At 68.9% G+C, this 223449-nt stretch carries 234 protein-coding genes, 1 tRNA gene, 1 pseudogene and 2 riboswitches (2 of these 238 cut by a window edge); of the genes and pseudogenes, 146 read left to right on the top strand and 90 right to left on the bottom strand.

Annotated features, from left to right (window positions below):
- Positions 1-502, bottom strand: partial view of a sulfurtransferase gene (locus tag VC184_RS12475; RefSeq protein ID WP_274178931.1) — the 5' portion only. 350 nt of this gene lie to the left of the window's left edge; 502 of the gene's 852 nt are visible here — the first part of the coding sequence; it begins with the start codon at positions 500-502; the stop codon falls past the left edge of the window.
- A 62-nt stretch (positions 503-564) separates the two neighbouring features.
- Between VC184_RS12475 and VC184_RS12470 the strand changes: the two genes are divergently transcribed.
- From VC184_RS12470 to VC184_RS12460, 3 genes are read left to right on the top strand one after another with little or no spacing between them, the layout of a single operon-like run.
- Positions 565-1506, top strand: coding sequence for an ABC transporter ATP-binding protein (locus tag VC184_RS12470; protein ID WP_274178930.1), 942 nt, complete (start codon positions 565-567; stop codon positions 1504-1506).
- Positions 1503-2363, top strand: coding sequence for an ABC transporter permease (locus VC184_RS12465; protein ID WP_274178929.1), 861 nt, complete (start codon positions 1503-1505; stop codon positions 2361-2363). The genes VC184_RS12470 and VC184_RS12465 overlap by 4 nt, the downstream gene beginning before the upstream one ends.
- Entirely contained in the window at positions 2360-3187 is an 828-nt protein-coding gene (locus VC184_RS12460) for an ABC transporter permease (protein WP_114588579.1), read from the top strand. The genes VC184_RS12465 and VC184_RS12460 overlap by 4 nt, the downstream gene beginning before the upstream one ends.
- A 74-nt stretch (positions 3188-3261) precedes the next feature.
- Here the strand turns inward: VC184_RS12460 and VC184_RS12455 are convergent, their stop codons facing one another.
- The 8 genes from VC184_RS12455 to VC184_RS12420 all read right to left on the bottom strand — a co-directional run bounded on the left by VC184_RS12455 (position 3262) and on the right by VC184_RS12420 (position 10579).
- Complete coding sequence (locus tag VC184_RS12455) at positions 3262-4704, bottom strand: MFS transporter (RefSeq protein ID WP_269267903.1); 1443 nt, start codon at positions 4702-4704, stop codon at positions 3262-3264.
- Positions 4705-4925: 221 nt separating this feature from the next.
- Positions 4926-5276, bottom strand: a complete 351-nt coding sequence (locus VC184_RS12450) for a Fe-S protein (protein ID WP_274178928.1) — start codon at positions 5274-5276, stop codon at positions 4926-4928.
- Between the two features lie 40 nt (positions 5277-5316).
- Positions 5317-5790, bottom strand: coding sequence for a 6,7-dimethyl-8-ribityllumazine synthase (gene ribH / locus VC184_RS12445; RefSeq protein WP_274178927.1), 474 nt, complete (start codon positions 5788-5790; stop codon positions 5317-5319).
- Complete coding sequence (gene ribA / locus VC184_RS12440; protein ID WP_114588578.1) at positions 5787-7106, bottom strand: GTP cyclohydrolase II; 1320 nt, start codon at positions 7104-7106, stop codon at positions 5787-5789. Before ribA ends, ribH begins: the two co-directional genes overlap by 4 nt.
- The gene (locus tag VC184_RS12435; RefSeq protein ID WP_112617423.1) at positions 7103-7735 is read right to left on the bottom strand and encodes a riboflavin synthase; all 633 of its coding nucleotides are present in this window, start codon (positions 7733-7735) and stop codon (positions 7103-7105) included. The genes ribA and VC184_RS12435 overlap by 4 nt, the downstream gene beginning before the upstream one ends.
- Positions 7735-8817, bottom strand: coding sequence for a bifunctional diaminohydroxyphosphoribosylaminopyrimidine deaminase/5-amino-6-(5-phosphoribosylamino)uracil reductase RibD (gene ribD, locus VC184_RS12430; protein ID WP_323986422.1), 1083 nt, complete (start codon positions 8815-8817; stop codon positions 7735-7737). Before ribD ends, VC184_RS12435 begins: the two co-directional genes overlap by 1 nt.
- Positions 8818-8874: 57 nt before the next feature.
- Positions 8875-9021, bottom strand: a riboswitch (FMN riboswitch).
- A gap of 56 nt (positions 9022-9077) precedes the next feature.
- Positions 9078-9941 carry an Fpg/Nei family DNA glycosylase gene (locus VC184_RS12425; RefSeq protein WP_269267896.1) on the bottom strand — a complete coding sequence of 288 codons (864 nt, stop codon included), beginning with the start codon at positions 9939-9941 and terminating at the stop codon, positions 9078-9080.
- 74 nt (positions 9942-10015) lie between these two features.
- The gene (locus VC184_RS12420) at positions 10016-10579 is read right to left on the bottom strand and encodes a GNAT family N-acetyltransferase (RefSeq protein ID WP_112617420.1); all 564 of its coding nucleotides are present in this window, start codon (positions 10577-10579) and stop codon (positions 10016-10018) included.
- Between the two features lie 402 nt (positions 10580-10981).
- Between VC184_RS12420 and VC184_RS12415 the strand changes: the two genes are divergently transcribed.
- Positions 10982-11863 (top strand): endonuclease domain-containing protein, encoded by an 882-nt coding sequence (locus tag VC184_RS12415; protein ID WP_274178924.1) that lies wholly within the window; start codon positions 10982-10984, stop codon positions 11861-11863.
- A gap of 491 nt (positions 11864-12354) precedes the next feature.
- Here VC184_RS12415 and VC184_RS12410 read toward each other — a convergent pair whose 3' ends face one another.
- The 8 genes from VC184_RS12410 to sdhC form a co-directional block, all read right to left on the bottom strand.
- Positions 12355-12885, bottom strand: coding sequence for a hypothetical protein (locus tag VC184_RS12410; protein WP_274178923.1), 531 nt, complete (start codon positions 12883-12885; stop codon positions 12355-12357).
- A complete protein-coding gene (trpS, locus tag VC184_RS12405) occupies positions 12878-13855 on the bottom strand; it encodes a tryptophan--tRNA ligase (protein WP_240309748.1) in 978 nt (325 codons plus the stop codon). The genes VC184_RS12410 and trpS overlap by 8 nt, the downstream gene beginning before the upstream one ends.
- A gap of 77 nt (positions 13856-13932) precedes the next feature.
- Positions 13933-14772 carry an exodeoxyribonuclease III gene (locus VC184_RS12400; RefSeq protein WP_112617418.1) on the bottom strand — a complete coding sequence of 280 codons (840 nt, stop codon included), beginning with the start codon at positions 14770-14772 and terminating at the stop codon, positions 13933-13935.
- 33 nt (positions 14773-14805) lie between these two features.
- The gene (locus VC184_RS12395) at positions 14806-15966 is read right to left on the bottom strand and encodes a YihY/virulence factor BrkB family protein (protein ID WP_323986419.1); all 1161 of its coding nucleotides are present in this window, start codon (positions 15964-15966) and stop codon (positions 14806-14808) included.
- Between the two features lie 57 nt (positions 15967-16023).
- A complete protein-coding gene (locus VC184_RS12390; RefSeq protein ID WP_094260201.1) occupies positions 16024-16794 on the bottom strand; it encodes a succinate dehydrogenase iron-sulfur subunit in 771 nt (256 codons plus the stop codon).
- A complete protein-coding gene (gene sdhA / locus VC184_RS12385; RefSeq protein ID WP_112617416.1) occupies positions 16794-18620 on the bottom strand; it encodes a succinate dehydrogenase flavoprotein subunit in 1827 nt (608 codons plus the stop codon). The genes VC184_RS12390 and sdhA overlap by 1 nt, the downstream gene beginning before the upstream one ends.
- 46 nt (positions 18621-18666) lie before the next feature.
- Positions 18667-19110, bottom strand: a complete 444-nt coding sequence (locus VC184_RS12380) for a succinate dehydrogenase hydrophobic membrane anchor subunit (RefSeq protein WP_023955540.1) — start codon at positions 19108-19110, stop codon at positions 18667-18669.
- Positions 19110-19544, bottom strand: coding sequence for a succinate dehydrogenase, cytochrome b556 subunit (sdhC, locus tag VC184_RS12375; RefSeq protein WP_023955538.1), 435 nt, complete (start codon positions 19542-19544; stop codon positions 19110-19112). Before sdhC ends, VC184_RS12380 begins: the two co-directional genes overlap by 1 nt.
- A 189-nt stretch (positions 19545-19733) precedes the next feature.
- Between sdhC and VC184_RS12370 the strand changes: the two genes are divergently transcribed.
- From VC184_RS12370 to VC184_RS12335, 8 genes are all read left to right on the top strand, one after another.
- Positions 19734-20849, top strand: a complete 1116-nt coding sequence (locus VC184_RS12370) for a mannose-1-phosphate guanylyltransferase (RefSeq protein WP_323986416.1) — start codon at positions 19734-19736, stop codon at positions 20847-20849.
- A gap of 127 nt (positions 20850-20976) precedes the next feature.
- Positions 20977-22089 carry a BMP family lipoprotein gene (locus VC184_RS12365; protein ID WP_114588573.1) on the top strand — a complete coding sequence of 371 codons (1113 nt, stop codon included), beginning with the start codon at positions 20977-20979 and terminating at the stop codon, positions 22087-22089.
- An 85-nt stretch (positions 22090-22174) separates the two neighbouring features.
- The gene (locus VC184_RS12360; RefSeq protein WP_112617412.1) at positions 22175-23689 is read left to right on the top strand and encodes an ABC transporter ATP-binding protein; all 1515 of its coding nucleotides are present in this window, start codon (positions 22175-22177) and stop codon (positions 23687-23689) included.
- Positions 23686-25020: an ABC transporter permease gene (locus VC184_RS12355; protein ID WP_323986414.1), complete on the top strand. Its 1335-nt coding sequence runs from the start codon at positions 23686-23688 to the stop codon at positions 25018-25020. The genes VC184_RS12360 and VC184_RS12355 overlap by 4 nt, the downstream gene beginning before the upstream one ends.
- Positions 25020-26297 carry an ABC transporter permease gene (locus tag VC184_RS12350; RefSeq protein ID WP_323986412.1) on the top strand — a complete coding sequence of 426 codons (1278 nt, stop codon included), beginning with the start codon at positions 25020-25022 and terminating at the stop codon, positions 26295-26297. The genes VC184_RS12355 and VC184_RS12350 overlap by 1 nt, the downstream gene beginning before the upstream one ends.
- Before the next feature lie 7 nt (positions 26298-26304).
- The gene (locus tag VC184_RS12345; protein ID WP_023955526.1) at positions 26305-26706 is read left to right on the top strand and encodes a cytidine deaminase; all 402 of its coding nucleotides are present in this window, start codon (positions 26305-26307) and stop codon (positions 26704-26706) included.
- Complete coding sequence (locus tag VC184_RS12340) at positions 26703-28013, top strand: thymidine phosphorylase (RefSeq protein WP_323986410.1); 1311 nt, start codon at positions 26703-26705, stop codon at positions 28011-28013. Before VC184_RS12345 ends, VC184_RS12340 begins: the two co-directional genes overlap by 4 nt.
- Before the next feature lie 55 nt (positions 28014-28068).
- Positions 28069-29184, top strand: a complete 1116-nt coding sequence (locus tag VC184_RS12335; RefSeq protein ID WP_323986408.1) for an adenosine deaminase — start codon at positions 28069-28071, stop codon at positions 29182-29184.
- An 88-nt stretch (positions 29185-29272) separates the two neighbouring features.
- Here the strand turns inward: VC184_RS12335 and VC184_RS12330 are convergent, their stop codons facing one another.
- From VC184_RS12330 to VC184_RS12295, 8 genes are all read right to left on the bottom strand, one after another.
- Positions 29273-30076, bottom strand: a complete 804-nt coding sequence (locus VC184_RS12330) for an endonuclease domain-containing protein (protein WP_274178916.1) — start codon at positions 30074-30076, stop codon at positions 29273-29275.
- Between the two features lie 198 nt (positions 30077-30274).
- Complete coding sequence (locus tag VC184_RS12325; protein WP_323986407.1) at positions 30275-31075, bottom strand: alpha/beta hydrolase; 801 nt, start codon at positions 31073-31075, stop codon at positions 30275-30277.
- Positions 31072-32238: a mannitol-1-phosphate 5-dehydrogenase gene (locus VC184_RS12320; RefSeq protein WP_274178914.1), complete on the bottom strand. Its 1167-nt coding sequence runs from the start codon at positions 32236-32238 to the stop codon at positions 31072-31074. The genes VC184_RS12325 and VC184_RS12320 overlap by 4 nt, the downstream gene beginning before the upstream one ends.
- Positions 32235-32672: a PTS sugar transporter subunit IIA gene (locus VC184_RS12315; RefSeq protein WP_023955519.1), complete on the bottom strand. Its 438-nt coding sequence runs from the start codon at positions 32670-32672 to the stop codon at positions 32235-32237. Before VC184_RS12315 ends, VC184_RS12320 begins: the two co-directional genes overlap by 4 nt.
- Before the next feature lie 86 nt (positions 32673-32758).
- Positions 32759-34342, bottom strand: coding sequence for a PTS mannitol transporter subunit IICB (locus VC184_RS12310; RefSeq protein ID WP_323986405.1), 1584 nt, complete (start codon positions 34340-34342; stop codon positions 32759-32761).
- Positions 34343-34390: 48 nt separating this feature from the next.
- Positions 34391-36046, bottom strand: a complete 1656-nt coding sequence (gene ptsP / locus VC184_RS12305) for a phosphoenolpyruvate--protein phosphotransferase (protein ID WP_112617402.1) — start codon at positions 36044-36046, stop codon at positions 34391-34393.
- A gap of 50 nt (positions 36047-36096) precedes the next feature.
- Positions 36097-36369 carry an HPr family phosphocarrier protein gene (locus tag VC184_RS12300; RefSeq protein ID WP_023955516.1) on the bottom strand — a complete coding sequence of 91 codons (273 nt, stop codon included), beginning with the start codon at positions 36367-36369 and terminating at the stop codon, positions 36097-36099.
- Positions 36366-36719 carry a PTS sugar transporter subunit IIB gene (locus VC184_RS12295; RefSeq protein WP_112617401.1) on the bottom strand — a complete coding sequence of 118 codons (354 nt, stop codon included), beginning with the start codon at positions 36717-36719 and terminating at the stop codon, positions 36366-36368. The genes VC184_RS12300 and VC184_RS12295 overlap by 4 nt, the downstream gene beginning before the upstream one ends.
- A 107-nt stretch (positions 36720-36826) precedes the next feature.
- Between VC184_RS12295 and VC184_RS12290 the strand changes: the two genes are divergently transcribed.
- Positions 36827-38746: a BglG family transcription antiterminator gene (locus VC184_RS12290; protein WP_323986403.1), complete on the top strand. Its 1920-nt coding sequence runs from the start codon at positions 36827-36829 to the stop codon at positions 38744-38746.
- 10 nt (positions 38747-38756) lie between these two features.
- Here VC184_RS12290 and VC184_RS12285 read toward each other — a convergent pair whose 3' ends face one another.
- From VC184_RS12285 to VC184_RS12275, 3 genes are all read right to left on the bottom strand, one after another.
- Positions 38757-39326: a GNAT family N-acetyltransferase gene (locus VC184_RS12285; protein ID WP_307221366.1), complete on the bottom strand. Its 570-nt coding sequence runs from the start codon at positions 39324-39326 to the stop codon at positions 38757-38759.
- 148 nt (positions 39327-39474) lie between these two features.
- A complete protein-coding gene (locus VC184_RS12280; RefSeq protein WP_323987767.1) occupies positions 39475-41121 on the bottom strand; it encodes a phospho-sugar mutase in 1647 nt (548 codons plus the stop codon).
- A gap of 80 nt (positions 41122-41201) precedes the next feature.
- Positions 41202-42035, bottom strand: a complete 834-nt coding sequence (locus VC184_RS12275; RefSeq protein WP_274178910.1) for a purine-nucleoside phosphorylase — start codon at positions 42033-42035, stop codon at positions 41202-41204.
- A gap of 68 nt (positions 42036-42103) precedes the next feature.
- Here VC184_RS12275 and VC184_RS12270 point away from each other — a divergent pair, with 68 nt between their 5' ends.
- On the top strand, positions 42104-43567 hold the full coding sequence (locus VC184_RS12270) for an NAD(P)H-quinone dehydrogenase (protein WP_114588564.1): 1464 nt from the start codon (positions 42104-42106) through the stop codon (positions 43565-43567).
- A 114-nt stretch (positions 43568-43681) separates the two neighbouring features.
- On the opposite strand, the gene VC184_RS12265 is transcribed toward VC184_RS12270, so the two are convergent.
- From VC184_RS12265 to VC184_RS12255, 3 genes are all read right to left on the bottom strand, one after another.
- Positions 43682-44134, bottom strand: a complete 453-nt coding sequence (locus tag VC184_RS12265; RefSeq protein ID WP_274178909.1) for a hypothetical protein — start codon at positions 44132-44134, stop codon at positions 43682-43684.
- Positions 44135-44150: 16 nt separating this feature from the next.
- Positions 44151-45917 carry an acetyl/propionyl/methylcrotonyl-CoA carboxylase subunit alpha gene (locus tag VC184_RS12260; RefSeq protein ID WP_112617395.1) on the bottom strand — a complete coding sequence of 589 codons (1767 nt, stop codon included), beginning with the start codon at positions 45915-45917 and terminating at the stop codon, positions 44151-44153.
- 98 nt (positions 45918-46015) lie between these two features.
- Complete coding sequence (locus VC184_RS12255) at positions 46016-46672, bottom strand: Maf family protein (RefSeq protein ID WP_323986401.1); 657 nt, start codon at positions 46670-46672, stop codon at positions 46016-46018.
- Positions 46673-46716: 44 nt separating this feature from the next.
- Between VC184_RS12255 and VC184_RS12250 the strand changes: the two genes are divergently transcribed.
- From VC184_RS12250 to VC184_RS12235, 4 genes are read left to right on the top strand one after another with little or no spacing between them, the layout of a single operon-like run.
- Positions 46717-48009 (top strand): class I SAM-dependent RNA methyltransferase, encoded by a 1293-nt coding sequence (locus VC184_RS12250; protein ID WP_323986399.1) that lies wholly within the window; start codon positions 46717-46719, stop codon positions 48007-48009.
- A 9-nt stretch (positions 48010-48018) separates the two neighbouring features.
- Entirely contained in the window at positions 48019-48675 is a 657-nt protein-coding gene (locus VC184_RS12245) for a response regulator transcription factor (protein ID WP_114588562.1), read from the top strand.
- Complete coding sequence (locus VC184_RS12240) at positions 48665-49903, top strand: sensor histidine kinase (protein WP_274178905.1); 1239 nt, start codon at positions 48665-48667, stop codon at positions 49901-49903. Before VC184_RS12245 ends, VC184_RS12240 begins: the two co-directional genes overlap by 11 nt.
- On the top strand, positions 49900-50976 hold the full coding sequence (locus VC184_RS12235; protein ID WP_112617392.1) for a hypothetical protein: 1077 nt from the start codon (positions 49900-49902) through the stop codon (positions 50974-50976). The genes VC184_RS12240 and VC184_RS12235 overlap by 4 nt, the downstream gene beginning before the upstream one ends.
- A gap of 201 nt (positions 50977-51177) precedes the next feature.
- On the opposite strand, the gene VC184_RS12230 is transcribed toward VC184_RS12235, so the two are convergent.
- Complete coding sequence (locus VC184_RS12230; RefSeq protein ID WP_181574234.1) at positions 51178-51429, bottom strand: acyl-CoA carboxylase subunit epsilon; 252 nt, start codon at positions 51427-51429, stop codon at positions 51178-51180.
- A complete protein-coding gene (locus VC184_RS12225; protein WP_181574233.1) occupies positions 51426-53015 on the bottom strand; it encodes an acyl-CoA carboxylase subunit beta in 1590 nt (529 codons plus the stop codon). Before VC184_RS12225 ends, VC184_RS12230 begins: the two co-directional genes overlap by 4 nt.
- A 129-nt stretch (positions 53016-53144) precedes the next feature.
- On the opposite strand from VC184_RS12225, the gene VC184_RS12220 reads away from it, so the two are divergent.
- From VC184_RS12220 to VC184_RS12180, 9 genes are all read left to right on the top strand, one after another.
- Positions 53145-53933 (top strand): biotin--[acetyl-CoA-carboxylase] ligase, encoded by a 789-nt coding sequence (locus VC184_RS12220; protein WP_323986397.1) that lies wholly within the window; start codon positions 53145-53147, stop codon positions 53931-53933.
- A gap of 62 nt (positions 53934-53995) precedes the next feature.
- Entirely contained in the window at positions 53996-54550 is a 555-nt protein-coding gene (locus VC184_RS12215; RefSeq protein ID WP_112617389.1) for a PH domain-containing protein, read from the top strand.
- 76 nt (positions 54551-54626) lie between these two features.
- A complete protein-coding gene (locus tag VC184_RS12210) occupies positions 54627-55754 on the top strand; it encodes a 5-(carboxyamino)imidazole ribonucleotide synthase (protein ID WP_323986395.1) in 1128 nt (375 codons plus the stop codon).
- A gap of 111 nt (positions 55755-55865) precedes the next feature.
- Positions 55866-56333 (top strand): 5-(carboxyamino)imidazole ribonucleotide mutase, encoded by a 468-nt coding sequence (gene purE, locus VC184_RS12205; RefSeq protein WP_323987766.1) that lies wholly within the window; start codon positions 55866-55868, stop codon positions 56331-56333.
- Entirely contained in the window at positions 56330-57772 is a 1443-nt protein-coding gene (locus VC184_RS12200) for an LCP family protein (RefSeq protein ID WP_323986393.1), read from the top strand. Before purE ends, VC184_RS12200 begins: the two co-directional genes overlap by 4 nt.
- Positions 57773-57775: 3 nt before the next feature.
- Positions 57776-58861 carry a glycosyltransferase gene (locus VC184_RS12195; protein WP_323986391.1) on the top strand — a complete coding sequence of 362 codons (1086 nt, stop codon included), beginning with the start codon at positions 57776-57778 and terminating at the stop codon, positions 58859-58861.
- A gap of 35 nt (positions 58862-58896) precedes the next feature.
- A complete protein-coding gene (locus VC184_RS12190) occupies positions 58897-59829 on the top strand; it encodes a glycosyltransferase family 2 protein (RefSeq protein ID WP_323986390.1) in 933 nt (310 codons plus the stop codon).
- A 197-nt stretch (positions 59830-60026) separates the two neighbouring features.
- Positions 60027-60431 carry a hypothetical protein gene (locus VC184_RS12185; protein ID WP_323986388.1) on the top strand — a complete coding sequence of 135 codons (405 nt, stop codon included), beginning with the start codon at positions 60027-60029 and terminating at the stop codon, positions 60429-60431.
- Positions 60428-62860, top strand: a complete 2433-nt coding sequence (locus VC184_RS12180; protein ID WP_323986386.1) for a hypothetical protein — start codon at positions 60428-60430, stop codon at positions 62858-62860. The genes VC184_RS12185 and VC184_RS12180 overlap by 4 nt, the downstream gene beginning before the upstream one ends.
- Positions 62861-62906: 46 nt before the next feature.
- Here VC184_RS12180 and VC184_RS12175 read toward each other — a convergent pair whose 3' ends face one another.
- Both VC184_RS12175 and rfbB read right to left on the bottom strand, forming a co-directional pair.
- Positions 62907-64313, bottom strand: coding sequence for a bifunctional dTDP-4-dehydrorhamnose 3,5-epimerase family protein/NAD(P)-dependent oxidoreductase (locus VC184_RS12175; protein ID WP_323986385.1), 1407 nt, complete (start codon positions 64311-64313; stop codon positions 62907-62909).
- Positions 64314-64316: 3 nt separating this feature from the next.
- Positions 64317-65315, bottom strand: coding sequence for a dTDP-glucose 4,6-dehydratase (gene rfbB / locus VC184_RS12170; protein WP_323986383.1), 999 nt, complete (start codon positions 65313-65315; stop codon positions 64317-64319).
- A gap of 65 nt (positions 65316-65380) precedes the next feature.
- On the opposite strand from rfbB, the gene rfbA reads away from it, so the two are divergent.
- The 5 genes from rfbA to VC184_RS12145 are packed head-to-tail and all read left to right on the top strand — an operon-like array spanning position 65381 to position 72196.
- Positions 65381-66262, top strand: coding sequence for a glucose-1-phosphate thymidylyltransferase RfbA (gene rfbA, locus VC184_RS12165; RefSeq protein ID WP_323986381.1), 882 nt, complete (start codon positions 65381-65383; stop codon positions 66260-66262).
- Positions 66259-68136 (top strand): rhamnan synthesis F family protein, encoded by a 1878-nt coding sequence (locus VC184_RS12160; RefSeq protein ID WP_323986379.1) that lies wholly within the window; start codon positions 66259-66261, stop codon positions 68134-68136. Before rfbA ends, VC184_RS12160 begins: the two co-directional genes overlap by 4 nt.
- Positions 68133-70055 carry a rhamnan synthesis F family protein gene (locus VC184_RS12155; protein ID WP_323986377.1) on the top strand — a complete coding sequence of 641 codons (1923 nt, stop codon included), beginning with the start codon at positions 68133-68135 and terminating at the stop codon, positions 70053-70055. Before VC184_RS12160 ends, VC184_RS12155 begins: the two co-directional genes overlap by 4 nt.
- Before the next feature lie 57 nt (positions 70056-70112).
- On the top strand, positions 70113-70997 hold the full coding sequence (locus tag VC184_RS12150; RefSeq protein ID WP_323986375.1) for an ABC transporter permease: 885 nt from the start codon (positions 70113-70115) through the stop codon (positions 70995-70997).
- A 44-nt stretch (positions 70998-71041) separates the two neighbouring features.
- Entirely contained in the window at positions 71042-72196 is a 1155-nt protein-coding gene (locus VC184_RS12145; RefSeq protein ID WP_323986374.1) for an ABC transporter ATP-binding protein, read from the top strand.
- On the opposite strand, the gene VC184_RS12140 is transcribed toward VC184_RS12145, so the two are convergent.
- On the bottom strand, positions 72190-73845 hold the full coding sequence (locus VC184_RS12140; RefSeq protein ID WP_323986372.1) for a glycosyltransferase: 1656 nt from the start codon (positions 73843-73845) through the stop codon (positions 72190-72192). The two genes, VC184_RS12145 and VC184_RS12140, sit on opposite strands and share 7 nt — an antisense overlap.
- Before the next feature lie 551 nt (positions 73846-74396).
- Between VC184_RS12140 and VC184_RS12135 the strand changes: the two genes are divergently transcribed.
- On the top strand, positions 74397-75125 hold the full coding sequence (locus VC184_RS12135) for a glycosyltransferase family 2 protein (protein WP_323986370.1): 729 nt from the start codon (positions 74397-74399) through the stop codon (positions 75123-75125).
- Positions 75122-75541: a DUF2304 domain-containing protein gene (locus VC184_RS12130; RefSeq protein ID WP_323986368.1), complete on the top strand. Its 420-nt coding sequence runs from the start codon at positions 75122-75124 to the stop codon at positions 75539-75541. The genes VC184_RS12135 and VC184_RS12130 overlap by 4 nt, the downstream gene beginning before the upstream one ends.
- On the opposite strand, the gene VC184_RS12125 is transcribed toward VC184_RS12130, so the two are convergent.
- Together VC184_RS12125 and VC184_RS12120 are read right to left on the bottom strand one after the other, a co-directional pair.
- Positions 75542-76624 (bottom strand): UDP-N-acetylglucosamine 2-epimerase, encoded by a 1083-nt coding sequence (locus tag VC184_RS12125; protein WP_323986366.1) that lies wholly within the window; start codon positions 76622-76624, stop codon positions 75542-75544.
- Between the two features lie 4 nt (positions 76625-76628).
- Entirely contained in the window at positions 76629-77642 is a 1014-nt protein-coding gene (locus VC184_RS12120) for a glycosyltransferase (RefSeq protein WP_323986364.1), read from the bottom strand.
- Positions 77643-77661: 19 nt separating this feature from the next.
- Here VC184_RS12120 and VC184_RS12115 point away from each other — a divergent pair, with 19 nt between their 5' ends.
- The 3 genes from VC184_RS12115 to VC184_RS12105 are packed head-to-tail and all read left to right on the top strand — an operon-like array spanning position 77662 to position 81465.
- Positions 77662-79356, top strand: coding sequence for a DUF2142 domain-containing protein (locus VC184_RS12115; RefSeq protein ID WP_323986362.1), 1695 nt, complete (start codon positions 77662-77664; stop codon positions 79354-79356).
- Positions 79357-79412: 56 nt separating this feature from the next.
- The gene (locus tag VC184_RS12110; RefSeq protein ID WP_323986360.1) at positions 79413-80600 is read left to right on the top strand and encodes an MATE family efflux transporter; all 1188 of its coding nucleotides are present in this window, start codon (positions 79413-79415) and stop codon (positions 80598-80600) included.
- Positions 80584-81465, top strand: a complete 882-nt coding sequence (locus tag VC184_RS12105; protein ID WP_323986357.1) for an alpha-1,2-fucosyltransferase — start codon at positions 80584-80586, stop codon at positions 81463-81465. The genes VC184_RS12110 and VC184_RS12105 overlap by 17 nt, the downstream gene beginning before the upstream one ends.
- Positions 81466-81496: 31 nt before the next feature.
- Here VC184_RS12105 and VC184_RS12100 read toward each other — a convergent pair whose 3' ends face one another.
- The 5 genes from VC184_RS12100 to VC184_RS12080 form a co-directional block, all read right to left on the bottom strand.
- Complete coding sequence (locus tag VC184_RS12100; RefSeq protein ID WP_323987764.1) at positions 81497-82513, bottom strand: glycosyltransferase family 4 protein; 1017 nt, start codon at positions 82511-82513, stop codon at positions 81497-81499.
- Positions 82514-82581: 68 nt separating this feature from the next.
- Positions 82582-83859 (bottom strand): polysaccharide biosynthesis protein, encoded by a 1278-nt coding sequence (locus VC184_RS12095; RefSeq protein ID WP_323986355.1) that lies wholly within the window; start codon positions 83857-83859, stop codon positions 82582-82584.
- A gap of 18 nt (positions 83860-83877) precedes the next feature.
- Positions 83878-85077 carry a glycosyltransferase family 2 protein gene (locus tag VC184_RS12090; protein WP_323986354.1) on the bottom strand — a complete coding sequence of 400 codons (1200 nt, stop codon included), beginning with the start codon at positions 85075-85077 and terminating at the stop codon, positions 83878-83880.
- On the bottom strand, positions 85074-86270 hold the full coding sequence (locus VC184_RS12085) for a glycosyltransferase family 4 protein (protein ID WP_323986352.1): 1197 nt from the start codon (positions 86268-86270) through the stop codon (positions 85074-85076). Before VC184_RS12085 ends, VC184_RS12090 begins: the two co-directional genes overlap by 4 nt.
- A gap of 2 nt (positions 86271-86272) precedes the next feature.
- Positions 86273-88189 carry a DUF6541 family protein gene (locus tag VC184_RS12080; protein WP_323986350.1) on the bottom strand — a complete coding sequence of 639 codons (1917 nt, stop codon included), beginning with the start codon at positions 88187-88189 and terminating at the stop codon, positions 86273-86275.
- Positions 88190-88356: 167 nt separating this feature from the next.
- On the opposite strand from VC184_RS12080, the gene glf reads away from it, so the two are divergent.
- From glf to VC184_RS12060, 4 genes are read left to right on the top strand one after another with little or no spacing between them, the layout of a single operon-like run.
- Positions 88357-89493, top strand: a complete 1137-nt coding sequence (gene glf / locus VC184_RS12075; RefSeq protein ID WP_323986348.1) for a UDP-galactopyranose mutase — start codon at positions 88357-88359, stop codon at positions 89491-89493.
- 7 nt (positions 89494-89500) lie between these two features.
- Positions 89501-91537 (top strand): acyltransferase family protein, encoded by a 2037-nt coding sequence (locus VC184_RS12070; protein ID WP_323986346.1) that lies wholly within the window; start codon positions 89501-89503, stop codon positions 91535-91537.
- A 46-nt stretch (positions 91538-91583) separates the two neighbouring features.
- On the top strand, positions 91584-92375 hold the full coding sequence (locus VC184_RS12065) for an ABC transporter permease (RefSeq protein ID WP_323986345.1): 792 nt from the start codon (positions 91584-91586) through the stop codon (positions 92373-92375).
- The gene (locus VC184_RS12060) at positions 92375-93118 is read left to right on the top strand and encodes an ABC transporter ATP-binding protein (protein WP_323986343.1); all 744 of its coding nucleotides are present in this window, start codon (positions 92375-92377) and stop codon (positions 93116-93118) included. The genes VC184_RS12065 and VC184_RS12060 overlap by 1 nt, the downstream gene beginning before the upstream one ends.
- 3 nt (positions 93119-93121) lie before the next feature.
- Here VC184_RS12060 and VC184_RS12055 read toward each other — a convergent pair whose 3' ends face one another.
- Genes VC184_RS12055 through VC184_RS12035 form a run of 5 tightly spaced genes read right to left on the bottom strand, consistent with a single transcriptional unit; the run spans position 93122 to position 100282 of the window.
- Entirely contained in the window at positions 93122-95035 is a 1914-nt protein-coding gene (locus VC184_RS12055; RefSeq protein WP_323986341.1) for a glycosyltransferase, read from the bottom strand.
- 13 nt (positions 95036-95048) lie between these two features.
- Positions 95049-96020 carry a glycosyltransferase gene (locus VC184_RS12050; protein WP_274178874.1) on the bottom strand — a complete coding sequence of 324 codons (972 nt, stop codon included), beginning with the start codon at positions 96018-96020 and terminating at the stop codon, positions 95049-95051.
- Between the two features lie 10 nt (positions 96021-96030).
- Positions 96031-97377, bottom strand: a complete 1347-nt coding sequence (locus VC184_RS12045) for an O-antigen ligase family protein (RefSeq protein WP_323986339.1) — start codon at positions 97375-97377, stop codon at positions 96031-96033.
- Positions 97374-98822: an O-antigen ligase family protein gene (locus VC184_RS12040; protein WP_323986337.1), complete on the bottom strand. Its 1449-nt coding sequence runs from the start codon at positions 98820-98822 to the stop codon at positions 97374-97376. The genes VC184_RS12045 and VC184_RS12040 overlap by 4 nt, the downstream gene beginning before the upstream one ends.
- A 35-nt stretch (positions 98823-98857) precedes the next feature.
- Entirely contained in the window at positions 98858-100282 is a 1425-nt protein-coding gene (locus VC184_RS12035; protein WP_323986335.1) for an O-antigen ligase family protein, read from the bottom strand.
- A 71-nt stretch (positions 100283-100353) separates the two neighbouring features.
- Between VC184_RS12035 and manA the strand changes: the two genes are divergently transcribed.
- The 4 genes from manA (at position 100354) to VC184_RS12015 (ending at position 106309) form a co-directional block, all read left to right on the top strand.
- Positions 100354-101523: a mannose-6-phosphate isomerase, class I gene (gene manA / locus VC184_RS12030; RefSeq protein WP_274178870.1), complete on the top strand. Its 1170-nt coding sequence runs from the start codon at positions 100354-100356 to the stop codon at positions 101521-101523.
- Positions 101524-101670: 147 nt separating this feature from the next.
- The gene (locus VC184_RS12025) at positions 101671-101991 is read left to right on the top strand and encodes a WhiB family transcriptional regulator (RefSeq protein ID WP_023955405.1); all 321 of its coding nucleotides are present in this window, start codon (positions 101671-101673) and stop codon (positions 101989-101991) included.
- An 89-nt stretch (positions 101992-102080) separates the two neighbouring features.
- Positions 102081-104921 (top strand): glycosyltransferase family 2 protein, encoded by a 2841-nt coding sequence (locus VC184_RS12020; RefSeq protein WP_323986332.1) that lies wholly within the window; start codon positions 102081-102083, stop codon positions 104919-104921.
- Positions 104918-106309, top strand: a complete 1392-nt coding sequence (locus VC184_RS12015; protein ID WP_323986330.1) for a DUF5719 family protein — start codon at positions 104918-104920, stop codon at positions 106307-106309. Before VC184_RS12020 ends, VC184_RS12015 begins: the two co-directional genes overlap by 4 nt.
- A gap of 7 nt (positions 106310-106316) precedes the next feature.
- On the opposite strand, the gene VC184_RS12010 is transcribed toward VC184_RS12015, so the two are convergent.
- Complete coding sequence (locus VC184_RS12010) at positions 106317-106757, bottom strand: metallopeptidase family protein (protein WP_023955399.1); 441 nt, start codon at positions 106755-106757, stop codon at positions 106317-106319.
- A gap of 80 nt (positions 106758-106837) precedes the next feature.
- Here VC184_RS12010 and VC184_RS12005 point away from each other — a divergent pair, with 80 nt between their 5' ends.
- Positions 106838-107044 (top strand): DUF3499 family protein, encoded by a 207-nt coding sequence (locus tag VC184_RS12005; RefSeq protein ID WP_036305938.1) that lies wholly within the window; start codon positions 106838-106840, stop codon positions 107042-107044.
- Here the strand turns inward: VC184_RS12005 and VC184_RS12000 are convergent.
- On the bottom strand, positions 107016-107876 hold the full coding sequence (locus VC184_RS12000) for an RDD family protein (protein WP_274178867.1): 861 nt from the start codon (positions 107874-107876) through the stop codon (positions 107016-107018). The genes VC184_RS12005 and VC184_RS12000 overlap by 29 nt on opposite strands.
- Before the next feature lie 16 nt (positions 107877-107892).
- On the opposite strand from VC184_RS12000, the gene VC184_RS11995 reads away from it, so the two are divergent.
- Genes VC184_RS11995 through katG form a run of 3 tightly spaced genes read left to right on the top strand, consistent with a single transcriptional unit; the run spans position 107893 to position 111771 of the window.
- Complete coding sequence (locus VC184_RS11995; RefSeq protein ID WP_274178866.1) at positions 107893-108888, top strand: stage II sporulation protein M; 996 nt, start codon at positions 107893-107895, stop codon at positions 108886-108888.
- Between the two features lie 59 nt (positions 108889-108947).
- On the top strand, positions 108948-109385 hold the full coding sequence (locus tag VC184_RS11990; RefSeq protein WP_274178865.1) for a Fur family transcriptional regulator: 438 nt from the start codon (positions 108948-108950) through the stop codon (positions 109383-109385).
- 40 nt (positions 109386-109425) lie between these two features.
- Positions 109426-111771 carry a catalase/peroxidase HPI gene (gene katG, locus VC184_RS11985; protein ID WP_274178864.1) on the top strand — a complete coding sequence of 782 codons (2346 nt, stop codon included), beginning with the start codon at positions 109426-109428 and terminating at the stop codon, positions 111769-111771.
- Between the two features lie 262 nt (positions 111772-112033).
- On the opposite strand, the gene VC184_RS11980 is transcribed toward katG, so the two are convergent.
- From VC184_RS11980 to VC184_RS11960, 5 genes are read right to left on the bottom strand one after another with little or no spacing between them, the layout of a single operon-like run.
- Complete coding sequence (locus VC184_RS11980; protein WP_274178863.1) at positions 112034-113335, bottom strand: DUF58 domain-containing protein; 1302 nt, start codon at positions 113333-113335, stop codon at positions 112034-112036.
- A 6-nt stretch (positions 113336-113341) separates the two neighbouring features.
- Positions 113342-114307: an AAA family ATPase gene (locus VC184_RS11975; protein WP_269267817.1), complete on the bottom strand. Its 966-nt coding sequence runs from the start codon at positions 114305-114307 to the stop codon at positions 113342-113344.
- The gene (locus VC184_RS11970) at positions 114304-115473 is read right to left on the bottom strand and encodes a DUF4350 domain-containing protein (RefSeq protein ID WP_323986325.1); all 1170 of its coding nucleotides are present in this window, start codon (positions 115471-115473) and stop codon (positions 114304-114306) included. Before VC184_RS11970 ends, VC184_RS11975 begins: the two co-directional genes overlap by 4 nt.
- Entirely contained in the window at positions 115470-116102 is a 633-nt protein-coding gene (locus VC184_RS11965; protein WP_323986323.1) for a DUF4129 domain-containing protein, read from the bottom strand. Before VC184_RS11965 ends, VC184_RS11970 begins: the two co-directional genes overlap by 4 nt.
- A complete protein-coding gene (locus tag VC184_RS11960; protein WP_323986321.1) occupies positions 116099-117349 on the bottom strand; it encodes a hypothetical protein in 1251 nt (416 codons plus the stop codon). Before VC184_RS11960 ends, VC184_RS11965 begins: the two co-directional genes overlap by 4 nt.
- Positions 117350-117491: 142 nt before the next feature.
- On the opposite strand from VC184_RS11960, the gene mtrA reads away from it, so the two are divergent.
- The 5 genes from mtrA to hpf all read left to right on the top strand — a co-directional run bounded on the left by mtrA (position 117492) and on the right by hpf (position 123034).
- Entirely contained in the window at positions 117492-118172 is a 681-nt protein-coding gene (mtrA, locus tag VC184_RS11955; protein ID WP_112617343.1) for an MtrAB system response regulator MtrA, read from the top strand.
- Positions 118173-118179: 7 nt separating this feature from the next.
- Positions 118180-119850: an MtrAB system histidine kinase MtrB gene (gene mtrB / locus VC184_RS11950; RefSeq protein WP_274178859.1), complete on the top strand. Its 1671-nt coding sequence runs from the start codon at positions 118180-118182 to the stop codon at positions 119848-119850.
- Positions 119850-121523, top strand: a complete 1674-nt coding sequence (locus VC184_RS11945) for an LpqB family beta-propeller domain-containing protein (RefSeq protein ID WP_323986319.1) — start codon at positions 119850-119852, stop codon at positions 121521-121523. The genes mtrB and VC184_RS11945 overlap by 1 nt, the downstream gene beginning before the upstream one ends.
- A gap of 89 nt (positions 121524-121612) precedes the next feature.
- Positions 121613-122278: a ComF family protein gene (locus VC184_RS11940; protein WP_323986317.1), complete on the top strand. Its 666-nt coding sequence runs from the start codon at positions 121613-121615 to the stop codon at positions 122276-122278.
- Positions 122279-122371: 93 nt separating this feature from the next.
- Complete coding sequence (gene hpf, locus VC184_RS11935) at positions 122372-123034, top strand: ribosome hibernation-promoting factor, HPF/YfiA family (protein WP_112617340.1); 663 nt, start codon at positions 122372-122374, stop codon at positions 123032-123034.
- A gap of 72 nt (positions 123035-123106) precedes the next feature.
- Here hpf and VC184_RS11930 read toward each other — a convergent pair whose 3' ends face one another.
- On the bottom strand, positions 123107-124432 hold the full coding sequence (locus tag VC184_RS11930; protein WP_274178857.1) for a hypothetical protein: 1326 nt from the start codon (positions 124430-124432) through the stop codon (positions 123107-123109).
- 160 nt (positions 124433-124592) lie between these two features.
- Between VC184_RS11930 and secA the strand changes: the two genes are divergently transcribed.
- Together secA and VC184_RS11920 are read left to right on the top strand one after the other, a co-directional pair.
- Positions 124593-127382, top strand: coding sequence for a preprotein translocase subunit SecA (secA, locus tag VC184_RS11925; RefSeq protein WP_112617338.1), 2790 nt, complete (start codon positions 124593-124595; stop codon positions 127380-127382).
- 60 nt (positions 127383-127442) lie between these two features.
- Positions 127443-128666 (top strand): pyridoxal phosphate-dependent aminotransferase, encoded by a 1224-nt coding sequence (locus VC184_RS11920; RefSeq protein WP_274178855.1) that lies wholly within the window; start codon positions 127443-127445, stop codon positions 128664-128666.
- A 4-nt stretch (positions 128667-128670) separates the two neighbouring features.
- Here the strand turns inward: VC184_RS11920 and VC184_RS11915 are convergent, their stop codons facing one another.
- Positions 128671-129102: an Rv3235 family protein gene (locus VC184_RS11915; RefSeq protein WP_274179036.1), complete on the bottom strand. Its 432-nt coding sequence runs from the start codon at positions 129100-129102 to the stop codon at positions 128671-128673.
- A gap of 141 nt (positions 129103-129243) precedes the next feature.
- On the opposite strand from VC184_RS11915, the gene VC184_RS11910 reads away from it, so the two are divergent.
- The gene (locus VC184_RS11910) at positions 129244-129825 is read left to right on the top strand and encodes a hypothetical protein (RefSeq protein WP_274178854.1); all 582 of its coding nucleotides are present in this window, start codon (positions 129244-129246) and stop codon (positions 129823-129825) included.
- 4 nt (positions 129826-129829) lie between these two features.
- On the opposite strand, the gene VC184_RS11905 is transcribed toward VC184_RS11910, so the two are convergent.
- Positions 129830-130102 (bottom strand): helix-turn-helix domain-containing protein, encoded by a 273-nt coding sequence (locus VC184_RS11905; RefSeq protein WP_112617334.1) that lies wholly within the window; start codon positions 130100-130102, stop codon positions 129830-129832.
- 98 nt (positions 130103-130200) lie between these two features.
- On the opposite strand from VC184_RS11905, the gene VC184_RS11900 reads away from it, so the two are divergent.
- From VC184_RS11900 to VC184_RS11890, 3 genes are read left to right on the top strand one after another with little or no spacing between them, the layout of a single operon-like run.
- Complete coding sequence (locus VC184_RS11900) at positions 130201-130827, top strand: SAF domain-containing protein (RefSeq protein WP_112617333.1); 627 nt, start codon at positions 130201-130203, stop codon at positions 130825-130827.
- A complete protein-coding gene (locus VC184_RS11895) occupies positions 130827-132086 on the top strand; it encodes an AAA family ATPase (RefSeq protein WP_323986314.1) in 1260 nt (419 codons plus the stop codon). The genes VC184_RS11900 and VC184_RS11895 overlap by 1 nt, the downstream gene beginning before the upstream one ends.
- Positions 132087-132095: 9 nt before the next feature.
- Positions 132096-133589 (top strand): sensor histidine kinase, encoded by a 1494-nt coding sequence (locus VC184_RS11890; protein WP_112617585.1) that lies wholly within the window; start codon positions 132096-132098, stop codon positions 133587-133589.
- 70 nt (positions 133590-133659) lie between these two features.
- Here the strand turns inward: VC184_RS11890 and VC184_RS11885 are convergent, their stop codons facing one another.
- Entirely contained in the window at positions 133660-133908 is a 249-nt protein-coding gene (locus tag VC184_RS11885) for a WhiB family transcriptional regulator (RefSeq protein WP_023955350.1), read from the bottom strand.
- A 221-nt stretch (positions 133909-134129) separates the two neighbouring features.
- Here VC184_RS11885 and VC184_RS11880 point away from each other — a divergent pair, with 221 nt between their 5' ends.
- Positions 134130-134516 carry a histidine kinase gene (locus tag VC184_RS11880; RefSeq protein WP_274178852.1) on the top strand — a complete coding sequence of 129 codons (387 nt, stop codon included), beginning with the start codon at positions 134130-134132 and terminating at the stop codon, positions 134514-134516.
- A gap of 13 nt (positions 134517-134529) precedes the next feature.
- Here VC184_RS11880 and bcp read toward each other — a convergent pair whose 3' ends face one another.
- From bcp to aroA, 3 genes are read right to left on the bottom strand one after another with little or no spacing between them, the layout of a single operon-like run.
- Positions 134530-134997, bottom strand: coding sequence for a thioredoxin-dependent thiol peroxidase (bcp, locus tag VC184_RS11875; RefSeq protein ID WP_274178851.1), 468 nt, complete (start codon positions 134995-134997; stop codon positions 134530-134532).
- Complete coding sequence (gene rsgA, locus VC184_RS11870; protein ID WP_274178850.1) at positions 134994-136073, bottom strand: ribosome small subunit-dependent GTPase A; 1080 nt, start codon at positions 136071-136073, stop codon at positions 134994-134996. Before rsgA ends, bcp begins: the two co-directional genes overlap by 4 nt.
- Positions 136070-137413 carry a 3-phosphoshikimate 1-carboxyvinyltransferase gene (gene aroA, locus VC184_RS11865; RefSeq protein ID WP_274178849.1) on the bottom strand — a complete coding sequence of 448 codons (1344 nt, stop codon included), beginning with the start codon at positions 137411-137413 and terminating at the stop codon, positions 136070-136072. Before aroA ends, rsgA begins: the two co-directional genes overlap by 4 nt.
- Positions 137414-137479: 66 nt before the next feature.
- On the opposite strand from aroA, the gene VC184_RS11860 reads away from it, so the two are divergent.
- A complete protein-coding gene (locus tag VC184_RS11860; protein ID WP_378719613.1) occupies positions 137480-138133 on the top strand; it encodes a sigma-70 family RNA polymerase sigma factor in 654 nt (217 codons plus the stop codon).
- A complete protein-coding gene (locus VC184_RS11855; protein WP_112617327.1) occupies positions 138130-138378 on the top strand; it encodes a zf-HC2 domain-containing protein in 249 nt (82 codons plus the stop codon). Before VC184_RS11860 ends, VC184_RS11855 begins: the two co-directional genes overlap by 4 nt.
- A gap of 97 nt (positions 138379-138475) precedes the next feature.
- Here VC184_RS11855 and VC184_RS11850 read toward each other — a convergent pair whose 3' ends face one another.
- The gene (locus VC184_RS11850; RefSeq protein WP_323986308.1) at positions 138476-142195 is read right to left on the bottom strand and encodes a multifunctional oxoglutarate decarboxylase/oxoglutarate dehydrogenase thiamine pyrophosphate-binding subunit/dihydrolipoyllysine-residue succinyltransferase subunit; all 3720 of its coding nucleotides are present in this window, start codon (positions 142193-142195) and stop codon (positions 138476-138478) included.
- A 198-nt stretch (positions 142196-142393) separates the two neighbouring features.
- Here VC184_RS11850 and guaB1 point away from each other — a divergent pair, with 198 nt between their 5' ends.
- Positions 142394-143851 (top strand): GMP reductase, encoded by a 1458-nt coding sequence (gene guaB1 / locus VC184_RS11845; RefSeq protein ID WP_269267798.1) that lies wholly within the window; start codon positions 142394-142396, stop codon positions 143849-143851.
- Here guaB1 and VC184_RS11840 read toward each other — a convergent pair.
- On the bottom strand, positions 143841-144491 hold the full coding sequence (locus tag VC184_RS11840; RefSeq protein ID WP_282501336.1) for a GNAT family N-acetyltransferase: 651 nt from the start codon (positions 144489-144491) through the stop codon (positions 143841-143843). The two genes, guaB1 and VC184_RS11840, sit on opposite strands and share 11 nt — an antisense overlap.
- Positions 144492-144617: 126 nt before the next feature.
- On the opposite strand from VC184_RS11840, the gene VC184_RS11835 reads away from it, so the two are divergent.
- A complete protein-coding gene (locus VC184_RS11835) occupies positions 144618-145985 on the top strand; it encodes a hemolysin family protein (protein WP_274178846.1) in 1368 nt (455 codons plus the stop codon).
- Positions 145982-147040 carry a hemolysin family protein gene (locus VC184_RS11830; RefSeq protein WP_112617324.1) on the top strand — a complete coding sequence of 353 codons (1059 nt, stop codon included), beginning with the start codon at positions 145982-145984 and terminating at the stop codon, positions 147038-147040. Before VC184_RS11835 ends, VC184_RS11830 begins: the two co-directional genes overlap by 4 nt.
- Before the next feature lie 24 nt (positions 147041-147064).
- Here the strand turns inward: VC184_RS11830 and VC184_RS11825 are convergent, their stop codons facing one another.
- Entirely contained in the window at positions 147065-148132 is a 1068-nt protein-coding gene (locus VC184_RS11825; protein ID WP_274178845.1) for an NADH:flavin oxidoreductase/NADH oxidase, read from the bottom strand.
- A gap of 35 nt (positions 148133-148167) precedes the next feature.
- Between VC184_RS11825 and VC184_RS11820 the strand changes: the two genes are divergently transcribed.
- The 4 genes from VC184_RS11820 to VC184_RS11805 all read left to right on the top strand — a co-directional run bounded on the left by VC184_RS11820 (position 148168) and on the right by VC184_RS11805 (position 151879).
- Positions 148168-149019: an ADP-dependent NAD(P)H-hydrate dehydratase gene (locus VC184_RS11820; protein ID WP_274178844.1), complete on the top strand. Its 852-nt coding sequence runs from the start codon at positions 148168-148170 to the stop codon at positions 149017-149019.
- 42 nt (positions 149020-149061) lie between these two features.
- On the top strand, positions 149062-150267 hold the full coding sequence (locus VC184_RS11815) for a glycosyltransferase family 87 protein (RefSeq protein ID WP_274178843.1): 1206 nt from the start codon (positions 149062-149064) through the stop codon (positions 150265-150267).
- A 14-nt stretch (positions 150268-150281) separates the two neighbouring features.
- Complete coding sequence (locus tag VC184_RS11810; protein ID WP_112617321.1) at positions 150282-150626, top strand: thiamine-binding protein; 345 nt, start codon at positions 150282-150284, stop codon at positions 150624-150626.
- Positions 150627-150700: 74 nt separating this feature from the next.
- Positions 150701-151879 (top strand): MFS transporter, encoded by a 1179-nt coding sequence (locus tag VC184_RS11805; RefSeq protein WP_282502593.1) that lies wholly within the window; start codon positions 150701-150703, stop codon positions 151877-151879.
- Positions 151880-151883: 4 nt separating this feature from the next.
- Here VC184_RS11805 and metX read toward each other — a convergent pair whose 3' ends face one another.
- Both metX and VC184_RS11795 read right to left on the bottom strand, forming a co-directional pair.
- Positions 151884-153086: a homoserine O-acetyltransferase MetX gene (gene metX, locus VC184_RS11800; protein WP_269267789.1), complete on the bottom strand. Its 1203-nt coding sequence runs from the start codon at positions 153084-153086 to the stop codon at positions 151884-151886.
- 45 nt (positions 153087-153131) lie between these two features.
- A pseudogene (locus VC184_RS11795) lies at positions 153132-154148 on the bottom strand (DUF2332 domain-containing protein).
- 180 nt (positions 154149-154328) lie between these two features.
- Between VC184_RS11795 and VC184_RS11790 the strand changes: the two are divergent.
- Positions 154329-155360 carry a TerC family protein gene (locus VC184_RS11790; protein ID WP_112617318.1) on the top strand — a complete coding sequence of 344 codons (1032 nt, stop codon included), beginning with the start codon at positions 154329-154331 and terminating at the stop codon, positions 155358-155360.
- Positions 155361-155438: 78 nt separating this feature from the next.
- Here the strand turns inward: VC184_RS11790 and VC184_RS11785 are convergent, their stop codons facing one another.
- Complete coding sequence (locus VC184_RS11785) at positions 155439-156761, bottom strand: bifunctional o-acetylhomoserine/o-acetylserine sulfhydrylase (RefSeq protein WP_323986304.1); 1323 nt, start codon at positions 156759-156761, stop codon at positions 155439-155441.
- Positions 156762-156881: 120 nt separating this feature from the next.
- On the opposite strand from VC184_RS11785, the gene VC184_RS11780 reads away from it, so the two are divergent.
- Positions 156882-157667 carry an SDR family oxidoreductase gene (locus VC184_RS11780; protein ID WP_323986303.1) on the top strand — a complete coding sequence of 262 codons (786 nt, stop codon included), beginning with the start codon at positions 156882-156884 and terminating at the stop codon, positions 157665-157667.
- An 18-nt stretch (positions 157668-157685) separates the two neighbouring features.
- Here VC184_RS11780 and VC184_RS11775 read toward each other — a convergent pair whose 3' ends face one another.
- On the bottom strand, positions 157686-159167 hold the full coding sequence (locus VC184_RS11775) for an MFS transporter (RefSeq protein WP_407667141.1): 1482 nt from the start codon (positions 159165-159167) through the stop codon (positions 157686-157688).
- A 93-nt stretch (positions 159168-159260) separates the two neighbouring features.
- Between VC184_RS11775 and VC184_RS11770 the strand changes: the two genes are divergently transcribed.
- Positions 159261-159917, top strand: a complete 657-nt coding sequence (locus VC184_RS11770; RefSeq protein WP_274179035.1) for a uracil-DNA glycosylase — start codon at positions 159261-159263, stop codon at positions 159915-159917.
- 47 nt (positions 159918-159964) lie between these two features.
- Complete coding sequence (locus VC184_RS11765; protein WP_274178837.1) at positions 159965-160591, top strand: GNAT family N-acetyltransferase; 627 nt, start codon at positions 159965-159967, stop codon at positions 160589-160591.
- 4 nt (positions 160592-160595) lie between these two features.
- On the opposite strand, the gene VC184_RS11760 is transcribed toward VC184_RS11765, so the two are convergent.
- The 8 genes from VC184_RS11760 to VC184_RS11725 all read right to left on the bottom strand — a co-directional run bounded on the left by VC184_RS11760 (position 160596) and on the right by VC184_RS11725 (position 168445).
- On the bottom strand, positions 160596-160955 hold the full coding sequence (locus VC184_RS11760) for a protealysin inhibitor emfourin (protein WP_274178836.1): 360 nt from the start codon (positions 160953-160955) through the stop codon (positions 160596-160598).
- A complete protein-coding gene (locus tag VC184_RS11755) occupies positions 160948-162000 on the bottom strand; it encodes a M4 family metallopeptidase (protein WP_114588492.1) in 1053 nt (350 codons plus the stop codon). The genes VC184_RS11760 and VC184_RS11755 overlap by 8 nt, the downstream gene beginning before the upstream one ends.
- A gap of 48 nt (positions 162001-162048) precedes the next feature.
- The gene (locus VC184_RS11750) at positions 162049-162858 is read right to left on the bottom strand and encodes an ABC transporter ATP-binding protein (RefSeq protein WP_269267780.1); all 810 of its coding nucleotides are present in this window, start codon (positions 162856-162858) and stop codon (positions 162049-162051) included.
- Positions 162855-163637: an ATP-binding cassette domain-containing protein gene (locus tag VC184_RS11745; RefSeq protein ID WP_274178835.1), complete on the bottom strand. Its 783-nt coding sequence runs from the start codon at positions 163635-163637 to the stop codon at positions 162855-162857. Before VC184_RS11745 ends, VC184_RS11750 begins: the two co-directional genes overlap by 4 nt.
- A complete protein-coding gene (locus tag VC184_RS11740) occupies positions 163634-164515 on the bottom strand; it encodes an ABC transporter permease (protein WP_323986298.1) in 882 nt (293 codons plus the stop codon). Before VC184_RS11740 ends, VC184_RS11745 begins: the two co-directional genes overlap by 4 nt.
- Entirely contained in the window at positions 164512-165462 is a 951-nt protein-coding gene (locus VC184_RS11735; RefSeq protein WP_114588488.1) for an ABC transporter permease, read from the bottom strand. Before VC184_RS11735 ends, VC184_RS11740 begins: the two co-directional genes overlap by 4 nt.
- Positions 165459-166970, bottom strand: a complete 1512-nt coding sequence (locus VC184_RS11730; RefSeq protein WP_323986296.1) for an ABC transporter substrate-binding protein — start codon at positions 166968-166970, stop codon at positions 165459-165461. Before VC184_RS11730 ends, VC184_RS11735 begins: the two co-directional genes overlap by 4 nt.
- Positions 166971-167497: 527 nt before the next feature.
- Positions 167498-168445, bottom strand: a complete 948-nt coding sequence (locus tag VC184_RS11725; protein ID WP_407667107.1) for an alpha/beta fold hydrolase — start codon at positions 168443-168445, stop codon at positions 167498-167500.
- A 53-nt stretch (positions 168446-168498) separates the two neighbouring features.
- Here VC184_RS11725 and VC184_RS11720 point away from each other — a divergent pair, with 53 nt between their 5' ends.
- The 3 genes from VC184_RS11720 (at position 168499) to VC184_RS11710 (ending at position 170228) form a co-directional block, all read left to right on the top strand.
- Entirely contained in the window at positions 168499-168975 is a 477-nt protein-coding gene (locus VC184_RS11720) for a carboxymuconolactone decarboxylase family protein (RefSeq protein WP_274178830.1), read from the top strand.
- Positions 168972-169694 carry a tyrosine-protein phosphatase gene (locus VC184_RS11715; RefSeq protein ID WP_282501330.1) on the top strand — a complete coding sequence of 241 codons (723 nt, stop codon included), beginning with the start codon at positions 168972-168974 and terminating at the stop codon, positions 169692-169694. The genes VC184_RS11720 and VC184_RS11715 overlap by 4 nt, the downstream gene beginning before the upstream one ends.
- A 72-nt stretch (positions 169695-169766) precedes the next feature.
- Positions 169767-170228 carry an SIP domain-containing protein gene (locus VC184_RS11710; RefSeq protein ID WP_274178828.1) on the top strand — a complete coding sequence of 154 codons (462 nt, stop codon included), beginning with the start codon at positions 169767-169769 and terminating at the stop codon, positions 170226-170228.
- Positions 170229-170234: 6 nt separating this feature from the next.
- On the opposite strand, the gene VC184_RS11705 is transcribed toward VC184_RS11710, so the two are convergent.
- The 4 genes from VC184_RS11705 to VC184_RS11690 form a co-directional block, all read right to left on the bottom strand.
- Complete coding sequence (locus VC184_RS11705; protein ID WP_323987763.1) at positions 170235-170684, bottom strand: Fe-S oxidoreductase; 450 nt, start codon at positions 170682-170684, stop codon at positions 170235-170237.
- An 11-nt stretch (positions 170685-170695) separates the two neighbouring features.
- The gene (locus tag VC184_RS11700; RefSeq protein ID WP_323986292.1) at positions 170696-171535 is read right to left on the bottom strand and encodes an arginase family protein; all 840 of its coding nucleotides are present in this window, start codon (positions 171533-171535) and stop codon (positions 170696-170698) included.
- A gap of 84 nt (positions 171536-171619) precedes the next feature.
- Positions 171620-172354 carry a PspA/IM30 family protein gene (locus VC184_RS11695; RefSeq protein ID WP_112617301.1) on the bottom strand — a complete coding sequence of 245 codons (735 nt, stop codon included), beginning with the start codon at positions 172352-172354 and terminating at the stop codon, positions 171620-171622.
- 41 nt (positions 172355-172395) lie between these two features.
- The gene (locus VC184_RS11690) at positions 172396-174420 is read right to left on the bottom strand and encodes a TPM domain-containing protein (RefSeq protein ID WP_323986290.1); all 2025 of its coding nucleotides are present in this window, start codon (positions 174418-174420) and stop codon (positions 172396-172398) included.
- A 181-nt stretch (positions 174421-174601) separates the two neighbouring features.
- Here VC184_RS11690 and VC184_RS11685 point away from each other — a divergent pair, with 181 nt between their 5' ends.
- The 5 genes from VC184_RS11685 (at position 174602) to VC184_RS11665 (ending at position 177932) form a co-directional block, all read left to right on the top strand.
- Positions 174602-175435: a DUF3097 domain-containing protein gene (locus tag VC184_RS11685; protein WP_269267769.1), complete on the top strand. Its 834-nt coding sequence runs from the start codon at positions 174602-174604 to the stop codon at positions 175433-175435.
- A 49-nt stretch (positions 175436-175484) separates the two neighbouring features.
- Positions 175485-176234, top strand: a complete 750-nt coding sequence (gene trmB / locus VC184_RS11680; RefSeq protein ID WP_274178824.1) for a tRNA (guanosine(46)-N7)-methyltransferase TrmB — start codon at positions 175485-175487, stop codon at positions 176232-176234.
- Between the two features lie 15 nt (positions 176235-176249).
- A complete protein-coding gene (locus VC184_RS11675; RefSeq protein WP_323986288.1) occupies positions 176250-177107 on the top strand; it encodes a CPBP family intramembrane glutamic endopeptidase in 858 nt (285 codons plus the stop codon).
- A 19-nt stretch (positions 177108-177126) separates the two neighbouring features.
- A riboswitch (guanidine-III (ykkC-III) riboswitch) is annotated at positions 177127-177192 on the top strand.
- Positions 177193-177202: 10 nt separating this feature from the next.
- Positions 177203-177517 carry a DMT family transporter gene (locus VC184_RS11670; RefSeq protein ID WP_114588482.1) on the top strand — a complete coding sequence of 105 codons (315 nt, stop codon included), beginning with the start codon at positions 177203-177205 and terminating at the stop codon, positions 177515-177517.
- Between the two features lies 1 nt (position 177518).
- A complete protein-coding gene (locus tag VC184_RS11665) occupies positions 177519-177932 on the top strand; it encodes a DMT family transporter (RefSeq protein WP_282501328.1) in 414 nt (137 codons plus the stop codon).
- Here VC184_RS11665 and VC184_RS11660 read toward each other — a convergent pair.
- A complete protein-coding gene (locus VC184_RS11660; RefSeq protein WP_112617295.1) occupies positions 177864-178043 on the bottom strand; it encodes a hypothetical protein in 180 nt (59 codons plus the stop codon). The two genes, VC184_RS11665 and VC184_RS11660, sit on opposite strands and share 69 nt — an antisense overlap.
- 159 nt (positions 178044-178202) lie before the next feature.
- Between VC184_RS11660 and VC184_RS11655 the strand changes: the two genes are divergently transcribed.
- Complete coding sequence (locus tag VC184_RS11655; protein WP_274178821.1) at positions 178203-178394, top strand: hypothetical protein; 192 nt, start codon at positions 178203-178205, stop codon at positions 178392-178394.
- A 113-nt stretch (positions 178395-178507) separates the two neighbouring features.
- Entirely contained in the window at positions 178508-178990 is a 483-nt protein-coding gene (locus VC184_RS11650) for a pyridoxamine 5'-phosphate oxidase family protein (protein ID WP_274178820.1), read from the top strand.
- A gap of 75 nt (positions 178991-179065) precedes the next feature.
- On the opposite strand, the gene VC184_RS11645 is transcribed toward VC184_RS11650, so the two are convergent.
- Complete coding sequence (locus VC184_RS11645; protein ID WP_323986285.1) at positions 179066-179902, bottom strand: alpha/beta fold hydrolase; 837 nt, start codon at positions 179900-179902, stop codon at positions 179066-179068.
- A 144-nt stretch (positions 179903-180046) separates the two neighbouring features.
- On the opposite strand from VC184_RS11645, the gene VC184_RS11640 reads away from it, so the two are divergent.
- Positions 180047-180820 (top strand): DNA-formamidopyrimidine glycosylase family protein, encoded by a 774-nt coding sequence (locus VC184_RS11640; RefSeq protein WP_282501326.1) that lies wholly within the window; start codon positions 180047-180049, stop codon positions 180818-180820.
- Positions 180821-180824: 4 nt separating this feature from the next.
- On the opposite strand, the gene VC184_RS11635 is transcribed toward VC184_RS11640, so the two are convergent.
- On the bottom strand, positions 180825-181337 hold the full coding sequence (locus VC184_RS11635) for a MarR family winged helix-turn-helix transcriptional regulator (protein ID WP_323986283.1): 513 nt from the start codon (positions 181335-181337) through the stop codon (positions 180825-180827).
- 119 nt (positions 181338-181456) lie between these two features.
- Between VC184_RS11635 and VC184_RS11630 the strand changes: the two genes are divergently transcribed.
- From VC184_RS11630 to VC184_RS11620, 3 genes are read left to right on the top strand one after another with little or no spacing between them, the layout of a single operon-like run.
- Positions 181457-181831, top strand: a complete 375-nt coding sequence (locus VC184_RS11630; protein ID WP_323986281.1) for a DUF7882 family protein — start codon at positions 181457-181459, stop codon at positions 181829-181831.
- On the top strand, positions 181828-182178 hold the full coding sequence (locus tag VC184_RS11625) for a peptide ABC transporter permease (protein WP_274178815.1): 351 nt from the start codon (positions 181828-181830) through the stop codon (positions 182176-182178). Before VC184_RS11630 ends, VC184_RS11625 begins: the two co-directional genes overlap by 4 nt.
- 42 nt (positions 182179-182220) lie before the next feature.
- Positions 182221-182433, top strand: coding sequence for a hypothetical protein (locus VC184_RS11620; protein ID WP_114588477.1), 213 nt, complete (start codon positions 182221-182223; stop codon positions 182431-182433).
- Positions 182434-182520: 87 nt separating this feature from the next.
- On the opposite strand, the gene VC184_RS11615 is transcribed toward VC184_RS11620, so the two are convergent.
- Positions 182521-183033, bottom strand: coding sequence for a hypothetical protein (locus tag VC184_RS11615; RefSeq protein WP_323986279.1), 513 nt, complete (start codon positions 183031-183033; stop codon positions 182521-182523).
- Between the two features lie 15 nt (positions 183034-183048).
- Positions 183049-184125: a peptidoglycan DD-metalloendopeptidase family protein gene (locus VC184_RS11610; protein ID WP_323986277.1), complete on the bottom strand. Its 1077-nt coding sequence runs from the start codon at positions 184123-184125 to the stop codon at positions 183049-183051.
- Between the two features lie 106 nt (positions 184126-184231).
- Here VC184_RS11610 and VC184_RS11605 point away from each other — a divergent pair, with 106 nt between their 5' ends.
- Positions 184232-185386, top strand: a complete 1155-nt coding sequence (locus VC184_RS11605; RefSeq protein WP_323986275.1) for a hypothetical protein — start codon at positions 184232-184234, stop codon at positions 185384-185386.
- 18 nt (positions 185387-185404) lie between these two features.
- Here the strand turns inward: VC184_RS11605 and VC184_RS11600 are convergent, their stop codons facing one another.
- Entirely contained in the window at positions 185405-186040 is a 636-nt protein-coding gene (locus VC184_RS11600; RefSeq protein WP_323986272.1) for a TetR/AcrR family transcriptional regulator, read from the bottom strand.
- Positions 186041-186251: 211 nt separating this feature from the next.
- Between VC184_RS11600 and VC184_RS11595 the strand changes: the two genes are divergently transcribed.
- The 7 genes from VC184_RS11595 (at position 186252) to VC184_RS11565 (ending at position 192608) form a co-directional block, all read left to right on the top strand.
- Complete coding sequence (locus VC184_RS11595; RefSeq protein ID WP_274178812.1) at positions 186252-187679, top strand: hemolysin family protein; 1428 nt, start codon at positions 186252-186254, stop codon at positions 187677-187679.
- Positions 187676-188704 carry a CNNM domain-containing protein gene (locus tag VC184_RS11590; RefSeq protein ID WP_112617286.1) on the top strand — a complete coding sequence of 343 codons (1029 nt, stop codon included), beginning with the start codon at positions 187676-187678 and terminating at the stop codon, positions 188702-188704. Before VC184_RS11595 ends, VC184_RS11590 begins: the two co-directional genes overlap by 4 nt.
- Before the next feature lie 134 nt (positions 188705-188838).
- Entirely contained in the window at positions 188839-189438 is a 600-nt protein-coding gene (locus VC184_RS11585) for a TetR/AcrR family transcriptional regulator (RefSeq protein WP_323986269.1), read from the top strand.
- On the top strand, positions 189435-190220 hold the full coding sequence (locus tag VC184_RS11580) for an NAD(P)H-dependent oxidoreductase (RefSeq protein WP_323986267.1): 786 nt from the start codon (positions 189435-189437) through the stop codon (positions 190218-190220). The genes VC184_RS11585 and VC184_RS11580 overlap by 4 nt, the downstream gene beginning before the upstream one ends.
- A 351-nt stretch (positions 190221-190571) precedes the next feature.
- Complete coding sequence (locus tag VC184_RS11575; protein ID WP_323986266.1) at positions 190572-191039, top strand: hypothetical protein; 468 nt, start codon at positions 190572-190574, stop codon at positions 191037-191039.
- On the top strand, positions 191036-191209 hold the full coding sequence (locus VC184_RS11570) for a hypothetical protein (RefSeq protein WP_323986265.1): 174 nt from the start codon (positions 191036-191038) through the stop codon (positions 191207-191209). Before VC184_RS11575 ends, VC184_RS11570 begins: the two co-directional genes overlap by 4 nt.
- 109 nt (positions 191210-191318) lie before the next feature.
- Positions 191319-192608 (top strand): tyrosine-type recombinase/integrase, encoded by a 1290-nt coding sequence (locus VC184_RS11565; protein ID WP_323986263.1) that lies wholly within the window; start codon positions 191319-191321, stop codon positions 192606-192608.
- Here VC184_RS11565 and VC184_RS16365 read toward each other — a convergent pair.
- Both VC184_RS16365 and VC184_RS11560 read right to left on the bottom strand, forming a co-directional pair.
- Positions 192568-192951, bottom strand: coding sequence for an ImmA/IrrE family metallo-endopeptidase (locus tag VC184_RS16365; protein ID WP_407667106.1), 384 nt, complete (start codon positions 192949-192951; stop codon positions 192568-192570). The genes VC184_RS11565 and VC184_RS16365 overlap by 41 nt on opposite strands.
- A complete protein-coding gene (locus VC184_RS11560; protein WP_323986261.1) occupies positions 192929-193309 on the bottom strand; it encodes a helix-turn-helix domain-containing protein in 381 nt (126 codons plus the stop codon). The genes VC184_RS16365 and VC184_RS11560 overlap by 23 nt, the downstream gene beginning before the upstream one ends.
- A gap of 92 nt (positions 193310-193401) precedes the next feature.
- Between VC184_RS11560 and VC184_RS11555 the strand changes: the two genes are divergently transcribed.
- The 48 genes from VC184_RS11555 to VC184_RS11325 all read left to right on the top strand — a co-directional run bounded on the left by VC184_RS11555 (position 193402) and on the right by VC184_RS11325 (position 219884).
- Positions 193402-193626, top strand: coding sequence for a hypothetical protein (locus VC184_RS11555; RefSeq protein ID WP_323986260.1), 225 nt, complete (start codon positions 193402-193404; stop codon positions 193624-193626).
- Positions 193623-193817, top strand: coding sequence for a MerR family transcriptional regulator (locus VC184_RS11550; RefSeq protein ID WP_323986258.1), 195 nt, complete (start codon positions 193623-193625; stop codon positions 193815-193817). Before VC184_RS11555 ends, VC184_RS11550 begins: the two co-directional genes overlap by 4 nt.
- Positions 193814-194653, top strand: a complete 840-nt coding sequence (locus tag VC184_RS11545; RefSeq protein WP_323986256.1) for a hypothetical protein — start codon at positions 193814-193816, stop codon at positions 194651-194653. The genes VC184_RS11550 and VC184_RS11545 overlap by 4 nt, the downstream gene beginning before the upstream one ends.
- 112 nt (positions 194654-194765) lie before the next feature.
- Positions 194766-194996 (top strand): hypothetical protein, encoded by a 231-nt coding sequence (locus tag VC184_RS11540; RefSeq protein ID WP_323986255.1) that lies wholly within the window; start codon positions 194766-194768, stop codon positions 194994-194996.
- Positions 194993-195133, top strand: a complete 141-nt coding sequence (locus VC184_RS11535; RefSeq protein ID WP_323986254.1) for a hypothetical protein — start codon at positions 194993-194995, stop codon at positions 195131-195133. Before VC184_RS11540 ends, VC184_RS11535 begins: the two co-directional genes overlap by 4 nt.
- A complete protein-coding gene (locus VC184_RS11530) occupies positions 195126-195368 on the top strand; it encodes a hypothetical protein (RefSeq protein WP_323986253.1) in 243 nt (80 codons plus the stop codon). Before VC184_RS11535 ends, VC184_RS11530 begins: the two co-directional genes overlap by 8 nt.
- Positions 195369-195459: 91 nt before the next feature.
- Positions 195460-195648 (top strand): hypothetical protein, encoded by a 189-nt coding sequence (locus VC184_RS11525; RefSeq protein ID WP_323986252.1) that lies wholly within the window; start codon positions 195460-195462, stop codon positions 195646-195648.
- Positions 195649-196266: 618 nt separating this feature from the next.
- Positions 196267-196419: a hypothetical protein gene (locus VC184_RS11520; RefSeq protein WP_323986251.1), complete on the top strand. Its 153-nt coding sequence runs from the start codon at positions 196267-196269 to the stop codon at positions 196417-196419.
- Between the two features lie 258 nt (positions 196420-196677).
- Positions 196678-197130, top strand: a complete 453-nt coding sequence (locus VC184_RS11515; RefSeq protein ID WP_323986250.1) for a DNA N-6-adenine-methyltransferase — start codon at positions 196678-196680, stop codon at positions 197128-197130.
- A gap of 306 nt (positions 197131-197436) precedes the next feature.
- Positions 197437-197673 (top strand): hypothetical protein, encoded by a 237-nt coding sequence (locus VC184_RS11510; RefSeq protein WP_323986248.1) that lies wholly within the window; start codon positions 197437-197439, stop codon positions 197671-197673.
- Positions 197670-198560, top strand: a complete 891-nt coding sequence (locus tag VC184_RS11505) for a PD-(D/E)XK nuclease-like domain-containing protein (RefSeq protein WP_323986247.1) — start codon at positions 197670-197672, stop codon at positions 198558-198560. Before VC184_RS11510 ends, VC184_RS11505 begins: the two co-directional genes overlap by 4 nt.
- Positions 198557-199216, top strand: a complete 660-nt coding sequence (locus VC184_RS11500; protein WP_323986246.1) for a DNA-methyltransferase — start codon at positions 198557-198559, stop codon at positions 199214-199216. The genes VC184_RS11505 and VC184_RS11500 overlap by 4 nt, the downstream gene beginning before the upstream one ends.
- Positions 199213-199566 (top strand): hypothetical protein, encoded by a 354-nt coding sequence (locus VC184_RS11495; RefSeq protein ID WP_323986245.1) that lies wholly within the window; start codon positions 199213-199215, stop codon positions 199564-199566. Before VC184_RS11500 ends, VC184_RS11495 begins: the two co-directional genes overlap by 4 nt.
- Positions 199567-199666: 100 nt before the next feature.
- Entirely contained in the window at positions 199667-200269 is a 603-nt protein-coding gene (locus VC184_RS11490) for an NUMOD4 motif-containing HNH endonuclease (RefSeq protein ID WP_323986243.1), read from the top strand.
- A gap of 11 nt (positions 200270-200280) precedes the next feature.
- Complete coding sequence (locus VC184_RS11485) at positions 200281-200679, top strand: HNH endonuclease (RefSeq protein WP_323986242.1); 399 nt, start codon at positions 200281-200283, stop codon at positions 200677-200679.
- The gene (locus tag VC184_RS11480) at positions 200648-201418 is read left to right on the top strand and encodes a hypothetical protein (RefSeq protein WP_323986241.1); all 771 of its coding nucleotides are present in this window, start codon (positions 200648-200650) and stop codon (positions 201416-201418) included. The genes VC184_RS11485 and VC184_RS11480 overlap by 32 nt, the downstream gene beginning before the upstream one ends.
- Positions 201415-201801, top strand: coding sequence for a hypothetical protein (locus VC184_RS11475; protein WP_323986239.1), 387 nt, complete (start codon positions 201415-201417; stop codon positions 201799-201801). The genes VC184_RS11480 and VC184_RS11475 overlap by 4 nt, the downstream gene beginning before the upstream one ends.
- A gap of 77 nt (positions 201802-201878) precedes the next feature.
- The gene (locus tag VC184_RS11470) at positions 201879-202466 is read left to right on the top strand and encodes a hypothetical protein (RefSeq protein ID WP_323986238.1); all 588 of its coding nucleotides are present in this window, start codon (positions 201879-201881) and stop codon (positions 202464-202466) included.
- Positions 202463-202648, top strand: a complete 186-nt coding sequence (locus tag VC184_RS11465; protein WP_323986237.1) for a hypothetical protein — start codon at positions 202463-202465, stop codon at positions 202646-202648. Before VC184_RS11470 ends, VC184_RS11465 begins: the two co-directional genes overlap by 4 nt.
- Positions 202649-202736: 88 nt before the next feature.
- Positions 202737-203318 carry a hypothetical protein gene (locus VC184_RS11460; protein ID WP_323986235.1) on the top strand — a complete coding sequence of 194 codons (582 nt, stop codon included), beginning with the start codon at positions 202737-202739 and terminating at the stop codon, positions 203316-203318.
- On the top strand, positions 203315-203956 hold the full coding sequence (locus VC184_RS11455; RefSeq protein ID WP_323986234.1) for a DNA-methyltransferase: 642 nt from the start codon (positions 203315-203317) through the stop codon (positions 203954-203956). Before VC184_RS11460 ends, VC184_RS11455 begins: the two co-directional genes overlap by 4 nt.
- On the top strand, positions 203953-204228 hold the full coding sequence (locus tag VC184_RS11450) for a WhiB family transcriptional regulator (protein ID WP_323986232.1): 276 nt from the start codon (positions 203953-203955) through the stop codon (positions 204226-204228). Before VC184_RS11455 ends, VC184_RS11450 begins: the two co-directional genes overlap by 4 nt.
- Positions 204225-204530 (top strand): hypothetical protein, encoded by a 306-nt coding sequence (locus VC184_RS11445; RefSeq protein WP_323986230.1) that lies wholly within the window; start codon positions 204225-204227, stop codon positions 204528-204530. The genes VC184_RS11450 and VC184_RS11445 overlap by 4 nt, the downstream gene beginning before the upstream one ends.
- Positions 204531-204622: 92 nt before the next feature.
- On the top strand, positions 204623-204922 hold the full coding sequence (locus VC184_RS11440; RefSeq protein ID WP_323986228.1) for a RusA family crossover junction endodeoxyribonuclease: 300 nt from the start codon (positions 204623-204625) through the stop codon (positions 204920-204922).
- Between the two features lie 703 nt (positions 204923-205625).
- Positions 205626-206078 (top strand): single-stranded DNA-binding protein, encoded by a 453-nt coding sequence (ssb, locus tag VC184_RS11435; RefSeq protein WP_323986226.1) that lies wholly within the window; start codon positions 205626-205628, stop codon positions 206076-206078.
- Positions 206079-206092: 14 nt separating this feature from the next.
- Positions 206093-206485 (top strand): DUF7736 domain-containing protein, encoded by a 393-nt coding sequence (locus VC184_RS11430; protein WP_323986224.1) that lies wholly within the window; start codon positions 206093-206095, stop codon positions 206483-206485.
- Between the two features lie 162 nt (positions 206486-206647).
- Positions 206648-207091 carry a hypothetical protein gene (locus VC184_RS11425; RefSeq protein WP_323986222.1) on the top strand — a complete coding sequence of 148 codons (444 nt, stop codon included), beginning with the start codon at positions 206648-206650 and terminating at the stop codon, positions 207089-207091.
- Positions 207088-207516: a hypothetical protein gene (locus VC184_RS11420; RefSeq protein ID WP_323986221.1), complete on the top strand. Its 429-nt coding sequence runs from the start codon at positions 207088-207090 to the stop codon at positions 207514-207516. The genes VC184_RS11425 and VC184_RS11420 overlap by 4 nt, the downstream gene beginning before the upstream one ends.
- Complete coding sequence (locus VC184_RS11415; RefSeq protein WP_323986220.1) at positions 207509-207883, top strand: hypothetical protein; 375 nt, start codon at positions 207509-207511, stop codon at positions 207881-207883. Before VC184_RS11420 ends, VC184_RS11415 begins: the two co-directional genes overlap by 8 nt.
- On the top strand, positions 207880-208434 hold the full coding sequence (locus VC184_RS11410) for a hypothetical protein (RefSeq protein ID WP_323986219.1): 555 nt from the start codon (positions 207880-207882) through the stop codon (positions 208432-208434). The genes VC184_RS11415 and VC184_RS11410 overlap by 4 nt, the downstream gene beginning before the upstream one ends.
- Positions 208435-208441: 7 nt before the next feature.
- Positions 208442-208609: a hypothetical protein gene (locus VC184_RS16360; RefSeq protein WP_407667140.1), complete on the top strand. Its 168-nt coding sequence runs from the start codon at positions 208442-208444 to the stop codon at positions 208607-208609.
- Between the two features lie 278 nt (positions 208610-208887).
- A tRNA-Trp gene (locus VC184_RS11405) sits at positions 208888-208961 on the top strand.
- Positions 208962-209466: 505 nt separating this feature from the next.
- Entirely contained in the window at positions 209467-209709 is a 243-nt protein-coding gene (locus tag VC184_RS11400) for a hypothetical protein (RefSeq protein ID WP_323986218.1), read from the top strand.
- 112 nt (positions 209710-209821) lie between these two features.
- The gene (locus VC184_RS11395) at positions 209822-210079 is read left to right on the top strand and encodes a ParB N-terminal domain-containing protein (protein ID WP_323986217.1); all 258 of its coding nucleotides are present in this window, start codon (positions 209822-209824) and stop codon (positions 210077-210079) included.
- 445 nt (positions 210080-210524) lie between these two features.
- Complete coding sequence (locus VC184_RS11390; protein WP_323986216.1) at positions 210525-210680, top strand: hypothetical protein; 156 nt, start codon at positions 210525-210527, stop codon at positions 210678-210680.
- Between the two features lie 125 nt (positions 210681-210805).
- Positions 210806-211162 (top strand): hypothetical protein, encoded by a 357-nt coding sequence (locus VC184_RS11385; RefSeq protein WP_323986215.1) that lies wholly within the window; start codon positions 210806-210808, stop codon positions 211160-211162.
- Positions 211163-211367: 205 nt separating this feature from the next.
- Positions 211368-212915, top strand: coding sequence for a terminase (locus tag VC184_RS11380; protein ID WP_323986214.1), 1548 nt, complete (start codon positions 211368-211370; stop codon positions 212913-212915).
- Positions 212915-214240 carry a phage portal protein gene (locus VC184_RS11375; protein ID WP_323986213.1) on the top strand — a complete coding sequence of 442 codons (1326 nt, stop codon included), beginning with the start codon at positions 212915-212917 and terminating at the stop codon, positions 214238-214240. Before VC184_RS11380 ends, VC184_RS11375 begins: the two co-directional genes overlap by 1 nt.
- Positions 214224-214973, top strand: a complete 750-nt coding sequence (locus tag VC184_RS11370; RefSeq protein ID WP_323986211.1) for a VG15 protein — start codon at positions 214224-214226, stop codon at positions 214971-214973. The genes VC184_RS11375 and VC184_RS11370 overlap by 17 nt, the downstream gene beginning before the upstream one ends.
- Before the next feature lie 59 nt (positions 214974-215032).
- A complete protein-coding gene (locus VC184_RS11365) occupies positions 215033-215518 on the top strand; it encodes a hypothetical protein (protein WP_323986210.1) in 486 nt (161 codons plus the stop codon).
- Between the two features lie 46 nt (positions 215519-215564).
- A complete protein-coding gene (locus VC184_RS11360) occupies positions 215565-216458 on the top strand; it encodes a P22 phage major capsid protein family protein (RefSeq protein WP_323986208.1) in 894 nt (297 codons plus the stop codon).
- A 197-nt stretch (positions 216459-216655) separates the two neighbouring features.
- The gene (locus VC184_RS11355) at positions 216656-216919 is read left to right on the top strand and encodes a hypothetical protein (RefSeq protein WP_323986206.1); all 264 of its coding nucleotides are present in this window, start codon (positions 216656-216658) and stop codon (positions 216917-216919) included.
- Positions 216920-216928: 9 nt separating this feature from the next.
- Positions 216929-217330, top strand: a complete 402-nt coding sequence (locus VC184_RS11350) for a DUF6093 family protein (protein ID WP_323986204.1) — start codon at positions 216929-216931, stop codon at positions 217328-217330.
- Positions 217331-217338: 8 nt separating this feature from the next.
- Positions 217339-217788: a hypothetical protein gene (locus VC184_RS11345; RefSeq protein ID WP_323986202.1), complete on the top strand. Its 450-nt coding sequence runs from the start codon at positions 217339-217341 to the stop codon at positions 217786-217788.
- Positions 217788-218207, top strand: a complete 420-nt coding sequence (locus VC184_RS11340) for a hypothetical protein (protein ID WP_323986201.1) — start codon at positions 217788-217790, stop codon at positions 218205-218207. The genes VC184_RS11345 and VC184_RS11340 overlap by 1 nt, the downstream gene beginning before the upstream one ends.
- Positions 218208-218395: 188 nt before the next feature.
- Positions 218396-218899, top strand: a complete 504-nt coding sequence (locus tag VC184_RS11335; protein ID WP_323986200.1) for a phage tail tube protein — start codon at positions 218396-218398, stop codon at positions 218897-218899.
- A gap of 77 nt (positions 218900-218976) precedes the next feature.
- Positions 218977-219507, top strand: a complete 531-nt coding sequence (locus VC184_RS11330; protein ID WP_323986199.1) for a hypothetical protein — start codon at positions 218977-218979, stop codon at positions 219505-219507.
- A gap of 113 nt (positions 219508-219620) precedes the next feature.
- Positions 219621-219884, top strand: coding sequence for a hypothetical protein (locus VC184_RS11325; RefSeq protein ID WP_323986198.1), 264 nt, complete (start codon positions 219621-219623; stop codon positions 219882-219884).
- Here the strand turns inward: VC184_RS11325 and VC184_RS11320 are convergent.
- Complete coding sequence (locus VC184_RS11320; protein WP_323986197.1) at positions 219881-220318, bottom strand: hypothetical protein; 438 nt, start codon at positions 220316-220318, stop codon at positions 219881-219883. The two genes, VC184_RS11325 and VC184_RS11320, sit on opposite strands and share 4 nt — an antisense overlap.
- 37 nt (positions 220319-220355) lie before the next feature.
- On the opposite strand from VC184_RS11320, the gene VC184_RS11315 reads away from it, so the two are divergent.
- Both VC184_RS11315 and VC184_RS11310 read left to right on the top strand, forming a co-directional pair.
- The gene (locus VC184_RS11315; RefSeq protein WP_323986196.1) at positions 220356-223115 is read left to right on the top strand and encodes a phage tail tape measure protein; all 2760 of its coding nucleotides are present in this window, start codon (positions 220356-220358) and stop codon (positions 223113-223115) included.
- On the top strand, positions 223112-223449 hold the beginning of the coding sequence (locus VC184_RS11310) for a hypothetical protein (RefSeq protein ID WP_323986195.1). The gene runs 616 nt beyond the window's last position; only the first 338 of its 954 coding nucleotides appear in the window; it begins with the start codon at positions 223112-223114; its stop codon lies off the right edge, out of view. Before VC184_RS11315 ends, VC184_RS11310 begins: the two co-directional genes overlap by 4 nt.

Here is a 223449-nt window from a genome sequence, read left to right as displayed (position 1 = left end):
CGAGGACGTCGTCGATCCCGAGCACCGGTAACTCGCCGGGCGAGACGACCGCGGTACCCGGACGCACGTCTGCCGCGTCGCCCTCCTCGAGGTCGAACCCCGCGTCGATCCAGGCGGCGAGGGCGCCGTCGAGCACCCGGACGTCGGCGATACCGGCATCCCGCAGCACCCACCAGGCGCGGCCGCTCGCCAGGTTGGCGACATCGTCGTAGACCACGACGGTGTCGCCCTCGTCGATGCCCCAGTCGCGCACGGCGGCCTGCAGCGTCTCGGGGGAGGGCAGCGGATGCCGGCCCTCCGTCGGCTCGCCGTGCTCGGCGAGCTGGGTGTCGAGGTCGGCGTAGCGCGCGCCGGGGATGTGGCCCGCGCGGAACGCCGGGCGTCCGTCGGGGCGGTCGAGCCACCACCTTACGTCGAGCACCCGCACGGGGCCGCCGTCGGGGTAGCGGCCCGCCCCGATGGCGGTCCGGAGTTCAGCGGCAGTGGTGAGGATGCGGTCCATGCGTGCGATTCTCGCGCACCGCGGCCCCGGTCGTCGTCGGACGTCGTCGCTAGTGTTGTCGCGTGCCAGAATCCGTCATCTCCGCCCGTGGGCTGCGCAAGACCTATGCCGTGAAGAGCAAGCCCGACTTCGTCGCCGTCGACGACCTGTCGTTCGAGGTGGCGCCCGGAGAGTCCTTCGGGCTGCTCGGCCCGAACGGCGCGGGAAAGTCGACCACGATGAAGATGATCGGCGCGGTGTCCACCCGCAGCGGCGGCGACCTGCAGATCCTCGGGCTCGATCCCGATCGCTACGGCCCCGAGATCCGATCCCGGCTCGGGGTGGTGCCCCAGCAGGACAACCTCGACGGCGAGCTGAACGCCCGCGAGAACCTCTACATCTACGGGCGGTACTTCGGTCTTCCGGGCAAGGTCTGCCACGAGAAGGCCGACGAGCTGCTCGCGTTCGCGCAGCTCGAAGACAAGGCGAAGAACAAGGTCGATCAGCTGTCGGGCGGCATGAAGCGGCGCCTCACGATCGCGCGCGGCCTCATCAACGACCCGCGCATCCTGCTGCTCGACGAACCGACGACGGGCCTCGACCCCCAGGCCCGCCACGTGCTGTGGGACCGGCTGTTCCGTCTGAAGGAGCGCGGCACGACGCTCGTGCTCACGACGCATTACATGGACGAGGCCGAGCAGCTGTGCGACCGGCTCATCGTGGTCGACAAGGGCCGGATCATGGCCGAGGGCACGCCGGCCTCGCTCATCCGCGAGCACTCGAGCCGTGAAGTCCTCGAGGTGCGCTTCGGGTCCGACCGCAACGAGTCCGCGGCCGCTCAGCTGCGGGGCATCGGCGACCGCGTCGAGGTGCTGCCCGACCGCATCCTCGTCTACGCCCACGACGGTGAGGCGGCTCTCGAGCGTGTCTCGGCGGTGGGGCTCACGCCGTTGACGAGCCTTGTGCGCCGATCGAGCCTCGAAGACGTCTTCCTGCGCCTGACCGGACGGTCGCTGATCGAATGAGCACCCAGACCGCGCACCCCACGCTCGACGATCTCCGGGCCGAGGCGATGGCCGGTGGGCGCAAGCCCCGGCGCTACGGCACCTGGTACGTCGCCGAGCACATGGTCCGTGCGATGCGCGCCTACGGCTGGACGATCGTCGTCGGCGCGGTCGGGCAGCCGATCATGTATCTGCTCGGGCTGGCCGTCGGGCTCGCGGCGCTCATCACCGCGCCGATCTCCTCCCACGGCCAGGAGGTCGGCTATCTCCCGTTCGTCGCGCCGGCGCTGCTCGTCACCGCCGCGATCGCCGTGGCCTCCGAGGAGATGACCTATCCGGTGATGGCGGGCTTCAAGTGGCGCCGCTACTTCTACGGATTCAACGCGTCGGCGCTGTCGAGCCCGCAGATCGCGAACGGTGTCATCATCGGTGCGACGGCGCGGATGATCGTCGCCGTCGGTGCTTACTACCTCTTCATCTGGCTGCTGCCGTTCGGCGCTGTCCCGAACCCCGCGACGGGCTGGCTGTCGATCCTCGCCGGTGTCGCGGCCGGTATCGCCTTCGGCATCCCGCTCATGGCGTATGCGGGCTCCATCCAAGACGACAAGGGGCAGTTCGCCCTCGTGCAGCGCTTCATCTTCATGCCGATGTTCCTCTTCTCGGGCACCTTCTACCCCGTGGAGACACTTCCGGTCGGCCTGCAGTGGATCGCGTGGATCTCGCCCCTGTGGCACGGCGCTGAGCTGGGGCGCGCGGCGACCTACGGGGCCGACATCGGCGTCGGGATGATCGCCGTGCACGTGCTCTACCTGCTCGCACTCGCCGCCGTCGGCTACCTCTGGGGCCGCCGTGTCTTCATCGAGAGGCTCGCGAAATGAGCGCCGTGATCGCGCCGGAGACGCCGACGGGCCGCCGCGGGGGCGTACGCGCACTGTGGGCCGGCAACCCGGGCGCGGTCGTGCAGCGCGGTCTCATCGCGGCTCGTTCGTCGAGCTGGATCGTCGTGCTCTCGGGCTTCTTCGAGCCCGTGTTCTATCTCGCGTCTCTCGGCATCGGGCTCGGCGCCCTCATCGGCGAGGTCGAGACCTCGTCGGGAGCCGAGGTCCCGTACGCGGCGTACATCGCTCCCGCGCTGCTCGCGGTCTCGGCGATGAACGGTGCCGTGTACGACTCGACGTGGAACGTCTTCTTCAAGCTCAACTACGGCAAGCTCTACGAGGGGATGCTGTCGACCTCGCTCGGGCCGCTCGACGTCGCCCTCGGTGAGATCCTGTACGCGCTGCTTCGCGGTCTCGTCTACGCCACCGGCTTCATGATCATCATGCAGGTGCTGGGGCTGAACCTCGCATGGACCGCCGTGCTCGCCCTCCCGGCGGTGCTGCTCATCGCCTTCGGGTTCGCGAGCATCGGCATGGCCGTCACGAGCTACATGAAGACCTTCCAGCACATGGACTGGATCAACTTCGTGCTGCTGCCGATGTTCCTGTTCTCGGCGACCTTCTACCCGATCACGGTCTATCCCGAGTGGGTGCAGGTGATCGTGCAGGCGCTGCCGCTGTGGCACGGCGTCGAGCTGATCCGCGGGCTGACAACCGGCATCCTCTCCGCCGGAATGCTGTGGCACGTGCTCTACTTCGTCGTGATGATCGCGCTCGGTCTCGTATTCACGACCAAGCGGCTGCGCGCCCTGTTCCTCGACTGACGCGCCGCGACCGCGCAGAGACGACGGATGCCGCGAGCCCGAGGGCCCGCGGCATCCGTCGTCCGAGGCGGGGATCAGCGTGTGGCTGCCGCCTCGCCGATGTTCGCGTCGTACTCGGAGTCCTTGGTCTCCTTCGACAGCCACAGGGCGATGAAGGTGAGCACGGCGGAGGCCGTGAGGTACACGCCGACGAGCCAGGTCGAGCCGCCAGCGAGCGCCCACAGGGTCGTCGCGATGCTGGGCGCGACGGCGGCACCGAGGATCGACGCCACGTTGTACGAGATGGCCGAGCCGGTGTAGCGAACGTTGGTCGGGAACAGCTCGGGGAGCAGCGCGCCCATCGGGCCGAACGTCGCGCCCATGAGCATGAAGCCGAGCACGAGGAACGCCTGGACGAGCGCCCCGGTGAACTTCGGGTCGAGCTGCGGTGCGAGGAAGACCGCGAACAGCAGGCCGAACACCGCGATGACGCCGGTGACCCACAGCAGCAGCTTGCGGCGGCCGATCGAGTCGGCGACGGGGCCCGACAGCAGCGTGAAGATGCCGAAGAAGATCACGCCGACGATCTGCATGATGACGAAGTCGGTGAACCCGAACCCGAGGCCCGGAACGTAGGCCGCCGCGTCGAAGGCCGCGCCCGATGCCTCGGCGGTCGCCTGCGCGGTCTCGAGGGTCGGCTTGGTGCCGTACGCGAGGGTGAAGCTCGTCATCAGGTAGAAGAGCACGTAGGTCGCGAGCATGATGAAGGTGCCGAGGATCAGCGCGCGCCAGTGTCCGCGGATGACGGATCCGAGCGGGAACTTGCGGATGGCGCCGGTCTTCTCCGCCTTCGAGAACGTCTCGCTCTCGACGAGCTTGAGGCGCACCCACAGGCCGACGATGACCATGACGGCGGAGAACAGGAACGGCACGCGCCAGCCCCAGGCGAGGAACTCCTCGGAACGCTGGGCCGGGCCGTCGGGGTGCGGCAGCGCGAAGTAGATCACGAGGAAGACCGAGTTCGCGATGATGAAACCGATCGGCGCGCCCAGTTGGGGGAAGGTGCCGTACCAGGCGCGCTTGCCCTTCGGGGCGTTCTCGGTGGCGACGAGCGCCGCTCCCGACCATTCGCCGCCGAGGGCGAAGCCCTGCGCGAGACGCAGCACGAGGAGCAGCAGCGCCGCCCACCAGCCGATGTCGTTGAAGGTGGGGAGGCATCCGATGAGGATCGTCGCGATGCCCATCGTGAGGAGCGAGGCGACGAGGGTCGCCTTGCGGCCGAACTTGTCGCCGAAGTGGCCGAAGACGACGGCGCCGATGGGACGCGCGATCATCGCGGCGCCGAAGACCGCGAACGAGGCGAGGAGCGACGCGGTGTCGTCGTCGCTCGGGAAGAAGAGGATCGGGAAGACCAGGACCGCCGCGGTCGCGTAGACGTAGAAGTCGTAGAACTCGATCGTGGTGCCGACGAGGCTGGCGGTGATGACGCGGGAACGGGGGTTCGCGGGCGCGGTGGGAGCCGCGGTGGCGGATGACATGTGCGGTGTGATGCCTGTCTGGGAGAACGGGTGAGCGCCCTCGTGGGAGCGTGCCGGTGGGCGGACGTCCGAGGCGGGGTGGTGCGGCGGACGTTCGACGCGGGGATCACCGGCGGCGTCGACGGTGTCGGCGACGCACGATCGTCCATTCTACGGCGGATGCCGCGACCCGGTGTTCCGAGACGCGGCATCCGCGCGTGGTGGACCGCAGTCCGGGGGTGTCAGCGCCAGAGCACCGCGATCGCGACGTTGGCCACCGTGCCGATTCCGATCAGCCAGAAGATGGCGGCGGGAACCGCCTGGGTGCGCTTCTGGCGGGCCGAGCCGATGCCCAGCAGCGCACCGATCACGAGCAGGATGACGAGCTTGACGGTGATCTTGACGTAATTGAACTCGTGGTCGGTTCCCCACGGTGCTGCCAGGGCGAGCCCGGCGACACCGGCGACGAGGAGGCCGTAGCTCATGACCCGCGTGATGCGGCGGGCGCCGAGGGCTTCGACGAGCCAGGCGCCGAAGAGCGTGGCGAAACCGATGAGGTGGACGACGAGGACGATTCCGCGGAGGGTTTCCATACCCTCAGCCTAGCTGAAGGTATGGGGTGCCGACACAGTGTCAGCCGCGAAGCGAGCGCAGCGTCAGCGCCGTGCGCAGTGCAGCATCCGCCGCCTCCGCGCCCTTGTCCTCCTTCGAGCCGGGCAGACCCGCCCGGTCGATGCCCTGCTGCTCGTCGTCGAGGGTGAGCACGCCGAAACCGACCGGCTTGCCCGTGTCGATCGCGACGCGCGTCAGCCCGTCGGTGGCCGCCGACGACACGAAGTCGAAGTGGGGCGTTCCGCCGCGGATGATGACGCCGAGGGCGACGACGGCATCCGCTCCGGAATCGAGCGCGGCCTTCGCCACGACCGGGAGCTCGAACGATCCCGGCACGCGCACGAGCCGCCAGGCCGCACCCGACTCCTCGAGCACGCGCTCGGCGCCGGCGATGAGTCCGTCGGTGATGACGTCGTGCCACTGGCCGGCGACGACGACGACCTTCAGGTCGCCCGCGTCGATGTTCTGGCGTTCGGGAGCGCCGTGTCCGCTCATGCGATGTTCTCCGAGTTCTGTCGAGGGTCGGTGGTCTCGTCCGCGGGGGCCGCCACGGTGCCGCGGGCGAGCGCCGCGCTCAGCTCGGCGTCGTCGATGATGTGGCCCATGCGGTCGCGCTTCGTGGCGAGGTACTGGTGGTTGTTGGCGCCCACGCCGACGAGCAGCGGAACCTGCTCGGCGATGTCGAGGCCGAGCGCGCGCAGCTGCGACACCTTGTCGGAGTTGTTCGTCAGCAGGCGGATGCTGCCCACGCCGAGATCGGCGAGGATGCCGGCCGCCGCGGCGTAGTCGCGGGCGTCGGCGGGAAGCCCGAGCGCGAGATTCGCGTCGAGGGTGTCGAGCCCGCGCTCCTGCAGCTGGTAGGCGCGGAGCTTGTTGATCAGCCCGATGCCGCGACCCTCATGACCGCGCATGTAGATGACGATCCCGCCGTCGCGGTCGATCGCGTCGAGGGCGGCATCGAGTTGCGGGCCGCACTCGCACTTGAGCGAGCCGAACGCCTCGCCCGTGAGGCACTCCGAGTGCACACGCACGAGTGGGGCGGCATCTGCGAGGTCGCCCGAGACGACGGCGATGTGGTCGGTGCCGGTGACGCGGTCCTTGTACGCGAGGAAGCGGAACGTGCCGTGCGACGTCGGCACCTGCGCCTCGGCACGCAGGCTCACGCGGCGCCGGTTCGAAGCGGCGCCGCCGGCGGGACGCGGGTCGGTCTCGTCGAGGTGCGCGATGAGCTGCTCGATCGTGATGACCGGGATGCCGTCGCGCTCGCCGAGCTCGAGCAGGCCCGGCATCCGCATCATCGAGCCGTCGTCCGCGACGATCTCGGCGATCGCGCCGACCGGCTCGAGACCGGCGAGCTGCATCAGCTCGACCGCCGCTTCGGTGTGACCGCTGCGCTCGCGCACACCGCCCTCGACGGCGCGCAAAGGCAGGATGTGGCCCGGACGGATGACGCTGCCCGGGGTCGACGCGGGATCGGCGAGCACCGTGAGGGTGCGGGCGCGATCGGCCGCGCTGATGCCGGTGGTCACGCCGTCGGCGGCGTCGACCGAGACGGTGTAGGCGGTGCCGCGGGCATCCTCGTTCGTCTCGACCATCGGCGGGAGATCCAGCCGGTCGGCCCACTCGGCGGGCATCGGCGCGCAGATGAAACCGCTCGAGTGACGGACCGTCCACGCGATCCACTCGGGTGTGGCGAGCGCGGCGGACAGGATGACGTCGCCTTCGTTCTCGCGGTTCTCATCGTCGGCGACGATGATCGGCTTTCCGGCCCGCAGCGCGTCGAGCGCCTCGGAGAGGGGAGAAAGGCTCATCGGGAGCCTCCTTCGTTCGAGAGGGTGGTGAATGCCAGCAGCCGCTGGACGTGTCGGGCGAGGATGTCGGTCTCGAGGTTGACCGCGTCGCCGGCGATCCGGTCGCCGAGGGTCGTCGCGGCGAGCGTCTCGGGGATGAGGGAGACCTCGAGCCAGGCCTCCGCGACGTGGGCGGCGCTCACGGCGCTGACGGTCAGGGAGACGCCGTCGACCGTGATCGACCCCTTGTCCACGACGAGCGGGGCGAGGTCGGCGGGCACGGAGATGCGCAGGACGCGCCACTGCTCGCCGGGGCGCACCTCCAGGACGTGGCCGAGTCCATCGACGTGTCCCTGCACGATGTGCCCGCCCAGCCGGGTGTGCGCCGCGAGCGCGCGTTCGAGGTTGACGGCCCGGCCCGGCTCGATCCCGGTGAGGCTCGACACGTCGAGGGTCTGGCGCATGACGTCTGCCGTGAACCAGTCGTCGCCCTGGTCGACCACCGTGAGGCAGACACCGCTGACGGCGATCGAGTCGCCGTGGCCGGCATCCGACACCGCCTTCGGCGCGCGCACGGTGATCCGCACGCCGTCGCCCGACGGCTCGACGGCGACGACCTCGCCGATCTCTTCGATGATTCCGGTGAACATCAGGCGTCTCCTTCGGACGGGGATGTCGGGGGCGCGGGGGAGGCGACGATCAGCAGGTCGTCGCCCAGGGTCTCGACCGAGCGCACGCGCAGACGTCGCTGGTCGGTGATCGTCTCGACGCCGAGCGAACGCAGCGCCGGGCGGTCGTCGCCGGCCGTGCCGGAGCCGATGAGGGTCGGGGCGATGTAGGCGAGGATCTCGTCGGCGAGCCCTGCCCGGATGAAGGCGCTGGCAATGGTCGGGCCGCCCTCGACGAAGACGCGCTGCACCCCGAGCTCACGCAACTGCGTCATCAGCGAGGGCTCGTTCGCGCTCTCGCCGCCGAGGTTCTCGCCGTCGCGGTGCAGGAGGGGCAGCGGGTGTCGACGCACGAGCGCGTCGTCGGGCACGGCACGCTGACCGAGGACGACGGGCATCGGCTGCCGCTCGTAGAGAGTGCCGTCGGGACGCCGCGCCGTCAGGGCGGGATCGTCGGAGAGCAGGGTGCCCGTGCCCACGACGATGGCGTCGGCCTCGCTGCGCCGGCGGTGGACGTCTGCTCGTGCGGCGGGGCCGGTGATCCACTGGCTCGTGCCGTCGGGTGCCGCGGCGCGACCGTCGAGCGACTGCGCCCACTTCACGGTGACGTGCGGCCGGCCGAGGCGCTGCACGGTGAGCCAGTCGTGGATGAGCGCGTGACCCTCGTCGGCGAGCACCCCGCCGACGACGTCGACCCCGGCATCACGCAGGCGCTGCGCGCCGCCGGCCGATGCGTCGCCCGGGTCGGACGCGGAGTAGACCACCCGCGCCACGCCGGCCGCGATGAGCGCGAGCGCGCACGGGCCGGTGCGGCCGGTGTGGTTGCAGGGCTCGAGGCTCACCACGGCGGTGGCGCCGCGGGCCGCGCCGGCGGAGAGCTGAGTGAGTGCGTCGACCTCGGCGTGGGGAGTGCCCGCGCCACGGTGCCACCCCTCGGCGAGCACGGACCCGTCGGGTGCCAGGAGCACGGCGCCGACTTGCGGGTTCAGCCCGCGCGGACCGTTGCCGGCGAGCTCGAAAGCGCGACGCATCGCGGCGATCTCGCGGTCGGTGGTGCCCGGCATCGTTCGTCCTTCGGTCAGTCTCCGGGGACGCGGGCGGGCGCGCGCAGCGCGAACGCTGCCGTGCTTCCTCTCATCCGGACTAGCGACTCGCGTCGCATCACCGTCGGTCCCGGAATTCCACCGGATCAACCTCTCGGCCCGAGGGCCTCGAGGGTCGCGGACTCTCACCGCCGGTTCGGATTCTCACCGACCCCGGAGCACGTTCAATACTCCGATCGTACTCAACGCGGCGCTGCCTGCGGCATTCCCGACTTCCGCCGTCACTTGAGCAGGCGGGAGAGTCGGCGATCCGCGAGCAGCTTGCCGCCGGTCTGGCACGTCGGGCAGTACTCCAGGCTGTTGTCGGCGAAGAAGACGCTGCGCACCTCATCGCCGCAGACCGGGCACGCCTCGCCGCGGCGCCCATGCACCCGCATCCCGCGGCGTTTGGCGTCCTTCAGGTCGGCAGGAGGCTTGCCCGATGCCGCGGCGACGGCCTCGGCCAGCGTCGCGCTGAGTGCGGTGTAGAGCCGGTCGACCTCCGCGTCGTCCAGATTCGCGGCCAGCGCGTAGGGCGACATCTTCGCCGCGTGGAGGATCTCGTCGGAGTACGCGTTGCCGATCCCCGCGACGATGGACTGATCGCGCAGCACACCCTTGATCTGGGTGCGGCGGCCCGCCAGCAGGCCCGCCAGGGTGTCGCGGTCGAACGAGGGATCCAGCGGGTCGGGACCGAGCCGGGCGATGCCCGGCACCTCGGCCGGATCACGGACGACGTAGACCGCGAGCGACTTCTTCGTGCCGGCCTCGGTCAGATCGAACCCCGAGTCGTCGTCGAAGCCGACGCGGAGCGCGATCGGGGTCTTGCCGGGGCGGATGACGGTCGACGGCAGCGCGTCGTACCAGCGCAGCCACCCCGCCTTGGCGAGGTGGAAGACCAGGTGCGTGCCGCCGTCGGTGGCCAGGTCGACGAACTTGCCGTGACGGGATGCAGCGGTCACCGTCGCGCCCTCGAGCGTCTCGATCGGCGGGTCGTACGTCTTCAGCGCGGAGATCGCGCTGACCCGGGCTTTCGTGATGCGGCGTCCGGCGAGGCGACCGCCGAGGTAGTCGACGAGTCCCTGCACTTCCGGCATCTCGGGCATGGCGTCATCCTGGCACGCACCACCCCCACGCGGCACGGGCTTGCGCCCGGACCGCGGCCTGGTTCAGGCGTGGTTCAGTCGGCGAGGATCGGCCAGGGCTGCGGCGCGCGGTCGTCGTCGGGCAGGATGCCGGCGATCCAGCCGTCGTGGCGGGCGTCGCGGTGCGGGAGCCCGCGCCGCAGCATCCCTTCGTACCGGAAGCCGAGGCTGCGCGCGGTGCGCGCCGATGCGACGTTGCCGACGATCGCCCGCCATTCGATGCGCGCGAGCGACAGCGGCTCGGCGAAGCCGAAGTCGATGACCGCGCGGGCTGCCTCGCTCAGGTAGCCGTGCCCGCGCGCCGATACGCTCATCCAGAACCCGATCTCCGCGGCACCTTCCGGGCTCACGCGGTGCAGGCCGATCATGCCGATCCACTGGCCGTCCCGGCGGATGCCCCACGTCAGCTCGGACTGCTCGTCCCACCAGGCCGCAGCCTTCGCGATGAACTCCTCGGCGTGCTCGCGCGTGTAGGGAGAGGGCACGGTGGTCCAGCGCGGGACCTCGGGATCCTGCGCCGCCGCGGTGATCGCGTCGACGTCGTCGAGAGTGGGCATCGACAGCTCGAGCCGCGCGGTTCGGAGGGTCACCGGTTCCATCCTCCGACCCTACCGAGGCGGGCCGGCCGGTTCGGGTCGTGCCCAGCCTTCGTCGCGGTGCCGCGAACAGGCTCAGCCCGGTGTCGCCGTGCCTCGCGCCCCCGGGGCCCGCTCTCAGCCTGTTGACGGCACGCGTTTCAGCTGTTCCGGGGATCGAGCTCCGGTCAGCCGACATTCCGCGCCGGGACGGAGGACTCCTCGTCGTGTGCGTGCCAGGCGGCGTCCAGCCGTGCCGTCGACAGGCTGGCGGCGCCATGGCGCCTCTCATCGCGCGGAACGCGGCGCCTGAGCCTGTCGGTGGCACGGATCAGCGACTTCCGCACAGGCAGCGGGCGAGTCTGGCTGTTCACAGTTTCCTCCTGCGCAGGCCATGCACGGGACCACGGACGACACCGTGTCGGCATGGACCCTCACGCCTCGTCAGCCTGGCTTCCCGCAGAGATCATGGAGTTGCGTCGTTGGTCGACATCCGATCTGCGCGCGGGTGGTCTCCGCAAGCGCGACATCGCGGATGCCGTCTCCGCCGGGCGACTTGTGAGGCCCCTGCGGGGCTCGTACCTCGTCGCGGATGCGCCACCAACCGTCGTCGTCGCGGTCTCGCTCGGCGGTCGTCTCACCTGTGTGAGCCTGTTGCGCCTTCTCGGGGTGTTCGTCCTCGAGCCGGCCGGGCCGCATGTGCAGCTACCGCGGACGGCCTCGCGCGTGCCGACGCGCGAGACCCTCGCGGGGTCGAAGTCGGTGCTGCATTGGACACCTCCCATCGCTCCGCGCCCCAGATGGTTCGCGTGCTCGAGCATCATCGACGCGCTGGTCCGCGCGGTGCAGTGCCAGTCACCCCGAGCTGCCGTCGCGACGCTCGACAGCGCGCTTCATCTCGGGCTTCTCCAGGCCGCGGATCTCGACAGCGTCTTTGCGGCCCTGCCTCTCCGATACCGCCCGATCCGGCGTCTGATTGACGGGCGGGCCGAATCCGGACCAGAGACGCTCATGCGGCTCCTCCTGCGCGGAATCGCCAAGACGGTCGAGGTGCAGGTGCGCATACCTGGAGTCGGACGAGTCGATCTGCTCGTCGATGGTTGGTTGATCGTGGAGTGCGACAGCGATGCTCATCATTCCGGGCTCGACGCGCGCCGACGAGACAGCGCGCGCGACCTCGCGGCCGCAGCCCTCGGCTACCTGACGCTACGACCGATGGCGGCGGACATCATGTGGCGACCCGATCGGGTCCTCGAAGCCGTGCGCGGCGTTCTCGCATCCGGTGTGCGGCCGGCTCGCGTGCGCTGACGCTTCTACCAGCGGATGCCTGCTGCTCTGCGTGCCGTGCGCAGGCTGAAACGGCTCGCGGTGGGGCGTAGGGGCTTGGGTGGGGCGCTGAGCCTGTTGACGGGGAGATGACGCGAAGACAGGGCTGTTCTCCGGCCCGCCCGGCCCGTGGGGCGGTTCTCGCTCGGTGGGTCGACAGGTCTCGCTCGACGCGCCGACCGGGCGACCGGAGTGCGGATGCCTGCTGTTCCGCGTGCCGTGCGCAGGCTGAAACGGCTCGCGGTCGGGCGTAGGGGCTCGGGTGGGGCGCTGAGCCTGTTGACGGGACGGGGACGGCTCGAAGATGGGGCGCCGACGCGACGGCTACCCCGCAGGACGGGGACGGCTGCCCCGCAGGACGGTGCCGGTAGGCCCGTCGGTGGCGACGGGGGTTCCGGCAGCCCCGCCGGTCGGGACGGGGCCGCCCGCAGCGGACGGGCCCCCGCAGCGGCGAGGACGGGGCCGTCCCGGGATCAGGCAGAGGGGTTCTGCGAGATGTAGACCGCCATCGCGGCGAGGTTCGTCAGGGGAGCCATCGCACCGTTGCCGGGTGCGTCGAAGACCATCGCTTCGACGCCGGCCTCGGCGTAGGACGCGACCCACGCCGCGGCCGACGGGAGCGGCACGGCGAGGAGGCGCGATGCCTCCTCTTCGGGCAGGCCGAAACCGAGGGCGGCTTCATGGGCGCGGTCGGCGGTGGAGAACGCGAAGATCACGGCGCCCTCGTCCGAGCGCAGCGCGAACGGGGTGGGCTCGTCGTCGGAGCCGCGGGCGATGAAGAGCCAGCGGTCGAGCGCGAAGGCGGCGCGCCAGAGTCGCTCCTGCACGGCGGCGTCGGCGGGGGAGGCCTTCGATGCGGCCGCCGCCTCGTCGAGCGCCTCGATCAGCTCGGGCGCGGGCTCGACCGGCATCTCCGGTGCGGTGGTCGCCGGCGCCGCGTTCTGGTTGCCGTCGGTCGCAGCGGACAGTCCGGCGTCGGGCGCGGTCGATTCGTTGTCAGACACGACGCAGCAGTCCCAACTTGTCGTAGACGTCAGCGAGCGTGCGGTCGGCGACCTCGTCGGCGCGCGCGGCGTTCGACGCGAGCACCCGGTCGAGCTCGGCCGGGTCGTCGAGCAGCTCGAGGGCACGCTCGCGGACCGGTCCGAACTCGGAGACGACGACCTCGGCCAGTCCCTTCTTGAAGTCGCCGTAGCCGCGACCGGCGTACTCGTCCTCGATCGAGGGGATCTGGCGGCCCGTCAGCGCGGCGTAGATGACGAGCAGGTTCGAGACGCCGGGCTTGTTCTCGCGGTCGTAGCGAACCGAGCCCTCGGAGTCGGTGACGGCCCGCATGACCTTCTTCGCCGACACCTTCGGGTCGTCGAGCAGCCACAGCACGCCGGCATCCGACTCGGCGGACTTCGACATCTTCGAGGTCGGGTTCTGCAGGTCGTAGATGCGCGCGGTGTCCTGCTGGATGACCGGCATCGGCACGCGGAACGTCTCGCCGTAGCGCGAGTTGAACCGCTCGGCCAGGGTGCGCGTCAGCTCGACGTGCTGCTTCTGGTCGTCGCCGACGGGCACGATGTCGGTCTGGTATAGCAGGATGTCGGCGGCCATGAGCACCGGGTAGGTGAAGAGCCCCACGTTGGTGGCGTCGGCGCCGTAGCGCTGCGACTTGTCTTTGAACTGCGTCATCCGGCCGGCTTCGCCGAACCCGGTGATGGTCGAGAGCACCCAGGCGAGCTCGGCGTGCGCGCGGACGTGCGACTGCACGTACAGCGTCGAGCGCGAGGGTTCGATGCCCGCCGCGATGTACTGCGCCGCGGTGCGCCGGGTCTTCGCCCGCAGCTCGGCGGGGTCATTCGGCTGAGTGAGGGCGTGCAGGTCGACGACGGAGAAGAACGCGTCGTAGGTCTCCTGCAGGTCGCGCCACTGCATGAGAGCCCCGATGTAGTTGCCGATCTGGAGCGAATCGGCGGACGGCTGCATTCCGGAGTACAGGCGGGGCTTGGTCACCAGAAGAGTCTACGGGCGTCGCCCCGCGGGCCGTCGCCCCGTCGCCTCGATCAGCCCGGGAAGACGTAGTCGGCGACGACGGGGGCGTGGTCGCTCCACCGGGTGTCCCACGACGGCGCGCGCACGACACGGTAGTCGGTGACGCGCTCCGCGAGCTGCGGCGTGGCGAGGTGGTAGTCGATTCGCCACCCGGTGTCGGTGTCGAACGCCTTTCCGCGGTTGGACCACCACGTGTACGGACCGTCGACCTCGCCGGCGAACCGACGTCCCACGTCGACCCACCCGAGGCCGGTGCCCCGCTCGCCGTCGACGGTGTCGATCTCGACGCCGGCGGGCGCGGTGAACCGGTCGAAATAGGCCCGCTCGCGCGGGAGGAAGCCGGCCTTCTTGCGATTGCCGCGCCAGTTGCGGATGTCGAACTCACGGTGGCCGACGTTCAGGTCGCCGGTGATGACAGCGAGTTCGCCGAGCTGCGGCATCCGCTTCTCCATCGCATCGAGGAAGGCGTACTTCGCGACCTGCTTCTCGGTGTCGGCCTCGCCGGTGAAGACGTACGCGCTGACGACCGTGAGGTGCTCGCCCGCGACCTCGATGTCGGCCTCGACCCAGCGTCCCTTCGAGTCGAGATCGTCGTCGCCGAGCTCGATGCGCCAGACGTCGAGGGGCTCACGGGCGGCGATAGCGACACCTGCGCGCCCCTTCGCGAGCGCCTCGTCGGAGACGAAGTGCCAGTTCGGCAGGGCAGCGGCGAGGTCGGAGGCCTGGGCGCGGACCTCTTGGAGGGTCAGGATGTCGACGTCGGCGGTCTCGAGCCACTCGTGCATTCCCTTGCGGGCGGCGGCGCGGATGCCGTTGACGTTGACGGAGGCGATGCGAAGACGACGTGACACGTCTGCCAGCGTAACCGCGGCCTCCGACAGGGCTCACCGCGCGGCGCGCTGCTCCGCGTCGAGACGTCGCAGCAGCTCGCGCGCCCGCTTCACATCCCGGCGGGCGGGAACTCGCCGCCACCACCCGGCTTCGGCGAGGGCGTGCTCGGCGTCGCGCAGCTGTGCCTCGGCGACCACACGCAGGGCGCGCCGCTCGTCCTCGCGCCTCTCTTCCTCGGTCCTCACCTCGAGCGGGATGCCGTCATCCGCCGCCGACACGGCCACCCACGACGCCGCGACGAGGATGACGATGCCCGCGAGGCGCAGCCAGAGGAGGAATCCGATGAGCACCGAGAACGTCGCGAGGAGCGGGTTGGTGGGGGAGTAGACGGCGAGGAAGCCGGCGCCGAGCTGCAGCACGCTCAGCGCGACGCCGCCGAAGATCGATCCGGGGATGATCTTGCGCCAGGGCAGCGCGGTCCCGGTCAGAAACCGGATGAGCGCGGTGAGGGCGGCCGCGTTGATCACGATCGCGACCAGCACAGACGCGAGTCGGCTGAGCACGTCGATCGTGGTCGACTCGTACGGGATCTCGAAGAGGTCGAACACCTGCCGAACGATGCCGCCCGCCACCAGACCCAGTGCGGCGCCGAGCACGAGCGCGAGGCCGAACAGCAGGGCTGCGCCGAAGTCGCGCAGCTTCAGGAGCAGGTAGTTGCGCGTGTCGAAGGGCAGGCCGAAGATATCGCGCACCGCGCGGCGCGTGAACGTCACGAACCCGATGGCCGTCCAGATCGCGACCGCGAGGGCGACGGCACCCGTCACCGCCAGGACGCTGCCGCTGTTGCGGGCGATGTCGGCGACGTCGGTGGGGGAGACCGGACCGCTGCCGGAGATCAGCCCCGGGATGTAGCTGTTGACGACGTCGATGAGGGCGTCGATCGCCATGCGCGATCCCCCGAGCCACAGCCCGACGACGGCGAACGCCGTGTAGATGGTGGCGAAGAGGGCGAAGAGCGACTGGTAACTGATGCTCGCGGCGAGGAGGAAGCCGTTGTGCCGCAGGAAGTGGCGCCATACCCGGATCGGGAACCAGCCGAGCGTGCGACGCGTGATCGTCGTCGCACGCTCGATGGGCTGGTCGAGCCGCTCGCGCAGCCGAGACGCATCCCACCGTTCGCGCAGCGCATCTGTCGCGGAAGGGTCGGGATCCACGTCGTCGAATCTATCGGCAGCGGTGGCGCGAGCTGATCGGGCGCGAGCCCGGCCGGCTCAACGCCCGCGGAGAACCGCCTGCTTGACCTCGGCGATCGCCTTGGTGACCTCGATGCCGCGCGGGCAGGCCTCGGTGCAGTTGAAGGTCGTGCGGCAGCGCCACACGCCTTCCTTGTCGTTGAGGATGTCGAGGCGCACGTCGCCCGCGTCGTCGCGCGAGTCGAAGATGAAGCGGTGCGCGTTGACGATCGCGGCGGGGCCGAAGTACTGGCCGTCGGTCCAGAACACGGGGCACGACGAGGTGCACGCGGCGCAGAGGATGCACTTGGTGGTGTCGTCGAAGATCTCGCGGTCGGCGATCGACTGGATGCGCTCCTTGCCGGCCTCGGGCTTCGAGTTGGCGATGAGGAAGGGCTGCACGTCGCGGTAGGAGGCGAAGAACGGCTCCATGTCGACGACGAGGTCCTTCTCCAGCGGCAGGCCCTTGATCGCCTCGACGTAGATCGGCTGCGAGATGTCGAGGTCCTTGATCAGCGTCTTGCAGGCCAGGCGGTTGCGCCCGTTGATGCGCATCGCGTCGGACCCGCAGATGCCGTGCGCGCACGAGCGGCGGAAGGTCAGCGACCCGTCGACATCCCACTTGATCTTGTGGAGGGCGTCGAGGACGCGGTCGGTCGAGTAGAGCTCGACGTCGTAGTCGACCCACCTCGGCTCGCTGTCGACCTCGGGGTCGAAGCGCCGGATGATGAAGGTGACCAGGAACGACTGGATGCCGGTGTCGTTCGCCGCCTCGGCAGGGGCCGCGGCATCGGTTTCGACGATCGTCATCAGTACTTCCTCTCCAGCGGCGGGTACCGCAGTTCGCCGTTCTCGTTCTTGGTGAACACGACGGGCTTCCAGTCGAGCCGGATGTGGTCCTCGGCGTGCGACGAGTGGGGGTCGCCCGACAGATAGGCCATCGTGTGCTTCATGTAGTTCTCGTCGTCACGCGTCGGGAAGTCATCGCGCATGTGGCCGCCGCGACTCTCCTTGCGGTTGCGAGCGGCGACCACGACGACCTCGGCGATGTCGAGCAGGAAGCCCAGCTCGACCGCCTCGAGCAGATCGGTGTTGAACCGCTTGCCCTTGTCGTCGACGTGGATGTTCTTGAACCGCTCGCGCAGGTCGGCGATGACGTCCATGACGTGCAGGAGCGACTCCTCGGTGCGGAACACCTGGGCGCCCTTGTCCATCTCGTCCTGGAGCGTCTTGCGCAGGACCGCGATGCGCTCGGTGCCGGGGTTGTTGCGCACGCCTTCGATGAGTTCGCGCACGTCCTTGGCGGGGTCCGCGGGCAGCGGCACGAAGTCGGCGGTCTTGACGTACTCGACGGCGTTGCGGCCGGCGCGCTTGCCGAAGACGTTGATGTCGAGCAACGAGTTGGTGCCGAGGCGGTTCGAGCCGTGCACCGAGACGCACGCGCACTCGCCGGCGGCGTAGAGGCCCGGCACGACGGTGGTGTTGTCGGCGAGCACCTCAGCCTCGACGTTCGTGGGGATGCCGCCCATCGCGTAGTGCGCCGTGGGCATGACGGGCACCGGCTCGACGACGGGGTCGACGCCGAGGTAGGTGCGGGCGAACTCCGTGATGTCGGGGAGCTTGGTCTCGAGGACTTCGGCGCCCAGGTGCGTGCAGTCGAGCAGCACGTAGTCGCGGTGGGGACCGGCGCCGCGGCCTTCGGCGACCTCCTGCTGCATGCATCGCGAGACGATGTCGCGGGGAGCGAGGTCCTTGATGGTGGGCGCGTAGCGCTCCATGAACCGCTCGCCCGACGCGTTGCGGAGGATCGCGCCCTCGCCGCGTGCGCCTTCCGTGAGCAGGATGCCGAGACCGGCGAGGCCGGTCGGGTGGAACTGGAAGAACTCCATGTCCTCGAGCGGCAGGCCCTTGCGCCAGACGATGCCGACGCCGTCGCCCGTGAGGGTGTGGGCGTTCGAGGTCGTCTTGTAGATCTTGCCGAAGCCGCCGGTGGCGAAGATGACGGCCTTCGAGTGGAAGACGTGCAGGTCACCGGTCGCCAGGTCGTAGGCGACGACGCCCGCCGTCTGGGTCGAGCCGTCGGGCGCGGTCACCGTGATGAGGTCGAGCACGTAGTACTCGTTGAAGAAGTTGATGCCGAGCTTGACGCAGTTCTGGAACAGCGTCTGCAGGATCATGTGGCCCGTGCGGTCGGCGGCGTAGCAGGCGCGGCGCACCGGCGACTTGCCGTGGTCGGCGGTGTGGCCGCCGAAGCGGCGCTGGTCGATCTTGCCCTCGGGGGTGCGGTTGAAGGGCAGGCCCATGTTCTCGAGGTCGATGACCGCGTCGATGGCCTCCTTGGCGAGGATCTCCGCCGCGTCCTGGTCGACGAGGTAGTCGCCGCCCTTGACGGTGTCGAAGGTGTGCCACTCCCACGAGTCCTCTTCGACGTTGGCGAGCGCCGCCGCCATGCCGCCCTGCGCCGCACCGGTGTGCGAGCGGGTCGGGTACAGCTTCGAGATCACCGCGGTGCGGGCACCCGGACCGGCTTCGATCGCCGCCCGCATGCCGGCGCCGCCGGCGCCGACGATGACGATGTCGAACTGGTGGTAGTGGATGCCGTCCTTGACGACGACCTCTTCGGTCTGGGTGCTCACGGGGCGAGCCTTTCGTTGCTGTGATTCACGTCGTCGGAGCGCAGGGTCAGCCCTGGCAGGTCTCCCAGAGCATGCTGTCCGCGGTCACTCCGAGGCAGGGGTCGAAGGTGAACACGACCAGGGTGCCGAGCAGGATCAGCAGACCTGCCGAGAGCCAGATGGCCCACACGAGGACCTTCCGCGCCGTCGCACCCGTGACGTAGTCGTTCACGATCGTGCGCATGCCGTTCGCGCCGTGGATCAGGGCGAGCCAGAGCATCAGCACGTCCCACCACTGCCAGAACGGGCTGGCGAACTTTCCGGCCACGAAAGCGAAGTCGATGCCCTTGATGCCCTCGCCGAGCATGAGGTTGACGAAGAGGTGGCCGAAGATCAGGACGACCAGCAGCACGCCGGAGGCGCGCATGTAGACCCAACCCCACTTCTCGAGGTTGGCGCCCTTCTTGCGGACCTGCGGGCTGCGGGGAGCGGCAAGGGTGTCGGCGGTCATCAGTGACCCCCTCCAATCTCGGAGAGAACGATGGGCACGTGACGCGCCGCGAAACCGATGATGGTGACGGCCCAGACCGCGAGGACACCCCACCACAGCTGACGCTGGTGGCGCGTCGCCCACGGCCACAGGTCGACGGCGATGATGCGCAGACCGTTGAAGGCGTGGTAGACGATCGCGGCGACGAGGGCGACCTCGCCGAGACCCATGATCGGGTTCTTGTAGGTGCCGATGACGGCGTCGTAGGCCTCGGGCGACACGCGGATCAGCGCGGTGTCGAGCACGTGGACCAAGAGGAAGAAGAAGATGGCCACGCCGGTGATGCGGTGAAGCACCCACGACCACATGCCCTCGTTGCCGCGGTACAGCGTGCCGCGCGGGGTCTTGGATGTGGTCTGGGCTACCGACGGTGTGACGCGTGCTGGTGCAGACACGGTCGTCCTCCCTGGATCGAACACGGTTCGTGGGGGCGATCGATGCCCCGGTGGGGCGATTGACCCCCGGCGTCACATGGGCGCACATCGATTCTAGGCCGGGAAAATGACGCGGGGCGACGAAGGGCACCCTAAAGAAAGCGGGTTCTTGCGCCGGGGGCTGCGGCCGCGTCCCGGTACGCTCGGAGCATGATCGACGAGATCCCGGACTTCTACGCCGTCATCCCTGCAGGAGGCGTGGGCAGCAGGCTGTGGCCGCTGTCGCGTGCCGACGCGCCGAAGTTCCTGCACGACCTCACCGGATCGGGCCACTCGCTGCTGCGCGACACCTGGGACCGGCTTGCGCCGCTCGCAGGGCCCGACCGCATCGCGGTGGTCACGGGACGCGCTCACCGCGCGGCGGTCGAGGCCCAGCTGCCCGGCATCCCCGACAAGAACGTGTTCCTCGAATCGGAGCCCCGCGACTCGGCGGCGGCGATCGGTCTGGCCGCCGCGATCCTCCACCGACGGCATCCCGACGTCATCATCGGGTCGTTCGCGGCCGATCACGTGATCCGCGGCAGCCGGGTCTTCGAGTTCGCCGTGCGCGACGCGGTCGAGGTCGCGCGCGAGGGCTACATCTGCACGATCGGCATCACCCCCTCCGAGCCCGCTGTCGGCTTCGGCTACATCAAGCGCGGCGGCGAACTGATCGTCGAGGGCGCTCGCGACGCCTCTCTCGTCGAGCGTTTCGTCGAGAAGCCCGACCTCGAGACGGCGCGAGCCTATGTCTCCGACCGGTCGTACCTCTGGAACGCGGGCATGTTCATCTCGCGGGCCGATGTCCTCCTGGCCGAGATCGAGGCGAACAGCCCCGAACTGCACGCGGGCCTGCTCGAGCTCGCCGAGGCCTGGGACGATCGCGACCGGCGCGGTCCCGCCGTCGACCGCATCTGGCCGCAGCTGAAGAAGATCGCGATCGACTACGTCGTCGCCGAGCCCGCCGCCGAGAAGGGCAAGCTCGCCGTCGTGCCGGGGCACTTCGACTGGGACGACGTCGGCGACTTCGCGAGCCTCGCGAAGCTCAACTCCAACGGACGCAAGAACGACCTGGCCATCCTCGGCGAGAACGCCCGCATCCTCTCGGACGCGGCCAGCGGCATCGTGGTCAGCCACACCTCGCGGGTCATCAGCCTGATCGGAGTGAAGGACATCGTCGTCGTCGACACTCCCGACGCGCTTCTGGTTACCACGAGCGAGAACGCGCAGCGCGTCAAGCACGTGGTCGACGCCCTCAAGCTGACGGGACGCGGCGACGTTCTGTGACGCGCACATTGCGTCTTTGTAACCATTCGCGGGGCGGGGTGCGTCCGGGGTGCAACCCGGACGAAACAGTAGGTAACTTCTTTCCAGCCGCCGCGAAGTCCGCGGCGCCTTCAATGTGGAGGCTGCATTGACACTCTCGACCCCCCAGAAGCTCGTCGGCATCACAGCTGCCGCGGGCCTTCTCGTCGCCCTCGCCGGTTGCGGAGCCGCACCCGATGAGGCTGGCGGATCCGCCGCACCCGAGGCGGGCTCGGACTTCACCCCCTGCCTGGTCTCCGACGAGGGCGGCTGGAACGACCGTTCGTTCAACCAGTCGGCGAAGGAGGGCATGGACCGCGCGGCGAAGGAGCTCGGCGTCGAATCGATCGAGGTCGAGTCCACCACCGAGAACGACTACGCGCCGAACCTCGAGACGCTCGTCTCGGAGGGCTGCGACCTGATCGTCGCCGTCGGCTACAAGCTCGCCCCGGCCACCGTCGCGTCGGCCACCGCGAACCCCGACATCGACTACGCCATCATCGACGACTACGCCGACACCGATTTCGACGGCAAGACCGACGCCCCCAACATCAAGCCGCTGGTGTTCAACACCGCGGAGGCCGCCTACCTCGGTGGCTACGCGGCGGCCTCGTGGTCGGCTGAGGCCGGCGTGAACAAGGTCGGCACCTTCGGTGGCGACAAGTTCAACTCGGTCACCGTCTTCATGGACGGCTTCCAGCTCGGTGTCGAGAAGTACAACGAGGACAAGGGCGCGAACGTCGGCGTCGTCGGCTGGGACATCACCGCTCAGGACGGCAACTTCACCGGTGGCTTCACCGCCAACGACACCGCGAAGCAGGTCGCTCAGGGCATCCTCGACCAGGGTGTCGACGTGATCCTGCCCGTCGGCGGCCCGATCTACCAGAGCGCCGCGCAGGCCATCCGCGAGGGCAACCGCGACGTCGTCATGCTCGGCGTCGACAGCGACCTCGCCGTCTCGGACGACACGGTCGCCGACCTGACGCTCGTGTCGATCCAGAAGGCGATCGACGTCTCCGTCTACGACGCCACCGTCGCGGCGCAGGGCGGCGACTTCACGACCGACCCGTACGTCGGCACGCTGAAGAACGAGGGTGTCAAGCTGTCGAGCTTCCACGACTTCGAGTCGCGTCTGCCGGCCGGTCTCGCCGACGAGCTGACCGCCCTGCAGGAGGCGATCGTCGCCGGTGACATCACCGTGGACTCGCCGAACTCTCCGTGAGCTCATGAGTCGTCGGGGCCGGGGGACGGAAGTTCCCCGGCCCCGACCGCTGTCCACCCACCATCCGTCGCATAGATTGGCCGACATGAAGCTCGAACTCCGGGGCATCACCAAGCGCTTCGGCACCCTGGTCGCCAACGACCACATCGACCTCGTCGTCAGGCCGGGCGAGATCCACGCTCTCCTCGGGGAGAACGGCGCCGGCAAGTCGACGCTCATGAACGTCCTCTACGGCCTCTATCAGGCCGATGAGGGCCACATCCTCCTCGACGACGTCGTCCAGGACTTCCGCGGACCCGGCGACGCCATGAGCGCGGGCATCGGCATGGTGCACCAGCACTTCATGCTCGTCCCGGTCTTCACCGTCGCCGAGAACGTCATGCTCGGTCACGAGAACACCAAGGGCCTCGGCGTCCTCGACCTCGCCGCGGCCCGCGCACACGTGCGTGCCGTGGCCGACCGCTTCGGCTTTCAGATCGACCCCGACGCCGTCGTCGGAGATCTGCCCGTCGGCGTGCAGCAGCGCGTCGAGATCATCAAGGCGCTCTCGCGCGAGGCCAAGGTGCTCGTCTTCGACGAGCCCACCGCCGTGCTCACGCCGCAGGAGACCGACGAGCTCATGGCGATCATGCGCCAGCTGCGCGACGAGGGCACCTCGATCGTCTTCATCACCCACAAGCTGCGCGAGGTCCGCGAGGTCGCGGACCGCATCACCGTCATCCGGCTGGGCAAGGTCGTCGGCGAGGCATCGCCGACGGCGAGCAACGCCGAGCTGGCGGCGCTCATGGTCGGCCGGCCCGTCGAGATGGTCGTGGCCAAGGGCGCTCCGAACGTGGGGGAGGGCGGCCTCGTGCTCGACGGCATCCGCGTCGTCACGCCCTCGGGGATCGTCGTCGTCGACGACGTCGACCTGCAGGTGCAGTCGGGCGAGGTCGTCGCGATCGCGGGCGTCCAGGGCAACGGCCAGACCGAGATCGTCGAAGCGATCCTCGGGCTGCTGCCGATCGACCACGGCTCGATCCGCCTCGACGGCGACGAGCTGGGCGGGCGCAGCGTGCGCGCGATCCTCGACCGCGGTGTCGGCTTCGTGCCCGAGGATCGCAAGGAGGACGGTCTCGTCGGGGCGTTCTCCGTGCAGGAGAACCTCATCCTCGACCGCTCCGACGACCGCGCCTTCACTCGTGCGGGCACGATCGACCGCCGCGCCCTCGAGGCGTTCGCGCGTGAGCGCATCGCCGAGTACGACATCCGCACGCAGGGCCCCGACACGGCGGTCGGCACCCTGTCGGGCGGCAACCAGCAGAAGGTCGTCATCGCACGCGAGATGGCCCGCCCGCTGCGTCTGCTCGTCGCGGCGCAGCCCACGCGCGGCGTCGACGTGGGCAGCATCGAATTCATCCACAAGCGCATCATCGAGGCCCGTGACTCCGGCGTCGCCGTCCTCGTCGTCTCGACCGAGCTCGACGAGGTGGTCGCCCTGGCCGACCGCATCGCGGTGATGTACCGCGGTCGCATCGTCGGCGTCGTCCCGGCGACGACGCCGCGCGACGTGCTCGGCCTGATGATGGCCGGCGAGGTCCCCGAGGAGTCAGCAGCATGACCACCCCCACCCCCGGTCCCGGCCCCGACCTCCCCGTCGAGCCCGCGGACTCGCAACTGCCCCCCGTCGGCGGACCCCTGACCGGCAAGCCCGAGGTGGCCCCGCCGCCGACGACGAACCGCATCATCAGCGAGGTGATGCGCAGCAGCGGCGTCATCACCGTGCTCGCCATCGTGCTCGCGCTCATCGTCGGCGGCATCATGATGGCCGTCACGGACGAGCGCGTGGCCGCGGCATCCGGCTACTTCTTCGCCCGCCCGGGCGACACGCTGGTCGCTATCTGGCAGTCGGTGTCGGGCGGATACGACGCCCTGTTCCGCGGCGCCGTGTTCAACACGCGCGTCGACGGCTTCGCGACGCAGATCCGTCCGCTCACGAACACCCTCGGCTTCGCAGCGCCGCTGATCGCGGCGGGTCTCGGTGTCGCGCTGGCCTTCCGAGCCGGTCTGTTCAACATCGGCGGCCGCGGCCAGATCCTCATCGGCGCTGCGTTCGCGGCCCTCGTGACGTTCAACCTCGACCTGCCGATGTTCATCCACCTGCCGCTGACCCTGATCGCGGGCATCGTGGGTGGGGCCCTGTGGGGCGGGCTCGTGGGACTGCTGAAGGCGCGCACCGGCGCGCACGAGGTGATCCTCACGATCATGCTCAACTACATCGCCTACTACCTGGTCAGCTGGATGGTGCGCACCCCCTCGCTGCTGCAGCAGACCGGCACGACGCAGTCGATCTCGCTGCGTACCCCGGACTCCGCGCAGTTCCCCGAGCTGCTCGGCCCGCAGTATCCGCTGCTGGACTGGGGCTTCATCGTCGTCATCATCGCGACGATCGTCGTGTGGTGGGTCATCGAGCGCTCCAGCCTCGGGCTGCGCCTGCGCGCCGTGGGCGAGAACCCGCACGCGGCACGCGCCGCGGGCATCTCGGTCGAGCGCATGTACATCTACGCGATGCTCTTCGCCGGCGGGCTGGCGGGCCTCGCGGCCATGAACCAGGTGCAGGGCCAGGTCACCACCGGTTTCACCGGGTCGATCGACGCGGGCATCGGCTTCGACGCGATCACGGTCGCCCTGCTCGGGCGGTCGCGTCCGTGGGGCGTCTTCGCCGCCGGCATCCTGCTCGGCGCGCTCAAGGCGGGCAGCTTCACGATGCAGGGCTCCGAGGGCATCCCCGTCGAGATCGTGCTCGTGGTGCAGGCGCTCATCGTCCTGTTCATCGCGGCCCCGCCGCTCGTGCGGACGATCTTCTTCCTTCCCAAGACCGAAGCTGAGAGGCGCGCGTCGGGCCGCACGAAGAACTCGTCGCGCCGCGCCGCTGTGAAGGCGGGTGCCTGATGGCAACGACCGATCTGACCTCCGCCGCCGCGGCCCCCGCCGCGGTGAAGGTCCGCCACCTCAAGCCGGCCATCGCGCTCGGCGTCGCCACCGTGCTGCTGGCACTGCTGTTCGCCCTGGTCCCGCGCGGCGGCACGAGCACGTTCCGCCTCGCCGACGGCGGGTCGACGATCCCGATCCCGGACGTCGCCCTCCCGACCGGGCCGACCAGCTGGACGCTGCTCGTCCTGATGGCCGTCATCACGGCCGTCGCGGCGTGGGACGCCCTCGCCTATCGCCGCCCTCGCACCTGGCTGATCGCGGTGGCCGGTTTCGTGGGGGTGTTCGCCTTCCTCGTCTGGGCCGCGGCCGAGGGGCTCGTGCCCGTCATCGGTCTGATGTTCGGTGCGGTGTCGTTGTCGGTCCCGCTCATCTTCGGCGCCCTCGGCGGCGTCATCGGTGAGCGGGTCGGCGTCGTGAACGTCGCCATCGAGGGCCAGTTCCTGCTCGGCGCCTTCGGCGCGGTGCTCGTCGGCAGCATCACCGGCAACCCGTTCATCGGACTGATCGCCGCCATGGTCGGCGGCGTCCTGGTGAGCCTCGTCCTCGCGGTCTTCTCGATCCGTTACCTCGTCGATCAGGTCATCGTCGGCGTCGTGCTGAACGTGCTGGTGACCGGCCTCACCGGCTTCCTCTTCGGAGCGCTCCTCGCGCCGAACGAGGCGACGCTCAACCGCGCGACGACCTTCCAGCGCCTGCCGATCCCGCTGCTCAGCGACATCCCCGTCATCGGACCCGTGCTGTTCAACCAGACGTTCATCGTCTACCTGATGTACGTCACGGTCGGTCTCGTCGCGTGGGGTCTGTACCGCACCCGCTGGGGTCTGCGTCTGCGCGCCGTCGGCGAGCACCCGCAGGCGGCGGACACCGTCGGCATCAAGGTGAACCCGACCCGGTTCTGGAACGTCAGCCTCGCCGGTGCGATCGCCGGCGCCGGTGGTGCGTACTTCACGCTGGTGTCGGTGCCGACCTTCACCAAGGAGATGACCGCGGGCCTGGGCTTCATCGCCCTCGCCGCCGTGATCTTCGGACGCTGGGACCCGATCCGCGCCACCCTCGCGGCGCTGCTGTTCGGGTTCGCGACGAACCTGCAGAACCTTCTGACGGTGCTGCGGACGCCGATCCCCAGCGAGTTCATGCTCATGCTGCCCTACCTCGTGACGATCCTCGCGGTCGCCGGGTTCGCGGGGCACATCCGTGGGCCGGCCGCCGCCGGCAAGCCGTACATCAAGGGGTGACACCGCTGTGACAGACATCGATTGGGACGAGCTGCGCGCCGTCGCGACGGAAGCCATGACGCGCGCCTACGCGCCGTACTCGCGCTACCGGGTGGGCGCGGCAGCGCTCGTCAGCGACGGACGCATCGTCTCGGGATGCAACGTCGAGAACGCGTCGTACGGCGTCGGGCTGTGCGCCGAGTGCGCCCTCGTCGGCGACCTGCACATGTCGGGCGGCGGACAGCTCGTCGCCTTCGTGTGCGTCAACAACGACGGGCAGACGATCATGCCGTGCGGTCGGTGCCGCCAGCTGCTGAACGAGTTCGCCCTGCCCGGAATGCTGCTCGAGACCGTCTCGGGCATCCGCACGATCGACGAGGTGCTGCCCGATGCGTTCGGGCCCCGCGACCTCGAGGAGGCCGCCCGATGAGCGCCGAGTCCACCGCATCCGCTGTCGAGGCGTTCGACGCCGTCGACGTCATCCGCACCAAGCGTGACGGGGGTGCTGTCCCTGAGGACGCGCTCCGCTGGATGATCGACGCGTACACGCGCGAGTACGTCGCCGACTCGCAGATGGCGGCTTTCGCGATGGCGGTGCTGCTCAATGGGATGCAGCGCGACGAGATCCGCGTCATGACCGACGCGATGATCGCTTCGGGCGAGCGCATGAGCTTCGCCGGTCTCGGCAAGCGCACGGTCGACAAGCACTCCACCGGCGGTGTCGGCGACAAGATCACTCTGCCGCTCGCGCCGCTCGTCGCCGCGTTCGGCGTCGCCGTGCCGCAGCTGTCGGGCCGCGGCCTCGGCCACACCGGCGGCACGCTCGACAAGCTCGAGTCCATCCCCGGCTGGCGTGCCGCGCTGTCGAACGACGAGATGTTCGCGCAGCTTCGCGACGTCGGCGCCGTGATCTGCGCTGCGGGATCGGGCCTCGCGCCCGCCGACAAGCGGCTGTACGCGCTCCGCGACGTCACCGGCACGGTCGAGGCGATTCCGCTCATCGCCTCGAGCATCATGTCGAAGAAGATCGCCGAGGGCACCGAGTCGCTCGTGCTCGATGTGAAGTTCGGCTCCGGCGCCTTCATGAAGGACGTCGACAAGGCTCGCGAGCTCGCCCGCACGATGGTCGCGCTCGGCGCAGACTCGGGGGTCGCGACGACCGCGCTGCTCACCGACATGAACGCCCCGCTCGGTCTCGCGATCGGAAACGCGAACGAGGTCCGCGAATCGGTCGAGGTGCTCGCCGGCGGCGGCCCCGCCGACATCGTCGAACTGACCGTCGCGCTCGCGCGCGAGATGCTCGCGCTCGCGGGCCAGCCCGACGCCGACGTGGAGGCCGCCCTCGCCGACGGCCGGGCCATGGACGTCTGGCGCCGCATGATCCAGGCACAGGGCGGCGACCCGGATGCCGCACTCCCGACGCCCCGCGAGACGCACACGATCACCGCGCCGACGGCCGGCGTCGTCTCTCGCCTCGAGGCGCTGCCCTTCGGCATCGCCGCCTGGCGTCTCGGTGCCGGCCGTGCGCGTGCCCAGGACCCCGTCATCCACGCCGCGGGCATCGACTTGCACGTCAAGCCGGGCGACGAGGTGGCAGCCGGTCAGCCGCTGTTCACCCTGCTGGCCGATGATGGTGCGCGGTTCGACCGCGCTCTCGACGCGCTGCACGGCGCGTGGGAGATCGACGACGACGCCCCGCCCGCGGGGCCGCTCGTCCTCGAGCGCATCACAGCCTGAGCCCGCCGGCACACCCCGTCCGTCCACCCGCCCGTTTCTTCCGGAGGAGCCCGTCATGCCGATCGAACAGCACGCCGACGTCAAACTGCAGGGCGTTTCCGTCCGGTCGCTGCCGAAGGTGTCGCTGCACGACCACCTCGACGGCGGTGTCCGCCCCGCGACCATCGTCGAACTGGCGGACGAACTCGGGCTCGACGTGCCCGAGACCGACCCCGACGACCTCGCCGACTGGTTCGAGGAGCAGAGCGACTCGGGTTCGCTCGTCGACTACATCAAGACCTTCGAGGTCACGCTCGGGGTCATGCAGACCGGCGAGGGACTGCGCCGCATCGCGCGCGAGTTCGTCACCGACCTCGCCGCCGACGGCGTGGTCTACGGCGAGGTGCGGTGGGCGCCCGAACAGCACCTGCGCGGCGGACTGTCGCTCCAGGAGACCGTCGACGCCGTGCAGGAGGGCATCGAGGAGGGCGAGGATGCCGCCGAGGCGAAGGGTCACGACATCCGCGTCGGTCAGATCCTCTCGGCGATGCGTCAGGCCGACCGCTCGCTCGAGATCGCGCGTCTGGCGGTCGACAACCGCGGTCGCGGAGTCTTCGGCTTCGACATCGCGGGACCCGAGGACGGCTTCCTCCCCGCACAGCACCGCGAGGCGTTCGACTACCTCGCCTCGGAGTTCTTCCCGGTGACGGTGCACGCGGGCGAGGCTGCGGGACTCGACTCGATCCGATCGGCGCTCATCGACGGCCGGGCGCTGCGCCTCGGTCACGGCGTGCGCATCGCGTCGGACCTCAACGTCGTCTCGCGTGAGGGCGAAGAGGTGCTCGTCCAGTTCGGCGACCTCGCCCGGTGGGTGCGCGACCGCGAGATCCCGCTCGAGCTGTCGCCCTCGTCCAACCTGCAGACCGGAGCCATCGCCGGATGGGGCACGCAGTGGGAGGACCACCCCTTCGACCTGCTGTACCAGCTGGGCTTCTCGGTCACCGTGAACGTCGACAACCGCACGCAGAGCCGCACCTCGCTCACGCGAGAACTCGCGACTCTGGCGCAGACCTTCGACTACGACCTCGACGACCTCCAGGCCTTCCAGCTGAACGCCGCCGCCGGTGCTTTCCTCTCGGTCGAGGAGCGCGAGGAGCTGATCGAGGTCATCGCCGAGGGCTTCGGAGCCTGACCCCGAACTGGGACCCAACTCCTCAGATCTGTGCCGATTGCGCGGAGTTTGCGCGTTCCACCGAGGCCCTGAAGCTGGATCTGAGGAGTTAGCGCGCCGGACGGTTCGACACCACAGCTCGGAGCTGGTGCGCCAGCCGGTCGCGGTGGTGGAAGATGTCCTCGGCGAGCGGACGAATGGTCATGTACCCCTGGGTCGCGGCTGCGAGATCTCGTCGCTTGTCGCGCTTCTGGGCATCCCAGCCCGAGTGGTGGGCCTCGCTGTCGCATTCGATGATCAGCCACCCCTCGACGAGGAAGTCGACGCGGCCTACCCCGGGGATGACGACCTGGCTCTCGAAGCGGCACCCGATCGACCGGAGAATGAGGCGGAGGAGCGACTCGGAACCAGATTCTGCTGAGGGGTCGAGCAGTGGACGGAGGCGTCGGTAGCGGCGCGGCAATCTCTGAAAGACATCCTCGATGTCCTCCGCGTCGATCATGCGCTGGTGCCAGGCGTTGTCGAGAGTGGCGACCGCTGCGCGCGGATCTTGGCAGCGGCAGGCCTGCGCAAGGGCCGACACGAGATCGGCGGCAACCGAAGTCGGCGGGTCGTCATCGATTCGCCAGTGCCGGATGACGCCGTCGGGCGCCGCCGGAAGCCTGCTGGACCCGACGCGGGCGTTCACATGCAAAGAGTGTCGATCCAGGACGAACACGCCGACAGCTTTCAGCAGCGACACGCAGTCGAGACGGCAGCCCAGACGCGCCGCCGCCAGGAGATCGTGATGAGTCGAGGCGGGAAGGTAACGGCCGCGGCGGACACGGACCAGCGTTCCCTCCGCGAGCGCGCGGTCGATCTCTGAACGGCGGAGACCGAGGTCTGTCGCGCTCTTCCAATCCGTCGGCAGCACTCCGGCAGTATGCGAACTCCGTGCCTCCTGCGGGGGGCGTAGTGCGCTGCTGTGGACAGCAGGCCCCGGAATCAGCTCGGGGGAGGATCCGCTGCCCCGGCATCAACTCCTCAGTTTTTCAACCTCCGCAGGACCCGCTGCAGTCTCGGGCGTCTTCGGCGCCCACATCTGAGGAGTTATGCCGCCCGGGCCACCGGGTCAGCGGGGGAGAGAGGCCACGAGGTCCGACAGAGCCGCAGTAACCTCGGCGCGCATGTCGGGATCGGAGATGGTGGGGGTGCCGTCGCCGGCCTGCGGGCCGTAATCGCCGAAGGATGCGTGGCTGGCGCCGTCGATCTCGACGAAGGTCGTATCCGGGGGGAGGAGGTGGCGGTTGTCGTCGACCTTCTGAGGGGTCGTCAGGCCGTCCTCCGAGCCGGACAGGCTGAGCACCGGCAGCCCCGACGCCGACAGATCGGTCGCGCAGTACGACGCGAACAGGACGAGCCCGTCGGCATCCGCGGCCAGCTGACAGGCCCGTACGCCACCGAGCGAATGCCCACCGACCAGCCAGGCGTCCACACCGGGGACGAGGTCGGTGAACGACGAGAGCGGGCGAGGGTCGAAGAAGGCGAGGTTCAGCCACGGCCGGGTGATCACCACGCTGACGTCCTCGTCGGCGACGACATCGGCCAGGATCGCGGCGTATGCCTCGGCCTGCACCTTCGCACCCGGCACGAAGACGAGTCCGACCTCTGCCGGTCCCGCAGCCGGTTCGAGCACGAGACTGCCGCCTGCCTCCGACATGACGATGCGCTCGTCGGCGCGGACGGCGTCGAGCGGCCCGGCCTCGGCGTCCATGACTCCGACCTGGCTCCAGACCAGCATGCCGATCACCGCGGCCACGACGATCCCGACGACCGACAGAACGACGACGAGGACGATCCGACGCCGTCGCGAGCGACGATGCGGGCGAGCGGGCTCGTCACCCGTCGCCCGCACCGCTGCCGCGTCGCTCATCGAGCGTCGGAGCCGATCGCCGCCTGACGTTCGGAGACGGCGCGCTCGACCCGCGGGTACAGCGGGTGCGAGGGCTCGAGTCCGGTAACGGATGCCGTGAAGGATGCCGCGTCCTCGGCACGCAGGCGCTGCTGCAGCTCGACGGACTGCGGGTCCTCCGGGTCGTCGAACGCGAGGGCGGCACCGATCGCCGCGACCAGCGCATCGACCGACAGGCCGGCCTCGGCTGCTTCCGCGGCCGGGCCGACGAAGCGCTCGTGCCGGGAGAGCTTGCGCAGTGGCTGACGCCCCACACGTCCGACGGTGTCGGGCAGCTCGGGGTTGGCGAAGCGCCGCAGGATCGTGGCGCGGTAGTCCGCGAGCTCGCCGGCGTCGAGACCGTGCTTGTGGACGAGGAGCGCCGAGGTCTCTTCGAGCGCGGCCGAGACGCTCGCGGCGATCTCCGGCACGGCGAGGGCTTCGGCCACGGTCGGGGTGCCGGCCTGCGCGCCGAAGTAGGCGGTCGTGGCGTGTCCGGTGTTGACCGTGAAGAGCTTGCGCTCGATGTACGGCTCGAGGTCCTCGACGAAGTGCGCGCCGGGGATGTTCGGCAGTTCGCCGCCGAACGGGCCGGACTCGATCGCCCACTCGTAGAACGGCTCGACCGTGACGTCGACTCCGGCGCCGGCGGGCTGCGCGGGCACGATGCGGTCGACGGCGGTGTTGGCGAAGATCGCTCGGCCCGAGACGGTCTCCCACGCGTCACCGGCCTGGGCGCGGATCTCGTCGCGCAGCAGGTCGGTGGCGCCGATCGCGTTCTCGCAGGCCATCACGGCCAGCGGTGCCGCGGCCGGGTCGCGCAGAGCGAGGCCGGCGAGGATGTGGGGCGCGATGAACTTCAGAACGGTGGGACCCACCGCGGTCGTGACGACGTCCGCGTTCGCGACGGCATCCGCGACGGCCTGCGGGTCCTCCGCGCTGTTGAGTGCGCGGAAACCGGTGACGGTGCGGTCGACACCGCCCTCGCCGACCTCGTGGACGGTGTACTCGGAGGCAGCGTTGATGGCGTCGACAAGGGGAGCGGCGACGTCGGAGAAGACGAGCTCGTAGCCGCCTTCGTTCAGGAGGAGGCCGACGAAGCCGCGGCCGATGTTGCCGGCTCCGAAGTGGACCGCGGTGCTCACTGGTTCACCGAAGCGAGCAGGGCGTAGAGCTCGTCGGGGGTCTGCGCGGCCTTCAGGCGAGCGACGTCGTCCTCCTCGGAGAAGAGGAGGGCGATCTGAGACAGGATGTCGAGGTGCTCGTCGCCCTTGCCGGCGATGCCGACGACGAACGACACCGGCTCCCCGCCCCAGTCGACACCGCCGTCGTAGCGGACGAACGACAGCGCCGAGTCGAGGATCGCGTCCTTGGTCTCGTTGGTGCCGTGGGGGATGGCGAGCTCGTTGCCCATGTACGTCGACACGGTCTGCTCGCGCTGCTGCATGGCGTCGAAGTACGCGGAGGTCACGGCACCTGCGGACTCGAGCAGGTCAGCGGCCTCCTTCATCGCCTCTTCGCGGGTGGCGCTTCCGGAGTGGATGCGGATCTGACCGATGTTCAGGACCTCACGTGCCATGTCTGTCTCCTTCGAATGATGTTGCTGGGGGATGACGCGGGGCCGGGGCGGATGGACCGCCCCGGCCCCGGGTCTGGGTTTCGAGCCTACGCGTCGGCGTCGTGCTGCTTGCGGACCATCTCCACGACCTCGTCGTACTTCGGCGAGTTCATGAAGTTGTCCACCGACACGTGAACCGCGTCGGGGTTCTGCGCCTTGGCGCGGTCGGTCAGCTGCTGCTGCGTGATGACCAGGTCGGCGGTGCCGTCGAGGTTCGCGATCGCCTTGTTGACGACCGTGACGTCCTCGATGCCGGCCTTCTTGAACTTGTTGCGCAGGACGCTCGCGCCCATCGCGGACGAGCCCATGCCGGCGTCGCAGGCGAACACGACCGACTGGATCGGCTTCGTCGCCGTCGCGGTGGCGGCGCCGGTCTCGGCTGCTGCACCGGTGGCGGCGGCAGCACCCGATGCGCGCAGACCCGACAGGGCCTCCGAGCTCTTGCCCTTGTTGGCCTCGGTGCGTGCGATCGCGTCCTCGAAGGTGCCCTCACCAGCCTGCTCGCGAGCGAGGTCGCGCTTGCGGCTCGCCAGCAGGATCGTCGCCGAGACCGCGAACGTCACACCGGCCGAGATGATCACCGAGAGGATGACGCCGAGGTGGCTGCCCGGGGCGGTCTGGATGAGCACCGCGAAGATGGATCCCGGCGAGGCCGCGGCGACCAGGCCGGAGTTGAAGATGGCGTTCGTGGCAACACCACTGGCGCCGCCGGCGATGAGCGCGACGATCAGGAGGGGCTTCGCCAGCACGTACGGGAAGTACACCTCGTGGATGCCGCCGAAGAACTGGATGATGAACGCACCCGGTGCGGTACCGCGCGCGATGCCGACCCCGAAGACGGAGATCGCGAGCAGGAGGCCGGCACCCGGGCCGGGGTTCGCCTCGACGAGGAAGAGCAGGCTCTTCCCGGTCTCGAGCGACTCCTGGGTTCCGAGCGGGGTGAACACGCCGTGGTTGATGGCGTTGTTGAGGAACAGAACCTTCGCGGGCTCGACGATGATGCTCGCCAGCGGGATCAGGCCGCGGTCGACGAGGAAGCCGACGGCGCCACCGAGCACGTCGGTGACGAACTTCATCACCGGGGCGAGCCAGAAGAAGGCTGCGAGCGCGGCGAAGAATGCGACGAAGCCGGCGCTGAAGTTGTCGACGAGCATCTCGAATCCGGCGCGGACCTTGCCCGCCCACAGCTTCTCGATCCACTTGAGTGCCAGGGCGGTCAGGGGACCGGCGACCATTGCGCCGAGGAACATGATGGTCCCCGAGGCGCCCACGATGACGCCCATCGCAGCGACGGCGCCGACGACACCGCCGCGGACACCGAAGACCATGCGGCCACCGGTGTAGGCGATCAGGGTGGGCAGCAGGTAGGTGATGATGGGACCGACCAGGCCGGTCCACTCGGTGCCGTCAGGGGTGACCCCGCCGCCGAGCATGCGGGAGTCGGCCCACTGCCAGGCCTCGATCGGCCCGTCCTGTCCGACCCATCCCGTGTCGATGAACAGAGCGGTGATCAGACCCCACGCGATGAAGGCCGCGATGTTGGGCATGACCATTCCCGAGAGGAAGGTTCCGAAGCGCTGGACGCGGACCCGGACCCCACCTCCCGCGGGTGGTGTTGACGTCGTTGTCATTTCTGGTTCTCCTTCTGGTGCAGTGTGTGGTGCGGGTGCTGGTGCTGATCAGATGCCGGCGGCGGTCTGGGCGGCGGCACGTGCCGAGGCCGCGTCGGTCGCGGTCAGGGCGGCCTCGGCGATGCGGCGGGCGTCGTCGAGGGTGTGGTTGAGCAGGGTGGCGCGAACGTCGGCGAGCGCGGTGGGCGCCATCGACAGGCTCGTGGCGCCGAGGCCCACGAGCACGACGGCCAGCAGCGGGTCAGCTGCGGCCTCGCCGCAGATGCCCACGGGCTTGCCGTTGGCCTGGCCCGCCTTGCCGGTCTCATGGATGAGACGCAGCACAGCCGGGTGCCAGGGGTCCTGGAACGACGACACCGAACCGAGCAGGCGGTCGGCGGCGAGCGTGTACTGGGTGAGGTCGTTGGTGCCGATCGAGGCGAAGTCGGCGACCTTGAGGACGTGGTCAGCGAGCAGCGCCGACGACGGCACCTCGACCATGACACCCGCGGTCTTGATGCCGTACTCGCGGGCGATGCCGACGAAGTACTCGGTCTCCTCGACGGTCGAGACCATCGGCGCCATGACCCACAGGTCGGCCTCGGTCGCGGCATCCGCCTCGGCGAGCGCGGTGAGCTGTTCGCGCAGGATGTCCTCGCTGGCGCGCAGGGCGCGGAGACCGCGGAGGCCGAGCGCCGGGTTCTCCTCGTGCGCGTCGTTGAGGAACGCGAGCGGCTTGTCGGCGCCGGCATCCAGCGCGCGGACGACGACCTTCTGGCCCGGGAACGCCTGCAGCAGCTTCGTGTAGGCCTCGCGCTGCTGGGCGACGGTGGGCGCCTGCGACGAGCTGAGGAAGAGGAACTCGGTGCGGAAGAGGCCGACGCCCTCGGCGCCCAGCTCGACGGCCTGTGCCGCGCCCTCGGGCTTGCCGAGGTTCGCCAGCAGCGGGATGGCGGTGCCGTCGGCGAGCGCGCCGGGGGTGATCGGGGCGGATGCCGCCGACTTGCGCTCGTCGGCACGGTTCTGCGCCTGTGCGAGCTCGTCCTCGCTCGGGTCGGTCGTGACGACGCCCTTCGCGGCGTCGACGATGACCGTCTCGCCCTCGGAGAGGCTGGCGGCGTCCGTGACGCCGACGACGGCGACGATCGACTTCTCGCGGGCGAGGATCGCGGTGTGCGAGGTGGGCCCGCCCTCGGAGGTCACCAGCGCCAGGACCATGTCGAGGTCGAGCAGCGCGGTGTCGGCGGGGGCGAGGTCCTTGGCGACCAGCACGAAGGGGTGGCCCGGCTCGGGGACACCCGGTGCGGGGACGCCGCGGAGGTGAGCGATGACGCGCTGCGCGACGTCGTCGAGGTCGGCGGCGCGCTCGCCGAGATAGCCGCCCATCGCGGACAGCTGGTCGCGGAACGAGGCGAAGGCGTCGTACACGGCGAACTCGCCGGTCTTGCCGGCCTGCAGGCGGGTCGAGACCTCGGCCTCGAGGCTCGGGTCCTCGGCCATCATGGCCTGCGCTTCGAGCACGTCGCGGGCGGCGCCGCCCGCCTGTGCGCCACGCTGTTCGAGCTCGCGCGCGACAGCGGCGACGGCATCCTTCACGCGCGCCGTCTCCTCGTCGAGCGACAGCTCCGACTTCTCGTCCTTCGGCGCGGGAAGCGGCTCCGCCATCCGTGCGATCGGTCCCTGCGCGACTCCCAGGCCGATGCCCACTCCGCGAAGCTCACTCATTGCTCGATCTCCTTCGTATCGTCCGTGTTCGTATCGATGGTCGTTCGTGGTCACTCGTCGTGATCGGTGGCGAGCAGGTCGGCGAGTTCGTCCAGGACGCTCTCGGCGCTGTCGCCGTCGGCCGTGAGGGTGACGTAATCGCCGTACTCGACGCCGAGCGCGATGACTCCGAGGATGCTCGCGGCGTTCACGGGGGAGCCCGAGCCCTTCGCGATCGTGACGTTGGCACCCGACTGCTTGACCGCCTGGGCGAACAGCTTCGCGGGACGGGCGTGGAGCCCGTTGGACGATCCGATGCGGACGGTACGCGATGCCTCGCTCATGAGGGGGTCCTCTCCGTTGAAGGGATGTCGGTGCTGGAACGTGTCGTGGTGGTGGCCGGAGCGGTGATCAGCGCGAGCGTCCGGCTCCCGTCGAGATCTCGGAAGATGTCGGCGGGCATCAGGATGACGCGCGTTCCGCGGGCAGCCGCGGCCTCGGTGATCCGGTCCAGCTTCGGGATGAGCTGGGGGCCGACGAGGACGATGTCCGCCGCGTCGAGATCGATCGGCAGTGACTGCTCGGTTCCGGCGGTGGCGGTGATGTCCAGGCCACGCGTCTGCGCCGCATGGCGCACCCGCTGTGCGACGAAAGTACTCGACGCGCCCGCGCCGCATACGACCAGGATCCTCATCGACCCGCCTCCTCCTCTCCCCATTGTTGTGAGACCCCTGAGAGGCGACAAGGTCTTCCTGCTTCCGCAGGGGCGGAAGGTCGGCCGGGCCATGATGGAATGGGAGCGTGACCAGGAGCCGGCAGGACCGCGTCCTCGCGATTCTCGCGCGCGACGGCGACTGGGTGACCGCAGCCGCGCTCGCGGATGCGATCGGGGTCACGCCGCGCTCGATCCGCAGCTACGTCACGGCCCTGAACGCCCGGGTGCCGGATGGCGTCGTGGTCGAGTCCGGACCGCAGGGCTACCGCGCGGGGCCGGAGAGCGCCGCGGCGGTGCATGTGGGCGACGCCGGCACTCCGCGCGACCGGCTGCACCGTCTGGTGCGCGCGCTGCTCGATTCCCCGGACGGAATCGACGTCTTCGAGACGGCCGAGGCCTTCTTCGTCAGCCCCGCCACGATCGATGCCGATCTCAGCCGGGTGCGCGGGCTGCTCGGCGGCACCGAGCTCAGCCTGGAACGCACGTCGTCGCGGGCACGGCTGCGCGGCACCGAGATGGCCCAGCGACGGCTGCTCAGCAGGCTCGCCCACGAGGAGACCGATGACGGCTCCTTCGACCTCGACAGCCTCCGTCGCACTCTCGGCGAACGGTCCGTCGGGGCGGTCGCCTTCGGCCCCTTCAAGGACGACCTGGTCACCGAGCTGACCGAGCTCGGCTACTTCGTCAACGAGTTCGGCATCGGGGATGTCGTCATGCACATCGCCATCGCCGCCGACCGGATCACGCGGGGTCGGGCTCTCGAAGTGGCGGAGGCCGACGACGCCGCGTTCCGCGCGGAGGTCGGCGACATCCTCGACCGCCTCACGCGCCGGCACCTCGGCGTCGTGCTCGGGTCGGGCGACCGTCAGCATCTCGCCGCCCTCGTGCTCACGCGCGTCGTGGCGCCCGGTGCGACCGAGCCGGCGGCGCTCATCCGCGAGCGCATCGACCCGGACGTCGCGACCGCCGTCCGGGACGTCGTGCGGCGGGCGGCCGCGGAGTTCCTCGTCGACATCGACCAGGAGGACTTCGTGCTGCGCCTGTCGCTGCACGTGCAGAACCTCAAGCACCGGGCACGCGAGCAGGCGTGGTCGCGCAACCCGCTCACACGATCGCTGAAGACGACGTATCCGATGATCTTCGAGGTCGCCGTGTACATCGCCGACGCGCTGCGGGGTCTGCTCGGCATCCCGCTCCTCGACGACGAGATCGCCTACATCGCGATGCACGTCGGCGGGCGCCTCGAACGCAGCCGGCTCTCGGCGCAGGCGCTGACGGCGACGATCGTGTGCCCCGGGTACTACGAGCTGCACGAGCTGTTGCGCTCGAGCGTCGACCGTTCGCTGGGACAGGCACTCGACGTGGTGGGCGTCGAGACGCGCGTCGACCCGGACTGGGCCTCCATCGACACCGACCTCATCCTGTCGACCATCGCGCCTCCGGTCATGAGCGACCGGATCGTCCACATCCAGCCCTTCCTCACCGACGCCGACATCGATCGGGTGCAGACCGCCGCCGCGCGGCTCCGCCGGGCCCGGCGCCTGACGCGCTTGCGCGCCGAGCTGGAGCGCTACTTCGACCCGTCCGCGTTCATCCGCGGGCTCGACGGCGACGGGGGAGAAGAGGCCGCGATCCGCCGGCTGGGCTCACTGCTGGTCGATCAAGGCGTCATCGACGACGACTACATCGAGCGCACGATCGAGCGCGAGCGGCTCTCGTCCACAGCCTTCACCGACGCGCTCGCCGTCCCGCACGCCATCGGGATGACCGCGACGCGTACGGCGATCTCGCTCGGGATCGCCGACCCGTCTATCGCGTGGGGCGACGGCCGCGTGCAGGTCGTGGCGATGGTCGCCTTCTCGGAGTCCGATCGGGCCGCGTTCCAGACGGTGTTCGAGCAGCTGGTCGAGGTGTTCAGCGAGCGCGAGAGCGTGCAGCGGATCGTACGGCGCGGCATCACGTTCAGCGCCTTCCTCGACGAGCTCGTCGCGGTCGTCGACGGCTGATCGCCTGCGCTCAGCGCGCGAGTCGCGCTTCGAGCCCGAGCTTCACCGCGGGCCACTCGTGCGGGAGCACCGAGTACACGACCGTGTCGCGGAGCGTCCCGTGCGGCCCCAGACGGTGGTTGCGCAGCACCCCGTCCTGCTTGGCGCCGAGGCGTTCGATCGCCGCGCGTGACTGGCGGTTGTGCCACGACGTGCGGAACTCGACCGCGATCGCGTCGCAGCTCTCGAACGCGTGGCCGAGCAGCAGGCGCTTCGCGGCGGTGTTGACCGCGGTCCGCTGCACCGCAGGGGAGAGCCAGGTGTGTCCGATCTCGACCCGGCGGTTGGGCTGATCGATGTTGCAGAACGTCGTCATCCCGACCGCGGTGTCGCCCCGCAGCACGGCGAACGGGTTCATGTGGCCCTCGTCGCGCCAGGCGAGGCGCTGCGCGATGTCAGCGGGAACGGACGCGGGAACCGAGGTGTACCAGGCGTACTCGAGGCCGGCCGTGGCTCGCGCGAGGTCGTCGGCGTGGTCGAGGTCGAGCGGGACGAGCCGCACGTGTTCGTCGGTGAGCTCCACAGGTTCCGTCAGCAGCACTCCCGAAGCCTAGCGGCGCGGGGCGCGATACAGACGTCGGACCGGCGGTGCTGGTGTCATGCCGGGCGCCGCCTGAGGCGACACCAGCACCACGCGTCCGACGAATGTATCGGGGTGTGGTGTGGCGGGGTGGGGTGGGGCGGTGGGCTCAGCCGATGGTCGCGAGCAGGCCGCGCACGCCGGCCTCGAGCGCGGCGAGCCGGGATGCCGCATCGGCGGCCGAGTCTCCGCGGACGTCGAGGTACAGCTTGAGCTTCGGCTCGGTGCCGCTCGGGCGGACGAGGATGCGGGCGTCGCCCTCGAGCCACAGGCGCAGGATGTCGCCGAGCGGCGGGCCCGACACCGGAGCGGCGAGATCCTCGAACGACACCACCGCGGCGTCGCCGATCCGGGTGGGCGGTGCCGAGCGCAGCGCGGCGGTGATGCGTCCGATGACCGCGAGGTCGTCGACCCGGACCGACACCTGTCCGCTCGCGAAGCTGCCGAACTCGGCGTCGAACTCGGCGAGCAGATCGCCCAGCGTCCGGCCCTGTTCCCGCGCCTCGGCGGCGAGCCCGAGGATCGCGACGGCGGCGGAGATGCCGTCCTTGTCCTTCACCGTCTCGGGGTTCACCAGGTAGCCGAGCGCCTCTTCGAACCCGAAGACGAGGCCGGGGGCGCGCGAGATCCACTTGAAACCGGTGAGGGTGGCGTGGAAGTCGAGGCCGTAGCGCTCCGCGACGACCTCGAGCGCGGGCGAGGACACGAGCGAGCACGCGAGCGACGCGCCGCCGGCGACACCGCCCTCCGCGGCTCGACGGGCGGCGCGCCAGCCGAGCAGCAGACCGATCTGGTTGCCGGTCAGCCGCCGCCAGCCGCCCTCGGCGGCGGCATCCGGGATCGCGACCGCGAGGCGATCGGCGTCCGGGTCGTTCGCGAGGATGAACTCCGCGTCGTTCGCGCGGGCGGTCTCGAGCGCGAGGTCCATCGCACCCGGTTCCTCGGGGTTGGGGAAGGCGACCGTGGGGAACCGGCCGTCGGGCTCGGCCTGCTCGGCGACCGGGACGGGGTGCGGGTAGCCCGCAGCGTCGAGGATGCGCAGCATCGTCTCGGTTCCGACACCGTGCATGGCGGTGTAGACCCAGCGCATCCCGTTCGCGCCCGCGGGCGCCGGGGCGACGGTCGCCGTCGCGGCGACGTACGCCTCGACGACCGCATCGTCGGCGGTCTCGTACTGCTCGGAGCGGGGGAGTGCCGAGATGTCGCCGGCATCCGCCACTCGCTGAATGTGCGCAGCGATCTCGCCGTCGGCCGGCGGGACGATCTGCGAGCCGTCGTCGGCGCCGCCGAGATACACCTTGTATCCGTTGTCGTCGGGCGGGTTGTGGCTCGCGGTGACCATGACACCGGCGTCGGCACCGAGGTGGCGCACGGCGAACGCCAGGACCGGTGTCGGAAGGAGGCGTGGCAGCAGGATCGCCCGCAGCCCGGCCCCCGCGAAGACCTCGGCCGAGTCTTGCGCGAACCGCGCCGACCCCCGTCGCCCGTCGTAGCCGATGACGACGACGGGCGGAGCATCGGGCCCCGCCTTCTCGAGCAGGTACGCCGCGAGCCCCGCCGCTGCCTGCGTGACGAGCACGCGGTTCATGCGGTTGCTGCCGGCGCCGAGCCGGCCGCGGAGTCCCGCGGTGCCGAAGGCCAGGCGCGTGCCGAAACGGTCGACGAGATCGGCCGCGGCCGCTTCGTCGCCTGACTCGGCTGCGGCGATGACGGCCGCCAGCTCATCGCGGGTCTCGGAGTCGGGGTCCTGGGCCATCCAGGCGCGCGCAGCGTCCCAGGGAACCGCCGGCGTCGTCGCGTCGACATTCACGCCCGTGACGGGCTCGTCCGCGCCGGTCACAGCGCCTCGATCACGCGGGCGAGGAGCGCCGAGATCACCGGCTCGGCCTCGCGCCCGGCCTCGATCACCTCGGCGTGGCTGAGCGGGGTCTCCTGGATGCCGGCGGCGAGGTTCGTGATGAGCGAGAACCCGAGGATCTCCATGCCGGCCTCGCGGGCGGCGATGGCCTCGAGCGCCGTCGACATGCCCACGATGTCGCCGCCGAGCGTGCGAGCCATGCGCACCTCGGCCGGCGTCTCGTAGTGCGGGCCGCGGAACTGCGTGTACACGCCCTCGTCCAGCGTGGGATCGATCGAGCGCGCGATGTCGCGCAGTCGCGAGGAGTACAGGTCGGTCAGGTCGACGAACGTCGCGCCCTCGAGGGGCGAGTCGGCGGTGAGGTTCAGGTGGTCGCTGATGAGCACCGGCTGGCCGGGCCGCCACGTCGGCTTGATGCCGCCCGCGCCGTTGGTCAGCACCATGATCTTCGCGCCGGTGGCGGCGGCGGTGCGCACGCTGTGCACGACCCGGCGAACGCCGTGCCCCTCGTAGTAGTGGGTGCGGGCGCCGATGACGAGGATGCGCTTGCCCTCGGGGGTCAGGATGCTGCGCAGCGTCCCGACGTGCCCCTCGAGTGCGGGTTTGCTGAAGCCGGTGACGTCGGTGGCGGGGATGGTCGCCGTGGTCTCGCCGATGAGCTCGGCTGCCCGACCCCAGCCGCTGCCGAGGGTGAGCGCGATGTCGTGGCGCTCGACGCCGCTGATACGGGCGATGTCGGCCGCAGCCTCGCGGGCCACATCGAGCGGGTCGACAGCGGGATCGTCGAGCGGGTGCGCGGAGGAGTCAGGCATCCCCCCACTCTAAGACTCGCGACCCTCCAGACGCAGGCGTGCGCGACCGACTCCGCGGCTGAGGAAGAATGGAGACCATGTCGCCTCTCAGCTTCGAGCGCACCCAAAGCGTCGCCGTCCTCGGCGGCGGCCCCGGCGGATACGAGGCGGCCCTGGCCGCCGCCCAGCAGGGTGCGGAGGTGACGCTGGTCGAACGCGCCGGCGTGGGCGGCTCGGCCGTCATCACCGACGTCGTCCCCTCGAAGTCGCTGATCGCCACGGCTGATGCGGCCGTCGCCATCAGCGAGGCATCCGATTTGGGCGTGCAGCTGTTCGCGCGGTCCGACTCCGGCACTCCGCTCAAGCCGGAGGTCGCCATCAATCTCGCGGCCGTCAACCGCCGGCTGCTCTCTCTCGCTCGCCAGCAGTCCGACGACATGCGCGCGCAGCTCGTCGAAGCGGGCGTGCGCATCATCTCCGGCCACGGGCGCCTCGACGGCACGCACGCCCTGATCGCGGCGACAGGCCCCGGTGGCACCGACTTCGACCGCGTGGAAGCCGACACCCTCGTCGTCTCCGTGGGGGCGTCGCCGCGCGAACTGCCCAGTGCGAAGCCCGACGGGGAGCGCATCCTCACCTGGACGCAGCTCTACGACATGAAGTCGCTGCCCGAGCACCTCATCGTCGTGGGATCCGGTGTGACGGGAGCGGAGTTCGCCTCGGCCTACATGAACCTCGGGGCGAAGGTGACGCTGATCTCCAGCCGCGACCAGGTGCTCCCGGGCGAGGACGTCGACGCGGCCGCCGTCATCGAGAAGGTGTTCAAGCGCGGCGGGATGACGGTGCTGTCGAAGTCTCGCGCCGAGAAGGTCGAGCGCACCGAGAACGGCGTCGTGGCGACCCTCTCGGACGGGCGCACGGTCGAGGGGAGCCACTGCCTCATGGCGGTCGGCTCGATCCCCAACACCGCCGGCATCGGTCTCGAAGAGGCGGGCGTCCAGCTGACGGATTCGGGCCACATCCAGGTCAACCGCGTCGCGCGCACATCCGTGCCGAACATCTACGCCGCGGGTGACTGCACCACGTTCGTGCCGCTCGCCTCGGTCGCCGCCATGCAGGGGCGCCAGGCCGTGTTCCACGCGCTCGGCGACACCGTCATCCCGCTCGAGCGTCGCCGCATCACCGCGAACATCTTCACCGCGCCCGAGATCGCGACGGTGGGCCAGCAGCAGAAGGACATCGAGTCGGGCCTGGTCAACGGGTACGTGCACAAGCTCCCGCTCGCCGCGAACCCGCGCGCCAAGATGATGGGCGTCAAGGACGGCTTCGTGAAGATCATCGCGCGCGAGGGCTCGGGAACCGTCATCGGCGGTGTCATCGTGGCGCCCCGCGCCTCGGAGCTCATCTACCCGATCGCGATCGCCGTCGAGCGCCGTCTCACGGTCGACCAGGTCTCGCGGGTCTTCGCGGTGTACCCCTCGCTCACGGGCAGCATCACGGACGCCGCTCGCGCGATGCACCTCGTCCAGCGCGACGAGGACCCGCTCTCCTGAGCCGAGCCGAGCCCACGAGCGTCGGAGAATCGCGCGAAAGTCGGAGTGATCCTGGCGATCGCTCCGATGTACGCGCCTCTCTCCGACGCTCACGCGCGGTCATGCGGCGCCGTGTCACCTCACATCGGCGTAGTAGCGCGTCTCCGGCTCGGCGCGGACGGCAATCCTGACGGCTGTGGTGCGGGTGGCATCAACGAGCTCGAGAGCGTGCGGCTTCTCGTCGCAGTCGATGCTCGTCTCCACGCCGCGCGAGCCGGACGTCGTCGAAGCCTCGACGAACACCGTCGCGGTGTGACCGCCGAAGCACCGCACCTCGACCACACTCGCCGGCGCCGGCTCGGCGAGCGTCAGGATGACCCCTGCGCTCCGGTCGCCGGAGTTCTCCAACGGCATCGTATGGCCGCTCGTCGTGCCGATGCCGACATCCGCGCCGGCTTGTTCGGCCGCGACCGCGGCGAGCCACCCGTCGGCCGCCGCGAGGTCGACCGTGTCGGAAGCGCAGGCGCTCAGCCCGAGAGCGAGCCCCAGCAGGCAGACGATGGGAAGAACACGTGCAGGGCGGCGCATGCCCCCACCCTAGGGGTCAGGAGATGGTGAGCAGGGGGTGACCTGCGCCCACGGTGGTGCCCGGCGTCGCGTCGATGGAGCCGACGACGCCGTCCTTGTGGGCCTGGATGGGCTGCTCCATCTTCATCGCCTCGAGCACCACGACGAGGTCGCCCTTGACGACCTGCTGGCCGGCTTCGACCGCGACCTTGACGATCGTCGCCTGCATCGGTGACTTCACGGCGTCGCCGGATGCCGCGGCGCTGGCGTTGGCCGCGTGCGAGCGCCGCGAGGGCGGCACCTGGGCGGGGCGGCCCACCGCGACCGGCGGGGAGGCGACACGGTCGGGCAGGCTCACTTCGAGGCGCTTGCCGGCGACCTCCACGACGACCGTGTGGCGGCCGCTGGGCTCGGCGGGAGCCTCGAGCTCGCCGTCCCACGCCGGGATGTCGTTGACGAACTCGGTCTCGATCCACCGCGTGAACACGCCGAATGTGCCGTTCTCCGCCGTGAAGGCGGGCTCGCGCACCACGCGGCGGTGGAACGGCAGGACGGTGGGCATACCGGCGACCTCGAACTCGTCGAGCGCGCGGCGAGAGCGCTCGAGTGCCTCCTCACGGGTGCGACCCGTGACGATGATCTTTCCGAGCATCGAGTCGAACGCGCCGGAGACCGAGTCGCCGGCCGTGACACCGGAATCGAGACGGATGCCGGGACCGCCGAACGTCTTGAAGACGTGGATGCGGCCGGGCTGCGGGAGGAAGTTGCGTCCCGGGTCTTCGCCGTTGATGCGGAACTCGATCGAGTGTCCGACCGGCGCAGGATCGTCGTAGTCCAGCGTGCCGCCCTCGGCGATGCGGAACTGCTCGCGGACGAGGTCGATCCCGGTCACCTCTTCGGACACGGGGTGCTCGACCTGGAGGCGCGTGTTGACCTCGAGGAACGAGATCGTGCCGTCGGCGCCGATGAGGAACTCGCAGGTTCCCGCCCCGACATAGCCGACCTCGCGCAGGATGGCCTTCGAGGCGGAGTAGAGGATGTCGTTCTGCTCGTCCGTGAGGAAGGGCGCGGGCGCTTCTTCGACGAGCTTCTGGTGGCGTCGTTGCAGCGAGCAGTCGCGCGTGGAGACGACGACCACGTTGCCGGCTGCGTCGGCGAGGCACTGCGTCTCGACATGGCGCGGCTTGTCGAGGTACTTCTCGACGAAGCACTCGCCTCGGCCGAACGCGGCGATCGCCTCACGAGTGGCCGACTCAAACAGCTCGGCCACCTCGTCGAGCTCGCGCGCGACCTTCAGACCACGCCCGCCGCCGCCGTAGGCGGCTTTGATGGCGATCGGCAGGCCGTACTCGTTCGCGAAGGCGATGACCTCGTCGGCACCGTCGACGGGCCCGGGGGTGCCGGGCGCGAGCGGAGCGCCGACCTTCTCGGCGACGTGCCGCGCGGTGACCTTGTCGCCGAGAGCCTCGATGGCCTCGGGGGAGGGGCCGATCCAGGTGAGTCCCGCGCCGATGACGGCGCGGGCGAACTCGGCGTTCTCCGCGAGGAAGCCGTAGCCGGGGTGCACGGCGTCGGCGCCGGAACGTCGCGCGACGGAGAGGATCTTCTCGATGGAGAGGTAGGTCTCGGCGCTCGTGGACCCCTCGAGGGCGTACGCCTCGTCGGCGAGGCGGGCGTGGAGCGCGTCGCGGTCCTGGTCGGCGTAGACGGCGACCGACGCCTTCCCGCTGTCACGGGCGGCGCGCACGATACGGACGGCGATCTCGCCGCGGTTCGCGATCAGGACCTTGGCGATCTCAGGCATGAATGCCAGCCTAGCGAGCACGCGGCCCCGACTTTTGGATCACTCGCACAAAGTGACCGGGCGAACGTGAGTGGATGCCTACGAAGCGGGCCCGCCGTTCATGATGTCAGCCGCGTGGTCCAGAGGTCGGGCCAGGCCACGCCGAGCTCACGGACGAGGCGGCGCAACGTCGATAAGGACATCCCGACGACCGTGGAGGGATCGCCGTCGACCCGCGTGATGAAGGGGCCGCCGAGGCTGTCGACAGTGAAGGCTCCCGCCACCTGCAGAGGTTCGCCGGTGCCGACGTACGCCGCGATCTCGTCGGCGGTGATGTCGTCGGCGAAGGTCACCGCGGCGTCCGCGACGGCGTACGCCTCCTGCGCAACGGTCCCCGGGCGCACGCGGATCACCGAGTGCCCCGAGTGGAGGCTGCCTGTGCCCCCGCGCATCCTCTCCCACCTCGCGGTCGCCACGTCGGGCCGGAGCGGCTTGCCGAGGACCTCGCCGTCGAAGGCGAACATCGAGTCGCCCCCGATGACGATGCCGTCGAAGTCGGGTTCGAGTCGCGCGAGCGTCGCGACCACGTCGGCCGCCTTGCGTCGCGCCAGCAGCAGGACGTGCTCGTCCGGCGGCAGCACGCGACCCTCCTCGGCCTCGAGGGCGGCGATGACGGCCTCCTCGTCGACCTCGGGGGCACGGGTCGCGGGTTCGATGCCCGCCTGACGCAGCAGCATGAGGCGGGCGGGGGAGGTCGAGGCGAGGCACACGCGCATGCCGTTCACGCTACCTGCGGGCGCGCGTGTGCGAGCATCGAGGGATGCAGTCCGGCGACCTCCTCGATCTCGACGTCACCGACGTCGCCCACGGCGGCGTCTTCGTCGCACGACACGAAGGCCGCGTCGTCTTCGTCCCCGACGCGATCCCCGGTGAGAGGGTGCGCGCGCGGCTGACCGACACCGCGAAGTCGTCGTTCTGGCGTGCCGAGGCGCTCGAAGTGCTCGAGGCTTCGCGGCATCGGCGACCGCACGTCTGGTCGCCCGCCGACATCGGCACCGCGCCGGAGAACCGCCCGGGCGGGGCCGACTTCGGGCACATCGACCTCGAACACCAGCGCGAGCTCAAGCAGCGCGTCCTCCGTGACGCTCTGAAGCGCTTCGGCGGTGTCGACAGCGACGTCGTCGTCGCGGCAGCCGGCGCCGACGAGACGCCGGACGGCACGGGATGGCGCACGCGCGTGAGCCTCCACGTCGACGGGGATGGACGCATCGGGCCCTTCGCCGCGCGCTCGCACCGCGTCGTCGAGGTCGACGACCTGCCGCTCGCCACCCCGGCGATCGCCGAATCGGTAGCCCGCGGACGGTCGGCCGCTCCCGGGCGCCTCGACCTCGTGCAGCCCTCCGACGGGCGCGTGCGAGCCCTGGCCCGCCCGGAGACGCCCCGCGGTCGAGGTCGGGGCGGTCCGCGCCCGGTGGCCGACCCGGCGCTGCGCGAAACCGTGATCGAGAGGGTCGGCGACCGGGAGTTCCGCGTCGACGCCGGAGGGTTCTGGCAGGTCCACCGGCTCGCGCCGGTCGCGCTGCGCGACGCGGTCCACAGCGGTCTGCGATCCGCCGGCCGAACCGTCGATCCCGACGCATGGCACCTCGACCTGTACGGCGGGGTCGGTCTCCTCGCGGCCGCCGTCGCCGAACTGGGAGGCACGGCCACCCGCATCACGAGCGTCGAGTCCGACACCCGCGCCACCGACCACGCCGGGGAGAACCTGGCCGAGTGGGTGGGTGCCCGCGCCGAGACCGGCCGGGTCGACCGCTGGCTGGCGCAGGTCGAGGAGACCGCATCGGCTGCCGAACGCGCCCGGCTGCGCGCCGGGGTGACGGTTCTCGACCCGCCGCGGTCGGGAGCGGGACGAGACGTCGTCGATTCGCTGCTGCGGCTTCGGCCTGCGACCCTCGTCTACGTCGCGTGCGATCCGGTCGCCCTCGCGCGCGATCTCGGCATGCTGCGCGCGGGCGGCTACGCGCCGGTGTCGTTGCAGGGCCTGGACCTGTTCCCCCATTCGCACCACATGGAGGCGGTTGCGGTACTCACCGACGAGGGCCCCCTGTCCTAGGCTGAGCCCATGACACGGGTGGCACTCATCGACGATCACGAGTCGGTCCGGCTCGGGCTCGCCGCCGCCTGCTCCCGAGCGGGAGTCGGGGAGGTCGTCTTCACCGGCAGCACCGTCGCCGAGTATCTGCGATGGCGGAAGGACACGGGGGAGTCACCGGCGGATGTCGTTGTGCTCGACCTCATGCTCGGCGACGGCGCCACCGTGGCGGAGAACGTCGCTCAGCTCGTCTGGGACGGATCGCAGGTCATCATCCACAGCGTCGCCGACCGGCCGGCGGCGGTGCGTGAAGCCCTCTCTGCGGGCGCGTTGGGCGTCATCAGCAAGTCGGCGCGCACCGACGACGTCGTCGCGGCGGTTCGGACGGTGGCGCGGGGCGAACACCTGGACAACGTCGAGTGGGCCAGCGCGGTCGACGGCGACCGGGCGTTCGCCGATGCCCAGCTCTCCGCACGCGAGCGCGACGTGCTCCGCCTGTACGCCGCCGGACTGCCCCTGAAAGCGGTGGCCGAGCGGCTCGGGATCGCCTACTCCACCGCGAAAGAGAACATCACCCGGGTGCGCGTGAAGTACGTCGAGGTCGGCCGTCCCGCACCCACCAAGGTCGACCTCCTCCGCCGTGCGATGGAAGACGGTCTCGTCGGCGAAGCCTCCGATGCCCGCTGAGACCCCGGGCACCGGCACTACCCGCCCGCGTCGTCCCGCGGAGTTCCGCGAGGCCCTGGCCCAGACTCAGCGCTTCACCCAGTCGCGCATCGACCGCATCCTGGGCATCGTCGTCGGCACCGGAAGCGCCGTCATCGGAATCCAGGCGCTCGTGGGAGCGCTCAGCACCCCCGCCGGACATTCCGCCTGGCACACGATCCTGCTGATCGTGGTCCTGGGCACGCTGCTGATGATGTGCGTCGCGTTGATCACCTCGCGGGCCGTCCGCGTGTTCGCCGCGATCTTCGCCGGCGTCTTCCCGATCGCGACCGTCCTCTGGCCGCTGGCGGCCGACCGGTCGACCACCGTCGACGAGCAGCCCTGGTTGTGGTTCCTCATCAACGTGGGGACCGTCGCGGCCGTCTTCTGCATGCCGCTCGCCGGACAGATCGTCTGGGCGTTCCTTCTGCCGTTGCTGTACGGCGCGATGCGGCTCACACTTCTGCCTCTCACGCCCGCCACCGTGCTCGACGTCGCGCTCGACTCGGCGTTCGCGATCATCCTCGCGAGCGTCCTGATCGTCGTCGGCTGGATCCTCCGGTCCCTCGCGGCGAGCATCGACAGCGGACGGGAGGGCGCGGTCCGCTCCTTCGCGCAGGCGGCCGCAGCAGACGCGGTCGAGAAGGAGCGGGTCGCCGTCGCGGCACTCATGCACGACAGCGTGCTGGCAGCACTGATCGCGGCCGAACGCGCCGAGACCGACCGGGAGCGGACTCTCGCGGTCGCCATGGCCCGCGAAGCGCTCACGCGACTGGCGAACGTCGACCAGGAGGTGGGCGAGGGCCCCGACGCCCCCATCCCGGCAGGCGTCGTCGGTGCCGAGCTCGAAGCGACGGTCCACCGACTGTCTCCGGACGCCGGGGTCTCTCAGCGGATCGAACCCGATGCCCGGTCTGTGCCGGGCCGTGTCGCCCGAGCGCTGCACCTCGCGGCGGCGCAGGCGGTGACGAACTCGGTCGAGCATGCCGGCGCTGCGAATCTGCGCGTGTCGTTCCACGCCGACAGGGCTGGGCTTGCGATCACCGTCGCCGACGACGGACCCGGTTTCGAGGCGACGCGCGTCGCCGAGGATCGCCTCGGGATCCGTGCCTCGATCATCGCGCGGGTGGCCGCTGTGGCCGGGGCCGCCACGGTCGACTCCGATGCATCAGGGACGACCGTGTCCATCAGCTGGCAGGAGAGCTCATGAACCGCTCGGTCCGCTGGGTGCTGTCGGCACTCGGGGTCGCCTTCACGGCGTACTTGGCGGTCGGCGGCATGTTCTGGACGCGCCCCGTCGATGTCCCCGTCGTGCTGATCCTGAATCTCGTCGTCTACCTCGCCGTCACGGGCCTGTGCATCTTCTGGCCCACGCGGCCGATGGATGCGGCGGCGAAGCCGGCCGCGGAGGTTCCGGCGATGAGCGCCGTGACGGCGGGCATGAGCCGTCCGGCGCCGCTGCCCCTGTGGATCGCGCTCCTCGCCCTCGCGGTCACCGTCGTGATCCCGTCAGCCACCTGGTGGGCCGCGGGCGAAGAGGGGCGGCTGCAGCCGTTCGCGACCTGGAGCCTCGGCGGGCTCGGTGCCTTGATGGCTGTCCTCGTCGTTCGCCGGCGCTCGATCGTGGCCTGGTCGGGCATCGTCGTCCTGTTCCTGCAGTCGGTCGTGTGGATCGGCCCGGAGCCGACGCTCTCGCTGGGAGCCGTCGGTTCGGCGATCTGGGTGGGCGGAGCGCAGATCATCGTCCTGCTGATCGACCGCGCGGCCGTCGAGACCGCGCAGCTCACGGCGCTTCAACGCGAGGCGTCCGAATGGCTCGCCACACAGGAGGGCCGCCGTCGCGAGCGCCGGGTCCGCGTGCAGCGCGCGCTCGCCGTTGCGGGGCCGGTGCTCTCGCGCACCATCAACGCGGGCGGCGACCTCGACGACGACGAGCGTCTGCAGGCGCGGCTCGCGGAAGGGCGTCTGCGCGATGAGCTGCGCGGTCCGCGGCTGCTCGACGACGCGGTGCGCCGCGTGCTCGAAGACGTCCGGCGAGCCGGATCCCACGTCACTTTCCTCGACGAGGGCGGCCTCGACGGCCTCGATGAGCGCGAACTCGCCGCCATCCGCGCCGAGCTCGCCGACGTGCTCGATGGGGCACGGTCGGAGCGGCTCTACATCCGCACCTCGACGCATCCCGACACGGCGGTCACGGTCGTCGGTCGCTCGCGTCATGACGACGACGCCGATGAGACGGTCGATCTCTGGCGCGAGATCGCGCGGCCCCGCCCGCGTCTCTGACCGGACGGAAGGTGCTGGGGGCGAGGGGCGGCGAAGCCGCCCGCCCCTCGCCATGCGAGTGGTTACCCGAAAACCGACTCGCAGCAGTCACCGGCTAGAAGCTCGGGTGACCGAACGCAGTAGCGTTCCAGCACATTCAGTCTGCGGCAGCGTGCCAGATCCGTCTGTAGGTATTTCGGGGGACAAAATCAGTTTCGCCCGTCAACCGGTGAAACGCCCCCAGCCGAAGCCGCGCCGCAGCGGCGTCCGCAGCGCGCGTGCCGAGCGCCGCCAGGCGGACTCGGGGGCCGGCTCGGGGGCGATCGCCTCCGCGGCTTCCTGGGCGTACGACTCGCTCACGACGGCGATGACGGCGGCCAGCTCCTCCGGGGTCGGATCGCCGCGCCGCACCTCGATGCGCAGGGGTCGCTCGTCGTGGCCCGCCTCGTCCCGGGAATCCTCTCGACCGCTCACAGCGGGATGTTCCCGTGCTTCTTCGCGGGCAGCTCGGCCCGCTTCCCCCGGAGCGCGCGCAGCGACTTCGCGATGTAGACGCGTGTCTGCGCCGGCTCGATGATGCCATCGAGCTCGCCCCGCTCGGCGGCCAGGAAGGGGGAGGCCACGTTGTAGGTGTACTCGGAGGCCAGGCGCGACCGCACCGCGGCGACATCCTCGCCTGCCTCTTCGGCGCGCTTGATCTCACCGCGGTAGAGGATGTTGACCGCGCCCTGGCCGCCCATCACAGCGATCTCCGCCGTCGGCCAGGCGACGTTCACGTCGGCGCCCAGCTGCTTGGAGCCCATCACGATGTAGGCGCCGCCGTAGGCCTTCCGGAGGATGACCGTCACGAGCGGAACCGTCGCCTCGGCGTAGGCATAGAGCAGCTTGGCCCCGCGGCGGATGACGCCGGTCCATTCCTGATCCGTGCCGGGAAGATAGCCCGGAACGTCGACGAGGGTGACGATCGGCACCGAGAAGGCGTCGCAGAACCGAACGAACCGGCTCGCCTTCTCGCCGGCATCGATGTTCAGAGTGCCCGCCATCTGCGAGGGCTGGTTGGCGATGATGCCGACCGTCCGTCCCTCGACCCGGCCGAAGCCGACGACGATGTTCGGTGCGAACAGCGGCTGCACCTCGAGGAAGTCGCCCTCGTCGACGATCCCCGAGATGACCTGGTGGATGTCGTAGGGCTGGTTGGGTGAATCGGGGATGACGACGTTCAGGGCACGGTCGTCGTCAGTGGTCTCCCACTCGAAGCCGGTCTCGTACACCGGGGCGTCCGACATGTTGTTGTCGGGCAGGAAGCTCAGGAGCGACCGGGCGTAGTCGATCGCGTCGTCCTCGTCCTGGGCCAGGTAGTGCGCGACACCCGAACGCGTGTTGTGGGTGTGAGCGCCGCCGAGCTCCTCCATGCCGACGTCCTCGCCGGTGACGGTCTTGATGACATCGGGGCCGGTGACGAACATCTGGCTCGTCTTGTCGACCATGATGACGAAGTCCGTGAGGGCGGGGGAGTAGACCGCGCCGCCCGCGGCGGGCCCCATGATCAGCGAGATCTGGGGGATCACTCCCGACGCCGCGGTGTTCAGGCGGAAGATCTCGCCGTACTTGCCGAGCGCCACGACGCCCTCCTGGATTCGGGCGCCACCCGAGTCGAGGATGCCGATGATCGGCATCCCGCCGCGCAGCGCGAGCTCCATGACCTTGATGATCTTCTCGCCAGCGGACTCGCCGAGCGAGCCGCCGAACGTCGTGAAGTCCTGCGAGTAGACCGCGACGGTGCGGCCGTGGATCGTGCCGACGCCCGAGACGACGGAGTCGCCGTAGGGGCGGGACCGGTCCATGCCGAACGCGGTGGTGCGATGGCGCACGTACTCGTCGAGCTCCACGAACGACCCCGGGTCCACGAGCATCTCGATGCGCTCGCGGGCGGTGAGCTTGCCCTTCTTGTGCTGCTTCTCGCGTGCCGCGGTCTCGGCGTCGACGACGGCCGTCTGGTAGCGGGCGCGGAGGTCGGCGATCTTGCCGGCGGTCGTGGACAGGTCGGGCTGGTCGGTCACGCGTTCCACCCTATCCAGCGCGGCCCCGCAGCCGTTGGAGCACACCCACAACGACGACGGCGATCGCCTGTGGAAACCCTCGGGCGCAACCCCTCGCCGAGCCGCGATCCGGCATCGTAGGGTGACGCCATGACGATCCCCGAGAACGGCTATCCCCGCGCGGCCGCGGTCTCGCCCCGCGTGCACGTCGTCGAGCACACCGATTCGACCAACGCCCACCTGCGCCGCGACGTCGAGGCCGACCCCGATGCCCACCCGCACCTCTCGGTGCTCCTGACGACCGACCAGCGCGCCGGTCGCGGCCGGCTCGATCGCAGCTGGACGGCTCCCGCGGGCACCGCGCTCGCGATCTCGGTGCTCCTGCGCGTGGGCGCTGTGCCGGTGCACTCGCGCGGCTGGATCCCCCTGGTCGCCGGTCTCGCGATGAGCGACGCCGTCTCCGCGCAGCTGGACGGACGGCAGGTCGGTGTGAAATGGCCCAACGACGTCCTCGTCGACGGGCGGAAGATCAGCGGCATCCTCGCCGAGGTCCTGCCGGGCGAGGCCGGCGACGTGATCCTGGGTGCCGGGGTCAACACCACGATGGCCGAGGTCGACCTGCCGGTCGCCACGGCGACCTCGTTCGCCGTGCTGGGGGTGGAGGTCGACGAGGACCGACTGCTCGCGGACTACCTCAGGGGCCTGCGTGACCACATCGCCCACCTCGCGGTGAGCGGCGCCGACGACGCCCTCCGGGAGCGGGTCGCCGCGGCGTGCGTCACGATCGGCGAGGACATCGTCGTCTCGCTGCCCGGCGGCGAGACGCTGACGGGGACGGCGGAGCGCCTCGATGAGGACGGGCGCCTGGTCGTGCGGACGGGGGCTGTCGAGAGCGTCGTCGGAGCCGGCGACGTCGTGCATGTCCGCGGAGTCGGCTGAGGCCTCGCGGCATCCGGGCGTGCCGCCGAGGCGTTGTCGCACCCGCGGGCCATGATGGTGCTGTGACACAGCCAGCAGCCTCGTTCGGTCGCCCCGTCGCGCCAGCGCTGGGTGCCGCGGCCCCCGAGCTTCGTGTCGCGCGCTTGCGCCCGCACGCCGGGCCGCTCCTCTGGCCGGCGCTGCTGCTCATCGTCATCGCGGGTGTCACGGGATACTTCACCGGGAACGTGCCCGATCCCTTCACCGACGTGATGCTCTGGTCGGCCGCGGGGCTGGTGGTCGTGCTCCTCGTCGTGCTGCCCTACCTGCGCTGGCTCGCGCATTCGTACACGATCACGACCCGTCGGGTCATCGAGACCTCGGGACTCATCGTCCGTCGCCGGTCGGAGCTCAGCCATATCCGTGGTTACGGCATCGACGAGTCGCGCGGCCCGATCCAGCGCTTGAACGGGACGGGAACGCTGACGCTCTCGAACGGCGTCGACCCCGCCATGCGGCTGCGGAGCATCCCGGCCGTCGCCCTCGTCCACGAGGTGCTGGCAGACCAGGTCGAGGTGAGCCAGATTCTGGCGCATCGCGACTCGCACAGCATGCCGATCATCGGCTCCGACGCCTGAGCATGATCGCGCCCGCTCGCGCGTGCGACCCCGTCTCCGTGTGCGGGATGATGGATGCGAACCCGGAGGAGGCGCCATGTCGTTGCGAGTAGGAATCGTCGGCGGAGGGCAGCTGGCCCGCATGATGATCGCGCCGGCCCTCGAGCTGGGACTCGATGTGCGCGTCCTGGCCGAGGAGCCGGGCATGTCTGCAGCCATCGCGGCGACCGCGACGGGCGACTACCGCGACCGCGAAACGGTTCGGGCCTTCGCTCGCGATGTCGATGTCATCACCTTCGATCACGAGCACGTTCCGCAGGAGGTGCTCCGGGCGCTCGTCGATGACGGCGTCGCCGTGCACCCCGGTCCCGACGCTCTCTTCTATGCACAGGACAAGCTGCGCATGCGCGCGAGACTCGCCGAGCTCGGGATGCCGCAGCCCGAGTGGGCCGCGATCTCCGATGCCGCCGGCCTGCAAGCCTTCCTCGACGACAACGGCGGGCGCGCGGTCGTGAAGACGCCGCGCGGTGGATACGACGGCAAAGGCGTTCGTGTCGTCCGTTCCGCAGACGACGCCGCTGACTGGCTTGACGCCCTCCAGCCGGGGGGACAGCTGCTCGTCGAGGAGCTCGTCGAGTTCACGCGCGAACTCGCGCAGCAGGTGGCGCGGCGGCCCTCCGGGGCGTGGCGTTCGTACCCCGTGGTCGAGACCGTGCAGCGCGACGGGGTGTGCGCGGAGGTCATCGCCCCGGCTCCGCGGGCGGGTCAGCGCCTGATCGAGGTCGCCGAGAACATCGGGGTCGCGATCGCGGAAGGGCTGGGTGTCACCGGCATGCTCGCGGTGGAACTCTTCGAGACGGCCGATGACCGCCTCCTCGTGAACGAGCTCGCGATGCGCCCGCACAACAGCGGCCACTGGAGTCAGGACGGCGCCGTGACCGGACAGTTCGAGCAGCATCTCCGCGCAGTGCTCGATCTGCCCCTCGGCGACACGGCTCCGCGAGCGCCGTGGTCGGTCATGATCAACATCCTGGGCGGTCCCGTCTCCGACTCGCTCGCCGCGCGCATCCCCGCCGCTCTCGAAGCCCACCCGGGTGCGAAGGTCCACACCTACGGCAAGGCCCCGCGGCCCGGGCGCAAGGTCGGACACGTCAACCTGTCGGGCGACGACCTCGACGCCGTCGTCGGCGACGCCCGCGTGGTGGCGGCGAACTTCGACGACTGAGCCCTCGGGGGTACCGCGCCGCTCCGGGGATTCCACAGGTGGCCCGCCTAACCTGGGTCGGTGACATCCTCGCCGCTGCATTCGTCGGACGCTCCGCTCGTCGGAGTCGTCATGGGTTCGGACTCCGATTGGCGCGTCATGAGCGACGCATCGCAGGCGCTCACCGACCTCGGTGTCGCGCACGAGGTCGAAGTCGTCTCGGCCCACCGCACCCCCGACAAGCTGCTCCGCTACGGTCGTGAGGCACGCGGGCGAGGGCTGCGCGTCATCGTCGCCGGCGCGGGGGGAGCGGCGCACCTCCCGGGCATGCTCGCGTCGCTGACGCCGCTGCCGGTCGTCGGCGTGCCGGTGCAGCTCGCGACCCTCGACGGACTCGACTCGCTGCTGAGCATCGTCCAGATGCCCGGCGGCATCCCCGTGGCCACCGTGTCGATCAACGGCGCGAAGAACGCCGGCCTCCTCGCTGCGCGCATCATCGGCGCGGGCAACGCCGAGCTCGCCGATCGGCTGGAGGAGTACGCCCGCAGCCTCGAGCAGCAGGTCGAGGAGAAGAACCTCCGACTCAAGGAATCCCTGTGACCGTCACCGCTCCGCCGCGCAACCCTGCACGGCCGCGACGCGGAAGCCTTATCGAGGAGCGGCCGCTGCGGCATCCCGACACTACCTCGCCCGAGGTCATGGGTCGTCGCGGGTGGTGGCTCGTCGTGCTCAACTTCCTCCTGCCCGGCTCTGCCCAGGTGCTCGCCGGGAATCGCCGACTGGGGCGTTTCGGTCTCGCCGCAACGATCACGATGTGGGTCATCGCACTCCTGACCGTGCTGACCGGTCTGCTGTGGCGCCCGCTGCTGCTCTCGCTCGCCACCAACTGGTTCGTCCTGCTGATCGTCCAGGTGGTGATCGCGTTCTACGCGGTGCTGTGGATCGTGCTGACGGTCGACACGTTGCGTTTGGTCAAGCTCGTGCGCGCGGGCACGGTGGCCCGCATCGGCGTCCCGCTCCTGGCCATTCTGCTCGCCGTCGCGTCGACGTCGGCCGCCGCGTGGACGTTCGACCGCGTGAACTCCGTTCGCGAGACGCTCAGCACCGTGTTCGGTGCGAGTGGGCCGAGCGTTCCGCCGTCGGACGGCTACTACAACGTCCTCCTGCTCGGTGCCGACAGCGGTGAAGGCCGCGACTCCATGCGCTTCGACTCGATCTCCGTCGTGTCCGTGAACGCGGAGACCGGGGCGACCACGATCACCGGTGTCCCGCGCGACATGGGGCACTTCCCGTTCGCGCCGGGGCCGATGAAGGATCTGTATCCCGACGTCCACGAGGGACGCGTCGACCCGAACTGCGGGTGGAGCAGCGGCATCAACCAGCTGCAGACCGAGGTGGAGATCTGCCGCGACGGCAACGCCCTCTATCCGGACGCACATGACGACGGATCGTCGCCGGGGGTGGAGGCGACGAAGGACGCCGTCGAAGGCATCCTCGGAATCACGATTCCCTACTACGTCTTCATCGACATGAAGGGCTTCGCCGACCTCGTCGACGCGCTCGGCGGTGTCGACATCAACGTCGTCGAGCGCCTGCCCAAGGGCGGCGGGCCCCAGTACGAGGGACAGCCGGCCGACGACTGGGCCGAGGGATGGATCGAGGCGGGCCAGCAGCACATGGACGGTGACACCGCCCAGTGGTATGCCCGGTCGCGCTACACGACGAGCGACTTCGACCGGATGCGTCGCCAGCGCGAGCTGCAGCAGGCGATCCTCGCGCAGATGACACCGCAGAACGTGCTCGACCGGTTCACCGAGATCGCGGATGCCGGGCAGGTGCTCGTCCAGACCGACATCCCCGCCGATCTGCTGCCGTTCCTCGCCGATATCGCGATGAAGGCCAAGGAACAGCCGGTCACCACGATCGAGCTCACGCCCCAGAATGGCATCGAGGAAGCGGATCCCGATTGGGCCCTCGTCCGGCAGATGGTGCAGGACGCGCTTCACCCGCAGACCCCGACCCCCGCGCCGGAGGGCTGAGCGATGACCACGGTTCTGCGGGTCGTGCTCGACCAGCTGGTCGATGTCGTCGACGCCGATTCCTCCGAGGCGTCCCTCGAAGTGGCGCGCGCGCTGATCGCGACGGCGCCGGCGCGATGCGAGGTCGCTGCGGTCGTCCCCTCGGACGCCGCGGAGGCGGCTGCTGGGGTCGGCGGCCTGGCCCAGACCGTCCGAGCCCCGTTCCCGCGGACCGGTCTGCTGGCCTCCTGGCCGATGGGAATCCCGGGAGGCGTCGCGGGAGGGCTGCTGCATGCGCCGACCCTGCTCGCGCCGCTCGTCAAGCATGATCGGGCTCATGACAACGAGCAGACCGTCGTCACGCTGTGGGACCTCGCGGTCTGGGACACGCCCGCACTGTTCCCCCGCGCGACGGTGCTCGCGCACCGCGCGCTGCTCAAGCGCGCCGAGAAGCACGCGGACGCCGTCATCGTCCCGGCGCATGCCACCGCGCATCGCCTCGCGGAGATCGCCCCCAAGCTCAGCGGCCGGATCCGCGTCATCCCCGGGGCCGCGCCCGCCGACTTCCGCGTTCCCACCGACGCCATCGGGCGGCGGCGCGAGCTCGGCGTGCCCGACCGGGCGGCGGTCGTCGCGGGCGGCACGGAAGAACAGCTCCGGGCCGTGCTGGCCTCCATCGCCGGGGAGCAGACCTCCAGCATCGTCGTGTTCGACGAGCCGGCCGACGTCGCGAGCGCCATCGCCGAGTCTGGGATCGACCGCGGCCGGGTCATCGTGCCCGGCCGGCTGGATGCTGCCGACCGCGCTGCCGTGCTCGACGCGGCCGTCCTGCTGATCGCGCTCTCGGACGGATCGGGGTTCCCCTGGCGGGCCGTGGAGGCGATGGTGCTCGGGGTGCCCGTCGTGGCCTGCGACTCGCCCGTGCATCGCGAGGTGCTGCTCGACGGGGCACGGATCGCGCCGTTCGACGAACTGCGGGACGCGGCGGGGGAGGTGCTCTCGTCGCCCGACGAACTGCACCGGTGGGCCGTGCGCGCCGGCGACCGCGGCCGCGCGTTCTCGTGGCGCGATCACGCCGAGCGGGTGTGGGCCCTCCACGCCGAGCTGTGACGCAGGCCTCGGGTTTCTCCTCCTAGGGTGGACGTATGCCCGCACGCGTAGGAGTCGTCATCCGCACGGCCGATCGACCCGAGTTCCTCGCCCGGGCCCTCGCCGATGTCGCCGCTCAGACCTTCGGCGACCGACGGATCGTCGTGGTCAACGATGGCAGCGATCGGGCCGCTGTCGAGGCCGTGGTCTCGGCCTCTGCCGTCGCCGACACCGTGACGGTGCTCGACTCGCGGGCCCCGGGCGGCCGATGCGCCGCGGCGAACACGGGCGTCGACGCTCTCGACACCGAGTTCGTCGTCATCCACGACGATGACGACTTCTGGGCGCCGGAGTTCCTCGAGCGCACAGTCGCCTTCCTCGACGACCATCCGGACGACTCGGGGGTCGGGGTCGCGACGGCCATCGTGTACGAGGAGAAGCGCGCCGGACGCTGGGTCGAGACGGGGCGCGTTCCGTTCTGGGCGGACCTGACGGCGTTGCGATTCATCGACCTGCTCGAGGTCAACCGGGCGGTTCCGATCTCGCTGCTCTACCGTCGCGCGTTGCACGAGCAGGTTGGTCTCTACGACGAGTCGCTCGAAGCCGTCGAGGACTGGGAGTTCTATCTCCGCGTCCTCGCCGTCGGGACGCTCGGCTTCATCGGGGGAGCGCCGCTAGCCTTCTGGACGCAACGTCCGAGCGCGTCGGGTGCCGAGGGAAACAGCATGTTCGCGCTGGAACATCTGCACGACCGCGACGACATGGTCGTTCGCGATCGCGAGCTCCGCGCGTGGGTGGCCGACAACGGCGCGGGGCTGCCGCTCTACTTGGGCGCCATGGAGCGGCGCATCGTCGCTGAGGTGCGGAGCGAGGTCGAGTCGCTGCGGCGCGAACTGCGGGATCAGCGGGCTGTCATCCGCACCGAGATCGATGCGCACCAGCCGATCTGGTCGCGGCTACGTCGCCTGCGCCGCCGGATGTCGCGCTGAGTGCCGCCGTAACGGACGGATGACGAAACGGCGTGGATGCCGTCTGAATCAGGCGATGGCCGCAGAATGAATGCGTGACTTCTCCCCGCGCGCGCAGAACAACGTCATTGGCGACCGCCACGAGCGTCCGCCTCTTCGGAGGCCTCGTGGTCGGGATGCTGGCTTTGAGTGCCTGCGCCACGCCCGTCGGTGGCGCAATGACACCGACGCCGACTGCAACGCTCGAGAGCCCGACGCCCGAGCCGACCCCGACTCCGGATGACGCCGCGACCCCCGACGTGCCCATGCCGACCGAAACGGTCGAGGTGGACACCCCCTACAACGGTGAGGTCCTCATCATCACCGCCGAGCAGCGGGGCGCGGCCCTCGAGGTGACGGCGATGGTCCCAGGCGTCAGCGAGGATGACGGAACCTGCACGCTCCGCGTCGACGGCGTCGATGTGGCTTCGATCACCAGCACAGCCGGTAACGGCGTCACGTACTGCGGCCTCATGTCTGCCGACGTCGCGTCCGACTCCGCGGCGACGCGGTTCGATGTTCAGTACGAGTCCTCGTCGACGCGGGCGCGTTCCGCCGACTCGAGCGTCGAGTCGAGCCAGTGAGCGCGCGCCGCAGCATCCGCTCGTCCGTCGCGGTTCTCGCGGCATGGGTGTGCGCCGTCGCCCTGCTCGTCGCAGCACCGGTGGCACTGTCGTCGTCGATCGCTCCGGCACCGGCAGCCGCGGCCGCATCCGGCGCGGACTTCAACCCGGGCAACATCATCAGCGACGCCGCGTTCTACGACTCGAACGCGATGGGTTCGCCTGAGATCCAGGCGTTCATGGAGCGCCAGGTGCGGTCCTGTTCGTCGGGTTACACGTGTCTCAAGGACTACCGCCAGAACACCGACACCCGTCCGGCCGATCGCTACTGCAACGGGTACGAGGGGCGTGGTAACGAGAGCGCATCGACGATCATCGATCGCGTCGCCCGCTCGTGCGGCATCAGCCAGAAGGTCATCCTGGTGCTCCTGCAGAAGGAGCAGTCGCTTGTGACGTCGACCGCGCCCTCCGCCAGAGATTACGCGGCGGCTACCGGGCAGGGCTGCCCCGACACGGCTCCGTGCGATTCCGCGACGCTGGGCTTCTTCTACCAGGTGTACTACGCGGCCCGGCAGTACAAGATCTACAAGGCTTTCCCGCGGGACTTCGGCTACCAGGCCGGCCGCTGGAACAACATCCTGTACCACCCGTACAACAACTGCGGTACCCAGCGCGTCTACATCGAGAACCAGGCGACGGCCGGTCTCTACATCTACACGCCCTACGTGCCCAATCAGGCCGCGCTCAACAACATGTACGGCGAGGGCGACACCTGCTCCTCGTACGGAAACCGCAACTTCTGGCGGCTCTACACCGACTGGTTCGGGTCGACGCAGCCGCCCGCAAACCCATCCGGACCGTTTGGCAGCGTCGACGCGGTTCAAGCGAGGCCGGGGTCGTTCGAGGTCTCGGGTTGGGCTGCCGACCCCGATACCAGCAACCCCATCGCTGTCCACGTATATGTGAACGGCGTCGGCTACGCCTTCACGGCAGACGGCGACCGTGCCGATGTCGGCGCTGCGCTTCCGCACCTGGGGTCTCGTCATGGCTTCTCGGTGACGGTCCCTGCCGCGGCAGCGGGAATGAACGACGTGTGCGTCTACGGCATCAACGTGGGACCAGGGGGGAACTCCCAGATCGGGTGCGCGAAGGTGGCCGCTCTCACGGGGTCGCCAGTCGGGAATCTTGAGGCGGTCTCCGCGACCGCGGGAGGAGTCACCGTCGGAGGCTGGGCGCTGGATCCCGACACCCGTGAAGCCATTGATGTCCATGTCTACGTAGGGTCGACGGGAACGGCTCTACGCGCCGACGCCAACCGTCCTGACATTGCTTCCGCCTATCCGCTCTACGGTGCGGCCCATGGGTTCGGCGCGACTCTGTCAGCTGCTCCCGGCACCTATGACGTTTGCGCATACGCGATCAATACCGGTTTCGGCGGCAATGTATCCCTCGGATGTCGCAACGTCACGGTCACGGCGCCCAGCGATCAAGGTCGGGCACCGTTCGGCGTCTACGAAGAGCTGTCGGCCGACGGTCAGACGCTCACGGTGAGCGGCTGGGCGATCGACCCGGACACCATCGCCCCGATTCGCGTCCGCGTCGACGCGGGAGGGAAGGTCTCTACGGTCACCGCCGACAACGCGCGAGCGGACGTGGGGGCGGCATACCCCTCGTTCGGATCTCAGCACGGGTTCGTCTCGAAAGTCCAGGTTCCCGTCGGAGAAACGCGCGTCTGCGTCACAGCACTGAACAACGGACGCGGTGGTGATACTTCTCTCGGCTGCAAAACCATTACGGCACGGCTCCCCGATCTCGGGCGTGCGCCGGTCGGGGTGCTCGAGGGCGTCACCGTCCGCGGCACCACGGTTGCAGTGAGCGGCTGGGCATTGGATGAGGACACTTCGGATCCGATCTCGGTGCACCTGTACGTGGGATCTCGGGGCGTGGCGTACAACGCTGATCTGCCCCGCGCTGACGTCGGTGCTGTTTACCCTGCCCAGGGGGCGAATCATGGCTTCTCCCAGGTCATGAACGCTCCGCCCGGACGTTCGGACGTGTGCGCCTACGCGATCAACAACGGAGCCGGCGGCAACACCCTGCTGGGCTGCAGGACCATCGTTGTAGGGACGAACGAGAAGCCGCCCTTCGGAAATCTCGAGGCAGTGTCCGTGACGGGAAGGAACATCGTCGTCGACGGTTGGGCCATCGACCCGGACACTCCCGACCCGATCGCGGTGCACGTCTACATCAGCGGAGCCGGAACGGCGCACACCGCAGACCGGACCCGAGCCGATGTGGCTGGCGCCTACCCGTCTGCGGGGGCGCAGCACGGATTCTCGATCAGCCGCCCGGTCTCACCCGGGACATACGACGCCTGCGTCTACGCGATCAACAACAACGGGAGCGGACCCCACACGCTGTTGGGTTGCCGTCAGGTCCGGGTGCCGTGACGGGAGGCGCTGTTCGCCGATCAGCGGCGAACAGCGCCTCGACGGTTCAACCGCGGATGTATCGTGCGAGAGCTTCTCGCCAGTTGTCGCCCGCGAGCGCCGCATTCTCCCGCAAAGTCCCGTTCGCGGGGCGAGGCGAGACGGCCCGGCCGGCATCGGCGAAGAACGAGGCCGTAGTCACAGCGGACACGCGGTCGGCGTCGTGGCCCGTCAGCTCGAACACCGCCGCCGCGACCTCCCGCCAGCTGACCGGTGCGCCGGTCGAGGTGACGTGGTGGACGCCGTACGGCACGTCGCCTGCGAGGAGGCGCCGGATGGCGCGGGCGATGTCGTCGGTGAAGGTCAGACGCCCGATCTGGTCGTCGACGACTTTTGGATCGATGCCTCGCTCGGCGAGCGACGCCATCGTCCGTACGAAGTTGTTGCCGTCGCCGATCACCCAGCTCGTACGAACGATGTAGTGGCGCGGAACGACGGATACGACGGCGTCCCCGGCGGCTTTCGTCTGCCCGTACACACCGAGCGGTGACACGGGGTCGTCCTCGATGTAGGCGCCGTCTTTCGTTCCGTCGAACACATAGTCGCTCGAGACATGGACGAGCGTGATGCCGTTCGCGGTCGCGACACGTGCCAGCGCGGCGACCGCGGTGACGTTGGCCGCCCAGGCGTCGACGCGCCCCTCGGGAGTCTCGGCGAGGTCGACCTTCGTGTACGCGGCCGCGTTGATGATCGTGCTGTAGTCGCGCCACCGGCGCGCGGAGGCCAGATCGGGCGAGGTCAGGTCGAGCTCGTCCCGCCCCGCGTACTCCATCCACGGACGATCGCCGAACTCGGCGCGCAGTGCCCGGCCGAGCTGGCCGTTCGCGCCGGTCACCAGGATGCGCTTCGGCGGCATCGGAACCACCTCGGGAAGACGCGGGTGGTTCTTGTCCTTCTCGCTGATCTCGACCTGATCGAGGGGGATCGGCCACTCGATCGCGGCGGTCTCGTCGGCGAGGTTCAGGAACGTGTAGGTCGCGTCGGCCGACCAGTGGTCGTTTACCAGGTATGTGTACGCGGTGTCGGGCTCGAGGGTCTGATACGAGTTGCCGACGCCGCGCGGGACGAAGATCGCGCGCGAGGGATCGAGTTCGGTCGTGTAGACGGCGCCGAAGGTCGGCCCCTCGCGAAGGTCGACCCAGGCGCCGAAGATGCGGCCCGTGGCGACGGAGACGTACTTGTCCCAGGGTTCGGCGTGGATGCCGCGGGTCGTGCCGACCGCGTCGTTGAACGAGATGTTGTTCTGCACCGGACCGAAATCGGGCAGGTCGATGCCCGACGCGGTCATCTTCTCCCGCTGCCAGTTCTCCTTGAACCAGCCGCGTGAGTCGCCGTGCACCGGGAGGTCGAGGACGACGAGCCCCGGGATGGGGGTCTCGGTGACCGTGAGCGCCTTACCGAACTCGATGGCCACGGGTCACTGACCCTTCGAGGCGTAGAAGGCTTCGACGCCGTCCTTCGCGGGCGCCCACCAGTCCTCATTCTCGCGGTACCAGTCGATGGTCGCCTTCAGGCCGGCCTCGAAATCGTCGTAGCGAGGTGTCCACCCGAGCTCGGTGCGGAGCTTGGTGGAGTCGATCGCGTAGCGCAGGTCGTGGCCGGGGCGGTCGGTGACGTGGTCGTACGCGTCCGTGGGATTACCGGTGAGCGCGAGGATCAGCTCGACGACGGTCTTGTTGTCCTTCTCCCCGTCGGCACCGATGAGGTAGGTCTCGCCGATGACGCCCTTGTCAAGGATCGTCAGAACCGCGGACGAGTGGTCGTCGGCGTGGATCCAGTCGCGCACGTTCTCACCCTTGCCGTAGAGCTTGGGTCGGATGCCACGCAGGACGTTGGTGATCTGGCGAGGAATGAACTTCTCGACGTGCTGGTACGGCCCGTAGTTGTTCGAGCAGTTGCTGATCGTCGCCTTCACCCCGAACGAGCGCACCCAGGCGCGCACGAGCAGGTCGGAGCCGGCCTTCGTGCTGCTGTAAGGAGACGAGGGGTTGTACGGGGTGTTCTCGGTGAACCGTGCCGGGTCGTCGAGCTCGAGGTCGCCGTACACCTCATCCGTGGAGATGTGGTGGAACCGCTTGTCGTGCTTACGGGCTGCTTCGAGCAGCGTGTAGGTGCCGACGATGTTCGTGTCGAGGAAGGGACGCGGGTCGTGGAGGGAGTTGTCGTTGTGCGACTCCGCGGCGTAGTGCACGACGGCGTCGACCTGACCGAACAGCTCGTCCACGAGCGCGGCGTCGGCGATGTCGCCCTCGACGAGGCGCACCCGATCGTCGGGCAGGCCCGCAAGGGATGCGGCGTTGCCCGCGTAGGTGAGCTTGTCGAGCACGATCACCGTGTGATCGGTGTGGTCGATGACGTGGTGAACGAAGTTCGAACCGATGAACCCGGCGCCGCCGGTCACAAGAAGCCTGGACACGCCTTCAAGGCTAATAGGCGGGTGCGCGGTTTGGTGCGCCGGACGGCGTGGGGGAAACTTGTCCCATGCGCGGCATCATTCTGGCAGGCGGTACGGGATCACGTCTGCATCCGATCACTCAGGGGGTCTCGAAGCAGCTCGTGCCCGTGTACGACAAGCCGATGATCTACTACCCCCTGTCGACGCTCATCCTCGCGGGCATCCGGGACATCCTCATCATCACCACACCGGACGATGCTCCGCAGTTCGCCCGTCTTTTGGGCGACGGCTCAGCGTTCGGCGTTTCCATCACGTACGCGCAGCAACCCCAGCCCGACGGGCTCGCGCAGGCCTTCGTTCTCGGAGCGGACCACATCGGCGGCGACTCCGTCGCGCTCGTTTTGGGAGACAACATCTTCTACGGTCAGGGGATGGGCACACGCCTCCGTCAGTACAACGACGTCGACGGAGGCGTAGTCTTCGGCTACTGGGTCGACGACCCCTCCGCGTACGGTGTCGTCGAGTTCGACGACACGGGTCGGGCGATCTCGTTGGAGGAGAAGCCGGAGTCGCCGCGGAGCAATTACGCCGTTCCTGGTCTCTACTTCTATGACAACGATGTGGTGGGCATCGCCCGCGACCTCCGCCCATCCCCGCGGGGGGAGTTGGAGATCACGGACGTCAACAGGACGTACCTGGACGCCGGGCGGCTCACGGTCGAGATCCTCCCGCGAGGCACAGCTTGGCTGGATACGGGGACGTTCGATTCCCTCAGCGAAGCGACGGAATTCATCCGGACCGTGGAGAAACGACAAGGACTCTCTATCGGTTGCCCCGAAGAGGTCGCGTGGCGGATGGGCTTCCTGTCAGACGATGAATTGCGCGACCGGGCCTCGAAGCTCGCGAAGAGCGGCTACGGGGCGTACCTGCTCAAGGCGCTCGCACAGGGGACAGGTGCGCCGCATTGAGCCGCGCAAGTGTTCCGGCCGCGTTCCCGGTCGGTGGGCGGCGCGGCGTTGTCTACAGCGTTCCGGCTCGACGAGGGCGCATCGCTGAGGCAGCGGTCTACGCCATAGAACGGCTGCGCCAAGAGTCCGATGAGATCATCCTGGTCACGGGACCGCTCGACGATGCCACGCGAAAGCGGATGGAGACACTCGTCGACGACGTGGTGGAGGACACGGGCGCTGTCTCGGGTCTCTGGGGTGCGCGACGCGGCCTGGCTTGCTGGGGTCGCCGCGTCGAGGATTTCGATGAGATCGTCGTGACGGGCGACCGTTGGTTCGGTCCCGTGGGCGAACTAGGCCCGACTTTCGAGCGCATGGATCGGCGAGCGCTCGATGTCTGGTCGATCACCGACCGTCGGCATCCCCGGCGATTCGACCGTTCGGAGGGGCGTGACGGCGCGGTCGAACTGAGCTCGTACTGGCTCGCCGTTCGCCGGCGTGCGCTGCAATCCTCCGTGTGGCGCACATTCTGGGACACGTTGCCCGCGATGCCTGACGCCCCTCATGATGCTCGTCGCGTCGAATCGGAACTGTCTCACCGTCTCATGAGGTCAGGATTCCGGGGTGGCGCTGCGTTCCCGAGCGATGACTATCCTGCCGAACACCCCGAGATGTTCAACGCCGAGCTGTTGATCGCTGACGGTTGCCCGGCCGTGGTCCGAGAGGTCTTCGACGGCTACCCGTTGTTCTTCGATCAGCACGCGATCGTCGGAAGGCGGATCGCGGCAGCGATGGGAGACCATGGCTATCCACTCGACCTGCTGTGGCAAGACCTGGTGCGCACCATGCCGCCGAAGTCACTGCACACCCAGGCGGCGATGATGGAGGTCCTGCCCGAATCCGGTTCGGACGCCGGGCCCCCCGAGCTCGCCGTCGTCGGTGTCGTGCAGGTCGTCGAGACCGACGACCTGCACGAGGTATTCAGCCGTCTCGCGTCCGTTCCGGGCCTTCGGCGGGTCGTGTGCAGCTCTCCGGACGAAACGCTCGCGCCGGCGATCGACGAGGCGTGGCGAACGCATGGAGCAGATGGGGTGGTGCTGACAGTCGTATCAGCGCCGGGTCGCCTGTTCGATGACGTGTCGATCGTCTTCGACCTCTGTCACGATGACGTGTTCGGCGGTGGGGCGGACGTCGTCATCGCGCTGCACACCGGTAGCCGCGCGGAGCACACGATGAACGCACGGCGCTATCTCCGCAAGCAGCAGCTCGACTGCCTTCTAGCAGGACCCGACTACGTACGGAACCTGCTCGATCTCTTCCGCCGGGAGCCGGGTCTGGGTATGGTCTTCCCGCCGACTCCGCACATCGGGGTCTCGAACCTCGGCTCAGGGTGGCTCGGCCTCCGCGATCGTGCGCGGGATCAGCTTCGCGAGATGGGTGTCGACGTGCCGCTCGACTGGGCGTCGCCCCACGCGCCGCTGGGTGGCATGTGGATCGGGCGTCCGGAGGCGCTCAGTGGCTTGGCCGGTCGTGCATGGGCGGCGGGGCGAGAGGGCAGCGATCTCCACCGGAGGCTTCTGACCTACGTCGCTGCCGAGGCGGGTTATCACACGCGGACCGTCGCAACCGCCGAGCATGCGGGACTCAGCCATGGGTCGTTGGAGTACGTCGCGGATCACATGGCGATGACCTCGTACGGGTATCCGGCGGGCTACACCTCGATGCTCCACCGTGCCGGTGACGTCGGTTCCGGCCAGGGTCGGGACTTCGCGCGGATGTACCTTCGTTATCGAGCACCGCGGGCGCTGGCGCTGACTCGTCTCGCGGCATGGGTCCTGCGTCCCGCCCGGCCGATCGTGCGCGTGATCCGGCAGAGAATGAGGAGAAACCCGTGACGGATGCGGCCAATTCGCCGGGCGAGCCGAAGAGGTTCCTCGAGGGGGATCGACGCGCGGTCGTGTACGTGATCTACGACAAGCGCGGTCGCGTCGATGACTTCGTCCTCCATGCGCTGCGGGCACTGCGGGAGCATGCCCAGCACATCGTCGCCGTCGTTAACGGCGAACTGCTCCCCGAGGCTCGTGAGGCCCTTCGGGATGTCGCGGACGACGTGCTGCAGCGGGAGAACACCGGGCTCGACATCTGGGGGCAGAAGGCCGGGCTCGATCTGCTGGAGAATCGGCTGGCCGAGTTCGGGGAGGTCGTCCTGACCAACGACACCTGGTTCGGCCCGGTTCGTCCGTTCGCCCCGATCTTCGAGCGTATGGATGCCACCGCCGTCGACTTCTGGGGTCTCACTGATCATCCTCGCGTCGAGGTCGATGAGTCGTGGACGGGCGAGGTGATTCCTTACCACCTTCAGTCCTTCTGGATCGCTGTCAGGAAACGCATGTTCTCGTCCGAAGTGTGGCGGGAATACTGGCGAGACCTCCCCGTCCTCGACGATTGGCGGGAGGCCGTCACTCGCCACGAAGTGACCTTTACCGAGCACTTCGCCTCGCGTGGGTTCACCCATGAGGTTGGGTTCCCCTACGCCGACTACGACACCGAGAATCCGTCGATATTCAACGCTGACGCGATGCTGGATGCAGGATGCCCGGTGGTGAAGCGCAAGCCGTTCTTCTTCTGGCCGATCACCATGGACCACAACGCTTCCATCGGGCGGTGGACCCTGGAGAAGGTGGAGCAGTACGGATACCCGCGCGAACTGATCCTGCCCAATCTCGCCCGGAACTCGCCGCCTCGGGACCTGGCAACCGACATCGGGGCATTGGAGATCCTGCCGGATCGGGCGTTGCTGTACGACGAGTCGTCGTCGCTGCGGCTGGCCGTCGTCGCGCACATCTACTACGTGGACATGACGGAGGACATGTTGCGACGTGCGGACATGATGCCGGGGCCGTACGACCTCATCATCACCACTCCGGATGCCGGACGCGCCGAAGCGATCGCCGACGTGGTCGCGAGGTTCCCGCGTGAGGGGCGTCGCGTTGACATCCGTGTCCTTCCTTCGAACAACGGTCGTGACCAAAGCGCGTTTCTCATCGGGTGCCGCGACGTCATCATGGATGACCGGTATGACGTCCTGGTGAAGATCCACACCAAGCGGACGCCGCAACAGGGTTACGCCGTCGGACAGCATTTCGCATCTCAGCAGCTCGACAACCTGCTCCCGAACGCTGGCTACGTGGCGAACCTCATCGGCCTGTTCCAGCGCGAACCGACGCTGGGCCTCGTCTACCCGCCGATGATCCACATCGGTCATGGCACCCTTGGTCATGCCTGGTGGGGAAACCGTGAAAGGTTCATCGAGGTCGCCGAACAGCTGGGGATGCGCGTTCCGCTCGACAACGGGTCGCCGCTCGCCCCGTTCGGATCCATGTACGCTGCTCGTCCCCGCGCCCTCAGAAGTTTGGCGGAGCGCCCGTGGCGCTACGAAGACTTCGGAGGAAAGAACGCGTACCGGGATGGCGGCCTGGCGCACGTGCTGGAGCGCATGCCGTCTTACGTCGCCGCCGAAGACGGCTACCACACACGCCACGCCCTGACGGCCGAGTACGCCGCGCTGAGCCACACCTCGCTGGAGTTCAAAGTGGACGAGATGGCTGCGACGATTCCGGGATCGCTGCGAGACAAAGTGATCTTCATCCACCGTGCAGGATGGATGGGAACCGGCCGGCTCAGCGACTTCATTGCGATGTACCGGCGATACCACGGTCGTGACCGCGATCCCGAAACGGGTCGACTCCGCCGGCTGGACCGCATCCTGCGTTGGCTGAGCGACCGCGCCATCCGCTCAGCCGAGGCCGCGTAGAATCTTAAGCTCCCGAAGGGCGAAGGCAGTTTGGATACATCGGCTAGATTCGCGCGCTTGAGCGCGCTTCCGTTCGCCACCGTCACAGCGAGCGGTATGACCGTCCCAGGGCGCGGCGGGAAGATCCGCGAGGTACTCGCGCGGAGGGACCTGCTGTTCCTTCTCGTGCGCCGTGACCTTCAGGTTCGTTACCGCGACAGCTTCCTCGGCTTCCTGTGGACCGTCATCCGGCCCCTCATCCAGTTCCTGATGTACTTCATCGTTCTGGGGCAGTTCCTGCGCGCGGCCGAGGGGATCCAGAACTTCGCGATCTATCTGTTCGCCGGCCTTACGCTTTATATGTTCTTCAACGACACCGTGTCCGGTGCCACGGGCTCCATCCTGGCGAACGGCGGCCTCGTCAAGAAGATCTACCTTCCGCGTGAGATCTTCCCGCTGGCCAGCGTCGGGGGCGCCGGGTTCATGTTCTTCGTGCAGCTCGCTGTACTCCTCACCGCCGCAGTCTTGTTTCGCGCTCTGCCCGCGCCGCTCGAGATGCTCTGGTTCTTCCCCTCGTTCGCTCTGGTGCTCCTCTATGCCACGGCGGTGGGGTTGCTTCTATCGGCGATCAATGTCTACCTGCGTGACATTCAATACCTCACAGAGGTCGTTCTGATGCTTGCCATGTGGGCGTCACCCATCGTCTACTCGTGGCGAATGGTAAGTGACGTCATCGATCGCTTCTCGCTCCCGGCCTGGGGGATCGAGTTGTACCTCGCGAACCCGCTGACGATCGCGATTCTCGGGTTTCACAAGGCGTTCTGGGGTGCGGGGGCGCCGACCGACTACCCTGCGAATCTCGAGCTCAGGATGCTGATCGCAGGCGCCGTCGGAGCGGTGCTGCTTCTCATCGCTCACCGGGTCTTCACCCGCCTGCAGGGCAATTTCGCCCAGGAGATCTGATGCAAGGCACCTACACACCACCCGCTGTCGTCCGCGTTAACAGCGTGCGTAAGCGTTTCCGAGTCCGACGCGACAACAACCTCAAGGACCGCATCGTCCATCTCGGGCGGCAGGGTAAACAGCACCGAGAAGACTTCGTCGCCGTCAAGGACGTGACATTCGAGATCGAAGCCGGGACCACCGTGGCGCTCATGGGCGCCAACGGGTCGGGTAAGAGCACCCTGCTCAAGCTCATCGGGGGCATCGTGTCGCCGTCGAGCGGTTCCGTGGAGACACGCGGCCGTATGGCGGCGCTTTTGGAACTCGGCGCGGGTTTCCACCCGGACCTGAGCGGGCGGGAGAACATCTACCTCAACGCTTCCATCCTGGGTCTCACCCGCGCGGAGATCGACGATCGATTCGACGACATCGTCGAGTTCAGCGGTATCGGTGACTTCATCGAGACGGCCGTGAAGTTCTACTCCTCCGGGATGTACGTCCGTCTCGCCTTCTCGGTCGCCATCCACACGGATCCGGACATCCTCCTCGTAGATGAGGTGCTCGCTGTGGGGGATGAGGCGTTCCAGCGCAAGTGCATGGACCGCATCGCGCGGTTCCGTGCTGAGGGCTGCACCATCATCCTGGTGAGTCATTCCGCACAGCAGGTGGCGGAGCTCTGTGACCGTGGCATCGTCCTGCGCAATGGTGCCGTGGTGCACGATGGCGATGTGGACGAAGCGATCGGCGTTCTGCGTGACGTCCTGGACGGACGTGACGATGCAACGGCTGCGGAGTCTGCGGAGTCGGCGCCGATTACGGTGTCGAGCGTCGAGGTCCTCGACGCTCAAGGCGCCCGCCGTCGCGCGTTCACCTCGGCCGAGACGCTCACCGTGAGGCTCGAGCTCCAGGCCCGGCATGAAATCGACCGATGGGCGGCGGGCTTCAGCGTCAACACGCCCTTGGGGCACATGGTGTTCGCATCGAACACCGACCTCCTTCGCTCCGAGCTTCCCACCCTGTCGGGACCGGCGACCGTGGACTTCTGTGTCGAGGCTTTGCACCTTGGAGCGGGCACGTACCACGTGCACGGAAACGCTGTGGCTCCCGATGAGGGCGGTATCCATGGGATCGCACATGGGGCGACATTCACCGTTCAGACAGAGCTGCAGACGCTCGGCACGACGACGGCCGACGTAGCGGTCGTCGTGCGGACTCACTGACGCATTTCGAGCGCTGTTCGCAGCAAGGTGCGGGCGCGAGCGTCGAACGAATGGTGCGCGCGAACGTGCGATGAGATCTCCCGAAGCCTTTCTGGTGACGGGAAGATGGCATCGAGGTCGGTCCGCAGGAACGAGATCAGTTCGCGAACGGACTCGTATGTCACGACTGCGCCGCCGAACAACTCATCGATGCCTGCGACAGCGTCGCTGACCGCACGTCCCCCAGCGGCGACCACGTCGAAGAGGCGATTGGAAACGAAGCCGTGACGCTGCATCGCGGGCCAGTGATCGTTCATGACCGCGCGCGCGCTCTCGTAAAGCGGGGGTAGCGCCGCGTTCGGCACGCCGGTCGCGACGATCGAGGCGGCAGGGATGTAGCCCCGCCAGTCGGGACCGTAGACATCAATGGGGATGCCGGCGCGGATCGGTTCGACCACGGACGGCCGGGCGATCCCGCGAGCGGTCCCGATGAAAACAAGGCGGTCGGTTCGGGGGAGCCCCGCGGGACGGAAGCGGCGGGCGTCTGTGCACTGAAGCAGCGGAGTCACAGTCATCCCGAAGCGTTCCTCGGTGCTCCGCGCCCAGGCGTCCGACGCCGCGAACACCTTGTCGAAGCTCGACAGTTCGTCGTGCGCGATCTCATCGGGATGACTGATGACCCAGAGGAGTGAAAGAGCGCCCCGTTGCCCGCGGAAGGGCTCAGGGCCACGGAGCGCGAGCACCACGTCGTCGAGGTGCCCCGTTGAGCGCGTCCGTGCGTCGTACGCGTCGATGACCACTTCCTGACCGAGCCTACGGAGAGCCTCCGCCAGGCCCCGAGCGAAGTGCGTGTCACCCCATGACTCGCCGGGCTTGCCGGGGGGAGCAGCTATCTTGATCGCCCAGCGAAGGCATGGGACGACCTCCCCGTCCACCGTCGTCGCGGTTCGCGGCTGGCGCAACAGCTTGGGAGATCCAGCGGTGCCGGGTTGGACGCTGAGTCCGGCTCGCGCAACGAGGGTTGCCAGATCTGCGCCTCCGATCACGCCGCTGTCAGTGACGACGCCGGTGTCGATGACCGGTGCCCGAACCACGACGCGGGTCAGCGTCCGGGCACCGGACGCGGATGATGTCGCCGGCGCGGCGTAGGTCTCGCCCGCGACGTCCGCGACATCCAACACAGCCCCCAGGGCAAGCGCGTCTTCGGGCGGATGGCCCCGGAGCAGGTGTTGTGGGCGGTCTTCGTGCACCACGACACCTGCTGATGCGACCGTTCCATCCCACCCGAGCCACAGCGGCGCAACGGGCCCTCGACTGCCTGCGTCGGCCAGAGTGGACAGAGCCTCCGCATCTATCTCGGCATGTGGTCCGCGCACGACTACCGTAGAGGCAGGGGACTGGGCGATGCGCTCAGGAAGATCGGGTTGGTCTCGCACGATCTGGGTCCGTGGCAGCCATAGCGCGAGGATGCACGATGCGATCCGCGCTTCGCTGCTCGCCGGGTTCAGCGCGATGACGGTAGCGACATCTGAGTCCTGCGCGAGCTTCGCGGCCTCCATGAGGGGGCGTGCAGGGATGCCTTCGTCGTCGGCCAGTCGGCAGACGTGCACGATATGCGCGTCGCTCACTGCTGGCTCGGACGCCGGTGCGGAGCGCGCCGCGGCGAGCACGTCGCTCCAGGCTACGCGTTGCTGCAGGCTCGGGGACGACCCGAGGACGACGGAGCCTTCCGCGCGGGCCGCACGCCATGCGTGCCCGAGGGGGCCGCCAGGCGCAGCGACTGATTCGGGGTGCCGCTCGACATACCCCGGCGCGTCCCAGTTGACGCTCACTTCGACCGAGCGAGGGTCGTTGATGAGGTAGGCGTAGAGGGCGGGTACTCGTCCTGCGTCCGGAAGTTGCGAGGCGACGAGGCGTTCCATGAAGAGCGGGTTCAGCGACATGCCATCGCGGAAGCCGCCGCGCACGTACCGGCGGACGGCTCGCCGTGTCGAGGCGGGACCCCCCTGGCCCACCACGAAATCCATGTCCACGACGCCGGCGCGCCGGATGGTGCGAGCCCACCACATGCGGTCTGCGGATTCCATGATCGGCCGTATCGCGGGGGTGTGGCGCATGCTCCGCCAGACGGCTCGAGCGTGTCTCAGCATCGTTCGATTATATGAAGTCGCTTCCGGCCTCGTCGGAGGCTGATACCTCGGCGCGGTACACTTGACGCGCCATGTCGGACCTGAGTGAACGCGTTCTCGTCATCGTTCCCGCGTGGAACGAGGAACGAAACGTCGGCCACACGGTGCGTGAGATCCTCGCGGCCGACGATCGCTACGACGTTGTGGTAGTGGATGACGGATCGACCGACTCGACCGCAGCCGAAGCGCGCGCGGCGGGAGCAGAAGTGCTCGAGCTTCCCTTCAATCTCGGCGTGGGCGGCGCCATGCGCACCGGATTCACCTTTGCTCAGCGCCGCGGTTACGCGCGCGCCATCCAAGTAGACGCGGACGGGCAGCACAACCCCGATAACATCGCCACGGTCCTGCGCGGACTCGACAACGCCGACATCTCGATCGGGGCGCGTTTCGCGGACGTGGGCAACTACGTCGTGCGCGGCCCTCGACGGTGGGCGATGGTCTTTCTCGCCGCTGTCGTCTCGCGAGTGGCACGCGTGAAACTCACCGATGTGACAAGCGGATTCCGCGCTGCGAATCAGCGCGCCATTGCGCAGTACGTGCGCTACTACCCTGCGGAGTACCTGGGGGATACGCTCGACTCTCTCGTCGAAGCGCTTCACGCTGGTCTGCGGGTGGTCCAGGTCCCCGTCGCTATGCGGCCCCGCATGCACGGAAAGCCCAGTCAGGGTGTCATCGGATCCACCGTGTATCTCGTCAGGTCCGTATTCGCGATCTCGCTCGCGCTCATGCGCGGCGCGCTCCGAAGGAGGCCCCGCGCATGATCGTTCCGATCGGCATCGCTTTCGCCGTTGTGATCCTCGCCATCATCGTGACGATGCTCTTGCGGCGTCACCTGCGCGAGAAGTACGCCGTGATGTGGCTCGTCATCGGAGTGGCGATGCTCGCTCTCGCCCTGTTCCCTGACCTCCTCGGTGCTCTTGCCGGAGTCCTGGGCGTGATCGTTCCGTCGAATCTGCTGTTCGCGCTCGCTGTTGCGCTTCTCATCGGCGTGGCTCTGCACCTCTCGTGGGAGCTGTCGCGAGCCGAGGAGGAGATTCGCCGCATCGCCGAGGAGGTCGCGATTCTCCGCGTGGAACTCGACGAGCTACGGGGTGAACGGTCCTCGGATCACCCGCTGGGCGCGGTGCGGGACGACGCTGCTCTCCCGCCGGACCGGCCCGACGGCGCAGCCGACTGATTACGACGAGCCGTAGCCGCGGCGGATGAGGTCTTCGACGATGATCTCCGAAGGGGAAGCCGACTGGTCGTCCGCTGCCGCACGAAGCGAATCGGCATTCACGAGGAAGCCCCGGAGGACCTCCGGGTCCCATTGCGACAGGACGGCGCTGGTCCCGAGGCCCTCGGTGCGCTCCGTGGCCATGCGATGGATCAAGGTCGGGATGCCGAAGACCGCGGACTCCTCCTGAACGCCCCCGGAATCGGTCACGACGAGCTGCGCGCGTCGTAAGGTCTCGACGAAGACCGAGTGTTCCTGTTTCGGCATCACCGTCAGACGATCTAGGTGCAGCGAGCGGATGACGCTCTCGATGGCGTCTCGGGAGTAGGTGTCGACCATCACCCGGAGGTCGACGGGGCTGGACTCGTGGAGCGTGGTCAGCGTACTACGCACGAGTGACGGGTTCGAGATGAACTCGAAGCGGTGCAGGAGGACGAGGCCGTAAGGCTCAACGGACAGGCTCGTAGCGTCCTCGGTGACGGGGGCTCCATCGCGCACGGCGTCCTTCACCGTGTTGCCCTGGGTCACCACCACGTTGCGCCGGCCGGTGAGATTGGCTGCGGTTTCCGCAGTCGGGGCGTAATGCACTTCCGCCAGGCGTCCGACGATCCTGCGGTCGAGTTCCTCGGGGAAAGGGTGACGCCAGTCCCCTGAGCGCAGGCCCGCTTCAACGTGTGCCACGGGCACTCCGGCGAGACGGCCGATGATGGTGCCGAGCACGGTCGTCATCGTGTCTCCGTGGACGATGACCACGCTCGATTGCGGCGCCCGGCGCAGTGAGCGCAGATTCTTCAGCGTCCAGCACCCAACCGACGCCATCCACCCGAGCATGTGGACGGGTTTCTTGAGCGGTTTGCCCCGCCAGCCGTTTGCAATGACTCGGTCTGGTTCGCGCAGTCCTAGCTGGGGCATTGCCTTGCGCAGTGCGTCCGTGTGCTGGAAGGTCACCCATTGCTGGAACGGCACGCTCCGCGCATCGAGCCGCCGCATGATCGGTGCCAGCTTGATGGCTTCAGCCGTCGTTCCGTAGATGAACACGATCATGAGCTCACTCCTTGCGAGACGACGTCGAGAACGACCTGCGGTGCACGACGACACCGCGGACGAGCCCGGCCCAGAACGGACCGACGAACGGGAAGAGGTAGAGAAGGTAGGCGACAACGGACCTGCGCGACGCTCCTCGCGCGAGGGCGGCCGGAGCGGAGGCAGCCGACAGGACGGCTCCCATGAGCGCAAGCGCCTGTGACCTGCGGCCGCGTTTGACGAGCACGCTGAGAATCACGATCGCGACGAAGGGAGCAGCAGCGAGCGTCAGAAGCACGACGGATCGGCTGAGTGAAGTTCCCGCGTACGAATCCACGAAAAGCGTCCCGCGGTCGAAGGCGTGCCGGAGGAATCCGCTCACGGTTGTACGCGGGCGGTAGACGGCCCGGAAGCCAGGATCCAGCTGTATCCCATGGTGCTCTGCGACCCATCGGAGAATCTTCGTGTCGTCCGACACGAGTGGAGAAGCTACCGTCGGCCCGGCGTGCGAAAACGCTGCCATCAGAACGGACCGCGGAGCCAGTAGCATCGTCGTTCCCTTCGGTCCGGAGTCGAAGTTGTGCGACGTGAGAACGAGCCGGCGAGGACGACGAAGATAGTCGCCCCAGAACAGTCGCGTGGGAACTTCCCAGAACTGCCCGACCAGTGGTGCGGCGGGGTCGGTGACGATGTGTCCGTTCCATACCAATGTGGACGACGCGTTTCGCGTCCGCCACGCATGCTTCAGGCTGCCGGGGTCGATCAGAACCCGGGAATCCAGCAGCAGCACCATCTCGCAGGAAGCGGCCTCAAGACCGCGGAGCCGTGCGCCGAAACGGCCGGCATTGGCCTGCCGAACCAGGACAACGGTGCCCGGGAATCCCTGCGATGCCGCATCCACCGCCGCCGCTGTGTCGTCCGTCGAGCCGTCGTCGACCACAATGAGCTCGGCCCGGAGCCCTCCCTTATCGAGCGCGATACTGAGGGCCGCGATGGTCGACGGGAGCCACCGGGCGGAGTTATAGGAAGGGATCACCACCGTGAGGTCCGAACTGGGCGTGAGCGACGACGACGTCATGGCAGAGCTGGACCTCCGTCGGGGTGGATGGTGCTCCCAGGATCGCGACCCGGTGCCGGATAGCATGATCGGGTGGGGCGGGACACTCGTCCAGAATAGTCCGTGCCGCGCTGGCCCCCTTCCGGTGGAGCCGCCGAGTGTCTCGACCGAGGAGCCTGGTTTGAAGAGCATGCGTCACGCCGCGCGGTTTGCGCGCCCGATTGCGATCCTTGCGGCGGTGGTGATGGCCCTTTTCTGCTGGGCGGTCTCCTCGCCCCCCGGTTCGAGTCCGGATGACGACTATCACATGGCGAGTATCTGGTGCGGCTCGGCCGCCGCGATGGAGCTCTGCGCCGAGACGGGGGCTCCCGAGGAACGCGTGCTACCGGCAGATGTCCTGGACGCAGCCAGTTGCTTCGCATTCGACCCGAATGCCGCGGCGTCATGCGCTCTCGACGACGAAGGGACCCGCGTAAGCACGCGCGGCAACTGGAACGGTGAGGCATACCCGCCGGTCTACTACGCCGTAACCCATCTCCTCGCGAGCGACGATCTTTCGGTGTCCGTCGTCGTCATCCGCGCGGTCAACGTCCTCATCTACGTAGGCTCTCTCGCGGCCGTGTTCTTCCTCATCCCGCGCGGCGCCCGGAGCGCGTTGATCTGGGGTGCTCTGATCACGTCGGTCCCGCTGGGCACGTTCATCATCGCGAGCCTCAATCCGAGCTCGTGGGCTGTGACATCCGCCTCAACTCTCTGGGTCGCGGTCTGGGGATTCCATTCTCAACGGGGGGTGCGGAAGATCCTCCTCGCGGTTCTGACAGTCGTGCTCGTGATCCTCGGCGCGGGTGCGCGAGGCGATTCCGCCGCTTATGCAGTTCTCGCCCTCATCGCAGGCAGCGTGCTTGCGTTCCGTCGCGACAGGAGGTACCTGCTCGAACTGTTGCTGCCCGTCGGTCTCATTGCAGCGTCCGCGGCGCTATTCCTCAGCGCGGGGCAGTCAGCTGTCGTCGGAGGCGCAACCGTCGTCGAGAACGAGACCTACACGTTCACAGAGCTCCTCTTCATCAACGTCAAGCAACTACCTCAGCTCCTCGTCGGGTTCCTGGGGACCTGGGGACTGGGTTGGCTCGATACCTACATGCCCGGGATCGTATGGGTAGTCACGATGACCGTGTTCAGCGGTGTCGTTTTCTGGGGACTCGGACGGGGGGACTGGAGAAAGTGGCTCGCTCTCGCCGGAGTCGGCGCGGGGGTCATCGCTGTGCCGCTCTACATACTGATGCACGACGGAGTCGTGGTCGGTAACGGGGTCCAGCCCCGATATGTCTTCCCGCTCATCATCATGTTCGCCGGGATCGCGGTCTTCGCCCGTGGCCGCGCGTCGCTCGGACTCAACCGCCTCCAGCTGACGGTCGTCGCGATCTCGCTCGCCGTCGCGAACAGTGTCGCGCTGCACGTCAACCTGCGGCGCTACGTCACCGGGCTGGACGCTGTTGGGATCAATCTCGACCGCGACGTGGAGTGGTGGTGGAACGCGCCCATCTCGCCGATGGGCCTCTGGGTGCTCGGAAGCACGGCCTTCGCCATGGTGATCGGGTTGCTGATGACCCTCGCGTGGCCGCGCCATGCGCGAATCGCTGCGGTGGCGTCGGACCGTGAGTCCTCACTGGCGAGAGAAGTGGAGGCCGAGGCATGAGGGGCGCGGCAGGCGGGCACGTTAGAACCCACGCGGCGGCGTTGACCGCCGTAGGCGTGGCCAGCGCTCTCGGTGCGGTCGCCGCATTCGTCTTCCAGATCGTCACCGCCCGTTCTCTCGGAACCGCGGATTTTGGCCTGCTCGCAGCCTTCTTCTCGATCGTGAACGTGGCGGCCATCGGCAGCTCGGCAGTGCAGAATTCGGTTGCGGTCGAGACCGCCGCGGCACCCCGGTCCGGGGGGACCGGCCTTCGACGACAGATCCCAACCGATGCTCTCGTCATCGGTGTTGGCGGTGGGCTCCTCGTCGCAGCCCTCGCGCCGTGGATCGCGGATGCCCTCGGCGCAAACCTGAGCGTCGTGTTCGCAGCAGCCGCGACGATTCCGTTGAGCTTTTTGTTCGCGTCCTTCGTGGGCCGCGTGCAGGGGTCAGGTCGTGCCGCCGCGGCCGTGGGATGGTCGACGGCGTCGCTTGTCCTGCGGGTACTCTTCGTCGCGCCGCTGATGTTGCTGGGTCTAGGCGTAGGTGGTGCCGCGGGTGCCGTGCTCGCAGCTACAGGAATTGCGACGATCGGGGCGGCTCTGGCGGCGCGGAGCGTGCCCGGACCTACCCGGACGATCTTCACCGGCGACGGGGCGACGATCGTCACGATCACCGTGGCCCTCGCCTGGCTCACGAGCGCAGACGTCTTCTTCTTGAGGATGTTGGCGCCTGCGGACGTCGCCGGGTCGTACGCCTCCGTGGCTGTGCTCGTTAAGGCCGCGTTCATCCTTCCCTCGACCCTGTCGCTCTACCTGCTTCCGAGGTTCGCACGCAACCGCGGGCACTCGCGGTTGACCTGGCTGGGAGTGGGCGTGTCGGTACTGGCCTCCGCCGGGGTCTCGCTGCTGCTGCTCGTCATCTTCGCTGTCGCCGGTGGCCCGATCATCGATCTCCTCTACGGCCCCGCGTACGCGAGCGCAGTGTCTCTCCTCGTCCCTGTCGTCGCTGCTTACATCCCTTGGATCATCCTGCAGGGTTTGCTCATCCAGCTCATCGCTGACGCGTCTCGTCTCGCGGCGGTCAGCCTGTGCGCGGCGGTTGTCGTGCAGGCACTGGCTTTCGTCCGATTCCTGCCGGACGTCGCGTTCGCGCTTACCGCCTTCGGTGTTCTGGGAGCGATCCTCTGCGCCGTCCTTATCGTGGTGGTCGTCGCCAAAGTCAATCGGAGTGGAAGGAGCCTGACCCATGAACAGTCGTCGTGACGGCATCACCGGGTACATCGCCGGCGGGCTCGGCAACCAGCTGTTCATCCTCGGTGCGGCCTGGGAGCAGGCTGAACGGCTCGGGTGTCCGTTGTATCTGGACGCGTCGCACTTCCGAGTGGAGGGAACGCGCGGCTTCGAGGTCGACGCTCTCGCGACACCGGCACGCACACTCGATCCCTCAGAGAGCTGGCGTTCGCTGCGGCTCAACAGTGAACGAGTTCTGCCGTTCCCCAACCGTCTCGGACGCATCTATCTCGAGCGCGACGCAGACCGTTATGCGGACACGATCGATCAGGTCCGGCCCGGCACCACTCTGGTGGGCTATTTCCAGTCGCGCAGATACTTCCCGACCGTTGCGCCACGACTCATCGACGCGATGCTCGCGATGCCGGAGACGGAAGCGGAGTCGAGCATACTCGCCCGCATGCGCGCAGAACCGGCGATCACACTCCACCTGCGGCGTGGTGACTATCTCGCTGTGCCCACGGCGCGCCAGTTCATCGCATCTGTCGACTATGCGAAACGCGCGCTGGCGTTGACGCGCGATCTCGGCCTGGATCTTCCGGTTCGAGTGTTCTCCGACTCGGTTGACCTTGTTCGAGATGAGCTCGCAGGGGTCGACGCGCAGTTCGATTTCGTCGCCGACGACGGCTCGCTCAGCATCTGGAGCACCCTCAAGGCGATGTCTGAGGGAACAGCGATGATCATGAGCAATTCAAGCTTCAGCTGGTGGGCGGCGACCCTCATGGCCCGGCGCCCAGAGAAGCCGCCGGTGATCATCGGTCCGCGACCCTGGACCTCGAGCGGAACGGCGAAAGCAGATCTGCTGGAGGCCGGATGGATCACCCTGGACGCGAGGTGAGCGCGCGGCTGCTGCTCCCGGCAGCCCGCCCTCAGGCTCGTTCGACTGTGCGTTCGAAGGCGGCAAGCGTCCCTTCAGCCGTCGCATCCCAGGTGAACGTCGACGCCCGCGCGAGCCCCGCTGCGGACATCCGGGTGCGCCGTGCGCTGTCGGTGAGGCACGATTGGATGACCGAGGCGATACTCCGGGGGTCGAGGGGGTCGAAGTACGCCGCCGCGGGCCCGCCCACCTCGCGTAGCACCGGGATGTCGGAGCAGACGACCGGACAGCCGCGTTCCATGCCTTCGAGCACCGGGAGCCCGAAGCCCTCGAAGAGCGTGGGAAAGACGACGGCTGCGGACGTCGCGTAAAGTTCATCCACCTCCGCTCGGGTGAGCCAACCACGCAGGTCGACCCAACGTTGCAGGCCCCTCCGTTCGACCTCCGCGAGGAGCGGATCATCGGCATGGCTCCCGGAGATCACCAGGCGCGGCCTCTCAGACTCCGGTATCAGGGACATCGCTTCGATGAGGCGCGGGAAGTTCTTATGCGGCATGCGATTTCCGAGACTGAACAACCCCGATCGAGGAGCATCGCCCGTGCCCGCGGGCGTGGCGCCCGAACTTCCGGGGTGGACGACCGAGACGTCCGAAGCCTGACGCCCCGTCACCTCAAGGATGTCGCTCTTAGCGGTGTCCGACACCGTGATGATGTGCGATGCGGCACGCGCCGCGCGCGAGATGAGGAATCGGGTGGGAATGACCCCGACTCGGCTCGGAAGGAACTCCGGCCGCTTGAAGGCGAGCACATCGTGAAGCGTCAGCACCATCGGAACAGGTGGCCGGGGAGGCCCGAAGTTTGCCGGCGCGTGGATCAAATGGGCGCCGGCGTCACGCGCGGCGCGTGCGACACCGGTGAGCTCGCCCCAGGCCCACTGTGCGCGGTTGTCACAGCTGAGCCCGGAGTCGACGATACGGCCAGGAAACCAGTCGGCTCCGGCTGCGACGAGCTCACGGCTTGCGAACCCTACGAATTCCCAGCCTGGCCTTCCGGACAGGCGCGAGTACACCTCGCGCGCAACGGTTTCGGTACCCCCCTGCTTGCCCGTGAAGAACAGGAGATCCACCAGTACACGGGTCACTCGTCCATCCTATCTCCGGTGGATTCGCTCGCGCCGGGCGGCGACTCAGCGACGAGTGTGCGGTACGACGTCCGGGTGCTTTTGAACAGCCACGCCATGGCGATCGCCTCGGTCAGGGCGTAGCCGACAGCAGTCCCGATCGGTCCGATGGTCAGAGTCAGAGCGATCATCGTCGGGAGACCGATGGCGCTCCCCAACAGCGTGCCGCTCATCACGGTCCGTGTCGCACCGACCGGAAACAGAAAATGGCGCATGAGCGAGGTTCGTGTGGAGTAGCAGGCGAACGCGAAGCCCAGGACTATCACGATCGCGGTCGGAGCCGCCGCGTCCTCGCCGAAGAGCAACGCGCTCACAGCGTGGCCCGCAACCGCCAGAACTACCCATCCGAGAAGTCCCATCAAGACATGAGCGGTGAGAGCGATCCGCAGGCGCCGCGCACGTGCAGCGCCGCGGACCTCCGTCGTCCAGAACTGCAGCGCGTTCGCAAGCGTCACCGGGAGGAACTGCCCGAGCTTGACCATCTTGTCGGCTGTCGCGAACCCCGCTGCCGCCGTGCTGGCGGTGGCGACGTTCACCAGGGGCACGGGCGTCGACGAGTACAGACCCAGAGCGGCCTCGTTGATCGCCACGGGAGCGCTGCGGCGGAACAGGTTCGGAAGGTCTCCGGAGACGGGCCATCGTGCGGGAAAACGACGGAGCACACCAACCGTGTACCAGGTCGTGCCGATGACGGTGACGGCGATACCCGCTAGGGGATAGATCTCGATCGGGGCCGCCCATACGCCGATGGCTACAGCAGACATGATGGCCGCGAGCAGCCGAGGCACGGCGTCATAGATCGCGATTGCGAGCGGATCGCCCAGGCCAACGGCGAACCAGGTGTAAGACATTGCGATGAGCGCCCCCTGCAGCCCCATCAGCACCGTGAGCAGCTGGAATCCGTCCGTGGCGATGCCCACGCAGATCACCACCGCCGCGGGCAACGCCACGGCTGCTGTCATGGCGCGCACCACCAGCGCCTCCCGGAAGAGCCGGCCGCGGTGGGCGTCGTCCGCCGTCGCGACAAGCGCCGGGCCGATCGTCGTCCATCCGAACGCCAAGGCGATCGCGGCGAAGGTGCCCACTGCTTCGCCGGCGAGCGCGCTGGCCCAGCCCGCCGGGCCTGCGGCGCGCGAGACGACAGAGAGAACAACGAGCGGCGACACCGCGGCGAGCGCGGGCAGGACGGTGAAGCCGAGAAGTCGTCTCCTGCTCGATCCGGGTCCGGAGGTCACGTGCGGCCGAACTCGGGTTCAGCTCTCGATGACGGCGTCGGGGCGCTGCTCGCGCCTCGGCGTCGTCAGGACGCCCGAGAAGAAGCTCATCATGATGGTCTGGAACCCGAGGATGATAGTGAGCGCGCTGGGCACGGCGATCCGGACCGCCTGCGCAGCATCCTGCTGCCCGAAGTCCGCGCTTCCCCAGACGCTGACCTGCACGACCCCGATGACGATGCCCAGGAGGAACAGTGCGACGCCCGTGAGCAGGCCGCGTTCGGCGGACCATTTCGCGACGATGCGCCGGTACCGTTCGCTGGTCGGCAGGAAGCCCTCCTGCGTCGCGTACAGCTTCGTCAACCAGAAGAACAGAAGGGCTTGGAAGCCCGTGACGCACAGCGCGCTCGCGTACACCATCGTCGTGACGTCGAAGCCGATCCCGCCGATCTCCACGCCGCCGAAGGCGAGCACCGCGACCGCGACGGCGCCGAGGAAGAAGGCCACGAGGCCGGGGTAGACGAAGAGCCACCGCGGTGCGAACAGGAGAAGGAAACGCAGGTGGCGCCAGCCGTCGTGCCAGCTGCGCAGGTGCGGCGGGCGCGACCGGCCGTCCTTCTTCAGCGTGGTGGGGACCTCCTCGATCCGGTACTTCGCGAGGGAGGACTTCACCACCATCTCGGAGGCGAACTCCATACCGGTGGTCTGCAGGTCGAGCGCGCGCATCCGATCGCGGTTGAATCCGCGAAGACCGCAGTGGAAGTCGCGGACATTGGGGCGGAAGAAGAGCTGACCGATGGTCGACAGCACCGGGTTGCCCAGGTACTTGTGCAGCGGCGGCATGGCACCGGGCGCGATGCCGCCGGCGAAGCGATTGCCCATCACGAGGTCGGCGCCCGCTCGCAGGCGCTCGACGAACGGCTCGAGGTTCTCGAAGTCGTAGCTGTCGTCGGCGTCGCCCATGATGATGTAGCGTCCGCGGGCGTTGTCGATGCCGTTGATCAGTGCGGCGCCGTACCCACGGCGGCTGGCCGCGGCTACGCGCGCGCCCAGGCGGAGCGCGATCGCCTGTGAGCCGTCGGTGCTGCCGTTGTCGGAGATGAGGACTTCACCTGAGATTCCGGTACGGGCGAGGAAGCCCTGCGCCTTGCGGATGCAGACTTCGAGTGTCTCGGCCTCATTGAGGCACGGCATGAGAATCGTCAGCTCGACCTCGGTGGACGGGGATGCAGCAGTCACAGAGTGTCTTCTTTCCTGTTCCGGGCGATGCGCCGCGGTGTTTCGAGGGCTTCGAGGATTCCCTCGACGGTACGGCGGATTGTGCGGGTCTCGATGGCGGAGTCGTACCAGGCGCGCGCGGTGCGACGAAGCGCGTCGCCGCCGTCGGCGACGGCGCTGATCGCGGCCGCCAGGTCGTCAGCCGACGCGGAATCGGCGACGACGCCGTTGATTCCCGTCTCGACCAACTCGGTGGCGGCATTGCCGGGGTCGGCGACGAGGACGACGGGCGTGCCGTGCGCGTTCGCCTCGACCACCACGAGGCCGTAGCCCTCGCGGCGAGACGGATTGATGACGCAGACGGCCCCGTGCATCAGCTGGGCCAGTCGCTCCTCGTCGACGAATCCGGGGAACTCGGTCCACTCCTCGCCGCCGGACTCCGCGACGGCGGCGCGTACGGCGTCGCCGCTCGGTCCGCGCCCGAGCACGACGAGGCGCAGGCCGGGGATCTGCTGGCGTGCCGCGGCGACGGCGGCCGGGAGCGTTTCGACCCGCTTGTCGGGGATGTGGCGTCCCACGTAGAGGACGTACGGCGGCTCGGATGCCGGGGTGACCGGGCCCGCTTCCACCGTGGCGTCGATGAGGCCCGGGCTGATGATCGGAGCCGATCGCAATCCTTCGTTTCGTAGCCGTGTTGCGCTGAGTCGCGAGTGGCAGGTCGCGAGCGGGGTGATCGCAATGGCGGCACGCTGCAGCACCCAGGCGATGGTGCCGGTGACCGTGCCGGAGTATTCGAGCCATTGGTGCCGCGGCCAGACCTCGAGGTAGTCGACGACCAGGCGGGTGCGCGATCCGAGCAGAGCGAGGCGGGCGGCGAACACGTTGAAGATCGGCAGTCCGCTCACGATGACCGCGCTGTATCGACGACGCCGACGCACGAGGGCCCCGAACAGGCCTGCCGCGTACCGGAGCGCCGCGGGGATGCGCCGCACGCCATCGGCGGAATAGAGCGAGAGCCGTCCGGTCACGGGGACCACGGTGAAAGCCTCCGGCACTGCGACGTCATCGTCCCATTGCCGCGACGTGAGGTAGTCGACTTCGTACCCGAGCGTGACCAGCTCGTCCGCGAAGGCACGGTATTGCCGCTCTCCACCGCCGGTGGTGAAGGGGAAGAGGCAGTCGTAGGCGACCGCGAGATGACGACGCGCCGCCACGATCAGCAGCCTTCGATGCGGAACAGGCGTGCTTCGGGACCTTCCGAATCCACGAGCACGAGGTGACGACCCGGCGTGAGGTCCTGGATGCCGTCGTAGATCACGGCCTGCGACTGGTCCATGACGTCCTGACGTCCGAAGTCCAGGACGTAGTCGATCCCGAGGTCGTCCACCGTTGAGCAGACAGTCGGGTCGGTGTCGATGTTCCGCAGGTGGGAGTTGAGGTAGACGAGTTCGGGGGAGGGGGATCCGAAGATGTGCCGCTGGGTCACTTCGCGATCGGACAGTGCGAGCGCGAGTGACGCGCCGGTCCGCGGGCTTCCGATGATGAGCGCGTCCTCGCTGGTCTCCTCCGGGACCCGATCGAGCAGAGCTCGTTCGTCCGAGGTGAGAAGCACGGAGTCGTCTGTGTAGGCGTAGGCCTCACGAACCTGTGAAAGCGCGATGCGGACGTTCGGACCGACGGCCACGGAGAAAACCGCGATCACCGCGACGACGAGGCCGACGACGCGGGCCCAGCTCGGCGCGGAGAGCCGCGCGAGGGCTCGGCGCCCCGCGTCGTAGATCCCGAGTGCGCCGAGGACGGCGACCGGGCTGGCGGCCATCGGCAGCAGAGCCGCGAGACGGTTCGAGTCGTTGTACCAGGGGTTGGTGAGGAACTCGCGGAGCGGGTGGTCGATGCGCAGACCCGAGGCGACGACGAACAACAGCACGGACACCGCGAAGGGCGCGAGCAGAGGGAGCGACGTCGGCCGTCGCACCGCCACGACCGCTCCGGCCACGAGGAGAACGGCGATCACGATGGTCGGCGTGTATCCCCGAGGCGAGGCCAGCGCTGCCTCACCGAACGCCTGCGCGAGGTTCTGCCAGGGCTTCCATCCCGAGTGCTCAGCAGAGGTGCGGAAGACCGACCACGTCGCGACGCAGACCAGCGCGAAGCCGGCCGCGCTCGCCGCGAGCGTCCGCCACCCGCGCCGTGAGTGTGCCGTGATCGCGCGTGCCAGGAGGGTGCTCAGGACCGTCGCGGCGGAGAAAGCGAGGAGGGCCAGGAAGGCGTTCGGGTGTCCGAGGAAGACGCCGCCGGCGAGGAGAGCCACGAGGAGCACCGCTCGAACGACCCCAGCGGGCTTGCGCTCGCCGAGCGCGAGGACCACGGCGGCGAGCCCGGCGGGAGCCATGGCGTAACCGACGAGGTTGGGGTAGAGCACTCCCCAGTTGAGGAAGAGCGCGGGGAACGCGCCGAACCCCGCTGACAGGGCCGCAGCAGCGACGTACGCGGCTCTGCGACGGTGAAACATCGCCCCGACGAGCGCCATGATCGAGGCGGGCCACAGGATAGCGACGAAGCCGAGGTTCGCGGCGTTGATCCCCGCCGGAACCGAAACGCCCGTCAGCTCGACGACGAGCGTCGTGATGGCGTGCCATGCGTTGGGGTAGCCGCCGATGTCCGAGGTTGCGCCGATCTGGAACGGCGAGGCACTGCCGTTCTTCACCGCGAGGGCGATCGCGTTGAGATGGACGATGTTGTCGAACCGCTGCGCGATGTTCTCCGGGCCGCCGAAGGCGCGTGCGAACAGGATGCCCAGTCCGCCGGCCGATGCCGCCAGCGAGCCGGCCGCGGCAAACAGTGTGCCGCGGGACGAGGCCGCGTCGTCACTACCCGCGAAACGGCGCAGCACGAGACCGATACCCGCGACGACCGCCGTGATGATCGCGAGCGGGATCAGACCCCAACGCAGACCGACGAGCGGGGCGACGGTCGCGGCGACGGCGGCGATCGTGACCGAGACAGCCGGGGCGAGGAGCCAGCGTGAGGGGTTGCGCACGCCCCAGCCGGCGGCCATGACGATGCCGCCCGGGATGATCAGGAGGAGCGCAGCGACGAGGATCGACGGAAATGTGCTGATCCAGCTATCCATTCGATCCCGACTCCGTCACTGCGACAATTCGACATGCCATCGTAGCCGACGTCTTCAACGGGCTTTCCCACGCTTTCCTCAGGCCCGCGGAATGCGTCGCGTAGGATCGATGACGCCCCGCTCCGGGGGCGCCCATTCGCTTGCCCCGAAACGAAAGCGTTCGCCCCATGGACCTCCTCATCGTCGGCTCCGGCTTCTTCGGCCTCACGATCGCCGAGCGTGCCGCGGCATCCGGTCGCAAGGTGACTGTCATCGACCGCCGTCACCACATCGGCGGCAACGCCTACACCGAGAACGAGCCGACGACCGGCATCGAGGTCCACAAGTACGGGGCTCACCTGTTCCACACCTCGAATGCGACGGTGTGGGACTACGTCAACCGCTTCACGCAGTTCACGAACTACGTCCACCGCGTCTACACGACCCACAAGGGTGTCGTGTACCCCCTGCCGATCAACCTCGGCACGATCAACCAGTTCTTCCAGGCCGCTTACACACCCGGTGAAGCACGCGACCTCATCCAGGAGCTCGCGGGCGAGTTCGACCCGAAGCAGGCGAACAACCTCGAGGAGCGTGCCATCGGGCTGATCGGGCGTCCGCTGTACGAGGCGTTCATCCGGGACTACACCGCGAAGCAGTGGCAGACCGATCCGAAGGAGCTTCCGGCCGAGATCATTTCGCGTTTGCCGGTCCGCTACACCTACGACAACCGCTACTTCAACGACACGTGGGAGGGCCTCCCGGTCGACGGCTACACCGCGTGGCTCGAGCGCATGGCGGATCACCCCAACATCGAGGTGAAGCTGAGCACCGACTTCTTCGACGAGTCGCAGCCGCTCAACAAGAAGGCCACCGTCGGTCAGCTGCCGATCGTCTACACCGGTCCCGTCGACCGGTACTTCGACTACACGGAAGGCGAGTTGTCGTGGCGCACGCTCGATTTCGAGCAGGACGTCCTCGACATCCCCGACTTCCAGGGCACGAGCGTCATGAACTACGCCGACGCTGACGCGCCTTACACGCGGATCCACGAGTTCAAGCACTTCCACCCCGAGCGCGCCGATCGGTACCCGACGGACAAGACGGTGATCGTGCGGGAGTACTCCCGGTTCGCGACTCGCGCGGACGAGCCCTACTACCCGGTCAACACAGCCGACGACCGTGCGGGTCTCCTCGCCTACCGCGATCTCGCCAAGGGCGAGCAGGACGTCCACTTCGGTGGACGTCTGGGCACCTACCAGTACCTCGACATGCACATGGCCATCGGCTCGGCGCTGTCGATGTGGAACAACCAGCTAGCGTGAGGATGTCGTGGGTTCACTGACGGACCGGGTGAGCGGTAGCGCCGGACCGAGGGTGGATGCGGGCCGCTGGGGATACCGCGCCGACATCGACGGTCTCCGCGCCGTCGCCATCCTGCTGGTCGTGACGTACCACGTCTGGCTTGGACGCGTGTCGGGCGGGGTTGACGTCTTTCTGATGCTGTCCGCGTTCTTCCTGACGCGCACGTTCCTGCACCGCATCCACACCGGAGCGCCGCCGGACATCGCGCGCCGGCTGATCGGGACGTTCCGGCGTCTCCTGCCCGCCGCCGCTGTCACGCTCCTGCTCGTCCTGCTGCTGGCGCGCCTGTTCTATCCGGCGACAACGTGGCGGTCGCTCTGGGAACAGACGTGGGCGTCGTTGCTCTACGTTCAGAACTGGATCCTCGCGGCCGACGCGGTGGACTACTACAACCGCGGGGAGGCGCCTAGCCCGCTCCAGCATTTCTGGTCTCTCTCCGTGCAGGGTCAGGCGTTCGTGCTGTGGGCTGTGCTGTTCGCGCTCTGCCTGCTGATCATCCGGCGATTCCGGCGGTCTCCGGATGCGGTCGTCGCAGTGGTCTTCGGCGCGGTCTTCGTGGTCTCGCTGGGATATTCCGTCGTGCGCACGGATGCCGCCCAGCAGCTGGCGTACTTCGACACGGGAGCTCGCCTGTGGGAGTTCGCTGCGGGATCGTTGCTGGTCGTCGCGCTCCCGTACCTGCGGCCCGGGCCTACGGTGAGCGCCGTGCTCGGGTGGGTCGGTATCGGCGGACTCCTCGCCTGCGGCGTGCTGCTCGACGTCGAGGGTGGCTTCCCCGGGTACCTCGCCCTCTGGCCCGTCGTCTGCGCCGCGATGATCGTGATCTCGGGAACCGGTGACGCGGGGCGCGGCCCCGCCCGATTCCTCGCGTCGCGACCGCTTCGACTCGCCGGTCGCGACGCTTACGGCCTCTACCTCGTGCACTGGCCGATCCTCGTCACGTGGCTCGTCGTGCGCGAGCGCACGGAGGTCGGAGCGTTGGGCGGCGTGGCGATCGTCTTGGCTTCCCTGGTAGGCGCGCGATTGCTGACGTTCGCGGTAGATCACCCCGTACGACAGTGGCGACGCTCGGAACGCGGCGTCATGCCCTCCGTCGCTGTCGTCGCGGTCGCCGTTTTGGTCGTCGTGGTCCCCGTCGGCACATGGCAGGGTGTGACCGCGTACCGAGAGCAGCGGATCGCGGAGCAGCAGCTGAGCGCGAACCCCGGGGCGCACGTGCTCTTCGACGATGAGGTCTCCGAACCTGACCCGGAGCTGCCGATGATCCCGCTCGCGACGGCGATCGAGGACGAATGGGTGCAGCTCGAACTGGAGTGCAGCGGGGTGCGCGCAATCACCGACGACATCCTGCACGGCTCCTGCTTCGAGACGCCGGGCACTCAGCGAGCGAGCGAGCTGATCGCGGTGATCGGCGACTCGCACGCGCAGCAGATGACCGCGGCGCTCGTGCCGATCGCGGAGCAGCGCGGCTGGGGCGTCATCACGCTCGTGCGTGGTGGCTGCGCCATGGGCCTCGATGACCCCGGCTTCGATCCCGAGTTCTGCCCGCAGTGGCGCGAAGCGGCGATCCGCCACGTGGAGGCGATCAAACCGTCGGCGGTCATGACCATCGTCACCGCCGCTGATGCGAGCGACGAGGACGAGCGCCTCCGGCCGGGAATCGAGCGGTTCCTCGACCGCATGGACGCAGCCGACATCCCGATCATCGCCGTGCGCGACAACCCCAGGTTCGGATACGACATGTTCGGCTGCGTCATCGAATCCGACGACCCGGAAGGCTGCTCCGTCCCCCGTAGCAGCTCGCTGGCGGCCGCCAACCCGGCGCGCATCCTGCAGCGCGAGAGCATCACGCACGTCGACCTGACCGAGTGGATCTGTCCGGATGACGTCTGCCCGGCCGTCGTCGGCAACGTCGCCGTGTATCGGGATGACAATCACCTCTCCAGCTCCTACGCGCGGACCCTCGCGCCGATGCTGGAACGGCAGCTCGCGCCGCTGCGGTGAGGTGTGTCACCGAGCCGCGCGCTCGTGGGACCGTAGGATCGAACGCGTGAGTCCCGCCGTCGTCGGCGCCCCCGGATCGCCGCGGCGCTACCTCCACTCTCTGTGGCTGCTGTCGGCGCGCGATCTGCGGGTTCGGTACTCGACGAGCGCGCTCGGTTACCTCTGGTCGGTCCTCGACCCGCTCGTCATGAGCGGCATCTACTGGTTCGTCTTCACGCAGGTCTTCCATCGAGATGTCGGGGAGAACCCGTACATCGTCTTCCTCATCACCGCGCTGCTGCCGTGGGTGTGGTTCAACTCTGCGGTCACCGACTTCACGCGTGCCTTCAACAAGGACGCGCGGCTGGTACGCTCGACCTCCATCCCACGCTCGATCTGGGTGGGGCGGATCGTTCTGAGCAAGGGCATCGAGTTCCTCTTCTCACTCCCGGTCCTCGCCATGTTCGCGATCTTCGGGGGTGCCACTGTCAACGCGGCGCTCCTGTTCTTCCCGGTGGCCGTCCTGCTGCAGGTGATCCTGCTGCTCGGGCTGGGGCTCATCGTCGCCCCGCTCTGTGTCCTCTGGGGCGACCTGGAGCGCACAACCCGACTCGTCCTCCGGGCACTCTTCTACGCTTCGCCCATCATCTACGGCGTCGCCGACCTCCCGGGCGTCTTCAAAGAGATCGGCGCATTCAACCCCCTGGCCGGCATCTTCACGCTCTACCGCGTCGGGTTCTTCCCCGACCAGTGGGACACACTGTCGGTGGTCGTCGGGGCCGTCACCAGCATCGTGATCTTCGGGCTCGGCCTCCTCGTCTTCTCGCGCCTCGAGCGTCCGGTGCTGAAGGAGCTGTGATGACGGAACTCGCGATCGAGGTGCACGACCTCGGCGTGCGCTTTCGCCGCAACCGGCGCGGGAGACGCAACCTGAAGGACCTCTTCGGCGGAGCGTCGCGCCGCAGCCGCCCCGGCGAATTCTGGGCGCTCCGCAGCGTGTCGTTCTCGGTGGAGCCGGGCGAGTCGATCGGCGTGGTCGGGCGGAATGGGCAGGGCAAGTCGACCCTCCTCAAGCTCGTCGCGGGGGTTCTGCTGCCCGATGAGGGCCGCGTCGACGTGAACGGTGGGGTGGCGCCGCTCATCGAGATCACCGGCGGCTTCGTGGGAGACCTCACCGTGCGCGAGAACGTGCGCCTCACGGCAGGTCTGCACGGGATGGCGAACGCTGAGGTCAGCCGCCGCTTCGACGACATCATCGAGTTCGCGGAGATCTCCGACTTCGTCGACACCCCGTACAAGCACCTCTCGAACGGCATGAAGGTGCGCCTGGCGTTCTCGGTGGTGTCGCAGCTGGACGAGCCGATCCTCCTCGTCGACGAAGTGCTCGCCGTCGGCGACCGCGCCTTCCGCGCGAAGTGCTACAAGCGCATCGACGAACTCCTCGCCGAGGGGCGGACGCTCTTCTTCGTCAGCCACAACGAGAAGGACCTGCGACGTTTCTGCACGCGCGGCCTCTACCTCGACAAGGGCGCCCTGGTCCTCGACGGACCGATCGGCGACGTGCTCGACCGGTACAACGAGGACCACAACGACGGAGCCTGAGGCTCAGCCCTCCGCCGGGTCGAAGATGCGCTCCCACGACTCGGGGGACGTCAGCTGCCCCATCGCGCGACGGTAGCGCCGTGACAGCTTCGGCCAGTCGCGCTTGAGCTGCGCGTGCAGTCGCAGGCTCTCACGCAGCATCCGTCGGAAGGCCGCCCGATCGCGCGTGTAGATGTTCTTGCCGGACCCGTCGGCTGCGCTAACGAGGGCGCTGTCGTAGCGCGGCACCCGCCACCAGTTCGCGTCGCCCTTGCCGAACTCGACCTCGGGCTGCGCGACGTTCTCGGGTCGGGGCGCGTGGAGCCAGTGCGAGGCGAGCGTCGACACGGTGAACCACCGGAGCTTGAGGCCCGTCGGGCTGTCGAAGGTGTGACGGGGCAGACGCTTGAACACCTGACGTCCCTTTCGCGAACGGAGCGGTACGCCGGTGTCCCGATGGATGACCGTCTCGGGGAACTCTTTCTGGAGAGCCCGCGCGGCGGGCATGGCCGTCGCGATCCCCGCCGCCATGTGCTCGGGCCCCAAAAGGATGTCGCGCAGTGCGCGATGACGCAGCTCGACGGGGTAGTACTGCATCATCATGAGGTGCTTGAGGTCGAGCCGGCGGCTGTGTCGCAGGAGCGTCCCGCCCCGCGGGCTGTTCGAGTGCAGCAGCGCCGCGACGATCCGGTTGCGCGCATGGAAGTAGGCCTGCCAGTCGATCGAGTCGTCCTTGCCGACCCACGACACGTGCCAGAGCGCGACCCCGGGCATCGACACGGTCGGGAACCCGGCGTCGCGGGCTCGCAGGCAGTACTCGGCATCGTCCCACTTGATGAAGGCGGGCAGAGACAGTCCGACCTGGCGGATGATCTCGACCGGGATGAGGCACATCCACCAGCCGTTGTAGTCGGCGTCGAGCCGCATGTGCAGCTCGGGTGACTGGCGCAGGTTCGCCACGGAGAAGTCGTGCGGCATCTTCTCCTGCTGCAGCGTGCGCCACATGAACGGCTCGTCGTCGACGACCTCTGCCCAGGCGTGGAGCTTCGGGCGATCGAGCAGGTCGAACATGTGGGCCCCGACGATCGTCGGCGTCGTCGCGTACCGGCCGAAAACGATCGACCGGCGGAGCGACTCGGGCTCGATGCGGACGTCGTCGTCGAGCAGCTGGACGAAGTCGCTATCCGGCCGCTGCAGGGTCTCGTGCATTGCGCGAGCAAAGCCGCCCGAGCCGCCGAGGTTTGGCTGCGTGATGATCTGAAGCGTCTCGCCGAGACTGTCGGCGACGTCGGAGAAGTCGTGCTGAGCGTCGACGCGGTCCGTTCCCTGGTCGATGAGGAAGATGCGATCGACCAGTTCGAGCACGTCGGGCGCCGCATCGAGGGCGCGGAGGGTCGCGACGCAGTAGTCGGGCTTGTTGTAGGTCGTGATGCCGAGCGAGGCCTTGCCCGAGCGGGCCGGCTCCTGCTCGGTCGTCCATTCTGCGCCCAGGAACCGGGCGTCCTCGCGGTCGGCTGCGATGTCGAACCAGATCCATCCGCCGTCGCTGTACTGATTGAGGCTGAGGTCGAACGTGCTGGTCGCCTGGCCGTTGACCTCGCGAGTCTCCAGTCGCTGGCGGGTGCCGCCGCCGTTGGAGCGGTAGACGAGGACGGTGGCCGGGCCCTCGGTTCGCACCGTGAGGGTCACGTCGCGGACCGGGGTCCAGTGCTGCCAGTACGAGGCCGGGAAGGCGTTGAAGTAGGTGCCGAACGACACCCGCCGCCCGCCCACGATGCGCGCCTCCGAGCGGCCGAGGATGTTCGACAGCTGAGCCCGCGACGACACGCGCACGGGCTCCTCGTCGATCTCGGTCCACGTCTCGGGATCGACGTAGAGCGGGAGGAGGTCGGGGTCGTGCTCGAGCGGGAGGACGGCGCGCTGCAGCAGGTGAGGCATGGTCTGTCTTTCGTCAGGGACGGGCCGGCTGATCAACCAGCGGCTGCATCGGCTGCCACGTGCGGTCACGGGCGATGCGCCGGCCGTCGCGGAGGCCGCGGAAGAGATTCGAGGTGCCTCGCACGGTGCGCTCGACGAGGAAGAGCCGGATGAGCTCCTTGCCGAAGGTCAGCGTCGTCCCGAGGCCGAACAGCACCGGGTTGTAGACGCCCTTCGTCCGGTAGTACTGCTTGATGTGCGCCCGGTTGCGCATGATGTAGTACCGGTAGGCGTCGCTCGAGGCGTTCATGTGGCGGATGCCCATGTCCCACTGGCGGATCTCGCGCGTGCGGCGCAGGACGAATTCGTCGACGATGACCGACGTCGTGATGCGCGAGGCGAGCCAGCCGTAGAGCTGGTCGTCCCAGTAGATGAAGAAGCGCGGGTCGGGCAGTCCGATGCGGGCGACGATGTCGCGGTGGATGAACATGCCCTCGAAGCAGCCGGAGTTCATCTCCTTGTACCCGGACTCGCCGAAACCGGCGGGCGCGAAGGGGATGGGGATGCCCATGCGTTCGGCGATGCGGTACTGCCAGTAGAACTCGCTGCCGTCGTAGTCGTACCGGCGACCCTGGATGCTGCGGAACCGCGGCGCCCAGCGTCCCATCTTGGCGAGCCCGTCGGGCAGCACCTCGACGTCGTCGTCCATGAGCCAGATCCACTCGGACCCCAACTCATAGGCCACGCGCACGCCTTCGCTGAATCCGCCGGATCCGCCGGTGTTCGTCTCGAGGCGCCGGTACACGAGCTCGGTGCCCAGTCGATCGCGGAACGACTCGACGACCGCGGTCGTGTCGTCGGTCGAGGCGTTGTCGATGATCACCACGCGACCGGGCTTCGGGTCCATCCGGACGACGCTCTCGAGCAGCCGCGACAGAAGCGCGGAGCGGTTGAAAGTGACGACGGCGATGGTCGCCGATGTCGGGTCGAAAACCTGCGCGCTCACCGGCCCGATCCTACCGTGCGATGCCGTGCGTTCCCGTCGAGGTGTCGTCGGGCAGCCCGGGGGCGGGCGATCCCGGCCGCGCGGCGTCCCGGATGTTCTCGCGCCACGACTTCGACTGCCCGGCTCGCAGCGCGCAGAGGACGAGCATCAGCCAGCCGTACCCGTGGAGGGGGAAGCTCTCGAAGAGGGCGTCGACGAGGACCGTCACGAGGATGAGGGGAGTCCAGGCGTAGAGGATCGACCGGCGTTCACTCGCGACGAGCCACGCGCGTCCCAGGGCCAGTCCGGCGAAGGCGATGAAGATGAGGAGACCGACCCACCCGAGCTGGAGCACGACGTCGACGTACGCGTTCAGCGCCGAGTTGTGGCGGTCCCCGAGCGCGAAGTTGATCGCGTTGAAAGGGAAGTCGGTGCGCGACCACGGCCCGAACCAGCCCCATCCGCGCACCGGCTCGACGCGAACGAACGAGGCGACCTGGTCCCACAGCTCGGCCCGGATCGAGAAGTCCGTCCCGGCTCCGATCCACGCGATGATGCGCTCGCGCAGCAGATAGCCGACCATCGCGCTGACGATCACGGTGGCACCGAGCACGGACTGTACGGTGCGTCGGAGTGCGTGTCGGGTGCGTCGCACGAGGCCGAGGGCCGCCGTCGCGACGGCCGTGGCGACGGCGAGGACGAGGACGGTGGGGGAGTCGGAGAGGGCGGCGAGGAGCGCGGCCAGCACGGCCGAGAACAGCGAGACACCGGTTCGCACCGACACCGTGCGCCACTCGATGTAGAACGTGATCAGTGCCAGGACCGCGATGAAGCCGAGGGAGTTGCGGGTGCCGAAGATGCCCTGAACCGGGCCGAGAGCGGCGATGTCCCCTTCGATGCCGAGGAAGGTGAACGGCATGTCGAAGAACACACCCGAGAGCAGCTCGAGCAGGAGCGACAGCACCAGCAGCACCCGGAAGACGTCGGCCAGCGCGCGGACCGTCTGCAGGGTGTCGCGCGTGTTCGCGATGACGACGGCGAGGAACGCGATCGCCGCGAGCGCGAGCCAGCCGCTGACGGTCCCGGAGGTGTCTGTCGTCCACGTGATGCTCGCGAGGGCCCAGCCGAGGAACAGCACGAGGGTCGATGGGATGAGGCGCACGAGGGTGAACTCGCGACGGCGGACCAGCAGCACGGCCGCGCCGACCGCGCACAACCCCGCGATCACGGTGAACCAGGTGACCCGGCCCGCGGTGCGGTCGACGAGGTGCTGAGCGAACACCGCGGCGATCGCCGTGTGTGCGAATGCCTGCGCGAACGCCGCGGAGTCGAGGGTGCGGACGACCCAGGAGGCGGACAGCCCGGGCGGGGTCGTCACGCCACGCCTTCGACGGGCGCGCCGCGCTCGATCGGGGCACCGCCCTCGAGGGGCCACGCGGCAGCGAGTGTCGAGCGACGCCGGACGGGTGTGCCGCGAACGGAGGCGGGGGCCTGCTTGATGGCGAAGGCGAGCATCACGAGCAGGAACCATCCCCAGTTCAGCAGCGGCGACGACTCGGTGATGCTCTGGACGAGAAGGATCGTCGCCACGAGCGCGGGGATCAGCAGGAGGCGCGACCGCGGTTCCCGCTGGGCGCCGGGGCGGGGGATGCGGCCGAGCGCCAGGAACCATGCGCGCCAGGTGAAGGCGCCGAGGGCGACGGCGAACAGCACCACGCCCACCACCCCGAGCTGCATGGCGACGTCGAACCAGGTGCTGTGCGCTTGCATCACCGTGACGCCGCGGTCGACGATCCAGCCGTCGAAGAAGGGATCCGTGGGCACCCACGGCACCGAGTAGCCCCAGCCGATGATCGGGCTCTCGGCGAATCGCTCGCCCACCGTCGCCCAGATCTCCTTCCGACCGCTGAGGTCGGAGGAGCGTCCGAGCATCTCGAACAGAGCTTCGCGGACGAGCCACAGGGTCGTGATGAGGGCGACGCCCGTGACGGTGAAGACGATGTAGAGGATGCGGCGGGTGCGCGCTGTGCGCGCGCGTCGCATGAGCAGGACGACCACGATGACGATCGCGATGGCGATCGCGCACATCGCGGCAGTGGCCGACGAGCCGCGCCAGAAGCAGAAGGCCGCCAGCAGCGTCCACGCCACCAGCGGGCCCCGGCGGCCGGCGCGGGTGTTGATCTGCAACCCGAAGACGACGAGTCCGAGCAGCGCGATGTAGGCGAGCGAGTTCGCGTTGCCGAAGATCCCCTGGATGCGGTCATCCGTGAAGAGCTTGTCGCGAGACCAGAACATGATCGGGTCGCCCGTGAAATCGGGCCCCGGGCGGACGAAGCCCGGGAGGATCGGCCCGCGCCAGATGAGCGAGACCCACAGCTCGAAGGCCAGGGAGAGCGCCAGCATCCACTTCACCGCCGCGGCGATCGCCTCGATGATCTGACGTCCCGTGAGGACGGACGCGACGAAAATGGCCTGCGCGGTGGTCGCGAGCAGCAGCGCCAGCGTCATGGCGGTCGCGCGCGGCCATTCCGTCCACAGCAGCGAGAGCACCGCCCACCCGACGTAGGCCAGGGCGAACCACGGCAGGCGGCGCCAGCGGCGGCGGGGTCGCTGAATCAGCCAGATCGCCGCTGACACGGTGGTCGTGACGGCGACCACGACGGCCGAGCCGCCTACCCCGATCGCCATGAGCCAGGCCGTGCCCGCCATCGAGGAGGCGATGATCAGGGTGCACCAGGCTCGCACGAGCCGGAGCGGGAGGCGCCGCGGCGATGAGGTCGTCGCCGCATCCGTTCCGGATTCCCCGCGCGTATGACTGGCCATGATGCTCTCAGATTAGCCGCAGGGGCTGAGAGCCATCACGTACCCCGGAGCGCCTCCGGCTGCTCGGGAAGGCGGTCGCCCTGCTCCGCGTCGAGACGTTGCTCGGCGGGACCGCGCCCGACGAGCGGGGCCTGCTTGATCTTGAACGCGAACAGGATGATGAGGAACCATCCCCAGTTCAGCAGCGGTGCCGACTCGGCGATCCCCTGGACGAGCAGGATGGTCGCGACGAGGGAGGGAACGAGCGTCAGAGCCGTATACGGGCGATCGGCCACGAGGTCCCACCGGGGCCGATCGACCGCGAAGAACCAGGACCGCCAGACGAACGCCAGCAGTGCGAGCGCGATGAGAGCGACGCCGATGAAGCCGAGCTGGAGCGCGACGTCGAGCCACATGTTGTGCGCCTGCATGACGCTGACGCCGTGGTCGACGATCCAGCCGTCGAACGCCGGGTCCGACGGAACCCAGGGGGTCGAGTAGCCCCACCCGATCAGCGGCCGCTCGGCGATGCGCTCGCCGACGGCGTCCCAGATCCGCTGACGTCCCGTCAGATCGGACGAGCGGCCGAGCAGATCGAACACCGTGTCGCGCGCGAGCCACACGACGGCGCCGCCGAGGCCGGCGACGACGAGGTACATGACATAGAAACGCGTGCGCTCGCCGGGGCGGCGCGCGGTGCGCATCAGCAGGATCGTCACGAGCACGACCGCCACAGCGACGGCGCACAGGAGCGCGGTGGCCGAGGCCGCCCGCCAGAAGAGCAAGACAGCGAGCGCCGTCCAGAGCCCGAGCAGGAACCTGCGCGGCGCGCCCGATGCGATCCGCACTATGAAGACGATGATCGCCAGGAGGGCGATGTAGGCGAGGGGGTTGGCGTTGCCGAAGATCCCCTGCAGGCGGCCGCCGTTGAAGAGGTTGTCGCGTGACCAGAGGGTGATGGGGTGGCCGGCGTAGTCGGCATCCGGTCGGACGAAGCCCGGGAGGATGTCACCCTGCCAGATGAGGGCGACCCACAGTTCGAATAGGATCGACAGGGCCAGCATCCACTTCAGCGCCGCCTCGACCGCGCGCAGGATCTCGCGCCAGGTCAGCACCGCGCCGACGAACATCGCCTGCACGGTCGTCGATACGAGCAGCAGCAGCGTGAGCTCGGTGGCACCCAGCCACGCGGACCACAGCATCGACATCACGGCCCACGCGACGTAGGCCAGCGCGAACCACGGCAGGCGGCGCCACTGCACCCGCGGCCGCAGAGAGACCCAGAGGACCGACGACACGAGTCCGGTCGCGACGACGACGACGCCTGCGACCGCCGGGCCGAACGCCATCAGCCAGCTCGTGCCGGCCATCGACGCGGCGATGACGAAGACGCACCACGCCCGCAGGAGGAGATGCCCGGTGGTCTCTCGCGCGGGCGCCGCGGGAGGCGCCGAGACGGGGTGGCGTGAGTAGACGGCCATGGTGCAGACAGGCTATCGCGGCGGCGGGTCCGGCACCCTATCCGACGGTGCCCGCGCTCTAGGCTGGGCTCGTGCTGATTCCGATCTCGAACATCGCCAGAGACTACGCATGGGGCTCCCAGACGCTCATCGCCGAGCTGCAGGGTCGCGAGCCGTCGGGGGAGCCCGAAGCGGAGATCTGGTTCGGTGATCATCCGGGCAGCCCGTCGCGCGTCGACGACGGCACGGGACGCCCGCTCGACCTCGCCCTGTCCGAGGCCGGGGTCGAGCCGCTGCCCTACCTGATGAAGATCCTCGCGGCGGCGACATCCCTGTCGATCCAAGCGCACCCTTCCCGGGACCAGGCGGCGGCAGGATTCGCGCGTGAAGAGGCGGCGGGCGTCCCGCGGGATGCCGGGGACCGCCTGTACCGCGACGAGAATCACAAGCCCGAGATCATCGTCGCCCTCTCGGATTCATTCCGCGCGCTGGTCGGATTGCGGCCGATCGCCGACACCCAGCGTCTGCTCGCCGCTCTGGGCGAACGTGCGGGCGTCGTCGCGTTGGCCGCTGCGCTCACGCCGACCGACGCCGAGGACGAGTCTGCGGCGCTCCGCCGCGTCATCGGATGGGCGCTCTCGGGCGAGGCATCGGATGTCGTGACCGACCTCGCCGCTGCGCTCGATCGATCCGTGGGGGCGGGCCGCTCGGACTCGGACTTCGCCGCCGAGACGGCCGTGCTCAGCGAGATCGCGGGTGCATTCCCCGGCGACCCGGGGCTCATCGTGGCGACCCTCATGAATCTCGTCGAGCTGCGACGAGGCGAGGCGCTCTTCGCGCCGGCGGGTGTGCTCCACGCTTATCAGGAGGGCCTCGGAGTCGAACTGATGGCCGCCAGCGACAACGTGCTCCGCGGTGGCCTCACGCCCAAGCACGTCGACGTGACGGAGCTGCTGCAGATCGTCAGCACCGACAGCGGTCCCGCGCCGATCGTCGAGCCCATCGAGGTCGCTCCCGGGGTGTTCGGCTATGACGTCGGCGTGCCGGACTTCCGTCTCGCGCGCGTCGAGACGACCTTCGAGGCGGTCACCGAGATCGCGCTCGCCGGCACGGCGATCGTCCTCGCGACCCGCGGCGACGTCGTCGTCGAAGCGGACGGTAAGCGCGTGGAGCTCGTGCCCGGCACGGCGGCCGTCGTCGCGGCGGCGTCCGTCGCGATCGGCGGCGCGGGGGAGGCGTTCGTCGCGCAGCCCGGCGCCTAGCGAGTCGCGACACGCCGATGGAGCGTCGCGAAGCTTAAACATGGGCTTGAGGGTTTACGATCCGCGACTTGACCCAGAGGAATCACACGGGTGTAATTAATGCGAGACACGCGGCTCGCGTGCCGGCCGGCGAGGAGGGGACACGATATGACGGCATACCGTTCGGGCGTTCCCGACAACTGGTTCGTCGATCCGGTCAACCTGGGCGTGCCCGGTGTTCGCCGCGTCGACACCGACGGTGACGACAATGCGCTCGCCTGGCAGACCGACGCGCTCTGCGCGCAGACCGACCCCGAGGCGTTCTTCCCCGAGAAGGGCGGCTCGACCCGCGACGCCAAGCGCATCTGCACGTCATGCGACGTCCGCGGGGAATGCCTCGAGTACGCCCTGCAGAACGACGAGCGCTTCGGCATCTGGGGCGGCCTCAGCGAGCGCGAGCGCCGCAAGCTGAAGCGTCGCGCAGTCTGACGAGCTCCGGCGGCCGGGGTCGCTGATATCGGCGAACCGCCTCGCCGCTGTCGAGCTCGCTCAGAATCGCCACCTAGGCTTGCTCCGTCATGCCCGCCCGTGTTCATGCGCTCCTGGTCGTGCGTCCCGATGGACGCGCACCGGCGGCCTTCCATCTCACGCGCACGCTCGCCGCGCTGCGCGATCAGACGCGCGCCGTCGACGCATTGACGATCGTGCTGTGCGGCGGCGACGACCGTCTGCGCGCTCTCGCGGAGGAGTCGGGTGCCGAGGTGGTGATCGCCGCGCCGTCCCGAACGGGCTTCGCTGCCGCGCTCCGGCTGGCGTCACGGCGTCTCGACGGTGACGCGGTGTGGCTGCTGGCGCAGGACGTCGCGCCCGAGCCGCAGGCGCTGCAGCGGCTGGCCGCCGCCCTCGAGACGGCGCCGTCCGTCGCGATCGCCGTTCCGAAGCTCGTCGAGTGGGATGACAACACGCGCATCGTCTCGCTGGGACGCTCGATGACGAGGTTCGGCGCTGCGGTCGGTCTCGCTGACGGTGAGCACGACCAGGGCCAGCACGACGGTACGGACGACGTCCTCGGCGGTGATGTGCGCGGCATCCTCGTCCACACCGCGGCGTGGCGGGAGCTCGACGGGCTCGACGATGCCCTCGCCGGTGCCGACGAGGGGCTCGATCTCGGCGTGCGTGTGCGTCTGGCCGGCGGCCGCGTGGTCCTCGCGCCCGGGGCGCGCATCGCCGTCGCGCACGACGGCGTGGCCGGCCCCCCAGCACCGCGGACCACGGGCGCCCGCGCCCGCGTCACGCATGCCGCCCGCGTCGCGCAGCTGCATCGGCGATTGGTTTACGCCCCGCCGCCCGTCGTCGTACTGCACTGGCTCACGCTCCTGCCACTGGCGCTCTGGCGCAGCGTCGTCGACCTCGTCGGCAAACGTCCCGCGCGGATCGGCCCGGAATGGTCGGCCGCCGTGACCGTGCTGGTCCGGTTGCGTGCCGTCGCCCGCGCCCGACGTCGGATCGCTCGTCACCGGCGCGCATCCTGGTCGCAACTGGCGTCGCTGCGAGTCAGCTCGCGGGTCATGCGGCAGCGTCTCATCGAGGATCAGCCCGCCGGCGACGGTCCGCGTCGGACCGAGCTCGGCTTCTTCTCCGGCGGTGGTGCGTGGGCAGTCCTCGCAGCCCTCGTCGTCTCGATCGCGGCGATGCCCGCGGCATTGAGCTGGCCCTCCATCGGCGGCGGAGCCCTCGCTCCGCTCGCCGCCAACGCGGCCCGCGCCTGGTCCGAGGCGACGGGTGCGCAACGACCGCTCGGGTGGGAAGCGGTCGGCCCCGCTGACCCGTTCAGCGCCGTTCTCGCTGTGCTCGCATCGTTCTCGCCGACGGACCCGTCGCGCGCGCTCGTGGTGCTGTGGCTCCTCGCCCTCCCGCTCGCGGTGCTCAGCGGATGGTTCGCTGCCACGCGCGTCACCGAGCGTGCGGCGCTGCGCATCGTCGGTGCCGCGATCTGGGCACTGGCGCCGATGTTCCTCGTGGCACTGGGCGACGGGCGCCCGGCATCCGTCATCGTCCACCTCGTGCTGCCGTGGCTGGCGTTCACCGCTGCCGGCGCTCACCGTTCGTGGGGCAATGCCGGTACGGCTTCGATCCTCCTCGCCGTCGTCTTGGCCTGCTCCCCGGTTCTGTCCGCTCCCGTCGTGATCATCTGGGTCTTCGCCGTCGTGCTGTCGATGGTGCTCCGGGGCCGGCGCGCGGCGTTCCGGTGGCTGTGGATCATCGTCCCGTCGCTCGCGCTGTCGGCACCGCTCGTTCTCGCCCGGCTCCGCGCCGGAGACCCGTGGTCGCTGCTGGCCGACCCGGGGGTGCCGTGGAGCGGCCCGCGATTCGCCGATGATGTCGTCGGGAGATTCCTGTTCGCCGCCGGGTTCCCTGCGGATGCGGGGTGGGCGGCCTTCACGGGAGCCTCCGGCCCGGTGTGGTGGTTGCTGCTGTTCACCGCGCCGCTGCTCGCGCTCGCGCTCGCCGCTGCCGCGTCGACGCGTCGCTTCGTCGGAATCGTGCTCCTGGCCGTCGCGGGTCTCGGAGTCGCGACCGCCTTCGCCGCGGCAGGCCTGGCCGTCGCCATCGACGGGACGACCGCGATCCCGCTCTGGCCGGGCGCCGCCCTCAGCCTCGCGTGGATCGGAGTCGTCGGCGCGGCGCTGTTGACGCTCGACAGCGTGGTGCCGGTTCGAGCGGTCCGGACGGTCGCCGCCGCGATCGCCGTCGCCGGTCTGGTCGTCGCAGCCGTCCCGACGCTGACCGCTCACGCGCGGGATGCCGCGGCCGTCGGTCGCGGCGAGACGAGCACCCTTCCCGCGTTCGTGGCGGCAGAGGGGGCGAACACGCCGGGACTCGGAACCATCGTGCTGACTCCCACCGACGACGGTGTCGCGGTCGATGTCGTCTGGGGCGGCAGCGCGACCCTCGGCGGCCAGTCCTCACTCGTCACCGCGCGCACGGAGCTGACCGATGCCGATCGGGAAGCGGCGCAGGTCGCCGCCGACCTCGTCGCCGATACCGCGAACGACGTCGTAGGCGAGCTGCGCGACCACGGTGTCGCGTTCATCCTGCTCGCGTCGAACGGCGACGACGAATCCGCGGCGGCCCGCAGCACACGCCTCGCGGCGGCGACGGCGCTGGGCAGCCGCGACGGCTTGGACGCCGTCGGCTCGACGGACAAGGGCGAGCTGTGGCGCCTGTCCGGTGAGGTGGCTCCCCGAGCGGACGCGCCGGCATCCGCGCGCGCATTCGCCGCCGCAGCGTGGAGCGGCATCGCCGCGGTATTCGCCATCGCCCTGCTGCTGGCCCTGCCCACGCGGGGCAGCCGATCGGCATCTCGGGCCGCTCCGCGTCTCGTGGGGATACGCGCGCTCCGCAGGAGGGACCGATGACCACGCGAACTGCACTCGTGACCCGTCTCGCGGCGGGAGCCGTGACCGCTGTCGTCATCGGCGGCGGCGTGATCGCTGCCGCTGCCGCGCCGTGGCCGACCCTCACGCGCGAGCCGATGTCGCTCGACGTTGTGCCCGAGGCGGCGCGCTCGGTCGCGGCGTGCGACGGGCCCCTGCTCGCGCTCGGCCGTGACGCGACGGCCGCGAGCGCGATCACCAGCGCCGCGTCGTCGACCGTCGTCGCGGCTGCCGACGGGGCCGAACCCACCGAGTACACCCTCGCTGCTCCCGACCGCGCCGACGACGGCGCGCCGCCGGCGGCCTTCTCGGCAGAGCCGACGGGAGGTCGTCCGACGGATCTCGGCGCGGCATCGGCCGCATCGCTCGACGAAGCCGACCTGCGCGGACTCGCCGTCTCGGCCTGCACGCGTCCCGCGATGGAGTCGTGGCTGATCGGCGGATCGGCGGCGACGGGAGCCAGCGACCTGGTCCTCCTGACGAACCCGGGCGATGTCGCCGCGACCGTCGACCTCCGCGTGTTCGGCGCCGACGGTATGCAGGAACCCGTCGCGGGACAGGGCATCGTCGTCGGGGCTCGCTCGCAGCGCGCCGTCCCCCTCGCGGCTCTCCGTCGCGGCGAGCAGAGCCCGGTCGTGCAGGTCACGGCCCAAGGCGCCCCCGTCCGGGCCTCGCTGCAGTCGACACTGACCCGCACGCTCATCGCGGGCGGAGTGGACCAGATCGGCGCGAGCGCGCTCCCCGCTCCCCAGCAGGTGATCCCGGCCGTGAACGTGACGGTCGCACCCGACTCCGGCGCTTCGGCCGGAGGGCTCTCGGTGCGCCTGATGGCCACAGCGGCCGACGCAGGCGCGAGCGTCACGGTGCGTTCCGTCGCGGACGGCGGCGTGGTGTCCCAGCAGGATGACATCGCCCTCACCGCCGGCCGGCCGGTCGAGCTCGAGGTGACGGGGATGCCCGTCGGCGACTACACGGTGACCGCGACCGCGGATGCGCCTCTCGTGGCGGCGGCCTGGACATCGACCGACCTGGCGGCCCCTGCCGACTTCGCCTGGGCGGTGGCAGCGCCGCTCGTCGAGGCCCCCACTCTCGTCGCCGTCGCGCCGGCCCCCGCGCCGACGCTCACGCTGACGGCCGAGCGCGAGACCGTCGCCACGGTGACGCCGGTGAGCGGCGGAACGCCCCGGACGGTCGAACTCGCCGCCGGGCAGTCGCGGACGATCGATGTCGAAGCCGGGACGATCTACCGGGTCGACCCCGGGGCCGGCGGCATCCGCGGTTCCATCGGCTTCTCGGGCGACGGACAGCTCGGAACCTACCCGGTGGCCGGTTCCGCCGCAGCAGCGGCCGAACTCACCGTCTATCCCTAGGCGTCGGTCAGAGGAAGCGGAAGCGATCGGGCCCGAGATCCCACGGGTCGCGATCGAGGTACTCGGCCGCAGCGCGGAAGACGCAGCTCTCGACCATCATCCGGCGGTGCAGGTCGTCGTTCCGGTGCAGTCGGTTCAAGCGCTCTATCGGCAGGCGGTACAGCACGATCCGTTTCTCGGCGGCGAAGACCTGCCAGCGAGGGATGCCGTCTTCGTCGCTCGCCGCGGGCATCCCGGCGACCTCGAAGCGGACCTCCCGCAGCTCGGGCCAGGCGCTGCGCAGGAACTCAGCAGCGGTGCCCACCGACAGATCGAATCGCTCGGAGCGCGTCTCGAGGGGAGGGAGTGGCGGCCGCACGACGGGGCTCCGGTCATCGCGGCCATGACGGCCGTGCCGCGACGGCCGGTTCCGCCGCGGCGGGACGGGTCGGGAACGACGCCGGATCATGAGGCCATCCTATGCCGCGAGGGGCGGAGGCTCGGCGCGGCATCCGGACGTACGGGGTACACGGCGTTACCGTGGATGCGATGCGCGAGAGACTGTGTTCGAAGGTGGGCTGCGCCCGCGAGGCCGTGACGACCCTCACCTTCGACTACGGCGACCAGATGGCCGCCCTGGGTCCGCTCGGCGGCGGAACGGACCCGCACGCGCACGACCTCTGCGCCATCCACACCGAGCGCCTGTCGGTGCCGAAGGGCTGGGTCGTCATCCGGCACGAGACCCTGCGGGTCTGACCGGGAATCCGCGCGGCGTCCCCTGGGCCGCGCCGACGAGCGCCGCTGCGCGCTCGTCGGTTCGCATGATCGCGGCGTACTCGCGGTCGCGTCGCACCGCCACGACCGCTCGCACGAGCGTCTCCGGGTCCGAGTGCGGCAGGGGTGAGACGAAAGGTGCGATCTCGGCGGCGATCATCGCCGCCGAGCGCGAGCGCGCCCCCGGTTCCATGCCCTCGGCCGAGCGTGCGAACTGAGTCGCCCGTCGGGCGATGCGGTCGGGCAGTCTTCCCACATCGGCCACCTCCGCCCATTCCTGCAGCTGACCGGGGACGGGCCCGGCGGGGGTCGGGAGGCGGGGCGCGCGCGTGCGTTCGCAGTACGTTCCCGCGACCATGTCGCCGAGGCGGGTCGATCGCGGGGTGAACGTCGCGACGATCCCCGCGAGTGCGCCGAAGGTGAACCAGATCTCCAGCACACCGACGAGGGCGCGGATGAAGGCCTGTCGGAATCCGGTGGCGCCACCGTCGGTGCGGACGATGCGACCGCCGACCGCCAGCTTCCCGAGGCTGCGGCCGCGCGTGAGCGTCTCGATCGCCGTCGGGATGACGACGAGCACGAGGACGAGCGCCGAGACGACGAGGATTCCGGACAGGTTCTCGAGGCCGAGGCCCCCGACAACGAAGCCTCCGACGAAGTAGGACAGCAGCAGCAGCGCGACGCCGCAGAGGACGTCGATGAGAGCTCCGAGCGCGCGGAGGAAGAAGCCGAGGGGCTGAACGTCGAGTGCGACCGCCTCGCCGGTGAGGATCTCGTCCTGGGCGATCTGCACCGGGGGAGCGGGCGTGGTCATGGGTACAGTTAAGCAAATGGACCTCGACGCCCTCGTCGCCGCGCGTCGCGCCGAATGGGATCGGCTCGACGCGCTCGGCCGCGCCCGCCGCTTGTCGAGCGACGAGGTCGACGAACTGGTCACCCGCTATCGCGCGGCGTCGGCCGATCTCGCCGACATCAAGACCTCGGCGGGTCGCAGCGTCGAGGGCGATCGGCTCTCGATGATCCTGTCGCGCGCACGTCTGCGGCTGACCGGAGCCCCCGAGAACGTGCTCCGGCAGCTGCCCCGCTTCTTCCTGCAGCAGCTGCCGGCCGCGCTGTACCGCGTGCGCTGGACCACGCTGGCGGTCGCCGTCGGCTTCGTCGTGATCAGTGCCCTCGTCGCCTTCTGGGTCTCGGGCGATCCGGCCGCGGTCGCCGCCCTCGGCTCGCAGGCGCAGCTCGAGCAGTATGCCGAGAACGACTTCACCGCCTATTACAGCGAGAACCCCGCCGCGGTGTTCGCGGGAACCGTGTGGACGAACAATGCGTGGATCGCCGCCCAATGCGTGCTGTTCGGGATCACCGGCCTGTGGCCGGTCATGGTGCTCATGCAGAACGCCGTCAGCATCGGTCAGGCAGCGGCGATCCTCATCTCGTTCGACCGCGGCGACGTCTTCCTGCTGCACATCGCACCGCACGGCCTGCTCGAGCTCACCTGCATCTTCGTGGCCGGGGCGACGGGTCTGCACATCTTCTGGGCGTGGGTCGCGCCCGGGCGGCGCAGCCGCGGCGAGGCGCTCGCAGCCGCCGGCAGATCCCTCGCGACGGTGGCGATCGGACTGATCCTCGCCCTCGCGCTCTCCGGGCTCGTCGAGGGCTTCGTGACGCGTCAGCCCTGGCCGTGGCCGATCAAGATCGGCATCGGTGCACTGGCCCTCGCCGTGTTCCTCGCATACATGCTGGGCCTGGGCCGCATCGCGGCGCGGCGGGGCGAGACCGGTGACCTCACCGAATACGAGGCCGGCACCCCGCGTCTCGTCGCGGGCTGACGAGCGCGTTCACCGCGGCTTAATTTGATCTGATCAAAAATGCCGGATACGATCGGGGCATGACGATCGCGACCGCTCCCGAGGCCATCCGCGCCTTCGGTCTGCGTGTGACCGAGTCCCGCTCCGCCGTCTACGACGCTCTGCATGCGAGCCCCCACGCCAGTGCCGACGAGGTCTATGCGGCCGTCGTCCAGCGGATGCCGCAGACCAGTCGGCAGTCGGTGTACAACGCCCTCAACGACTTCGCCGACGCCGGTCTCGCTCGGCGCATCGAGCCCGCCGGCCGCTCCATGCTGTTCGAGCTGCGCGTCGGCGACAACCACCACCACCTCGTGTGCACCGAGTGCGGCCGGGTCGAAGACGTCGACTGCGCCGTCGGGCACACGCCGTGCCTGCACCCGTCCGACGACCACGGGTTCGAGGTCGCCTCGGCCGAGGTGACCTACTGGGGTCGGTGTGCGGCGTGCGCCGCATCCGCGCCCCCGGCAGCATCCTGATCTTCTCTCTCTCCCGAAAACCCCCAACGGAAGGATCCCCATGAGCGATCGCGACCAGCAGTCCGCGCCCATCGGCGAGGACGTGACCGACACCGACCAGGCGGTCACCCCCATCGACACACCCGAAGACGAGCGCGCCGACGGCGAGACCCGGCCGCGTTCCAACGACGCCGGCGGCTGCCCCGTCATCCACGGCGGCGAGCAGGGACAGGGGCACGGCCACGGATCGCACGGCGGACAGCCTCACCCGACGGTCGGCAACGCCAACCACGTCTGGTGGCCGAACCAGCTCAACCTGCGCATCCTGAAGAAGAACCCCGCCGTGGCCAACCCCGTCGGTGAGGACTTCGACTACAAGGCCGCGTTCGAGTCGCTCGACCTCGCCGCCGTGAAGAAGGACATCGAAGAGGTCCTGACCACGTCGCAGGACTGGTGGCCGGCCGACTTCGGTCACTACGGCCCGCTCATGATCCGTATGGCCTGGCACTCGGCCGGCACGTACCGCGTCACCGACGGCCGCGGCGGCGGTGGGGCCGGCCAGCAGCGCTTCGCCCCCCTGAACAGCTGGCCCGACAACGTCAACCTCGACAAGGCTCGGCGCCTGCTGTGGCCCGTCAAGAAGAAGTACGGCCAGTCGATCTCGTGGGCTGACCTCATGATCCTCGCCGGCAACGTCGCGCTGGAGTCCATGGGCTTCTCGACCTTCGGCTACGCCGGCGGCCGTCCCGACGTCTGGGAGCCGGACGACGACGTGTACTGGGGCCCCGAGACGACGTGGCTCGCCGACGAGCGCTACTCCGGCGACCGTGACCTCGAGAAGCCCCTCGCCGCCGTGCAGATGGGCCTCATCTACGTCAACCCCGAGGGTCCGAACGGCGAGCCCGACCCGCTGAAGTCGGCCCGCGACATCCGTGAGACGTTCGGCCGCATGGGCATGAACGACGAGGAGACCGTCGCCCTCATCGCCGGTGGCCACACCTTCGGCAAGACCCACGGCGCGGCCCCCGACTCGAACCTCGAGGACAACCCCGAGGCCGCGGGCGTCGAGATGCAGGGCCTGGGCTGGAAGAACAACTTCGGCACCGGCCACGGCGACGACACGATCACGTCGGGCCTCGAGGTCACCTGGACGTATCACCCCACCCGCTGGGACAACGAGTTCTTCCACATCCTCTACGCCTACGACTGGGAGCTCATGCGCAGCCCCGGCGGCGGACACCAGTGGCGTCCCGTCAACGGTGCCGGTGCCGACATGGTGCCGCTCGCGCACTCCGACGGCCGCCGCGAGCCGCGCATGCTCACGAGCGACCTCGCGCTGCGCATGGACCCCGCCTACGACGAGGTCTCGCGTCGCTTCAAGGACGACCCGGTGGCCTTCGGCGACGCGTTCGCCCGCGCCTGGTTCAAGCTCACGCACCGCGACATGGGCCCCATCGCCCGCTACCTCGGACCCGAGGTGCCGCAGGAGGAGCTCATCTGGCAGGACCCGCTGCCCGCCGTCGACCACGAGCTGATCGATGACGCGGATGCCGCCGACCTCAAGGCGCGCATCCTCGCGACCGACCTGACCGTGAGCGAGCTCGTCTCGACGACGTGGGCCGCGGCCTCGACGTTCCGAGGCAGCGACAAGCGCGGCGGCGTCAACGGCGCCCGCATCCGTCTCGCCCCGCAGAAGGACTGGGAGGCCAACAACCCGGCCCAGCTGCAGCGCGTGCTCGGCGTGCTCGAGAGCGTGCAGGCGTCGTTCAACGACGGCCGTGCCGACGGCAAGAAGGTCTCGCTGGCCGACCTCCTCGTGCTGGCGGGCAACGCCGGTGTCGAGAAGGCCGCGCGCGACGGCGGCGTCGAGGTGACGGTTCCCTTCCGTCCCGGACGCACCGACGCCACCGCGGAGCAGACCGACGAGCTGTCGTTCAGCCACCTCGAGCCGGTCGCCGACGGGTTCCGCAACTACTACGGCCCGAACGCGTTCCTGCCGGCGGAGCACCACCTGATCGACAAGGCGAACCTGCTGACGCTGAGCGCTCCCGAGATGACCGTGCTCGTCGGTGGCCTTCGCGCCCTGGGAGCGAACTACGACGGATCGTCGTTCGGCGTGTTCACCGAGCGTCCGGGCGTGCTGACGAACGACGTGTTCGTGAAGCTGCTCGACCTCGGCGCCACCTGGAAGCCGCTCGACCCCGGCTCGCACGCCTTCCGCGGCGTGAACGCCGACGGTTCGGAGATCGGCATCGGCACGCGCGTCGACCTGCTGTTCAGCTCCAACTCGGAGTTGCGCGCCATCGCCGAGGTGTACGCCTCGGATGACGCGAGCGAGAAGTTCGTGCGCGACTTCGTCGCCGCCTGGACCAAGGTCACCGAGCTCGACCGGTTCGACCTGCGCTGACCCGCAGCATCCCTGCGAAGGCCCGTCCCGATTCCCCGGGGCGGGCCTTCGTCGTCGCTGCTCGCGCTGGTTCGGGTTCGGGTTCGGGTTGGCAGTTGGGGCCCCAACCTGGGTCTCGTAGGGGCGCGAGCTGCCAGGTGAGCAGGGGCTGCGGGTTTGGGTTGGCAGTTGGTGCCCAAACTTGAGGCGCGAGAGGGCGCGAGCTGCCAGGTGAAAGGGACGCTGCAACGCGGGCACGGGTAGAGCACGGCTGCGGGTTGGGTCAGAGGCGGCCGGCGGCCTTCAGTGCGAGGTAGTGGTCGGCGATCGCGGGGGGCAGCACGTCGGGCGTCGCGCTGAGGGCGGCGCCGCCGGCGCGACGGATCGCCGCCGCGACCGACTCCGAATCACGCGTGGCGTGCGCGATCGCGGCTTCGCGGTAGACGTCCTCGGCGGTACGCTCAGCCGGCGCAGCCTCGGGTGCATCCTGTGCCGACCCGACGAGAACGGTGGCGCGCTCCGTCAACGATGGCAGGGCTCCGAGGAAACCCCGGGCGGCATCGGGGGCGTCCTGCGCGGTCAGCAGCACCACGAGAGAGGGCCGCGACGTCAGCGCACGCACCTCCGTGAGGACGGCGTTCCAGTCGGTGTCGATGAGCGTCGGCTCGACCGGTGCCATCGCGTCCACGAGGGCAGGCAGCAACCGCGGGCCGTCGATGCCGGTGACCCGCGCGCGCCGAGCACGGTCGAACATGAGCAGATGGACATGGTCGCCGGCACGTTGGGCGAGGGCGCTGAGCAGCAGCGCCGACTCCATCGCGGCATCCAGACGGACACCGTCACCCACGCGCGATGCGCTGGTGCGGCCCGTGTCGATGACGATCACGACGTGTCGATCGCGTTCCGGACGCCAGGTGCGCAGCATCGTCGTCCCGGCGCGGGCGGTCGCACGCCAGTCGATGGAGCGGACGTCGTCACCCCGCACGTATTCGCGCAGGCTGTCGAACTCCGTGCCGCGCCCGCGCACCTGGACGCTCGTGTTGCCGTCGAGCTCGCGCAGCCGGGCGAGCCGCGACGGCAGATGCCGACGCGAGGCGAACGGGGGCAGCACGCGCAGCGCACCCGGTGCCGCGATCACCCGCTGCCGCCCCGCGAGCCCCAGCGGGCCGCGGCTGCGCAGCGCGACGAACGCCGAGCGCAGCTCGCCCCGGCGCCGGGGGAGGAGCGGCATGGCGACAGCTCTCCGCTCACCCGCAGGAAGGTCGACGGCGGCGCGCGCGTCGCCGGCACCGGCGGTCGGCTGCCAGCCGTCGCGAAGGAGACCACGGATGCCGCGGGCTCCAGGATTGCGCAACAGGATGCTCGTCTCGACGGGCTCGCCCGCCCGCGCGCGTGAGGGGATGCGACGCTCGATCTCAACGGTGCGCAGCGGTCCGGCGGCTATGACGTCGACGGTGGCGAGGACGAGGCACAGCCCGATCCACGCGAGCGCCGCCCACGCCGCATCGAGCCCCGCCGCGGGGGCGAGCACGACGGGCACGACGCCGGCGGCGACGAGCAGCACGAACAGGCCGGAGAGGTACACGACGCCTCAGATCGGTACGCGGGTCTGCTGCAGCACAGAGCTGAGGATCGTGTCCGCGGAGACGCCCTCGATCTCGGCGTCCGGGCGCAGCTGCAGCCGGTGGCGCCACGCGGGAACGAGCATCGTCTGCACGTGGTCCGGCGTGATCGCCGGGTAGCCGCCCAGCCAGGCCCACGCCTTGGCGGCGGCGAGCAGCGCGGTCGCGGCACGCGGGCTCGCGCCCAGCTGGACCGAGGGGGACTGCCGGGTCGCCCGGGCGAGATCCACGACGTAGCCGAGGACGTCGTCGGAAACCGCCACAGCGGCCGCGGCCTGCTGGGCGGCGCGGATCTCGGCGGCGGTGACGACCGCCGACACGCCCGCGCTCTCGAGGGATCCGGGTCGGAAGCCGTCGGCGTGGCGGCGCAGCACGGCGATCTCGTCGTCGCGCGCGGGCAGGTCGATCACGAGCTTGAGGAGGAAGCGGTCGAGCTGGGCCTCGGGCAGGGTGTAGGTGCCCTCGTGCTCGACCGGGTTCTGCGTCGCGGCGACGAGGAACGGATCGGGCAGCGGACGCGAGACGCCGTCGGCCGAGACCTGGCGCTCCTCCATGGCCTCGAGCAACGCGGCCTGCGTCTTCGGCGGCGTGCGGTTGATCTCGTCGGCGAGCAGCACATTGGTGAAGACGGGTCCGGAACGGAACTCGAACTCCCCGGCGCGGGCGTCGTAGACGAGCGATCCGGTGACGTCGCCCGGCATGAGGTCGGGGGTGAACTGGATGCGGGCGGTGTCGAGGCCGACCGCTCGGCTGAAGGTGCGCACGAGCAGCGTCTTGGCGACGCCGGGCACGCCCTCGAGCAGCACGTGTCCGCGGCCGAGAAGCGCGATCAGGAGGCCCGTGACGGCCCCGTCCTGTCCGACGACGGCCTTGCCGACCTCGAGCCGGACGCGGTTCATCGCCTCGCGCAGGTCGCCGGGTGCGGTCTCGCTCATGGGGTGTTCCTTTCGGGACGGACGGATCGGAGGACTGCTGCTTCCACCTCGCGCAGACGGTCGGCGGCGTCGACGAGGTCGCGATCGTTACGGGCGAGGTCATCGAGCAGGATGCCGCGGACGCGCGCGCGATCGTCTCCGATGCGGCTCGCCGCGGCATCGGCGATCGCGCCGGCGTCTGCGGCGCCGAGTCCCAGCAGTCGCGCGATGCGGCGCAACGTCTCGCGGCGGAGCTGGTCGAGCGCGTGCACGGGGTCGGCTGACGCGGCGTACAGGCGTGCCCGCCCCTCGGTGGTCTCGGACGCGCGGACGGTGACGGGCAGATTCTCCACCACGAGCGGGCCGAAGCGCCGGCCCCGCCAGATGGCGGCCGCGACGGCCGAGGCGACGAGCAGGAGAATCGACGGTGTCACCCAGGGAGGCGTGAGCTCGCCCAGCGACGGCGCGGCGGTGAGAGAACCGTCGCCGATCGACGGCAGGTACCACACGACGGTGCCGGTGCCGCCCAGCAGATTCAGGCCGAGCGCGGCGTTGCCCGCTTCGTCGAGCCGTTGGTTGACCAGCAGCGCGGTCGCGTCCAGAGCGACGACGGTGTCGGCGCCGCGGCCCGAGACGATGAGGCCGTAGCCGTCGCCGGCCGCGTAACAGGTGCGGTCTGCGCCGTCTCCGGTGAACACCTCGCCCGGCCGGACCGGCCCGCTGACGGCTGCGGCGGGCAGGTCGCATGCGGGTGCGACGGCTGAGCCGTCGCCGAAGCCGGCGCTGCGCGGGTCTCCGAGGAGCACACGCAAATCGCGGGTGCGCGGCTCGAGCAGGACGACGCCGGAGGCGGCATCCCGCAGCTCCCGGAGGTCGTCGTCGTCGAGGGGTGCGGTGTCGGCTATCGCGAGCGTCGCGTCGCCGCCCTCGAGCGCCTGGAGGGCGGCCGTGCGGTCGCGGGCGATCTCGACCTCGACGCCGCGATCGCGCAGCAGTTCGGCCAGTGCGCGCGAGCCCTCCGGCCCGGCGGCCTCCGGATCGAGGAGGCCCTGTGCCGGCATGGTGTTGATGCCGGCGATGGCGGCGACGGCGAGGCCGGCGACGAGAAGGCCGGCGGTCACCGTCGCCCAGCCGAGCACCGAGCGCGATCGACGGCCGGCGGACGACGTCGCGACCCCCGCACTCATACGGGCACCTCGACCCGCGCACCGGCCAGTCGCTCATCGAGGGTGCGCACGGCGGCGTAGCCCTCGGCTGTTCCCGGGCGTCGAAGGTAGCGAACGTCGTCGAAGGTCCGCGCCACCGCTTCGAGCTCGACGCTCTCTGCCGGGAAGGCGCGCCCCGCCTCAGCAGCGAAGCGATGCACGGTCGTGCCCGGGGCCGGGTCGACGATCGTCCGCTCGGCGAGTCCACGGGCGAGCGCACGCATCCGCAGCACGATGGCTTCGTCCCACGCGCTGCGGCGCGCGGCATCCTCGGCGTCCGAGCGCAGCTGAGCGGCGCTTCTCGTCTCGTCGTCACCGAAGAGCGGCACGCTCGCGCGCGAGCGGACGACCGCGCGGGGACGCCCCCAGATGAGGATCGCCACGGCGACCAGCACCAGCAGCACCACGATCGCGCCGACCGCGAGCCACGGGCCGAGCGTCGCGGGTACCTGCCCGCTGAAGAGAGCCGCGAAGAAGTCGACGACGCCGCGCGCGAAGCGGTCGATCGGGGTGGGCTCGGCTTCCTGGTACGCGGTCTTCGACAGTTCCTCTTCCGCCCATCGACGGGCTTCGTCCGGGTCGGGCGCGATCGGGGTGGCGAAGAGCCTCATGCGCGGTCAGCGCCCGGAGCGGTCCAGTCGGTCGACGACGGGCGGTCCGCCGGTGCGACGGGGGGCTCGGCTGCCGCGGCGGGCTGTTGCGGCGCGGGCGATCCGGCGGGCGGGGACTGAACGGGCTGATAGCCGGGGTACTGTGTGGGCGGCGGCGGGTAGCCCGGCTGCGTGCCAGCATAGGCCGCGGGCGGCTGCCAGCGTCCGTCCATCGCGCGTCCCACGTTTCGCCGATACGGATCGGGCGCAGGCGTGCCGGCATCGCGCTGATCGATGTACGCCGACAGATCGAGGTCGAGTCCCTCGCGGCGCATCCGGCAGTCGATGTAGACGAGCGCGCCGGCGGTCGACTGGACGATGACCGCGATGGTCTGGATGAGGGTGACGAACGCCTGGGCGAACAGCGTGCCGACGAGCAGGGCGATGATCTGCCCAGGTTCGGGGTCGCCGGTGGGAGTGATGACCGATGTCAGCCCCATCGTGACGAACGAGAAGGGCACGCTGATGACCTGCGCGAGGATGCCGAAGCTCGTCGAGATGATGACGATGATCCCGAGGGTCGGCCAGAACCGGCCGCGGGTGAGCCGCCAGGATCGCCCGATCGCCCCGAAGACGCTCGCCTGCTCGAGGACGATGACCGAGGGCACCAGCAGCAGCTTCGTGCTCAGCCACAGGCTGAGCGGTATCGCCGACAGGGCCAGGAGGATGGCGAGGACGATCGCCGCCGGCCCCACGCTCACGGCGAGCCCGATGACGCCCGCGGCGAGGACGCCGATGACGACGGCCACGATGAGGAAGACCAGAGCGGAGTATGCGATCAGTCGCCACGCCACCGGCTTCACCCGCCGCCACAGCGCGCCGAGCGTGTGCTTCTCGGCGACGACGGCATGGGCCACCTCGCTGACCACGACGCCTTGCACGAGTACGCCGAGCGCGCCGGAGGCCAGCGACAGCACCAGCGCCGTCGCCCCGCTGATCGCGATGGACCCGGCCAGGACCGTCTCGAACTCGTCGGTGCCGGGGCGCAGCGACGCGAGTCGGCCGAAGGTCGCGAAGCCCACCGCGACGATGCCCGCGGTGGCGACGAGGATCGCGACCGTCTGCACGACCAGCGCGAAGCCCAGCAGCACCTTGGGGTTCTGCCGTAGGGCGGAGAACGAACGGCCCAGGATCACCCCGAACGAGAGTGGATGAAGCGGGATGATGCCGGGACGCGGCGCCGGCGTCCACGCGGGGTATGACGTCACGATGCACTCCTGGAACAGTCGGCTCGGTCGAACCCATCGTGTCACACGAGGGCGCGGCATCCGGAGTCGCGGGTCCGTGGGTCGGGTACGGTGAATACGCGCACGTCGCGCGCGAGCCCGAGCCGAAAGACGAACGCCGCCCATGACTTCTCGCATCCTGGTGGTCGATGACGACACCGCACTGGCGGAGATGATCGGCATCGTGCTGCGCACCGAGGGGTTCGACACCGTCTTCTGCGCCGACGGCGCGGCGGCTGTCGAGACCTGGCGCACCGAGAAACCCGACCTCATCCTCCTCGACCTCATGCTCCCCGGCGTGGACGGCATCGAGATCTGCACGCAGGTGCGTGCGGAGTCGGGCGTGCCGATCATCATGCTGACCGCGCGCACCGACACGGCCGACGTCGTGCGCGGGCTCGAGTCGGGCGCCGATGACTACATCGTCAAGCCGTTCAATCCCAAGGAGCTCGTCGCCCGCATCCGCACGCGCCTGCGCCCCGCGGTCGCGTCGGCCTCCGAGTCGCTGCGCATCGGCGATCTCGTCGTCGACGTCGAGGGCCACGAGGTCCGGCGCGGCAGCGACGCCATCGCGCTGACGCCGCTGGAGTTCGAGCTGCTCGTCGCGCTCGCCTCGAAGCCGCAGCAGGTCTTCTCGCGCGAGATGCTCCTCGAGCAGGTGTGGGGCTACCACTACAAGGCCGACACGCGGCTCGTGAACGTGCATGTGCAGCGGCTGCGGGCGAAGGTCGAGATCGACCCCGACAACCCGCGCATCGTGACGACCGTCCGCGGCGTCGGCTATCGCGCCGGCGCCGTCATCTGACGCTCCGATGCCCATCCGCACCGTCACGACGGCGACGGTCGCGACGCACGGCTGGCGGTCCTGGGGGCGGCGGCTCGCCCGGACCTGGCGACGATCGCTGCGGTTCCGCACCGTCGCGATCACGCTGGGTGCCACGGCGCTGACGATCACCGTGGCGCTGGTGTGGATGTCGCTGGCGATTCAGAACGACCTCTTCGAGTCGCGCACCTCGCAACTCCTCGGAGAGGCTCAGCGCGCGACCCAGTCGGCGCAGGCGACCCTGGATGCCGCCGAGGTCGGGGGCGATGTCGTCGCGGTCGACAACCTGATGGAGAGCGTGCGCACGTCCATCCAGCGGCAGTCCTCGACCGATCGCATCGCCGCCTTCCGGATCTCCTCGGAACCGTCCGCCATCGCGCCGCAGGACTTCGACTCGGCGGGTCTCCCGGCCGACCGCATCAGCGACGCGCTTCGCGCACAGGTGCAGAGCGACGACGAGCTGCAGTGGTGGCAGCCCGTCGGCTTCGCCGTCTCCGGCGGCGGGCAGGTGCCCGGCATCGTCGTCGGGCAGCAGATCGTGCTGCCGGAGGTAGGCGCCTACGAGCTGTATCTCGGGTACGACCTCGCCAGCGAGGCCCAGACGCTCGGCTTCGTCCAGATCACGCTGTGGATCGTCGGCGTGGGGCTGGTCGTCCTCATCGGCGCGATCTCGTGGATCGTGCTGCGCTCGGTCACCGAGCCGATCGCCCAGGCCGCCGAGAGCAGCTCGCGACTGGCGGCGGGAGACCTCGCGGTGCGGCTGCAGGTGCGCGGCGAGGACGAGTTCGCGACCCTCGGACGGTCCTTCAACGCGATGGCCGACAGCATCGAGTCCCAGATCAAGGAGCTGGCGGAGCTCTCGCAGGTTCAGCAGCGCTTCGTATCGGATGTCTCGCACGAGTTGCGCACGCCGCTGACGACGATCCGGCTGGCCTCCGACATGCTGAACGATCGGCGCGAGGAGTTCGATCCGGTGGCGGCGCGCGCCGCGGAGCTGCTGCACGACCAGGTGCACCGGTTCGAGGTGCTGCTGACCGATCTGCTCGAGATCAGCCGTTACGACGCGGGCTCGGTGCAGCTCGAGAGCGAGCCGACGAGCATGACGCAGCTCGCGGAGGATGTCATCGCATCGATGGAGCAGCTCGCGGAGCAGCACGGCAGCGACGTGCGCCTCGTGGCACCCGGGGGCTACTCGCCCGTGGAGATGGACCCGCGACGCGTGCGCAGGATCGTCCGCAACCTGCTGGGCAACGCGATCGAGCACGGCGAAGGCCGACCGATCGTCGTCAGCGTCGACAGCGATGCCCGAGCGGTCGCGATCGGCGTGCGCGACTACGGCCTCGGGATGCGCCCGGCCGACGCCGAGCGCGTCTTCGACCGTTTCTGGCGCGCCGATCCGTCACGCAAGCGCACCATCGGGGGCACCGGCCTGGGGCTCTCGATCGCCCTCGGCGACGCGCGGCTCCACGGCGGCACCCTGGCGGTGTGGTCCGAGCTCGGGCGCGGAACGAATTTCGTGCTCACCATCCCTCGACGCAGCGAGCCGCTCGACGGGCACTCCCCGCTCCCGGTCGATCCCGGTGAGGATGGCGTACCCTTCGACGACCTGGGCCTGACCCAGCCGATCTCCCTTCCTCGTTCCGCGAAAGGCTCGTCGTGATGCGTCTGCGCCCGGTCGCCGCCGTCCTGGGGATGCTGTTCGTGCTGCTGCTCGCGGGCTGCACGGGGCTGCCGACCTCCGGTCCGGTCGTCGCGGGCGCCCCGATCGATCAGGAAGCCGGCTCGGTCGACTTCTCGTTCCTGCCCGACGATCCGCCCCCGGGAGCAACGCCGCAGCAGATCGTCGCGGGCTTCCTCGCGGCCGGGTCGGGGCCTCGGGACGACTGGGGGACCGCCCGGCAGTTCCTCGCACCGGACTTCCGATCGTCGTGGCAGCCGACCGCGCGCGCCACGATCGACCTTCCCGGCGAACGGGTGTACACCGTCGCCGGCGACGGGACCGTCACGGTCTCCATCACCCCTGAGGCCGCGGTCGACGCGTCCGGCGCGCTGTCGGTGACCGACGGCGGATCCATGCCGCTCGACTTCGCTCTCGTCGAGGTGGACGGCGAGTGGCGCATCTCGGACGCCCCCGACGGCGTCGTGCTCGACCGCGCCCGGTTCCAAGCGGTCTTCCGCGAATACTCCGTGATGTACTTCGATCGCTCGTGGACGTATCTCGTGCCCGATCGTCGCTGGTTTCCGGCGACCAACGCGGCCACCCACATCACCGAGGCCCTCATCGACGGCGACCCGAGCCCGTGGCTGTCCGGCGCGGTGTACTCGGCGTTCCCCGAGAGCCTCGAGCTCGCGACCCGCGCGGTTCCGCTCGAGGGGGGCGTTGCGCAGGTGCCGCTGTCGCAGTCTGCGCTCGCGATCGTGCCCGAGACCCGCAACCGGATGCAGGCGCAGCTCGACGCGAGCCTCCAGTCCGCCGGCATCCGCGGCGCCCAGATGTCGGTCGACGGCGAGCCCGTCGCTGCGCAGGCGGTGGACGTCCGTCCTATCCGCGTCGACGTCCGACCCGCCGTGCTCACCGAAGACGCTTTCGGGTTCCTCTCCGGCTCCGAGATCGAGCCGCTGCCCGGGCTGTCGACCGTCATCCCCGACCTCGACCCCGAGTCGATCCAGGTGGGGACCGACCGGAGTGCGGCCGCTGTGCGCACGGCCGCCGGTGCCGTCGTGCGCGCGCGCGATGACGCCACCTTCGAGATCGTCGACGAGCGGGCGGGCCTGATCGACCCCACGATCGATCCGCAGGGATTCATCTGGAGCGTTCCCGCCAGTGCGCCGTCGGGACTGACGGCGACCGGGGCGGACGGAACGGTCGTCTCCATCGCGAACGCCTGGCCGGGCGCATCGCAGATCTCGAGCATCGAGGTGTCACGGGACGGAACGCGCATCGCCGCCCTGGTTCGCGACGGCTCGCGCCCGGCGCTGTGGATCGCCGGCATCCTCCGCGACGACGACGGCTCGCCCGTCGGGCTCGGCGATCGTGAAACCGTGACCCAGCTGCCGGGTACGGGCATCGACGCGAGCTGGGTCGACGGTTCGACCATCGCGGTCCTCGCCGAGGACGGCGACGCCGATGTCGTCATCTCGCAGTCGGTGGGCGGGTTCGGCGAGCGGATCACGGCGCCGGCGGGGCCGGTCGCCATCGCAGCGACGAATCAGTTGCGCGCCGTGCGGCTGCTCGACGGCGAGGGCGTGCTCTACGCGCAGAAGGGCCAGGCCTGGCCGACGGTCGCGGGCGGCATCCGGGTGCTCGCCAGCCAACAGGGTTCGCCGCGCTGACTCCTCCCCACCGACCGTGTCGGCGCTCTCTTCCACAACGGGGAGGTTCGGTGCCAGGGGCGACGCGAGCGCCTCGACAGCATGGAAGCGTGCAGCCGATCGCCTCCCATCCCGAGTCCTGGCGAGAACACCTCGCGGACGCGCTCGACCTCCTGATGCCCGTCTGGTGCGCCGGATGCGACGCACCGGGACGCGCGCTCTGCGCGACGTGCGTCGCGGAGCTCCCGCGGCCGCGCCGGCGCGATGCCGACGGTCTCGACGTCCGGAGCCTCGCGCGGTACGAGGGCGCTGCGGCACGCATCATCCGAGCGCTCAAGGAAGACGGCCGCACCGGATTGTGCCGCCCCCTCGGCCGTCTGGTGGCAGGCCTCGTCCGCGATGCGGGGTGGGAGGACGCCGTGCTCGTTCCCGTTCCGCCGTCTCGGGCGGCCCTACGACGACGGGGGTACGCCGTGCCCGAGATGATCGCACGGCACGGCGACGTCCGCACGGCACGTCGGCTCCGCGTGCGCGGCCGCGTCCTCGATCAGCGCCGCCTCGACCGCGCCGAGCGGCAGCGGAATGTCGCGGGCTCGTTCGTGGCACGGCCCGGGACGACGGCCGCTGTCATCGTCGACGACGTCATGACCACCGGGGCGACGCTGCGCGAGGCGCAGCGTGCGCTCCGCGAGGCCGGCTCACGCGTCGTCGGCGCCGTCGTGCTCGCGGACACGCCCTTGCGGATGACGGTCGGAGATATTCTTGGCGGTTCATGAGTGACATTGCTCGCTCGCCGCACTAGCGTGGGGGAGACCAAGGCGAACGAAGGTCCGCCCTTGAACCGGGCGGACCGGAGCAAGGAGGTCAGGATGGAAACCAGCATCGTCGGCGTGGGAGTCGGGATCACGGATCGCTTCCGCACGGTGGCTGAAGAGAAGTCCAGTCGCATCGAGACGCTCGCACCCCGTGCGCAGCGCCTCGACATCAAGGTCACGCATCACGCCTACCGCAACGGGCGCATGGATGATGAGACCGTCGAACTGACCCTCACCGGAAAGGGACCGATCGTTCGGGCCGAGGCCACGGACGGCGACAAGTTCGTCGCCCTCGACCTCGCGGTCGACAAGCTCGTAGAGCAGGTGCGTCGCGCCAAGGACAAGCGGGTCGACGCGCGGAACCACCCCCGAGGGGCCAAGCTCGACAAGGGAACCGGAGCCCTGGAAGGCATCGACGTCGAACCGGCGTCGGTCGACGTCCTGCGCGCCGTGGCGACGGGCGAGGTGCCCGTCATCGGCGACTCGGCGGAGGAAGAGGACTACACGCCCGTCGTTATCCGCACGAAGGAGTTCGGTGCTGAATGGATGACCGTCGAGGAAGCCGTCGACCGGATGGAGCTCGTGGGCCACGACTTCTTCCTGTTCATCAACGCGCGCACCGACCACCCGAGCGTCGTGTATCGCCGCAAGGGCTGGGACTACGGTGTCATCTCGCTGACCGCAGCCGCCCCGCCGGAGGCCGAGCTGGCGTCCTGACCTGAGGACGACGACGGGGGCGGGTGCCATCACGGCATCCGCCCCCGTCGTGTGCCGGTCGAAACCGGGCCGTCAGTCGAACATGCCGTCGAGCATGCTGCCGATCACGAGACCGCCCAGGATGCCGCCGACCATGTTGCCGCCGCTGCCGCGACCGCCCCAGCCGCCGCCGTATCCTCCGGGGCCGCCCCAGCCGTCGTTCGGGCGCGAGCCGTCGATGTCGCGCTGGGCGAGCTGCAGGGCTTCGCCGGCGAGAGCGGCGCAGCGCCGCGCGTCGGCCAGCGCCTTCTCGCGATCGTCCTCGGGGATCGGACCGACCGGGGCGAGCCCGAGTCGCAGGCTCTCGGCCTCGGCCAGTCGCGTGCGCGCGTCCGCACCGATCCAGCCGCGGTGTCCGGCGATGACGCTGCGCGCGACGGACAACTGTCGGTCGGCGTCGTCGATGGCGTGTCGCACGTGGCTCTCGGGCGGGATCGGGCGGGCCGCCCGCTCGCGGGCGGTGTCGACGGCGACGTCCAGCGCGGCGTTCTTCTCGCGGAGCATCGACAGCTCGGCGAACGGGTCGCCCTTCGAACCGGCGGGGCTGACGCGGGTCAGCGCCTGCTGGAGCTCCGCCATCGCGGTGGTGACCGCCGGGGTCTGCGGTGCCGTCCGCGCGGCGACGAGGTCGTCACGCGAGTCGGCCACGACATCGGCGAGCGTCGACTGCGCTCGCAGCGCTTCGACCTCGAAGTCGTCGACCGCGTCGAGCAGCGTGCGCGCGCGGCGCACCGCTTCGGTCGCCGTCTCCAGCGCGATGTTGGCCGGCCCGCGCTCGCCGGCAGCACGCCGGCGCTCGGCGACATCCGCCCCGTGCTCGGCGAACTCGAGGAGTCCGGCGGCCTCGTCCGCGTTCCCGCTGACCCGGTTGAGCGCGTCGGGGTGATAGCGGCTCGAGACCCGGTCGATGACGGCGCGTGCGGGGTCGATGCGCTCGCGCAGAGTGGCGACGTCGGCGCGGATGCCGGCGAGGATCTCGGGCGCCCGCCGCGCGCGCTCGATCGCCTCCGACAGGGCCGATACACGGTCGTCGAGCAGATCCTGAGCCCACTCGCACAGCTGGACGATGCGCGCGTTGCGCGTGCGCACCTCTTCCGGCGTGTCGGGGATCTCGTCGTGGTTGAGCTGCTTGAGGTGGAACGCCTCACCGAGGTGGTGGCGCACGGCGGCGATGGCCTCGCGCAGAGGAGCCGTGGCCTCCTCGCCGAGCTCGGCCTCGGCGAAGACCATCTCGTCGCTCGTGACGCGCAGGCGCTCGTCCGCCCCGACGAGGGCGATGTCGGCCTCGCGTGCCAGGTTCGCGTCCGCGTCCGCGACGTCCTGCTGTTCCCGCTTGCGTCTGCCCCAGAATCCAGCCATGTTCCGATCCTAGGTCTCGGCGGTCGGCGGAGGAGGGGATGTCGTCGTCTCTCGCAGGCGACGCCAAGGTCACGGGCCGATAACATGGCTCCATATGCCCGTGCGTACGCGCGGGCGCGGCCGACGTGGCGTCGGCGCACCCGACAGATGGAGATCCGCTGTGGCCAACCCTCTCGAGAAACTGCTCCGCGCCGGTGAGGGCCGTGTGCTGCGCCGCCTGCAGCAGATCGTCAAGGCCGTGGGCGCGCTCGAAGAGGACTACGCCCGCCTCACCGACGACGAGCTGCGGAACGAGACCGCCGAGCTCCGCACGCGTCACGAGGCCGGCGAGACGCTCGACCGGCTGATGCCGGAGGCGTTCGCCGCGGTCCGCGAGGCCGCCAAGCGCACGCTGGGTCAGCGCCCCTACGACGTGCAGGTCATGGGCGGTGCGGCCCTCCACCTCGGGAACATCGCCGAGATGAAGACCGGTGAGGGCAAGACGCTGACGGCCACCTTCGCGGCCTACCTGAACGCCATCGCGGGCAAGGGCGTCCACGTCATCACCGTCAACGACTTCCTCGCCTCGTACCAGTCCGAGCTCATGGGTCGCGTCTATCGCGCGCTCGGCATGACGACGGGGACGATCGTCTCGGGTCAGACCCCCGAGGTCCGACGTGAGCAGTACGCGGCCGACATCACGTACGGCACCAACAACGAGTTCGGGTTCGACTACCTGCGCGACAACATGGCGTGGCGCCGCGAAGACCTCGTGCAGCGCGGCCACTTCTTCGCGGTCGTCGACGAGGTCGACTCCATCCTCATCGACGAGGCCCGGACCCCGCTCATCATCTCGGGGCCGTCGTCGGGGGAGGCGAACCGCTGGTTCGTGGAGTTCGCGCGCGTCGCCCTCACCCTCGAACCGGGTGTCGACTACGAGGTCGACGAGAAGAAGCGCACCGTCGGAGTGCTCGAGCCCGGTATCGAGAAGGTCGAGGACTACCTCGGCATCGACAACCTCTACGAGTCGGCGAACACCCCGCTCATCTCGTTCCTGAACAACTCGATCAAGGCGCGGGCCCTGTTCAAGCGCGACACCGATTACGTCGTGATGAACGGCGAGGTCATGATCGTCGACGAGCACACGGGCCGTATCCTCGTCGGCCGCCGCTACAACGAGGGCATCCACCAGGCCATCGAGGCGAAGGAAGGCGTTCCGGTCAAGGCCGAGAACCAGACGCTGGCCACCGTCACGCTGCAGAACTACTTCCGCCTCTACGACAAGCTCTCGGGCATGACCGGTACCGCCGAGACCGAGGCGGCCGAGTTCATGTCGACCTACAAGCTCGGCGTCGTCCCGATCCCGACGAACAAGCCGATGATCCGCAAGGACCAGCCCGATCTCGTCTACAAGAACGAGACCGCGAAGTTCGCGCAGGTGGTCGAGGACATCGTCGAGCGTCACGCGACGGGTCAGCCGGTGCTCGTGGGCACGACGAGCGTCGAGAAGAGCGAGTACCTCTCGCGCCTGCTCGCGAAGAAGGGCGTCAAGCACGAGGTCCTCAACGCCAAGAACCACGCCCGTGAGGCCGAGGTCGTCGCCCGCGCCGGCCGCCTGGGCGCCGTCACGGTCGCGACCAACATGGCCGGTCGCGGTACCGACGTCATGCTCGGCGGCAACGCGGAGTTCCTCGCCGTCCAGGAGATGAAGTCGCGCGGGCTCGACCCCGTCGAGACCCCGGAGGAGTACGAGGCCGCGTGGGACGAGGTCTTCGCGTCGGTCCGCGAGACCGTCGCCGAAGAGGCCGAGAAGGTCGTCGCAGCCGGTGGTCTGTACGTCCTCGGCACGGAGCGTCACGAGTCGCGCCGAATCGACAACCAGCTGCGCGGTCGTTCGGGCCGTCAGGGCGACCCCGGTGAGAGCCGGTTCTACCTGTCGCTGACGGACGACCTGATGCGTCTGTTCCAGTCGGGCGCGGCCGAGGCGATCCTCGCGCGGACGAATTTCCCCGAGGACGTCGCGATCGAGTCGTCGATGGTCTCGCGGGCGATCAAGAGCGCGCAGGCGCAGGTCGAGGCGCGCAACGCCGAGATCCGCAAGAACGTCCTCAAGTACGACGACGTCCTCAACCGTCAGCGTGAGGCGATCTACGCCGACCGCCGCCAGGTGCTCCACGGCGACGACCTGTCGGAGCGCGTGCAGCACTTCATCGAAGACGCCATCAGTGCCGTCATCGACGACCACACATCGTCGGGCCACACCGAGAGCTGGGACTTCGACGCTCTGTGGACCGAGCTGAAGACGCTCTACCCCGTGGGTGTCACGATCGACGAGGTCGTCGCGGAAGCGGGGAACAAGGGGCGGATCACCGCCGAGGTGCTCAAGCGCGAGCTGCTCTCCGACGCGAAGATCGCCTACCAGAACCGCGAGGAGGCGCTCGGCGAACCCGCTATGCGTGAGCTCGAGCGGCGCGTCGTGCTGCAGGTGCTCGACCGCCGCTGGCGCGACCACCTCTACGAGATGGACTACCTCAAGGACGGCATCGGCCTGCGGGCCATGGCTCAGCGCGACCCGCTCATCGAGTATCAGCGCGAAGGCTACGAGATGTTCCAGTCGATGATGAGCCAGATCAAGGAGGAGTCGGTCGGCTTCCTCTACAACCTCGAGGTCGAGGTGCGCTCCGCCGAGAGCGGCGAGGTCGACGCCAAGGGGCTCACCCCGACGCCCGTCGAGACGCAGAAGCTCGAATACTCCGCCCCGAGCGACACCGGATCGGGCGAGGTCGAGGTACGCAACGACCGCGGTCAGGTGCAGAAGAGCGCCACGGCGAAGGCCCGTCAGCACGCCGCGGAGCAGGAGGCGCCCGCCGACGCACCGCGCGGCGCGTTCGGCCAGAAGACAGGCACGGCCGAGGACGCCGGCGACGCGGGCAACCGCGCCGCACGACGCGCCGCAGGCAAGAAGAAGTGATCCGGCGAGCGGGCCACGCATCGTCGATCGGCCCGCTCGACCCCCGGATATCCTGATCGGATGAACCGCCGAATCCTCGATCAGTCATCGAAGCTCAAGGACGTCCTGTACGAGATTCGCGGCAGCGCCCTGGCCGAGGCCGACCGACTGGAGGCCGACGGCCACAGGGTGCTCAAGCTCAACACCGGTAACCCCGCCATCTTCGGGTTCGAGGCCCCCTTCCAGATCGTCCGCGACATGATCGAGTCGGTGCCCAACGCGCACGGCTACAGCGACAGCCGCGGCATCCTCTCCGCGCGGCGCGCCGTCGTCTCGCGGTACGAGGAGGTTCCCGGGTTCCCGCACGTCGATCCCGACGATGTCTACCTCGGGAACGGTGTCTCCGAGCTCATCACGATGACGATGCAGGCTCTCCTCGACGAGGGCGACGAGGTGCTGATCCCAGCGCCCGACTATCCGCTGTGGACCGCCATGACGAGCCTCGGCGGCGGCAAGCCCGTGCACTACCTGTGCGATTCGGCTCAGGGCTGGGAGCCCGACCTCGACGACATCCGCTCGAAGGTGACCCCGCAGACGAAGGCGATCGTCGTCATCAACCCCAACAACCCCACGGGCGCGGTCTACAGCCGCGAGGTACTCGAAGGCATCGTGCAGATCGCCCGTGAGAACTCGCTCCTTCTGCTCTCGGACGAGATCTACGACCGGATCCTCTACGACGAGGCGACCCACATCCCGCTGGCGACGCTCGCTCCCGATCTCCTCTGCCTGACCTTCAACGGCCTCTCCAAGACGTACCGCGTCGCCGGATACCGGTCGGGCTGGCTCGTCATCACCGGGCCGAAGGCGCACGCGAAGGGCTTCCTCGAGGGCATCCAGCTGCTCGCATCCACGCGGCTGTGCCCGAACGTGCCGGCGCAGTTCGCGGTGCAGGCGGCGCTGTCGGGCGTGCAGTCGATCGAGGCGCTCATCGCCCCGTCGGGGCGGTTGCACGAGCAGCGGGATGCCGCATGGCAGGGTCTCGAGAGCATCCCCGGCGTGACCTGTCACAAGCCCGAGGGTGCGCTGTACGCCTTCCCGCGCCTCGACCCCGAGGTCTACGACATCCATGACGACGGCAAGCTCGTCTACGACTTCCTCGTCGCGGAACACGTGCTGCTGGTGCAGGGAACCGGCTTCAACTGGCCCGATCCGGATCACCTGCGCATCGTCACGCTGCCCGAGGCGCGCGTGCTGACCGAGGCGATCGAGCGGCTGGGGAACTTCCTCTCGTCTTACAAGCAGTAGCCCGTCACAGCAGGGCGAGCGACGTCGCGCGCCACCGCCCGTCGAGGCCTTCGAGCCGGAGCGCGACGGCCCGCGTCCGATGCGGAGTGGTGACGACCACCGTGCCCTCGACGACGCCGTCCGCCGGCTCGCACGTGCGGACCGAGACGATCGAGTGGACGGGCCGCGCCGGCGTCACCTGTCGGGCACTGCGTGCACGCGCCGCGAGATTCGCGCGCGTGACGAGAACGCGGAAAGCATCCTCGCTCAGCCATCGAGCGAGCTGCTCGACCTCGCGCACTCCCGCCAGCACCTCGAGGACCCCGCGGGTCAGGTTGCGGATCAGCGGCTCGGGATCGGGCAGATCTGCCGTCGACGTCGGCTGCGCTGCGAAGTACTCGGCGACGTCGAGCGAGGACCCGATGCGGGGGTACCGGCGGGGTTGGTTCGCGCTCATCGACGTCATCGCACGCTCCTCCTTCCATCGGCTGTGTCAACGCCGACGAGTACAGCACACCGCCGAATCTGGCCGGATGAGAATCCTCCAACCTGTGGAAAGCGCCCTCGGGGTGCGCCGCGTCACCGCTAGCCTCACGGGGTGCGATGGCGGCGGTTCTTCGAGGATCTCGAACACCAGCTCGACTCCGAGTGGGAGGCCGAGCGAGCGGCGCTCGACACCGAGGCCGAGCGGTTGCGACTCTCGCGGCTGACTCTGCGCGAGCGGCTTCAGGAATCGATCGGCGCAGAGGTGACCGTCGATGTGGCCGCCGGTGATCCGATCCGCGGCCGCCTGACGGGGGTGGGAGCCGACTGGGTGGGCCTGGACCGCGCGGACGGCCCCGGTGCCGCCGTCGTGCCCTTCGCCGCTGCGTCGTCGGTCGTCCTCGCGGAACCTGATCTGCTCCGCAGTGCGCGTCCCGCGGGACGCGGCTCGGCGCTGTCGGAACGGATGACGCTCGGGTTCGTGCTGCGTGACCTGGCGCGCCGTCGCGTCCCCGTGCACATCGTGGTCGCGGGCGGAAAGACCTGGGCGGGGACGATCGATCGCGCGGGCGCCGACCACCTCGATCTCGCGCTGCACGACGCAGCTGAGCCGCGGCGACCGAGCGCTGTCACGGGGCACCGGATGATCGCCTATTCGGCTCTGCGGGTCCTGCACCTGCAGAGCGGCCACGGCTGAGAAGTCAGTCGCTGCGGTTCCGCCGCCCCCACAGCTCGGGGAAGCTGGCGACCTGCGACTGCTGCCACAGGGCGGCGCGGCGGGCGTCCTCGACTTGCGCGTCGAGGTAATCCTCGACGCTGGACGACTCGATCCGCCAGCGGGGCGGTGTTCCGACCTTCGCTCCGACGAGACGCCCCTCGACGGCGAGCGCGACCACTTCGTCGACCTCGATCTGCAGCATCTCCGCGACCTGGGAAGGCGTCAGGAAGCGCGCGCTGTCGGGCGTGGCGGGCATGGTCCCATTATCCGCGGGCGAATGTTCGCCCGCTCGGCTCTTGACAGCCCTGTGGACAACCAGCACGGCCGTGGCACCGCCTCGCCCACGATGGTGGCATGGTCGCACGTACCTCGTTCCGTAACCGCATCCGTCGCGCCGACGCACGCGTCATCATCGGCGTCGTCCTCGTGTCGATCTCCGTCGCGGGGGTCTGGGCCGTGGTGTCAGCGGCGCGGCAGACGTCGGCGGTCCTGACCGCGGCGCGGACCATCGTCGTCGGCGAGACCGTCGAGGCTGCCGATCTGCGCGTCGTGGAGGTGGCGCTCGGATCGGCTGACGACATCTATGCCGCACCGGGTGCGCTCGAGCCGGGCGGTGTCGCGACGCGGACGATCCCCGCCGGCGAGTTCGTGCCGCGCGCCGCAGTCGCATCACCGGACGACGTCGAGGTGACGACCGTCGTCGTGCAGACAGCCGGTGCCGTGCCCGGCTCCGTGTCGCCGGGGACCCGCGTCGAGGTGTGGAGTGCGCCGCAGCGCGAGCGAGGGGTCTTCGGCGAGCCGCGCATCCTCGTCCGAGAAGCCACGGTGCGCGCCGTGCAGGCCGGCGACGGGCTCATGGCACAGCAACGATCCGCCGCTGTCGAGCTGGTGGTGGCGCGCACGGACGTCTCGGCCGCGCTCGCCGCTGTCGCGGCCGGTGACGCGGTGTCGGTGATCCCGGCCGCGGGCGGGACGCGCTGATGCGTATCGTCGTGGCGATTCCCGATGCCGCGCCGTTCACCGAGCGACTGCGCGCCGGAGGTTTCACCGAGGTCACCGCGCTCGCGCCCGAGGATGTGGCCGCGGCAGCGCACGACGCGACCTTCGCATGGTCCGCTCCACAGGCGCGCGAGCTATCCGGTACCGCTGCCGTGATCGCAGGCGCGGACGTGCTCCTTCTCGCAGCATCCCGTTCGTGGCTCACGCGCGACGTCGTCGAGTTGTGCGACCGCACTGCGACCAGGATCGTCGCGTGGAGCCGGGTCGCGGCCGAGCATCGAGCGGCCGAGATCCTCGGGGTCGCGGTCGTCGATTCGACCACTGATGCCTTGGACGCCGTCACCGCCGTTCCCGCATCGACCCCGCCCGTTCGGTCGCGCGGGAGGGTGATCGTCGTGTGGGGCGCCTCGGGCGCGCCCGGTCGCACGACGATGTCGATCGAGATCGCTCGCGAGACGGCGCGCGATGGGCGCAGCGTCGCGCTCGCGGACGCGGACGCACACGCGCCCGCCGTCGCCGTCGCGCTGGGCGTTCCCGACGAGGGGCCGGGCCTGGCCGGCGCGTGCCGACGTGCGTCGCGCGGCGAACTGACACCGGCGGAACTGGCTCGCATCGCGGAGCCTGCGGGCGCCGTCGATGTCCTCGTCGGCATCAACCGGCCGGCGCGCTGGCCGGAACTCGGGTTCGAGCGTGTCATGCGCGTCCTCGAGACCTGTCGTGACTGGGTCGACGATGTCGTCGTCGACGTCTCGGCATCGCTCGAACGGGATGAGGCGATCGTCAGCGATCTCGACGGGCCCCGGCGCAATGCCGCGACCCTCGCCGCGCTCGAGTCGGCCGACCTGGTCGTCGCGGTCGCTGCCGCCGACCCCGTGGGGCTCTCGCGGTTCCTGCGGGCTTACCCCGAGCTGCGCGCGACCGTCGGGGCCGTGCCCGTCCACGTCGTCGTCAACAAGCTCCGGGGCGGCCCGCTCGGGATCGATCCACGAGGCCAGATCCGCCGCAGCTTCGAGCGGTACGCCGGGATCGAGCGATGCTGGTTCGTCCCGTGGGACCCGCGTGCCACCGACGCGGCTCTGCTGGCGGCCCGGCCCGTCGTCGAGGGGAACGGCCGAGGCCCCATCCCGGCAGCCGTGCGCCGACTCGTCGGCGAGGCGATCTCGCCCCCGATGCGCGCGGTCGCGGCGTCGCGCCGCCATCGTGTGACGGCGCACGCCGCGTCGGCGGGATCGGCCCCCTAGTCTGGGATGGTGTCGACCCTCAGCGATCTCGTCCATGCTCAAGGACTTTCCACCGACGCCGACGTCGAGTGGCTCCACCGCCTCGCCGGTGACGGTCAGCTGCTGGCCGATCTCGCCTTCGCCGACATCGTCATCTGGGTGCCCACCGCGGACGACTCGTTCATCGCCGTCGCGCACACCCGGCCCGGGGGAGCGGCGACCCTCTTCTACCGCGACATCGTCGGCGATCGCGTGCGCCCGCAGTGGCGCACGCAGGTGAAGGATGCCTTCACCCAGGCGCGCATCGTCGATTCGGCCTCGCCCGACTGGTTCGAGGAGACGCCGACCCGCGTACGCGCGGTGCCGATCGTCCGGGAACGGGCGACCGAGGGGCGCGCCGCGCACGTGGTCGGTGTCCTCACGCGGCACACGAACCTCGGCGAGGCGCGGACGCCCTCGCGTCAGCAGATCACGTTCAACGACTGCGCCGACGACCTGTTCGGGATGGTCGCCTCGTCCGACTTCCCCGATCTGAACGCCCCGACGGCTCCGCGTCGCGGCGCTCCGCGCGCATCCGACGGGCTCATCCGGCTCGATGTCGACGGCATGACCACCTTCGCCAGCCCGAACGCTCTCTCGGCCTTCAACCGGTTGGGCTTCGAGGACGAGCTCGAGGGCGAGCCTCTGATCGAGGTGGCAACGGCGATCCTTCCCAGCAAGCGCGAGTTCGACGAGTCGCTGCCGATCGTGATGGCCGGCCGCGCACCCTGGCGCGCCGACATCGAGGCCCGCGGCGTCACGGTGTCGCTGCGCACCATCCCGCTGCGCGACCACGGCACCCGCATCGGCGCGATCGTCCTCTGCCGCGACGTGAGTGAGATCCGGCACCAGGAGCAGGAGCTCATCACGAAGGACGCGACGATCCGCGAGATCCACCATCGCGTGAAGAACAACCTGCAGACCGTCGCCTCGCTGCTTCGTATCCAGGCCCGCCGGACGCACTCCGAGGAGGCGCGTGACGCTCTCACCCAGGCGATGCGCCGGGTGTCGGCGATCGCGGTGGTGCACGACACCCTGTCGGAGGGGCTGGCACAGAACGTCGACTTCGACGAGGTGTTCGCGCGCGTCCTCAAGCTCGTCGCAGAGGTGGCGGCCGCGCCGAACACCCGCGCTCGCACGCGGTCGTCGGGGCGCTTCGGCACCCTGCCGAGCGAGTACGCGACACCGCTCGCGCTCGCGCTCACCGAACTCGTCACGAATGCCGTCGAGCATGGGCTGGCGGGCACGGAGGGCGATGTCGAGATCGTCGCGGAGCGTTCCGCGGAGCGCCTCGAGGTGAAGGTGCGCGATTCCGGCAGCGGCTTGCCGGAGGGGCAGGTCGGGCGCGGCCTCGGCACGCAGATCGTCCGCACTCTGATCCAGGGCGAGCTCAGCGGCACGATCGACTGGCACACGCTCGTCGGCAGCGGAACCGAGGTGACCATCGAGATCCCGCTGCGCTATATCGAGCGCGACGCGGGCTGAGCGCGTCGCGGGGTCCCCGTCAACGCGCGGACCCCGCGCCGACGTGTCGGCAGCGGGGTCGGGGAGCGGGTCAGGACGCGCGGCGAGCGCGTGCAGCGCGGCGCTTCAGTGCGCGACGCTCGTCCTCGGACAGGCCGCCCCAGACGCCCGAGTCCTGGCCGGTCTCGAGGGCGTACTGCAGGCAGATCTCCGTCACGGTGCAGCGGGCGCAGACGGCCTTCGCCTTCTCGATCTGGTCGACGGCGGGGCCCGTGTTGCCCACGGGGAAGAAGAGTTCGGGGTCGACGGTCAGGCAGGCAGACTTGTCGCGCCAATCCATGTGGTGCTCCTTGGGGTGGTGATTCTGTCGGGCCGGACTCGGGTAGTCCGGTACCCTGGTTAAGTGTGCGAGCGGATGCTCGCCCCACTTCGCTGTGGGAGCACACGGCTTGATCTATCGTCCCATAGCCCGGACAGATGAATCAAGGGTGAACTGCGGATTTGCTCGCCGCCGGGCCGTGAATACCGGTATCGCGCGGCTCTGATCGAAGGTCGGATGCCATGGCCCCCACTGCTGTCGAACGTCTCGCGGGAGCCGTGCTCGCCGCAGAAGCCATCGCGTTGCTCGCGGTCGTCGGCTGGGAGATCGTCGCGCTGGTCGGCGGCGACACCATCGAGGTTCCCAGCTCCGTCGCCCTCATCGTGTTGACCGCCATCGGTGCCGTGGCCCTCGCAGCATTCGCCGTGTCGGTCTGGCGCCGAGTGTCGTGGGGCCGTTCGGGCGGCATCGTCGCCCAGCTTCTGATCCTGGCGGTCGCCCTCGGCGCTGCCACGGGTCAGTACGCCGACGCCGGCACCGCTGTGCTCATCGCGGTGCCGGGCGTGGTCGGCTTCGTGCTGCTGGTGGCCGCGACCCGGCGTGCAGCACGCGGCCGCGGCGACGCCTGAGTCGTCGAGGCTCTCAGCCGAGACCGAGCAGCGCGCGGACTCGCGCGACGTGACCCGTCGCCTTGACGTTGTAGAGCGCGTGCTCGATCCGGCCGTCGGCGTCGATGACGAAGGTGGATCGGATGACGCCTTCGACGGTCTTGCCGTAGTTCATCTTCTCGCCCCATGCGCCGTACGCCTCGTGCACGGCGTGGTCGGGATCGCTGAGAAGCGGATAGGTGAGCTGCTCCTGCTCGCGGAAACGGCGCAGCTTCGCCTCGTCATCGCGCGAGATTCCGATGACCTCGATGCCCGCTGCGCGCAGCGACTCGACGCTGTCGCGGAAATCGCAGGCTTCCCGCGTGCAGCCGGGAGTCATGGCCGCCGGGTAGAAGAACACGACCGTGCGCCGTCCGCGCAGGTCCGACAGCGAGAGCGTCGAGCCGTCCTGGTCGTCGAGGGAGAATTCGGGGGCGAGGTCGCCCGGTTGCAGACGCGTCATGATTCCAGCCTAGAACGGCGAACCGCCGGGTCGACCCCGGCCGAGAAGGTGCCGAGCAGGCGCTGAAGCGAGTCGAGTCGCGCCGGGCCACGTTCTCCCAGCCGGCCCTGCGCGACGGCCTCGACGATCGCGCAGTCGGGCGCATCGGGAAGATGCGTGCAGCCCCGCGGGCACTCCTCGGCGACAGCGGCGAGGTCGGTGAACGCGGCGAGGATGTTGGCGGGGTCGACGTGCCCGAGGCCGAACGAGCGGACCCCGGGCGTGTCGATGACCCAACCGCGCCCCTCGGGCCCGAGATAACGAAGCGATACCGTCGAGCTCGACGTGTGGCGACCTCGACCGGTGACTTCGTTGACGTGTCCGGTCGCCCGTGCGGCTGTCGGCACCAGGGCGTTCACAAGGGTGGACTTGCCGACGCCGGAGTGACCGACGAACACCGTGGCGTGGCCCACGAGCTTCGCGCCGAGCTCGTCGACCGGCATCCGTCCCCGCCCGCTCGTGAGCACTTCGAGGTCGTCCACCCCCTCGAAATGCGCGAGGAACGCGGCCGGGTCGGCGAGATCGGTCTTGGTCACCACGAGCAAGGGATGGATGCCGGCGTCGAGCGCCGCGATGAGGTAGCGGTCGACCAGGCGCGGGCGGGGCTCAGGGTCGGCTGCGGCCACCACGATGACCATCTGATCGGCGTTGGCCACGACGATCCGCTCCACCTGGTCGGTGTCGTCGGCGCTGCGACGGAGCAGCGTCGTGCGTGGTTCGATGCCGACGATGCGTCCGAGAGTGCCTTCGTCTCCCGACACGTCGCCGACCACGCGTGCCCGGTCGCCGCTGACGATGGGCTGCTTCCGCAGCTCGCGAGCGCGCACCGCGAGCGTGGTGTGCTCGTCGTCGCCGTCCTCGTCGATGAGCACGGTGTAGCGGCCGCGGTCGACACCCACCACGCGCGCCACCTGGGCGTCGCTGTGGGCGGGTCGCCGCTTGGTGCGCGGCCGATTCGCCTTCGGATTCGGACGCATCCGGATGTCGGACTCGTCGTACTCCTCGTCGAGGTCGTCGTCGCCGCCGAGCCAGCTCACCCGGCGACCTGCGCGTCGGATCCGAGCATCTCTGCCCACAGCTGGGGGAACTCGGGCATCGTCTTCGCGGTCGTGCCGATGTCGTCGACCTCGACGCCCGGGACGCGCAGGCCGATGATCGCCCCCGCCGTCGCCATCCGGTGGTCGTGGTGCGCCCGCCAGAGCCCGCCGCGCAGCGGCGTGGGCGTGATGCGGATGCCGTCCTCGAGCTCTTCGGCCGAGCCGCCGAGCGCTCGGAGGTTGCCCACGAGAGCGGCGATGCGGTCGGTCTCATGGCCGCGGATGTGGCCGATGCCGTGCAGCGTGCTCGGCGAGTCGGCGAACGCCGCGAGCGCGAAGAGCGACGGGGTCAGCTCGCTCGCCGCCGACAGGTCGAGGTCGACGCCGCGCAGCTCGCCGGTGCCGGAGACCGCGAGAACACCGCTGCGTCGCGTCACGCGGGCGCCCATCTCGGTCAGGATGTCGACGAGCAGCGCACCCGGCTGGGTCGAGTGCACGGGCCAGTGCGGGATCGTCACCCGCCCGCCGGTCAGCGCGGCCGCGGCCAGGAAGGGGGCCGCGTTGGACAGGTCGGGCTCGATCGTGAGCTCTTTGCCGCGGAGCGGACCGGCGGGGACGAGCCACTCGCGGTCGCTCGGACGCTCGACGTTCACGCCACGGTGGCCGAGGGCCTCGACCGTCATGTCGATGTGCGGCAGGCTCGGCAGGCGGTGACCGTCGTGCACGAGGCGGAGCCCGACATCGAACCGGGGCGCCGCCAGCAGGAGCCCCGACACGAACTGGCTCGAGGCGCTCGCGTCGATCGTGACCTCGCCGCCGCGAACGTGGCCGTGCCCGTGCACGAGGAACGGCAGCGTCCACCGGCCGCCGTCGTCGATGTCGACGCCGAGCTCGCGGAGGCTCCGGATCATCTCCGCCATGGGCCGGTGCAGGGCGCTCTCGTGGGCCGTGACGGTGACCTCGCCTCGCGCGAGTCCGGCGAGGGGAGTGACGAAGCGCATGACGGTGCCGGCTTGCCCGCAGTCGACCACGGCATCGGCCGGTTCCGCCCCGAGCGGCGTCACGACGAGGTCGGGGCCGAAACGGCCCTCGCCGGGCACGGCTTCGATCTGGGCGCCGAGAGCTCGCAGCGCGTCGATCATGCGCGCGGAGTCGTCCGAATGCAGCGGCGCGATCAGGCGCGAGGGAGTCTCGGCGAGGGCCGACAGCACGAGCTCGCGGTTGGTGAGCGACTTGGAGCCGGGCACGGCGACCTCGGCCCGGACGGGGCTCTCAGCGACGGGCGCGCGCCACGGCGCGCCGACGTCGGCGGTGCGGGGGGAATACGCGGCGGTGGTCATGGGTTTCACAGTATCGAACGCCCTCGTGCTGTCGAGGTCGTTGGTCCCACCGAGTGAGAGGAGCCCATGATCGCACTCGCCGATCCTGCGGTCGCGCCGTGGGACGCCCACGTAGACTGGCCGCTGATGGAAGAGCAAGCGGTCACCGATCCGAGCGCCCAGTTCGAGGAGCAGGCGCTCCCGTTCATGGACCAGCTTTACGCCGCCGCCATGCGGATGACCCGCAATCCCGCTGACGCAGCGGACCTCGTGCAGGAGACGTTCGTCAAGGCGTTCGCCTCGTGGTCGTCCTTCACGCAGGGGACCAACCTCAAGGCGTGGCTGTACCGGATCCTGACCAACACCTACATCAACACCTACCGCAAGAAGCAGCGGGAGCCCTACCAGGGCACCATTGACGACCTCGAGGACTGGCAGCTGGGAGGAGCGGAATCCACCACCGCATCCCGGAGCCGCTCCGCCGAGGCTGAAGCGATCGACCACATGCCGGCGTCCGCGGTCAAGGACGCGCTGCAGTCGATCCCCGAGGATTTCCGGTTGGCGGTGTACCTCGCGGACGTCGAGGGCTTCGCCTACCAGGAAATCGCCGACATCATGAAAACCCCGATCGGCACGGTCATGAGCCGTCTGCACCGTGGCAGACGCCTGTTGCGTGACCTGCTGGCCGACTATGCGAAGGAGCGGGGCATCGAGATGCCCCCCACGAGGAGCAAGAAATGAGTGACTGCGGATGCGAGAAGGCGCGACGCGATCTGGAAGAGTACCTGCGCAACGAGGTCTGCAAGACCGAGCACGCCGACATCCGGGAGCACCTCGAGTCATGCCCGGCTTGTCGCGACGAGGCCCTGGTGTCGCGCACGCTCACAGAGGTCGTCGCCCGAGCGTGCCGGGAATCGGCACCCGAGGAGCTGCGCGACCAGGTTCTGGCGCGTCTGCGGGAGGCCCAGGAGGCCGCTCACGCGTGAGCGCGCTCCGCGCCCGAGCCCGATGACGGCCTGAGCTCGGCCGTGAGAGCAGAAAGGGGCGGACGTTCGCACGTCCGCCCCTTTCGCTACCGCTGGCTCAAAGCGTGAGCGCCTGCTCGATGAGCTTCGCCTGCTCCACGGCGTGCACCTTCGGCGAACCGGTCGCCGTCGACGCCGCAGCGGGCCGGGTGATGCCGCGCACCGAGCGGCCGTCGAGCTTTGCGGCGGCTTCGAGCGCGATGAAGGGCCACGCGCCCTGGTTCTCGGGCTCGTCCTGGACCCAGACGACCTCGGCATTCGGGTAGCCCGCGAGGACCGCCTTCAGCTCATCGATGGGCGCCGGGTAGAACTGCTCGAGCCGCACGAGCGCGATCGCCGGGTTCGGCTTCTTGTCGAGCTCCGACTTCAGGTCCCAGTGGATCTTGCCCGAGTGCAGCAGCACACGCTTGACCGCGCTCTTGTCGGTGATCGCGCTGTCGTCGATCACGGGCTCGAACTTGCCGTTTTGGAAGTCCTCGACCGGGCTCGTCGCACCGCGCAGGCGCAGCATCGCCTTCGGCGTGAACACGACGAGGGGGCGGCGCGGACGTGCGTAGGCCTGGCGGCGCAGCAGGTGGAAGTACGACGCGGGGGTGGAGGGCCGCGCGACCGTCATGTTGTCCTGAGCGCACATCTGCAGGTAGCGCTCGATGCGAGCCGACGAGTGATCCGGCCCCTGGCCCTCGTAGCCGTGGGGGAGCAGCAGGACGACGCCCGACTGCTGGGCCCACTTCTGCTCGGCCGACGAGATGAACTCGTCGATGACCGACTGCGCGCCGTTGGCGAAGTCGCCGAACTGGGCCTCCCAGAGCACGAGCGAGTCCGCGCGCTCTACCGAATAGCCGTACTCGAACGCCATGGCCGCGTACTCGCTCAGCAGCGAGTCGTAGACGTAGAAGCGGCCCTGGTTCTCGGACAGGTTCGCGAGCGGCAGCCACTCCTGGCCGTTCGAGCGGTCGTGGAGGACGGCGTGACGCTGCACGAACGTTCCGCGACGCGCATCCTGACCGGCGAGGCGGACGTTCGTGCCCTCCATGAGCAGCGAGCCGAACGCGAAGAGCTCGCCCATCGCCCAGTCGATGTTGCCGTTGCGGCTCATATCGTGGCGCTTGTCGAGCAGCTGCTTGAGCTTGCCGTGCACCGTGAAGTTCTCGGGGGCGTTGACGAACGCGTCGCCGATCTGATGGATGACGTCTTCACCGACACCCGTCGTCTCGGGGGCGCCGACGGCCTGATCGATCGGTCCCGACAGGCCCACCGGGCCGGACGCGCCGGTCTCGGCGGCGTGCGTCTCGGCGAACGCGACCTCGAGGCGGTCCTGGAAGTCGCGCTTGGCCTGCTCGTACTCTTCCTCGGTGATGTCGCCGCGTCCGACCAGCGACTCGGTGTAGAGCCGGCGGACCGAGCGCTTGGCCTCGATGAGGTTCGTCATGAGGGGCTGGGTCATCGACGGGTCGTCGCCCTCGTTGTGACCGCGGCGGCGGTAGCAGACGAGGTCGATCACGACGTCGCGCTTGAACTCCTGGCGGTAGCGGAACGCGAGCTGCGCGACGTGCACGACGGCCTCGGGGTCGTCGCCGTTGACGTGGAAGATCGGCGCCTGGATGGTCTTGGCCACGTCCGTCGCGTAGACCGAGCTGCGGGCGTCGAGGGGGAGCGTCGTGAAGCCGACCTGGTTGTTGACCACGACGTGGACCGTGCCGCCGGTCCGGTACCCGCGCAGCTGCGACATCTGCAGCGTCTCGACGACGACGCCCTGACCGGCGAACGCGGCGTCGCCGTGGACGAGGATCGGCAGCCACGAGAACGAGCCGATCGGGCCGCGGTCCTGCTTGGCGCGCACGATGCCCTCGAGAACGCCGTCGACGGTCTCGAGGTGCGACGGGTTCGCGGCGAGGTACACCGGCAGTTCGTCGCCCTCATCGCCGACGAAGGTGCCCTCGGTGCCGAGGTGGTACTTCACGTCGCCCGAGCCGCTCTTCGAACCGATCGCGACGGAGCCCTCGAACTCGCGGAAGACCTGGCCGTAGGTCTTGCCGGCGATGTTCGTCAGGACGTTGAGACGGCCGCGGTGGGCCATGCCGATCGCGGCGCCCTCGAGGCCCGTGCGCGCCGCGCCCTGGAGGACCTCGTCGAGCAGCGGGATCAGCGACTCGCCGCCCTCGAGGCTGAAGCGCTTCTGGCCGACGTACTTGGTCTGCAGGAAGGTCTCGAACGCCTCGGCCTGGTTGAGCTTGCCGAGGATGCGCAGCTGCTCGTCGTGACCGGGCTTCTGGTACTTGACCTCGACGTTGTCCTGGAACCACTTGCGCTGCTCGGGATCCTGGATGTGCATGTACTCGATGCCGATCGTGCGGCAGTACGAGTCGCGCAGAACGCCGAGGATCTCGCGGAGCTTCATGACGCGCTTGCTGCCGAACCCGCCGGTGACGAACTCGCGGTCGAGGTCCCAGAAGGTCAGACCGTGCTGCTCGATCTCGAGGTCGGGGTGCGTGCGCTGGCGGTACTCGAGCGGGTCGATGTCGGCCATGAGGTGGCCGCGCACCCGGTAGGAGTTGATGAGCTCCTGCACGCGGGCCGTCTTGTCGACGCGCTCGGCGAGGTCGACGTTGATGTCGGTCGACCACTGGATGGGCGCATAGGGGATGCGCAGGGCGGCGAAGATCTCGTCGTAGAAGCCGTTCTTGCCGATCAGCAGCTCGTGAACGGTCTTGAGGAACTCGCCCGAGCCGGCACCCTGGATGACGCGGTGGTCGTAGGTGCTGGTGAGAGTGATGGTCTTGCCGATGCCGAGGTTGACGAGCGTCTTCTCGCTCGAGCCCTGGAACTCGGCCGGGTAGTCGAGCGCGCCGGCGCCGATGATGCTGCCCTGGCCGCGCATGAGCCGCGGAACCGAGTGCACCGTGCCGATGCCGCCGGGGTTGGTCAGCGAGATCGTCGTGCCCTGGAAGTCGGCAGCGGTGAGCTTGTTCTTGCGAGCACGGCTGACCAGGTCTTCGTAGGCGGCCAGGTACTCGCCGAAGCTGAGCGACTCGGCGCGCTTGATGCTCGGCACCATGAGCGCGCGCGTGCCGTCGGGCTTGGGGAGGTCGATCGCGATGCCGAGGCCGACGTGCGCGTGCGCGATCACCGACGGCTTGCCGTCGACCTCTGCGTACGAGACGTTCTGGCTCGGGAAGGCCTTGAGCGCCTGGATGAGCGCCCAGCCGATGAGGTGGGTGAAGCTGATCTTGCCGCCGCGCGTGCGCGACATGTGGTTGTTGATGACGATGCGGTTGTCGATCATCAGCTTGGCGGGGATGGTGCGCACACTCGTCGCGGTCGGCACCGTGAGCGAGTCGTCCATGTTCGCCGCGAGGGTCTTCGGCATGCCGCGCAGCGGGGTGACGACATCCTCGCGCTGCTCGACCTCGGCGGCGGGGGTCGTCGGGGCCTGCGCGGGCACCGGCTGCGCGGCGGCGGGCCGAGCCGTCGTGCGAGCGACCGGCTGCGAGCCGACCGTCGGCACCGGGGCCGTCACGGGGTGCGACGCCGCCGCGGGCTGTGCGGGGGCGGGTTGCGCGGGAGCGGTGCCGGCGGGCTGCGCCGGGGCGGACCCGGCGGGCTGGGAAGCGCCGCCGTTCACGTGAGCGGCGTAGGCCTCGAGCGTCGGCCACCACTCCTTGTCCACCGAGTTCTTGTCTTCGCGGAACTGTTCGTACAGTTCCGCGACGAGCCATTCGTTCGCCCCGAACTCGCCGTCGTTCGAGGTTCCGATTCCGGTCGCCTGGCTGGACACGGCAGATCGCCTGCTTTCATCGGTGAAGATCGGTTCTCACGGCGGTCGTCCGCCGCCGCGCACAGTCTCCTAGGGTAGCCCAGATCAACCGACCGGATGCCGCGGCGACACCCGTGGTATCGCATCGTGATGGAGCCCGCCCGGCCCTCTCGCCGCACGCCCGGCTGTCTGTCGGGTCCGCGGCGTAGCGTATGGAGCATGCGTTTCTCCGGTGCTGAGCCCACGGTCGACCTGACGTACTCCGACGTCTTCCTCGTGCCCCGCCGATCGGCGATCACGAGTCGGCTCGATGTCGACCTCGCCCCCGGCGACGGCACGGCGGCCACGCTGCCGATCGTCTCGGCGAACATGAACTCCGTCACCGGCCCGCGTCTGGCCGCCACGCTCGCCCGCCGCGGCGGACTCGGCGTGCTGCCGCAGGACATGCCGCTGCAGGACCTCGACGCCGCCATCCGGTGGGTCAAGGCTCAGCCGGTCGCATGGGACACCCCCATCGTGCTCTCACCGGATGCCACGGTCGCCGAGGCATCCCGCATCCTTCCCGCGCTGGATGGGCACGGCATCGTGGTCGCGGACCCGTCGGCGCCGACGCTGCGTATCGACGACATCACCGGGATCGTTCCCGCGGCCCGCCTGGCCACCGCACTGCCGGACGCCCGCCTGGGCGACCTGGTACGCGACCGTGCGACCGCGATCGACGCCGATGACGTCTCCGGTCCTCGCGCCGCCTTCGACCTCATCGACGCGGCCGATGTACCGGTCGTCGCAATGCTCCATCAGGGTGCGCTCGTCGGCACGCTGTCGCGTCGCAGTGCGCTGCGCACCGCGATCTACCGCCCCGCCGTCGACGGCGACGGGCGTCTCATCGTCGCGGCAGCGATCGGGATCAACGGCGACGCGGCAGCCAAGGCGCGGGCGCTCGCCGCCGCGGGCGTCGATGTGCTCGTCGTCGACACCGCCCACGGGCACCAGGAGGGGATGCTGCGCGCACTGCGCGAGGTCGCGGCGCTCGACCTCGGTCTGCCGATCGTCGCGGGGAACATCGTCACGGCCGACGGCGTCGCAGACCTCGTCGAGGCGGGTGCCACGATCCTCAAGGTCGGCGTCGGCCCCGGGGCGATGTGCACGACCCGCATGATGACGGCCGTCGGACGGCCGCAGTTCTCCGCCGTGCTCGAGACCGCGCAGGCGGCGGCGGAGCGCGGGGCGCACGTCTGGGCCGATGGGGGAGTCCGCTATCCCCGGGATGTGGCGCTGGCGCTCGCCGCGGGCGCGGCATCCGTCATGATCGGCTCCTGGTTCGCCGGCACGATCGAGTCGCCCGGCGAGGTCCAGCTCGACGACGAGGGGCGTGCGTTCAAGGAGTCGTGGGGCATGGCTTCGACGAAGGCCGTCGTCGGCCGGTTCGGGCGCCTCGACGCCTACGAGCGAGCCCGCAAGGAGCTGTTCGCCGAGGGCATCTCGTCGTCGCGGATCTACCTCGACCCGCTGCGCCCGGGCGTCGAGGATCTGCTCGACATGATCACCTCGGGTGTGCGCTCGTCCTTCACCTACGCAGGAGCCGCGACGGTGGCAGAGTTCCACGAGCGCGCGACGGTCGGTCTCCAGTCGGCCGCCGGCTACGAAGAGGGCAAGGCGCTTCCCGTCAGCTGGTAGAGCTCGCCGCCTGCGCCGGCCTCTGGCCAGACGACTCCCATTCGTCGCGCAGTACACCCATGACGACCGAGTCGTACCGTCGGCCGCGTACCTCGCGCGCATCGCGGAAGCGCGCCTCCTCGACGAAACCGAGACGGTGGCCGACAGCGAGCATCCGCTCGTTCCCCGACCAGGTCGCGAAGTCGAGCCGGACGACGGAGGTCGTGCGGAAGAGGTACTCGGTCCAGAGGCGCAGGGCCTCGGTGCCGACCCCGCGGCCGCGCTGGGTCGGGTCGTGGACCGTCAGGCCCATCCGCCGCCAGTCCGAGACCTCCGACTCCCAGTGCCACGAGACCGTGCCGAGCATCGTCGCCGGATCGTCCGCCGTGACGATGACCGCCCGCGTCAGCGGGGCGTGTGCGCCGTACGAGCCGTCGGCGATGCTGGATGCGAGTCGTGCGCACGCGGCATCCACCCCCGCGACGTCGAGCTTCGGGAAGTAGGGGCCGTCCCAGCGATGCCAGTCCTGATGGGGCTGGAGCCACCTCCGGTAGGGCTCTACATCGGCCGGCACGAACGGACGAACCCGGATGCCACGGCTCTCGCCGATGGCCGTGGTGCGGTCTTCCGTTCTCCCCGGCGCGCTCGTCGAATCTGTCATGAGTCGATTGTCGCGGCTGCGCCCGGCGCGCGCCTCGGACAGGCGTAAGATCGGGCGCACGATGGACGACCCTCCTAGTTGCCGACCCTCGCCCCGCCGACCCCGACCGATCGGGGGTGACGCCTGATGGATTTCATCATGCTGGGCGTGGGGCTCCTGCTGACCGTCGGCACCGGTCTGTTCGTCGCGAGTGAGTTTGCGCTCGTCAACCTCGATCGCGCGGACCTCGAGGCCCGCCAGGCGGCGGGCGAATCGCGCCTCTCGATGACGATCGCGGCGCTGCGGATCACCTCGACGCATCTGTCGAGCGCGCAGCTCGGCATCACGCTGACGACGCTGCTCACCGGTTACACGATGGAGCCGGCGATCTCGAACCTGCTGTCGCCGGTCTTCGAGGCGTGGGGCTGGGCCGAGACCGTGTCGCGGCCCGTCGCCGCCGTCGTGGGCGTGTCGATCGCGACGATCTTCTCGATGATCCTCGGCGAGCTCGTCCCGAAGAACTTCGCTCTGGCGATCCCTCGTCAGACGGCGAAGCTCGTCATCCCGTTCCAGACCCTCTTCACGACCGTGTTCCGGCCGGCCGTCACGGTGCTCAACGGCAGCGCGAACGGAGTGCTCCGCTCGATGGGCGTCGAGCCCAAGGAGGAGCTGTCGGGGGCCCGTTCGGCGGAGGAGCTGTCGAGCCTCGTGCGCCGGTCCGCGAGCGCGGGCGTGCTCGAGAAGGACACCGCATCGCTGCTGGACCGTTCGCTCACCTTCGCTCGGCTGACCACGGCCGACGTCATGACGCCGCGCCCGAGCCTGCACGCGGTCGCTGCGGGCGACAGCGTCGAGGACGTCATCCAGCTCGCGCGGCGCACGGGCCACAGCCGGTTCCCGGTCTTCGGTGACTCGATGGACGACATCACCGGAATCGTCCACGTCAAGCAGGCGGTCAGCGTCCCGCGCGAGCGCCGCGCAGACGTTCCCGCCGCCGCCATCGCGGAGGATCCGCTGCGGGTGCCCGAGGCCGTGCATCTCGACGCCGTGCTCAGCGAACTGCGCGCCCGGGGGTATCAGATGGCCATCGTCGTGGACGAGTACGGCGGCACGGCCGGTGTCGTGACGCTCGAGGATCTCGTGGAGGAGATCGTCGGCGAGGTGCTCGACGAGCACGATCGCAACCGCGCCGGGGTGCTGAGGGTCGCCGGCGGCATCGTCTTCCCCGCCGAGCTGCGTCCCGACGAGGTGCTCGACCGCACCGGCATCCGGGTTCCCGAGGGCGACGTCTACGACACCGTCGGAGGGTTCGTGATGAGTGTGCTGGAGCGCATCCCGGTCGTCGGCGACACCGTCGAGATCGAGGACGGCACGCTCACCGTGCAGCGGATGGACGGCAGGCGGGTCGACCGCGTGCGTTTCGAGCCCACCCCGGTGCCCGAGGAGGCACCGACCGCGTCCGCGGTCGAGCCGATGCGACCGGCGCCGCGCCGCGAGGACGGTGATCGTCGATGAACGACTGGGCGGGACTGGCCTGGCTCGTCGTGCTGCTGGCCTTCAACGCGTTCTTCGTCGCGAGCGAGTTCGCCGTCATCTCCGCGCGCCGATCGCAGATCGAGCCCCTCGCCGACAAGGGGTCGCGCTCGGCGAAGACCGCGCTGTGGGCGATGGAGCACGCGACCCTCATGCTCGCGACGTGCCAGCTGGGCATCACGATCTGCTCGCTGGTGATCCTGAACGTCTCCGAACCGGCGATCCACCACCTGCTGGCCGTGCCGCTCGGGCTCACCGGGTGGGGCGAGGCGGTGGTCGATGTCGTCGCCTTCGCCGTGGCGCTCATCGTCGTGTCGTACCTGCACGTCGTGTTCGGCGAGATGGTTCCGAAGAACCTGGCCTTCTCGCTGCCCGACCGAGCCGTGCTGCTGCTGGCGACGCCGCTGCGGTGGGTCTCGCGGCTCTTCTACCCGATCATCGTGGCCCTGAACTGGATCGCCAACCACGCGGTGCGTCTGTTCCGGGTCGAACCGAAGGACGAGGCGACCTCGACCTACACGCTCGACGAGGTCGCGACCATCGTTGCGACGTCCCGTATCGAGGGCGTGCTCGACGATGCGTCCGGAACGGTCGCGGCCGTCGTGGAGTTCACCGACAAGAAGGCGGCGGATGTCGCCGTGCCGTTCGGCGAACTGGTCACGCTGCCCGAGACGGCGACCCCCGAGGACGTCGAGCGCGCCGTCGCGCGGCACGGCTTCTCGCGCTACGTCATCGTCGATGACACCGACCAGCCGGTCGGGTACGTGCACCTGAAGGACGTGCTGCGGGAGGCGGAGGATGCCGACGGCGCGGCATCGCGTCCGATCAAGTCCAAGCGCATCCATCTCATGGTGCCGGTCGCCGAGACGACCGATCTCGAGGACGCGCTCGCTCTGATGCGCCGATCGAGCCGTCACCTCGCCCAGGTTCGGGATGCCGAGGGGCGGACGACCGCGGTGCTCTTCCTCGAGGACATCATCGAGGAGCTCATCGGCGAGGTGCACGACGCCACGCGCCGCGCACCTCGCTGGGCATGAGCCTGGCCGGGTGACGGCGCTCGCTCAGCGGCGCCGCGCGCGAACGTACTGCGGCGGCCAGACCGAGGCGTCCTCGCCCAGCTCGTCGGCCGCGCGGAGCCCGAAGTGGGGGTCGCGCAGCCACTCGCGTCCGGCCATGATCGCGTCGGCGTCTCCGGCGGCGAGGATCTCCTCGGCCTGCGTGCCGGTCGTGATCTCGCCGACCGCGCTGACGGGCAGCCCGGTGGTCGCGCGGATCTGGCTCGCGAAGGGCACCTGGTAACCCGGTCCCGTGGTGATTCGCTGGTGTGCGACGAGGCCGCCGCTCGAGACGTCGATGAGGTCGGCGCCGCGCTCGTGCGCCCAGGCCGAGACCGTCGCCGTCTCGGCGACATCCCAGCCGCCCTCGGCCCAGTCGGTCGCCGAGAAGCGCACGAACAGCGGGGCGTCGGGAGCGGCGGCGCGAACCGCCTCGACGATGAGCAGCAGGAGCCGGGCGCGGTTCTCGAGCGACCCGCCGTACTCATCGGTGCGCTGGTTCGACAACGGCGACAGGAACTCGTGCAGCAGATAGCCGTGGGCCGCGTGGATCTCGAGCACGTCGAAGCCGGCTTCGCGTGAACGGCGTGCCCCATCGGCGAACGCGGTCACGAGGGCGTCGATCTCAGCGCGCTCGAGCTCGTCGGGCCGGGCGTAGCCGTCGAAGGCGACGGCCGAGGGGGCGAGTGCCTGCCAGCCGCCCTCCGCCTCCGGCACGGTCCCGCGCTCGGCGGCGAACGGCGAATACGTCGACGCCTTGCGGCCCGCGTGCGCGAGCTGGATCGCGGCCACGGCGCCGCGGTCGTGGATCGCCGTCACGATCGGGCGCCAGGCGTCGCGCTGCTCGTCGTTCCAGATGCCGGTGTCTTCGGGGGTGATGCGACCCTCGGGCACGACCGCGGTCGCCTCGGCCATGACGAGTCCGGCGCCGCCCGAGGCGAACTGCGCGAGGTGGACGTGATGCCAGTCGTTCGGCATGCCGTCCTGCGCCGAGTACTGGCACATGGGGGCGACCCAGAGGCGGTTGCGCACCTCGACGGTTCGGATGGTCAGGGGGCTGAACAACTGGCTCACGCCGGGCTCCTTCGGGGCGCCGATAGGGTGGCGCCATGGTCGAGATCCACGAATGGGATGCGCGCGACACGGTCGCGCTCCTGCGCAAGCCAACTGCCGACGACCACAAGTATTCCCGCGGGGTGCTCGGTGTGCGAACCGGATCGCAGGAGTATCCCGGTGCCGCCGTGCTCGGTGTCGAGGCCGCCTGGCGGACGGGCATCGGGATGGTCCGCTACCTCGGCCCCGAGCGTCCCGCCGACCTCGTGCTCCAGCGCCGGCCCGAGACGGTCACGGCGCCCGGCCGCGTGCAGGCGTGGCTGATCGGATCGGGGACGGATGCCGCGACCCGGCCCGCCGCCGAGACCGCACGGCTGGGAGAGCTGCTGCAGGGCGACCTCCCCGTCGTCGTCGACGCCGGGGCCCTCGACCTGGTCCCCGGCGCGACCGCCCCGCTCGTCGTCACGCCGCACCAGAGCGAGCACGCGCGCCTGCGCGGGCTGCTCGGCCTCGACGACGTGACACCGACGTCACTGACCGACCGCATCGAGGCCGCCCGCGAGACCGCGGCCGCGGCCGGGATCACCGTGCTGCTCAAGGGCGCCGAGACCGTCGTCGCGGCCCCCGACGGATGGACCGCCGTCGTCCGGGCCGGCACCGGGTGGCTCGCCACCGCGGGCACCGGTGACGTGCTCGGCGGCATCCTGGGTGCTGTCGTGGCGGCCCGGGGCGCGCAGCACGATCTGGATGCCGCGGCCCTGGCACCGCTGGCCGCCGCGGCGGCGTACATCCACGGACATGCCGGTCGCGGTGCCGGTCCCGGCCCGATCACGGCGCTGGACGTCGCCGAGGCCGTACCCGCCGTGATCCACGTGCTGCTCTCCGGCGGCGACCCGGCCGCCCGCTGACACCACCGGTGGGCCCCAATGGCCTCACCGTAGGATGTGACGGTGTCGAGACGGGGAACGCTGTGGGTCGCGTTCGCGCTCGTCCACGTCGTGGTCTCGGTGCTCGGATTCGTGCTCCCGAATCAGCCGATGGGGGATGTCTACCTCGTCTACGAACCCTGGTCGCAGCGAGCGCTCGCCGGTGAGGGCATCGTGGGGATCGACGAGGACTGGGTGTACCCCCAGCTCGCCCTCGTCCCGCTTGTGCTCGCCCACGGGTTCGCGTGGATCGCCGGCTACACGGTGGGCTGGGCCATCTTCGTCACGGCTCTGGACGCCGTCGCCTTCGCGGTCCTCGTGGGCCGCGCGCGATCGCGCGGACGCGTGACGGCGGCGTGGTTCTGGCTCGCGGCGATTCTGCTCCTCGGCCCGGTCGGCCTCTACCGGCTCGACGCCGTCACCGTCGCGCTCGCCGTGATGGGTGGCCTGTGGCTTCGCGGACGGCCCTGGCTGGCCGGCATCCTGCTCGCCGTGGCGACATGGATCAAGGTCTGGCCCGCGGCGATCATCGCCGCCGCGGTCATCGCGCTCCGGCGGCGGTGGGCGCTCGTCGGTGCCGGGCTCGTCGTCTCGGTCGCGACGCTCGCGGCCGTCGTCGCCGCCGGTGGCCTCGACCATGCGCTCGGGTTCATCGGAGATCAGACGGGGCGCGGTCTTCAGGTCGAGGCGCCCGTGAGCATGTTCTACCTGTGGGGGCAGATGCTCGGCATCCCGGGGTTCTTCGTCTACTACTCGACCGAGATCCTGACGTTCCAGGTAACCGGCACCGAGATCGATCCGGTCATCGCGTCGATGACTCCGATCCTCATGATCGGGGTGGGGGCCGTGGCGGTCGTCGCCGCCCTCAAGGTGCGCCGTGGCGCTGCGGTGCGCGACCTTCTGCCCGTCGCGGCGCTCGCGATCGTCACCGTCTTCATCGTGCTCAACAAGGTCGGTTCGCCGCAGTACCTGTGCTGGCTCGTCCCGCCCGTCGTGCTCGGACTGGTCGTCGCGCGCCGCGCCTGGGTGCGACCGGCGATCCTCGTCCTCGTGCTCAGCGCGCTCACCCAGCTCGTGTACCCGGTGTTCTACGGCGAGGTCCTCGCGGCGCATCCCCTCGGCGTCGGCATCCTCACCGTGCGCAACGCCCTGCTCATCGTCCTCGGTGTCTGGATGGTGGTGCGCCTCGTCCGGGTGCCGGTCCGGACGCCGTCATCCATCCCCGCCTGATCCGGAGGTCCATCATGCTCATCGCCTTCTCCGTCGCTCCCAGCGGCACCGGCAGCAATCCCGACGGCTCGGTGCACGATGCCGTCGCCGCAGCCGTGGCCGTCGTGCGGGCATCCGGCCTGCCGCACCGCACCACTTCGATGTTCACCGAGGTCGAGGGGGAGTGGGACGAGGTGATGGCCGTCGTCAAGCACGCGACCGAGGCGGTCATGCCGTTCGGGTCACGCGTATCGCTCGTGCTCAAGGCCGACATCCGGCCGGGCTACAGCGGCGAGCTCGACGGCAAGATCGAGCGCCTCGAGGGCGCGCTCGAATCGATTCGACATGAGGGGGAGCGCGGCGCTACGCTCCCGGAGTGACGACGCCCGCCATCTCCCGCCCGACCGCCCGCCGGGCCCTGCTCTCGCTCGCGATCGGCAGCTTCGGCATCGGGATGACGGAGTTCGTCGTCATGGGCCTTCTGCCGGAGATCGCCGGCGAGCTGCTGCCCTCCGTCTACGCGAGCGATCCGGAAGCCGCGATCGCCCAGGCGGGGTGGCTCATCACGCTCTACGCCGCCGGCGTCGTCGTGGGGGCGCCGACCATCGCAGGAGTCGTGGCGAAGTACCCGCGGCACCGGGTCATGGTCTTCCTCGCGCTCGCCCTCACCCTCGGCAACGCGCTGACGCTCGTGCTGCCGACGTTCGAGCTCGTCGCGGCATCCCGGTTCCTCGCGGCCCTGCCACACGGTGCCTACTTCGGCATCGGTGCTCTCGTCGCCGCCGACGTCCTGGGTCCGGGCAAGCGTGCGCAGGGCGTCGCGTTCGTGCTGACGGGCCTCACGATCGCCAACGTCGTGGGTGTTCCGCTCGGCACCTTCCTCGGCCAGCAGTTCGGTTGGCGGGCCGCGTTCCTCGTCGTCGCGGCGATCTTCGCGCTGGCCACCGTGGCGATCGCACTGACCGTCCCGCATCACGCAGGGGAGCCGTCGCGCACCCTGCGCGCCGAACTGCGGGTCTTCGGCATCGGCCAGGTGTGGTTCGCGCTCGGCATCGGGGCGATCGGCTTCGGCGGCTTCTTCGCGGTCTACAGCTACGTCGCGACCCTCGTCACCGAGGCGGCCGGCTCGCCGCAGTGGGCGGTGCCGATCGTGCTCGTCGTCGCGGGTCTCGGCATGACCGTCGGGAACCTCGTCGGAGGCAGGCTCGCCGACAACGATCTGCGGCGAAGCCTTTTGGGCGGCCTGCTCGCTCTTGCGGCGGTTCAAGCGCTGCTCGCACTGACGGCCGGCTGGATCGTGGCGGTCGGCCTGTTCGTCTTCCTGGTCGGGTTCTTCTCGTCGGCGTTGAGCCCGACCATCCAGACGAGGCTGATGGATGTCGCGGGCGACAACCAGTCGATCGCGGCGGCGCTGAACCACTCGGCGCTCAACATGGGCAACGCGTTGGGTGCGGCACTGGGCGGAGTCGTCATCGCCGCCGGGCTCGGGTTCGTCGCGCCGGTCTGGGTGGGGGTCGTCCTCGCCCTCGCCGGGTTCGGGGTCGCGTGCGCGAGCTTCGCCGTCGAGGCTCGTGCGCGGCGGCGCTCGCCTTCGCTGATCGACCGATCCGACGCGCCTGCGCCGACACGCTGAGACGTCAGCTTTCGAGCAGCCGTCGCAGGTGAGCGCCGACGATCGGCGTCTCGATCAGGAAGGCGTCGTGCCCGAAATCGCTCGAGATCACCACCGCCGCCTCGTCGATCGTCGATCGGATGCCGCGGGCGATGCGGTGCTGGCCCTCGACGGGGAACAGCCGGTCGGAGTCGATGCCCAGCACGAGGGTGCGCGCGGTGACGCGCGCCAGGGCGTCGTCGATCCCGCCGCGGTCACGGCCGACGTCGTGCGAGTTCATCGCCTCGACGAGCGTGATGTAGCTGTTCGCGTCGAAGCGTCGCGTGAACTTGTTGCCGTGGAAGTCGAGGTAGCTCTCCACCGCGAAGCGTCCGCCGAGACCGAGCGGGCTCTTGCCTGACTGCCACGTGCGCTGGAAGCGCAGGTTCAGCTCGGTCGGGCTGCGGTAGTTCAGCAGAGCCATGCGGCGCGCGAGCGCGAGACCGCGGTGCGGGCCGTCGCCGTCTGCCGCGTCGTAGTACTCGCCGTCCTGGAACCTGGGGTCGATGCGGATGGCTTCGAGCTGGACCGAGTTCAGCGCGATCTGGTCGGCGGTGTTCACGGGCGGGGCGGCGAGGATCGCGAGCCGCTCCAGGCGGTCGGGGTGCCCGATACCCCACTCGAGCGCGTGCATGCCGCCCATCGATCCGCCCACGACCGCGGCCCACACCTCGATCCCGAGGGCGTCGGCCAGCCGGACCTGCGCGGCGACCTGATCGCGGATCGTGAGGTACGGGAACCGAGCCGCCCATTCGTAGCCGTCGGACGAGATCGACGAGGGGCCCGTCGACCCCTGGCAGCCGCCCAGCATGTTCGGGGCGACCACGAACCAGCGGTCGGTGTCGATCGCCAGACCGGGACCGACGATGTCCTCCCACCAGCCTGCCGTCGGGTGCCCCGGGCCTGCCTCGCCGCGCAGGTGGCTGTCGCCGGTGAGGGCGTGGAGCACGAGCACGGCGTTGTCGCGTTCGGGTGAGAGCTCGCCCCACGTCTCGTAGGCGAGGCGGAAGCTCGGCAGCTGCTCGCCGCTCTCGGTGATGAGCGGACCGAACGCACCGAAGCTCCGGTGGCCGACAGGGTCGCCGTCGCGCCAGGCGCCCGTGGCGGGCGGGCGTCCGCGCAGCAGGCGCGCATCGGCCTCCGTGATCGGCGCGCTCGGCACCGTGTCTTCGGAGGTCTGCCAGTCCATGTCGCCATTCTCCCGGGTCGTGGCGCACGCTGCTCGCGTGTTACGTCACGACCGGAACGGAGACACCTCGTAGGTCGCGCCGTGCTGGCCCGCGAGTGCGACGGGCATCCCGTCGATCGTCTGGACGAAGCTGCCGGTGGGGTCGACGCCGTGCGGCATCCGTCCGTCGATCTCCGGCAGGGTGCCCACCGTCTCGTTCGAGATCCAGACGACGTGACGGTTCACCCGTTCGCCGAGAGCGCTCACGAGGTCGGCGAAGCGGCGACGTTCGTCGGCACCGAGGTAGAGGAGCACCGCGCTGTGGAAGACCACGAGCGTCGCCTCGGGCGGGCTCTCGGCTGCGACCTCGGGAAGGAGTTCGAGGATGTCGCCGGCGACGATGCGCGGTGGGTCGGCCCGCGCCACCTCGACGGCAGCGCGGAGTCGCCCGATGCGCTCGTCATGGACGGGGCCGGGTCAGATGAGCGTCTCGAGCCAGGCGATCGCATCGGCGTCGCGCACGTCGATCGGGGCGAGGTCGATGCCGGCGCGCCAGACGATGTCGGGAAGGGACTCGGGCACGGCGCCGGGGTTGTCGATGCGGCAGCGCAACAGCGGGCGATGGGCGGCATCTGACCCCTCAGGAACGATCGCCGGCAGCGGCTCGCCGCCGGGCGACGCGTACTCGTACGCGTACCGGTCGGGCTAGAGGCAGAGGCCCGCGGCTGTGCCGGTCTCGAGGAGGGCGATCGGTCCGTCGATGCGGGAGAGGAGAGGCAGGAGGGTGGCGCAGCGTCCGACCTCGTTGGTCTGCGTGCGGCGCTCCGCGGTGATGGCGGCGACCCGGTCCCACTCCGAGATCAGCCGCTCGCGCCAAGCGGCGAACGGCCCGAGTCCGCAGCCGGCCCATCGCGCCGCGGCGAAGACGAGATTCGGCTGGCCGCGCCGCTCGCCCAGGAGCGCGATCCGCTCGGTGAGCTCGTCGTCGCCGGCGATGCCCTCGGCCCATTCGGCATAGAGCGGCGAGCTGCCCCGGGCCCAGTCGGCGAACGCATGGTAGCGGCGGGAGGTGTCGGCGTCCATCGCTTCAGGGTAGATGCGCTGAGCGTCACGATCGTCGCGTAAGATACCGCGAAGCAAGGGGAGTACTTCCGCCTGCGGCGCTCTCGTCATTACGGATCCGACGTCGGATTCCGGGACGCCGGTCCCTCCGGGGATGAAGGAGACCTGGCCGTTCGCTACTGTCGACCCCTTGGAGCCTTCGTGGACATCACTCCGCTCGTGTGGATCATCACCATCGCGGTGACCATCGCCTTCTTCGTGTACGAGTTCTTCGCGCACGTGCGCACGCCGCACGAGCCGACGATCGCCGAATCGGCGCGCTGGTCGGCGTTCTACATCGGCCTCGCGCTCATCTTCGGCGTGGTCATCGGCTTCGTGCCGGGCTGGGGCTGGGTGTTCGCGGGCGAGTACTTCGCCGGTTACCTGACCGAGAAGGCCCTGTCGATCGACAACCTCTTCGTCTTCCTGATCATCATGACCGGCTTCGCGGTGCCGAAGAAGTACCAGCAGAAGGTGCTGATGATCGGCATCGTGATCGCGCTCATCATGCGCGGTGCGTTCATCGCCATCGGCGCGGCGCTCATCGACAACTTCTCATGGATCTTCTACATCTTCGGTGCGCTGCTGCTCTTCCTCGCCTACCGTCAGGCCTTCTCGCACGGTGACTCCGACCCGGCCAACGGCAAGTTCATGACGTTCGTCCGCCGCCACCTTCCCGTGACCGACGAGTACAACAGCGACAAGCTGACGGTGCAGAAGGACGGCAAGCGCTTCGTCACGCCGATGCTCCTCGTCATCATCGCGATCGGCTTCATCGACCTCGTCTTCGCGGTCGACTCGATCCCAGCGATCTACGGTCTGACCAACGAGGCCTACATCGTCTTCACGGCGAACGCCTTCGCCCTGATGGGCCTGCGCCAGCTGTTCTTCCTCATCGGCGGTCTGCTGGAGCGTCTGGTCTACCTCGCGCAGGGCCTGGCGGTCATCCTCGCCTTCATCGGCGTGAAGCTCGTGTTCCACGCGCTCCACGTCAACGAGCTGCCCTTCATCAACGGCGGTGAGCCGCTGTTGTGGGTTCCCGAGATCCCGATCTGGTTCTCGCTGCTGTTCATCGCCGCTACCGTCGCGGTCGCCACCGTCGCGAGCCTCGCCAAGACGCGCGGGGACAAGGCGAAGAACGACCGCGAGCAGGTTCAGGGCGAGCAGATCACGACGGCCACCGACGCCGACTGACGGCGCCGCGAACGACGGATGCCCCGGCCCCACCGCTCGCGGTGGTCCGGGGCATCCGGTCGTTCTGAGGAGGAACGATCAGGCGCGCGCCGCTTCGGCGACGTTGCGCGCGGCGGCGAGGGCCTGCTCGAGGTCGGCTTTGAGGTCGTCGATGTTCTCCAGCCCCACGGACAGGCGGACGAGGCCGGGGGTGACGCCCGTCGTGAGCTGCTGCTCCGGGGTCAGCTGCGAGTGCGTCGTCGACGCGGGGTGGATGACGAGCGACCGCACGTCACCGATGTTCGCGAGGTGGCTGAACAGCTGCAGCGAGTCCACGAACGCGCGGCCGGCGGCGACGCCGCCCTTCAGCTCGAACGACAGCACCGCCCCGACGCCCTTCGGCGCGTAGCGGTTGGCCGCGGCGTACCAGGGCGAGGTCGGCAGGCCCGAGTAGTTGACCGAGGCGATGTCCTCATGGTTCTCGAGCCACTCGGCGATCTCCTGTGCGTTCTGCACGTGGCGCTCGATGCGCAGGGAGAGCGTCTCGATGCCCTGGATGAGCAGCCATGCGCTCTGGGGTGAGATCGCCGCGCCGAGGTCGCGCAGCAGCTGGACGCGCGCCTTGATGACGTAGGCGAGGCCGTCGCCGACAGCCTGCGTGTAGACGGCGCCGTGGTACGAGGGGTCGGGCGTCGTGAGCCCCGGGAAGCGCTCGGAGTGCTCCGTCCAGGGGAAGCTGCCGCCGTCGACGATGACGCCGCCGATGACCGTGCCGTGGCCGCCGAGGAACTTGGTGGCGGAGTGCACGACGATGTCGGCGCCGTGCTCGAAGGGACGGATGAGGTAGGGCGTGGCGATCGTGTTGTCGACGATCAGCGGCACGCCGGCCTCGTGGGCGACGTCGGAGACACCGCGGATGTCGAGGACGTTGATCTGCGGGTTGCCGATCGTCTCGGCGAAGAACAGCTTGGTGTTGGGGCGCACCGCGCGGCGCCACTCCTCGAGGTCGTCCTGGTTCTCGACGAACGTGACCTCGATGCCGAGCTTGGCGAGCGTGTACTTGAACAGGTTGTAGGTGCCGCCGTAGATCGAGCTCGAGGCGACGAAGTGGTCTCCGGCTTCGGCGATGTTGAGGATCGCGAACGTCTCGGCGGCCTGACCCGACGCGACGAGGAGAGCGCCGGTGCCACCCTCGAGTGCGGCGAGGCGCTGCTCGACGACATCCTGCGTGGGGTTCTGGATGCGCGTGTAGATGTTGCCGAACTCCGCGAGCGAGAACAGGTTCGCGGCGTGGTCGGAGTTGTCGAACACGTACGAGGTCGTCTGGTAGATCGGCGTCGCCCGTGCCTTGGTGACCGGGTCCGGTGCGGCTCCGGTGTGGATCTGCTTCGTCTCGAAGCGCCAGTTCTCGGATGCGGACATGCGTGGCTCCATCGGGTCGGAAAGCGGCGACGGTCGCCGGCCTGGGTCGAGCGTACGGAAACCGCGTATGCCCGACAACGCGCGGGACACGCTGCGTAACCTGACGGCTACGGTGGGAGCATGACGCGACGTGCAGTGGTCACCGGTGCGAGTTCGGGAATCGGCGAGGCGGTCGTCCGCGCGCTGCGGGCGTCGGGGTGGGAGGTCGTCGGCGTCGCCCGGCGGGCGGAGCGCCTCGAGGCGCTCGACGTCGAGGTCGGCTCCGCCTCATTCGCCGCGGATCTGACCCGCGAGGGGGATGTCGCCGCCCTCACCGAGCACCTCGCCGCCTCCGGCGATGTCCACGCCCTGGTCCACGTCGCCGGCGGTGCTCGCGGCACCGACCGCGTCGAAGACGGCGCGGCCGAGGATTGGCAGTGGATGTTCGAGGCGAACGTCCTGTCGGCGCAGCGGCTGACCGCGGCTCTCCTCCCGCTGCTGCGACGCGCCGTCGCGGCGGGCTCCGGCCATGCCGACACCGTCTACGTCACCTCGACCGCCGCTCAGACGGCCTACCCGGGAGGCGCCGGCTACAACGCGGCGAAGGCGGGGGAGTCGATGCTCGTCCACGCGCTGCGGCTGGAGCTGAACGGCGAGCCCATCCGCGTGGTCGAGATCGCGCCGGGCATGGTGCGCACCGAGGAGTTCACGCTGAACCGTCTCGGCGGCGACCAGGAAGCGGCGGACCGCCTGTACGAGGGCGTCGAGCAGCCTCTCGTCGCCGAAGACGTGGCGGATGTCGTCGCGTACGCGCTGAACGCGCCGGGGCACGTCAACCTCGACCTCGTGACGATGCGTCCCGTCGCGCAGTCCGCGCAGCACCTGCTGGCGCGCGGTCCGCTGCGTCCGCGATCGACGGAAGCCTGACAGGCGGGATGAGTCTTCTCAGCCGCGGGGTTCGATGACGGTGCCATCCGTGTCGCCCGCGGGCTGGGGAGCGGCATCCTCGGCGTCGGCGAACGCCACGCGAGGCACCACGAACAGCAGGACCGCTGCGACGAAGCCGCCGGCGGCGCAGATGGCCCACACCGTGAGGTAACCGCCGAGTGAGGCCGCGGTCTCGCTCGCGACGACACCCGCGCCGGCGGCCAGCACGACGCCGAAGATCGCCGACGAGAACGTTCCGCCGATGGTCTTGGTCGTGTTGGTCATGGCCGACGCCACACCGGTCTGCCCGCGCGGGGCGGCCGCTGCCGCCGCAGCCGGCATCGCGCCGACGAGCGCGCCACAGCCCAGGCCCGCGATGCAGAGGTTGAGCAGAACCTGCCAGAGCTCCCGGTGGAACGGCAGGAAGAGCGCGTACCCGATGCCGACGAGCAGCGCTGCGCCGATGAGGACGACCCGGGGACTCGCTCGGCGAGACGTGACCGCGAACAGTACGGCGCCCACGATGAGCGACACGAGGTAGACCCCGATGATGTTCGACCGGTCGGTGGCGTCGAGCCCGAGACCGTAACCGAGCGCAGGGTCCGTGCCCGCATAGGTCGACAACGGGCCCTGGGCTCCGAGCAGACTGATGCCGACGAGGAACGCGGTGGCCTGCACCGGCCACATCTCCGGGCGGGCGAGCATCCGAATATCGACCGCGGGGTCGGGCTGGCGCAGTTCGAACCGTCCGAAGACGACGAAACCTACGATTCCCGCGAGGAGCAGCGCCCACACCCAGAAGGCCGCGGGGCCGTTCAAGCGGAGGAACGTTAGGGCGCTGGTGACGAACAGCAACGAGACCGCGAGGAGCACGAAGCCACGTGAGTCCAGCTGCCGCCGGCCCGGCTCCGGCTTCGACTCGGGCACCCAGAGCCAGATGACGATCGCGACGAGGGTCACCGCCACCGCCGGCACGATCAGCGTCAACGTCATGTCGCCGGCTGTGGCGGCGTAGATCCGGCCCGCGGCCAATGCGCCCATGATCGCGCCGGCCTGAAGCCCGACGACCAGGAGCCCCGCCGCGCGCCGGGTGAGCGAGACGCCCCGGCTCTGCCGCCTGCCCCGTTCGAAGATGAGCGCGATCTCGAGGGGGAGCCAGACGACGTAGAAGCCCTGCAGCGCCCAGGCGATGAGGAAGGTCCAGAAGGATGCCGCAAACGCGAGCCACCAGGTCGCCGCGGCGGTCAGGACAGCTGCGACCAGCAGGATCCGCTTGTGCCCGTACATGTCGCCGAGCTTGGCCAGCACCGGTACGACGAGCGCCGACAGCAGCAGTTGCGCGGCCTCGAACCAGTTCACGTCCGAGTCGTGGATCCCGAGCTCGGCGACGATGTCACTGAAGAGCGGAACGTAATAGCCCTGCAGGATGCCGCTGACGATCTCGACCAGGATGAACCACCCGATCAGACCCGCGGTGACGCCCAGAGCGGAGGTGCGCAGCGTCGTCGACACGGGGCGAGCATACCGGCACGACCGGCCTACCCTGAGAGGGTGACGCCCCATTCCCTGCCCGAGCTCGCCGCCGCCGGTCTGATGGCCCCCGAGTGGGCCGAGGCGCTGCAACCCGTCGCCGGTGACATCGCGTCGCTGGGTGACCGGCTGCGCGCCGAGACCGCCGCCGGTCGCGGGTACCTGCCGGCGGGCGACCGCGTGCTGCGCGCCTTCCAACGGCCGATGGCCGACGTCCGCGTCCTGATCGTCGGTCAGGATCCCTACCCGACCCCGGGGCATCCGATCGGACTCTCCTTCGCGGTCGACGCCCACGTGCGGCCATTGCCCCGGAGCCTCGGGAACATCTATCGGGAGCTCGAATCGGACCTCGGCATCGCCCCCGCGCCGCACGGCGACCTCTCCGCCTGGAGTGATCAGGGCGTGCTGCTGCTGAACCGAGTGCTGACGGTCGCCCCCGGGGCACCGGCATCCCACCGGGGGTGGGGCTGGGAACGCGTGACGGAGCACGCCATCCGCGCGCTGGTAGCGCGGGAGCGCCCCCTCGTGGCGGTTCTCTGGGGGAAGGATGCCGCGACCCTGCGGCCGCTGCTCGGCGACGCGGCGATCGTGGCGTCGCCGCATCCCTCACCGCTCTCGGCGAACCGTGGCTTCTTCGGGTCGCGCCCCTTCTCGCGCGTGAACGAACTGCTCGTCGCGCGGGGTGGCGAGCCTATCGACTGGCGCATTCCGGAGGCCTGAACCGCCGTCGTCATCGGCGCGAAACGTCTGCGCCGTAGAGTTGCTGCATGCTCGAGGAGGACTCCAACCGCGACCGCCGACGCCTGCCGCGGCACCTGCGCCGTCCGGCCGAAGCCGAACGGCCCTTCTCGTACGAGATCCGGCCGGCGCGCCCGGATGACCTCCCCGACATCCGCGAGATCTACAACTACTACGTGACCAACTCCGTCGTGACCTTCGACGAGAAGAAGTGGTCGCTCGCGCAGTGGCGCGAGAAGTACGACTATCTGACGAAGCTCAAGCTGCCGTTCCTCGTCGCGGTGTCGCCGACGGGGCAGATCCTGGGATACGCACTCGCGTCGCCGTGGAACGGCAAGACCGGATTCCGCTACACCGCCGAAACGTCCATCTACCTCGGTCAGGCGGCCACCGGGAAGGGCCTCGGGCGTGCGCTGCTCGAGGCACTCATCGACGCATGCCAGCAGCTGGGACTGCGCGAGATCGTCGCGGTCGTGAGCGACAAGGGCGCCGAGGCGTCGATCGCCCTGCACGAGCGTTTCGGGTTCGTCGAGGTCGGCCGGATGGGGCGCGTGGGTCACAAGTTCGGCCGGTGGCTGGGCACGATCTACCTGCAGAAGTCGCTGGAGCAGCCGAAGAAGGGGCTGCGCGGGCTTTTCACTCAGAAGTCCGGCTGAGGCCTCACCCCGCGTCGTCGGCATTCGGGTCGGGTTCGGCCGGGTGACCGGTTCGCACCGCCTCGACGAGCGATCGCCACGGTTCGTCGAGGTCGTCGTTCAACTCGGCCTGACGCGTCGTCTCGCTGTCGGTGACGGCGATCCGCCAAAGGAAGCGGTCGGCCCCGCCCGATCCGGTCTTGCCTGCCGGTGCCGACGCGTCGATCTCCTGCCAGGGGCACCGCCCTATCAGCTCGCGCCACCCGTCGCGGTCAGCCGGCGTCGGCTCGACGCGCCACGCCCGGGTCAGGCCGGCGAAACCGCCGGTGCGCTCCACGACGATCCGCAGCTGCGCCGCGGAACCGTCGTCACGGGTGTCAGGCATCCTCCAGCACGCCGACGCCCTGCCATCCGGCACGCACGGCGGCGACCTCCTCCGTCTCCTCACCGTACTCGTCGACGGCCTGGGCGATGGTGGCGGCGGCGAAGGCAGCGAAGTCGGAATCGGGGGAGAGCGCTCCCGAGGTGAGTGTGCGATACCAGATGAGTCCCGCGCGTTCCCAGGCGTAGCCGCCCAGCCGCGCTGCGACGAGGTGGAACGCTCTGTTGGGAATGCCCGAGTTGATGTGAACCCCGCCGTTGTCGCTGGTCGTCACGACGTAGTCGCGCATGTGCCCGGGCTGCGGGTCGCGTCCGAGAACATCGTCGTCGTAGGCCGACCCGGGTTCGGCCAGCGACCGGAGGGCGCGCCCCTGGACGGCATCCGTGAATATGCCCGCGCCGATGAGCCACGACGCCTGCTCGGCGCTCTGGCCGAGTCGGTGCTGCTCGGTGAGCGCGCCGAACACATCGGACAGCGACTCGTTGAGAGCGCCGGACTGACCCGCGTACGTCAGGCCTCCCGAGAACTCGGTGATGCCGTGGGCCAGCTCGTGGGCGATGACGGTCAGCGACCCGGTGAACCCGGTGAACACCTCGCCGTCGCCGTCGCCGAAGACCATGCGCTCGCCGTTCCAGAACGCGTTGTCGTACGCCTCGCCGTAGTGGACGGTGGCCGCGAGCACACCGCCTCGCCCGTCGAGCGAATCGCGGCCGTAGGCGTCGCGGAAGAACGAGAACGTCGCGCCGAGCCCGTCGAAGGCCTCGTCGACCGCGCGATCGCCGGTGGGCGGGTCGTCTTCGCGGCGGACGAGGACGCCCGGAAGCTCTTCGCGGCCCTGCGCGTCGGATACGGCCCGGTCGGCTGCGGCGATGCGCTCGGCGACGAGAGTGCCGCCCGGCTCGACGGAGAGACGCAGCTGCGAACGTCCGGCCAGATCGGACGGACGCGCGGCGAGGGTGGTCCGCGCGGCGACCGCGGCCCGCGCGAGGTGGGGCTCGCGAGCGGAGGCGACGCGGGCGAGGAGGTATGGGGGGATGATCGCGCGCATGGCCTCACGGTAGCGGCGGTCACCGACATCGAGTGCGGAAGGGGACGTCTAGTCCTGCGTGCGATGCGGGTCGATCACGGGCACCGAGGCGAGGAGGCGACGCGTGTAGGCCGCCTGCGGCTGGAGCAGCACCTTCTCGGTGGGGCCCTCCTCGACGATGCGCCCCTCGGTCATCACGATGACCTCGTCGCAGAGGTTCTGGACCACGCCGATGTCATGCGAGACCAGCAGCAGCGTCATCCCCTGTTCCGCACGCAGACGGCGCAAGACCTCGAGGATCTGCGCCCGCACCGTCACATCGAGCGCCGACAGCGGCTCGTCGCCGACGAGGATCGCCGGGCGGTGCGCGATCGCGCGGGCGAGCGCGATGCGTTGGCGCTGACCCCCCGAGAACTCGTGCGGGTAGCGCTCCGCCGCGTCGGCATCCAGTCCGACGTCCGACAGCACCTCGTGGACGCGCGCGCGGCGGTCGCCGGGAATGTCGAGCGCCCACAGGGGCTCAGCGATGATGCGGCCGACGCTCATGCGGGGATCGAGCGAGGCGTACGGGTCCTGGAAGACGATGCCGGTCCGTCGGCGGAGCCAGTGCAGGCTGCGAGCCGACGCGCGGGCGTCCACGGGACGCCCGTCGATCGTCACCGTTCCCGTCGAGGGCGTGTCGAGGCCCAGGAGGAGCCGCACGAGGGTCGACTTGCCCGACCCCGATTCGCCGATGATCCCCAGCGCCGAGCCCGAGCGGACATCGACGTCCACGTCGTCGAGCGCGACGGTCTCGCGTCGTGGCGCACCCGCACCGCCGGCGCGCACCCGATAGCGCTTGCTCAGGCCGCGCGCCGAGATGAGCACCTCGCCTGTCATGCGTCTCCCTCCGGCCGCCAGACCGTGGCCGTCGCGTCGCGGAGCAGGCCACGGGTGACCTCCGACTGCGGAGCGGTGAGCAGGTCGGCGACCGTGCCGTCCTCGACGACGCGACCATGCTCGAGCACGACCGCCTCCGACGCGACCTGAGACAGCACGGCGAGGTCGTGGGTGATGAACAGCAGCGACATCCCGTCGTTCTCGACCAGCTCTCCCAGGAGCGCCAGGATCTCGGCCTGGATCGTCACGTCGAGCGCGGTCGTCGGCTCGTCGGCGATGAGCAGGCGCGGCCGAGCGGCCAGGGCCATGGCGATCGCCACCCGCTGGCGCTGGCCGCCCGAGAGCTGATGCGGGTAGCGGCGCAGCGCGCCCTCGGGGAGCCTCACCCGATCAGCATCGGCCTGAGCCCGTGCGAGAGCCTCACGCCGGCCGGCGCGGCCGTGGATGCGCAGGGGCTCCGCGACCTGCCGGCCCACCGTCCGCAGCGGGTTCAGGGCGGTCTGAGGCTCCTGGAAGACGATGCCGATCTGCTCGCCGCGGAGAGCGGCCAGCTCGCGGTCCGGCAGGCCGATCAGCTCCCGCCCGTTCCACCGGATGCTGCCCTCGACCTCGGCGCCGTCGGGAAGCAGCCCGAGCACAGCCAGGGCGGTCAGCGACTTGCCCGACCCCGATTCCCCAATGAGCCCGACCCGCGCGCCGTCGGCGACGCCGAACGACACGTCGTCGACCACGCGGCGCCCGTCGAGCACGACCGACAGGCCCTCGACCTCGAGACTCATGCGACCACCGCCGGAGTATGCGATGCGGCGGGGGAGCGCCGCCGGGCGAGCGTCGGGTCGGTCGCCTCGCGCAGACCGTCGCCGAGGAGGTTGAGTCCCAGCACGGTGATCGTGATCGCGAGCCCCGGCCACACGACGCTCAGCGGATGCGCCGTCAGGTACGTCTGCAGCTCGCTCAGCAGTAGCCCCCACGAGGGCTGCGTGGGGGGAGCGCCGAAACCGAGGTAGCTCAGGCCCGCCTCGGCGAGGACCGCGACCGCCATGCCCCACGACAGCTGCACGATGAAGACGGGCGCGACGTTCGGGAGCAGGTGGCGCAGGGCGATCTGCGACGGCGTGAGGCCGTTGGCGCGCGCCGCGAGCACGAAATCGCTGTGCAGCGTGCGGCGCAGCTCCGGCCGGGTGACGCGCGCGATGTTGACGCCGAATCCGATGCCGACGGAGATGACGACCACCCACAGTGAGCCACCCCACACCGCCGAGATCATCATCGCGATCAGCAGCACGGGAAAAGCGATCAGGATGTCGACGAGCACGGCGACGACCTCGCGGGTCCAGCGGCGGGTGAGCGCGCCGAGGCAGGCGAGTGCGATACCGATCAGCGTGGCGACGACGCCCGCGCCTGCGGCGACGAGGACCGTCGTGCGCGCCCCCGCGATCAGCAGCGAGAGGATGTCGCGACCCGACGCGTCGGTGCCGAGCAGATGCGGCCAGCTCGGCGGGCTCCACCGCGCCGGGATGTCCACCCGCTGCGGGTCGAACGGGGTCCAGACGAGCGAGACCGCGGCCACGACCCCGATGGTGACGACCACGATGAGCCCGAAACGGCCGGCAGGAAGCGACCACAGTCGCCGCAGCCACGGCATCCGGTCGTTCATGAGGCCTCCCGCTGTCTCGGATCCAGACCGCGATGCACGAGGTCGACGATGAAACCGACGACGAGAACGACCGCCGTGAGCGCGAGGAGCTCGCCCTGGACCTTCGGCAGATCGCGCAGGCCGACATCCGAGACCAGCATCCGGCCGATACCCGGCAGGGTGAACAGCTGCTCGATCACGACCGCTCCCACGACGATGCCCGCGACCTGCAGGCCCAGGACGCTGATGATCGACAGGCCGACCGTCGGCAGGCCGTGGCGAAGCAGCGCGGCACGGCGCGTGAGTCCCTTGGCAGCTGCGGTGCGGACGAAATCCTGCCCCATCGCCGAGAGCGTGGCGCTGCGGACGAACCGCATCAGCATCGCGCCCTCGACGACGCCGATGGTGACCGCGGGAAGGATCAGTGCGGCGAAGGCCCGCGCCGGGTCGCCCCACCCGCCGCGCGGGAAGCCCTGCGCGGGCAGCCAGCCAAGCCAGATCGCGAACACGACGACCAGCATCATGCCCGCCCAGACCACGGGTACGGCGGCGATCGCCTGCGCGCCGAACGAGAGCGCCGTGCCGTCGGCGCGGCCGCGACGGATGGCTGCCATCACACCGAACGGGAGTGCGATGATCAGCGCCACCACCATCGACATCAGCCCGAGGGGGACGGTGACCTGAGCCTTGGCGGCGAGCTCCGCCGCGACGGGCGAGCCCGTCACCAGCGACGTGCCGAGGTCGCCGCGCAGCAGCCCCGACATCCACTCGAGATACTGCGCCGGCAACGGCACGTCGAGGCCGAGGCGCTCACGCAGCGCCGCGACCTGCTCCGGCGTGGAGTTGGTTCCGGCGATCTGCTGCGCGACATCGCCGGGCAGAACCCGCAACGTCACGAAGATCAGCACGCTGGCGACGACCAGACCCAGCAACAGCAGGGCCAGTCGCGTCAGCGCGTAACGGATCACCCGTCGCTCTTGGCGATCTCGGCGAGGTTGATGCGCGCGTTCACGTTGTCGACGGGCATACCCGAGACGTTCGTGGCGACCGCGACCACCGAAGCCCAGTTGTAGAGCCAATCGGCGGCGTGGTCCTCGGACACGATCCGCGCGGCCTTCTTCAGGAGGTCATCGGCGGACTGCTCGTCCGTCGCGAGCAGCGACTGCGCGTAGAGATCCTGCACCTCGGCGTTGTCGTAGGTGAAGTAGTAGTCGGGGTTCGCCCAGTTCTCGAAGTCGCGCGGCTCGGCGTGGTTGACGACGCTGAGCTCGTAGTCCTTGTTCGTGTACACGTCGCTGAGCCAGGTGCCGAAGTCGACGGGGTTGACCCTGAGGTCGATCCCGACGTCGTTGAAGTTCGAGACCAGGATCTGCGGGAGCGTCGTGCCGTAGGCCGACGGGATGGTCAGGGTCAGCGCGAGATCGCTGACGCCGGCCTCACTCAGCAGCGCCCGGGCTGCCTCGGGGTCGTAGGAGACGACATCCGAGAGGTCCTCGTATCCGGGGTCGGCCTCGGGGATCGGACCGTAGAGCGTCTGCCCTGCACCGACGGCCTCGACGATGGCGTCGTGGTCGATGGCGGTTCGGATCGCCTCGCGCACCCGGACATCAGCCAGGGGCCCCGACGAGGAGTTCATCGCGAGCACGCTCTTATCGGTCGCGCTGCCGGTCTCGACGACGAAGTCGCCGCCGCCCTCGACCTGATCGGCAAGGTTCGCGTCGAAGCCGACGACGACGTCGATCTCGCCGGCGAGAGCGGCGTTGATTGCTGCTTGGTTGTCGGGGATGAAGTCGAACGTGACGTCGGCTACCTGAGCCGCATCCCCCCAGTACGCCTCGTTCCGCTCGAGCGTCAGGCTGGCGCCCTGGCGCCAGTTCGCCAGCCGGAAGGGCCCGGTGCCGTTGGCGGCGGTGTTGTAGTCGACGGTGTCGCCTTCTTTGAGGATGATCCCCGCGCGGCCCGTGAGGTTCCACAGCAGCGACGAGTCGGGCTGCGACAGCGTCAGCACGATCTTCTGCCCGTCGGCGGTGACCGACGTGACGTTGGCGAGTCGTTCGCTGTCCGCCCATTCGGCGGTGGCCTGCCGGGTGGTCAGCGACGACACGACATCCTGAGGCGTGAGGGGTTGGCCGTCGTGGAAGGTGACTCCCTCACGCAACGTGAACGTGTAGGTCAAGCCGTCTGCGGAAACCTCGTGGGCGCTGGCGAGCGCGTCGACGATCTCGCCCTCCGCGGTGCGGGCGACGAGGCCCTGATAGACGTTGTCGATGAGCGTCTGATCGAGCGAGATGCCCGCGGTCTGCCGGATGTCGAGGTTCGAGGGCTCGAGCACCAGGCGGATGTTGACGCTGGCGTCCGGGTCAGGGGCGCCCATGGTGGCGGACGGCCCGGGCTCGGTCGACCCGGTGCAGCCGGCGAGGAGGAGGGTGCCTGCAGCCAGCAGTGCGGCGGCGGTCACGGTGGTGCGGCGGAGCATGTGGAGGAGGGTTCCTTTCGCAAGGGCGGTGGCATCGTTGCTGTCCGATGCGCGTCCGCGAACTCAGTGCGGCATACAGCCTAGGGTCCGCCACGACCGCGAGACGCATTCACCGTCGTCCAGCGTCGCACGGCGACTCCCTATTTGCTCGGGAGCGTGCCGTGCGCAGGCTGAGCGCGGGCTGCCGGGCGGGTGAGACGGCCGCGGGCCGGTTGAGCCTGTCGGCGGTACGGCTTGGCCGGTGGAGCTCGCCGCAGGAGCGCAGACCGGGCCGATCTCCGCCGACCAGAGGCGCCCTCCAACCCGGCGATGCCCGCTGTTCGCGGGGGTTCCGTCGCCAGGATGAACAGCTGAATCGCGCGACGCAGCTGGGCCACGCGCGCGTTGAGCCTGTCGGCGGCACCGCAGCACCGCTTCGCCGCGGCGCCGCGGCCGTTGACAGGCTGAACAACCCTCCTGCGGCGCCCGGGTGCCCGTGACGTCGGCTCCGCCTGTTGACGGCACAAAGCCCGCAGTATGCGGGGGAGTCAGGCGGTGGCGGCGTCGCGGATGATGCGGGCGAGCTCGGTCGGGAGCTCCTCCTGCATGTTGTGGCCCGATTCCACCGTGACGATGCGCGCTGCGGGAAGGCGCTCGCCGAACCGATCGACGTCGGCGTCGGTCAGATAGCCCCGTGTGCCCCGTACGAGCGTGATGGGCGCCGCCACGGCGGCGAAGTCATCCCAGCCCGATGCCGCGAGGGCCGGAGCCAGCGCATCCTGCCGCTCGGATGCCGCGGCCGCGGCGCCGGGGTCGCCGGCGAGCCCGTTGGCAATGCGTGCGAAGTGGTGCTTCCACTCCACGCGGCCGTCGTCGCGCACGCGCGAGTTGAGGAAGACGCCGCGCTCGGCCGCGGTGCGGTCTCCGCCGAGCCCGAACGACAGTGCACGCTCGACCATCTCCGCGCGAGAGGCCCAGCTTGTCGGTCCGGCGAAGAACCGCCGGATCTGCGACGCCGCTCCGGCGGGGTCGAGCCCGGGCGCGATGTCGACGATCACGAGGGCACGCACGAGCTCGGGGCGCGCTGCGGCGAGGGCCGCGGCCGTGAGGCCGCCGAGCGACTGCCCGACCACGACCTGCGGCGTCGCCGTCCACTGCTCGAGCGCCGGAGCGATGTCGGCCGCGAGCGTCCGTCCCGTGTAGTCGGCGTCGTCGCGCCACGCGGAGTCACCGTGTCCCGGCAGGTCGATCGCCAGCGCCGGCCGCCCGAGCGCGAGGACGGTGCGATCCCACGTATGGGCGTTGAGGCCGGCCCCGTGAAGAAGGGTGACCTCGGGCTCGCCGTCGCCGAGTCGGAGCGCGCTGACCGGTCGCCCGTCAGGGGCGAAGGTGAACAGCCGCTCGGCCGCGGGTGTCGGAACGCCGGCCTCAGCGGCCTGGACGGGCAGGAACGAGAACTCGTCGAACGTGTCGTCGTGCACGGTGATCCTTCGCATCGGGGAGGGACCATTCTCCCGCGACGGGGGAGGGCGGTGGATAGGGTTGACGCATGAATCCGGAGCGGCGCATCCATCTCGCCAAGGCGGCTCGTCCGGCCTACGACGCGCTCGACGCGTTCGCCCGCACGGTCGGGACCATCGCGCAGGATGCCGGCATCGACGAGCGTCTGAAAGAGCTCGCGCTCGTCCACAGCTCGCAGCTCAACGGCTGCGCCTACTGCGTGCGTGTGCATGTGGGTCGGGCGGTGGCTGCCGGTGTGACGGCCGACGAGATCGCCCAGCTCGCCACCTGGCGCGAGTCGGGGGTCTTCGACGAACGCGAGCGTACGGCTCTCGAGCTCGCCGAGGCGTATGTGCACATCGCCGACGAGGGCGTCTCGGACGAGCTGTACGACCGCGTGGGCGGGGTCTTCTCCGAGGCGGAGTACGTCGCGCTGAGCTGGCTCTTCATCTCGATCAACGCGTTCAATCGCCTGACGATCGCGGGCCGGTACCCCGTGCCGCCGCTCCCGCGTCCCGGCGGATGAGCGGCGCGGCATCGCTGTCGGTGCCGGGAGCCCTGAACTTCCGCGACACCGGCGGCCTGCGGGCGGGAAACACCTCGACACGATCGGGCGTGCTCTACCGTTCGGGCAACCTCTTCCGCGTCGACGACGCCGGGCGCCGCGCTCTCGGCGCGCTCGGGCTGCGTCGCATCATCGACCTGCGCGACGACGACGAGGTGCGCTCCGAGCCCACGGTGCTCGGAGATCTCTCCATCGAGACCCAGCGGGTGCCGCTGTTCCTGGGATCGGTCGCCTCGCTGTTCCGCGCCGACATGTCGCTCGAGTCGATGTATCGCTCGCTCATCGACGACTCGGCTCCGCGCGTGCTCGAGGTCGTCCGCGGGGTCATCGCCGATCAGCCGGTGCTCGTGCACTGCACGATCGGCAAGGACCGCACCGGAGTGACGATCGCGATGATCCTCGCGGCAGCGGGAGTGGACGAGGATGCCGTCGTCGACGACTACGCCCGCACGGAGACGTTGCTGCCGGCCGAGCGCAACGCGCCGATCCTCGCGTATCTCCGCGCGCACCACCCCGACGCCCCGCAGCTGGTCGACCTGGCCACGCGGTCGCCGGCGCCGGTGATGCGCGCGCTCCTGGCCGACCTGCGCGAGCGATTCGGTTCCCCGGCCGACTACCTCCGGTCGCATGGACTCGCCGACGACGAGCTCGCCGAGCTGCGCCGCATCATCCTGATGTGAGACCTCGGGGGGCCGTCCGGTTTCGGCTACGTAGGTAAGGCATGCCTACACCGCGGGTATAGTGGAGTCATCATGACCGAGCTCCACAGCGCCGCCGCCTGCCGCGCCTCGAAGCACGTCCGGGTGCAGCACCTGGTGACGGCCGACGAGCACTCGCTCGCCGAGCTCGAGGCGCTCCTCGCCACCCTGCCGCTGTGCTCGACCGGCCGGGTCTTCATCGAGGTGCCCGACGCCGCTTGGATCGGCACCGTGTCGGCGCCGGCCCGCATGGTCGTGACCTGGCTCGACCGTTCACGCCGAACCGGTGCTCCGGGTTCGGGCCGGGGCTGCGGGTCGGGCGAGGCGCTCTCTCGCGCGGTCACCGCGTGGGCCGACGAGATGCTGTGCACGGATGCCGCGAAGGCGACGCGCGTGCACCTGCTGGGCGGATTCCTCGGCACGGTCGACATCGTCGATCACCTCACCGCGCGCTGCGGAATGACCGCCGCGTCGATTCACACGCCCGAGCGCTTCGGGCTCACGACCGCCCGCTGAGGTCCGTCAGCGGCTCTCGGCGTGCCGCGGGATGTAGTTGCCGTCGGCCAGTCCCGCGTCGATCTCGAATCGGTTGCGCAGGGGATCGCGCCCTGCGATCAGGTAGAGCAACGGCATGAGCAGCCCGTATCGCCGCCACTGCCGAGCGTGCACGGCCTCGTGCGTGAGGATCCGCTCGCTCGGTTCACGGTCGCCGGTCAGGAAGCACGACCCGACGCAGACGCCCCCGCGGCCGAACGTCCATTCCGGCATCCCGCGGAAGACCCACAGCCCCTGACGTCGTTCGACGCGGCCGGTCGACCACAGCGTGCCCCAGACGAACCCGAAGGCGGTGCCCGCCCGGGCGCCGAACTCGCTGACGGAGGAGTCCAGCAGCATCCGGGGGATGAGCCGGTCCACCGCCGCGCCTCGCGCGACCGCCGCGTCGGCTCGCTGCCGCCATCCGGCGGGCGGCATCCGGACGCTGCTCACGCCAGAGCCCCGACGACCCGCAGCACGGAGCCCATGTCGTCCACGACGGCCTCGGGATGCGGCGGAGCGAACCCGGAGACGGACGCTCCGGCGAACGAGAACCGCCCGCGCAGGATGCCGATCGCGTTGGTGAGGGTTGGGATGTCGATTCCGAACGGCACGGCCGCGCTCACACCCGTGATCGCCGCGGGGTCGAGGACGTCGAGATCGACGTGAACGTAGACCGAGCCGGCGCCGGTGGCAGCGACCGCGTCCGCCAGACGGGCGGGATCGGCCAGATCGTCGACGCCGAGATGCGTCAGACCCGCGATCTTCGCCGCATCGGTCTCTGCGTCGTCGAACTCGCGGGCGCCCGCAAGGACGATGCGATCGGCGGGCACCGCGGCATCCGGTGACAACGGGGTCGTCTCGAACACCGCGCGCAGGGCCATCCCCGCGAACGCACCCGAGGAGGACGATTCGGGGGTATGCAGGTCGGCGTGCGCGTCGAACCAGACGACGGCCATGTCGGGATGCAGCGCGGCCGCATGCGCGATCGCCGGCACGGCCACTCCGCAGTCGCCGCCGACGACCAGCACGTGGCCGCTCGGGCTCGCGCCGTCCGCGGCACCGTCGGCCTCGGTGAGGGTGGCCGTGACCAGGTCGCGGGTGCGCTGGAGCGAGCTGAACCGCCGGATGCCGCTGCCGAGCGCCTCGCCGGCCTCGATCGGCACGTCGACCCGGACGGTCGCGCTGCGCGGGAGGTCGCCCGCGATCGCGTCAGCGCCGTCGATCAGCGTCATCGATCGAGTTGAGGGCGAGCCCTGCCATTGCGGGACCACGATGAATCGGGTCATTCCTTCGTCCTTCGTCGGGCGTTCTCAGCGGTTCGAGCGTCGACGCCCGGGCGGCAGAGCCGGCCCGGGCGTCGACATCGGCACTCAGCGCTCGATGGCGCCGGCGGCTCCGCCCGTCTTCAGCGCGGCGAGTCGCGCCTCCACCTCGGTGAGCTGGCCCACGTCCTCGAGGCTCTCGAACTGCGCGTCGAGGCTCGAGGCGGCGAGTTCCTGCTTGCCGGCGGCGAGCGCCTCCTGGCGGCGGACCTTGTCTTCGAAGCGTCCGAGCTCGCTCGTCGGGTCGAGTACGTCGATCGACTTGACGGCGTCGTGGACGCGGTTCTGCGCCTCGGCAGTCTTCGCGCGCGCGAGCAGCTCGGAGCGCTTCGCGCGGAGCTGGTCGAGCTTGACCTTCATGCCGTTGAGGCCGTCCTTGAGCTTCTCGACGACCTCGGTCTGGGTCGCGATCGTCGGCGCGATGGTCCGGGCCTCGTTCTCCTCGCTGATCTGACGCTGCAGCGCGACCTTCGCGAGGTTGTCGAACTTGTCGGCGTCGGCGGTGTTGCCCACCGCGCGCAGCTCGTCGGCCTTCCGGCTCGCGGCGAGGGCCTTGTTGCCCCACTCTGCCGCGGCCTGGACATCCTCCTGGTGGTCGCGCTCGAGCAGGCGCAGGTTGCCGATCGTCTCGGCGATCGCCGACTCCGCGTCGGCGATCGAGTTGGTGTAGTCCCGCACGAGCTGGTCGAGCATCTTCTGCGGGTCCTCGGCCTGGTCGAGGAGGGCGTTGATGTTCGCCTTCACGAGCGTCGAGATGCGACCGAAGATGGACTGCTTTGCCATCGGGGTTCCTTTCGTGGGTGGTCGGGAAGAGGGAGAAGTCGTCAGAATCGGCCGCCGCCGCGCCGAGAGCGGCCGCCACCGAACCCGCCGCCGCCGCTGCGACCGCGTGAACCGCCGCCGAACCCGCCGCGCGAGCCGTTGAAGCCGCCGCCGAAGCCGCTGCCGCCGAAGCCCGACGAGCGGCGTCCGGACGACCCGCCCCCGAGGAGCGAGTTCAGCACCATGCCGCCGATCATGGCACCCATCATGCCGTTCGAGTTCGATCCGGGGGAGCCAGTTGCGAAGCCGCCGACATCGGTGCGTGCCGCGTCGATCGCGAGTCCGCTCAGCTGCGTCGCACGTGTTGCGTCGGCCAGCGCGCGCTCGGGGTCGATCTGCGCGGTCGCCTCCGCCCGGTCGAGCGACGCGCGAGCTTCGGCGACTCGCGTGCGGGCCGTCGCCCCGACGGCTCCGCGTCGCGTGCCGATGTAATCCTCGGCGGCCGATACTTGCGCCCGGGCCTGCTGCAGCTGCTGTTCGAGCGTCTGTCGCGCGCGGGCGGCTCGCTGCGCGGCATCCCGGGCTCCGGCGAGCGCGGCGTCGATCGCCGAGTTCGCGCCCAGCAGCGTGGACAACGCGGCCTGCGGGCGACGGTGCTCGCCGGTCAGCTGGGAACGGGCGGCGTCGATGTGCTGCCGGGTGGCCGACGCGACCGCGGCGAGCGTGCCGTCGGGATCGGGTACGCCGACCGCTGCCGCAACGTCCTGTTCGAGGTCCGTGATGAGCGCCGCAGCATCGCGCTCGGCGGTGGCGAGATCCACGGCGACCTTCTCGACCGCGGCCTCCAGCTGAGCGGCCTGCGCGACGGCTCCTTCGGCGGCACGCAATGACACGGCCGCCGCAGCGCCGTCGCCCGCGGCGATCGCACGCTGCGCCGTCGCGAGCTGCTCGTCGGCGTAGTCGAGGCGGCTGCGCGCCTGCTCGGGGTTGTCGCCGATGGTGGCGAGTTCCTCGGGGGCGTAGGCCGATCGAAGCCGCTCGAGAGAGGCGACCGCCCCGTCGAGCCCGGTTCCGGCGGCGCCGCGTTCCTGCTGGATGCGAACGAGCGCTTCGGGGGCGTTCTGCTCGAGGTCGCGCAGACGGTCGAACTCCTCGGCGCGCGCGTCGAGCTCGGAGTCGGCGTGCGCGCACAGCTCGAGGATGCGGGTGTGGATCACGCGGACGTCCGCCTCGGTGTCGGGCTGATCGTCGTCGAGGCGCTGCTGCAGCGTGAACGCCTCGTCGAGGTCTCGGCGTGCCTGCGCCAGGGTCTCGGCGAAAGCGGTTGCCGCCTCGTCGCCGAACTGCGCCGTCGCGAAGCCGAGCTCCTGCTCGCTCGTCCGGATGGCGTCGTCGGCTGCCACGAGCGCGCTGGCGGAGCGCCGGGCGAGCTCCTCGATCGGCTCGGCGGCCGCGCCACGGGCGGAGCCGGGGCCGGCGCCCGCCCGACGACGGCGCACCAGGACGACGATGACGGCGATCACGGCACCGACCGCGAGAATTCCGAGGACGATCGTCAGGCCCGACATGCCCGCGCCGCCCGTCGCGCCGCCGGCTCCGCCGCCGGATCCACCGACCGCCGCCGCGAGTCCGCCGGCGGCGGCGAACGCGGCGCCGCCCCAATCCTCCGACCGGAGCTCTGGAAGGATGTCGCGCGTCTCGATGTCGCCGAGCGTCTCGCCGTCGACGGGGCCGTTGGTGTCGCCCGACAGGTAGAAGTTGCGCTGCTCGGTCGCGATCGCCAGTACATACTGGTCCACGCCGAGGCCGCCGCGCTCGGCGACCGCGTTGGCCCAGCCCTCGGCGTCGGACGGGCTGGTGAACGCGTCGACGTACACGACCCACAGGTCGATGCCCGCCTCCGAGCTCAACGCGGTGAGCCTCTCGTCGACGGCACGCTCTTCGCCTGGAGTCAGCGCGTCGGCCTGATCCACGACGCGTCCCGAGCCGAGGTCGACCGGGTCGGTCGCCCAGGCCGCGGCGGAGCCGCCCGCGACGAACATCAGGCTCGCCAGGATCGAGAGCGTCACCGCTCGGAGCACGCGCATCCGTTCCCCTTCCGAGGTCGGAGGACCGGCCTCGTCTCCACTCTATTGAGGGCGTCGTGCCTGAGCCTATGCCGGGACTGTGAATCAGCGGCCAGCGGAATCGCGGCGCGGATACCCGGCGACGGGAACGGCCGCGGTTACGCTGACCCGCGGCCCGACGGCGCGCGAGGCGGGAGGAACCATGGACGACAGATACGGCACCGATGTGCTCGCAGCCGGATGGCGCGATGCCGGACGCAAGGTGGTGCCGGAGGTGCCCGCCGATCCCGATCTCGTCGTCGAGGTGGCGGCCGACGGCTACTGCGGAGCGGTCGTGGCCGTCCGCGGCGGGAACGTGGAACTCGAGGACCGCCTCGGCAAGGTGCGTCTGTTCCCGCTCGGGGGCGGCTTCCTCGTCGACGGCGAGCCCGTCAAGCTCGTCGCTCCGAAGGCCGCACAGCCCGCGGGTCGGCTGCGTACCGCTTCGGGGTCGTTCGTCGCGCCGCAGCAACGGGCGCGCGTGGCACGCGCGTCGCGCATCCTGGTCGAGGGACGACACGACGCCGAACTCGTCGAGAAGGTCTGGGGCGCCGACCTCCGCGTCGAGGGCGTCGTGGTCGAGTACCTGCAGGGGATCGACCTGCTGGAGGACCTCCTCCGAGACGAGCCGCCCTCTGCCGAGCGTCGCTACGGGGTGCTCGTGGACCATCTGGTCGCGGGCTCGAAGGAGACCCGCATCGCGGAGCAGATCCTGCGTGGTCCGCACGGTGCCCACCTCAGGATCGTCGGGCACCCCCACATCGACGTCTGGCAGTGCGTGCGCCCCGAGGCCGTCGGCATCCGCGCGTGGCCGCAGGTGCCGCGGGGCATCGAGTGGAAGACCGGCGTCTGCCGGGCGCTCGGCTGGCCCGCCGAGGACCAGGCCGACATCGCGCATGCCTGGCAGCGCATTCTCGGATCGGTTCGGACGTACCGCGACCTGGATCCTGCGCTGCTGGGCCGGGTCGAGGAGCTCATCGATTTCGTCACGGCCTGACGCCCCAGGTCCGCTCGGCGCACCTCCCGTCGCTCGATACCCTGGACTCATGCCGCAGACCGACGCGCCCGACACCGGTGACGAACCCCGCTACCGCGAGCGGCCCGTGTCGTTCGCCCGCCGCAGCGGGCGGATGAGCGACGGACAGGAGCGCGCCTGGAACCAGCTCGGCGGCTTCTACAACGTCCCCGTCGAACGGGATCAGGCTGTGCTGAGCGTCCGGCCGGGCTCGGAGGTCGACCCCGCCGCGCTGTTCGGTCGCAGTGCGCCGCTCGTGGTCGAGATCGGCTCCGGCCAGGGGCACGCGATCGTCGCGGCTGCACAGGCCGCGCCGGAGACGGATTTCCTCGCCGTGGAGGTGTTCCGGGCGGGGCTCGCCCGCACCATGCTCGACGCCGATCGTGCGGGCGTGCGGAACCTCCGCCTCGTCGAAGCGAACGCGCCCGAGGTACTCGAGCACCTGCTGCCCGCGGCATCCGTCGACGAGCTCTGGATCTTCTTCTCCGACCCGTGGCACAAGACGCGTCACACGAAGCGGCGCCTCATCTCGCCCGACTTCACGCCGCTGGCGGCGCGGGCGCTCAAGCCCGGGGGCGTGCTCCGACTCGCGACCGACTGGGAGGACTACGCGCGCCAGATGCGCGAAGTGATGGGGGATGCCGCGGGCTTCGTCCCCGACTTCGAGGATGACTGGGCGCCGCGTTTCGAGGGCCGCGTGATGACGGCCTTCGAGCGGAAGGGCATCGCCAAGGGGCGCGACATCCGCGACCTCGCCTATCGCCGTACCGACGCGGTCTGACGGAGGGCGGACGCCGTGAAGACGCACCCGGGACTGGCCGCCCGCCCCGTCGTCTCGGCGAGCACCGTGCCCGCCCTTCTGGTCTGCCTGGCGGCGCCGGCGTTCTTCGTGCTGCTGCAGCCCTGGCTCGGGTGGACGCTGCTGGTCCTGGGGCTCGTCTCGGCTCTCGGCGTCGACCGCTGGCGGGTGGGTGAGGAGACGCGGCCCTCGCTGGCGCGCGATCTCTCCCTGATCGCCCTCGGTCTCGTCGTCGTGAGCCTCATCGACCTGAAGGCCGAGCTCGACAACCTCGCGATGCTGCGCTTCACCCTCGCGCTGGGCGGGGCGGTGCTGCTGCCGTACCTCGTCTCGCGCTTCGTGTATCGCGATCACGCCATTCGCTTCCCCTGGCGCGGCGGAGGGCGCTGGACCACCTTCCAGTGGGCCTGGCTCGCCGCGGTCCTCGTGCTCGGCTGGCTGATCCTGCCGTTCTACTTCATCACGTCGGGCGTTTACACCAACTGGCCCGTCGTCGACACCCCCGACCTCATCGCGCGCCTCTTCGTCGGCGTCGGCGCCGTAGGCATCTGGGACGAACTGTTCTTCATCTGCACCTGCTTCGCGCTGCTCCGGCGGCACTTCGCCGATGTCTCGGCCAACGTCCTGCAGACGATCGTGTTCGTCTCATTCCTCTGGGAGCTCGGCTACCGCGCCTGGGGACCGGTGCTGACCATCCCGTTCGCGCTCCTGCAGGGCTACATCTTCCTGCGCACGCGGTCGCTCACCTACGTCGTGACGGTGCACCTTCTCTTCGACGCGGTCGTCTTCGGCGTGCTCGTCCACGCGCACAATCCGGGTCTCCTCGACGCGCTGTTCCTCGTCCCCGCGCCCTGACCCGCGGCTACGCTGGGTCGCGGGGCCCCGACGCGGGGCCCGCGGACGAGGGAGCAGTACCCGCAACGGACAAGACTGACTCGGACAGGTCTGTCATGGCATGGGTGATCCTGATCGCAGCCGGCGTCCTCGAGGCGGTATGGGCTGCCGCGCTCGCGGCATCCGAGGGATTCCGCCGCAAACGGCCCGCGTCGCTCTTCGTCGTCGCGCTCGCCGCGAGCATGGCGGGCCTCGCATACGCGATGACCGAGCTGCCGACCGGCACCGCCTACGCCGTCTGGGTCGGGGTCGGAGCGACGCTCACTGTCGTGTGGGCGATGGTGACCCGTCGCGAGCGCGCGTCGACCGCGCGCATCCTCCTGCTTCTGCTCCTGGTCGCCTGCGTCGTCGGCCTCAAGGTGGTGAGCTGACATGACGCGTGCATGGACGATCCTGCTCGCCAGCGCGGTCTGCGAGGCTGTCTGGGCGACGGCCCTGGGCGAATCGGACGGGCTACGCCACCCCGTGCCGAGTGTCGTGTTCGCCATCGGTCTGCTGCTCAGCATGCTCGGGCTCGGACGCGCTATGAAGCACATTCCGATCGGTACGGCCTACGCGGTCTGGGTGGGGGTGGGCGCGGCGCTGACCGTGACCTGGTCGATCGCGACGGGCGCTGAGGCGTTCGCTCCGGGCAAGGTGGTCTTCATCGCCGGCATCGTGGTCGCTGTCATCGGCTTGAAGCTCGTTCCGGCCACGAGCAGGACTGCGGCGCGAGGGTCACAGCCGAGCGAGGAGCGCGGGACCGAAGACGAGAGCGGCGGCGATCGGCACGACGAGCGCCGCTAGGGCGATGATGCCGAGGATGGCGATGTTGCCCAGGATCGAGCCGAGCAGGGCGCGACCGCGGCCGGCGGCGAGGTGGATGCGGTCGAGGGGAGAGAGGGGAGCGGCGGTCACAGTTCGACGCTACGAAGCGGTGGCCCTGCGACGCGTCGGTCGATCGGCTGAGAAGCATCCCCCTGCGGGATGATCCGTGCCTCACGTGTGTCAATACCCTCGGTCCGCGCCGGCTCGGTGCGTAGCGTCGCGGTCACGCAACGACGAGAGGACGAACACATGAGTGACCGAGAGCGTCCCGACATCCCCGGCGACGACATCGAGACCGGAACCGCCACCGGCGGGGCATCGGCCTTTCCGGGGGCTCCGAGCGCGGCGCCCGACGAGCCCGCACCGGAGGGCCATGGTGGAGATGCCGACACGACGACCGATGGCGACGGTCAGCCGCTCGAGAACCCCTCGGGCGGTTGAGGGGTCGCGCGACTGTCGCGCATCGAGTCGGCTGTCAAGACGGCGACCGAGGGCTGGTCCCGGTGCGAGCCTGGACCCACGGATGACGACCACGCCAGATCGAAGGAGAAACGATGAGTGACAACGAAGACCCCCGCGCGATCCTGGCGGAGCTGCTGCCCGAGTTCCGGTTCGCCATGGTGACGACGGTCGACGAATCGGGGAAGCTCACAGCGCGCCCGCTGACGGTGCAGGAGGCCGAGTTCGACGGAGACCTCTGGTTCGTCGTCGACCGCGGATCGTCCGTCGCGACGCACGTGGCCTCGCGGCCCGCCGTCGGCGTCGCCCTCAGCAAGGACGACGCGTGGGTCTCGCTCGCCGGTGAGGCGACTGTCGTCGACGACCGCGCTCGCCTCGAACACTACTGGTCGAGCACTCTCGAGGCCTGGTTCCCCGACGGCCCGGACGACCCCAGCATCACGCTGCTGCGGGTCGACGCGATCTCGGGGGAGTACTGGAGCAGTGCCGGCGGACGCATCGCGACCGCCATCGGCCTGATCAAGTCGAAGATCACCGGTGAGACCTATGAGGGCCGCAACGAGAAGCTGGACCTCTGAGTCTTCGGGCCTCTACGCCACGATGGGCCGTCGCCGCTGCTGCGGGACGGCCCATCGTCGTCGAGCGGAGCAGGCCTACTTCGCGAGGAAGGCGAGCAGGGCGTCGTTGAACTCGCGGGCGTGGCTCACGTTGAGGCCATGAGGTGCGTCTTCGATGAGCGCCAGCTCACTGCCCGGAAGCTGCTCGTGGGTCCGCTTGCCCGAGCCTTCGAAGGGGACGGTGCCGTCGCCGTCGCCGTGGATGATCAGCGCGGGCACGGTCACCGCGGCCAGATCGCGGCGGAAGTCGGTCGTCGCCCACGCCTCCATCGACTTCAGTGCCGCGTGGTGGTCGGCCTGGCGCGCGAGCGCGAGGGCCTCCTGGCGCTGCTCCTCCGTGACCTTGAGCTCGCCGTCGACGGAGAAGAAGGCGGTCGTGAAGCCGTCGTAGAAGGTCGCTTCATCCGCGCGGAGGCCGTTCTCCATCTCGTCGGCGGCCTCCTGTGTGAGCGGGCCCTCCGGGTTATCGGGCGTCTGCGCGAGGTACGGCGGCACCGCGGCGGCGAACACGACGCTCCGCAGCCGATCCTGGCCGTGATTGGCGACATAACGGGCGACTTCGCCGCCTCCCATCGAGAAGCCGACCAGGGTCACGTCGCGCAGGTCGAGGGTGTCGAGGACGGATGCCAGGTCCTGAGCGAACGTGTTGTAGTCGTAGCCCGAGCGAGGCTTGTCGCTGCGCCCGAAGCCGCGGCGGTCGTAGGCGACGACGCGGTACCCGGCGGCGGTGAGCGCGGGAATCTGCTCGGACCACGATTCCGCCGACAGCGGCCAGCCGTGGATCAGCACGACCGGGCGACCCGATCCGCCGGTGTCGTCGACGTGCAGCTCGATGTCGTTGAAGAGGCCCTTGTGGGCGGTGATCTCAGTCATGCCCACATCGTCATCGCTTCCGAAGCGTTTTTCGAGCAGTTGACGGTTCTCGGAGCCGAGGCTAGGCGCCCGCGGCAGACTGGAGGAATGAGGTCGGCGTGATGTCCGGGGGAGCCCGTGCCGGAAGGTGACAGCGTCTTCCGCATGGCAGCCCGGCTCCGGCCTCAGGTCGTGGATCGGACGATCTCGTCCGGAGAACTGCGCTCTGGCCCGGCGGCCGGGACATCCCTCGCCGGTTGGCGGATCGCTGGGCTCGAGACCCGGGGCAAACATCTGATCACCTGGCTGGATCCCGATTTCGCACTCCACACGCATCTTCTGATGCAGGGGTCGTGGACGGTCACCCGTTCGGGGCGCGTCGTTCCCGTGCGCGTGCAGCCGGCCGTGCGTGTGCGAGCCGAGTTGGACGACGGCGCGACGCTGTGGGGCATCGACATGCCCGTCGTCGAACTGCTGCGCGCGAACGGCGTCGCGACTGCGCTCGGTCACCTGGGGCCGGACCCGCTGCGCGACGACTGGGATGCCGTCGAGGCCCTTCGGCGGCTCGATGCTCGTCCGGATCGGACGTTCGCCGGCGCTCTGCTCGATCAGCGCAACATCGCGGGTCTGGGGAACCTCTGGGTGAACGAACTCGCGTTCCTCTCGGGTGTCCACCCGTTCGACCCCATTGCGACCGCTGACCTCGAGTCGCTCGTCGCCCGTGCCGCGCGCGCTCTGCGCTTCTCCGCGACAGTGCCCGGTATGTATCAGGTGACCACCGGCACCGCGCGTCGGGGGAGCGCGCACTGGGTGGCCGGCCGCGCCGGCAAACCGTGCCTCAGGTGCGGGACGCGCATCCTCGTGCGCGCCGAGGTCGCGGGCGATTCGGAACAGCGGCGCACGTGGTGGTGTCCCGCCTGCCAGCCGCGTCGAAGCTGACGGATCAGCCGGCCGGCGCTGCTCCGCGCTGGCGCCGCAGACTAGGGGCCGGTTCGACGGAGTCGACCGCATCTTGCATCCGCGAGAGGAAGTCGATCACGGCCGCGGTCGCCTCGGGCGTGGTCTCGTCGGCCACCTGATGCATACGGTCGTGCATGGCCGACAGTGTGGAACGGACCTCGTCGTCTGCGCGTTCCGTCGGTTCGAGATAGACGCTGCGCCGGTCGCTCGGATGCGGCACGCGACGAAGGTAGCCGGCGGACTCGAGGCGGTCGAGAAGGCTCGTCGTGCTGGCCGTGGAGATGCCGAGGTACTTAGCGACGTCCCCCGGCTTCACGGGAACGTTGCGCGACTGCGCGCGCAGAAGCTGACGGATGACCAGCAGCTCGTTCTCTCCCATCGACATCGACTCGCGCGTGCGGCGTCGCATCGCCGCCTCGGCCGCTTGGTAGAGACGCAACGCCTCGAGCGCGCTGGTCGCGCGCTGACGATCGTCGTTGTAGAAGAAGCCGCTCATCTGCACACCTCCGCGGTCCTGGCTGATGCGTTTTACCTTACCAGATATCTAACTTGACGAGATACTTTCCCAACTAGTAGCGTTCCCAACAAGTCATCCAGCATCTGTGAGGAGCAACAATGGGCCAGCTGTTCTACGGCAACGCGTCCGAGTCGATCGAGATCCCGGACCGCCTGCTCGCGCACCTCAAGGTGCTGACCGCGACCAAGCTCCGCCGCTCCGAGAGCTTCACGCTCACCTGGCGTCACGGCGCCGACATCGCGGCGGGGCGTCAGACCATCTGGCTGCAGCCCGCGATCCCGCTCCGCTTCGTCTTCGGCGGGGCGGAGATGGAAAAGCTCGACTCGGCGCTGCTCACCGAGATGGCACGGGCGGCAACTTCCTCCACCGGCCTCGTCGTCGACTTCGCGGACTTCGACGCGGCTCCTGCTGCCCCGATCGCCGCTGCCGAGAGCATCGCAACCGCTCCGAGCGCGCTGGCGACGGCAGCATGACCCTGCTCGAGCGCGCCCCCGAAGCGCCGCGCATCCTCACCGCCCGAACGATCACCTGGTCGACGGTCGCCCCCGGTTTCTACGTCGCCTCCACCGACGGGGAGTTCGTCGGATCCGTCGACACCTCTTCTGACGGGCACTTCATCGCGTTCGACGGTCAGGCCACCCCCATCGGCCGCTTCGCAACGCTGAAGGAAGCGCAGCACTCGCTTCTGACGACCGAGGCGCCCGGAAACCGGGCTCGGAAGTCCCGCGCACGTCGTCATCTGCGGATGACGGCCACCGCCTCGGGCGCTGTCGCGGGCGCACTCGCCCTGACCGCCGGAGCACTGGCTCCGTTCATCTGAGACCGGACGGCATCGGCCGTCGCCGAAGAGAAGGAGAACGCCATGAGCAACGATGACACCCGTCGCGAGACCGACGAGAACGCTTACGAGGGACCCGACGTCGAGGTCTCCACGGCCGACACCGACGGCGACGGTACGCGCGAGCCGGGAGGTCTCGGCAAGGACGGCACCATCCCGAGCAACCCGGACGGCGTCGCGGCCGGACACACCGGAACCGCCTCGACTTTCGAACCGGAAGAAGACGAGAAGTCCTGACCCGATCGATGTGCCCGGAGACCTGCTCTCCGGGCATTTTCGCGTCAAGCGGGGTGTTCTTGCCTGGACGACGCGACGTTCACAGAGTCACAAGCCGTCAGCAGGCTCCGTAGCCGTGGACCACTGATCGAAGTCATCCGCGTCCGGGGCGATTCGACCCCAGCTCGCATCGACGGTCATGTCGGCGTTCAGCAGGCACGCGTACTCGAGCGGCGCATCGACCGTGGGATCGGTGACGGGGACGACGACGTACCAGAGGCCATCCGGGCGGAGCGCGGATCGGGCACTACCGCTCTCGACCGTGGAACGATCGAGTTGCTCGGACGCCGGAGCGTTTCCGTCTCTGACCGCGACGAGGCACGCATCGAGCAGATCGGATGTCGACAGGGACGGTGCCGGCGAGGAGATCGGGGGCGTCGTCGAGTCCGGCGTCGCGGACGGTTCCGGCTGAGTCGTCGGTGACAGGGTCTCGCTCGGGGTCGGCGATGGCGAGGGTGCTGCCGCGCCGCCGATGCCCGGGGTGGCGCACCCCGCGGTGAGCAGCGCGAATGCGAGGATGGCTGGCACACTGATGCGACGCCGAAGGACGATGCCGGTCATGGGTACTCCTCGTTCTCAGTTCTCGACGCTTGCGGGCACACGGAAGCTGTCTCCCTCGTACTGCCAGATGTCAGGCCAGCGCGCGATCACGCCGTCGCGCTCCTCCGCGCTCGCGGTATAAAAGTGGTGCCGTGCGGACGGACTCCAGAACCGGGCGACGGTCACCGTATCGGGCGCGGACGAGCCGGCTGGATAGACGAAGAACGCGGTGCCCTCGTACGACCAGATATCGGGCCAACGAGCGATGACCGCATCCCGCTCGCCGGCATCCGTCGTATAGAAGTGGCCGTTGTACTGGGCGCTCCAGAAGCGGAAGAGCGGCACCGTGCCGGAAACCTGAGTCGTGAACGCCCGATAGGCGGTTCCTTCATACGACCAGATGTCGGGCCAGCGAGCTGCGATGCCATCGCGCTCGGCCGAGCTCGCCGTATAGAAGTGTCCCTGGTAGCGAGCGCTCCAGAACCGGTAAACCGGAGTCGCCGCTGTGGGCGACGTCGCCGGCAGCGGAGCTCCCTCGATGAGCCACGCGGGGTTCCAGACCGTTCCGGTGCGGTGGGGGCCCGAGAAGATCGCCAGATGGAGGTGAGCGTTGGCCTCCGTGCGCGGTCGCACGTCTCCTGTGTTCCCCGTTCGGCCCAGCGGGGTCCATCGGAACACGCGTTGGCCCACGCTCACCATGGGGCTGCCACGTTCCATGTGCAGGTACTCAGAACGCACACCCGCAGCGTGCTGGACGACTACGAACACCCCGCGGCTCACGTCACCGTCATCCCCGACGGCGGTCACGGTGCCATCGGCGATCGCGAGGATCGTGGTCCCGATGCGGGGGGTCACGTAGTAGTCGGCGCCGATGTGTCCGCTGTACGTCTGCCCGGGGTATCCGTCGACGCCGGATCCGCGCGTCGCGCGGCTGGCGAAAGGGTACCCCCAGACGATCGGAAGCGCGGCATGCTCGGCAGGCGTCTTCACGCTGTAGGTCAGGGCTCGGGCGGGTGTCGCAGAGGCGAGCACCAAAGAGCCAGCCGCGACGGATCCAAGCAGCACCGCGCGGCGGCTGAGCGCGCGCGGGGTCTCGTTCTCGTCCGTCGACACGAGAAGAACCTAACAGGAGGCTGAGATACCGCCGAGGTCCGGGTGAGCCGCGTACCCAGGACCCACGGATTCTGATCGCGAAAGATCCCGCCGATAGGGTCGGATGGTGCTCCGCCTGATCTTCTTCGCAGCTGTCGGCGCGCTCCTCGGTGGCGCGGTGGTCGAGTACGTCGGGCCGCCGGACGCCGGCTGGGCGATCATCAGCATCGCGCTTCCGGTCGCGATCATCAGCGGGACGTTCATCCTCATCGGCCGATCGATGGCCGGGGGAGTGGCGGTATCGAAGGACGATCTCCGTCGCGCTCTCGATTCGCGGCGGCTCGGCCTCGCCCGCGTCGATGCGATCCGGCAGACCGGTACCCAGATCAACGATCAGCCGTTGTGCGAGATCGACCTGACCGTGCGGCCGATCCAGGGGGAGGCGTACGCGACCACTCTGCGCACCGTCGTCGCCCTGACGGAGCTTCCCGCGTTCCAGCCCGGAGTTCAGCGCCAGGTCGCCATCCTTCTCGACGGCGGACCCGAGGTCGCCTTCGTCGACGGTGAGCTCTCACCGTCTGAGGTCGGCAACCTCACGGTCCCCGATCGGTCGTCGGTTGGGTTCGTCCCCATCGCGAGCCACACCCGGATCTCCGGCGGGCGCCGCAAGGGGCCGCTGATCGGCGTGGGCAGACGCGGCCGGCCGCTGCGCCTGCTCGTGTTCACGGCTGTCGCCGTCGCGGTGGCCGTCGCTGTCGTCGCGCCCTATCGGGAGGCGGTGGCACAGACCGTCGAGGCGGTGCTCGACGGCAGGGCGCACGTCGACATGCGTCAGCCCGGGCCGCTCGCCCAGGCCCAGGCCGCCCTCGAACGCGAGATCGGCCACGACCGCGTGAGCTCGATCTACGTCACCCCGGATTTCGTCATCGTCGAGGCTCCCGTCACCGCCGGCACCACGCATACCGACAGGTGGATGTACCGCGGTGGTCAGGTGGAGCATTCCGGCGCCGTGTCGATTCAACCGAAGTCGGCCACGGAAGCGTTCTCATGGGAAGACGTCGATCTTGCAGGCATTCTTCCGGCCATGGAAGAGGCTGCGTCCCAGAGCGGGCTCCCCGTCGATGACGCGGGGGCGACGGTCATGCGCACGTGGGGTGGCGCCGAAGCGGTGTCATCTGGAGAGAAGTCGGGGCCCATCGAGATCAACTTCTCACTTGAGGACGACTACGAGACCGCGTCGTTCCGGATGTCGGCTGACGGCAGCGGGCTCACCCGCGACTGACCCCCAGGCCGGCGCGACTCACGGGCGGGCGAGGTCGTCCGACCCGAGCCGAGTGAGCGCGGAACGAACGCTGCTCTCGGCGAGAGCGTCGTCGGGCGGGGCGTACGGCGGCAAGAACATGCGTGTGATGAGGGGGCCCATCAGCATGTCGTAGACCTGATCGGCATCCACGTGCGGGGGCTCGGTCTCTCGTCGCGCAAAGGCGGCATCGATCACCTGCTTCACGCGGGCGCGGCGCGGGCGGATGAACTCCGCGTCGAGCAGCGCCGAGAGATCTTCGTCCGTCCTTGCGACCCCCACGAGGTCGACCACGCTGTTTCGAGCGACCGGGTCGGAGAGCACAGCGATCCCCTCCCGCTGGACCGCCCGAAGGTCGCCGGCAAGCGAGCCGGTATCGGGCAGCGGCCCCGGTTCGAATCGGCGAGACAAGACGGCGACGGCGAGGTGGGCCGTGCTTCGAAACCGCCGATAGAAGGTGGGGCGCGTCGACCCGGCCCGGCTCACGAGGCCGTCGACCGTGAGAGCGCAGAAGCCCTCCTCGGCGAGGACCCGCTCGCCTTCCCGGAGAAGTTCCTCGGTGATGTCCTCGACGCGCGGGCGACCGACCCTTTTCCCGGACATGCCCGTCACTGTAGCTGTGGCCTCTTCGCGCATGCCCGCGACGCTTCGTGGTGCGGATCGTTCGGCGCGGGTTCCGGTGCCCCGTGCCGCGCAGGCCTCGGCCCGCTCTCGCCGACGGCCCGCTATCCTGTGAGTGCCCACCCGTGCCCTATCGAGAAAGAACACCCGTGAGCAATCGCCATTCCTCCACCGACCAGGAGGGTCGATCTTCGTACCCCCTCGCTGAGAGAGGGGGTGAATCCGAATGATCGAAGCAGTCCTGACGCTGCTGTTGGGAATCCTGCTGACACTGGCGATCATCGCCGCCTGCGGCTTCTTCGTCGCGCAGGAGTTCGCGTACATGTCCGTCGACCGGTCGCGCATGGCCGCCCGTGCCGAGAAGGGCGATGCCCAGGCGGCACGTGTGCTCGCGATCACCAAGCGCACGTCGTTCATGCTCTCGGGCGCGCAGCTCGGCATCACGGTCACCGGCCTGCTGATCGGTTACGTCGCGGAGCCCCTCATCGGCGAGTCCATCGGCACGCTGCTGGGCGGCGTCGGCATCGATCCGGCTGTCTCGGTGCTCATCGGAACGGTGGGCGCGCTGCTGCTGGCCACCATCGTGACGATGATCTTCGGCGAGCTGTATCCCAAGAACCTCGCCATCGCCAGCCCGGAGCCCCTTGCCCGCGCCCTCGCGGTTCCGACCCGCATCTACCTGATGCTCTTCGGCTGGCTCATCACGGTGTTCGATGTCGCCGCGAACGCCCTGCTGCGGCTGCTGCGCATCGAGCCGCTGGAAGACGTCGACGAGAGCGCGACCGCGCGCGACCTCGAAGCGATCATCGAGGAGTCCCGCGCGAGCGGCGATCTGCCCGACGATCTGTCGATGATCATCGACCGCATCCTCGACTTCCCGCAGCGCGACGTCGAGCACGCGATGGTCCCGCGCTCGCGCATCGACTCGATCTCGCCCGACACGACCGTCGGAGAGGTGCGCGCGCTCATGGCGACCGGCCACACCCGTTATCCCGTCATCGGCGAGGAGGACGACCCGGTCGGTGTCGTCGAGCTCATCGACCTGCTCCGCGGCCGCCACGACGACGACGCGCCCGTCTCGACGATGATGCGCGAGGCGGTCGTGCTGCCGACGACGATGCAGCTGCCGGTCGCCCTCGACCGCATGCGGCAGACGCGCAACGAGCTCGCCTGCGTCGTCGACGAGTACGGCAACTTCGACGGCATCCTCACCATCGAGGATCTGACCGAGGAGGTCATCGGCGAGATCTCCGACGAACACGACCTCGAGGTCCACGAGATCGTGAACGTCGGCGAGGACCATTGGCGTCTGCCTGGCGACGTCCATCTCGACGAGGTCGAGCGCCTGATCGGCTTCGACCTGCCGCGCGACGACGCCGAGACCATCGCAGGTCTCATCATCAGCGAGCACGGTGACCTGCCGCCCGAGGGCGCGGTCGTGCGCATCGACCTGCCCGAGCGGGCGTCCGAGACGGTGCAGGGGCTGCGGATGCAGCGCTGGCTGGATGTCGAGGTCGCCGAGGTCGCCCGTCTCGTGCCCTCCGAGCTCGTCGTGCGTCTGCACGAGGTGGATCTGGATGCCGTTGAAGCCGGCCCCGAGGTCGGCGTCGATGCCGTCGTCGCGGCTGGCGCGACCGAGGAGGTCACCCGATGAGCTGGTGGGTCGTCACGATCATCACGATCGCGCTCATCCTGGCGAGCGCGTTCTTCGTCATCGTTGAGTTCGCGCTGCTCGCGGCTCGGCGCCACCGCCTGGAAGAGGAGGCCGACCGCAGCGCGTCGGCGCGTGCCGCTCTCCGCGGCGTCAACGAGCTGACCGTCATGCTCGCGTTCGCCCAGCTCGGCATCACGGCGTGCACGTTCCTGCTCGGTGCCATCACCAAGCCCGCGATCGACTACGCGCTCGCTCCGGTGTTCGAGCAGTGGGGACTTCCTTACGTGCTTGCCGACATCATCGCGTTCATGCTGGCGCTCATCGTGGTGACGTTCCTGCACCTCGTCATCGGCGAGATGGCGCCCAAGTCGTGGGCGATCGCCCACCCCGAGGTGGCCGCGAAGGCGACGGGCATCACCGCCCGTGCGCTGACCTGGCCGCTGCGTCCCTTCCTGCTGTGGATCAATCACATCGCCAACCGGCTCGTGAAGGCCTCGGGTGTCGAGCCCGTCGAGAAGGCTGCCGCGGGCGGTCAGGACGCCGACACCATCCGCGAGATCGTCGCGCACTCGCGCGCCGCGGGAACGCTCGAGGAGCAGTACTCCGAGCCGATCGCACGCGCCATCGCCCTCGGGTCGCTGACGGTCGGCGACATCGTCCGTACCGACCGAGTGCCCACCGCGGTGCCGGCGACGGCCAGTGCCGCCGATGTGCAGGCGGCCGCCGCATCCTCCGCGCACCTGCGCATCCTCGTGGGGGAGGGGCCTTCGAGCCGCGTCGCGCACGTTCGCGACACGCTCGCGGTGGCTCCCGAGACGCCGGCGCTCGAGATCGCCCGTGACGCGCTCGTGCTCGCGCCCGATGCGTCGGCTTACGACGCGCTCGCGCGTATGCGCCGCGGACACGTGCAGCTCGCGACGGTCGTCGACGGTGATCGTCTGCTCGGCGTCGTCACACTGGACGATCTGCTGCGCGAGGTGCTGCCTGGCGCCGCTGAGGCGGAGTTGGTGGCGCCCGCGAGTTGACCCGACGGCGCCAGCTCGTTCAGTTGGCAGGTCCCGCCCCATCCCGCTTGATGTGGCGGCGGGAACTGCCAGGTGAGCGCCCATCGTGCCGAGACTCCCACTAAGCTACTGGTAGTAACTTAGCGGGAGGCGTGATGAGCGACGGTGGGCGACAGCGGCGGATGCCGCGGCGCGAGCGGCGCGCGCAGCTGCTGGCGGTCGCTCGCGAGCTGATCCGCGAGCGCGGGACCGACGAGTTCACGCTGGGTCGGCTCGCCGAGCGCGCGGGGGTGACCAAGCCCGTCGTGTACGACCACTTCGGCGATCGCGCGGGCGCCCTGGCCGAGCTCTACCGGGAGTTCGAGGAGCAGCAGCGGGCGGCTCTCACGGCGGCGCTCGCCGACGAGCCGCTCGCGCTCGATGCCGTGTGCCGCGCCGTCGCGGGAGCCTACATCGACTGCTCGCTGGCCGAGGGGCGCGAGCTGGCGGACGTCGTCTCGGCGCTCGATGGATCCGCGATGCTCGTCGAGGTGCGGCGCGAGGCGGAAGGCGCCTACCTCGCGTTGTGCGACGACGTGCTCGCCTCGTGCGGCGTTCGTCTCGATGACGCCGGCGCGCAGGCTCTCGTCGGTGCCGGCGACGCACTCTCGCGGGCGGCGCTGGACGAACGCGTGAGTCCCGCGGCCGCGCGCTCCACCCTCACGCGCGTCCTGCGCGCCCTCGTGACATCAGCCACCGAACCGGAGGAATCATGACCATCTCGCACGAGCCCACGGCGGGCGTCGCCCACTGGGTGCTCGCCCATCCGCGATCGACCTCTTTCAACGCCCGGCTCTTCCGTGACGGGGTCGCCGAGCTGTCGCGAACGCGCAGTGTCGAGACATCCGATCTGTACGCGCAGCGGTTCAATCCGGTGTTCCCCGACCGCGAGCTCGACGTGACGATCGGGCGGGCGTCGGGCCTTGCCGGAGGCGAGTACGGCCGCGTCCCCTTCCCGGACGATGTGCTCGAGGAACAGCGCAAGCTCGGCGCTGCGGAGCTGCTCGTGCTGCAGTTCCCGCTGTGGTGGTACGGGCCGCCCGCGATCCTCAAGGGGTGGATCGACCGCGTGCTCACCAACGGCTTCGCCTATGGCGACATGGACCCGGAGCTCGGTGTCCCGCGGCGCTACGGCGACGGCGGGCTGGCCGGCCGGCGTGCGCTCGTCGTCGTGACGGTGGGAGAGGACGAGCGCTCGATCGGGGAGCGCGGAATCAGCGGCGACCTCGACTCGCTCCTGTTCCCGCTGACGCACGGCGCGCTCTGGTACGTCGGGATCGAAACCCTCGACCTTCACGTCGTCTACGACGCCGACGGGCTGGATGCCGCGGGCGTCGACCGTGAGGCCGAGCGCCTGCGTGCCCGCATCGCCGGGCTCGACAGCGAGACGCCGCGTCGCTACCGGGCGCTCCGCGACGGTGACTACCGCGGCACCCGGTCGCTGCGCAGCGACATCCATCCGGGCAGGACCGATTTCGGCATCCACCTCGCCGGCTGAACCGGCCCGTGCCCACGATGGGTACACCTCTGGGTACACAGAAGGGCAGTCGAATCCTCGACTGCCCTTTTGCTCACTGGTGCCCCCGACAGGAATCGAACCTGCGACCTTTGGTACCGGAAACCAACGGCAGGTGTCGATTTGGGCTTGCCGTACGTCGGTTCGGACGTGTAGCGTGTTGCTTAAGCCCGTGCGAGCATCCCGCTAAGGATGCACGGATGGGATGCACCACACGGAGGCCGGAGAGAGGACAGCGGTGACCATGATCGAACGCGAAAGAAGAGTACGTGCGGACAACGGCGTCCGCTGGTCCAAGACCGAGACAACGTCCCCACAACGCAGGAGTCAGTGATGCCGATCCTCAACTACACGACGACCATCGCTGTCGAGAAGACGATGGGGGAGATCAACACGGCGCTCGCACGGCGAGGCGTCACGCGGATCGCCACGATGTACGACGACCAGGGCGTCGCATCGGGTCTGGCCTTCACGATGAAGACCGACTATGGCGTGCGCGACTTCGAGCTACCCGTCCGAACCGAGGGTGTCCTGGCCGCGATGAAGGCAGATCCCGCGGTGAAGCCAGCGCAGAAGAATCCCGCTCAAGCGGCCCGTGTCGCATGGCGGATCGCGAAGGACTGGCTCGAAGCGCAGTCTGCGCTCATCGATGCACAGCTCGCGACGCTCGACGAGGTGATGATGCCCTACATGGTGGCGTCATTCGACGGAGAGCGCACGGTCACCATGTACGGTGCCTTCCGCGACAGTCAGCTCGCCATCACTGCCGGCACCAATCACACGAACGGGAGCGAGAAGTGAGCGACACAACCACGCATCTCATGGCGGGGCGTAGCAATGAGGACGGAACCGTGACTGTCACGAGCGTCATCACGCTTTGCTGCAAGGTCGCGTTCCCGAAGGGTATGGGCACGCTCGACCCGGCCGCCGTGACGTGTTCGGGACCGTCCGATCAGCAGGTGCAGGCATGAGGCAGTGCGAGCTGTGTCCGCTCGAGCTATGTGCGCCCCTCGGCAAGTTCGACCGGTGCGACTGCGAGTGCCACCCGCCGCGCTCCGAAACGACCGATTCGGAGTCCGCGTGAGGGGCAAGGGTGAGGGTGGGCTCTCGCGCGTGCCCGCCGACGAGTCGAAGCCGCTCCGCTACTGGCAGGGTTCCGTCGAGCTCGCCAACCCCACCGGCCGCGCGAAGGACCGGCGCCGTAAGTACGTGCGCTCAAAGCACAAGCCGACTGCGATCCGGAAACTCAAGGAGGCGCAGGAGGAGCTGCGGAAGAAGGGCAACATCCGCACCGACTCGATCTCGGTAGGCGACTGGTTCGCGTACTGGCTCGAGAACTACGCGCGCCCCAACCTCCGCCCCGCGGCGTATGCGTCGTACCGGTCGACTGTGAACTCGCGCATCGTCCCGTCCCTCGGCGCGACGATGCGGCTCGACAAGGTGACCCCAGCGATCGTGCAACGCCTCCGCCGCGACATCATCGACGCGGGCCTGTCGTCAACCTACGCACGCAACGCGCACCACATCCTCGCGAGCTCACTCCACGATGCCGCCGGCGAGGGGCGCATCCCGATGAACCCGGCCGAGTACGTCACCCCACCCCGTAAAGCGAACCGCAAGCTCGACGTGATGTCGCTCGAGGAAGCGATCGCGCTCATCGACGCAATCAAGGAACGAGACGACCGTGCCCGGTGGGCCACGTCCCTTCTGACGGGAGCGCGGCGCGGGGAGGTCATCGGAATCGAGCAGGACCGAATCATCGAAAGCGACGACGTCCTCGACTTGTCCTGGCAGTTGCAGCGCATCACCTGGTCGCACGGATGCTCCGATGTCTCTGACTCGGAGGGCCGCTACCCGTGCGGGTTCAAACGCGCCGCGTCGTGCGAGGAGAAGCACCTCAACGTGCCCGCCGACCACGAGTACCGTCACATCGAAGGCGGCCTGTACTTCACCCGCCCCAAGTCCCGGGCCGGGTGGCGGATCATCCCTCTCGTGCCGCCGCTACGCGAGACGCTCGAGGCGCACCAGGAACGCATGCAACCCAACCCGCACGGGCTGCTCTTCACCACACCGGCGGGCAAACCGCGCGACCCGGACTGGGACTCGAAACAGTGGGTCCAGCTCATGCGCGCCACCTTCGGACCCGACCGCGCCATCAGGCTCCACGACGTCCGCCACACCACCGTCGACCTGCTCTACGCCGCAGGTGTCCCCGAAGACCTCATCCAGGAGATCGTCGGACACTCGACACGCAGCATGACCAGGTCCTACAAGTCCCGCGGGGACATGATCCGCCTACGCGGCGCGATGGAACAGTTCTCAGCGCTGCTCACGCAGCCGACAGCACGTACGCGCGAAATAGACGCCTAGTCACCCCGAGCTCGCTTATCAAAGCGGGTTCGTCAGGACACCACTTATACGCGGCCTCCAACTCGATCGGACAGATCAGGTTGTGGGCCGCGTACTCGTCTGCCTGCCGTTCGTGCTTCGGACGGTCGTCTGGGTGCGCCAGGTCAGCGTGGCCGATCTCGTGCGCGAGGATCAGCCGTTGCGCGCCGGCTCTGAGCCGAGAGTGGATCAGGATCGTTCGGTGCTCCGCTACCCACAGTCCGTGTGCGGTTCGTAGGGGGCGTGTGACGACCTCAACACCGAGGTTGTCTGCGTGCTCCCATGGATCGTAAGCGGATCCCTTAGGGAGCTTCCGGTTGGTCATGCTCAAGTTCATCGTCACGTCCCGCTACCCCCTGCAGCGCGTCGATCTCGTCGTCGGTCATCTGTGCGGGCTTCTTGGCCCGGTGAGCGTCGAGGCTAATCGGGGCGTCGGACACGGCACGCTGCACGGCCTCGTCGATGCGGTCCATGACGGCCTCAGGGCTGAGGACCGAAGCGCGCGCCAGTGCGAGCAGCTGCGGGACCTTGATTGCCTGCTTGCCCGAAAGGAGCTTCTGCAGCGTCACGGGTGAGATGCCGGACTTCTGCGCCCACGACTTCTGTTGCAGCCCGGACTCCTGCATGACGCCCTTCAGGACGTTCGCGGTCGTCTGGTTGATCAGTTCGTCAGGGATCTGCACATATCCAGAGTAGACACGCAATATCCCAGAAGCGAAGTCAGAAACATCCGTAGGGACTTGCAGGTGTCTGTTCGGACGTGTATGTTTCAAGTATGGACATCAACTCGGGAGCGAGAAGAGTGGCGGACAACGTGTCCGCCGCGATCGCCGCTCACCCCGCCACGCTGGCAACGGTTGCACAAGCCGCCGACATTGACCAGGTCGACCTCAGCGCGCGCCTCCACGGAGGTGCCGCGCTGACGGTCAACGACCTGATCCGTGTCGGCGGCTTTCTGCGTATCCGACCGGCTCGATTCATGGAAGGTGCTGCGGCATGACCTCGAAGCTCGCATACTCGATCCCCGACCTGGCAGAGGCTGTGGGCCTCAGCGTCTCGTCGATCCGCGACGCGATCGATAGAGGCGACCTGCGGCCGAAGTACCCCAACCGGAAGCCGATCATCCCCGCCGGCGAAGCCGAGCGTTGGATCGCTTCGCTCCCGGAGGAGAAGCCGGAGCGTGTCGCATGAGCGCGCTCGCCCCGCTCTCGGCGCAGCTGGACGATCTCAAGATCGTTACCCTCACCGATGGTGAGGTCTGGTCCGCACGCGACCTCATGCCCTTCGCCGGCTACGAGCGGTGGGAGAACTGGTCGAAGGCGATCAACCGGGCCATCGCATCCGTGAACGCGTCCGGCCTGGACGCTGCGGACCATTTTCGTGGGGTCACGAAGATGGTCGAGGTTGGGTCCGGTGCCCGCCGCCAGATCGAAGATCTCGAACTCACCCGGTACGCGTGCTACATCCTGTTCCAGAACGCGGACGGGTCGAAGTCGGAGATCGCTGCACTGCAGCAGTACTTCGCGGTCCAGACTCGGAAGCAGGAGACCGCGGTCGCGCCGACCGGCGTGGAACTCATCGCTCTCGCTGTGATCGAAGCGCAGGCGATGCTCGCGGCGAAGGATCAGCGGATCGCTGAGCTCGAGCCCGTCGCGGCTGAGACGGTCATGTACCGGGAGGCAGAGGGGCTCGAGACGTTCAGCGACTTTGCCAACCGGTTCCGGGCGCACGTCCAGGCCACGTTCCCTGGTGCGCATTTCCTCCGCGATCACGCGTTCGCTCACGCCGCACGCCTCGGCATGATCGTCCGCGGCGACACCGTCCGCAACAACCAGCCGACCGCGCTCGGCGTCAAGTCGGGGTGGGTAGTGCCGGCTCGCCACCTCGTGACGCACGGCAGCGGCGACCAGTCCACGAAGCGTTATGCGCGTCTCACGCCCCGCGGCGGGGCCCGTCTGTGGGACGGGCTGCACACCTACTACCGCGAGCACGGCACGTTCGATCTCGTGCAGGCGGTGGCGTCATGAGTCAGTGGAAAGCGACGGTCGTCTTCGACCGTCCCGACAACATCACGTTCTCGACGTTGGCTGAAGACCTCGAGGACTCGGGATACCGGGTCGTGGCTCTAGAGGAGGTGGCGTGATGGGTGCCGGCTACTACTTCTGGGCATGGGTGCTCGGCGGCGGGTTCCTGATCCTCTGCACGATCTGGGCTATCCGAACCGCCCCGGTACGTGACGGCGAGTACTCCCACCTGGACCGTCTCGACGGTCTCGGGGACCACGAGTTCATCCACGAACGCGTCAACGCTGTCGGGGGTTCCGCGGAGACAACGACGTTCACCATCCGACACCACGGAGGAGCAGCATGAACGCCGACATCCCTTGCCCCGGTTGCAATGGCGAGGGCGCGACCTATACCCAGGTGCGTATCGGACAGTTTTCGACTCCTTTTGTCTGTGGAATGTGCGATGGCGACGGCTCCATCTCGGAGGCCGGCCATGCGTGACGTCCTGACGGTTGCGTTCAACGAGCCGGTGTCGATCGCTCATGGCGAGTACATCCGCGTCGCCGCGAACTACCGCACCACGAACCGGACAGGTGTCGTCGTCGACACTGCCCGTGGTCTCGTGCACATCCGGTTCGACGACCCTCTCCGCACCGTCATCGACACCAACGGTCGTGAGCTCGGGTTCGTCGAACCTGACCCGCCCCTCCCCACCACAACACCCGACCTCGAATAACCCAGGTCACTGATCTAGCCCAAGCCGCCTATGCGACCAGGGCTGAGCTGCCGCATACCCAAAACCAGCCACAAACCAAGGAGAACCAATCATGTCCGTCGCCATCACCCTCCCCGAAGTGCCCGTCGTCGGCCTCCAGTTCCGCCCCGACAAGACCGATTCGATCGGCACCGTCACCGCCAAGAGAGGCGCATCGGTCGAGTACACGTTCGCCCACGCCCCCGAGGTCGTGCACACCCGCCCGTGGCACGAGGTGCGCCGCATCTCCTGGGCCGTCTAACCCGGCCCACGTTGCCCCGGCGTACGGCCGGCACCCGCGTCATGGCGGAGCAACGCACGTAACACCACATAGCCGTCTACTGGACCCCCTCCACGAGGGGCAGGAGACACACCGTAAGCCGATCCCCGCTCAGGGGCCGGTCAGTAGGTAGGCGGCGTCAAACAGAACCCTGTCGACGGGCGTGCGCTGGTGAGATGCGCCGCTGTAGGGGGTGAAGAGAAGACACAGGGCGCTCTAGTGACCTCGCGATGCGGGATAGGGGAGCGCGACCCGGCCGCAGGGGCAATCAGTGGCGGGCGCGAGAGGCACACACCGGGATTCGAGTACCCGGCGCGCCACACACGAAAGAAGGGAACGACATGACTGATAACGAACACCCCGCCTGGCTTGCAGTAGGCGAGAACGTCCAGGAAGTTCGCCGGCTAGGCCGGTCTGTCAGCTGGCGTAGGCCCGTGACAGTGGTCCGGCACACCGCGACGAGCGTCTTCGTCGCGGGTTCCAGCCCAAGCAGCAAGCAGGACCGATACACAGCCAAAGGCCGGGGCCGATACGAGCTGACTCCTAGGTACCTGGACTACTCGACAACGCTCGAGCCGCTTGATTCTCGGAAGGCATCCGATGACTGACCCGCAGCCCGTCGAGTCGCCCTCCCCGTTTCGTGAGGTGCCGCTGACTCTCCGCGCTTACGAGTGGGTCAACATCCTCAACGCACTCGACACTCACTCGATATCAGCGCAACGACTCCGCGAAGCCTTCAAGAAGCAGCGATGACTGCATCCCGTCGTGTTCACCACGACCCCACCCCAGCCCCAACCAGACCCGTACACATCGAACCCTCACCTGACCGGGTGGGGGTTCTCCCATACCTGGCGACTGTTCCCGGGCTTGTTGCTGTGGGGATGCTCACCACCTACCTGATCGGAGAACTCAGATGATCAACCACACGGATGGGGGCCGGTGATGACCGGAGCAATGGGGTCGCACCAGTCCGCGAGGGCGGGAACGACGACGTGGCTGACGCCGCCGGACTTGATCGAGAAGCTCGGCCCGTTCGACCTGGACCCGTGCGCGGCACCGTCACCGCGCCCGTGGCCGACCGCGGCGCGGCACATCGAACTCCCAGAGGATGGGCTCGCCGCGGAGTGGTCCGGGCATGTCTGGTTGAATCCGCCGTACAGCTTCGCCGCGTGGAAGTGGCTCGACAAGCTTGCTGAGCACGGCGACGGCATCGCCCTCATTTTCGCTCGCACCGAGACAGCCGGCTTCGTCGCGCAGGTCTGGGAGAAAGCGACCGGCGTGCTGTTCCTGCACGGGAGGCTCTACTTCCACAAGCCAGACGGGGAGCGCGCCGGAGCGAACAGCGGAGCACCGTCATGCCTCGTCGCATACGGGCAACGCGCCGCCGAACGACTCATGACGGTTGACATTCCGGGCACGTACGTTCCGCTGCGCTCCGAACCGACCGATTCGGAGCGGGGATGAATCTCCTCGATGTTCCGAGAGGCACCCCGGTTCATGCCGCTTGTTTCGGTGACCGGTCGGTGACGTTGCTTCGTTCCCGGCGTACCGGGATCGCCACGTTGGAGTGCGTGTTTCGGAGACCCGACGGCACGGACCTGCATATCGACCTGCACCCGTACATGGAGGTGACCGTGTCGTGAGAGCCGCGATCCCCACCGATGAGAGGTGCCCGTATTGCGACGGCTGGGGATTCGAGCCCGTCAGCCGCGACCCCGACATTGACATCCCGTGCGGGCTCTGCGCTGGCACAGGCGAAAGGAAACACCCATGACCAAACGGATGGACCACGCTGCTGAAGCGCGCCGTGCGCTCAGGGCGGCGGCAGAAGACCCCGCCGACATCGAGGGGACCGACCCGTGGCTGCTCGCCGCGCAGGTACACGCGACTCTCGCCCTCGTCGAGCAGCAGCGCATCGCCAACCTCATCGCACTCGGCGCGGCCGGGGAATCCACACCGCTGCGGTGGACCCCGCGGGCTGAGATCCGAGAGGGGCTGGGGCTATGAGCTACCGCGGTCTCGTTCACCGGCTCGATGAAGCCGTCTACCACCGCCAGCCCGGTCTCTCGTCGACGGGGGCGAAGAAGATCCTCAAGTCTCCTGCCCACTACGACCACTACGTGAAGCACCGCGAGGAACCCAAAGCAGAGTTCGACCTCGGGTCCGCGGTGCACGCGAAGGTGCTCGGTGTCGGCGCGCAGATCGCCGTCTACCCCGACGGGACCGGCACCGAGGAGTTCGAGTACGACGGTCAGGTGCTGACCAACGTCCTCGCGACGAACGGCGCGATCTCCACGAAAGCCGCGAAAGCGTTCGAGCTCGACGCCCGCGAGAACGGCCTCATCCCGGTCAAGCGCGTCACGGCCCGCGTAGTCGACCTCATGGCCGAATCAGTCCTGTCGAACCCGATCGCCGCGAAGCTCCTCACCGACGGCCGACCCGAAGTATCGATGTTCGAAACGGACCCCGACACCGGCGTCCCCATGCGCGGCCGGATCGACTGGCTCGGGAAACGAATCATCGACCTCAAAACGACCGCAGGAGACGCGTCAGAGAACGAATTCGCGATCCACGCCTTCCGGTACGGGTACGACATCCAGAACGCCTGGTACGAGCACCTGCACCACCTCATCACCGGCGAAACACTCCCGTACCTGTTCATCGTCGTCGAAACCACCGCACCGTACCTGACCGCCGTTCACCGGCTCGGAGAAGACGAACTCCTCATGGCGAGGAGACGCGCCCGCGAAGCACGCGAACGATACGCACGCTGCACGGAAACGGGGGAGTGGCCCGGGTACAACACCCGCACCGGCCAACCGATCGGCATCCTCCGCGCACCCGTGTGGAACGTGAACCAGTACATCGACGAATTCCAAGGAAGTGCAGCATGACCCAAACGCAGGATTCACCGGCCTCATCGCTCGATTGGAACGACGCGCTGCTCTGGCTGCCTGAGATCGAAACCGGCTCAGTTCGCGCCGCCATCTTCGACCCGCCGTACGCGGTCGGCACCCCGGTTCGTGGGAAGGAGGACGGCGCGGCGGGGAGCGTGTTCGGACCCCTCTCGTTCATGTCGCGAACGCTGCGCGAGGTATCCAGAACGCTCATGCCCGGCGGTATCGTCGCGATATTCGCCGACTGGCGGCGCATGGCAGACCTCGCTTACGTCGCGTCCACCGTCGGGCTTCGCCCCTCCACGCAGATTGCTTGGGTGCGCCGTCGCCCGGGTACAGGCGGGATGCTTCGCGCGGCTTGGGACCCCATCCTGATCTGCGCGCGCGGGGTCCCCGACGCTATCGATCGCGCAGCGATCAGGAACGTCGTCGAAGCCGATTACCCAACCAAGCGCGATCACCCTTACGGGAAACCCGTAGCGGTCTACGAGCACTTTCTCGCACGCGTGGTCCGCCCGGGCGATCTCGTAATCGACCCGTTCGCAGGCTCGAGCGCATCTCGGGAAGCCGCCGAGTCGCTCGGCGCCGTGTGGCGTGGATGTGACATCGACCCTAAGTACGCCACAACGACAACGGAAGGGCGGCTGCTGTGACCGACGACATTGAGATCCCCGAAGACACCAGGAGATCCCGCCTCACTCCGCCGGCTTCTTTCGCTGACCCGGACGACATCGCGACACTCGACGAGAGGATCACCGCGTTCTGGGAGGCCTACCCGGACGGCGCGATCGACGCATCCGAGGTCGAGCAGACCGGCGAGACCTCGTGGATGGTGACCGCGTACGTCTGGAAGAACGGCGACTCGGAAGGTCGCGCGGACTCGACCGGTTCCGCTACCCGCACCGTCGACCTCGACGGGCACGTGTCCGCCCAGTTCGCGCTCGAGACCGCACAGTCCATCGCGATCTCCCGCGCCCTCCGATTCCTCGGGTTCCGATCATGAGGTCGCGGTGGGAGGTCCGGTACGACGGCGAGACGCGCATGTGGGTCGCACGCCCGGTCGGACGGACGGAGGGGGCCCTGTTCAAGCGGTGGAGGAACGCATGGGACTACGCACGATGGGCAGTCAAAGCATGACAGACGCGAATGCCGAACTGGTCGCCACCTTCGAGGAGTGGCGGCCAGTTCTTGGTTATGAGGGGCGATACATGATCTCGTCCTCGGGGAAAGTGATGGCATTGGAGCGACGAGACAAGGCCGGGAAGCGGTGGCCGGCCAAGGAGGTCGCCCAGTTCGATTCGCTCGGCTACCGCGGCGTTCATCTCAGTGATGCACATGGAAAGCATCGCAACGTTCGTGTCCACGTGCTGCTTCTCGAAGCCTTCGTTGGGCCCCGCCCTCCTGGGTTTGTAGCTTGCCATTGGGACGACAACCGATCCAACAACGACCTCGCGAATCTCCGGTGGGATACACCCCGCGCCAACCGGCTCGATGCAACACGAAACGGGCGGAATAAGCAGACCGCGATCACCCACTGCCCGCAGGGGCACCCGCTCGAGGGCAAGAATCTGGAGGCATCGGTGCTCCGCAACAAGGGGCACCGGCGCTGTCGGGCGTGCGGACATGAAACCCGAACCGCGTGGAGACAGGGTCGCCAGTTCGATAAATCGAGGGCCGACGCCCGCTACCGCTGGTACACGTCATGAAGCGAACTGGCATGAGCAATGCGGTGGTCGACTTGATAGTTGCGCGTGACCAAGGCGCATGTGCACGCTGCGGCACCCCGGTTTCGCATCTCACTCGAGGCATCGCATGGTCCGTGCACCACCGTCGCGCGAGGGGCATGGGTGGGTCTCGGGATGCGTGGATCAACGAACCCGCGAACGGTGTCGTGCTGTGCGGGTCCGGGACGACCGGCTGTCATGGCGACATCGAGAAGCACCGTGATGTCGCGTACGACACCGGTTGGCTCATCCGCCGCGGCATCCAGACAGCCGAATCGATCCCTCTGGTCCACGCGATCCACGGGTACGTGTATCTCGACAACATGGGCGGCTACGAACGCCTCACAACAACGGAAGGAGGTGGTCCCGATCCCATGGTTCAAAGTAGATGACGGCTTCCACGGGCACCCCAAAGTCTTCGACCTGTCCCTCGCATCGATCGGGCTGTGGACCCTCGCCGGGTCGTGGTGCGCGAAGTACCTGACGAACGGGTACGTGCCAAACCGCACCCTGCCCCGGCTAGGTGGCAGCGAAGCAGAGATCCGCGAGCTGCACCAGGCAGGACTGTGGGTTCCCGCGGAGGGCGGTTGGCAGTTCCGGGACTGGGCCGACTACCAGCCGCTGAAGGAAGACGTCGAGGCCGAGAGGGATGCCGCTCGCGAACGGATGAAGAAGGTCCGTGCTGCGAAGAAGGGCGTCAACAAGGGCGGTTCGGGCGAACAACCCGCGAACGTTCCCGCGAACATCGGCCGAAGTTCGGAAGAAGTTCGCATTGCCCCATCCCAGTCCCAGTCCCATCCCGAAACTTCTTCTTCTAACGAAGAAGAAGTGAAGGAACTCAAACGCGCAACGCAGATCACCGACTCATTCACCATCAACGACCGGATGCGGCAGTGGGCAGCGGAACAAGCACCAGACGTGGACATCGACAAGAGGCTCCCCGAGTTCATCGACTACTGGCGCGGTGTCGGGAAAGCGAACAAGGACTGGGAAGCGGTCTGGCGCAACGGCATGCGTAAACGCCAGGAGTTCGCCGAGCGCGACAGGCAGCGAAGACCGAACAGGGATGACGAGAACATGGCGGTCGTAGCACGGCTCGCCGCACAAGAACAGGCAGGCATCGAAGCATGAACCGAACCGACGCAGCGAAACTCCTTACCGTAGCCGCCGGCTTCGACCGAAGACAGGTCACCGAGGTCACCGCCACCGCGTGGGCATCCGCACTTCACGGGTACGACTACCGGGAATGTGAGGCCGCGATCATCCAGCACCACCGCGACCCCGCCACCCGTTCCCAGTACCTCACCGTCGGGCATGTTCTCGACCGTGTGGAGCGGGACAACCGGGCGAAACGGTCCGACGTGGAAGCCGACGTCCGCTCAGCGAAAGCACGCGGTCTCATCGCCGACACCTGGCCGAAACGGGAACCCCTCCCCGGCGACGTCGCAACACTCCTCGCCGCCGCGAGGGAACGCGACCGGCAAACAGCAACACGGTTCCTCGAGCTCGACTAACCGGAACCGAACCCACTCATTCACGGCCTCCACCCTCCCGGGTAGGGGGCCGTTACTCGTACCCCACAGGAGGGGAAATGGAACAGTACACAGCAAGCAACGGCGTCATCATCCACGAGCAGGACGGGCACGTGTCCCTCCGATCGAAGGAGGGCGGGGTCCGGGTCCTCGTCGTCGGCTCCGACAGCTTCGGCACCGCGCTGAAGGAGTACGTCAACCACGTCCGCGAGGAAGCGATCTGCCAGCGGGCGGACGAAGTCCAGGCCAAGCGTGATCACGAGCTTGGGCGGTGGCGGTGGCTGGATTCGCCTTACGTCGTGTACGCCGAGGACGCGAACACCGTCACGGTTGTCCACGAGGGCGCGCCGGACATGCATCGTATTCGTCGCGGCGAGAGCTACCTGTCGGATGAACTCGAGCAATTCTTCCGTGCAGGAGCGGCCTACTTCGATGCTCACCCGGAACCGAAGCCGTGGCATGCAGCGAAGCCCGGCGAGGTCTGGGCGATCCGGATCGCAAACACGGACCGAGAAGCCGCGTATCGCTTGGTGCGTTTCAACGACCAGGCGTTCTTCGAGTCGACCGTCGAGCCAACCGTCCAGGTGTCCGTCAATCACACTGCACTCGCCTCGGCGCGCCGCATCTGGCCGGAGGATGCGTCGTGACCGCGGATATGGCGTTCGCCCGGTTCATCGATGACCTGCAGAACGACAGCGACCGCCGGTACCGGATGAGGAGACGGGAACGGTGGGTGGATACGCCATCGGTGACGTTCCGGAAGGCGTACGACGAGGAGACGGAGCAGAAGCGACGGTACCTCCGACAGCAGGTGTCCGATGCCGCGTAAGGGAACAACCCGCACGTACCGGTGCCCCGCCGATCACAGTCACCGGATCAACTGCTACCAGAACCACAAGTGCGGTTGTGACCGGTGCGTGGAAGCGAACACGGTGTCGGCTCGGGAGGGCCGGAAACGGGCCGCGTACGGCCGGAAACGAGAACAACGCAACCCAGGTCCCGCCCGTGACCATCTGATCGCCCTGAAAGCGGCTGGGTGGACGAAGACGATGATCGCGGACGCAACCGGGATGAGCACGGCACACCTGCAACGGATCATCGCCCGCCCACCGTTGTGGATCACCCCGGAAACGGAGGAGCGGATCCTCGCCGCGAAAGCGGTGGCACGCAGGCCGGAAGCGTTCGTCCGCAACATCGCCACCGCACGCCAACTGCAGGGCCTCCACCGTCACGGGTTCACCCTCACCTACCTCGCCGAACAACTCGGGAAATCGGTGCAACACGTGTGGGTGCTGATGCGTCAGGAGTACGTCACCGAACACACCCGCCGACTCGTAGACAACCTCACCACCGAGCTCGCTGCCGTGCGACCGACCGGACCCCAGGTTGCCCGGACGATCGCACGCGCCCGGAAACACGGGTTCGTGTCCCTGTACGCGTGGGACGACATCAACTCACCAACGGAACGACCCAAGGGCATCAAGGAGGAAGCCGCATGACCCTCTACTACGAAGACGAGTATGTCCGGCTCTACCACGGCGACTGCTTCGAACAGGTGGCCTGGCTAGACGCTGAGGTTCTCCTCACAGACCCGCCGTACGGCGTCGACTACAACTCAGGATCTCGTCGGGCAGACCTGGCCGCGTCAATCCTCAACGACAAGGACACGTCCGTTCGGGACGGGATCCTTCACCTGTGGGGTGACCGGCCGGCGCTCGTCTTCGGATCCTGGAAGATCCCCAGGCCAGAGAAGACCCACACGCGTCTCATCTGGGACACCAAAGGGGCGCTCGGCATGGGAAACCTGCAAATCCCCTGGAAGCCATCGGATCAGGAAATCTACGTCCTCGGAGGCGGCTTCACCGGCCCCCGTACGACCAACGTTCTGTCCTACGCGCCGATTCAAGCAACCGCGAAGAACGGCCGGGTCCATCCGCATCAGAAACCGGTTCCGCTGTTACTCGACCTGATCGGGAAGACCACCGGTGTCATTGCTGATCCATGCGCTGGTTCAGGATCGACGCTCGTCGCGGCAGCAGAATCGGGTCGAAAGGCGATCGGCGTCGAACTCGACGAGCGGTACTGCGAGATCGCCGCAAAACGTCTTGCGAACCAGCCAGTGGTGAGGTTCGCATGACCGACTTCATCCGTACCCACACGGACGCGCCCACCCCGTTCACTATCCGCCCCGAGACCTGGATGGCGGATGCTGCGTGTGCGACCACCGACCCGGACATGTTCTTCCCCGCCCCGGGAGACGCCGGCATGGCAGCGAGACGCATCTGCGCTACCTGCGACGTCACCGACCAGTGTCTCGAGTACGCGATCCGGAACAACGAAACCCACGGCATCTACGGCGGGCTACCAGCACGCACCCGACAGAAGCTCACACGAAAGGACAAGCCATGACCCGGAAAGAGGAAACACAGCCCGTACCGGTCCGCTGCTTCGTCTGCGGGAAACCGTACAGGCCCTGGATGGGCACCGACATGACCACCGGAAAATCGATGTGTCTCACCCATCCCGAAACTCCTGTGGGGGTGAGTATCGCCGGCCGCTCAACTACGGCGACCACCCCCACGGGCCACCCGGACGTTCACCCGTTCACTTCAGATCCCGAGGGCTACTGCGTCGAGTGCGGCGAGGAACGCGAACACGTCAACCACAGACGTAAGTTCACCGTCGTGCCCCGAGAGGAGACAGCATCATGACCCGACTACGGGACAGCGTCGACTTCTTCGTCGCCGGCACCCCAGCACCCCAAGGGTCGAAACGACACATCGGCGGTGGGCGGCTGATCGAGATGTCGAAGAACGTCAAACCGTGGCGGGCCCAGATCGCCGCGGCCGCATCTCAGCAGGACGCGATCTTCGACGCACCCGTCACCGTCACCGCCGTGTTTCTGCTCAAGCGCCCTCAACGCCCGAAGTGGGAACGCCACGGCACCCGGCCGGACGTTGACAAGCTCGCTCGCGCGCTACTCGACGGCCTCACTGGCCCGCTCCTCACCGACGACTCGATCGTCTCCGAACTCAACGTGTCCAAACGGTACGCCCTCCCGCACGAGGAAACCGGCGTCCACATCAATGTGGCTGCGTGGTGATGCCTTTTCGAAGAGATATTCGATAGAATTGGAGCAGCCCCGGAGAGTGCGTCAACACTCAACCCGGGGCCTGACCCAAGCAATCGACTCAACCGATTGGAGGGCTAGCAGTGAATGCTACCCGAACGTGTTCTGTGGCTGGGTGCGAAAGACCGCACAAAGGTCGAGGCCTCTGTGGGCCGCACTACGCCGACTGGCGCCGGACCACGCCTCGCACCCAGCAAGGATGGCCGACAAGATCCGAACGCTTCTGGAGCAAGGTCGATCGATCCGGCGGGCCGGACGCCTGCTGGCCGTTCTTGGGCTCCACGAACGCCACGGGTTACGGCGTGTTCCATACGCCAACGAGTCGCAAAGCGCATCGATACGCGTACGCACTCGAAAACGGCAGCCCAGCGAGCGGCGACGTCGATCACACCTGTCATAACAGCTCTGGCTGCACCAAGGTCAACGACTGTCCTCACCGCCGGTGTTGCAACCCACGTCACCTTGAGGACGTGACGCACGCGGAGAACGTCCGCAGGGGAAATGCCACAGCACCGACGAACATCTACGGGCCAGCGGTTCAGACGCACTGCAAGTGGGGTCACGAGTTCACCGCTGACAACACGCGACTAGACCGAAACGGGTATCGGTACTGCCGAGCCTGCGCCCGGGAACATCAGGCGCGTATTCGCGCGCGCAAGAAGAACCAGGAGAACTCATGAGTGCTACAACCACGCTCGTTGGCAACGCAACCGCCGACGTTGAACTCAGGTACAGCCAAGCGGGCAAGCCGGTGGCCAACATCACCATCGCCGTTTCCGACCGCAAGAAGAACCAGCAGACAGGCGAATGGGAGGACGGAGACACATGGTTCGCCAGGTGCACGATCTTCGGTTCCATGGCTGAAACCGTCGCCGGGTCGATAACTAAGGGGATGCGCGTCATCGCTACGGGTCGCATCAAACAGGATTCTTGGAAGGACAAGGACGGTAACCCGCGCACAAGCGTTGGCGTGATCGTCGACGAGATCGGCCCCTCGCTGCGTTACGCGACCGCACAGGTCACTCGTGCGGCGTCTGGTGGGGGCAACAACGCACCCGCTGCACCTGCCCCGTCCGATGAGCCGTGGACGACGCCTGGCGCGTCCTACGGCGACGACACCCCGTTTTGAACGGAGACATGATCATGACCAACACACGCGAATTCCACATCGGCGACGTGCTCAGCGTCGCTACCGGCACCCTCGTATCCCTCCGACACATCGATGGCATCTACGACCTCTGCAACTTCATGACCGGCGAGAACCTGATGACCCATCAGCTCCCGCGCGCGTCGCGAGAAGCCGAACCGTTCCTCCGCGAGCAGCACCCGGACCTGACCTCCGAACCCATCCCTGAGATCACCTCGCGGGACGAAGCAGAGGCGTGGTTGAAGACCCTCTACCCGAAGTACGGCGAGACGGTAACGGTGAAGAACCTCGACCCCGCAGATCACACCGTCATCGATCCGATCGCTGAGATCAAGATGATGCGCCCGGGCCTTCCGATCATCTTCCTCGACCACGGAGGCCAGTCATGACGTTTCAGATGTTGCGGGGTGGGGGAGCGAGCACCCCTCCAAGCCTTCAACGCGAAGAACCACCCCACGTGTGTGGTCGTTGCCGCAACCCGTGGACCACCGGGAATCCTGACTGCCCGAACGCGAGGAGAACGACGTGACCGCCCGAGAGGAGACATCAGCATGACCACCGAGACGCTGTTTGAGATCGAAGAAGCCCAGGAGCCCCGGCCCACGCCACAGGTGGCCGCGGTCGAGCCGGAGGAATTGGCGATGACCGCAGCCGATTTGAGCACCGAGCACTACGGCCTGCAGGTCTCCTACTGGCGACCAGCGACGAGCCTCTTCCCGGAGGTGCGTCACACCATCGTGATCGACGAGATCCGCCGGTTCGTGTCTCGCGGCACACCCCGCGTGGAGGTCATCGACATGAGCAACCCCCGTGGCCAGATTGTCGGCGATGCCTACTTCTTCGACGGTTCCACGTCGGTCGTGTTGGGGCGTCGAATCCGTAAGGCGCGGCGTCGTCCTTGGGGCAAAGGGGCCATGAAGCCGGGTGAGACATGGGCCGACGTCGGCGGCTTCACTCCCATTCCAGAGATTCGTTCAGAAGGAGAAGACCAGTGACCGACACCAGCATCCTCGAGCAGATCAAGCGACCCGAGAACGAGGAGGAGATCACGACTGACCGGATCATCTTGCACTCCGCGCGCATCGCGTCGTTCGCTCAGCACGAGTCCGAAGCGGTCGGCGATGTGTACTTCCGCAGCGCTCTCGACGACCCCGAGCACAAGGCGCGGACGCGAGCGTGGATTGATGCGATCACGAGGTACATGACGGCTGTCCAGATCCCGTACATCCTGGACCTCGTACAGAAGGCGAATCCCGACCTCGCAGACGAGATCGCGCGCAAGCTGTGGCATGCCGTCGAGATGGGCGACGTGTTCGACGAGTGGCTGTGGGAGATCTACTACGACCGCGACATCGACCCGCAAGCGGTCGCTGATGCAGTTTCAGCGCACGTGGCGAGCCGCGAGGCCGATCGTGGCTGAGCAGTACACACCCACCACCGAAGAGGTCCGCGAGTACCTCGAGGCCGCGGATCGCGTGACGGCCCACATGTTCTCGCCGGACGCTCCCGACGCAGCTGAGGCCTTCGACCGGTGGCTCGCAGCACATGACGCCCAGGTGCGTGCAGAAGCCATCCGAACAGCCGCCGGCGGATGGGAGTACGGAGCGATCTACCAGGCCGACAACGGGCGCGAGATGCGGTGGTTCTCGATGGGCGCCGGGGCCTTCGCTATCCGTGAGGCTGCGGAAAAGGAAGTGGAGCGGTTCGCCGACTCTCAGATTGTCCTTGGACGACGAATCAAACCGGGCGCATGGGTCCCGGTCCAAACGGATGGGGACAACACATGACGGGCGCGCACGAGAACGTCGGGTACCTGACCTGGGCGGAGTGGGACCGTTTCAACGCCGCAGTCCACCGGTCCCTGATCATCGTCCCGTGGCTCCACGCCGCCGGGTACATCAAGGGCGAGGTGAACGAGATTCGTTCCCCATCATCCGATCACCCGCTCGGTCTCCCACCGACATGGTTGGCAGCTGAAGAGATCAGGAGACTGTCGGGGGAGTTGCGGTACTGGGCGAACCTCGAGGACGTCGCGAACGACGTCGACGGGGCGGACACGGCACGCCTGTTCACACGTGAGGTCGAGACCGCATCCGCACGGTGGCCGATCGAAGACCGACCCCACCACGTCCAGCACGTCCGCTGCCAACAGTGCGCCGGCGAAACAATCCGGTACGACCCGCCCCGGTACGACGCCGACGAGGTGAAGATCGCCTGTACCGAATGCGGGCGCACGTACGACGATGACGAGTTCACCACGCTCCTCAAACTCGTCCTCGATGAACTCGAGAGGCAGGGGGTGAAGGTTGGGGGTACTCGACGACTGGGTGCAGCTTGACGAAGCCATGCGCATCACCGGGAAATCGAAACCCACCATCTACCGGTGGGTGAACGCAGGCCAAGTCCGATGCCTGAAACCCGGGACTGTGTCATGGTTCAACCTCGCCGACCTCCGCAAAGCAAGAGACGACACGCGCAGAGGCAGACCACCAGGGAGTAATTCGAGACTGTGATACTCTGAGCCAAGAGGCTCAAGAACTCTGTTCAAAAGCCACCCGCGCCGCCACTCATCAGAGGGCGGCGTTACTCATTCCACCCGTCGGTCGGCGTGACCTCAACTACTGAGACCCGCGTCACCTGACCGCACCGACGGGAACACTCCTCCTCGCTGTATCGGTGGTGACACCCGGTCGATGGCGGGTCGAGAAGCCGCGTAGCAGCGGCGAACTGGCGTGCCCCCAACACGCCCACAACTGAACATGACGAAGCCAGCGCACGCTGAGGTCGTCACGGGTATCTAGCTCAACTGGTAGAGCGGCCGGACTCCAACTCCGGCGCGTCGGGGTTCGAATCCTCGGGTGCCCGCATACCTCGCTCTCGTCTGCAAACGAGCATTCACGACAAGGTGCCGATGCGAGGTGTAGGGCACACGGCCGGCTATCAGCCCTTGCAGGGGACGCCGGCACTTTCCCCACCGTCACCTACGACCCTGAGTAGCGAACTGCCCCCGGCACCCAACTAAGCCCGGATGAGGAGAGGCGAAAGGGAACCACCGAGGCGGACGGTATCGCCGAGACGGGGCGGGTCTTTCGACAACTTCGAGCGCAGTGGAGCAACCCTTCACGCCATCGCCGCTCCGAGCCGGTCCCGCCCCGTTCTCGTGCACCTGTGGGCGCAGACATCGACGTAAGAACGAGAGCTAGCGTGCTGGATGGCTGGGCGCGATGCTTACCTGTGGCTCTCGTCGCCAACACCTTCTTCTCTTCACCCCCAGGACGGTGCATCTTGAGCGCTCAGACTGACCACACCTTCACACCGGACGCCGAGAACTACTGCTGGGTATGCGGCAACGAGTTCGACGACTCGAGCCATGTCGGATAGCACCCGAGAAGCGCTCGACGCCGCTATTCGCGCACACGCGGCCGAAGAGTGGGACGGTGATCTCGTCGTCGACTGGGCAATCGTCGCCGCCACCATCGACACCGACAACCTGACCGGCATCGGACTGATCAACTCACGTGAACCCATGCCCGCCTACATCACCAAGGGCCTGCTCATCGAGGCGATGGACGACATCCGTGCCGGCGAACACGACTACGACGAGGGCGACTGATGCCTTTCGTCTGGTTCACCCTCGGTGCCGTGACGGTCCTGACCGTGCAACGTCACTGGCGTCGGCTCGTGTGGGACCTGCTCGCGAGAGGCGACTCGTGATGCCTCAGCAGATGACCATCTCCCTCGACCTCCTTCTGCGCTCATACCGCGACGGCGACGAGCACGGATGGGAAACCGAGTTCGCCTGGCTCGAAGAACACCATCCACAGAAGATCGCCGAACTTATGGACGACATCCATGCAGTCGGCATCCAAGAGCCCATCCTTCTCGGCAGCGACGGACGCATTTGGGACGGACACCATCGCATCTACGCGGCCCACCGTCTCGGACTCAAGCGCGTGCCTGTAGTCAGATCGGATGACGCGTGATGCCCAACAACCCCACACCCCCGTACGAGTGCGCGTGCGGTGCCCGGTACTCGACACCCTCAGCCGCTGAGACGTGTGCTGAGCAAGACGACCTCGAAGACCGCGCCACCCGATCCGTGTACCGACGCAGCAAGTAGCGGAACATGACCTGGGCAACCAGCACCCGCCGGCAACGCCTACCACGCAACTGGCCCACCATTCGGGCCCAAGTCAAAGCCAGAGCACACGGCCTATGCGAAGCCACCACACACGCACGCACATGCGACGGGTACGGCACAGACGCAGACCACATCACCCCCGGCGACGACCACCGGCTCACCAACCTGCAATGGCTCAGCACCCCATGCCACCGCGCCAAGACCACAGCCGAAGCCATCACCCGCAACCACGCACGCACCCAAGCGAAGCAACGCCCCCAAGAAGCACACCCCGGACGGAGAACACCATGACCAAGAAGATCAAGATCAACACCGCCCTCGGCGGACACAAAGCAGGCGACACCATCACCGTCACCAACGGCATCGCAGACGCCCTCACCCAGTCCGGACACACCGACACACCCACCCCCAAAACCAAGACCACCGACAAGACCGACGACTAACCCCTGCGGGGGACCCCCTCCCCACCTAGAAGTACCGCCGGGGATAGCAATTCGGATTCTGCGTGCGGTCAACTCTCGTTTTTTCGCCCCTGGTGGGCGCTCCGTTCGTCCCTGGAGGACATCTGATGGCTGCCAAGAAGGCGCCCGCTGGGCTCGGTGATGCCGGGTCGCAGTTGTGGCGAGACGTGACCGGGAAGTACGAGCTCCGGGCAGACGAGGTTGTTGTGCTCGAGGCGGCTTGTGCTGCTCGTGACCGTGTGGTGGCGATGGAGAAGAAGCGTGACGGGGCGGTGACGGCGACCGGTTCGATGGGCCAGCTTGTGGTGCACCCTCTCGTGGCGGAGATTCGGGCTCATGAGGCGCAGATCGCTGGCCTGTTGGCGAAGTTGAAGCTCCCCGACGATGGTGGGGTTGAGCAGGTTTCGCAGCAGCGTGCGGCGGCGCAGTCGCGTTGGGCTTCGGCTCATGGCGCGGCCTCTTAACTCGTCTCCGGCTTTCATCAAGGACCGGTCTGGTGAGGCCGAAGAAATCAAGCGATGGTACCGGGATGCCCTGGCAGACACTCTCCCGCCGATCGGGTTGCAGTGGGATCCGATCCGGGTGGGCCCGACGTGGCAGTACGACGGTGGTTGGGTTCTCCCTGAGCGGTCGCTCGGGTGGGAGCAGCTCGCTTTCGCTGGGCAGTGGTTGACGCACAAGGGCAAGCCTTGGAAGTACACGATGGAGCAGGCGCGGTTCGTGCTGTGGTTCCATGCGGTCGACGAGACGGGTGTGCACCTGTCGCATTCGGCGGTGCTGCAGCGGTTGAAAGGTTGGGGTAAGGACCCGTTCGCGGCGGTCGAATCAACATCGACGTTGGTGGGTCCGGTCGAGTTCGATCACTTCGGTCCCGACGATCAGCCTGTCGGCCGTCAGGTGACGGATGCGTGGGTGCAGATCGCGGCGGTTGCGCTGGATCAGACGAAGAACACGATGAAGATCTTCCCCGGGCTCATCCCGGCGGAGACGCGGCGTCACTTCGGTATCCAGATCGGCAAGCAGAACGTGTGGGCCCGTGGTGACACGGCGCAGATTGAGGCTGTGACGGCTTCGCCGCTCGCGATCGAGGGTGGACGGCCGAAGCTGATCATCCGCGCTGAGACGCAGAACTGGAACTCGTCCAACGGCGGCCACGACATGGCCGGGGCGATGGAGGGGAACGCGGCGAAGGCGGAGATCGGCACTCCCGCCCGCATTCTCGACATCTGTAACGCGTACCGTCCGGGTGAAGATTCCGTCGGTCAGCGGCAGCGTGAAGGCTACGACGACACGCAGGGCGAGGACGCGGGTGCCGTCTCGTACGGGTTGCTCTACGACTCGCTCGAGGCGCCGGCGGAAGCGCCGCTGAACGCGGAAGCCGCACCCGACGTGGTCGAGGCAGTCCGGGGTGACTCGGTGTGGCTCGATGCTCGAGGCCGAATCCTGAAGTCGATCCTCAACCCGTTGAACAGCCCGTCCGAGTCGCGACGCAAGTGGTATAACCAGGTCACCGCGGCAGAGGACGCGTGGACCGAACCAAACGAGTTCGACCCGCTCCGCGACGACGACAAGAAGTTGGAGCCGGGCGAGGAGATCACACTGTTCCTCGACTGCTCGAAGTCTGATGACGCTACCGGGCTGGTCGCGTGCCGTCTGAGCGACGGTCACGTGGTCACGATGGGTATGTGGCAGCGCCCGCCGGGAAAGCGCGGCGACGGCTGGCTAACACCTCGGGAAGAGGTCGACGCGGTGGTCCGTCAAGCGCACGAACGGTACCGGGTAGTCGCGTTCTTCGGTGACCCGTCACACACGCTCGACGACGAAACGATGGACCGGTACTGGGATTCCCTATTCGACCGGTGGCATCAGGACTTCCGGTCGAAGTATCGGCTGTGGGCGTCCGGGTCGAAGGGCGCGAAAGGTCACGCGGTGATGTTCGACATGGCTGACCGGTCCAACACGCGCCAGTTTGCTGAGGCGGTTGGTGTGACGCTCGCCGATATCCAAAACGCCGAACTGTCCTGGGACGGTGACGCCAGGCTCCGCCGGCATGTGCTGAACGCTCGCCGCTACCCGGTGCAGGGGTACGTGTCGATTGCGAAGGACAAGCGGGAATCGAAGAACAAGATCGACCTTGCCGTGTGCATGGTCGGGGCGCGGATGGTCCGTCGTCTGGTCCTCAACTCGGGGAAGAAGAAGGGGGGTCGCGTGTGGTGATGAAGCGTGACGAGGTCGTCGAGCTCGCGACCGAGATCCTTATCCCGGGGTGGCAGACGGAGAAGCAGAAGCTTGATCTGATCGATAAGTGGTACCGGTGGGAGCCGGGTTCGCTTCGGGACAAGATCCCGTCGTACGCGGACACTGAGCACCGGAACCTCGCGAAGATCAGTGAGACGCCGATGCTCGCCCTGATCGTCACGACGGTGTCGCAGCAGCTCGTCGCTGAGTCGGTTCGTTCTTCGCGTTCCGGCGACGACGTCATCGAGACGCTGATGCTCCCATGGCGGCGGAACCGGATGCCGTCACGTCAGCGGGCTATCTACCGGGCAGCTCTCGCTTACGGCTATTCGTACGCGACAGTCATGCCCGGGGACACCGGTGCCGTGATCCGTGGACGCTCACCGCGTGACCTGTACGCCGTCTACCAGGACGTCGTCGAGGACGAGTACCCCATGTACTACCTCCTCAAGCGCGGCGACCACATGCTCGTCGTCGATGAAGAAGCGGTCTACACCCTCGGGTACGACAACGGCCGCGTTGAGTACATCGACGATCAGACGCACGGCGCCGGTGTCGCGCCCGCGATCCGGTACTCGAATCAGATCGACCTCGAGGGGCGCACCCCGGGCGAAGTTGAGCCGTACATCCAGACAGCCGAGCGGATCAACAAAGACACGTACGACCGGATGCTGGTGCAGCATTTCAACTCGTGGAAGGTCCGCTACGCGACCGGCCTGGACATGCCGACCGACCCCGCCGACGTGGAGCGCGTCAAGACTCTGCTGCGGCAGAACGACATCCTCACCGGCGAAGAAGGCGTCACGTTCGGAACTCTCGACGAGACGAACCCTGACGGGCTGATTAAGGCTGTCGATAAGGACATCGAGATCCTCGCCGTGGTGTCGCAGACACCCACCCACGCCCTCACCGGGAGCATGGTCAACCTCTCGGCTGACGCGATCGCGGAGTCGCGGGCGATGCTCGACCTGAAGACGGGGGAGCGGAAGGTCGGGTTTGGAGACTCGAACGAGCAGGTTCTCCGCCTAGCTGCTCATCTCGAGGGTCGCCCGGACGATGCGGCGGACTTCACACTGCAGATGCAGTGGGCGGATCTGCAGTCGCGTTCCATGTCGCAGGCTGCGGATTCGCTCGGCAAGCTCGCCACGATGCTCGGCATCCCCGTCGAGTTGCTGTGGGACCGTATCCCCGGCGTTACCCCGGAGATCGCGAAGTCGTGGCTGGAGTACAAGCAGGAGAACCCGTCCGCTGACGAGCAGTTGGCGGCAGCGCTGACCACTCAGTCCAATGGCTTCAACGGCTGACGGCAGGGAACTCACCCGCGCTCACCAGGCACAACAGTTGCGGATCGCTACGGCTGTCACGGCTGAGGTTCGTGCTCTATGGGCACGGTTAGATGTCGACGACCTGGACGGTTCCACGCCGTACTGGTTGGCGACGACATCGACGGTGGTGGACCGGCGCACGCTCGAATCTGAGCGTGTCGCCGGTGCCTACCTGAGCGAGTACCGGTTCGCTGAGATTGGGGCGCGCGGGGAGCCTGTTCTGAGGGCGCCTACGAGCGCCGCGCTTGCTCTTCAACTCGCGGGCCCCGTGCGGGTGAAGCAGTTGATCTCTGCCGGGATGGATCCGGAGCAGGCCTATCGCGCGGCGCGAACAAAGTTCGAGGGCGTTGCGTCACGCCAGGCTCTTATGGGCGGCCGGCTGACGATCGCAGCGACCTCGCAGCGTGATCGGCGTTCCATCGGCTGGCGTCGCGTGACGGACGGTAACCCGTGCGCGTTCTGCGCCATGCTCGCGTCCCGCGGGCCTGTCTACCGTGACGCTTCCACTGCTGAGGGGCTGAAGTATCACGCGCACTGCGGGTGCACTGCTGAGCCGATGTACACCGAGTGGGAGCCCACCGAAGCCGAGCAGAGGTACATCGACGCGTACACAAACGCGCGGTACACAGCCCGCCAGAAGTCCGTGAAGGACGTAGTGCGGGACATGCGCCGCAACGGCGGATTCCGCGATTCACCGACCACCCGACGCTGACCAGCGTCCGGGAAGCAAAGCCGCCCTGGAGGCGGCACGACACGCCCCCGGAGGGCAACGTGACCGAAGAGAACAACGACAACGAGGCAGTCGACCAGGACCAGGAATCCCAGGTGGAGTCCGACGCTGACGACACAGCCAACGACGACGACTCCGACGACGGGGGTGCGTTCGACGCCGAGAAGGCACGCGAGAAGATCCGCAAGATCAACTCCGAGAACCGCAACCTCCGCAAGCGAGCCACCGACGCCGAAGAGAAGGCCAAGGGAGCGGACGAGAACGGGAAGAAAGTAACGGCCCTGGAGGCCGAGAACCTTCGCCTGAAGATCGCCGTGAAGCACGGCCTGCCCGAGTCGCTGGTGAAGCGCCTCACAGGGACGACCGAGGAAGAGATCCTCCAGGACGCGGAAGAACTCATGGAGCTGTTTGGTGGCAAGAAGCCCCCGACGAATCAGCCCCGCGAGAAGCTCCGCGGCGGCGGGGACCCGACCGGTCCGGACTCCAACGACGTCGAGAAGATCGTCGACCGCGTCTTCAACAACTGACCGCACCGCCACGGTGGTGCACCCACCCATCTGAAGGAGGCCCACTGTGGCAATCACCCTGTTCAACCCCACCCAGGCGGCTCGTGCGACGCTCTCGTCGCTGCGACGCCTGACCAACCTGCCCCGCACCGTCCGCCAGGACTTCAGCAACGAGTTCGTCGCTGGTCGCGGGCAGACCGTCAACGTCCTCGGGCCGATCTCCGCCGGCCAGGCACGCGTGTACACCAAGGCGAACCGTGACGCCCGAGCGGCGATCCAGTTCAACGACATCACGCAGGCATGGTTCCCCGTCACCCTCGACACCCAGGTGTACAACGCGGTCCGTCTCCCCGACGACTTCGCCACGTTCACCCTCGAGGACATGACCCGACAGGTCCTGCGCCCGCAGGCTGAGTCGGTTGTCGACGAGCTCGCCGCGCCGCTCATCGCGCAGATGTCGGCGATCGCGACTGACGCGTCTATTCCCGCGGTCGCGCCGGACGGCTCGAACTTCCGCGAGGTGCTCATCAAGACCCGCAAGGTCCTGAACGACCGGAAGATCCCGGCAGCCAACCGGTTCTTCGCGGTCGGTTCCGATCTCGAGGCCGCGGCGCTGCAGGACGAGCTGCTGCAGAAGGTCAACGAGTCCGGAACGTCCGACGTTCTCCGTGAGGCGACCATCGGCCGCCTGTTCGGGTTCACGATCGTCGCTGACCCGGCGCTCGCATCGGACTTCGGCATCGGGTACCACCGTGACGCGTTCGCTCACGTCACCCGGCCCTCGCGTCAGCCCGACGGCGCCGCGTTCTCCGCCTCGGTGGCGCAGGATGGGTACGCTCTCCGCTGGATCCAGCACTACAACCCGCTGCAGCTCGAGGACCAGTCGGTCGTGGACACGTTCTACGGTGCGGCGACCCTCGACGCGGACCGCGCCGTTTCGGTCGGCCTCGCAGGGGCCTGATCATGGCCGCGCCCGCAACGCTGGCATCCGTTGAGGAGCTAGCCGAATGGTTGGGGGAGGAATTCCCCACAGGATCGGTGGAGGCGAAGCGGGCGGCTATGTGTCTGCGGGCTGCGTCCGCCCTGGTTCGACGTGAATCAGGGCGGACGTGGCTCGACGGTAGCGCGGTCGTGGACCCGCTGCCGGATGAAGTCCGCATGGTGACGATCTACTGCGCGGCGCGCGTGTTCGAGAACGCGAACGCTCAGACGAGTGGTGCGATCGATGACGCACAGCAGTCCTGGCGAGTGGATGAGGCTGGCGCGTACCTGACGGTGTCTGAGAAGCGGCAACTGTCGGGGCTTCGGGAGTCGAGCCACACCGGTATCGGCACGGTCGCCACGACGCGACGTGAGCCGCGTGATCCCGCCGTCGGATGGGTGCCCACCGACACGCCTGACGTGTACTTCCCCTGGTACTGAGGAGGCCCCATGCGCGTCGAGAGGATGCTCATCAGGGCGCGGAAGGACGCTGCCTCTATCGCTCGATCGTCCGTCACGGTGAAGCGCGCAGGCGCACCCGTCAAGAACCGGGAGACCGGGAAACTCGAGCCGTCTTGGGAGGTCATCTACGCCGGCAGAGGACGGTTGCGATTCACGGCCGGTGAGCCGCGCGAAGGCGACCAGGCAGGTCAGCGTTTCTCTGACCAGTCGCCCACGCTGTCCCTCCCCATATCCGGGACAGCGGGCATTCGCGTGGACGACATCGTCGAGTTCAACGACAACCCGTTCGACCCGGCAGGGACCCTCCTCAAGCTGCGCGTGACAGGTGTTCATGTGCAGACGCACTCGACAACCCGCCGCCTCCCCGTGGAGGTCCTGAACTTCTCCTAGGAGGCGTCATGGCAGACGGTCTAGAAGTCGAATCCACCGATTTCGGCAGGCTGGCGCGGGATGTCTCAGACTTCCCGGAAGACACGATGCCGATCTTCAGGCGTGCCGCTGTGAAGACGGCGACCTCGATCAAGGAGACAGCCCGGAAGAACGCTACGGGGCTCGCGCACGCGCCCAGGTTCCCGTCGTCGATCTCGTACGACTTTGCAGGCGATTCGCATGGAGGCGGCGTTCTCGGCGCGCTGGTGGGTGCGATGAACGGGAAGTACGACATCACGATGGAGATCGGGCCCGATAAAGACCGGCCACAGGGTGCGCTGGGAAACCTCATCGAGTACGGCTCCCTCCACAACCCACCCCAGGGCATCATGCACGGCGCTCTGCAGGCACACGAGCGCGACTTCGAACGAAATGTCGATAACGCGGTTGATGAGGCGTGGAAGGCATTGGGTCTCTGATGGCTACCGATCTGATCGAACGCCACGTCGCCGCAGTTCTGGCCCGGTTGCGGTCCGATCAGGAGCTCACCGACTCGGTCTACGAGGGCGACGTCCGGGATAACCCGGAACGGTACGTGAACGTCTGGCACGACGTCGGCGTGTTCTCCCAACGGTCGCTGCGCGGTGAGCACCAGGACGTGGAGATCACATTCACGGTCCACTCGGTCGGCACCGAGATGTGGCAGGCGACATGGGTTGACGGCCGGGTGCTATCGCTGCTGAACGACTGGAAACCTTCCGTGACCGGGCGGCGTTGCTGGCGTCTCGAACCCGCCGGCACGCAGCCGATCCAGAAAGACACCGACGTGTCTCCACCGAAGTTATTCGCGGTGCGCCGCTGGGTGCTCCGCTCCGTCCCAGCAAGGGAGACCCCATGACCCGGTACACGCGGATCAAGGACAAGAAGTCCGGTCACGAGTACGACATCCCGGTGGTCCAGTTCGACGCGGAAAAGCACACGCGTGTGAGCCGGTACCCGGATTCAACCCGCCCGCGGCGACCGAAGTTGCGGGTTAGCAAGGGTGGCGGCCCTGCCACCACCGTGCCTACCGACAAGGAGTAACCAATGGCACTCTCTCTTCCCTCTGCCGTGCCGTCGATGGGCACGCGTCGCGTTGTCTTCATCCCGGGCCCGCGACCGGCAACGCTCACCGCTGCGGCTGTGAACGCGGCCGACAACATCTCGTGCTACCTGACCCGTACGGGCTGGCAGCCGACGAAGGATCAGGCGACGATCACCGACTCGCGTTACTGCTCGGCGCAGGACTTCGAGCTCCCCGGCGCGAAGACCCGTTCGCTGATGCTGCAGTACACGTTCAACCTGAACGAGCCCACCGAGGACGAGGCGCGCATCGCGCTCGCGGAGGGTGTCGAGGGAACGCTCGTGCACTTCGTTCAGATCGAGGAGGACGCGGACGAGTTCGCGACCGGCGACTGGTACGAGGACGTCTACGTGCGCATGGGCTCGCAGGACATCGTCAACGTCGAGGACAACGCGGTCGACCGCATCAACCAGAAGGCGTTCATCCGTGGCGAGTGGTCGGAGCTGAAGCAGCTCACCTCCGCCTGATATACCCCTGTGCCGCCCCGAAACACACGGGCGGGGCGGCACAGGTTCCCGTGTGAACTCGTGTGAAAGGAACCGTGATGTCGAACCTCTCTGCTCGTCTGCAGAACCGCAAGATGCCGTCGAAGGACGTCCCGATCTGCCTGGACCTGTCGCTCCTCGGTGAGCGGGACCGTGCCATGGAAGCCGTCCAGTCCGCTTCGAAGAAGGGTTCTGACCGTATGGTCAGCGGGCCCGATGTGAAGACGGCTCGTGCGGCCGTGGAAGCGATCGAGGCTCAGATCCGGGAACAGTCCATCATCCTTCGGATCACCGGTGTGGACCGGTCGAAGTACAACGAGTTCGTCAACGCATGCCCGCCCCGCAAGGGACGTGTGGAAGCGTTCAACTCCTCGATCTTCTTCATGCACGTCGCGAAGAACACCGCCCAGTACGTCGATGAAGACGGCGAAGCGCACCCGATCAGCCCCGAAGAGTGGGTGACGATCGACAAGAACATCACCGACGGTGAGCACGACCGGATCGCGCAGGCCGTGATCGAGGTGAACCGTGAAGCGGGGAAGTCGGACCTGAGTTTTTTAGGGACCGCCTTCGGGACGACCCGCGGCTAGTCCGTGACCTGCGCCTCGCTCTCGAGCTTGGTATCGCACCGCGCCGGCTGTGGGGTTGGGAGCCCGAAGAAACCCACGTCACCGAGGTCATCGACGGCAAGACCGTCACACGCGTGTTCCGTGAACCGGAGTACGACCAGGAACAGTACGACATGTTCGCCGCGCTCAAGGAGTACGAGGCTGGGCTAGGGCATCACGGTCTCCCGCTTGAGGAGACGATGTCGATCGACGCGGACCCGGCGAACCCGAACGGCAAATACATGTACGTCGTCACTGCCCGCCGTGACTGGTACGACGACGCGATCGAACAGGCCAAGAAGCAATGGCCGGAGTTCTCGGAGGCGCGGAAGTTCACCGCCGTCCGGGTGGAACGCTAGCCGGCCTTGTAGCCGGCGTCTACGCAGTAGTCGAGGATCTCGAGCGCGCCTGTCTTGAAAGAGTCGGTCGACAGCACCAAGTTGCCGCCGCCAGCGAGGACTACTTCCTCGATCTGGCGGATAGGGCTGACGTAATCAGCCACGGTTGACGCCGCGTCCGCGGGCGCCGCCTTCGTCAGGTTGTCGGCCCATTCGACGAACTTCCGGTGCTGGATCTGGTCGTACTCGCCACCCATCACAGCGGTGATGTAGTCGGGGTACTCCAGCATCCGTTCGTTCAGTAGCTCGCACATCTCGAGCGCCGGGTCGGCTGATGGTGCCGGTGTGCTGGCAGCCGCAGGCGTTGTTGGTGGAGCGCTTTCTGGCGCGCTCGTGCATCCGGTCAGCAGCAGCACAGTTGCCGCACCAATCACCATCGACCGTTTCAACCGCATGGCGTGAGTGTAGCGCCGCAGTACGCCGGGAGGTGTCATGGCCGACCGTTCCGTTGCTGTGCGTCTGATCCTGAACGCCACGGGCTACATGTCCGGGATGGACCAGGTCGCGCAGAAGACCGCGAAGACGGGGACCGAGCTCGAGAAGCTGGCTCAGAAGAAGCAGGTTCTCACCGATCTCGGTGGTCTGGCTCTCGGTTTCGGTGCGGCGGCGGCTGCGGGTGTGGCACTGGCGGTGTCGAAGTTCGCTGAGTTCGACGAAGCCATGTCGTTCGTCGATGCCGCGACGCATGAGTCCGCGTCGAACATGGCTCTTCTGCGGGATGCCGCTTTGGAGGCCGGCGCATCGACGGTGTTCTCTGCGACGGAGTCAGCCAACGCCATTGAGGAGCTGGCGAAGGCCGGTGTCTCGACCGCGGACATTCTGGCGGGCGCGCTGGCGGGATCGCTCGACCTCGCCGCAGCAGGTGGGCTGGGTGTTGCTCGTGCCGCGGAGATATCGGCCACTGCTCTGAACCAGTTCGAGCTGTCCGGCGATCAGGCCGCACATGTCGCTGACGTTCTCGCGGCCGGCGCCGGTAAGGCGATGGGTTCCGTGGAGGATCTCGCGAACGGTCTCAAGTTCGTCGGGCCCGTCGCGAACGCAATGGGTGTCTCCCTCGAGGAGACGACTGGTGTGCTCGCGATGTTCGCTCAGCAGGGCATCATCGGCGAGCAGGCGGGCACCTCGCTTCGAGGCGTGCTGTCGTCGCTGACTTCCCCGTCGAAGCAGGCTCGCGAGGAGATCGACCGTCTCGGGCTGACCCTGTACGACTCGCAGGGCAACTTCATGGGTCTGCAGAACGCGGCTGGCGAACTGTCGAAGGCGTACACCAACATGGACGGCGCGTCCCGTGATGCTTCGCTGGGCATCATCTTCGGTCGCGAGACGGTGACCGCCGCGACGTCTCTCTACAAGGCGGGCGCGAAGGGAGTCGAGGAGTGGACCGAGGCCGTCGATGACAGCGGGTACGCGGCTGAGACGGCACGCCGGCGCCTGGACAACCTGTCGGGAGACGTCGAGGCCCTTGGCGGCGCCCTAGATACTGCCCTCATCCAGACGGGTGGCGCGGCGAACGAGACGCTGCGGAGCACCGTTCAGGTGTTGACGTCACTGGTTGACGTGTTCAACGAGGCACCGGAGGAAGTCCAGAACGCGACGATGTATCTGGGTATCGCTGCGGCAACGATCGGTCTGGTTGGCGGTGCGGCGCTGCTGGCTACGACTCGGTTCGCGGAGTTCCGGGCGAACGTGAAGGCCGCGGACCTTTCGATGCGTGGTCTTGTTGGTGCGGCTGGTGCCGTGACCGCTGGGCTCACCGTGGTCATCGGGATTGTGGCGGCTGTTGCTCAGGCTCAGGCTGAGGCGCGGGCTCGAGCGCAGGCGTATGCGGACACCCTCGAAGAGGGAACGCTGCGTGCGACGAAGGCGACCGAAGATCTTGCTGTTGCGAACCTTGCGGCTGAGCAGTCGTACTTGTGGATCTCGCGTGGTTCCGCGTTCGACGCGGCCGACAAGCTTGGCATCGGTTACGACGTCGTCACGAAGGCGGCGCTGGGCAGCTCGGAGGCTCTGCGTGAGCTGGAAGAAGTAATCCGTGCTGGTGGCGGCGAGCAGGAGGCGGCTCAGGCGATCGCGGATCGTCTTGGAATCAGTCTGACGGATGTTTCGGCTGCTTCGACTCTCCTGACTACTTCTGTTCTGGGTGAGGCTTCTTCGTACGAGCAGGCGGTTAAGCAGTCGCAGGCGAAGGAAGAGGCGGCACGCGAGCTGGCTGAGGCGAATGGTGTGTCGGAGGAGTCTTCCGTCACCGCGGCCGAGGCGTACATGAACGAGTCTGATGCTGTTTCCGGTTTGAACGACGAGGTCCAGGAGCTGCTGCAAAGCATCTTCGAGCTCAACGGGATCAACCGTGACGCCGTTTCGGCAAACATCAACTTCCAGGATGCTCTGCGGGCAGCCGATGAGCAGATCACGAAGATTCGTGAGGGCACAGACGGGTTCGCTCAAACCCTCGACATCGCGACGGATGCCGGTTCCCGGAACATGGATGCGTTGCTTGCGATTGCGGACGCTGGCGAGAAGGCCGCGACCGCTCAGTACGAGGTTGACGGCAGCACAGACGCGCTGAAGGCGACGCTGGACGCCACCCATAAGGCGGTCATGGACCGGGCTATGGCGTTCGGCGCGACGGAGGATGAGGCTCGTCAGCTGGCAGACACTATCGCGGGCATGCCGACTGACAAGGCGATTCGGATTGTGGCTCAGACTGCGGTTGCGCAGGGGGAGATCGATAACTTCATCTACCGGAACGCCGACCGGACGATCAAGCTGCGTATCGCTGCCGGTCCGGGTGGTCAGGGTGGTGAGGTTCTTGCCGCTGGTGGGTACTTCCAGGGCGGCGTGAAGGCATTCGCGGCCGGTGGGTGGGCGTCGGGGATCTACCCGGCTACCCCTGGCGGCATTCACCGGTTCGCTGAGGCTGGTCATGACGAGGCATACATCACGATGGACCCGGCTCAGAAGGCCCGGTCCCGGCAGATCTGGTCTCGAGTGGGTGACCGACTCAACCTGTGGCAGACCGGAACTCCTCAGCAGGCGGCGCAACCCGTGGCTTCTTCGGTGTCCATCGAGGGCGCGCGACTCACGGGGACGTTGGATCTCGGGAACGGTCTGACCGGTTTCGTGGACGCGCGTATCCGTGATGCGAAGCGTTCGGATGATGTGGCTTGGTCGGGTGGGAGGACGTCGCTGTGATCGTAACGTTGACACCCCTGCCCGATATGGCCCCGGTCCCACGGGTTGAGGTCCGTCTCGAGGCTGCTGCCATTTACGACGGTGGCACGCCTGCGGAGACTGGCCCGTCCCTGTCTGGTGGCACACCGGGCGGCACGGGTCAGGTGCTCGACGGCGGCACCCCGGCGACCGTGTCGGTGGAACTGCCTGCCGGGACGGACCGTGTGACGTTGTGGCGGACTTGTCAGGGGCGGGCGTTGAAGGTTCGGGGTGGTGTGGACCGGTTCTACGCCGGTTCGTTCGCGCTCCTGGACCTTGAGGCCGGGTTCGACCGTGTTTCCACGTACGAGCTCGA

The sequence above is a fragment of the Microbacterium plantarum genome, assembly GCF_035231185.1.
Taxonomy (GTDB): domain Bacteria; phylum Actinomycetota; class Actinomycetes; order Actinomycetales; family Microbacteriaceae; genus Microbacterium; species Microbacterium plantarum.
Note: the sequence above shows the minus strand (reverse complement) of the source record. Positions and strands in the feature narration are given on the sequence as shown.

Bases quoted from the DNA above. Each gene is read 5' to 3' on its own strand.
- VC184_RS12465 (WP_274178929.1), top strand. From the start codon at position 1,503: ATGAGCACCCAGACCGCGCACCCCACGCTCGACGATCTCCGGGCCGAG.
- VC184_RS12460 (WP_114588579.1), top strand. From the start codon at position 2,360: ATGAGCGCCGTGATCGCGCCGGAGACGCCGACGGGCCGCCGCGGGGGC.
- VC184_RS12455 (WP_269267903.1), bottom strand. From the start codon at position 4,704: ATGTCATCCGCCACCGCGGCTCCCACCGCGCCCGCGAACCCCCGTTCC.
- VC184_RS12450 (WP_274178928.1), bottom strand. From the start codon at position 5,276: ATGGAAACCCTCCGCGGAATCGTCCTCGTCGTCCACCTCATCGGTTTC.
- ribH (WP_274178927.1), bottom strand. From the start codon at position 5,790: ATGAGCGGACACGGCGCTCCCGAACGCCAGAACATCGACGCGGGCGAC.
- ribA (WP_114588578.1), bottom strand. From the start codon at position 7,106: ATGAGCCTTTCTCCCCTCTCCGAGGCGCTCGACGCGCTGCGGGCCGGA.
- VC184_RS12435 (WP_112617423.1), bottom strand. From the start codon at position 7,735: ATGTTCACCGGAATCATCGAAGAGATCGGCGAGGTCGTCGCCGTCGAG.
- ribD (WP_323986422.1), bottom strand. From the start codon at position 8,817: ATGCCGGGCACCACCGACCGCGAGATCGCCGCGATGCGTCGCGCTTTC.
- VC184_RS12425 (WP_269267896.1), bottom strand. From the start codon at position 9,941: ATGCCCGAGATGCCGGAAGTGCAGGGACTCGTCGACTACCTCGGCGGT.
- VC184_RS12420 (WP_112617420.1), bottom strand. From the start codon at position 10,579: ATGGAACCGGTGACCCTCCGAACCGCGCGGCTCGAGCTGTCGATGCCC.
- VC184_RS12415 (WP_274178924.1), top strand. From the start codon at position 10,982: ATGGACCCTCACGCCTCGTCAGCCTGGCTTCCCGCAGAGATCATGGAG.
- trpS (WP_240309748.1), bottom strand. From the start codon at position 13,855: ATGCAGCCGTCCGCCGATTCGCTCCAGATCGGCAACTACATCGGGGCT.
- VC184_RS12390 (WP_094260201.1), bottom strand. From the start codon at position 16,794: ATGACGATCGTCGAAACCGATGCCGCGGCCCCTGCCGAGGCGGCGAAC.
- VC184_RS12380 (WP_023955540.1), bottom strand. From the start codon at position 19,110: ATGACCGCCGACACCCTTGCCGCTCCCCGCAGCCCGCAGGTCCGCAAG.
- VC184_RS12370 (WP_323986416.1), top strand. From the start codon at position 19,734: ATGATCGACGAGATCCCGGACTTCTACGCCGTCATCCCTGCAGGAGGC.
- VC184_RS12360 (WP_112617412.1), top strand. From the start codon at position 22,175: ATGAAGCTCGAACTCCGGGGCATCACCAAGCGCTTCGGCACCCTGGTC.
- VC184_RS12355 (WP_323986414.1), top strand. From the start codon at position 23,686: ATGACCACCCCCACCCCCGGTCCCGGCCCCGACCTCCCCGTCGAGCCC.
- VC184_RS12350 (WP_323986412.1), top strand. From the start codon at position 25,020: ATGGCAACGACCGATCTGACCTCCGCCGCCGCGGCCCCCGCCGCGGTG.
- VC184_RS12340 (WP_323986410.1), top strand. From the start codon at position 26,703: ATGAGCGCCGAGTCCACCGCATCCGCTGTCGAGGCGTTCGACGCCGTC.
- VC184_RS12335 (WP_323986408.1), top strand. From the start codon at position 28,069: ATGCCGATCGAACAGCACGCCGACGTCAAACTGCAGGGCGTTTCCGTC.
- VC184_RS12325 (WP_323986407.1), bottom strand. From the start codon at position 31,075: ATGAGCGACGCGGCAGCGGTGCGGGCGACGGGTGACGAGCCCGCTCGC.
- VC184_RS12315 (WP_023955519.1), bottom strand. From the start codon at position 32,672: ATGGCACGTGAGGTCCTGAACATCGGTCAGATCCGCATCCACTCCGGA.
- VC184_RS12310 (WP_323986405.1), bottom strand. From the start codon at position 34,342: ATGACAACGACGTCAACACCACCCGCGGGAGGTGGGGTCCGGGTCCGC.
- ptsP (WP_112617402.1), bottom strand. From the start codon at position 36,046: ATGAGTGAGCTTCGCGGAGTGGGCATCGGCCTGGGAGTCGCGCAGGGA.
- VC184_RS12300 (WP_023955516.1), bottom strand. From the start codon at position 36,369: ATGAGCGAGGCATCGCGTACCGTCCGCATCGGATCGTCCAACGGGCTC.
- VC184_RS12295 (WP_112617401.1), bottom strand. From the start codon at position 36,719: ATGAGGATCCTGGTCGTATGCGGCGCGGGCGCGTCGAGTACTTTCGTC.
- VC184_RS12280 (WP_323987767.1), bottom strand. From the start codon at position 41,121: ATGGCCCAGGACCCCGACTCCGAGACCCGCGATGAGCTGGCGGCCGTC.
- VC184_RS12275 (WP_274178910.1), bottom strand. From the start codon at position 42,035: ATGCCTGACTCCTCCGCGCACCCGCTCGACGATCCCGCTGTCGACCCG.
- VC184_RS12270 (WP_114588564.1), top strand. From the start codon at position 42,104: ATGGAGACCATGTCGCCTCTCAGCTTCGAGCGCACCCAAAGCGTCGCC.
- VC184_RS12265 (WP_274178909.1), bottom strand. From the start codon at position 44,134: ATGCGCCGCCCTGCACGTGTTCTTCCCATCGTCTGCCTGCTGGGGCTC.
- VC184_RS12260 (WP_112617395.1), bottom strand. From the start codon at position 45,917: ATGCCTGAGATCGCCAAGGTCCTGATCGCGAACCGCGGCGAGATCGCC.
- VC184_RS12255 (WP_323986401.1), bottom strand. From the start codon at position 46,672: ATGCGCGTGTGCCTCGCCTCGACCTCCCCCGCCCGCCTCATGCTGCTG.
- VC184_RS12250 (WP_323986399.1), top strand. From the start codon at position 46,717: ATGCAGTCCGGCGACCTCCTCGATCTCGACGTCACCGACGTCGCCCAC.
- VC184_RS12245 (WP_114588562.1), top strand. From the start codon at position 48,019: ATGACACGGGTGGCACTCATCGACGATCACGAGTCGGTCCGGCTCGGG.
- VC184_RS12240 (WP_274178905.1), top strand. From the start codon at position 48,665: ATGCCCGCTGAGACCCCGGGCACCGGCACTACCCGCCCGCGTCGTCCC.
- VC184_RS12235 (WP_112617392.1), top strand. From the start codon at position 49,900: ATGAACCGCTCGGTCCGCTGGGTGCTGTCGGCACTCGGGGTCGCCTTC.
- VC184_RS12220 (WP_323986397.1), top strand. From the start codon at position 53,145: ATGACGATCCCCGAGAACGGCTATCCCCGCGCGGCCGCGGTCTCGCCC.
- VC184_RS12210 (WP_323986395.1), top strand. From the start codon at position 54,627: ATGTCGTTGCGAGTAGGAATCGTCGGCGGAGGGCAGCTGGCCCGCATG.
- purE (WP_323987766.1), top strand. From the start codon at position 55,866: ATGGGTTCGGACTCCGATTGGCGCGTCATGAGCGACGCATCGCAGGCG.
- VC184_RS12195 (WP_323986391.1), top strand. From the start codon at position 57,776: ATGACCACGGTTCTGCGGGTCGTGCTCGACCAGCTGGTCGATGTCGTC.
- VC184_RS12190 (WP_323986390.1), top strand. From the start codon at position 58,897: ATGCCCGCACGCGTAGGAGTCGTCATCCGCACGGCCGATCGACCCGAG.
- VC184_RS12185 (WP_323986388.1), top strand. From the start codon at position 60,027: ATGACACCGACGCCGACTGCAACGCTCGAGAGCCCGACGCCCGAGCCG.
- rfbA (WP_323986381.1), top strand. From the start codon at position 65,381: ATGCGCGGCATCATTCTGGCAGGCGGTACGGGATCACGTCTGCATCCG.
- VC184_RS12135 (WP_323986370.1), top strand. From the start codon at position 74,397: ATGTCGGACCTGAGTGAACGCGTTCTCGTCATCGTTCCCGCGTGGAAC.
- VC184_RS12130 (WP_323986368.1), top strand. From the start codon at position 75,122: ATGATCGTTCCGATCGGCATCGCTTTCGCCGTTGTGATCCTCGCCATC.
- VC184_RS12125 (WP_323986366.1), bottom strand. From the start codon at position 76,624: ATGATCGTGTTCATCTACGGAACGACGGCTGAAGCCATCAAGCTGGCA.
- VC184_RS12105 (WP_323986357.1), top strand. From the start codon at position 80,584: ATGAACAGTCGTCGTGACGGCATCACCGGGTACATCGCCGGCGGGCTC.
- VC184_RS12080 (WP_323986350.1), bottom strand. From the start codon at position 88,189: ATGGATAGCTGGATCAGCACATTTCCGTCGATCCTCGTCGCTGCGCTC.
- glf (WP_323986348.1), top strand. From the start codon at position 88,357: ATGGACCTCCTCATCGTCGGCTCCGGCTTCTTCGGCCTCACGATCGCC.
- VC184_RS12060 (WP_323986343.1), top strand. From the start codon at position 92,375: ATGACGGAACTCGCGATCGAGGTGCACGACCTCGGCGTGCGCTTTCGC.
- VC184_RS12055 (WP_323986341.1), bottom strand. From the start codon at position 95,035: ATGCCTCACCTGCTGCAGCGCGCCGTCCTCCCGCTCGAGCACGACCCC.
- VC184_RS12040 (WP_323986337.1), bottom strand. From the start codon at position 98,822: ATGGCCAGTCATACGCGCGGGGAATCCGGAACGGATGCGGCGACGACC.
- VC184_RS12035 (WP_323986335.1), bottom strand. From the start codon at position 100,282: ATGGCCGTCTACTCACGCCACCCCGTCTCGGCGCCTCCCGCGGCGCCC.
- VC184_RS12025 (WP_023955405.1), top strand. From the start codon at position 101,671: ATGACGGCATACCGTTCGGGCGTTCCCGACAACTGGTTCGTCGATCCG.
- VC184_RS12020 (WP_323986332.1), top strand. From the start codon at position 102,081: ATGCCCGCCCGTGTTCATGCGCTCCTGGTCGTGCGTCCCGATGGACGC.
- VC184_RS12015 (WP_323986330.1), top strand. From the start codon at position 104,918: ATGACCACGCGAACTGCACTCGTGACCCGTCTCGCGGCGGGAGCCGTG.
- VC184_RS12010 (WP_023955399.1), bottom strand. From the start codon at position 106,757: ATGATCCGGCGTCGTTCCCGACCCGTCCCGCCGCGGCGGAACCGGCCG.
- VC184_RS12005 (WP_036305938.1), top strand. From the start codon at position 106,838: ATGCGCGAGAGACTGTGTTCGAAGGTGGGCTGCGCCCGCGAGGCCGTG.
- VC184_RS12000 (WP_274178867.1), bottom strand. From the start codon at position 107,876: ATGACCACGCCCGCTCCCCCGGTGCAGATCGCCCAGGACGAGATCCTC.
- VC184_RS11995 (WP_274178866.1), top strand. From the start codon at position 107,893: ATGGACCTCGACGCCCTCGTCGCCGCGCGTCGCGCCGAATGGGATCGG.
- VC184_RS11990 (WP_274178865.1), top strand. From the start codon at position 108,948: ATGACGATCGCGACCGCTCCCGAGGCCATCCGCGCCTTCGGTCTGCGT.
- katG (WP_274178864.1), top strand. From the start codon at position 109,426: ATGAGCGATCGCGACCAGCAGTCCGCGCCCATCGGCGAGGACGTGACC.
- VC184_RS11975 (WP_269267817.1), bottom strand. From the start codon at position 114,307: ATGAGCGAGACCGCACCCGGCGACCTGCGCGAGGCGATGAACCGCGTC.
- VC184_RS11970 (WP_323986325.1), bottom strand. From the start codon at position 115,473: ATGAGTGCGGGGGTCGCGACGTCGTCCGCCGGCCGTCGATCGCGCTCG.
- VC184_RS11965 (WP_323986323.1), bottom strand. From the start codon at position 116,102: ATGAGGCTCTTCGCCACCCCGATCGCGCCCGACCCGGACGAAGCCCGT.
- mtrA (WP_112617343.1), top strand. From the start codon at position 117,492: ATGACTTCTCGCATCCTGGTGGTCGATGACGACACCGCACTGGCGGAG.
- mtrB (WP_274178859.1), top strand. From the start codon at position 118,180: ATGCCCATCCGCACCGTCACGACGGCGACGGTCGCGACGCACGGCTGG.
- VC184_RS11945 (WP_323986319.1), top strand. From the start codon at position 119,850: ATGCGTCTGCGCCCGGTCGCCGCCGTCCTGGGGATGCTGTTCGTGCTG.
- hpf (WP_112617340.1), top strand. From the start codon at position 122,372: ATGGAAACCAGCATCGTCGGCGTGGGAGTCGGGATCACGGATCGCTTC.
- VC184_RS11930 (WP_274178857.1), bottom strand. From the start codon at position 124,432: ATGGCTGGATTCTGGGGCAGACGCAAGCGGGAACAGCAGGACGTCGCG.
- VC184_RS11920 (WP_274178855.1), top strand. From the start codon at position 127,443: ATGAACCGCCGAATCCTCGATCAGTCATCGAAGCTCAAGGACGTCCTG.
- VC184_RS11915 (WP_274179036.1), bottom strand. From the start codon at position 129,102: ATGAGCGCGAACCAACCCCGCCGGTACCCCCGCATCGGGTCCTCGCTC.
- VC184_RS11905 (WP_112617334.1), bottom strand. From the start codon at position 130,102: ATGCCCGCCACGCCCGACAGCGCGCGCTTCCTGACGCCTTCCCAGGTC.
- VC184_RS11900 (WP_112617333.1), top strand. From the start codon at position 130,201: ATGGTCGCACGTACCTCGTTCCGTAACCGCATCCGTCGCGCCGACGCA.
- VC184_RS11895 (WP_323986314.1), top strand. From the start codon at position 130,827: ATGCGTATCGTCGTGGCGATTCCCGATGCCGCGCCGTTCACCGAGCGA.
- VC184_RS11885 (WP_023955350.1), bottom strand. From the start codon at position 133,908: ATGGATTGGCGCGACAAGTCTGCCTGCCTGACCGTCGACCCCGAACTC.
- VC184_RS11880 (WP_274178852.1), top strand. From the start codon at position 134,130: ATGGCCCCCACTGCTGTCGAACGTCTCGCGGGAGCCGTGCTCGCCGCA.
- bcp (WP_274178851.1), bottom strand. From the start codon at position 134,997: ATGACGCGTCTGCAACCGGGCGACCTCGCCCCCGAATTCTCCCTCGAC.
- aroA (WP_274178849.1), bottom strand. From the start codon at position 137,413: ATGACCACCGCCGCGTATTCCCCCCGCACCGCCGACGTCGGCGCGCCG.
- VC184_RS11860 (WP_378719613.1), top strand. From the start codon at position 137,480: ATGATCGCACTCGCCGATCCTGCGGTCGCGCCGTGGGACGCCCACGTA.
- VC184_RS11855 (WP_112617327.1), top strand. From the start codon at position 138,130: ATGAGTGACTGCGGATGCGAGAAGGCGCGACGCGATCTGGAAGAGTAC.
- guaB1 (WP_269267798.1), top strand. From the start codon at position 142,394: ATGCGTTTCTCCGGTGCTGAGCCCACGGTCGACCTGACGTACTCCGAC.
- VC184_RS11840 (WP_282501336.1), bottom strand. From the start codon at position 144,491: ATGACAGATTCGACGAGCGCGCCGGGGAGAACGGAAGACCGCACCACG.
- VC184_RS11835 (WP_274178846.1), top strand. From the start codon at position 144,618: ATGGATTTCATCATGCTGGGCGTGGGGCTCCTGCTGACCGTCGGCACC.
- VC184_RS11830 (WP_112617324.1), top strand. From the start codon at position 145,982: ATGAACGACTGGGCGGGACTGGCCTGGCTCGTCGTGCTGCTGGCCTTC.
- VC184_RS11820 (WP_274178844.1), top strand. From the start codon at position 148,168: ATGGTCGAGATCCACGAATGGGATGCGCGCGACACGGTCGCGCTCCTG.
- VC184_RS11810 (WP_112617321.1), top strand. From the start codon at position 150,282: ATGCTCATCGCCTTCTCCGTCGCTCCCAGCGGCACCGGCAGCAATCCC.
- VC184_RS11805 (WP_282502593.1), top strand. From the start codon at position 150,701: ATGACGGAGTTCGTCGTCATGGGCCTTCTGCCGGAGATCGCCGGCGAG.
- metX (WP_269267789.1), bottom strand. From the start codon at position 153,086: ATGGACTGGCAGACCTCCGAAGACACGGTGCCGAGCGCGCCGATCACG.
- VC184_RS11785 (WP_323986304.1), bottom strand. From the start codon at position 156,761: ATGTCCGCATCCGAGAACTGGCGCTTCGAGACGAAGCAGATCCACACC.
- VC184_RS11780 (WP_323986303.1), top strand. From the start codon at position 156,882: ATGACGCGACGTGCAGTGGTCACCGGTGCGAGTTCGGGAATCGGCGAG.
- VC184_RS11770 (WP_274179035.1), top strand. From the start codon at position 159,261: ATGGCCCCCGAGTGGGCCGAGGCGCTGCAACCCGTCGCCGGTGACATC.
- VC184_RS11765 (WP_274178837.1), top strand. From the start codon at position 159,965: ATGCTCGAGGAGGACTCCAACCGCGACCGCCGACGCCTGCCGCGGCAC.
- VC184_RS11760 (WP_274178836.1), bottom strand. From the start codon at position 160,955: ATGCCTGACACCCGTGACGACGGTTCCGCGGCGCAGCTGCGGATCGTC.
- VC184_RS11755 (WP_114588492.1), bottom strand. From the start codon at position 162,000: ATGCGCGCGATCATCCCCCCATACCTCCTCGCCCGCGTCGCCTCCGCT.
- VC184_RS11750 (WP_269267780.1), bottom strand. From the start codon at position 162,858: ATGACAGGCGAGGTGCTCATCTCGGCGCGCGGCCTGAGCAAGCGCTAT.
- VC184_RS11745 (WP_274178835.1), bottom strand. From the start codon at position 163,637: ATGAGTCTCGAGGTCGAGGGCCTGTCGGTCGTGCTCGACGGGCGCCGC.
- VC184_RS11740 (WP_323986298.1), bottom strand. From the start codon at position 164,515: ATGAACGACCGGATGCCGTGGCTGCGGCGACTGTGGTCGCTTCCTGCC.
- VC184_RS11730 (WP_323986296.1), bottom strand. From the start codon at position 166,970: ATGCTCCGCCGCACCACCGTGACCGCCGCCGCACTGCTGGCTGCAGGC.
- VC184_RS11725 (WP_407667107.1), bottom strand. From the start codon at position 168,445: ATGCGAAGGATCACCGTGCACGACGACACGTTCGACGAGTTCTCGTTC.
- VC184_RS11720 (WP_274178830.1), top strand. From the start codon at position 168,499: ATGAATCCGGAGCGGCGCATCCATCTCGCCAAGGCGGCTCGTCCGGCC.
- VC184_RS11715 (WP_282501330.1), top strand. From the start codon at position 168,972: ATGAGCGGCGCGGCATCGCTGTCGGTGCCGGGAGCCCTGAACTTCCGC.
- VC184_RS11710 (WP_274178828.1), top strand. From the start codon at position 169,767: ATGACCGAGCTCCACAGCGCCGCCGCCTGCCGCGCCTCGAAGCACGTC.
- VC184_RS11705 (WP_323987763.1), bottom strand. From the start codon at position 170,684: ATGCCGCCCGCCGGATGGCGGCAGCGAGCCGACGCGGCGGTCGCGCGA.
- VC184_RS11700 (WP_323986292.1), bottom strand. From the start codon at position 171,535: ATGACCCGATTCATCGTGGTCCCGCAATGGCAGGGCTCGCCCTCAACT.
- VC184_RS11695 (WP_112617301.1), bottom strand. From the start codon at position 172,354: ATGGCAAAGCAGTCCATCTTCGGTCGCATCTCGACGCTCGTGAAGGCG.
- VC184_RS11690 (WP_323986290.1), bottom strand. From the start codon at position 174,420: ATGCGCGTGCTCCGAGCGGTGACGCTCTCGATCCTGGCGAGCCTGATG.
- VC184_RS11685 (WP_269267769.1), top strand. From the start codon at position 174,602: ATGGACGACAGATACGGCACCGATGTGCTCGCAGCCGGATGGCGCGAT.
- trmB (WP_274178824.1), top strand. From the start codon at position 175,485: ATGCCGCAGACCGACGCGCCCGACACCGGTGACGAACCCCGCTACCGC.
- VC184_RS11670 (WP_114588482.1), top strand. From the start codon at position 177,203: ATGGCATGGGTGATCCTGATCGCAGCCGGCGTCCTCGAGGCGGTATGG.
- VC184_RS11665 (WP_282501328.1), top strand. From the start codon at position 177,519: ATGACGCGTGCATGGACGATCCTGCTCGCCAGCGCGGTCTGCGAGGCT.
- VC184_RS11655 (WP_274178821.1), top strand. From the start codon at position 178,203: ATGAGTGACCGAGAGCGTCCCGACATCCCCGGCGACGACATCGAGACC.
- VC184_RS11650 (WP_274178820.1), top strand. From the start codon at position 178,508: ATGAGTGACAACGAAGACCCCCGCGCGATCCTGGCGGAGCTGCTGCCC.
- VC184_RS11645 (WP_323986285.1), bottom strand. From the start codon at position 179,902: ATGACTGAGATCACCGCCCACAAGGGCCTCTTCAACGACATCGAGCTG.
- VC184_RS11640 (WP_282501326.1), top strand. From the start codon at position 180,047: ATGGCAGCCCGGCTCCGGCCTCAGGTCGTGGATCGGACGATCTCGTCC.
- VC184_RS11635 (WP_323986283.1), bottom strand. From the start codon at position 181,337: ATGAGCGGCTTCTTCTACAACGACGATCGTCAGCGCGCGACCAGCGCG.
- VC184_RS11630 (WP_323986281.1), top strand. From the start codon at position 181,457: ATGGGCCAGCTGTTCTACGGCAACGCGTCCGAGTCGATCGAGATCCCG.
- VC184_RS11625 (WP_274178815.1), top strand. From the start codon at position 181,828: ATGACCCTGCTCGAGCGCGCCCCCGAAGCGCCGCGCATCCTCACCGCC.
- VC184_RS11620 (WP_114588477.1), top strand. From the start codon at position 182,221: ATGAGCAACGATGACACCCGTCGCGAGACCGACGAGAACGCTTACGAG.
- VC184_RS11615 (WP_323986279.1), bottom strand. From the start codon at position 183,033: ATGACCGGCATCGTCCTTCGGCGTCGCATCAGTGTGCCAGCCATCCTC.
- VC184_RS11600 (WP_323986272.1), bottom strand. From the start codon at position 186,040: ATGCGCGAAGAGGCCACAGCTACAGTGACGGGCATGTCCGGGAAAAGG.
- VC184_RS11595 (WP_274178812.1), top strand. From the start codon at position 186,252: ATGATCGAAGCAGTCCTGACGCTGCTGTTGGGAATCCTGCTGACACTG.
- VC184_RS11590 (WP_112617286.1), top strand. From the start codon at position 187,676: ATGAGCTGGTGGGTCGTCACGATCATCACGATCGCGCTCATCCTGGCG.
- VC184_RS11585 (WP_323986269.1), top strand. From the start codon at position 188,839: ATGAGCGACGGTGGGCGACAGCGGCGGATGCCGCGGCGCGAGCGGCGC.
- VC184_RS11580 (WP_323986267.1), top strand. From the start codon at position 189,435: ATGACCATCTCGCACGAGCCCACGGCGGGCGTCGCCCACTGGGTGCTC.
- VC184_RS11575 (WP_323986266.1), top strand. From the start codon at position 190,572: ATGCCGATCCTCAACTACACGACGACCATCGCTGTCGAGAAGACGATG.
- VC184_RS16365 (WP_407667106.1), bottom strand. From the start codon at position 192,951: ATGACCAACCGGAAGCTCCCTAAGGGATCCGCTTACGATCCATGGGAG.
- VC184_RS11555 (WP_323986260.1), top strand. From the start codon at position 193,402: ATGGACATCAACTCGGGAGCGAGAAGAGTGGCGGACAACGTGTCCGCC.
- VC184_RS11550 (WP_323986258.1), top strand. From the start codon at position 193,623: ATGACCTCGAAGCTCGCATACTCGATCCCCGACCTGGCAGAGGCTGTG.
- VC184_RS11545 (WP_323986256.1), top strand. From the start codon at position 193,814: ATGAGCGCGCTCGCCCCGCTCTCGGCGCAGCTGGACGATCTCAAGATC.
- VC184_RS11535 (WP_323986254.1), top strand. From the start codon at position 194,993: ATGAACGCCGACATCCCTTGCCCCGGTTGCAATGGCGAGGGCGCGACC.
- VC184_RS11530 (WP_323986253.1), top strand. From the start codon at position 195,126: ATGCGTGACGTCCTGACGGTTGCGTTCAACGAGCCGGTGTCGATCGCT.
- VC184_RS11525 (WP_323986252.1), top strand. From the start codon at position 195,460: ATGTCCGTCGCCATCACCCTCCCCGAAGTGCCCGTCGTCGGCCTCCAG.
- VC184_RS11520 (WP_323986251.1), top strand. From the start codon at position 196,267: ATGACTGACCCGCAGCCCGTCGAGTCGCCCTCCCCGTTTCGTGAGGTG.
- VC184_RS11510 (WP_323986248.1), top strand. From the start codon at position 197,437: ATGACCAAACGGATGGACCACGCTGCTGAAGCGCGCCGTGCGCTCAGG.
- VC184_RS11505 (WP_323986247.1), top strand. From the start codon at position 197,670: ATGAGCTACCGCGGTCTCGTTCACCGGCTCGATGAAGCCGTCTACCAC.
- VC184_RS11500 (WP_323986246.1), top strand. From the start codon at position 198,557: ATGACCCAAACGCAGGATTCACCGGCCTCATCGCTCGATTGGAACGAC.
- VC184_RS11490 (WP_323986243.1), top strand. From the start codon at position 199,667: ATGGGACTACGCACGATGGGCAGTCAAAGCATGACAGACGCGAATGCC.
- VC184_RS11485 (WP_323986242.1), top strand. From the start codon at position 200,281: ATGAGCAATGCGGTGGTCGACTTGATAGTTGCGCGTGACCAAGGCGCA.
- VC184_RS11475 (WP_323986239.1), top strand. From the start codon at position 201,415: ATGAACCGAACCGACGCAGCGAAACTCCTTACCGTAGCCGCCGGCTTC.
- VC184_RS11470 (WP_323986238.1), top strand. From the start codon at position 201,879: ATGGAACAGTACACAGCAAGCAACGGCGTCATCATCCACGAGCAGGAC.
- VC184_RS11455 (WP_323986234.1), top strand. From the start codon at position 203,315: ATGACCCTCTACTACGAAGACGAGTATGTCCGGCTCTACCACGGCGAC.
- VC184_RS11450 (WP_323986232.1), top strand. From the start codon at position 203,953: ATGACCGACTTCATCCGTACCCACACGGACGCGCCCACCCCGTTCACT.
- VC184_RS11445 (WP_323986230.1), top strand. From the start codon at position 204,225: ATGACCCGGAAAGAGGAAACACAGCCCGTACCGGTCCGCTGCTTCGTC.
- VC184_RS11440 (WP_323986228.1), top strand. From the start codon at position 204,623: ATGTCGAAGAACGTCAAACCGTGGCGGGCCCAGATCGCCGCGGCCGCA.
- ssb (WP_323986226.1), top strand. From the start codon at position 205,626: ATGAGTGCTACAACCACGCTCGTTGGCAACGCAACCGCCGACGTTGAA.
- VC184_RS11430 (WP_323986224.1), top strand. From the start codon at position 206,093: ATGACCAACACACGCGAATTCCACATCGGCGACGTGCTCAGCGTCGCT.
- VC184_RS11425 (WP_323986222.1), top strand. From the start codon at position 206,648: ATGACCACCGAGACGCTGTTTGAGATCGAAGAAGCCCAGGAGCCCCGG.
- VC184_RS11410 (WP_323986219.1), top strand. From the start codon at position 207,880: ATGACGGGCGCGCACGAGAACGTCGGGTACCTGACCTGGGCGGAGTGG.
- VC184_RS16360 (WP_407667140.1), top strand. From the start codon at position 208,442: ATGCGCATCACCGGGAAATCGAAACCCACCATCTACCGGTGGGTGAAC.
- VC184_RS11400 (WP_323986218.1), top strand. From the start codon at position 209,467: ATGTCGGATAGCACCCGAGAAGCGCTCGACGCCGCTATTCGCGCACAC.
- VC184_RS11395 (WP_323986217.1), top strand. From the start codon at position 209,822: ATGACCATCTCCCTCGACCTCCTTCTGCGCTCATACCGCGACGGCGAC.
- VC184_RS11390 (WP_323986216.1), top strand. From the start codon at position 210,525: ATGACCAAGAAGATCAAGATCAACACCGCCCTCGGCGGACACAAAGCA.
- VC184_RS11385 (WP_323986215.1), top strand. From the start codon at position 210,806: ATGGCTGCCAAGAAGGCGCCCGCTGGGCTCGGTGATGCCGGGTCGCAG.
- VC184_RS11375 (WP_323986213.1), top strand. From the start codon at position 212,915: ATGAAGCGTGACGAGGTCGTCGAGCTCGCGACCGAGATCCTTATCCCG.
- VC184_RS11370 (WP_323986211.1), top strand. From the start codon at position 214,224: ATGGCTTCAACGGCTGACGGCAGGGAACTCACCCGCGCTCACCAGGCA.
- VC184_RS11355 (WP_323986206.1), top strand. From the start codon at position 216,656: ATGGTGACGATCTACTGCGCGGCGCGCGTGTTCGAGAACGCGAACGCT.
- VC184_RS11350 (WP_323986204.1), top strand. From the start codon at position 216,929: ATGCGCGTCGAGAGGATGCTCATCAGGGCGCGGAAGGACGCTGCCTCT.
- VC184_RS11345 (WP_323986202.1), top strand. From the start codon at position 217,339: ATGGCAGACGGTCTAGAAGTCGAATCCACCGATTTCGGCAGGCTGGCG.
- VC184_RS11340 (WP_323986201.1), top strand. From the start codon at position 217,788: ATGGCTACCGATCTGATCGAACGCCACGTCGCCGCAGTTCTGGCCCGG.
- VC184_RS11335 (WP_323986200.1), top strand. From the start codon at position 218,396: ATGGCACTCTCTCTTCCCTCTGCCGTGCCGTCGATGGGCACGCGTCGC.
- VC184_RS11330 (WP_323986199.1), top strand. From the start codon at position 218,977: ATGTCGAACCTCTCTGCTCGTCTGCAGAACCGCAAGATGCCGTCGAAG.
- VC184_RS11320 (WP_323986197.1), bottom strand. From the start codon at position 220,318: ATGCGGTTGAAACGGTCGATGGTGATTGGTGCGGCAACTGTGCTGCTG.
- VC184_RS11315 (WP_323986196.1), top strand. From the start codon at position 220,356: ATGGCCGACCGTTCCGTTGCTGTGCGTCTGATCCTGAACGCCACGGGC.